This window comes from Phytopseudomonas argentinensis, assembly GCF_900113905.1.
Lineage (GTDB): Bacteria > Pseudomonadota > Gammaproteobacteria > Pseudomonadales > Pseudomonadaceae > Aquipseudomonas > Aquipseudomonas argentinensis.
This window is the reverse complement of the sequence record NZ_FORC01000001.1, coordinates 1527136-1751790: the sequence shown is the minus strand read 5'-3', so window position 1 is coordinate 1751790 and position 224655 is coordinate 1527136. Positions and strand designations below refer to the sequence as shown.

At 63.7% G+C, this 224655-nt stretch carries 208 protein-coding genes, 4 tRNA genes, 1 other RNA gene and 2 pseudogenes (2 of these 215 cut by a window edge); 103 read left to right on the top strand and 112 right to left on the bottom strand.

What is annotated here, in order from left to right:
• The 9 genes from mutL to BM154_RS07920 form a co-directional block, all read left to right on the top strand.
• On the top strand, positions 1-437 hold the 3' portion of the coding sequence (gene mutL / locus BM154_RS07960; protein ID WP_074882058.1) for a DNA mismatch repair endonuclease MutL. It extends 1438 nt beyond the left edge of the window; only the last 437 of its 1875 coding nucleotides appear in the window; the start codon falls outside the window, past its left edge; the stop codon is at positions 435-437.
• Between the two features lie 69 nt (positions 438-506).
• The gene (gene miaA / locus BM154_RS07955; RefSeq protein ID WP_074882056.1) at positions 507-1463 is read left to right on the top strand and encodes a tRNA (adenosine(37)-N6)-dimethylallyltransferase MiaA; all 957 of its coding nucleotides are present in this window, start codon (positions 507-509) and stop codon (positions 1461-1463) included.
• Between the two features lie 112 nt (positions 1464-1575).
• Positions 1576-1836: an RNA chaperone Hfq gene (hfq, locus tag BM154_RS07950; protein ID WP_074882054.1), complete on the top strand. Its 261-nt coding sequence runs from the start codon at positions 1576-1578 to the stop codon at positions 1834-1836.
• A gap of 14 nt (positions 1837-1850) precedes the next feature.
• A complete protein-coding gene (gene hflX / locus BM154_RS07945) occupies positions 1851-3152 on the top strand; it encodes a ribosome rescue GTPase HflX (protein ID WP_074882052.1) in 1302 nt (433 codons plus the stop codon).
• Positions 3153-3250: 98 nt separating this feature from the next.
• Entirely contained in the window at positions 3251-4441 is a 1191-nt protein-coding gene (gene hflK, locus BM154_RS07940) for an FtsH protease activity modulator HflK (protein WP_074882049.1), read from the top strand.
• On the top strand, positions 4441-5310 hold the full coding sequence (gene hflC / locus BM154_RS07935) for a protease modulator HflC (protein WP_074882046.1): 870 nt from the start codon (positions 4441-4443) through the stop codon (positions 5308-5310). Before hflK ends, hflC begins: the two co-directional genes overlap by 1 nt.
• A gap of 345 nt (positions 5311-5655) precedes the next feature.
• On the top strand, positions 5656-6840 hold the full coding sequence (locus BM154_RS07930) for an ATP phosphoribosyltransferase regulatory subunit (protein ID WP_074882043.1): 1185 nt from the start codon (positions 5656-5658) through the stop codon (positions 6838-6840).
• A gap of 79 nt (positions 6841-6919) precedes the next feature.
• Complete coding sequence (locus BM154_RS07925; RefSeq protein WP_074882040.1) at positions 6920-8212, top strand: adenylosuccinate synthase; 1293 nt, start codon at positions 6920-6922, stop codon at positions 8210-8212.
• Between the two features lie 188 nt (positions 8213-8400).
• On the top strand, positions 8401-10335 hold the full coding sequence (locus BM154_RS07920) for a methyl-accepting chemotaxis protein (RefSeq protein WP_074882036.1): 1935 nt from the start codon (positions 8401-8403) through the stop codon (positions 10333-10335).
• Between the two features lie 91 nt (positions 10336-10426).
• Here BM154_RS07920 and BM154_RS07915 read toward each other — a convergent pair.
• Positions 10427-10513: transfer RNA gene (locus BM154_RS07915), tRNA-Leu, on the bottom strand.
• Positions 10514-10596: 83 nt separating this feature from the next.
• A tRNA-Leu gene (locus tag BM154_RS07910) sits at positions 10597-10683 on the bottom strand.
• A 202-nt stretch (positions 10684-10885) separates the two neighbouring features.
• Here BM154_RS07910 and rnr point away from each other — a divergent pair.
• The 7 genes from rnr (at position 10886) to dnaB (ending at position 17926) form a co-directional block, all read left to right on the top strand.
• On the top strand, positions 10886-13381 hold the full coding sequence (rnr, locus tag BM154_RS07905) for a ribonuclease R (RefSeq protein ID WP_074882032.1): 2496 nt from the start codon (positions 10886-10888) through the stop codon (positions 13379-13381).
• Positions 13378-14127 (top strand): 23S rRNA (guanosine(2251)-2'-O)-methyltransferase RlmB, encoded by a 750-nt coding sequence (gene rlmB, locus BM154_RS07900; protein WP_074882029.1) that lies wholly within the window; start codon positions 13378-13380, stop codon positions 14125-14127. Before rnr ends, rlmB begins: the two co-directional genes overlap by 4 nt.
• A gap of 203 nt (positions 14128-14330) precedes the next feature.
• Positions 14331-14753 carry a 30S ribosomal protein S6 gene (gene rpsF, locus BM154_RS07895; RefSeq protein WP_074882028.1) on the top strand — a complete coding sequence of 141 codons (423 nt, stop codon included), beginning with the start codon at positions 14331-14333 and terminating at the stop codon, positions 14751-14753.
• A 28-nt stretch (positions 14754-14781) separates the two neighbouring features.
• Positions 14782-15012 carry a 30S ribosomal protein S18 gene (gene rpsR, locus BM154_RS07890; RefSeq protein WP_003246847.1) on the top strand — a complete coding sequence of 77 codons (231 nt, stop codon included), beginning with the start codon at positions 14782-14784 and terminating at the stop codon, positions 15010-15012.
• A 36-nt stretch (positions 15013-15048) separates the two neighbouring features.
• Positions 15049-15942 (top strand): YybS family protein, encoded by an 894-nt coding sequence (locus tag BM154_RS07885; protein WP_074882026.1) that lies wholly within the window; start codon positions 15049-15051, stop codon positions 15940-15942.
• 21 nt (positions 15943-15963) lie between these two features.
• Positions 15964-16410, top strand: coding sequence for a 50S ribosomal protein L9 (gene rplI / locus BM154_RS07880; RefSeq protein ID WP_073266321.1), 447 nt, complete (start codon positions 15964-15966; stop codon positions 16408-16410).
• Positions 16411-16531: 121 nt separating this feature from the next.
• Entirely contained in the window at positions 16532-17926 is a 1395-nt protein-coding gene (gene dnaB, locus BM154_RS07875; protein ID WP_074882023.1) for a replicative DNA helicase, read from the top strand.
• Between the two features lie 4 nt (positions 17927-17930).
• Here the strand turns inward: dnaB and BM154_RS07870 are convergent, their stop codons facing one another.
• Positions 17931-19748, bottom strand: a complete 1818-nt coding sequence (locus BM154_RS07870) for a diguanylate cyclase (RefSeq protein WP_074882444.1) — start codon at positions 19746-19748, stop codon at positions 17931-17933.
• A gap of 232 nt (positions 19749-19980) precedes the next feature.
• On the opposite strand from BM154_RS07870, the gene BM154_RS07865 reads away from it, so the two are divergent.
• Positions 19981-22299, top strand: a complete 2319-nt coding sequence (locus BM154_RS07865) for a YgiQ family radical SAM protein (RefSeq protein ID WP_074882020.1) — start codon at positions 19981-19983, stop codon at positions 22297-22299.
• Positions 22300-22448: 149 nt separating this feature from the next.
• Here BM154_RS07865 and BM154_RS07860 read toward each other — a convergent pair whose 3' ends face one another.
• The 3 genes from BM154_RS07860 to BM154_RS07850 all read right to left on the bottom strand — a co-directional run bounded on the left by BM154_RS07860 (position 22449) and on the right by BM154_RS07850 (position 27255).
• Positions 22449-23150 (bottom strand): SPOR domain-containing protein, encoded by a 702-nt coding sequence (locus BM154_RS07860; RefSeq protein ID WP_074882018.1) that lies wholly within the window; start codon positions 23148-23150, stop codon positions 22449-22451.
• The gene (gene argS, locus BM154_RS07855) at positions 23151-24890 is read right to left on the bottom strand and encodes an arginine--tRNA ligase (protein ID WP_074882015.1); all 1740 of its coding nucleotides are present in this window, start codon (positions 24888-24890) and stop codon (positions 23151-23153) included. It lies immediately after the preceding gene.
• Between the two features lie 145 nt (positions 24891-25035).
• Positions 25036-27255 carry a primosomal protein N' gene (locus BM154_RS07850; protein ID WP_074882012.1) on the bottom strand — a complete coding sequence of 740 codons (2220 nt, stop codon included), beginning with the start codon at positions 27253-27255 and terminating at the stop codon, positions 25036-25038.
• Positions 27256-27420: 165 nt separating this feature from the next.
• Between BM154_RS07850 and rpmE the strand changes: the two genes are divergently transcribed.
• From rpmE to BM154_RS07830, 4 genes are all read left to right on the top strand, one after another.
• Positions 27421-27633, top strand: a complete 213-nt coding sequence (gene rpmE, locus BM154_RS07845; protein ID WP_070885964.1) for a 50S ribosomal protein L31 — start codon at positions 27421-27423, stop codon at positions 27631-27633.
• A gap of 25 nt (positions 27634-27658) precedes the next feature.
• Positions 27659-28456, top strand: a complete 798-nt coding sequence (locus BM154_RS07840; RefSeq protein ID WP_074882009.1) for a thermonuclease family protein — start codon at positions 27659-27661, stop codon at positions 28454-28456.
• Positions 28453-29886, top strand: a complete 1434-nt coding sequence (locus tag BM154_RS07835; RefSeq protein ID WP_074882007.1) for a M48 family metalloprotease — start codon at positions 28453-28455, stop codon at positions 29884-29886. Before BM154_RS07840 ends, BM154_RS07835 begins: the two co-directional genes overlap by 4 nt.
• Before the next feature lie 102 nt (positions 29887-29988).
• Positions 29989-31257, top strand: a complete 1269-nt coding sequence (locus BM154_RS07830) for a malic enzyme-like NAD(P)-binding protein (protein ID WP_074882005.1) — start codon at positions 29989-29991, stop codon at positions 31255-31257.
• 225 nt (positions 31258-31482) lie between these two features.
• On the opposite strand, the gene BM154_RS07825 is transcribed toward BM154_RS07830, so the two are convergent.
• The gene (locus BM154_RS07825) at positions 31483-33729 is read right to left on the bottom strand and encodes a penicillin-binding protein 1A (protein ID WP_425272830.1); all 2247 of its coding nucleotides are present in this window, start codon (positions 33727-33729) and stop codon (positions 31483-31485) included.
• Between the two features lie 373 nt (positions 33730-34102).
• Here BM154_RS07825 and BM154_RS07820 point away from each other — a divergent pair, with 373 nt between their 5' ends.
• The 12 genes from BM154_RS07820 (at position 34103) to BM154_RS07765 (ending at position 50798) form a co-directional block, all read left to right on the top strand.
• Complete coding sequence (locus BM154_RS07820; protein ID WP_074882001.1) at positions 34103-35167, top strand: pilus assembly protein PilM; 1065 nt, start codon at positions 34103-34105, stop codon at positions 35165-35167.
• Positions 35167-35739: a PilN domain-containing protein gene (locus tag BM154_RS07815; RefSeq protein ID WP_074881998.1), complete on the top strand. Its 573-nt coding sequence runs from the start codon at positions 35167-35169 to the stop codon at positions 35737-35739. Before BM154_RS07820 ends, BM154_RS07815 begins: the two co-directional genes overlap by 1 nt.
• Positions 35736-36359 (top strand): type 4a pilus biogenesis protein PilO, encoded by a 624-nt coding sequence (gene pilO, locus BM154_RS07810; RefSeq protein ID WP_074881995.1) that lies wholly within the window; start codon positions 35736-35738, stop codon positions 36357-36359. The genes BM154_RS07815 and pilO overlap by 4 nt, the downstream gene beginning before the upstream one ends.
• On the top strand, positions 36356-36874 hold the full coding sequence (gene pilP, locus BM154_RS07805; RefSeq protein WP_074881993.1) for a type 4a pilus biogenesis lipoprotein PilP: 519 nt from the start codon (positions 36356-36358) through the stop codon (positions 36872-36874). The genes pilO and pilP overlap by 4 nt, the downstream gene beginning before the upstream one ends.
• Before the next feature lie 54 nt (positions 36875-36928).
• Positions 36929-39097 carry a type IV pilus secretin PilQ gene (locus BM154_RS07800; protein WP_074881990.1) on the top strand — a complete coding sequence of 723 codons (2169 nt, stop codon included), beginning with the start codon at positions 36929-36931 and terminating at the stop codon, positions 39095-39097.
• A 3-nt stretch (positions 39098-39100) separates the two neighbouring features.
• Entirely contained in the window at positions 39101-39619 is a 519-nt protein-coding gene (aroK, locus tag BM154_RS24385) for a shikimate kinase AroK (RefSeq protein ID WP_074881988.1), read from the top strand.
• A 51-nt stretch (positions 39620-39670) separates the two neighbouring features.
• The gene (gene aroB / locus BM154_RS07790) at positions 39671-40777 is read left to right on the top strand and encodes a 3-dehydroquinate synthase (protein WP_074881986.1); all 1107 of its coding nucleotides are present in this window, start codon (positions 39671-39673) and stop codon (positions 40775-40777) included.
• 7 nt (positions 40778-40784) lie between these two features.
• A complete protein-coding gene (locus BM154_RS07785) occupies positions 40785-42404 on the top strand; it encodes an AAA family ATPase (protein ID WP_074881985.1) in 1620 nt (539 codons plus the stop codon).
• A gap of 204 nt (positions 42405-42608) precedes the next feature.
• Positions 42609-47057, top strand: a complete 4449-nt coding sequence (gene gltB, locus BM154_RS07780) for a glutamate synthase large subunit (RefSeq protein ID WP_074881983.1) — start codon at positions 42609-42611, stop codon at positions 47055-47057.
• Between the two features lie 103 nt (positions 47058-47160).
• Complete coding sequence (locus BM154_RS07775) at positions 47161-48579, top strand: FAD-dependent oxidoreductase (protein WP_074881980.1); 1419 nt, start codon at positions 47161-47163, stop codon at positions 48577-48579.
• Positions 48580-48778: 199 nt separating this feature from the next.
• Positions 48779-49846: a uroporphyrinogen decarboxylase gene (gene hemE, locus BM154_RS07770; protein WP_074881978.1), complete on the top strand. Its 1068-nt coding sequence runs from the start codon at positions 48779-48781 to the stop codon at positions 49844-49846.
• A gap of 181 nt (positions 49847-50027) precedes the next feature.
• The gene (locus BM154_RS07765; protein ID WP_074881975.1) at positions 50028-50798 is read left to right on the top strand and encodes a ParA family protein; all 771 of its coding nucleotides are present in this window, start codon (positions 50028-50030) and stop codon (positions 50796-50798) included.
• A 246-nt stretch (positions 50799-51044) separates the two neighbouring features.
• Here BM154_RS07765 and trxC read toward each other — a convergent pair whose 3' ends face one another.
• Entirely contained in the window at positions 51045-51479 is a 435-nt protein-coding gene (trxC, locus tag BM154_RS07760; protein WP_074881970.1) for a thioredoxin TrxC, read from the bottom strand.
• Positions 51480-51621: 142 nt separating this feature from the next.
• On the opposite strand from trxC, the gene BM154_RS07755 reads away from it, so the two are divergent.
• Positions 51622-53076, top strand: a complete 1455-nt coding sequence (locus BM154_RS07755; RefSeq protein ID WP_074881968.1) for an alpha/beta hydrolase — start codon at positions 51622-51624, stop codon at positions 53074-53076.
• A 158-nt stretch (positions 53077-53234) separates the two neighbouring features.
• Here BM154_RS07755 and BM154_RS07750 read toward each other — a convergent pair whose 3' ends face one another.
• Positions 53235-54974 (bottom strand): BCCT family transporter, encoded by a 1740-nt coding sequence (locus BM154_RS07750; protein WP_074881965.1) that lies wholly within the window; start codon positions 54972-54974, stop codon positions 53235-53237.
• Positions 54975-55193: 219 nt separating this feature from the next.
• Positions 55194-57395 (bottom strand): OsmC domain/YcaO domain-containing protein, encoded by a 2202-nt coding sequence (locus BM154_RS07745; RefSeq protein ID WP_074881962.1) that lies wholly within the window; start codon positions 57393-57395, stop codon positions 55194-55196.
• Between the two features lie 177 nt (positions 57396-57572).
• Between BM154_RS07745 and BM154_RS07740 the strand changes: the two genes are divergently transcribed.
• Together BM154_RS07740 and BM154_RS07735 are read left to right on the top strand one after the other, a co-directional pair.
• Positions 57573-57818, top strand: a complete 246-nt coding sequence (locus BM154_RS07740) for a type II toxin-antitoxin system CcdA family antitoxin (RefSeq protein WP_074882443.1) — start codon at positions 57573-57575, stop codon at positions 57816-57818.
• A complete protein-coding gene (locus tag BM154_RS07735) occupies positions 57818-58135 on the top strand; it encodes a CcdB family protein (protein ID WP_074881960.1) in 318 nt (105 codons plus the stop codon). Before BM154_RS07740 ends, BM154_RS07735 begins: the two co-directional genes overlap by 1 nt.
• Positions 58136-58208: 73 nt before the next feature.
• On the opposite strand, the gene BM154_RS07730 is transcribed toward BM154_RS07735, so the two are convergent.
• From BM154_RS07730 to BM154_RS07710, 5 genes are all read right to left on the bottom strand, one after another.
• On the bottom strand, positions 58209-58622 hold the full coding sequence (locus BM154_RS07730; RefSeq protein WP_074881959.1) for a GFA family protein: 414 nt from the start codon (positions 58620-58622) through the stop codon (positions 58209-58211).
• A gap of 48 nt (positions 58623-58670) precedes the next feature.
• Positions 58671-60134, bottom strand: a complete 1464-nt coding sequence (gene selO, locus BM154_RS07725; protein WP_074881957.1) for a protein adenylyltransferase SelO — start codon at positions 60132-60134, stop codon at positions 58671-58673.
• Positions 60131-63478 carry a mechanosensitive channel MscK gene (mscK, locus tag BM154_RS07720; RefSeq protein ID WP_244157075.1) on the bottom strand — a complete coding sequence of 1116 codons (3348 nt, stop codon included), beginning with the start codon at positions 63476-63478 and terminating at the stop codon, positions 60131-60133. The genes selO and mscK overlap by 4 nt, the downstream gene beginning before the upstream one ends.
• A 136-nt stretch (positions 63479-63614) precedes the next feature.
• Positions 63615-65357: a potassium/proton antiporter gene (locus tag BM154_RS07715; RefSeq protein WP_074881951.1), complete on the bottom strand. Its 1743-nt coding sequence runs from the start codon at positions 65355-65357 to the stop codon at positions 63615-63617.
• A 152-nt stretch (positions 65358-65509) separates the two neighbouring features.
• A complete protein-coding gene (locus tag BM154_RS07710) occupies positions 65510-66481 on the bottom strand; it encodes a helix-turn-helix transcriptional regulator (RefSeq protein ID WP_074881948.1) in 972 nt (323 codons plus the stop codon).
• A 347-nt stretch (positions 66482-66828) separates the two neighbouring features.
• On the opposite strand from BM154_RS07710, the gene BM154_RS07705 reads away from it, so the two are divergent.
• Positions 66829-69051: a TonB-dependent siderophore receptor gene (locus BM154_RS07705; RefSeq protein ID WP_074881945.1), complete on the top strand. Its 2223-nt coding sequence runs from the start codon at positions 66829-66831 to the stop codon at positions 69049-69051.
• A gap of 76 nt (positions 69052-69127) precedes the next feature.
• A complete protein-coding gene (locus BM154_RS07700; RefSeq protein ID WP_074881942.1) occupies positions 69128-69418 on the top strand; it encodes a DUF2218 domain-containing protein in 291 nt (96 codons plus the stop codon).
• On the opposite strand, the gene ppx is transcribed toward BM154_RS07700, so the two are convergent.
• Positions 69419-70924 (bottom strand): exopolyphosphatase, encoded by a 1506-nt coding sequence (ppx, locus tag BM154_RS07695; protein ID WP_074881939.1) that lies wholly within the window; start codon positions 70922-70924, stop codon positions 69419-69421. It lies immediately after the preceding gene.
• 243 nt (positions 70925-71167) lie between these two features.
• Here ppx and trxA point away from each other — a divergent pair, with 243 nt between their 5' ends.
• The 4 genes from trxA (at position 71168) to BM154_RS07675 (ending at position 75555) form a co-directional block, all read left to right on the top strand.
• Positions 71168-71494: a thioredoxin TrxA gene (trxA, locus tag BM154_RS07690; RefSeq protein ID WP_013789608.1), complete on the top strand. Its 327-nt coding sequence runs from the start codon at positions 71168-71170 to the stop codon at positions 71492-71494.
• Between the two features lie 239 nt (positions 71495-71733).
• Complete coding sequence (gene rho / locus BM154_RS07685) at positions 71734-72993, top strand: transcription termination factor Rho (RefSeq protein WP_074881936.1); 1260 nt, start codon at positions 71734-71736, stop codon at positions 72991-72993.
• Positions 72994-73111: 118 nt separating this feature from the next.
• Positions 73112-74578 (top strand): 4-hydroxy-3-polyprenylbenzoate decarboxylase, encoded by a 1467-nt coding sequence (ubiD, locus tag BM154_RS07680; RefSeq protein ID WP_074881933.1) that lies wholly within the window; start codon positions 73112-73114, stop codon positions 74576-74578.
• Positions 74578-75555 (top strand): CDP-6-deoxy-delta-3,4-glucoseen reductase, encoded by a 978-nt coding sequence (locus BM154_RS07675; protein ID WP_074881930.1) that lies wholly within the window; start codon positions 74578-74580, stop codon positions 75553-75555. Before ubiD ends, BM154_RS07675 begins: the two co-directional genes overlap by 1 nt.
• Before the next feature lie 6 nt (positions 75556-75561).
• On the opposite strand, the gene BM154_RS07670 is transcribed toward BM154_RS07675, so the two are convergent.
• Positions 75562-76542 (bottom strand): NADPH:quinone oxidoreductase family protein, encoded by a 981-nt coding sequence (locus BM154_RS07670; RefSeq protein WP_074881926.1) that lies wholly within the window; start codon positions 76540-76542, stop codon positions 75562-75564.
• 149 nt (positions 76543-76691) lie between these two features.
• On the opposite strand from BM154_RS07670, the gene BM154_RS07665 reads away from it, so the two are divergent.
• Entirely contained in the window at positions 76692-77111 is a 420-nt protein-coding gene (locus tag BM154_RS07665) for a flagellar basal body-associated protein FliL (protein WP_074881924.1), read from the top strand.
• Here BM154_RS07665 and BM154_RS07660 read toward each other — a convergent pair whose 3' ends face one another.
• Positions 77112-77561, bottom strand: a complete 450-nt coding sequence (locus BM154_RS07660) for an EVE domain-containing protein (RefSeq protein ID WP_074881921.1) — start codon at positions 77559-77561, stop codon at positions 77112-77114. It abuts the gene before it with no gap.
• 68 nt (positions 77562-77629) lie between these two features.
• Here BM154_RS07660 and BM154_RS24530 point away from each other — a divergent pair, with 68 nt between their 5' ends.
• Positions 77630-77761 (top strand): hypothetical protein, encoded by a 132-nt coding sequence (locus tag BM154_RS24530; protein ID WP_279626212.1) that lies wholly within the window; start codon positions 77630-77632, stop codon positions 77759-77761.
• Between the two features lie 10 nt (positions 77762-77771).
• Here BM154_RS24530 and BM154_RS07655 read toward each other — a convergent pair whose 3' ends face one another.
• The 4 genes from BM154_RS07655 to BM154_RS07640 form a co-directional block, all read right to left on the bottom strand.
• Positions 77772-78368 (bottom strand): 5-formyltetrahydrofolate cyclo-ligase, encoded by a 597-nt coding sequence (locus tag BM154_RS07655; RefSeq protein ID WP_074881919.1) that lies wholly within the window; start codon positions 78366-78368, stop codon positions 77772-77774.
• Positions 78369-78477: 109 nt separating this feature from the next.
• Positions 78478-78657: non-coding RNA, 6S RNA (ssrS, locus tag BM154_RS07650), on the bottom strand.
• A 33-nt stretch (positions 78658-78690) separates the two neighbouring features.
• Positions 78691-79005, bottom strand: a complete 315-nt coding sequence (locus tag BM154_RS07645; RefSeq protein ID WP_074881916.1) for a cell division protein ZapA — start codon at positions 79003-79005, stop codon at positions 78691-78693.
• Positions 79002-79211, bottom strand: a complete 210-nt coding sequence (locus BM154_RS07640) for a TIGR02449 family protein (protein WP_074881913.1) — start codon at positions 79209-79211, stop codon at positions 79002-79004. Before BM154_RS07640 ends, BM154_RS07645 begins: the two co-directional genes overlap by 4 nt.
• A 145-nt stretch (positions 79212-79356) precedes the next feature.
• Between BM154_RS07640 and BM154_RS07635 the strand changes: the two genes are divergently transcribed.
• The 6 genes from BM154_RS07635 (at position 79357) to BM154_RS07610 (ending at position 85373) form a co-directional block, all read left to right on the top strand.
• Positions 79357-79911 (top strand): YecA/YgfB family protein, encoded by a 555-nt coding sequence (locus tag BM154_RS07635; RefSeq protein WP_074881910.1) that lies wholly within the window; start codon positions 79357-79359, stop codon positions 79909-79911.
• A gap of 34 nt (positions 79912-79945) precedes the next feature.
• Positions 79946-81280: a Xaa-Pro aminopeptidase gene (gene pepP, locus BM154_RS07630; protein ID WP_074881907.1), complete on the top strand. Its 1335-nt coding sequence runs from the start codon at positions 79946-79948 to the stop codon at positions 81278-81280.
• 4 nt (positions 81281-81284) lie between these two features.
• Positions 81285-82475 carry a 2-octaprenyl-6-methoxyphenyl hydroxylase gene (gene ubiH, locus BM154_RS07625; protein WP_074881904.1) on the top strand — a complete coding sequence of 397 codons (1191 nt, stop codon included), beginning with the start codon at positions 81285-81287 and terminating at the stop codon, positions 82473-82475.
• Complete coding sequence (locus tag BM154_RS07620; protein WP_074881901.1) at positions 82472-82954, top strand: DUF4442 domain-containing protein; 483 nt, start codon at positions 82472-82474, stop codon at positions 82952-82954. The genes ubiH and BM154_RS07620 overlap by 4 nt, the downstream gene beginning before the upstream one ends.
• A gap of 13 nt (positions 82955-82967) precedes the next feature.
• Positions 82968-84185: a 2-octaprenyl-3-methyl-6-methoxy-1,4-benzoquinol hydroxylase gene (locus BM154_RS07615; RefSeq protein ID WP_074882441.1), complete on the top strand. Its 1218-nt coding sequence runs from the start codon at positions 82968-82970 to the stop codon at positions 84183-84185.
• A 186-nt stretch (positions 84186-84371) separates the two neighbouring features.
• Positions 84372-85373: an extracellular solute-binding protein gene (locus BM154_RS07610; protein WP_074881898.1), complete on the top strand. Its 1002-nt coding sequence runs from the start codon at positions 84372-84374 to the stop codon at positions 85371-85373.
• Here BM154_RS07610 and BM154_RS24380 read toward each other — a convergent pair.
• Positions 85370-85591: a hypothetical protein gene (locus BM154_RS24380; protein ID WP_244157072.1), complete on the bottom strand. Its 222-nt coding sequence runs from the start codon at positions 85589-85591 to the stop codon at positions 85370-85372. The genes BM154_RS07610 and BM154_RS24380 overlap by 4 nt on opposite strands.
• On the opposite strand from BM154_RS24380, the gene BM154_RS07605 reads away from it, so the two are divergent.
• The 4 genes from BM154_RS07605 (at position 85590) to gcvH (ending at position 89515) form a co-directional block, all read left to right on the top strand.
• Positions 85590-86066 (top strand): hypothetical protein, encoded by a 477-nt coding sequence (locus tag BM154_RS07605; RefSeq protein WP_244157071.1) that lies wholly within the window; start codon positions 85590-85592, stop codon positions 86064-86066. The two genes, BM154_RS24380 and BM154_RS07605, sit on opposite strands and share 2 nt — an antisense overlap.
• Before the next feature lie 64 nt (positions 86067-86130).
• Complete coding sequence (locus BM154_RS07600; RefSeq protein WP_074881893.1) at positions 86131-87747, top strand: ABC transporter permease; 1617 nt, start codon at positions 86131-86133, stop codon at positions 87745-87747.
• Between the two features lie 207 nt (positions 87748-87954).
• Positions 87955-89049 carry a glycine cleavage system aminomethyltransferase GcvT gene (gene gcvT, locus BM154_RS07595; protein ID WP_074881890.1) on the top strand — a complete coding sequence of 365 codons (1095 nt, stop codon included), beginning with the start codon at positions 87955-87957 and terminating at the stop codon, positions 89047-89049.
• Positions 89050-89131: 82 nt separating this feature from the next.
• Positions 89132-89515, top strand: coding sequence for a glycine cleavage system protein GcvH (gene gcvH, locus BM154_RS07590; RefSeq protein WP_074881887.1), 384 nt, complete (start codon positions 89132-89134; stop codon positions 89513-89515).
• Between the two features lie 43 nt (positions 89516-89558).
• Here gcvH and BM154_RS07585 read toward each other — a convergent pair whose 3' ends face one another.
• From BM154_RS07585 to BM154_RS07565, 5 genes are all read right to left on the bottom strand, one after another.
• A complete protein-coding gene (locus BM154_RS07585) occupies positions 89559-89861 on the bottom strand; it encodes a DUF2388 domain-containing protein (protein WP_074881885.1) in 303 nt (100 codons plus the stop codon).
• 79 nt (positions 89862-89940) lie between these two features.
• Positions 89941-91548 (bottom strand): methyl-accepting chemotaxis protein, encoded by a 1608-nt coding sequence (locus BM154_RS07580; protein ID WP_074881882.1) that lies wholly within the window; start codon positions 91546-91548, stop codon positions 89941-89943.
• Between the two features lie 50 nt (positions 91549-91598).
• Entirely contained in the window at positions 91599-93383 is a 1785-nt protein-coding gene (tfpB, locus tag BM154_RS07575; protein WP_074881879.1) for a type IV pilus assembly ATPase TfpB, read from the bottom strand.
• Positions 93384-93483: 100 nt separating this feature from the next.
• Complete coding sequence (locus BM154_RS07570) at positions 93484-94215, bottom strand: DUF502 domain-containing protein (protein WP_074881876.1); 732 nt, start codon at positions 94213-94215, stop codon at positions 93484-93486.
• A gap of 55 nt (positions 94216-94270) precedes the next feature.
• Complete coding sequence (locus BM154_RS07565; protein ID WP_074881873.1) at positions 94271-95641, bottom strand: CYTH domain-containing protein; 1371 nt, start codon at positions 95639-95641, stop codon at positions 94271-94273.
• Between the two features lie 299 nt (positions 95642-95940).
• Here BM154_RS07565 and BM154_RS07560 point away from each other — a divergent pair, with 299 nt between their 5' ends.
• The 5 genes from BM154_RS07560 to BM154_RS07540 all read left to right on the top strand — a co-directional run bounded on the left by BM154_RS07560 (position 95941) and on the right by BM154_RS07540 (position 102114).
• Entirely contained in the window at positions 95941-96621 is a 681-nt protein-coding gene (locus tag BM154_RS07560) for a TIGR00153 family protein (protein ID WP_074881870.1), read from the top strand.
• Between the two features lie 38 nt (positions 96622-96659).
• Entirely contained in the window at positions 96660-97925 is a 1266-nt protein-coding gene (locus tag BM154_RS07555) for an inorganic phosphate transporter (protein ID WP_074881867.1), read from the top strand.
• A 224-nt stretch (positions 97926-98149) separates the two neighbouring features.
• Complete coding sequence (argE, locus tag BM154_RS07550) at positions 98150-99298, top strand: acetylornithine deacetylase (protein ID WP_074881864.1); 1149 nt, start codon at positions 98150-98152, stop codon at positions 99296-99298.
• A 118-nt stretch (positions 99299-99416) separates the two neighbouring features.
• The gene (gene argA, locus BM154_RS07545) at positions 99417-100715 is read left to right on the top strand and encodes an amino-acid N-acetyltransferase (RefSeq protein ID WP_074881861.1); all 1299 of its coding nucleotides are present in this window, start codon (positions 99417-99419) and stop codon (positions 100713-100715) included.
• Between the two features lie 163 nt (positions 100716-100878).
• Positions 100879-102114 (top strand): M20/M25/M40 family metallo-hydrolase, encoded by a 1236-nt coding sequence (locus BM154_RS07540; protein WP_074881858.1) that lies wholly within the window; start codon positions 100879-100881, stop codon positions 102112-102114.
• Positions 102115-102159: 45 nt separating this feature from the next.
• On the opposite strand, the gene trmA is transcribed toward BM154_RS07540, so the two are convergent.
• Entirely contained in the window at positions 102160-103257 is a 1098-nt protein-coding gene (gene trmA, locus BM154_RS07535; protein ID WP_074881855.1) for a tRNA (uridine(54)-C5)-methyltransferase TrmA, read from the bottom strand.
• Between the two features lie 351 nt (positions 103258-103608).
• Positions 103609-104898, bottom strand: coding sequence for an NCS2 family permease (locus tag BM154_RS07530; protein WP_074881853.1), 1290 nt, complete (start codon positions 104896-104898; stop codon positions 103609-103611).
• Between the two features lie 258 nt (positions 104899-105156).
• Here BM154_RS07530 and BM154_RS07525 point away from each other — a divergent pair, with 258 nt between their 5' ends.
• Genes BM154_RS07525 through BM154_RS07515 form a run of 3 tightly spaced genes read left to right on the top strand, consistent with a single transcriptional unit; the run spans position 105157 to position 110107 of the window.
• Positions 105157-106848, top strand: coding sequence for a molecular chaperone HscC (locus BM154_RS07525; RefSeq protein WP_074881850.1), 1692 nt, complete (start codon positions 105157-105159; stop codon positions 106846-106848).
• A gap of 5 nt (positions 106849-106853) precedes the next feature.
• Positions 106854-108389, top strand: a complete 1536-nt coding sequence (locus BM154_RS07520; RefSeq protein ID WP_074881847.1) for a J domain-containing protein — start codon at positions 106854-106856, stop codon at positions 108387-108389.
• On the top strand, positions 108386-110107 hold the full coding sequence (locus BM154_RS07515) for a J domain-containing protein (protein WP_139225399.1): 1722 nt from the start codon (positions 108386-108388) through the stop codon (positions 110105-110107). Before BM154_RS07520 ends, BM154_RS07515 begins: the two co-directional genes overlap by 4 nt.
• 35 nt (positions 110108-110142) lie before the next feature.
• On the opposite strand, the gene BM154_RS07510 is transcribed toward BM154_RS07515, so the two are convergent.
• The 6 genes from BM154_RS07510 to BM154_RS07485 all read right to left on the bottom strand — a co-directional run bounded on the left by BM154_RS07510 (position 110143) and on the right by BM154_RS07485 (position 119385).
• Positions 110143-111384 carry an MFS transporter gene (locus BM154_RS07510; RefSeq protein WP_074881841.1) on the bottom strand — a complete coding sequence of 414 codons (1242 nt, stop codon included), beginning with the start codon at positions 111382-111384 and terminating at the stop codon, positions 110143-110145.
• 167 nt (positions 111385-111551) lie between these two features.
• Positions 111552-111845, bottom strand: a complete 294-nt coding sequence (locus BM154_RS07505; RefSeq protein ID WP_070886050.1) for a hypothetical protein — start codon at positions 111843-111845, stop codon at positions 111552-111554.
• Positions 111846-111956: 111 nt separating this feature from the next.
• Positions 111957-114068, bottom strand: coding sequence for a hybrid sensor histidine kinase/response regulator (locus tag BM154_RS07500; protein WP_074881839.1), 2112 nt, complete (start codon positions 114066-114068; stop codon positions 111957-111959).
• Positions 114069-114173: 105 nt separating this feature from the next.
• A complete protein-coding gene (locus BM154_RS07495) occupies positions 114174-116564 on the bottom strand; it encodes a response regulator (RefSeq protein ID WP_074881836.1) in 2391 nt (796 codons plus the stop codon).
• Between the two features lie 60 nt (positions 116565-116624).
• A complete protein-coding gene (locus BM154_RS07490) occupies positions 116625-117110 on the bottom strand; it encodes a response regulator (protein WP_074881833.1) in 486 nt (161 codons plus the stop codon).
• A gap of 16 nt (positions 117111-117126) precedes the next feature.
• The gene (locus BM154_RS07485; protein ID WP_425272822.1) at positions 117127-119385 is read right to left on the bottom strand and encodes an ATP-binding protein; all 2259 of its coding nucleotides are present in this window, start codon (positions 119383-119385) and stop codon (positions 117127-117129) included.
• Positions 119386-119666: 281 nt separating this feature from the next.
• On the opposite strand from BM154_RS07485, the gene BM154_RS07480 reads away from it, so the two are divergent.
• On the top strand, positions 119667-120602 hold the full coding sequence (locus BM154_RS07480) for an SdiA-regulated domain-containing protein (RefSeq protein ID WP_074881828.1): 936 nt from the start codon (positions 119667-119669) through the stop codon (positions 120600-120602).
• A gap of 37 nt (positions 120603-120639) precedes the next feature.
• On the opposite strand, the gene BM154_RS07475 is transcribed toward BM154_RS07480, so the two are convergent.
• The 5 genes from BM154_RS07475 to BM154_RS07455 form a co-directional block, all read right to left on the bottom strand.
• Positions 120640-121203, bottom strand: coding sequence for a DUF4136 domain-containing protein (locus tag BM154_RS07475; RefSeq protein WP_074881826.1), 564 nt, complete (start codon positions 121201-121203; stop codon positions 120640-120642).
• A gap of 32 nt (positions 121204-121235) precedes the next feature.
• A complete protein-coding gene (locus BM154_RS07470; RefSeq protein ID WP_074881825.1) occupies positions 121236-121853 on the bottom strand; it encodes a DUF4136 domain-containing protein in 618 nt (205 codons plus the stop codon).
• Between the two features lie 25 nt (positions 121854-121878).
• On the bottom strand, positions 121879-122628 hold the full coding sequence (locus tag BM154_RS07465; protein ID WP_074881822.1) for a methyltransferase domain-containing protein: 750 nt from the start codon (positions 122626-122628) through the stop codon (positions 121879-121881).
• The gene (locus BM154_RS07460) at positions 122628-122930 is read right to left on the bottom strand and encodes a MazG-like family protein (RefSeq protein ID WP_074881819.1); all 303 of its coding nucleotides are present in this window, start codon (positions 122928-122930) and stop codon (positions 122628-122630) included. Before BM154_RS07460 ends, BM154_RS07465 begins: the two co-directional genes overlap by 1 nt.
• 162 nt (positions 122931-123092) lie before the next feature.
• On the bottom strand, positions 123093-123944 hold the full coding sequence (locus tag BM154_RS07455; protein ID WP_074881816.1) for a MaoC family dehydratase: 852 nt from the start codon (positions 123942-123944) through the stop codon (positions 123093-123095).
• Between the two features lie 279 nt (positions 123945-124223).
• On the opposite strand from BM154_RS07455, the pseudogene BM154_RS07450 reads away from it, so the two are divergent.
• A pseudogene (locus tag BM154_RS07450) lies at positions 124224-124568 on the top strand (helix-turn-helix transcriptional regulator); the annotation flags it as partial.
• Here the strand turns inward: BM154_RS07450 and BM154_RS07445 are convergent.
• The gene (locus BM154_RS07445; protein WP_074881813.1) at positions 124569-125924 is read right to left on the bottom strand and encodes a 3-oxoacyl-ACP reductase; all 1356 of its coding nucleotides are present in this window, start codon (positions 125922-125924) and stop codon (positions 124569-124571) included.
• 148 nt (positions 125925-126072) lie between these two features.
• Between BM154_RS07445 and BM154_RS07440 the strand changes: the two genes are divergently transcribed.
• The gene (locus BM154_RS07440; protein WP_074881810.1) at positions 126073-127350 is read left to right on the top strand and encodes an acetyl-CoA C-acetyltransferase; all 1278 of its coding nucleotides are present in this window, start codon (positions 126073-126075) and stop codon (positions 127348-127350) included.
• A 77-nt stretch (positions 127351-127427) separates the two neighbouring features.
• Here BM154_RS07440 and ada read toward each other — a convergent pair whose 3' ends face one another.
• Positions 127428-128471, bottom strand: coding sequence for a bifunctional DNA-binding transcriptional regulator/O6-methylguanine-DNA methyltransferase Ada (ada, locus tag BM154_RS07435; protein ID WP_083414473.1), 1044 nt, complete (start codon positions 128469-128471; stop codon positions 127428-127430).
• Between the two features lie 229 nt (positions 128472-128700).
• Between ada and BM154_RS07430 the strand changes: the two genes are divergently transcribed.
• The 7 genes from BM154_RS07430 to BM154_RS07395 all read left to right on the top strand — a co-directional run bounded on the left by BM154_RS07430 (position 128701) and on the right by BM154_RS07395 (position 137870).
• Positions 128701-129588, top strand: coding sequence for a PA4780 family RIO1-like protein kinase (locus tag BM154_RS07430; RefSeq protein ID WP_074881804.1), 888 nt, complete (start codon positions 128701-128703; stop codon positions 129586-129588).
• 539 nt (positions 129589-130127) lie between these two features.
• On the top strand, positions 130128-132686 hold the full coding sequence (gene nirB, locus BM154_RS07420; protein WP_074881799.1) for a nitrite reductase large subunit NirB: 2559 nt from the start codon (positions 130128-130130) through the stop codon (positions 132684-132686).
• On the top strand, positions 132686-133066 hold the full coding sequence (gene nirD, locus BM154_RS07415; RefSeq protein WP_074881795.1) for a nitrite reductase small subunit NirD: 381 nt from the start codon (positions 132686-132688) through the stop codon (positions 133064-133066). Before nirB ends, nirD begins: the two co-directional genes overlap by 1 nt.
• A 103-nt stretch (positions 133067-133169) precedes the next feature.
• On the top strand, positions 133170-133982 hold the full coding sequence (locus tag BM154_RS07410; protein ID WP_074881792.1) for a formate/nitrite transporter family protein: 813 nt from the start codon (positions 133170-133172) through the stop codon (positions 133980-133982).
• A gap of 9 nt (positions 133983-133991) precedes the next feature.
• Positions 133992-135746, top strand: coding sequence for a bifunctional protein-serine/threonine kinase/phosphatase (locus BM154_RS07405; RefSeq protein ID WP_074881786.1), 1755 nt, complete (start codon positions 133992-133994; stop codon positions 135744-135746).
• A gap of 233 nt (positions 135747-135979) precedes the next feature.
• Positions 135980-136726: a TerC family protein gene (locus BM154_RS07400; protein ID WP_074882437.1), complete on the top strand. Its 747-nt coding sequence runs from the start codon at positions 135980-135982 to the stop codon at positions 136724-136726.
• 370 nt (positions 136727-137096) lie between these two features.
• Positions 137097-137870: a type IV pili methyl-accepting chemotaxis transducer N-terminal domain-containing protein gene (locus BM154_RS07395; protein WP_074881783.1), complete on the top strand. Its 774-nt coding sequence runs from the start codon at positions 137097-137099 to the stop codon at positions 137868-137870.
• A 65-nt stretch (positions 137871-137935) separates the two neighbouring features.
• Here the strand turns inward: BM154_RS07395 and BM154_RS07390 are convergent, their stop codons facing one another.
• Positions 137936-139591, bottom strand: coding sequence for a methyl-accepting chemotaxis protein (locus BM154_RS07390; protein WP_074881780.1), 1656 nt, complete (start codon positions 139589-139591; stop codon positions 137936-137938).
• 317 nt (positions 139592-139908) lie between these two features.
• A complete protein-coding gene (locus BM154_RS07385; RefSeq protein ID WP_074881777.1) occupies positions 139909-140856 on the bottom strand; it encodes a helix-turn-helix transcriptional regulator in 948 nt (315 codons plus the stop codon).
• Positions 140857-141027: 171 nt separating this feature from the next.
• Here BM154_RS07385 and BM154_RS07380 point away from each other — a divergent pair, with 171 nt between their 5' ends.
• From BM154_RS07380 to BM154_RS07370, 3 genes are all read left to right on the top strand, one after another.
• Positions 141028-141456: a hypothetical protein gene (locus tag BM154_RS07380; RefSeq protein ID WP_074881774.1), complete on the top strand. Its 429-nt coding sequence runs from the start codon at positions 141028-141030 to the stop codon at positions 141454-141456.
• 125 nt (positions 141457-141581) lie between these two features.
• Positions 141582-142223, top strand: a complete 642-nt coding sequence (locus BM154_RS07375) for a hypothetical protein (protein ID WP_074881771.1) — start codon at positions 141582-141584, stop codon at positions 142221-142223.
• The gene (locus BM154_RS07370) at positions 142216-142884 is read left to right on the top strand and encodes a hypothetical protein (protein ID WP_074881767.1); all 669 of its coding nucleotides are present in this window, start codon (positions 142216-142218) and stop codon (positions 142882-142884) included. The genes BM154_RS07375 and BM154_RS07370 overlap by 8 nt, the downstream gene beginning before the upstream one ends.
• Here BM154_RS07370 and BM154_RS07365 read toward each other — a convergent pair.
• Entirely contained in the window at positions 142845-143897 is a 1053-nt protein-coding gene (locus BM154_RS07365; RefSeq protein WP_074881766.1) for a DUF1176 domain-containing protein, read from the bottom strand. The genes BM154_RS07370 and BM154_RS07365 overlap by 40 nt on opposite strands.
• A gap of 106 nt (positions 143898-144003) precedes the next feature.
• Positions 144004-145413, bottom strand: coding sequence for a GntR family transcriptional regulator MpaR (gene mapR, locus BM154_RS07360; protein WP_074881764.1), 1410 nt, complete (start codon positions 145411-145413; stop codon positions 144004-144006).
• Positions 145414-145697: 284 nt separating this feature from the next.
• Here mapR and BM154_RS07355 point away from each other — a divergent pair, with 284 nt between their 5' ends.
• The 5 genes from BM154_RS07355 to BM154_RS07330 all read left to right on the top strand — a co-directional run bounded on the left by BM154_RS07355 (position 145698) and on the right by BM154_RS07330 (position 153514).
• Positions 145698-147368 (top strand): nitrite/sulfite reductase, encoded by a 1671-nt coding sequence (locus tag BM154_RS07355; protein ID WP_074881763.1) that lies wholly within the window; start codon positions 145698-145700, stop codon positions 147366-147368.
• On the top strand, positions 147365-147880 hold the full coding sequence (locus BM154_RS07350) for a DUF934 domain-containing protein (protein ID WP_074881760.1): 516 nt from the start codon (positions 147365-147367) through the stop codon (positions 147878-147880). Before BM154_RS07355 ends, BM154_RS07350 begins: the two co-directional genes overlap by 4 nt.
• A 52-nt stretch (positions 147881-147932) precedes the next feature.
• Positions 147933-149888 (top strand): cytochrome o ubiquinol oxidase subunit I, encoded by a 1956-nt coding sequence (gene cyoB, locus BM154_RS07345; RefSeq protein WP_074881759.1) that lies wholly within the window; start codon positions 147933-147935, stop codon positions 149886-149888.
• 855 nt (positions 149889-150743) lie between these two features.
• On the top strand, positions 150744-153209 hold the full coding sequence (locus BM154_RS07335; protein ID WP_074881753.1) for a PAS domain-containing protein: 2466 nt from the start codon (positions 150744-150746) through the stop codon (positions 153207-153209).
• Between the two features lie 113 nt (positions 153210-153322).
• Entirely contained in the window at positions 153323-153514 is a 192-nt protein-coding gene (locus BM154_RS07330; protein WP_074881751.1) for a hypothetical protein, read from the top strand.
• A gap of 3 nt (positions 153515-153517) precedes the next feature.
• On the opposite strand, the gene BM154_RS07325 is transcribed toward BM154_RS07330, so the two are convergent.
• From BM154_RS07325 to BM154_RS07310, 4 genes are all read right to left on the bottom strand, one after another.
• On the bottom strand, positions 153518-154003 hold the full coding sequence (locus BM154_RS07325; RefSeq protein WP_074881749.1) for a hypothetical protein: 486 nt from the start codon (positions 154001-154003) through the stop codon (positions 153518-153520).
• A 140-nt stretch (positions 154004-154143) separates the two neighbouring features.
• Positions 154144-155370, bottom strand: coding sequence for a cytochrome c (locus BM154_RS07320; RefSeq protein WP_074881746.1), 1227 nt, complete (start codon positions 155368-155370; stop codon positions 154144-154146).
• Positions 155367-157130 carry a GMC family oxidoreductase gene (locus BM154_RS07315; RefSeq protein ID WP_074881743.1) on the bottom strand — a complete coding sequence of 588 codons (1764 nt, stop codon included), beginning with the start codon at positions 157128-157130 and terminating at the stop codon, positions 155367-155369. The genes BM154_RS07320 and BM154_RS07315 overlap by 4 nt, the downstream gene beginning before the upstream one ends.
• 5 nt (positions 157131-157135) lie before the next feature.
• Positions 157136-157876, bottom strand: a complete 741-nt coding sequence (locus BM154_RS07310) for a gluconate 2-dehydrogenase subunit 3 family protein (protein WP_074881740.1) — start codon at positions 157874-157876, stop codon at positions 157136-157138.
• Positions 157877-158343: 467 nt separating this feature from the next.
• Between BM154_RS07310 and BM154_RS07305 the strand changes: the two genes are divergently transcribed.
• The gene (locus BM154_RS07305; protein ID WP_074881739.1) at positions 158344-159660 is read left to right on the top strand and encodes a methyl-accepting chemotaxis protein; all 1317 of its coding nucleotides are present in this window, start codon (positions 158344-158346) and stop codon (positions 159658-159660) included.
• A gap of 46 nt (positions 159661-159706) precedes the next feature.
• Here the strand turns inward: BM154_RS07305 and BM154_RS07300 are convergent, their stop codons facing one another.
• Positions 159707-159955: a DUF1654 domain-containing protein gene (locus BM154_RS07300; protein WP_074881738.1), complete on the bottom strand. Its 249-nt coding sequence runs from the start codon at positions 159953-159955 to the stop codon at positions 159707-159709.
• 60 nt (positions 159956-160015) lie between these two features.
• Positions 160016-161257, bottom strand: a complete 1242-nt coding sequence (locus BM154_RS07295; RefSeq protein ID WP_074881737.1) for a two-component system sensor histidine kinase NtrB — start codon at positions 161255-161257, stop codon at positions 160016-160018.
• A 635-nt stretch (positions 161258-161892) separates the two neighbouring features.
• Between BM154_RS07295 and BM154_RS24640 the strand changes: the two genes are divergently transcribed.
• Positions 161893-162141 carry a DUF1652 domain-containing protein gene (locus BM154_RS24640; protein ID WP_074881736.1) on the top strand — a complete coding sequence of 83 codons (249 nt, stop codon included), beginning with the start codon at positions 161893-161895 and terminating at the stop codon, positions 162139-162141.
• Positions 162142-162388: 247 nt separating this feature from the next.
• Here the strand turns inward: BM154_RS24640 and BM154_RS07285 are convergent, their stop codons facing one another.
• Positions 162389-162652 carry a hypothetical protein gene (locus tag BM154_RS07285; RefSeq protein ID WP_074881733.1) on the bottom strand — a complete coding sequence of 88 codons (264 nt, stop codon included), beginning with the start codon at positions 162650-162652 and terminating at the stop codon, positions 162389-162391.
• On the opposite strand from BM154_RS07285, the gene BM154_RS07280 reads away from it, so the two are divergent.
• A complete protein-coding gene (locus tag BM154_RS07280) occupies positions 162651-163061 on the top strand; it encodes a hypothetical protein (RefSeq protein WP_074881730.1) in 411 nt (136 codons plus the stop codon). The genes BM154_RS07285 and BM154_RS07280 overlap by 2 nt on opposite strands.
• A 261-nt stretch (positions 163062-163322) precedes the next feature.
• Here BM154_RS07280 and BM154_RS07275 read toward each other — a convergent pair whose 3' ends face one another.
• The 16 genes from BM154_RS07275 to BM154_RS07200 form a co-directional block, all read right to left on the bottom strand.
• The gene (locus BM154_RS07275; RefSeq protein WP_074881728.1) at positions 163323-163499 is read right to left on the bottom strand and encodes a DUF3606 domain-containing protein; all 177 of its coding nucleotides are present in this window, start codon (positions 163497-163499) and stop codon (positions 163323-163325) included.
• A 672-nt stretch (positions 163500-164171) separates the two neighbouring features.
• Positions 164172-165323, bottom strand: coding sequence for a site-specific integrase (locus BM154_RS07270; protein WP_074881726.1), 1152 nt, complete (start codon positions 165321-165323; stop codon positions 164172-164174).
• The gene (locus BM154_RS07265) at positions 165320-165511 is read right to left on the bottom strand and encodes a DUF4224 domain-containing protein (protein ID WP_074881723.1); all 192 of its coding nucleotides are present in this window, start codon (positions 165509-165511) and stop codon (positions 165320-165322) included. The genes BM154_RS07270 and BM154_RS07265 overlap by 4 nt, the downstream gene beginning before the upstream one ends.
• Positions 165512-165599: 88 nt before the next feature.
• Positions 165600-165839: a type II toxin-antitoxin system HicA family toxin gene (locus BM154_RS07260; protein ID WP_074881720.1), complete on the bottom strand. Its 240-nt coding sequence runs from the start codon at positions 165837-165839 to the stop codon at positions 165600-165602.
• Positions 165836-166429 (bottom strand): hypothetical protein, encoded by a 594-nt coding sequence (locus BM154_RS07255; protein WP_083414471.1) that lies wholly within the window; start codon positions 166427-166429, stop codon positions 165836-165838. Before BM154_RS07255 ends, BM154_RS07260 begins: the two co-directional genes overlap by 4 nt.
• The gene (locus BM154_RS07250; protein ID WP_074881717.1) at positions 166426-167049 is read right to left on the bottom strand and encodes a hypothetical protein; all 624 of its coding nucleotides are present in this window, start codon (positions 167047-167049) and stop codon (positions 166426-166428) included. The genes BM154_RS07255 and BM154_RS07250 overlap by 4 nt, the downstream gene beginning before the upstream one ends.
• On the bottom strand, positions 167039-167293 hold the full coding sequence (locus BM154_RS07245; protein WP_074881709.1) for a hypothetical protein: 255 nt from the start codon (positions 167291-167293) through the stop codon (positions 167039-167041). The genes BM154_RS07250 and BM154_RS07245 overlap by 11 nt, the downstream gene beginning before the upstream one ends.
• A gap of 74 nt (positions 167294-167367) precedes the next feature.
• Entirely contained in the window at positions 167368-167736 is a 369-nt protein-coding gene (locus tag BM154_RS07240) for a DUF7673 family protein (RefSeq protein WP_074881706.1), read from the bottom strand.
• A gap of 175 nt (positions 167737-167911) precedes the next feature.
• Positions 167912-168733, bottom strand: coding sequence for a hypothetical protein (locus BM154_RS07235; RefSeq protein WP_074881703.1), 822 nt, complete (start codon positions 168731-168733; stop codon positions 167912-167914).
• Positions 168734-168786: 53 nt separating this feature from the next.
• The gene (locus BM154_RS07230) at positions 168787-171597 is read right to left on the bottom strand and encodes a toprim domain-containing protein (protein WP_074881700.1); all 2811 of its coding nucleotides are present in this window, start codon (positions 171595-171597) and stop codon (positions 168787-168789) included.
• 5 nt (positions 171598-171602) lie between these two features.
• Positions 171603-171845 (bottom strand): hypothetical protein, encoded by a 243-nt coding sequence (locus tag BM154_RS07225; RefSeq protein WP_074881697.1) that lies wholly within the window; start codon positions 171843-171845, stop codon positions 171603-171605.
• Positions 171846-171901: 56 nt separating this feature from the next.
• A complete protein-coding gene (locus BM154_RS07220) occupies positions 171902-172162 on the bottom strand; it encodes a hypothetical protein (protein ID WP_074881694.1) in 261 nt (86 codons plus the stop codon).
• Positions 172159-172452, bottom strand: a complete 294-nt coding sequence (locus tag BM154_RS07215; protein ID WP_074881692.1) for an ogr/Delta-like zinc finger family protein — start codon at positions 172450-172452, stop codon at positions 172159-172161. Before BM154_RS07215 ends, BM154_RS07220 begins: the two co-directional genes overlap by 4 nt.
• A gap of 109 nt (positions 172453-172561) precedes the next feature.
• Positions 172562-173062, bottom strand: coding sequence for a YmfL family putative regulatory protein (locus tag BM154_RS07210; RefSeq protein WP_208609416.1), 501 nt, complete (start codon positions 173060-173062; stop codon positions 172562-172564).
• Positions 173062-173313 carry a helix-turn-helix domain-containing protein gene (locus tag BM154_RS07205; RefSeq protein ID WP_074881690.1) on the bottom strand — a complete coding sequence of 84 codons (252 nt, stop codon included), beginning with the start codon at positions 173311-173313 and terminating at the stop codon, positions 173062-173064. The genes BM154_RS07210 and BM154_RS07205 overlap by 1 nt, the downstream gene beginning before the upstream one ends.
• The gene (locus BM154_RS07200; RefSeq protein ID WP_074881687.1) at positions 173310-173624 is read right to left on the bottom strand and encodes a hypothetical protein; all 315 of its coding nucleotides are present in this window, start codon (positions 173622-173624) and stop codon (positions 173310-173312) included. Before BM154_RS07200 ends, BM154_RS07205 begins: the two co-directional genes overlap by 4 nt.
• A gap of 26 nt (positions 173625-173650) precedes the next feature.
• On the opposite strand from BM154_RS07200, the pseudogene BM154_RS24375 reads away from it, so the two are divergent.
• From BM154_RS24375 to BM154_RS07190, 5 genes and pseudogenes are all read left to right on the top strand, one after another.
• A pseudogene (locus BM154_RS24375) lies at positions 173651-173917 on the top strand (helix-turn-helix domain-containing protein); the annotation flags it as partial.
• Between the two features lie 48 nt (positions 173918-173965).
• A complete protein-coding gene (locus BM154_RS24370) occupies positions 173966-174130 on the top strand; it encodes a hypothetical protein (RefSeq protein ID WP_244157105.1) in 165 nt (54 codons plus the stop codon).
• A 33-nt stretch (positions 174131-174163) separates the two neighbouring features.
• A complete protein-coding gene (locus tag BM154_RS23780) occupies positions 174164-174448 on the top strand; it encodes a hypothetical protein (RefSeq protein ID WP_139225397.1) in 285 nt (94 codons plus the stop codon).
• Positions 174449-174492: 44 nt separating this feature from the next.
• On the top strand, positions 174493-175044 hold the full coding sequence (locus BM154_RS23775; protein WP_139225396.1) for a Pycsar system effector family protein: 552 nt from the start codon (positions 174493-174495) through the stop codon (positions 175042-175044).
• 10 nt (positions 175045-175054) lie between these two features.
• Positions 175055-176404: a nucleotide-binding domain-containing protein gene (locus BM154_RS07190; protein ID WP_074882431.1), complete on the top strand. Its 1350-nt coding sequence runs from the start codon at positions 175055-175057 to the stop codon at positions 176402-176404.
• A 48-nt stretch (positions 176405-176452) separates the two neighbouring features.
• Here BM154_RS07190 and BM154_RS07185 read toward each other — a convergent pair whose 3' ends face one another.
• The gene (locus BM154_RS07185) at positions 176453-176701 is read right to left on the bottom strand and encodes a DUF1654 domain-containing protein (protein ID WP_074881681.1); all 249 of its coding nucleotides are present in this window, start codon (positions 176699-176701) and stop codon (positions 176453-176455) included.
• A 54-nt stretch (positions 176702-176755) separates the two neighbouring features.
• Here BM154_RS07185 and BM154_RS07180 point away from each other — a divergent pair, with 54 nt between their 5' ends.
• Both BM154_RS07180 and BM154_RS07175 read left to right on the top strand, forming a co-directional pair.
• Positions 176756-177193, top strand: coding sequence for a LexA family protein (locus BM154_RS07180; protein ID WP_074881678.1), 438 nt, complete (start codon positions 176756-176758; stop codon positions 177191-177193).
• 2 nt (positions 177194-177195) lie between these two features.
• The gene (locus BM154_RS07175) at positions 177196-178461 is read left to right on the top strand and encodes a Y-family DNA polymerase (RefSeq protein ID WP_074881676.1); all 1266 of its coding nucleotides are present in this window, start codon (positions 177196-177198) and stop codon (positions 178459-178461) included.
• Positions 178462-178466: 5 nt separating this feature from the next.
• On the opposite strand, the gene BM154_RS07170 is transcribed toward BM154_RS07175, so the two are convergent.
• The 26 genes from BM154_RS07170 to BM154_RS07050 all read right to left on the bottom strand — a co-directional run bounded on the left by BM154_RS07170 (position 178467) and on the right by BM154_RS07050 (position 197396).
• A complete protein-coding gene (locus BM154_RS07170; protein WP_074881673.1) occupies positions 178467-178964 on the bottom strand; it encodes an RIP homotypic interaction motif-containing protein in 498 nt (165 codons plus the stop codon).
• Positions 178965-179007: 43 nt separating this feature from the next.
• A complete protein-coding gene (locus tag BM154_RS07165) occupies positions 179008-180276 on the bottom strand; it encodes a phage late control D family protein (RefSeq protein WP_074881670.1) in 1269 nt (422 codons plus the stop codon).
• Entirely contained in the window at positions 180273-180713 is a 441-nt protein-coding gene (locus tag BM154_RS07160) for a phage tail protein (RefSeq protein ID WP_070887500.1), read from the bottom strand. Before BM154_RS07160 ends, BM154_RS07165 begins: the two co-directional genes overlap by 4 nt.
• A gap of 5 nt (positions 180714-180718) precedes the next feature.
• Positions 180719-183238 carry a phage tail tape measure protein gene (locus tag BM154_RS07155; protein ID WP_074881667.1) on the bottom strand — a complete coding sequence of 840 codons (2520 nt, stop codon included), beginning with the start codon at positions 183236-183238 and terminating at the stop codon, positions 180719-180721.
• Positions 183225-183347: a GpE family phage tail protein gene (locus tag BM154_RS07150; RefSeq protein WP_074881666.1), complete on the bottom strand. Its 123-nt coding sequence runs from the start codon at positions 183345-183347 to the stop codon at positions 183225-183227. The genes BM154_RS07155 and BM154_RS07150 overlap by 14 nt, the downstream gene beginning before the upstream one ends.
• Before the next feature lie 8 nt (positions 183348-183355).
• Entirely contained in the window at positions 183356-183703 is a 348-nt protein-coding gene (locus BM154_RS07145) for a phage tail assembly protein (RefSeq protein WP_083414467.1), read from the bottom strand.
• A 62-nt stretch (positions 183704-183765) separates the two neighbouring features.
• Positions 183766-184284, bottom strand: coding sequence for a phage major tail tube protein (locus BM154_RS07140; RefSeq protein WP_074881663.1), 519 nt, complete (start codon positions 184282-184284; stop codon positions 183766-183768).
• Between the two features lie 39 nt (positions 184285-184323).
• Positions 184324-185514, bottom strand: a complete 1191-nt coding sequence (locus tag BM154_RS07135; protein ID WP_074881660.1) for a phage tail sheath protein — start codon at positions 185512-185514, stop codon at positions 184324-184326.
• Between the two features lie 150 nt (positions 185515-185664).
• Entirely contained in the window at positions 185665-186240 is a 576-nt protein-coding gene (locus BM154_RS07130) for a hypothetical protein (protein WP_083414465.1), read from the bottom strand.
• A gap of 4 nt (positions 186241-186244) precedes the next feature.
• Entirely contained in the window at positions 186245-187195 is a 951-nt protein-coding gene (locus BM154_RS07125) for a phage tail protein (protein ID WP_074881659.1), read from the bottom strand.
• Positions 187192-187809: a phage tail protein I gene (locus tag BM154_RS07120; protein WP_074881656.1), complete on the bottom strand. Its 618-nt coding sequence runs from the start codon at positions 187807-187809 to the stop codon at positions 187192-187194. The genes BM154_RS07125 and BM154_RS07120 overlap by 4 nt, the downstream gene beginning before the upstream one ends.
• Positions 187806-188708 carry a baseplate J/gp47 family protein gene (locus tag BM154_RS07115; protein ID WP_074881654.1) on the bottom strand — a complete coding sequence of 301 codons (903 nt, stop codon included), beginning with the start codon at positions 188706-188708 and terminating at the stop codon, positions 187806-187808. The genes BM154_RS07120 and BM154_RS07115 overlap by 4 nt, the downstream gene beginning before the upstream one ends.
• A complete protein-coding gene (locus BM154_RS07110; protein ID WP_074881653.1) occupies positions 188705-189049 on the bottom strand; it encodes a GPW/gp25 family protein in 345 nt (114 codons plus the stop codon). The genes BM154_RS07115 and BM154_RS07110 overlap by 4 nt, the downstream gene beginning before the upstream one ends.
• Entirely contained in the window at positions 189046-189618 is a 573-nt protein-coding gene (locus BM154_RS07105; protein ID WP_074881652.1) for a phage baseplate assembly protein V, read from the bottom strand. Before BM154_RS07105 ends, BM154_RS07110 begins: the two co-directional genes overlap by 4 nt.
• A gap of 76 nt (positions 189619-189694) precedes the next feature.
• Positions 189695-190801 carry a hypothetical protein gene (locus BM154_RS23770; protein WP_139225395.1) on the bottom strand — a complete coding sequence of 369 codons (1107 nt, stop codon included), beginning with the start codon at positions 190799-190801 and terminating at the stop codon, positions 189695-189697.
• Positions 190802-191148: 347 nt separating this feature from the next.
• The gene (locus tag BM154_RS07100) at positions 191149-191607 is read right to left on the bottom strand and encodes a phage virion morphogenesis protein (protein ID WP_074881651.1); all 459 of its coding nucleotides are present in this window, start codon (positions 191605-191607) and stop codon (positions 191149-191151) included.
• Entirely contained in the window at positions 191600-192079 is a 480-nt protein-coding gene (locus BM154_RS07095) for a phage tail protein (protein ID WP_074881650.1), read from the bottom strand. Before BM154_RS07095 ends, BM154_RS07100 begins: the two co-directional genes overlap by 8 nt.
• Positions 192076-192336 (bottom strand): Rz1-like lysis system protein LysC, encoded by a 261-nt coding sequence (lysC, locus tag BM154_RS24365; protein WP_074881646.1) that lies wholly within the window; start codon positions 192334-192336, stop codon positions 192076-192078. The genes BM154_RS07095 and lysC overlap by 4 nt, the downstream gene beginning before the upstream one ends.
• A 285-nt stretch (positions 192337-192621) precedes the next feature.
• Positions 192622-193470 (bottom strand): N-acetylmuramidase domain-containing protein, encoded by an 849-nt coding sequence (locus tag BM154_RS07085; RefSeq protein WP_074881644.1) that lies wholly within the window; start codon positions 193468-193470, stop codon positions 192622-192624.
• Positions 193467-193781 (bottom strand): phage holin, lambda family, encoded by a 315-nt coding sequence (locus BM154_RS07080; protein WP_074881642.1) that lies wholly within the window; start codon positions 193779-193781, stop codon positions 193467-193469. Before BM154_RS07080 ends, BM154_RS07085 begins: the two co-directional genes overlap by 4 nt.
• Before the next feature lie 30 nt (positions 193782-193811).
• Positions 193812-194018 (bottom strand): tail protein X, encoded by a 207-nt coding sequence (locus tag BM154_RS07075; RefSeq protein ID WP_074881641.1) that lies wholly within the window; start codon positions 194016-194018, stop codon positions 193812-193814.
• Positions 194018-194215: a DUF7415 domain-containing protein gene (locus BM154_RS07070; RefSeq protein ID WP_074881639.1), complete on the bottom strand. Its 198-nt coding sequence runs from the start codon at positions 194213-194215 to the stop codon at positions 194018-194020. Before BM154_RS07070 ends, BM154_RS07075 begins: the two co-directional genes overlap by 1 nt.
• Positions 194215-194676: a head completion/stabilization protein gene (locus tag BM154_RS07065; protein WP_074881637.1), complete on the bottom strand. Its 462-nt coding sequence runs from the start codon at positions 194674-194676 to the stop codon at positions 194215-194217. The genes BM154_RS07070 and BM154_RS07065 overlap by 1 nt, the downstream gene beginning before the upstream one ends.
• A gap of 99 nt (positions 194677-194775) precedes the next feature.
• Complete coding sequence (gene gpM / locus BM154_RS07060; protein ID WP_074881635.1) at positions 194776-195486, bottom strand: phage terminase small subunit; 711 nt, start codon at positions 195484-195486, stop codon at positions 194776-194778.
• 5 nt (positions 195487-195491) lie between these two features.
• Entirely contained in the window at positions 195492-196511 is a 1020-nt protein-coding gene (locus BM154_RS07055) for a phage major capsid protein, P2 family (protein ID WP_074881633.1), read from the bottom strand.
• 42 nt (positions 196512-196553) lie between these two features.
• The gene (locus BM154_RS07050; protein ID WP_074881631.1) at positions 196554-197396 is read right to left on the bottom strand and encodes a GPO family capsid scaffolding protein; all 843 of its coding nucleotides are present in this window, start codon (positions 197394-197396) and stop codon (positions 196554-196556) included.
• A gap of 157 nt (positions 197397-197553) precedes the next feature.
• Between BM154_RS07050 and BM154_RS07045 the strand changes: the two genes are divergently transcribed.
• The gene (locus BM154_RS07045; protein ID WP_074881630.1) at positions 197554-199314 is read left to right on the top strand and encodes a terminase ATPase subunit family protein; all 1761 of its coding nucleotides are present in this window, start codon (positions 197554-197556) and stop codon (positions 199312-199314) included.
• On the top strand, positions 199314-200336 hold the full coding sequence (locus tag BM154_RS07040) for a phage portal protein (RefSeq protein ID WP_074881628.1): 1023 nt from the start codon (positions 199314-199316) through the stop codon (positions 200334-200336). Before BM154_RS07045 ends, BM154_RS07040 begins: the two co-directional genes overlap by 1 nt.
• Positions 200337-200377: 41 nt before the next feature.
• On the opposite strand, the gene BM154_RS07035 is transcribed toward BM154_RS07040, so the two are convergent.
• From BM154_RS07035 to BM154_RS07000, 8 genes are all read right to left on the bottom strand, one after another.
• Positions 200378-200884, bottom strand: coding sequence for a hypothetical protein (locus tag BM154_RS07035; protein WP_074881627.1), 507 nt, complete (start codon positions 200882-200884; stop codon positions 200378-200380).
• Positions 200885-201568: 684 nt separating this feature from the next.
• Positions 201569-201644 (bottom strand) — tRNA-Thr (locus tag BM154_RS07030).
• A 290-nt stretch (positions 201645-201934) separates the two neighbouring features.
• Positions 201935-203164, bottom strand: a complete 1230-nt coding sequence (locus BM154_RS07025; protein WP_074882425.1) for a methyltransferase — start codon at positions 203162-203164, stop codon at positions 201935-201937.
• A 33-nt stretch (positions 203165-203197) separates the two neighbouring features.
• Complete coding sequence (locus BM154_RS07020; RefSeq protein WP_074881625.1) at positions 203198-203887, bottom strand: ABC transporter permease; 690 nt, start codon at positions 203885-203887, stop codon at positions 203198-203200.
• The gene (locus tag BM154_RS07015) at positions 203884-204579 is read right to left on the bottom strand and encodes an ABC transporter permease (RefSeq protein WP_074881624.1); all 696 of its coding nucleotides are present in this window, start codon (positions 204577-204579) and stop codon (positions 203884-203886) included. The genes BM154_RS07020 and BM154_RS07015 overlap by 4 nt, the downstream gene beginning before the upstream one ends.
• A 46-nt stretch (positions 204580-204625) precedes the next feature.
• Entirely contained in the window at positions 204626-205378 is a 753-nt protein-coding gene (locus tag BM154_RS07010) for an ABC transporter substrate-binding protein (RefSeq protein WP_074881623.1), read from the bottom strand.
• Positions 205379-205395: 17 nt separating this feature from the next.
• Positions 205396-206169 carry an ABC transporter ATP-binding protein gene (locus BM154_RS07005; protein WP_074881622.1) on the bottom strand — a complete coding sequence of 258 codons (774 nt, stop codon included), beginning with the start codon at positions 206167-206169 and terminating at the stop codon, positions 205396-205398.
• Between the two features lie 270 nt (positions 206170-206439).
• Complete coding sequence (locus BM154_RS07000) at positions 206440-206835, bottom strand: response regulator (RefSeq protein WP_074881621.1); 396 nt, start codon at positions 206833-206835, stop codon at positions 206440-206442.
• 369 nt (positions 206836-207204) lie between these two features.
• Here BM154_RS07000 and BM154_RS06995 point away from each other — a divergent pair, with 369 nt between their 5' ends.
• From BM154_RS06995 to BM154_RS06975, 5 genes are read left to right on the top strand one after another with little or no spacing between them, the layout of a single operon-like run.
• Positions 207205-210675: a response regulator gene (locus BM154_RS06995; protein ID WP_074881618.1), complete on the top strand. Its 3471-nt coding sequence runs from the start codon at positions 207205-207207 to the stop codon at positions 210673-210675.
• 1 nt (position 210676) lies between these two features.
• Positions 210677-211495, top strand: coding sequence for a CheR family methyltransferase (locus BM154_RS06990; protein WP_074881616.1), 819 nt, complete (start codon positions 210677-210679; stop codon positions 211493-211495).
• Positions 211492-212079 carry a chemotaxis protein CheB gene (locus BM154_RS06985; RefSeq protein WP_074881615.1) on the top strand — a complete coding sequence of 196 codons (588 nt, stop codon included), beginning with the start codon at positions 211492-211494 and terminating at the stop codon, positions 212077-212079. The genes BM154_RS06990 and BM154_RS06985 overlap by 4 nt, the downstream gene beginning before the upstream one ends.
• A complete protein-coding gene (locus BM154_RS06980; protein ID WP_074881614.1) occupies positions 212073-213275 on the top strand; it encodes a hybrid sensor histidine kinase/response regulator in 1203 nt (400 codons plus the stop codon). Before BM154_RS06985 ends, BM154_RS06980 begins: the two co-directional genes overlap by 7 nt.
• Positions 213276-213331: 56 nt before the next feature.
• The gene (locus BM154_RS06975) at positions 213332-213706 is read left to right on the top strand and encodes a response regulator (protein WP_074881613.1); all 375 of its coding nucleotides are present in this window, start codon (positions 213332-213334) and stop codon (positions 213704-213706) included.
• Positions 213707-214077: 371 nt separating this feature from the next.
• On the opposite strand, the gene BM154_RS06970 is transcribed toward BM154_RS06975, so the two are convergent.
• From BM154_RS06970 to BM154_RS06940, 7 genes are all read right to left on the bottom strand, one after another.
• Positions 214078-214263: a hypothetical protein gene (locus tag BM154_RS06970; RefSeq protein WP_074881612.1), complete on the bottom strand. Its 186-nt coding sequence runs from the start codon at positions 214261-214263 to the stop codon at positions 214078-214080.
• A gap of 108 nt (positions 214264-214371) precedes the next feature.
• The gene (locus BM154_RS06965) at positions 214372-214692 is read right to left on the bottom strand and encodes a YdcA family protein (RefSeq protein ID WP_074881611.1); all 321 of its coding nucleotides are present in this window, start codon (positions 214690-214692) and stop codon (positions 214372-214374) included.
• A 119-nt stretch (positions 214693-214811) separates the two neighbouring features.
• Positions 214812-214887 (bottom strand) — tRNA-Phe (locus BM154_RS06960).
• Positions 214888-214976: 89 nt separating this feature from the next.
• Positions 214977-215249, bottom strand: coding sequence for an oxidative damage protection protein (locus BM154_RS06955; RefSeq protein ID WP_074881610.1), 273 nt, complete (start codon positions 215247-215249; stop codon positions 214977-214979).
• Entirely contained in the window at positions 215246-216313 is a 1068-nt protein-coding gene (gene mutY, locus BM154_RS06950) for an A/G-specific adenine glycosylase (protein WP_074881609.1), read from the bottom strand. Before mutY ends, BM154_RS06955 begins: the two co-directional genes overlap by 4 nt.
• Positions 216310-218532 (bottom strand): AsmA family protein, encoded by a 2223-nt coding sequence (locus tag BM154_RS06945; RefSeq protein WP_074881608.1) that lies wholly within the window; start codon positions 218530-218532, stop codon positions 216310-216312. The genes mutY and BM154_RS06945 overlap by 4 nt, the downstream gene beginning before the upstream one ends.
• Before the next feature lie 65 nt (positions 218533-218597).
• Positions 218598-219704, bottom strand: coding sequence for an NAD(P)/FAD-dependent oxidoreductase (locus BM154_RS06940; protein WP_074881607.1), 1107 nt, complete (start codon positions 219702-219704; stop codon positions 218598-218600).
• Positions 219705-220054: 350 nt separating this feature from the next.
• On the opposite strand from BM154_RS06940, the gene BM154_RS06935 reads away from it, so the two are divergent.
• The 6 genes from BM154_RS06935 to hisF all read left to right on the top strand — a co-directional run.
• The gene (locus tag BM154_RS06935; RefSeq protein ID WP_074881606.1) at positions 220055-221713 is read left to right on the top strand and encodes an OFA family MFS transporter; all 1659 of its coding nucleotides are present in this window, start codon (positions 220055-220057) and stop codon (positions 221711-221713) included.
• A 179-nt stretch (positions 221714-221892) separates the two neighbouring features.
• Positions 221893-222486, top strand: a complete 594-nt coding sequence (gene hisB / locus BM154_RS06930; RefSeq protein ID WP_074882423.1) for an imidazoleglycerol-phosphate dehydratase HisB — start codon at positions 221893-221895, stop codon at positions 222484-222486.
• The gene (gene hisH, locus BM154_RS06925) at positions 222486-223124 is read left to right on the top strand and encodes an imidazole glycerol phosphate synthase subunit HisH (protein ID WP_074881605.1); all 639 of its coding nucleotides are present in this window, start codon (positions 222486-222488) and stop codon (positions 223122-223124) included. Before hisB ends, hisH begins: the two co-directional genes overlap by 1 nt.
• Positions 223125-223379, top strand: a complete 255-nt coding sequence (locus BM154_RS06920; RefSeq protein ID WP_074881604.1) for a DUF2164 domain-containing protein — start codon at positions 223125-223127, stop codon at positions 223377-223379.
• A 38-nt stretch (positions 223380-223417) separates the two neighbouring features.
• On the top strand, positions 223418-224155 hold the full coding sequence (hisA, locus tag BM154_RS06915; RefSeq protein WP_074881603.1) for a 1-(5-phosphoribosyl)-5-[(5-phosphoribosylamino)methylideneamino]imidazole-4-carboxamide isomerase: 738 nt from the start codon (positions 223418-223420) through the stop codon (positions 224153-224155).
• A gap of 77 nt (positions 224156-224232) precedes the next feature.
• Positions 224233-224655, top strand: the 5' portion of a protein-coding gene (gene hisF / locus BM154_RS06910; protein WP_074881602.1) for an imidazole glycerol phosphate synthase subunit HisF. 348 nt of this gene lie beyond the right edge of the window; the window shows 423 of its 771 coding nt (coding positions 1-423); its start codon is at positions 224233-224235; the stop codon falls past the right edge of the window.

The following is a 224655-nucleotide window of genomic DNA, read 5'->3' as shown; positions in this document are numbered from 1 at the left end:
TACGCGGTCAACCGCTGCTGGTGCCCGAGTCCATCGCTGTCAGTCAGCGTGAGGCGGATTGCGCCGAAGAGCATGGTCAATGGTTCCAGAAGCTGGGCTTCGAGCTGCAGCGCCTGGGCCCGGAAACCCTGGCGATCCGGCAGATCCCGGTGCTGCTCAAGCAGGCCGAGGCGACCCGGCTGGTCAGTGATGTGCTGGCCGATCTGCTCGAGTACGGCACCAGTGACCGCATTCAGGCACACCTCAACGAGCTCCTCGGTACCATGGCCTGCCACGGCGCGGTGCGTGCCAATCGCCGCCTGACCCTGCCGGAAATGAACGCGCTGCTGCGCGATATGGAGCAGACCGAGCGCAGCGGCCAGTGCAACCACGGCCGGCCGACCTGGACGCAGATGAGCCTGGACCAGTTGGACAAATTGTTCCTGCGCGGCCAGTGATCCAGCAGCGCGCTTGCGGCGGGCCGCCGATGCCCTGAAAATGGGCCGCCGTTCATCCGAGTCGAGCCGATGTCTTCCCTTCCTCCTGCCATCTTTCTGATGGGCCCGACTGCGTCCGGCAAGACCGATCTGGCGTTGGCCCTGGCGCGCGTGCTGCCCTGCGAGCTGGTCAGCGTAGACTCGGCGCTGGTCTATCGCGGCATGGATATCGGGACGGCCAAGCCGGATCGGGCCACTCTCGACGCCTTTCCTCACCACCTGGTGGATATTCGTGACCCGGCCGAGGCCTATTCGGCGGCCGATTTCCGGCGTGATGCCCTGGCGGCGATGGCCGACATCACCGCGCGGGGACGCATTCCCCTGCTGGTCGGCGGCACCATGCTGTATTACAAGGCGCTGCTCGAGGGCCTGGCTGATATGCCGGGCGCCGATGCCGAGGTGCGCGCCGAGCTGGAAGCGCGTGCCGAACGTGAGGGATTAGCGGCCCTGCATGCCGAGCTGCAGGCGGTGGATCCGCAGTCGGCGGCGCGCATTCACCCGAACGATCCGCAGCGTCTGGTTCGGGCTCTGGAGGTCTTTCGGGTCAGCGGCATGACCATGACGCAACTGCGTATGCAGCAGAGCGAAGCCGCTTCATCCGGCAGTGGCTTGGCTTATACTGTCGCGCAGTTGGCGATAGCGCCTGCGCAGCGGCATATTCTTCACGAACGAATCGCTCAACGATTTGATCTGATGCTGGAACAGGGCTTCGTCGCCGAGGTCGAACGCCTGCATCGGCGTGGTGACCTGCACGGCGAAATGCCGTCTATCAGGGCGGTGGGCTATCGGCAGGTATGGGATCATCTGGAGGGGCGGCTCAGCGCGGAGCAGATGCGCGAGCGTGGCATCATCGCCACCCGCCAGCTGGCCAAGCGGCAGTTCACCTGGTTACGCAGTTGGCAAGATGTGCACTGGTTGGACAGCCTTGATTGCGACAATCTGCCACGTGCCTTGAAATACCTGGCGACGGTCTCCATATTGAGCTGAGACCTTGCCGCGGGCCGTCTATCCTTGGGGGAAGGCGTGCAAAAGCCGTTTGTAGGCTAAGCAAACCGTTCAAAAAACTATTCAATTCTCGATTCATTTAGGAGTGCGGCACATGTCAAAAGGGCATTCGCTACAAGACCCTTACCTCAATACCCTGCGGAAGGAGCGCGTCCCGGTTTCCATCTACCTGGTCAACGGCATCAAGCTGCAGGGCCAGATCGAATCCTTCGACCAGTTCGTCATCCTGCTGAAGAACACTGTCAGCCAGATGGTCTACAAGCACGCGATCTCCACTGTGGTACCGAGCCGCCCGGATCGTCTGCCAACTGCATCCGAGTCCGATCAGGCTGAATCCGAGCCTGGCAACGCCTAACCCAGGGGGTCGCATTGTTCTTCGAGCGCCATGAAGGGGGTGAACGGGCCATCCTGGTTCATCTGGATAGTCAGAACACCGAGGCGAGCGAGGATCCCCAGGAGTTTCAGGAGCTGGCACTTTCCGCCGGTGCCGATACCGTGGCGTTTTTCAGTGTGCCCAATAGTCGGCCCACGGCGAAATTCCTCATCGGTAGCGGCAAGGTGGAAGAGCTGCGTGACCAGGTCAAGGCCCATAAGGCCGACCTGGTCATCTTCAATCACGTCCTCACGCCCAGCCAGGAGCGTAACCTCGAGCGCATGTTCGAGTGCCGCGTACTGGATCGTACCGGACTGATCCTCGATATTTTCGCCCAGCGCGCGCGTACCCATGAAGGCAAGCTGCAGGTCGAGCTGGCTCAGCTCGACCACATGAGCACCCGCCTGGTGCGCGGCTGGACCCACCTTGAGCGGCAGAAGGGCGGTATCGGCTTGCGCGGCCCGGGTGAAACCCAGCTGGAAACCGACCGTCGCCTGTTGCGTGTACGCATTCGCCAGATCAAGCAGAAGCTCGAGAAGGTGCGCAGCCAGCGCGAGCAGGCGCGGCGTGGTCGCAAGCGTGCGGATATCCCGTCCGTGTCGCTGGTCGGTTATACCAACGCCGGCAAGTCCACCTTGTTCAATGCCCTGACCGAGTCCGACGTCTACGCCGCCGATCAACTGTTCGCCACCCTCGATCCGACCCTGCGTCGCCTGCAACTCGACGATCTGGGGCCGGTGGTGCTGGCCGATACCGTAGGGTTCATTCGGCACCTGCCGCACAAGCTGGTCGAGGCGTTTCGCGCGACGCTCGAAGAGTCGAGCAACTCCGACTTGCTGCTGCACGTGATCGACTCCCACGAGCCGGAGCGCGATGCGCAGATCGAGCAGGTGCTGGCGGTGCTTGGAGAAATCGGCGCCCAGGATTTGCCGGTGCTCGAGGTCTACAACAAGCTCGACCTGCTTGAGGGTGTGGAACCGCAAATCCAGCGCACCGCCGATGGGCGCCCCGAGCGGGTGTGGTTGTCGGCGCGTGATGGTCGCGGCTTGCCCCTGCTCAAACAGGCGATTGCCGAGCTGCTCGGTGATGACCTGTTCATTGCCACGCTACAGCTGCCGCAGCGCCTGGCGCGCTTGCGAGCGCAGTTCTTTGAACTGGGCGCAGTGCTGCAGGAGTCCTATGCCGAAGACGGCAGCAGCCTCTTGCAGGTGCGCATTCCGCGCGTCGAACTTAACCGTCTGGTCAGCCGTGAAGGCCTGCAGCCGCTAGAATTCATCGAGCAACACACTTTGCAATAAAGCCCGAAGCGGTGATTTTGCCGCTGGATGCGGGCATTCTGTAGCATTGGTGGGCGCGCCCTTTGGCGCGTCTTTGCTTTATCAGTATGGAGAGCGCTATGGCTTGGAATGAGCCGGGTGGCAACTCGAACAATCAGGATCCCTGGGGTGGCGGCGGCCGTCGTGGTAATGGCGGCGGTGGCGGCGGCGACCGCAAGGGACCACCGGATCTTGACGAAGCCTTCCGCAAGCTACAGGACAAACTCAATGGAGTGTTCGGTGGCGGCAACAAACGCGGCAGTGACAACAATGGTTCCAGAGGCAAAGGTGGCGGTTTCGGCCTGCTGTTCGTTGCGCTGGCCGTCGTGGGCGCTTTTTGGCTGTACAACGCTATCTATGTGGTCGATGAGCAGGAGCAGGCCGTCGTGCTGCGTTTCGGCAAATACCACGAGACCGTCGGCCCGGGCCTGAACATCTACTTCCCGCCGATCGATCGCAAGTTTCAGGAAAACGTCACCCGCGAGCGCGCTTACAGCAAGCAGGGGCAGATGTTGACCGAAGACGAAAACATCATCGAAGTGCCACTGACCGTTCAGTACAAGATCACCAACCTGCAGGATTTCGTCCTCAACGTCGACATGCCGGAGACCAGTCTGCAGCATGCGACCGACAGCGCCGTACGCCACGTGGTGGGCTCCACCGAGATGGATCAGGTGCTGACCGAGGGGCGTGAGCAGATGGCTGGCGATGTGCGCGACCGTCTGCAGCGTTTCCTCGACACCTATCGCACCGGTATCACCGTGACTCAGGTGAACCTGCAGAGCGCCGCGGCGCCGCGTGAGGTGCAGGAAGCCTTCGATGACGTGATTCGTGCCCGTGAAGACGAGCAGCGTGAGAAGAACCAGGCGGAAACCTACGCCAATGGCGTGGTGCCGGAAGCCCGTGGTCAGGCCCAGCGTCTGATCGAGGATGCCAGCGGTTACCGCGACGAAGTGATCTCCCGCGCCCAGGGTGAGGCGGATCGTTTCACCGCGCTGGTAGCCGAGTATCGCAAGGCACCGGAAGTCACTCGTGAGCGTCTGTATCTGGACACCATGCAGCAGATGATGAGCAGCACCAGCAAGGTGCTGGTGACCGGTGACAAGGGGCAGAACAACCTGCTCTACCTGCCGCTGGACAAGATGATCGACAGCCGTGGCGGTAGCGGCAACGCTTCGTCCAGCGCTGCGGGTGCTGGCGCCGCCGATCTTGGTGCGCGCGTAGGTAACAGCGCCGGGCAGTCAGACGTGCGCACTAGGGAGAGCCGTTGATGAGCAATAAGTCACTGGTAACCCTGATTGTCGGCGTGGTGCTGGCACTGGTGGTGTGGAGCAGCTTCTACATCGTGGCGCAGACCGAGCGGGCGGTATTGCTGCAGTTCGGTCGAATCGTCGAGGCGGATGTGCAGCCGGGTCTGCATATGAAGATTCCTTACGTCAACCAGGTACGCAAGTTCGATGCCCGCCTGCTGACCCTGGATACCGTCAACTCGCGCTTCCTGACCCTCGAGAAGAAAGCGCTGATGGTCGATGCCTACGCTAAATGGCGTGTGCTGGATGCCGAGCGTTACTACACCGCAACGTCCGGTATGAAGCAGATCGCCGACGAGCGTCTGTCGCGGCGTCTCGAAGCGTCGCTGCGCGACCAGTTCGGTAAGCGTACGTTGCACGAGTCGGTGTCCGGCGAGCGTGATGCACTGATGGCTGACGTCACGGCTTCGCTCAATCGGGCGGCGCAGCGGGAGCTGGGTATCGAGGTGGTCGACGTTCGCGTCAAGGCCATCGACCTGCCCAAGGAAGTCAACCGCAGCGTATTCGATCGCATGAGCTCCGAGCGTGAGCGTGAGGCTCGCGAGCACCGCGCCAAGGGTAAGGAGCTGGCGGAAGGCATTCGTGCCGACGCCGATCGTCAGCAGCGGGTGATCCTGGCTGAAGCCTACCGTCAGGCCGAGGAGCTGCGTGGTGAGGGTGATGCCCAGGCCGCGGCCATCTACTCTAAGGCCTATGGTCAGGATCAGGAGTTCTACTCCTTCTATCGCAGCCTTAACGCCTATCGCGAGAGTTTCTCCGACAAGCGTGACGTGCTGGTGCTGGATCCGAGTAGCGACTTTTTCCGCTACCTGGAGAAGTCCAAGCCATAACGCGGCCCTGAGCCGCAAGCTGCACGCCACGAGCCGATCCCTGGGTTCGCTTGTCGTGTGAAGCTTGCGGCTTGAGGCTTTTGACGTGGTATGATGCGGCAGCCGGGAAAATCCCGGCTTTTTTGCGCCTGTGGGAATCATGCGGCACGAACTGAGCGTTATGTTCTGTCTTTCAAGGCTTCTGGCCTTGCCTCTTTCCGCGCCCCTGGCGTGGGGGCTTCGTGCAATCAATTCAATGATCGTCTCGATGCCCGTTCCTGGAGTCGACCGGCCTGTTGCCGCGTCTGGCTTTCCGTCCGCTTCACTGAAGGCTTGTGCCGCCCGAATCAAGAGGGAAATGGCGAAATGGCAACGGTAGACCGCTGGCTGCTGCCAGATGGGATCGAAGAAGTATTGCCCCCGGAAGCGGCGCGCATCGAAATCGCGCGTCGTCAGGTGCTGGATCTGTTTCAGCGCTGGGGCTACGAATTCGTGGTGACCCCCCATATCGAATACCTGGAGTCGCTGCTCACCGGCGCGGGCCAGGATCTGGATCTGCGCACCTTCAAGGTGACCGATCCGCTATCCGGCCGGCAGATGGGCTTTCGTGCCGACATCACCCCGCAGGTCGCACGTATCGATGCGCACACCCTGCGTCGCGAGGGGCCTAGCCGGCTGTGCTACGCAGGCAGCGTGCTGCATGCGCAGCCGCGGGCGCTGACCACTTCGCGCAGCCCGATTCAGCTGGGCGCCGAGCTGTATGGCGACGCCAGCCCGGCCAGTGATGTCGAGGTGATCAGCCTGCTGGTCGATACCCTGGAACTGGCCGAAGTGCCGGACGTGCACATGGACCTGGGGCACGTTGGTATCTACCGCGGCCTGGTGCGTGCCGCCGAACTCTCTGGCGAAGCCGAGCAGCAGCTATTCGATGCCCTGCAGCGCAAGGCCATGGACGAGATCGACGCGCTCACCGAGGCGCTGCCCGATTCGCTGCGCCGCATGCTGCGTGCTCTGGCCGAGCTGTGCGGCAGTCGCGACGTGCTGGATCTGGCCCAGGCCTGTCTGGTCGAGGCACCGGATGACGTGCATGCCGCCCTGGACGAGTTGGTGGCCATCGCCGATGCGCTGGAACTGCGTTATCCGGAGCTGCCGCTGTATTTCGATCTCGGCGAGCTGCGCGGTTACCACTACCACACCGGCGTGGTATTCGCCGCGTTCGTGCCGGCTGTCGGTCAGGCGATTGCCCAGGGCGGCCGCTATGACGACATCGGCGCTGACTTCGGCCGTGCTCGCCCCGCTACCGGGTTCTCCACCGATCTGAAAACCCTGGTAACGCTCGGGCATATGCCGCTTGGCGAAGAGCCTGCCGGTATCTGGGCGCCGGACAGCCATGACGTTTACCTGTGGCAGGCGGTTCGCCGTTTGCGCGCCGAAGGCGAGCGTGTGGTGCAGGCGCTGCCCGGCCAGGAGCTGGCTGCGGCTGCCGACGTCGGCTGTGATCGCCAGTTGGTATTGCATGACGGTCGCTGGCAGGTGCTGGCGCTGGACTGAGCGGCCTGCGTGGTCGTCTATTCTGATTTACTTTCGCCGGCCGTGACCGGCTCAAGCTTGCGCGAAGAGGACAAGTATCATGGGTAAGAATGTCGTCGTCCTGGGCACCCAGTGGGGTGATGAGGGCAAGGGCAAGATCGTCGATCTGCTGACCGAACATGCCGCCGCCGTTGTGCGTTACCAGGGCGGCCACAATGCCGGCCACACGCTGGTGATCGATGGCGAGAAGACCGTACTGCACCTGATCCCGTCGGGCGTGCTGCGCGAAGGCGTACAGTGCCTGATCGGCAACGGCGTGGTGGTCGCCCCCGACGCCCTGCTGCGCGAGATCAACAAGCTGGAAGAGAAGGGCGTGCCGGTGCGCGAGCGTCTGCGCATCAGCCCGTCTTGCCCGTTGATCCTGTCCTATCACGTGGCCCTGGACCAGGCGCGCGAGAAAGCCCGTGGCGAGCTGAAGATCGGTACCACCGGTCGTGGCATCGGCCCGGCCTACGAAGACAAGGTCGCCCGCCGCGGGCTGCGCATTGGCGATCTGTTCCACCGCGAGCGTTTCGCTGCCAAGCTCGGCGAGCTGCTGGACTACCACAACTTCCAGCTGGTGAATTACTACAAGGAGCCGGCCATCGACTTCCAGGCCACGCTCGACCAGTGCATGGAGTACGCCGAGCTGCTCAAGCCGATGATGCTCGACGTCACCGCCGAGCTGCACAACCTGCGTCGTGCCGGCAAGGACATCATGTTCGAAGGCGCCCAGGGTTCACTGCTGGACATCGACCACGGCACCTACCCCTACGTCACCAGCTCCAACACCACGGCGGGCGGCATCGCTACCGGTTCCGGTGTCGGGCCGATGTACCTGGACTACATCCTCGGCATCACCAAGGCCTATACCACCCGTGTCGGCTCGGGCCCGTTCCCGACCGAGCTGTTCGATGACATCGGTGCCTTCCTGGCCAAGCGTGGCCATGAGTTCGGTGCCACCACCGGTCGTGCGCGTCGCTGCGGCTGGTTCGATGCGGTGATCCTGCGTCGCGCCATCGACGTCAACAGCATCTCGGGCCTGTGCCTGACCAAGCTGGACGTGCTCGACGGTCTGGAAACCATCCGCATCTGCGTGGGTTACAAGAACGAGAACGGTGCCGTCATCGACGCGCCGACCGATGCCGACAGCTACATCGGCCTGGAGCCGGTATACGAAGAAATGCCGGGCTGGAGCGAGTCGACCCTGGGTGCCAAGACCCTGGAAGAGCTGCCGGCCAATGCGCGCGCCTACATCAAGCGTGTGGAAGAACTGGTCGGTGCACCGATCGACATCATCTCCACCGGGCCGGATCGCAACGAAACCATCGTGCTGCGCCATCCGTTCGCCTGAATGGCGAAGGCTCGTTCAGAGCCGTAGGTCGGTAAATGAAACGGGTCGCCCATGGGCGGCCCGTTTTTCGTTTGACGCGCGGCAGGGCGCGGCGCAATCTGGCGATGTGCCGCTATTCGGCACGGCCCTTGCTTTGTCTCGATCCTACCCTGAAGTTGCCGCTCCTCTGGCGGTCGGAGGATTTGCCCGTGATCGCTATCTTGTCGCTGTTGCGTAGTCGCCTGCTATTGCCCGTGTTCATTGCTCTGGGTGTGGCGCTGTTGGTTCAGGTTGTGCTGGTGCTGGCCCTGACGCGCAGTACCGTGGATGCCCTGGTGGTGGATCTGGAGCGTCAGCTGGGCAGCGACTCCCAGCGCCTGGCGAGCGAGCTGGAACAGGCCAACAAGGAGGTGTCGGCGAGCCTGGGCGGCCTTTCGGTGCGCACCCGCGAGAGCCTGTCAGCCGGGTTGTCGAGCCGCCTCGGCGAAGAGCGTGTGCAGATTCGCGCCAGCCTTGAGCGCAGTCTGCGCGATTCCGCCAATGATCTGGCGCAGCTGCTGGCTGCCGTGGCGCCGCGGGCCATGTGGGATTCCGATATCCCGGCGCTGTCGGAGTTCGCCCGCCGCGCCCAGCGTAACCCCAATGTGTTGTTCGTAATCTATAACGATGCCGAGGGTAACCATCTCACCCGTTATCTGAATCGCCAGAACGAGCAGATCAAGAGCATGCTCGACAAGGGGGAGGGCGAGCGTGCCCTGGACAAGGTCATCAATGCTGCGAAAAGCGACCCGAGCGTGTATTTCGTCGAAGCCAGCATCAGCCCTAACGAGGTGGAAATCGGCAAGGTGCTGATGGGGGTTTCCACTGCCGCCATCGATGCCGAGCTGGCCGCTGTCGATCAGCGTTTCGAAGCCTTGCTGGCCAGCGGTGGACAGCTGGTGGCTGATAGCCTGGCTGGCGCCTCCACCGATAGCGCCAAGGCGCTGTCGGCACGCCTGGCATCGGCGCAACAGGCCGCCCAGGGTATGGCGACCAATACCGGTGTGGCGGTCGACGCGGCGGCCGCGAACCTGCGCTGGCGCATCGGGTTGGGCCTTGCGGTGGTTGGTTTCGGGGTGCTGCTGGTGCTGGCAATCGTTTTGGGTCGCCGCGTGGTGGTGCGCCTGCGCACCCTGATCGCGGCGCTCGATGATCTGGCCGCTGGCGAGGGCGACCTGACCCGCCGGATCGACATCGACAGCCGTGACGAGGTCGGTGAAATGGCCTCGGCGGTCAACCGCTTCGTTGCCAAGCTGCAGCCCATCGTCCGCGAAGCCGGTGAAGTGGCGGTGCGTACCGGGCAGGAAATCACGGCCTTGAGTACCCGTAGTGCTGCGGCGCAGTCGGCTGCCGAGCGCCAACGTGACGAAGTGGCGGCCAGCCTGCAGGCGCTGGCGGCGATGGCTGAGGAGGCGCAGGCCGAGAGTCGCGCCATGCAGGAAGCCTTGCAGCGGGTCGAAGCCATTCGCCAGTCGACCCAGGAAAATGCCGCGATCGCCAATCGGGTTGGCAGCTCCATCGAGGAGCTGGTGCAGCGGGTCGATGCGGGGTCGGCGGTGATCGAGCGGCTGGCTACGCAGAGCGAGCAGATCGAGGTGGTGTTGACGGTGATTCGCTCCATCGCCGAGCAGACCAACCTGCTGGCTCTCAATGCGGCCATCGAGGCGGCGCGGGCGGGCGAGAGCGGTCGTGGTTTCGCCGTGGTGGCCGATGAGGTGCGCGCCCTGGCCAGCAAGACCCAGCAATCCACCGGTGATATCCAGGCGCACATCGTCGCCCTGCAGGAGGGTGCGCGCGAAGCGGTCGGGGCGATAGGCCAGGCCGGGCAGCAGGCCGATCAGGGGCTGGCGGCATTGCGTGAAAGTGCGCGAATCCAGCAGGCGGTGCAGCGTTCCGTGGAGGACGTGCACGGCGCCATCAATGCGGCGACGCAGGCGGCAGCACATCAGGCCGAGGGCGCCGATGCGGTGCGTGGGCGGGTCGAGGTGATCCATGCCGAAGCCCAGCGTGCAGCCGAGGCCGTGACCGCGACGGCCAACAGCGGCCGGGTGCTCGATGGCCTGGCGGCCCAGCTCAAAGGCAGCCTGGGGCAGTTCAAGGTCTGAGGGTGCGGCAGGGCCCGGCATTCGCCAGGCCCTGCCGGCCACTTTTCTGCAGGCAATAAAAAACCGAGCCATTGGCTCGGTTTTTTGAATTTGGTGCCCAGGAGAAGACTCGAACTTCCACGATCTTGCGATCACTGATACCTGAAACCAGCGCGTCTACCAATTCCGCCACCTGGGCACTGCAGTAACGTTCGCCGTTGCCGGCACGGATCATTACGTCCGTTATTTGCAAAGCAGGTTATCAAACTGCTTCACGAAATTTGGTGCCCAGGAGAAGACTCGAACTTCCACGACCTTGCGGTCACTGATACCTGAAACCAGCGCGTCTACCAATTCCGCCACCTGGGCACTGAAACTGATGATTGCTCATCTGTTCCGTGTTACAACGTCTGCTCGACGCTGTGGGCGCGAACTATACGGTCGTGCTTTTACCTTGTAAACCCCTGACGCCGAAAAATTATTCGCGGCGAAAGCTGACCCGGAGGGCGCTTTCGCGCTTCAATAGACACATGGCAAAAACCGACTCTATAGATAAGGTGAACAGTTTCTAATGGCCGATTGGCAATCCCTCGATCCCGAGGCCGCCCGAGAAGCGGAAAAGTATGACAACCCCATCCCCAGCCGTGAGCTGATTCTTCAGCAACTGGCTGAGCGCGGCTCGCCCGCCAGTCGCGAGGAGCTGCTCGACGAGTTCGGGCTGAGCACCGACGAGCAGATCGAGGCCCTGCGCCGCCGGCTGCGCGCCATGGAGCGCGACGGCCAGCTGATCTACACCCGCCGCGGCACCTACGCGCCGGTGGACAAGCTGGACCTGATCCTCGGCCGTGTCAGCGGTCATCGCGACGGCTTTGGCTTTCTGGTGCCGGACGACGGCAGCGACGACCTGTTCCTGAGCCCGGCGCAGATGCGCCTGGTATTCGATGGCGACCGCGCACTGGCGCGGGTTTCCGGCCTTGATCGCCGCGGCCGCCGCGAAGGCGCCATCGTCGAAGTGATTTCCCGTGGTCACGAGACCATCGTCGGCCGGTATTACGAAGAGAGCGGCATCGGCTTCGTGATTCCCGACAACCCCAAGATCCAGCAGGAAGTGCTGGTGACCGCCGGCCGCAATGGCGGCGCCAAGCAGGGCCAGTTCGTCGAAGTGACGATCACCCACTGGCCGACGCCGCGCTTCCAGCCCCAGGGCGACGTGACCGAAGTGGTCGGCAACTACATGGCGCCGGGCATGGAAATCGACGTCGCGCTGCGCAGCTACGACATCCCCCACGTCTGGCCCGAGGCGGTGATCAAGGAAGCCCGCAAGCTCAAGCCGGAAGTGGAAGAGAAGGACAAGGAAAACCGCGTCGACATGCGGCACATCCCCTTCGTCACCATCGACGGCGAGGATGCCCGGGACTTCGACGACGCGGTGTATTGCGAGAAGAACGGCGGCAACTGGCGCCTGTTCTCCGGTGGCTGGAAGCTCTATGTGGCCATCGCCGACGTTTCCCATTACGTGAAGGTCGGCTCGGCGCTGGATGCCGAAGCGCAGGTGCGTGGCAACTCGGTGTATTTCCCCGAGCGCGTCATCCCGATGCTGCCCGAAGAACTGTCCAACGGCCTGTGCTCGTTGAACCCGAAGGTCGACCGCTTGGCCATGGTCTGCGAGATCACTATCTCCAAGACCGGCAAGATGACCGACTACAAGTTCTACGAGGCGGTGATCCACTCCCATGCGCGGCTGACCTACAACAAGGTCAGTGCCATGCTCGAACAGCCCAAGAGCAGCGAAGGCAAGGCGCTGCGCAGCGAGTACAAGGAGGTGCTGCCGCACCTCAATCAGCTGTATTCGCTGTACCAGGTGCTGCTCACCGCGCGCCACGAGCGCGGCGCCATCGACTTCGAAACCCAGGAAACCCGCATCATCTTCGGCTCGGGCCGCAAGATCGCGGAAATCCGCCCGACCCAGCGCAACGATGCCCACAAGCTGATCGAGGAATGCATGCTGGCGGCCAACGTGGCCACTGCCGCGTTCATGCAGAAGCACGGTATTCCGGCGCTGTATCGCGTGCACGACGGCCCGCCACCGGAGCGTCTGGAAAAGCTCAAGGCCTTCCTCGGCGAGTTGGGCTTGTCCCTGCACCGTGGCAAGTCCAAGGACGGCCCGTCACCCAAGGACTACCAGGCGCTGCTGGAAAGCATCCGCGGTCGTGATGACTACCACCTGATCCAGACCGTGATGTTGCGTTCGCTCAGTCAGGCGGTGTACAGCGCCGACAACCAGGGCCACTTCGGTCTCAACTACGATGCCTATGCGCACTTCACCTCGCCGATCCGCCGCTACCCGGATCTGTTGATCCATCGCGCCATCCGCAGCGTGATCCGCTCCAAGCAGGACACCCCGCACGTCCAGCGTGCCGGCGCCGTCAGCATGCCCAAGGCGCGTATCTACCCGTACGACGAGGCGATCCTCGAGCAGCTCGGCGAGCAGTGCTCGATGTCCGAGCGACGTGCCGATGAAGCCACCCGTGACGTGGTCAACTGGCTCAAGTGCGAGTTCATGAAGGATCGCGTCGGCGAAACCTTCCCGGGGGTGATCACCGCGGTAACCGGCTTCGGTCTGTTCGTCGAGCTCAAGGACATCTACGTCGAAGGCCTGGTGCATGTCACTGCGCTGCCGGGTGACTACTACCACTTCGATCCCGTGCACCACCGCCTGGCTGGTGAGCGCAGTGGTCGCAGCTTCCGCCTGGGCGACAGCGTGTCGGTGAAGGTCATGCGTGTCGACCTGGACGAGCGCAAGATCGATTTCGAAATGGCCGAGGGGGCCGAGCAGGCGCCGGCTGCCCGTGGCAAGCGTCGCGATTCCGGTAGCGACAGTCGCGGTGGTCGCGGCTCGCGCGGTGCCTCGTCGGGCAATACCGACGTGCAGAAGAGCCGTGACGTGAAAAAGGCCCTGCTCGCCGAGTCCAAGTCTTCTGGCAAGGGCGCCGGCAAGGCCGCGGACAAGGGCGGCAAGCCGAGCCGCCATCGCAAGGGCCCGTCGAGGAGCAAGGCCAAGTCATGAGTCAGCTGGAAAAGATCTACGGCGTGCATGCCGTGGAAGCGCTGCTGCGTCATCACCCCAAGCGGGTGAAGCAGATCTGGCTGGCCGACGGCCGCAGTGATCCGCGCGTCCAGCCGCTGCTCGAGTTGGCCGGCCAGGCGCGCGTCGCCGTTGGTCAGTGCGAGCGCCGCGAGATGGATGCCTGGGTCGAGGGCGTGCATCAAGGCGTGGTGGCCGAGGTCAGCCCGAGCCAGGTGTGGGGCGAGGCGATGCTCGAAGAATTGCTCGACCGTTGCGAAGGCCCGCCCTTGCTGCTGGTGCTCGATGGCGTGACCGACCCACACAACCTTGGCGCCTGCCTGCGTACCGCCGATGCGGCGGGTGCCCTGGCGGTGATCGTGCCCAAGGACAAGTCGGCGACCCTGACCCCGGTGGTGCGCAAGGTGGCCTGCGGGGCTGCCGAGGTGATCCCGCTGGTGGCGGTGACCAACCTGGCGCGCAGCCTGGAGAAGCTCCAGCAGCGTGGCCTGTGGATCGTCGGTACGGCGGGCGAGGCCGAGCAGGAGTTGTTCCAGCAGGACATGACCGGCCCGACGGTGCTGATCATGGGCGCCGAGGGCAAGGGTATGCGCCGCCTGACCCGCGAGCACTGCGATTACCTGGTCAAGCTGCCCATGGCGGGCAGCGTCAGCAGCCTCAACGTGTCGGTCGCCACCGGCATCTGTCTGTTCGAGGCGCTGCGCCAGCGCCGCGCGCTCAAAGGCTGAAACAATCGCCGGCACCATGCCGGCGATCAGCTGTTCAAAAAATCGCCAAATCGCCTTGCGTGCGCCAGGGGGCTTCTCTAGAATGTCGCCCCTTGCCGTCATGGCAGGCGTTTGCGCGCCTCTCCGTTGCAGCAAGTCAACAGTGTCATTCACTCCTTGCCTGACCGCATTTCGCGGCAGGCTACAACCCGTAAGGAGCATTCATGCGTCATTACGAAATCATCTTTCTGGTTCACCCGGACCAGAGCGAGCAAGTCGGCGGCATGGTCGAGCGTTACACCAAGCTGATCGAAGAAGACGGCGGCAAAGTCCACCGTCTGGAAGATTGGGGCCGTCGTCAACTGGCCTATGCCATCAACAACGTTCACAAGGCTCACTACGTGATGCTGAACGTTGAGTGCAGCGGCAAGGCCCTGGCCGAGCTGGAAGACAACTTCCGCTACAACGATGCCGTGATCCGTAACCTGGTCATCCGTCGCGAAGAAGCCGTTACCGGCCAATCCGAGATGCTCAAGGCCGAAGAAAACCGCAGTGAGCGCCGTGAGCGTCGTGAACGTCCTGAAAACGCCGAGTCCAACGACGGCGATGACAGCGACAACAACGACAGCGACAACGCTGACGAGTAATCACCGGATCTATTGAGGAGCCAACTCCATGGCACGTTTCTTCCGTCGTCGTAAATTCTGCCGTTTCACCGCTGAAGACGTGAAAGAGATCGATTTCAAAGATCTCAACACCCTGAAAGCCTACATCTCGGAAACCGGCAAAATCGTTCCTAGCCGTATCACCGGTACTAAGGCTCGTTATCAGCGTCAGCTGGCTACCGCTATCAAGCGCGCCCGCTTTCTGGCCCTGCTGCCCTACACCGACAGCCACGGCCGTTAAGATCTGACGTTCGACAAGTAGTAAGGGATATATCGCATGCGCGCCTTGGCAGAATTCATCATGCGCGGCCGTATGCAGGCCACCCTCGTGGTGGTCGGTTCTGCAGCATTGCCGCTGCTGTTCTGGTTGAGTGCTGCCGCGGGAAGCCTGGTGCTTCTGCGGCGTGGCCTGAGTGATGCGACCGGCATCCTCGCCTGGGCTTTACTGCCGGCCATTGGCTGGTGGTATTTCGGCGAACCGCGCACCTTGCTGGTGTTGCTGGGGGCGCTGGGGTTGGCGTGTGTATTGCGCGCCAACCCGTCCTGGCGGCGGGTGCTGTTGTTCAGCATCGCATTGGGCCTGGTGTATGGGCTGGTATTGAGGGCGACGTTCCATGAGCCCATCGAAGCCATGGCGCAGGAGCTGAGCAAGCTCCTGCCGCAGATGTTCGATGGCGTTCACCAACAGATGTCGGTGGATGATCAGGCGCGTCTTCGGAGTCTCATTGCACCGGTGCTGACCGGATTGCTGGCAGCGTTGCTGCAGGTGGTCAGCTTGCTTAGCCTGATGCTTGGGCGGTTCTGGCAAGCGGCGTTGTACAACCCGGGAGGTTTCGGCTCCGAGTTTCGTGAGCTGAGATTTCCGCCGATGCTGGCGATGTTACTGCTGGTCGGCATGCTGCTCGGGCCCAATCTGGGTGTCGAGATGGCCATGCTTACACCGTTGTGCAGTGTTCCGCTGGCGTTCGCGGGCATCGCCCTGTTGCATGGGCTGGTGGCCAAGGGCCGACTGTCGAAGTTCTGGCTGGTCGGTATGTACATCACGCTGCTGCTGTTCATGCAGCTGACCTTTCCCTTGCTGGTGGTGTTAGCCATCGTCGACAGTCTGTTTGATTTTCGTGGTCGTTTGACGGACAAGCCCGATTCGGGCCCCGCCAACGGTGAAGGTTAAAAGTTAAGAGGTAACACCCAAATGGAAGTCATCCTGCTGGAAAAAATCGCCAACCTGGGCAACCTGGGCGATAAAGTGAACGTTAAAGCCGGTTACGGCCGTAACTTCCTGCTGCCGCAAGGCAAGGCCACCGCTGCCACCGAAGCTAACGTCGCTGCTTTCGAAGCACGTCGCGCCGACCTGGAAAAAGCTGCTGCCGAGAAGAAAGCTTCGGCTGAATCCCGCGCTGCTCAGCTGGCCGAGCTGGAAGTCACCATCACCGCTACCGCGGGCGATGAAGGCAAGCTGTTCGGTTCCATCGGTACTCACGACATCGCTGACGCCCTGACCGCCTCCGGCGTTGAAGTGGCCAAGGCTGAAGTTCGTCTGCCGAACGGTACCATTCGCCAGGTTGGCGAATACGACGTAGCCGTGCACCTGCACAGCGATGTCGAAGCAACCGTCAAGGTTGTCGTAGTCGCTGCCTAACTCTCAGCGAACTGCTTAGCGGGCTTGCACTCAGGTGCCTTCCCGCTAACATCGGGCACGGCATTGCGAAAGCGATGCCGTGCCTTTTGTTTTTCACCGCAAGCATTCTTTCCAGGCGCCCATGAACGACATCAGCATTCCCGAACAGTACGACCTGCAAACCTCTGCCCTGAAGGTGCCGCCGCACTCGATCGAGGCCGAGCAAGCGGTACTCGGTGGCCTGATGCTCGACAACAACGCCTGGGAGCGCGTGCTCGACCAGGTGTCCGACGGCGACTTCTATCGCCATGACCATCGCCTGGTGTTCCGCGCAATCTTCAAGCTCGCCGAGCGCAACCAGCCGTTCGACGTGGTCACCCTGTCCGAACAGCTGGACAAGGAAGGCCAACTGTCCCAGGTCGGCGGCCTGGCGTACCTGGGCGAACTCGCCAAGAACACGCCGTCGGTGGCCAACATCAAGGCCTATGCCGGGATCATTCGCGAGCGCGCCACCCTGCGCAAACTGATCGGCATCAGCAACGAGATCGCCGATAGCGCCTATGCGCCGGAAGGCCGGACCGGTGAGGAAATTCTCGACGAAGCCGAGCGGCTGATCTTCCAGATCGCCGAGGCGCGGCCGAAGACCGGCGGCCCGGTAGGCATCAACGATATCCTGGTCAGGGCCATTGACCGCATCGACGAGCTGTTCAACAACGGCGATGCGATCACCGGTCTGTCCACCGGCTTTACCGATCTGGACAACCTGACCAGTGGCCTGCAGCCGGCCGACATGATCATCGTGGCCGGTCGTCCGTCGATGGGTAAGACCACCTTTGCCATGAACCTGGTGGAAAACGCGCTGATGCGCAGCGACAAGTCGATCCTGGTGTATTCCCTGGAGATGCCTTCGGAATCCATCGTGATTCGTATGCTGGCCTCCCTCGGCCGCATTGATCAGACCAAGGTGCGGGCTGGCCGCCTGGATGATGACGACTGGCCGCGACTGACCTCGGCGGTCAACCTGCTCAATGACCGCAAGCTGTTCATCGATGATACCGCCGGCATTTCACCGTCGGAGATGCGTGCGCGCACCCGGCGCCTGGCTCGTGAGCACGGCGAGATCGGCCTGATCATGGTCGACTACCTGCAGCTGATGCAGATCCCCGGTTCCAGTGGCGACAGCCGGGTCAACGAGATTTCCGAAATCTCGCGCTCGCTCAAGGCGCTGGCCAAGGAATTCAACTGCCCGGTGATCGCCCTCTCCCAGCTCAACCGCGGCCTGGAGCAGCGGCCCAACAAGCGCCCCATCAACTCCGACCTGCGTGAATCCGGCGCGATTGAGCAGGACGCCGACATCATCCTGTTCGTCTACCGCGACGAGGTCTACCACCCGGAAACCGAGTACAAGGGCGTCGCCGAGATCATCATCGGCAAGCAGCGTAACGGCCCCCTGGGTACTGCTCGCCTGGCCTTCCTCGGCAAGTACTCGCGCTTCGAGAACCTGGCACCCGGCAGCTACCAGTTCGACGACGAGTGACGCCTCAGCCTGCCGCGGGCTGGAACACCGCGTAGCCCGAGCGGCCGGCTGCCTTGGCCTGATAGAGCGCCTGGTCGGCGGCCTTGTAGAGGCCGGCGAACTGCTCGGCGTGCTGGGGGTAGAATGCCGCGCCAATGCTGATGCTGACGTTCAGGGCGTGGCCGGCGTAGTCCACCGGCCGGGCCAGCTCGGCGAGCAGGCGCTCGGCGACATCCCCGGCGTAGTGCCGGGCATCGGCCCCGCCAATCAGTACCGCGAATTCATCCCCACCGAGGCGTGCCACGGTATCGCTGCCGCGTACGTGCTCGCGCAGCCGCTTGCCGATGTGCTGCAGCAGCAGGTCACCGGCGTCGTGGCCATGCTGGTCATTGATCGGCTTGAAGTGATCCAGGTCGATCAGCAGCAGTGCCAGGTTTTCATCGCCTTGCCGCGCGCCGCGCAAGGCGCTTTCGCACTGTTCCACCAGGTGGCGGCGGTTGGGCAGGTCGGTCAGGGCGTCATGAAAGGCGGCATGGCGCAGTTCCTGTTTCTGCTGGAAGAGCTGCAGGTTGGCATGTTTCAACTCGGCGGTTCGTCGATCCACGGCCAGCTGCAGTTCATCGGCACTGGCTTGCACCTGGGCCAGGCGGGCGCCTTTTTCCTCGTCGGCGCGCTGCAGCGCTTCGGCTCGCTGGTTCTTCAGCAGCTGGATGCGGTAGGCGAGGGCGAACGAGAACAGGATCGATTCCAGCGCCACGGCGACCGGAAACACATAGCTGTTCCAGGATGCCGGCTGAATGACGCCCGTGGCGCGCAGCAGCAGCAGGTTGACGCTTGCCAGGATCATGCCGTATCCACAGAAGTACAGGCATGCCGGAAAATAGCCTTGGCGCCAGCGCTTCAGGGAAGCCCACAATGCGGTGGGAATTGTGGTGATAGCCAGCAGCACGAAGATCCAGGCACCAACGGCGCGCAGGCCGAACGCATCGGCGAGTACCGCCAGCAGATAGAACGCGCAGCTCAGGGTTAGCAGGTGGTGGGCCCATGGCGTGTAACGGCGCGTTTGCAGCAGCTTCTGCGTGAAGCGGCAGGCGCCGAATCCCCACAGCGCCGGCACGCTGATACGGTCCAGCCAGAAGGGCACCGCCGAGTCGGGCCACAGGTACTGGAAGCCGTGACCGGTCATGCCGAGAATCATCAGCAGTGCGCCAGTGGTGGTGACCACATACCAGAAGTAGGCGCTGTCGCGCAGCGCCAGGAACAGAAACAGGTTGTACAGCAGCAGTGCGGTGATCACCCCGTAGATCAGGCCAAGCCATAGGTTTTCGGTCGCCACCTGGGTTTTCAGGTCAGCCAGCTGCCATACCTTCAGCGGAAAGGAGTTGCCGGCCGGGTCATAGCTGCGCAGGTAGAAGGTAAGTGGTTGCTCGCCGAGCTCAGGCAGGCGCAGCAGCATCCGTCGATGGGGATGGTCACGGCCTTCGGCGAAACTGACCACCTCGCCAGACTGGCGTTTCTGCCAGCCGCCCTTGCCATCGGGTAGGTACAGCTGCAGGTCGAGCAGGGTGACCGAAGCGATTTCCAGCCACCATAGGCTCGGCGCAGCGTGTTCCTTGCGTAGGATTACCTTTATCCACCAGGGGTTGGCGCTCTGCCCCACGCTGGCCTTGCCGTCAGCGGGTGTAAAGCGCTGCTGCACCGCCGGGTCGGCCATGTCTTCGATGCCTAGCCGGGCGCCCGGATCCTCGAGCAACTCCAGGTGTTCATTGAGGCTCTGGCCACTGCTGCGCGAGGTCAGGCTGATGGTGTCGGCGTGGGCCGAGAGGCTCAAGGTCGCCAGCATCAGAAGCTGCGACACGAATGTGGCTAGGCGCGGCACGCAAAGCTCCTGACGGCGGGCTGGTCTCTTTGTAAGCCCTAGAGTACACCGAACCGAGGTTTTTTAGCGGGTGGCAGCCGAAGCCGGGGGCCTGTTATCGGATGCCCGGTATAACCTGGCATGGCAGTCGGGTTTGGTTAAAATTTGTGCTATATTCCGCGCCCCGTGAAATTCCTGATCAAAAACGGTTACCGCCATGCAAGCCGCCAAGCCGCTGTTCGACTATCCAAAATACTGGGCCGAGTGTTTCGGCCCGGCGCCGTTCCTGCCGATGAGCAGGGAGGAGATGGATCAGCTCGGCTGGGATTCCTGCGACATCATCATCGTCACCGGTGATGCCTATGTAGACCATCCCTCGTTTGGCATGGCGATCATCGGCCGGCTGCTGGAGTCCCAGGGTTTTCGTGTGGGCATCATCGCCCAGCCGAACTGGCAGTCCAAAGACGACTTCATGAAGCTCGGCGAGCCGAACCTGTTCTTTGGCGTGGCGGCCGGCAACATGGATTCGATGATCAACCGCTACACCGCGGACAAGAAGATCCGCTCCGACGACGCCTACACGCCGGGCGGCCTGGCCGGCAAGCGCCCGGATCGGGCCAGCCTGGTGTACAGCCAGCGCTGCAAGGAAGCCTACAAGCACGTACCGATCGTGCTAGGCGGCATCGAGGCCTCGTTGCGCCGCATCGCCCACTACGACTACTGGCAGGACCGCGTGCGCAACTCGATCCTGATCGACGCCAGCGCCGACATCCTGCTCTATGGCAACGCCGAGCGGGCCATCGTCGAGGTCGCCCAGCGCCTGTCTTATGGCCAGAAGATCGAAGACATCACCGACGTGCGCGGCACCGCCTTCATTCGCCGCGACACGCCCAAGGACTGGTACGAGGTCGACTCCACGCGCATCGACCGGCCGGGCAAGATCGACAAGATCATCAACCCGTACGTGAATACCCAGGACACCCAGGCCTGCGCCATCGAGCAGGAGAAAGGCAACGTTGAAGACCCCAACGAAGCCAAGGTCGTGCAGATTCTCGCCAGCCCGAAGATGACCCGTGACAAGACGGTGATCCGCCTGCCGTCGATGGAAAAGGTGCGCAACGACCCGGTGCTCTACGCCCACGCCAACCGCGTGCTGCACCTGGAAACCAACCCGGGCAACGCCCGCGCGCTGGTGCAGAAGCACGGCGAGATCGATGTGTGGTTCAACCCGCCACCCATCCCGATGACCACCGAAGAGATGGACTACGTGTTCGGCATGCCCTATCAGCGCATCCCGCACCCGGCGTATGGCAAGGAGAAGATCCCGGCCTACGAGATGATCCGCTTCTCGGTGAACATCATGCGCGGCTGCTTTGGCGGCTGCACCTTCTGCTCGATTACCGAGCATGAAGGCCGCATCATCCAGAACCGCTCGGAAGAGTCGATCATCCGCGAGATCGAAGAGATCCGTGACAAGGTGCCGGGCTTCACCGGGGTGATTTCCGATCTCGGCGGGCCCACCGCGAACATGTACCGCATCGCCTGCAAGAGCCCGGAAATCGAGTCCGCGTGCCGCAAGCCGTCCTGCGTGTTCCCCGGCATCTGCCCGAACCTGAACACCGATCACTCCTCGTTGATCCAGCTGTATCGCAGCGCCCGTGCATTGCCGGGGGTAAAGAAGATCCTCATCGCCTCCGGCCTGCGTTACGACCTGGCGGTCGAGTCGCCGGAGTACGTCAAGGAACTGGTCACCCACCACGTCGGTGGCTACCTGAAGATCGCCCCGGAGCACACCGAGGAAGGGCCGCTCAACCAGATGATGAAGCCGGGCATTGGCAGCTATGACAAGTTCAAGCGCATGTTCGAGAAGTACTCCAAGGAAGCGGGCAAGGAGCAGTACCTGATTCCGTACTTCATCGCCGCCCACCCGGGCACCACCGATGAAGACATGATGAACCTGGCCCTGTGGCTCAAGGGCAACGGCTTTCGCGCCGACCAGGTGCAGGCGTTCTACCCCTCGCCGATGGCCACCGCCACGGCCATGTACCACTCGGGCAAGAACCCGCTGCGCAAGGTCACCTACAAGAGCGACGGGGTGACCATCGTCAAGAGCGAAGAGCAGCGCCGCCTGCACAAGGCGTTCCTGCGCTATCACGATCCCAAGGGCTGGCCGATGCTGCGTGAAGCCCTGCTGCGCATGGGCCGTGGCGACCTGATCGGTGACGGCAAGCAGCAACTGATTCCGGCCTATCAGCCGAAGACCGACGAGTACCAGAGTGCCCGCCGCAAGAACTCCACGCCGGCCGGCAGCAAGAAGGTCGCTGGCAATGGGGGTGGCAAGCCCGCTGGCGGTCGCATCCTCACCCAGCACACCGGCCTGCCGCCGCGGGGCAGTGACGGCAGCAAGCCCTGGGACAAGCGTGAGCAGGCCAAGGCTGCCGCTGAAGCGCGCAACCAGCAGGCCGCTCGCGAGCGCGCAGGGGCAGCCAAAGGCAAGGGCAGGAAGCCGGTCAAGAAACCGGCGGTGCCGCGCTAGAGGCAGCTACTGTCGAGCGCCGGCTACAGTCGAGCGCTCGGACCGTGGCCCGGCAGGGCCGGCGTCTCACCGGCGATAGGTTGCCAAGGGCTCGGCTGTGATGGGCCGCGTGGCGCGGCAAGCCTTTTCCTGTCGAGCCAGGGCAGCGGTCAGCGGCTCTGGCGCTGTTGCAGCAGCAGGTTGCTGAAACCGTTGGCGGCCAGGGCTTTTTGCGATTGCGCGAGCTGGTCGCGGTTGGCGAACGGGCCGACCAAGACGCGGTGCCAGGTCTCGTCGCGCACCGTGCCGGATTCCACGCGTACGTTCTGGCCGAGCAGGGTGATCTGCGCGCGAACGCTTTCGGCGTCATCCTTGCGACGGAACGAGCCAGCCTGCAGGAAGAATTGCGTGGTCAGCGGTGGCTGTACGGCCGGCGCTGGCGCGGTCACTGGCGGTGCGGGCGGCGGGGTTTCGCCGTTCAGCGCGGCCTGCGCACGGGCGGCGTCGATCTTGGCGGCTTCCTCGGGCGTCACCGGCTTCTGCTCGGGGGCCGGCGTAGTGGGCGGCGGCACGGCATCCGGCGGCACTATGACTTCCGATTCCGGCAGCAGGGTGTAGAAGTCGTACTTGGGCTTGCCCGGCTCCTGGCTGGTTGCCGACGGCGTTGCCTTGGGCGTGCTGCTGGCGCGCTCGGGTTGCGGCTTGTCGCGCTTGACCGCCTCGTCGCCCGGCTTGAGGTTGAGCAGCAGGGTGACGAACACGCCCACGGCCAGGCCGCAGGCGAGCCAGATCCAGCCCGGTACCGGGCGTTTGCTCGGGGCCTTGTAGCGGCTGGCGCCGCGCTTGGGTGCTGGCTTCTTGCGGGCTGCCACTTACATGCGCTCCAGGGTTTCCAGGCCCAGCAGTTGCAGGCCTTGCTTGAGGGTACGGCGGGTCAGTGCGGCAAGACGCAGGCGGCTCTGGCGCGTGCCTTCGTCTTCGGCGCTGAGTACCGGGCAATGCTCGTAGAAGCTGGAGAACAGCCCGGCGACGTCGTAGAGGTAGGCGCACAGCAGGTGCGGCGTGCCCTTGTCGGCGACGCTGCCCAGCACTTCACCGAACTGCGCCAGCTTGCCGGCCAGTTCGATTTCCTGAGGGGCGTGAAGTTCGATATGCCCGCCGATGTCCTCGATGCCCTTGCCCAGCTTGCGGAAGATGCTCGCGGTACGGGTGTAGGCGTACAGCAGGTAGGGCGCGGTGTTGCCTTCGAAACTCAGCATCAGTTCGAAGTTGAAGCTGTAGTCGCTGGTGCGGTGCTTGGACAGGTCGGCGTACTTAACCGCGCCGATGCCCACGGCGCGGGCGATTTGGCGCAGCTCGGCGTCATCCAGCTCGGGGTTCTTGGCCTTGACCAGCTCGTAGGCGCGCGACTCGGCTTCGTCGAGCAGGTCGATCAGTTTCACGGTGCCGCCGTCGCGAGTCTTGAAGGGGCGACCGTCGGCGCCGTTCATGGTGCCGAAGCCCATGTGCTCCAGGTCCATGCCCGCATGCACGAAACCGGCACGGCGGGCGACTTCGAAAGCCATCTGGAAGTGCAGGGCCTGGCGCTGGTCGACGAAGTACAGCGCGCGGTCGGCCTTGAGCACCTGGCTGCGGTAGCGCATGGCCGCCAGGTCGGTGGTCGAGTACAGGTAGCCGCCGCCGGCCTTCTGCACGATCACCGGCAGCGGGTTGCCCTCGGCGTTCTTGTATTCGTCGAGGAATACGCACTGGGCGCCGTTGTCCTCGGTGAGCAGGCCTTTGCTGCGTAGGTCGGCAACCACATTGGCCAGGTCGGCGTTGTAGGCACTTTCGCCCTTGACGTCGGCCGGGGTGAGCTTGACGCCCAAGCGGTCGTAGGCCTTCTGGCAGTGGCTCAGGGAGATGGCGTTGAAGCGGTTCCAAAGGCGCATGCACTCAGGCTCGCCGGCCTGCAGTTCGACGACCAGGGCACGGGCGCGCTCGGCGAACTCCGGCGACTCGTCGAAGCGTTTCTTGGCGGCGCGGTAGAAGCCTTCCAGGTCGGCCAGCTCGCTTTCCGCCGCCGCCGGGTTCTCTTCCATGAAGGCCAGCAGCATGCCGAACTGGGTACCCCAGTCGCCCACGTGGTTCTGGCGGATCACCTCGTCGCCGAGAAATTCCAGCACCCGCGCCACGGCGTCGCCAATGATCGTCGAGCGCAGGTGGCCGACGTGCATTTCCTTGGCCAGGTTTGGCGACGACAGGTCGACGACCACGCGCTGCGCCGGGCCGCTCTTGCGCACGCCCAGGTGTTCATCGGCCAGGGCCGCTTCCAAACGCTCAGCCAGGGCGTCGCTGTTCTGGAAGAAATTCAGGAAGCCCGGGCCGGCGATTTCGACCTTGCTGATTTGCGCATCGGCAGGCAGCGCGTCGATGAGCTTCTGGGCCAGGTCGCGCGGTTTCATGCCGGCCGGCTTGGCCAGCATCATGGCGATGTTGCTGGCGAAGTCACCGTGGGTCTTGTCCCGGGTGTTCTCCACCTGAATCGTCGGGCTCAGGCCGTCGGGCAGCACGCCTTCGGCGGTCAGGCGGGTCAGGGCTTGCTGGATCAGGTGGCGAATACTGTCTTTCATGGTCTGCTCGTTCGGCCGCGAGGTGCGGCGCCGCTCGAAAGCGTAGGTGGAAAACTGCGCATTATAAAAGCAGCGGCCGGCGGCAAGCCACCGGCGGCTTGGATAAAGCGCGGCCTAGTTGTCGCCGGATGCGAGCGAGGCGTGCTCAGAACAGGTCGATCGGGTCTACATCCAGCGACCAGCGCACCGCACGGCCGCTGGGCAGGCTTTCCAGTACCAGCAGCCAGTGCGCCAGCAGCTTGTGCAGTGGCGCCCGGGCGTTGCCCTGCAGCAGCAACTGCGCACGGTAGCGCCCGGCACGCCGCTCCATGGGCGCAGGCACCGGGCCCAGCAGTTCGATGCCGCTCAGTGCCAGTTCGTTCAGCAGCAGCTCGGCTTCGCTGCAGGCTTCGTCGAGGAAGCCTTCGGCCTGGCCGGGTTTGTGCGCCTCGGCGCGCAGCAGGGCCAGGTGGCAGAACGGCGGCAGGCCGGCCGCGCGGCGTTCGCTCAAGGCCTGGTCGGCAAAGGCGAAGTAGCCCTGCTCGGTAAGCTGCACCAGCAATGGGTGGTCGGCCAGGTGGCTCTGGATGATCACCTTGCCCGGCTCCTCGGCGCGCCCTGCGCGGCCGGCGACCTGGACGATCAGCTGGGCCATGCGTTCGCTGGCGCGGAAGTCGGCGGAGAACAGGCCGCCGTCGGCATCGAGGATCGCCACCAGGGTGACACGCGGGAAGTGGTGACCTTTAGCGAGCATCTGGGTGCCGACCAAGATGCACGGCTCGCCGCGCTGCACGGTGTTGAACAGCGTATTCATCGCCTCCTTGCGCGAGGTGCTGTCGCGGTCGACACGCAGCACCGGCACGTCGGGAAAGAGAATTTCCAGGCGTTCTTCGGCTCGCTCGGTGCCAGCGCCGACCGGGCGCAGGTCGACGTTGTTGCAGCTCGGGCAGTTGCTCGGCTGGCGCTCGGCGTGACCGCAATGGTGGCAGCGCAGCTCACGGCTGCGCTGGTGAACGGTCATGCGCGCATCGCAGCGCGGGCACTCGGACAGCCAGCCGCATTCGTGGCACAGCAGCGTTGGCGCGAAGCCGCGGCGGTTGAGAAACACCAGCACCTGCTGGCCGGCGGCCAGGGTCTGGGTAATGGCCTGCTGCAGCGGCGGCGACATGCCGGCATCCAGCGGCCGGCTCTTGATATCCAGGCGCAGGAAGCGCGGCGGCTGGGCACCGCCGGCGCGCTGGTTCATGCGCAGCATCGCGTAGCGGCCGCTGTGGGCGTTGTGCAGACTTTCCAGCGAGGGCGTGGCGGAGCCCAGCACGATCGGCACGTTTTCCTGATGGGCGCGCACCACGGCCAGGTCGCGGGCGTGGTAGCGCAGGCCTTCCTGCTGCTTATAGGAGGCGTCGTGTTCTTCGTCGATGATGATCAGCCCGGGGCGCTTCATCGGCGTGAACAGCGCCGAGCGGGTGCCGATGATGATGTCGGCCTCGCCATCGCGTGCCGCCAGCCAGGCGTCCAGGCGCTCGCGGTCGTTGACCGCCGAGTGCAGCAGGGCGATGCGCGCGTTGAAGCGGCGTTCGAAGCGCGCCAGGGTCTGTGGGCCGAGGTTGATCTCGGGAATCAGTACCAGGGCCTGTTTGCCGGCCTCGAGCGTTTCGCGGATCAGCTGCAGGTACACCTCGGTCTTGCCGCTGCCGGTCACGCCGGCCAGCAGGAAGGCGTTGAAGTCGTCAAAGCCGGCGCGCACCGCCTCTGCCGCGGCGCGCTGCTCGGCGTTGAGCGGCAGTTCCGGCTGGGCCAGCCAGTTGGCGTGGCGCTCCGGGCTGCTCAGGCGGCGCACCTCGACACGCACCAGGCCCTTGTCCTGCAGCAGTTGCAGGCTGTCGCGGTTGATCTGCAGTTGGCTCAGTAACTGATGGGAGACGCCATGGGGATGCTGGGCGATAGTCTTCAATGCTTCACGCTGGCGGGGCGCGCGGGCCAGGCGCGGGTCGTCCAGGTGGGCGTCCTTGGCGATCAGCCAGAAACGCTCCTGGCGCGCTTCGGCCGGCTCGCCCTGGCGCAACAGCACCGGTAGCGCCCAGCTCAGAGTGTCGCCCAGGCTGTGCTGGTAATACTGTGCGGTCCACTGGCACAGGCGCATCAGCGCCGGCGGCACCGGCGCTTGCAGATCAAGCAGTTGCAGCGCCGGCTTGAGCTTGCCGGCCGGCACCTCGCTGTGGTCGCTGACCTCGATCAGCACGCCGATCATCTCGCGCCGCCCGAACGGGACGCGCAGCCGTGCGCCGGGCTGCAGGTCACGAGCCGACACGCCGGGCGGGGCGAGGTAGTCGAACAGCCGGCGCAGTGGCGAGGGCAGGGCGAGTCGCAGGATGACGTCGGGCACGCAGAGGCTCCAGGCAGGCGAGGCGCGATAGTAACAGCCCATGCGCGACGGCCGGTAGCAGCGGGTTAGTTGCATCAACGGCCGGCTCTGGTATGATCCGCGGCCAACCTAAGTGCGGTACCTGACAATAGTGTCGGGTGGCGGCACAAAACCTGAGGAAGAATCATGAAAGCCGATATCCATCCGGAATACGTCGCCATCGACGCCACCTGCAGCTGCGGCAACGTTATCAAGACCCGCTCCACTCTGGGCAAGCCCCTGAGCCTGGACGTCTGCTCCGAGTGCCACCCGTTCTACACCGGCAAGCAGAAGGTGCTGGACACCGGCGGCCGTATCGATCGCTTCAAGCAGCGTTTCGGTGTGTTCGGCGCCAAGTAAGCGACCGAGCAGCGAAGATGCCCACATGGCTGTTTTCGCATCATTGAAAAAGGCGTCCCTGGTGGGCGCCTTTTTCGTTTCTGTCTTTTGCCTGCCTGCCCACGCGCTGTGCCCGGCGCCCGGCAAATTGCCACAGGCCAAGGTGCAGCGTGTGGTGGATGGCGATACCCTGCGCCTGGCCGATGGCCGCAATGTTCGCCTGATCGGCCTCAACGCCCCTGAGTTGGCACGCAAGGGCCGACCTGCCGAGCCATTTGCCGAGGCAGCACGCAAGCGTCTCGTCGAATTGGTAGCCGCCAATGATGGCCGTGTCCGGGTGAAAACCGGCGAGCAGGGGCAGGATCGTTACGGCCGCACCCTGGCCCATCTGTACGACGGGCAGGGTCGCAACCTGGAAGCGCAACTGCTCACCGAAGGTTTTGGCCAGATGGTAGCGATCACGCCCAATGTGGCGCTGGTGGCTTGCCATCGTGAAGCCGAGCGCCAGGCGCGCAGCGCTCGGGCCGGCCTCTGGGCGCAGCTGCGGCCGGTGCCGGCTCGCGCGGTGCGCACGGGTGGTTTCGTATTGCTCGAAGGGCAGGTACAGCGCGTCGAGCGCAATCGTGGCGGTGTATGGATCGAGCTGGGCCATTCGGTGGTGCTGCGCATCGCGCCGCCTGTGCTGGATAGCTTCGATGCATCGCTATTGCGGGATCTGCAAGGCAAGCGGGTCGAAGCCCGCGGTTGGATGATCGATCGCTCACGCGGTGGCGGCCTCAAGGTTGGCCAGGCGCGCTGGATGTTGCCCCTGACCCATGGCGCCATGCTGGAGGTGCTGCAATGAGGTTGTGCTTGCTGATAATGGCGCTGGTGACCCTGGCGGGCTGTGCGGTGAATCCGGCGACCGGACGTACCGACTTCGTGATGATGAGCGAGGCTCAGGAACTGTCCCTCGGCCGTGACGCCCATCAGCAGATCCTCAAGCAGTACCCGCGCTATCCCGATGAGGCCCTGCAGGCCTACGTCCAGCAGGTTGGCGAGCGCGTGGCGCGGCACAGTCACCGTGGCCAGCTGGATTATCACTTCACCGTGATCGACAGCCCGGACATCAATGCCTTCGCCCTGCCGGGCGGCTACATCTATATCCATCGCGGGCTGATGGCCTACCTGGGCTCGGAGGCCGAGCTGGCAGCCGTGCTCGGCCACGAGGTCGGCCATGTGACTGCCCGCCATGGCGTGCGTCAGCAAAGCCAGTCGACCGCCTGGGGCCTTCTCGGCCAGGCGGTGGCCATGGGTACCGGCGTTGGCGCCGCCGCGGACGTGACCGGGGTGCTGGGCAATGCCGTGGTGCGCGGCTACGGCCGCGACATGGAGCTGGAGGCCGACGGCCTCGGCGCCCAATACCTGGCTCGCGGTGGTTATGACCCGCAGGCGATGATCGAAGTGGTCAAGGTACTCAAACTGCAGGAGGATTTCGCCCGCGACCAGGCCGCCGCACGCGGCGAGCAGCAGCCGGTGGGCAGCTACCACGGCCTGTTCGACACCCACCCGGACAACGATCGCCGCCTGCAGCAGGTGATCGGCCCGGCCCGCGCGCTGGTCGCCGGGCAGCAGGAGGTCAATCGTGAGGCCTTTCTGAAACGCCTGCAGGGCTTGCCATTCGGTGATTCGGCCGAGAGCGGTATTCGTCGCGGCGAGCGCTTCTATCATGGTGATCTGGATTTCACCCTGGCGTTCGCCAAGGGCTGGAGCATCATCAACGAGCCACAGCAACTGGTCGGCCAGTCGCCAGACAAGCGGGTGCTCGTCGCCATGATGCTGGAAGACAATCCGCGCCGGCTGGATGCCGCGACCCTGCTGAGTCAGCGTATCGGCGGCAGACGCCTGCGTGCTGGCGAGCCGCTGCAGCAGGCCGGGCTGCAGGGTTATACCGGCCTGGTCGAGGGCAGCGTGCCGCGTCGGGTGGCGGTGATCCTCAAGGGTGACAAGGCCTACCTGTTCATCGGTGCGGCCAAGGGGCGCGCCGCAAGCGCGACGGAAGATGCCCAGATGCTCGCGGCGATCAGCAGCTTTCGGCCTTTGCAGCCAGCCGAGCGCAAGCTGGCCGAGCCGCTGAGGTTGCAAGTGCTGCGCGTTGCGCCAGGGCAAACCGTCAAGGCCCTGGCGGTTGGCAGCGGCCTGCCCGGTGACGCCGAGGCGACCTTGCGGCTGCTCAACAATCTTTATCCACAGGGCGAGTCTCGCCCGGGTGAATGGTTCAAGACGGTTCGCTGAGGCACGTTTGCAGGCTGACTGCATAGTCTTGTGCAGGCCCCTGAACTTTGCGTATCCTCGGCCGCCTGCCAGTCCATAGCCCAAAAAAGCGGAAATGCCACTATGTCTGATCTGAAAACTGCCGCTCTCGAATACCATGAGAAGCCCCGTCCGGGTAAGTTGAGCGTCGAGCTCACCAAACCCACCGCCACTGCCCGTGACCTGTCGCTGGCCTACAGCCCGGGTGTCGCCGAGCCAGTGCGCGAGATCGCTCGCGATCCGGAGCTCGCCTACCGTTACACCGGTAAAGGCAACCTGGTAGCAGTCATTTCCGACGGCACCGCAATCCTTGGCCTGGGCGACCTCGGCCCACTGGCCTCCAAGCCGGTCATGGAAGGCAAGGGCGTGCTGTTCAAGCGTTTTGCCGGTGTCGATGTGTTCGACATCGAAGTCGATGCCGAAAGCCCGCAGGCCTTCATCGACACCGTCAAGCGCATCTCCATCACCTTCGGCGGCATCAACCTGGAAGACATCAAGGCGCCCGAGTGCTTCGAGATCGAGCGCGCACTGATCGAACAGTGCGACATCCCGGTGTTCCATGATGACCAGCACGGCACCGCGATCGTCACCGCCGCCGGTATGCTCAACGCCCTGGAAATCGCCGGCAAGACCCTGCCCGAAGCCAAGATCGTCTGCCTCGGCGCTGGCGCAGCCGCCATCTCCTGCATGAAGCTGCTGGTGAGCATGGGTGCCAAGGTCGAGAACATCTTCATGATCGACCGCAAAGGCGTGATCCACGCTGGCCGTGACGACCTGAACCAGTACAAGGCAGTGTTCGCCACCGAAACCACCAAGCGTACCCTGGACGACGCCCTGACCGGCGCTGACGTATTCGTCGGCCTGTCCGGCCCGGATCTGCTGAGCGCCGAAGGCCTCAAGCTGATGGCGCCGAACCCGATCGTGTTCGCCTGCTCGAACCCGGATCCGGAAATCAAGCCGGAGCTGGCCCACGCTACCCGTAACGACGTGATCATGGCCACCGGTCGTTCCGACTACCCGAACCAGGTCAACAACGTACTGGGCTTCCCGTTCATCTTCCGCGGCGCGCTGGACGTTCGTGCCACCCGCATCAACGAAGAGATGAAGATCGCCGCTGCCAACGCCCTGCGCGAGCTGGCCAAGCTGCCGGTTCCCCAGGAAGTGTGCGACGCCTACGGCGGTATCAAGCTGGAGTTCGGCCGTGAGTACATCATTCCCAAGCCGATGGACGTGCGTCTGATCAACGTGGTCTGCGACGCGGTGGCCAAGGCCGCCATCGAAAGCGGTGTGGCGACCCTGCCGTATCCGCAGCACTACCCGCTGCAGTCGGTCGATGACGTGTTCAAGGGCTGAGTCGTTCAGCTGATATAAAAAAACCCGCTTCGGCGGGTTTTTTTATGGCTGGAGTTACAGGTGATGCGCTCAGGCGTTGCGCCTGAGGCGACGGCAGTGCGGCGACTCGCGAAGACGGAGAGAGGCAGGCGAGCCCGAGGTTTCAGGGCTGCCCGTTGATCCGACGGCGGCTCGCCAATCGTTCAAGCCTGCTGGTACGCAGCAGGCTCGCTCTCTCTCGAGACCTTAGAACAGATCGATCGGCGCGCTTTCATCGGCGGGCAGCGGGCTGTTCGGCGCACCCATGCCCGGGTCGAGCTCGTTCATCGGTGGCGGCGAGTCCTCGCTCTTGAACAGCTCGAAATACGCATCCGGTGTACCCGGCGCGGCGGCGCGGCCGCTGTGCGGGTCGACGCGCAGGGTGAGGATGCCGTCCGGCTCGGCCGGGGCGTGGCTGGGCTTGTCCTTGAGGGCGGCGCCCATGTAGCTCATCCAGATCGGCAGGGCCACGGTGCCACCGTATTCGTTGCGGCCCAGGCTTTCCGGCTGGTCGAAGCCGGCCCACACGGTGGTCACGTAGTCGGCGTTGTAGCCGGAGAACCAGCTGTCCTTGGACTCGTTGGTGGTGCCGGTCTTGCCGGCCAGGTCGGTGCGGCCCAGGGCCATGGCGCGGCGGCCGGTGCCGCGCTTGATCACGTCCTGCAGCATGCTGGTCATGATGTAGGCGGTGCGCTCGTCGAGGATGCGCTCGGCGGTTGCCGGCTCGGGGGCGTCCGGCAGTTGCTCGGGCGCTGCCTCGGCGGTGCTCATCACCCCTTCTTCGTTGACCGGCGGCGGCACTTCGGGCTTGGCGGCATTGGGCACGGTCGGCGGGTTGGCGATAAACAGCGGATCACCATGGCGGTTGTCGATACGCTGGATCAGGTACGGCTGCACCTTGTGGCCGCCGTTGGCGAACGCCGTCCAGCCGGTGGCGATTTCCATGGGCGTCAGGTTGGCGGTGCCCAGGGCCAGGGACAGGTTGCGCGGTAGATCCTGACGGTTGAAGCCGAAGCGCTCGATATAGCTCAGGGTGTTCTCGATGCCCATGGCCTGCAGCAGGCGGATCGACACCAGGTTGCGTGACTTGTACAGCGCCTCGCGCAAGCGGATGGGGCCGAGGAAGGTGTTGTTGTCATTCTTTGGCCGCCAGACCTGATCCATGTAATCGTCGACGAAGACGATCGGTGCGTCGTTGACCAGGCTGGAGGCGGTATAGCCGTTATCCAGTGCAGCGCTGTAAATGAATGGCTTGAAGCTTGAGCCAGGCTGGCGCTTGGCCTGCACCGCACGATTGTAGTTGCTCTGTTCGAAGGAGAAGCCGCCAACCAGTGCACGGATCGCGCCGTTCTGCGGGTCGAGCGAGACCAGAGCACTTTGTGCGCTGGGCAGTTGCACGAAGCGTAGGCTGTCGTCGTCCTGGCGCTGTACGCGAATCAGGTCGCCGACCTGCACCACGTCCGCCGGCTGCTGCGGGCGCGGCCCCAGGCTGTTGGTGTTGAGGAAGGGGCGGGCCCATTTCATGCTGTCCCACGACACGGCTTCTTCGTTGCCACGGCGGGTCAGCACCAGAATGCCGCTCTTCTCGACCTGGGTGACGATGGCCGGCTCCAGTCCGCCACGCAAGCCCTGCTTGCTCAACTCGGCTTGCCAGGTTTCCCGGGTCATGCCGGGCAGGCGGCTTTCCGGGCCGCGATAGCCATGACGCTGGTCGTAGTCGATCAGGCCGTCGCGCAGGGCCTTGTTGGCCATGACCTGCAGGTCGCTGGGCACCGTGGTGGTGACATTGAAGCCCTGGGTATAAGCGTCGCTGCCGTAGCGGCCAACCATTTCGGCGCGCGCCATTTCGGCTACGTAGGGCGCTGACACTTCAGGTGTTGCCACGTGATAGCTGGCATCCACCGGCTCGGCGAGGGCGGCTTCGTAACGCGCCTGATCGATGCGCCCCAGGCGATGCATACGGCCAAGAATCCAGTCGCGACGCTCCTTGGCGCGTGTTGGATTGGTCAGCGGGTTGAATGCCGAAGGTGCCTTGGGAAGACCGGCTATCGTCGCAAGCTGGGAAAGGCTCAAGTCTCGGATGGATTTGCCGTAATAGACTTGGGCGGCGGCTTCGATGCCGTAGGCACGGTGGCCCAGGTAAATCTTGTTGACGTACAGCTCGAGGATCTCGTTCTTGCTCAGCTCACGCTCGATCTGCAAGGCGAGCAGGATTTCGGTGATCTTCCGCGAAAAGCTGCGTTCGCTGGTGAGGAAGAAATTCTTCGCCACCTGCATGGTGATGGTGCTGCCGCCGGACTGAATCTGACCTGTTTTCAATAATTGCGTGGCAGCGCGCATCAGGCTCGTAAGATCAACGCCATAATGGTTTGCGAAGTTATCGTCTTCGGCGGCCAACAGCGCGCTGGTGAAATCAGCCGGGATGTCAGCGAACGCGATGGGCGAGCGACGCATCTCGCCGAATTCGGCGATCAGCTTGCCGTCGCTGCTGTAGACCCGCAGCGGTATCTGCAGCTCTATACTGCGCAAGGCATCGACGGAGGGTAGGGTCGGGCTCAGGTAGAGGAAGGCGCCGCTGACGCTGAGGACCAGCGCACAAAAAACAGCGATGACGGACCAGCAGAAAAACTTCAGCAAACGCATCAAGATTTTTGGATTTCCAGATAAAAGAATGAGTTAAGCGGAAGGCAAAATGAAAAGGCAAAAGCTGATCACATTATAAGCGTTTTTTTTGCCTGGGAGCCATTTGCGCTTCTGTCAAGTCTGCTATTTAATGTGGAAAAACATAAATCATCCGTAAGTTATGGATGTGAATAGGAAATCGGTCGTGCTAGGGCTCTTCAGTAAAAAAGCGAATACGCTTTTGGGGATCGATATAAGTTCGACCTCCGTCAAGCTCCTCGAATTGAGTCGCTCAGGTAGCCGCTACAAGGTAGAGGCTTACGCTGTCGAGCCTCTCCCCGCCAACGCTGTGGTCGAAAAGAACATCGCCGAACTCGAGGGTGTCGGGCAGGCGTTGTCGCGCGTTCTGGCCAAGGCCAAGACCGGCGTGCGTTCGGTGTCCGTGGCCGTTGCCGGCTCCGCGGTGATCACCAAGACCGTGGAAATGGAAGCGGGCCTGTCGGACGACGAGCTGGAGAATCAGCTCAAGCTCGAAGCCGATCAGTACATTCCCTACCCATTGGAGGAGGTGGCGATCGACTTCGAAGTCCAGGGTATCTCGCCGCGCAATCCCGAGCGTGTCGAAGTGCTGCTGGCCGCCTGCCGCAAGGAGAACGTCGAGGTTCGCGAGGCCGCCCTGGCGTTAGCAGGCCTGACCGCCAAGGTCGTGGATGTCGAAGCCTATGCCCTTGAGCGTGCCTACGACCTGCTCGCCGAGCAGCTCGGCGGTTCCCATGACGAACTGACCGTGGCGGTCGTCGATATCGGCGCGACCATGACCACGCTCAGCGTCCTGCACAATGGCCGTACCATCTATACCCGCGAGCAGCTGTTCGGCGGGCGCCAGCTGACCGAGGAAATCCAGCGTCGCTATGGCCTATCCGTCGATGAGGCCGGGCTTGCCAAGAAGCAGGGCGGCCTGCCCGACGATTACGAAAGCGAAGTGCTGCAGCCCTTCAAGGACGCGCTGGTGCAGCAGGTGTCGCGCTCACTGCAGTTCTTTTTCGCCGCCGGCCAGTACAACGATGTCGATTACATCCTGCTGGCCGGTGGTACCGCCTCCATCCCGGATCTCGATCGCCTGATTCAGCAGAAGATCGGTACCCAGACCCTGGTCGCCAACCCTTTCGCGGACATGGCCCTGAGCGGCAAGGTCAATGCGGGGGCGCTGGCCAGTGATGCACCGGCGCTGATGATTGCCTGCGGCCTGGCGATGAGGAGTTTCGACTGATGGCGCGGATTAACCTCCTTCCCTGGCGCGAACAGCTGCGTGAAGAGCGCAAGCAGCGCTTTCTGGTGTCTCTGGGTGGCCTCCTGGTCGCTGCGGTGGCGCTGATCTTCCTGGGCGATCAATACCTCAATGGTGAGATCGAGAATCAGCAGGCCCGTAACGACTTCGTGCGCAAGGAAATTGCCGTGCTCGATACCCGTATCGCGGAGATCAGCGAGCTGCGCACCCGCCGCCAGCAACTGCTGGAGCGGATGAAGATCATTCAGGACTTGCAGGGCAACCGCCCGATCATCGGCCACGTGTTCGACCAGTTGGTCAGGACGCTGCCTGATGGTGTGTATTTCACCGGGGTAAAAATGACCGACAAGACCATCGCCATCGTTGGCGCGGCCGAGTCGAATAGCCGAGTTTCTAAACTGATGCGTGATATGGATGCCTCCGACTGGCTGACTGCGCCCAACCTGACCGAGGTCAAGGCGGTTACCGCTGGTGCAGTGGATCAGGCCAACACCTTCCAGCTGACCGTGCAGCAATCCAAGCCCGTCAAGGAAGAAACGGAGGTCAAGCCATGAGCCTCAATGATTCCCTGGCGAGCATACGCAAGATCGATATCAACGATCTGGACCTCAACAACATCGGATCCTGGCCGGCTGCGGCCAAGGTGATCGCGGGCATTATCGCCGTGGTTCTGGTGCTGGCGCTTGGCTACAACTTTCACCTCAAGGATCTGCAGGCCAGCCTGGATCAACAGCGTCTGGATGAGGAAACGCTTAAGGAACAGTTCTCTACCAAGGCGTTCCAGGCAGCCAACCTCGAAGCCTACCGCGAGCAGATGAAAGAGGCGGAGACATCGTTCGGGGCCCTGCTCAAGCAACTGCCTAGCGATACGGAAGTGCCAGGTCTGCTCGAAGATATCACCCGTATCGGCCTGGACAGCGGCCTGGAGTTCGAGGAGATCAAATTGCTGCCGGAAGTCACCCAGCCGTTCTATATCGAGCTGCCTATCCAGATCAAGGTGGTGGGTGGTTATCATGACCTGGCGACATTCGTCAGCGGCGTCGCCAGCCAGCCGCGGATCGTCACGCTGCATGATTTCGAACTTGTGCCGGCAGAGCAGGGCAGCACCTCCAAGTTGCGCATGAGCGTGCTGGCCAAGACCTATCGCTATAACGACAAGGGGGCACATCAATGAAACGTGTCCTCTTGACCAGTCTTGTACTGACGACCCTGAGCGGTTGCGGCAGCGGCGACTTCAGTGATCTGCAAGCTTATATGGATGAGGTACGGGCACGGCCAAGAGGCCAGATCGAGCCCTTGCCGCAACCTGAACCCTACGAAAGCTTCACCTACAGTGCTGCCGCGTTGCGCAGCCCATTCCAGCCGCCGGTGAAGATCGATATGGTCGCTCGGGCGAAAGGCAGCAAGGAAATCAAACCCGACGAAACGCGCGTGAAGCAGTTCCTCGAAGGGTTCAATATCGAGCTGTTCGAGATGGTCGGCACGCTGGCCAATGACAATGGTTCGTTCGCTCTGGTGAGCGGTGCGGGCGGAGTCCATCGCGTCAAGGTCGGGGATTACCTGGGACGCAATGAAGGTCGCATCGTCGCCATCGACAGCGCCAAGATCGATGTGGTCGAGATCGTCCCGGATGGTGACGGCGGCTGGCTCGAGCGTCCTCGTACCCTCACTCTGAAGGAACGCTCCTGAGGAGCGAGGTGAACCATGAATAGAAATAACCGGTCTGCCAAACGGAATCCAAGCATGAACAGCTCTCTCTCTCGCCTAAGCATCTCGCTGCTGGTGGCACTGCTCTCTCCTGCCGCTCTGGCCGCCAACCTGCAGGCGCTGGACGTGGCGGCTCTGCCGGGCGACCGTGTCGAGCTGAAACTGTCCTTCGACGAGCCGGTAGCGGCGCCGCGCGGCTATACCATCGAGCAACCGGCGCGTATCGCGCTGGATCTGCCCGGGGTTTCCAACAAGCTGGGCGTCAAGAACCGCGAGTTGGGCATGGGCAATGCGCGCAGCGTTACCGTGGTCGAGGCCAAGGATCGCACGCGGTTGATCATCAATCTGACCAACCTGTCGCCCTACAACACGCGCACCGAAGGCAACAACCTGTTCGTGCAGGTCGGTACCGGCGTGGCCACGTCGGCAACCACCACCGCGGCAGCGCCAGTGAGTGCGCCTGCGCCAGCAACGGCCCGGCCCGCCCAGGCGGCAACGCCAGTTGCGGCGCCCGCTGCACCCAAGGTATTCGGTGCGACGAGCAAGTCCATCAACAATATCGACTTCCAGCGCGGCGAGCAGGGTGAAGGCAATATCGTCATCAACCTGTCCGACGCATCCGTCAGCCCTGATATCCAGGAGCGCGGCGGCAAGATCATCCTCAATTTCAACCGTACCCAGCTGCCCGAGGCCCTGCGTGTGCGTCTGGACGTCAAGGACTTCGCCACCCCGGTGCAGTTCGTCAGCGCCACTGGCACGGGCGACGATGCGAGCATCGTCATCGAGCCGGTCGGAGCTTTCGATTACCTGGCCTACCAGACCGAGAACAAGCTGACCCTGAGCGTCAAACCGCTGACCCAGGAAGATGCCGACAAGCGTCAGGCAGAGCGCTTCGCCTATACCGGCGAGAAGCTGTCGCTGAACTTCCAGGACATCGACGTGCGTTCGGTGCTGCAGCTGATCGCCGACTTTACCGATCTGAACCTGGTAGCCAGTGACACCGTGGCGGGCAATATCACCCTGCGTCTGCAGAACGTTCCATGGGACCAGGCACTGGATCTGGTGCTCAAGACCAAAGGCCTGGACAAGCGTCAGGTCGGCAACGTGCTGCTCGTAGCGCCAGCGGAAGAGATTGCCGCCCGTGAGCGTCAGGAGCTGGAGTCGCAGAAGCAGATCGCCGAACTGGCCCCGCTGCGCCGTGAGCTGATTCAGGTCAACTACGCCAAGGCTGCCGATATGGCCAAGCTGTTTCAGTCGGTGACCAGTGCGAATGGCGGCGTGGCGGATGATCGTGGCTCTATCACGGTCGATGAGCGTACTAACAGTATTATCGCCTACCAGACTCAGGAGCGTCTGGATGAGTTGCGCCGTATCGTCGCTCAGCTCGATGTGGCGGTGCGTCAGGTGATGATCGAGGCGCGTATTGTCGAAGCCAACGTTAACTATGACAAGGCGCTTGGTGTTCGCTGGGGTGGTAGTGCAAGGCGGGGTGGCTGGGATGTAAGTGGTAAAGATGGCGTACAGGCCTTTGACGAAGATACTGGTCAGCGTGCTGGGTTCGTTGGTACCGATACTATCGGCAGTACGACTTTGGACGATGGTCTTGCTCGTTTGCCCTTCGTTGATATGGGGGTAGCTAATAGTACCTCTGGTATCGGTATCGGCTTCTTGAGTAACAATGTGGTACTGGATCTTCAGCTTTCTGCTATGGAAAGTTCGGGTAACGGCGAAATTGTCTCTCAGCCCAAGGTGGTGACCTCAGATAAGGAGACCGCGAAGATTCTGAAGGGCCAAGAGGTTCCCTATCAAGAAGCTAGCTCCAGTGGAGCAACGTCTACATCGTTTAAAGAAGCTGCCTTGTCTCTTGAGGTAACCCCGCAGATCACGCCGGACAACCGCATTATCATGGAAGTAAAGGTGACCAAGGACGCACCGGACTTCCAGCGAGCAGTTAACGGAGTTCCGCCGATCAACAAAAATGAAGTCAATGCTAAGGTGCTCGTTTCTGATGGCGAGACGATCGTAATTGGTGGGGTATTCGAGAATACTCAGAGCAAATCTGTCGAAAAGGTGCCCTTCTTAGGTGATGTACCGTTTGTAGGTCGTCTGTTCCGCCGCGACATCGTGCAGGACAACAAGACCGAGTTGCTGGTTTTCATCACTCCGCGCATCATGAACACTTCTGCGGTGGCCGTGAGTCGGTAATTTGTGCGTAATCTGATCCTTGTCGGCCCGATGGGTGCTGGAAAAAGCACCATCGGGCGTTTGCTGGCCAAAGAACTGCGGTTGCCATTCAAGGACTCCGACAAGGAGATCGAACAGCGTACCGGTGCCGATATACCCTGGATTTTCGATGTCGAGGGCGAGCAGGGCTTTCGTGAGCGCGAGCAGGCGGTGATCTGTTCGCTGTGCGAGAGCGACGGGCTGGTTCTGGCGACGGGGGGAGGTGCGGTGTTGCGGCCGCAGAACCGCCAGGCGCTGCGAAACTGTGGTCGGGTTGTCTATCTGCATGCATCCGTGGAGCAGCAGATCGATCGCACGGCCCGTGATCGCAACCGGCCTTTGTTGCGTGCGCCCAACCCGGGGCAGGTGCTGGCCGATCTGCTGGCCATTCGTGACCCGCTGTATCGGGAGATCGCTGACGTGATCATCGAAACCGATGAGCGTCCGCCGCGGATGGTGGTCCAGGAAATTCTCGAGCGGCTGGAAGCGCTGGCGCCCCGTTAATGGCAGGGCAGAACTGCGCTATCCTAGAGCCCTTTTTCAATCGGGGGCTCCATGCAAACACTTCATGTTGATCTCGCTGAACGCAGCTACCCCATTCATATCGGGACGGGCCTGCTGAGCCGTGCCGATTTGCTGGCGCCGCATATCGTCGGTCGTCAGGTGGCCATCGTCACCAACCAGACCATCGCGCCGCTGTATCTGCAGAGGCTGCAGGACACGCTGGCGGACTACCGCGTCACCCCGATCGTGCTGCCCGATGGCGAGGCATTCAAGAACTGGGAAACCTTGCAGCTTATTTTCGATGGTCTGCTCGGCGCTCGCCATGATCGACGTACTACCGTGCTGGCGCTCGGCGGTGGTGTGATCGGCGATATGGCCGGCTTCGCCGCGGCCTGCTATCAGCGTGGCGTGAACTTCATCCAGTTGCCGACCACCCTGCTGTCTCAGGTCGACTCGTCGGTAGGGGGCAAGACCGGTATCAATCATCCGCTGGGCAAGAACATGGTCGGTGCCTTCTACCAGCCACAGGCCGTGCTGATCGATACCCGCAGCCTGGACACCCTGCCGCCTCGGGAGCTGTCGGCGGGCCTGGCTGAAGTGATCAAGTACGGGCTGATCTGCGACGCGTCGTTTCTCGACTGGCTCGAGGAGAACATGGCTGCCCTGCGCAGCCTGGATCAGGCGGCGTTGACCGAGGCCATCGAGCGTTCCTGTGCGGCCAAGGCACGCGTCGTCGGCGCCGACGAGAAGGAAACCGGCGTGCGCGCCACGCTGAATCTGGGTCATACCTTCGGCCATGCCATCGAGACACAGATGGGATATGGCGTCTGGTTGCACGGTGAAGCCGTGGCGGCAGGAACGGTGATGGCCCTGGAGATGTCCTATCGCCTGGGCTGGATCAATGCCGAGGAGCGTGATCGTGGTATTCGTCTGTTCCAGGCGGCCGGTTTGCCTGTGGTGCCGCCGCAGGAGATGACGCCGGCGCAGTTCCTGGAGCACATGGCCGTGGACAAGAAGGTGCTGGATGGACAACTGCGCCTGGTGCTGCTGCGTTCGCTGGGCGAAGCAGTGGTAACCAGCGATTACCCTGCAGACATATTGAGTGCCACCCTGGCTGCCGATTACCCGGCGCTGGTGGCCCGGCTTAACAATCAGTGAGTATTCAATGACCAGTTTGCACGCCGACGAAGCGTTTCTCGACCATTACCAGTTCACCCATGACCCCTTTGCGGCGCGGGTGCCCGGGTTCAAATTCTTCCCGGCGCAGCGCAAGCCAGTGCTCGGGCAGCTTCATCACCTGGCGCGTTATAGCCAGTTGCTGCTGGTGGTCACCGGCCCGGAGGGCAGCGGCAAGACCCTGCTGCGTCAGGCGCTGGTCGCCAGCACCAACAAGCAGGCCGTACACAACGTAGTGGTATCGGCCCAAGGGGCTGCCGACCCGGCAACCCTGATGCGCCATATCGCCCAGGGGTTGAATACACAGCAGACCGATCGTGCCTCTCTGCTCGGCCAGGTTGGTCAGTTGTCGCTGACCGGGCAAGAGGTCTACCTGCTGATCGACGATGCCGAAGAGCTCAGCGACGCGGCCATCGACGAACTGCTGATTCTCGCCCAGGGCAATGCCGAGGGGCGCCCGCACGTCTTCCTGTTCGCCGACACCGACCTGATCGCGCGCCTGGATGCCCTGAGCAACGGCGAAGAAACCTTCCATGTCATCGAACTGCAGCCCTATAGCGAAGAAGAAACGCGCGAGTACCTGGCTGTTCGCCTGGAAGGCGCGGCGCAGGGTATCGAGCTGCTGTCCGACGAGCAGATCGAACTGATCCACGAGCGCTCCGGCGGCTGGCCTGGCGAGATCAACCGGGTGGCGCGCGAGGTGCTGATTGAGGCCATGGCAGCGCGCCGTGGTGCGGTGAAAGGTGGTGGTTTCGCGCTCAAGCTGCCCAAGAAGCATCTGCTTGCGCTGGGTGTGGTCGCTGTCGGTGTGGCTGCCGCTCTGCTCATGCAAGGCCGCTCCGAGTCTACTGATACCCAGGCACCGGCCCAGGCTCAACTGCCCATGGGGGCAGCGCCACAGCCTGAAACTGCGCCGAGTGCACCGGCTGCCGAGCAAGGCGCTGATGGTCGGCCGCCGATCGAATTCGCGGGCAGCAATCAGCCACTGCCGTTGCCCCTGGTAGGTCAGTCGCAGCCGGTCATCCGTCAACCACTGGCCCAGGCGGCCGGCGAAACCGATGGCGAAGCGAACGTGGAGCTGCCCGAGTCCACGCCGGCCGCGCCTGTGAATATCCCCCCGACAGCCGCGCAGAATGTGCCCGCGCCAACGCCTGCTCCGGCGCCGCAAGTGTCCACGCCCGCTGTACCCCAGGCGAAACCGGCTGAGCAGCCGAAGCCAGTGCAGCAGCCCAAGCCGGTCGAACAACCCAAGCCCGCTGCACCGCCTGCTACGGCAACCCGCCCGGCTCCGGCGGCTCAGGCACCGGCTGCAGCGGGCGGTTCGCAAGTCAACAGCTGGTATGCGGCGCAAAACAAGGGCCACTACACCTTGCAGGTGCTTGGGACCAGTACCGAGGCCGCAGCGCGTTCATTCGTCAGTCAGAATGGCGCCCAGTACCGCTACTTCAAGAAGATGCACCAAGGTAAGCCGCTTTTCGTCATTACTTATGGTAGCTTTGCCAGCCGCGATGCCGCCCAGGCTGCCGTGAAAACCCTGCCTGCCAAGGTTCAGGCCGGCAAGCCCTGGCCGAAGACCTTCGCCAGTGTCACCCAGGAAATGGCGAACTGATCGAAACGAGCCCGTTGCGCATGAACTGATGCAGCGGGCTCTTTCATTTTTGCGACATTTTATTCCTGTTTTTCGTCACATTGTTCTTTGTGACGTCTATCTCGCTATGTACAATGCCCTCCGTTTGCCTGCGCAACGCGGCGTTTAGACCTGCGCGCGGATTAGAGAAAACGCCTGAGAAAGGCTGTCTGGTGAGAGTCCCCTATGAAAGCAGGTTTGTACCGTCCTGATGAGTTCAAGGATAACTGCGGCTTCGGCCTGATCGCCCACATGCAAGGTGAGGCCAGCCATCACCTGTTGCAGACTGCGATCGAAGCACTGACCTGCATGACCCACCGTGGTGGCATCAATGCCGACGGCAAGACGGGTGACGGTTGCGGTTTGCTGATTCAAAAGCCCGATCTGTTCCTGCGCGCTGTCGCCAAGGACACCTTTGGTGTCGAACTGCCCAAGCAATATGCCGTTGGCATGGTCTTTCTCAACCAAGATGACGCCAAGGCCAGCGCTGCACGCGACAACATGAATCGCGAAATTCAGGCGGCCGGCCTGAGCCTGGTCGGCTGGCGCAAGGTGCCGATCGATACCAGCGTGCTCGGCCAACTGGCGCTCGAGCGCCTGCCGCAGATCGAGCAGGTGTTCATCAGCGCCGATGGCCTGAGTGATCAGGAATTTGCCATCAAGCTGTTCTGCGCGCGGCGCCGCTCTTCGGTGGCCAACGCCGGCGACGCCGAGCACTACATCTGCAGCTTCTCGCACAAGACCATCATCTACAAAGGCCTGATGATGCCGGCCGACCTGCAGCAGTTCTACCCGGACCTGGGTGACGAGCGCCTGCAGACCGCCATCTGCGTCTTCCACCAGCGCTTCTCCACCAACACCCTGCCGAAGTGGCCGTTGGCTCAGCCGTTCCGTTTCCTCGCCCACAACGGCGAGATCAACACCATCACCGGTAACCGCAACTGGGCCCAGGCGCGCCGTACCAAGTTCGAGAACGGCCAGATTCCGGCCCTCGACGAGCTCGGCCCGCTGGTCAATCGCGTCGGTTCCGACTCCTCGAGCATGGACAACATGCTCGAGCTGATGGTCACCGGCGGTATCGACCTGTTCCGCGGCGTGCGCATGATCATTCCGCCAGCCTGGCAGAACGTCGAGACCATGGACGCCGACCTGCGCGCGTTCTACGAATACAACTCCATGCACATGGAGCCCTGGGATGGCCCGGCCGGCGTGGTGCTGACCGATGGCCGCCATGCCGTGTGCCTGCTCGACCGCAACGGCCTGCGCCCGGCGCGCTGGGTGACCACCACCAATGGCTACATCACCCTCGCCTCGGAAATCGGCGTATGGAGTTACCAGCCTGAAGACGTGGTCGCCAAAGGCCGCGTCGGCCCGGGCCAGATTCTTGCCGTGGATACCGAAACCGGCCAGGTGCTGACCACCGACGACATCGACAACCGCCTCAAGTCCCGCCACCCCTACAAACAGTGGCTGCGCAAGAGCGCGCTGCGCATTCGCGCGACCATGGAAGACAACGACCATGGCTCGGCCTTCTATGAGGCCGATCAGCTCAAGCAGTACATGAAGATGTTCCAGGTCACCTTCGAGGAGCGTGACCAGGTGCTGCGCCCGCTCGCCGAGCAGGGCCAGGAAGCGGTCGGCTCCATGGGCGACGACACGCCGATGGCGGTGCTCAGCCAGCGCGTGCGCTCGCCCTACGACTACTTCCGCCAGCAGTTCGCCCAGGTCACAAACCCGCCGATCGATCCGCTGCGCGAAGCCATCGTCATGTCCCTGGAGATCTGCCTCGGGGCCGAGCGCAATATCTTCGAAGAGTCGCCCGAGCACGCCTCGCGGGTGATTCTCAGCTCGCCGGTGATCTCCCCGGCCAAGTGGCGCAGCCTGATGAACCTGGAACGCCCGGGTTTCGAACGGCAGATCATCGACCTCAACTACGATGAGTCGATCGGCCTGGAAGCGGCCGTGCGCAACATGGCCGACCAGGCCGAAGAAGCGGTGCGTTCCGGCAAGGTGTTGCTGGTACTGACCGACCGGCATATCGCCCCGGGCAAGCTGCCGGCTCATGCTGCGCTGGTCACCGGAGCGGTGCATCACCGCCTGACCGAAACCGGCCTGCGTTGCGACTGCAATATCCTGGTGGAAACCGCCACTGCCCGTGACCCGCACCACTATGCGGTGCTGATCGGCTTCGGTGCTTCGGCGGTCTATCCGTTCCTGGCCTACGAAGTGCTGGGCGACCTGATCCGCACCGGCGAAGTGCTGGGCGATCTGTACGAAGTGTTCAAGTACTACCGCAAGGGCATCTCCAAGGGCCTGCTGAAGATCCTCTCGAAGATGGGCATCTCCACCGTCGGTTCCTACCGCGGTGCCCAGCTGTTCGAGGCCGTCGGCCTGGCCGACGAAGTCACCGAGCTGTGCTTCCGCGGGGTGCCGAGCCGCCTCAAGGGCGCACGTTTCGTGGACCTGGAAGCCGAGCAGAAGGCCCTGGCGGGCGAAGCCTGGAACAACCGCAAGGCGATCCAGCAGGGTGGCCTGCTGAAGTTCGTCTACGGCGGCGAGTACCACGCCTACAACCCGGATGTGGTCAACACCCTGCAGGCGGCGGTCAAGCAAGGCAGCTACGAGACCTTCAAGGAATACACCAAACTGGTGGATACCCGCCCGGTGTCGATGCTGCGCGACCTGCTGCAGGTCAAGCTGGCCGATACTCCGCTGAGCCTGGACGAAGTCGAGCCGCTGGAAGCGATCTTCAAGCGTTTCGATGCCGCCGGCATCTCCCTGGGCGCACTGTCGCCAGAGGCTCACGAAGCCCTGGCCGAGGCGATGAACCGCCTGGGCGCGCGCTCCAACTCCGGCGAAGGCGGCGAAGACCCGGCGCGCTACGGCACCATCAAGAGCTCGAAGATCAAGCAGATCGCCACCGGCCGTTTCGGGGTGACCCCGGAGTATCTGGTCAACGCCGAAGTGCTGCAGATCAAGGTCGCCCAGGGCGCCAAGCCGGGCGAGGGTGGTCAGTTGCCAGGTGGCAAGGTCAACGGCCTGATCGCCAAGCTGCGCTACGCCGTACCCGGCGTGACGCTGATTTCGCCGCCGCCGCACCACGACATCTACTCGATCGAAGACCTGGCGCAACTGATCTATGACCTCAAGCAGGTCAACCCCAGCGCTCTCGTATCGGTGAAGCTGGTCTCTGAAGCCGGCGTCGGCACCATCGCCGCCGGCGTCGCCAAGGCCTATGCCGACCTGATCACCATCTCCGGTTACGACGGCGGCACCGGCGCTTCGCCGCTGACCTCGATCAAATACGCCGGCGCGCCGTGGGAGCTGGGCCTGGCTGAAACCCACCAGACCCTGCGCGGCAACGACCTGCGCGGCAAGGTGCGGGTACAGACCGACGGCGGCCTGAAAACCGGCCTCGACGTGATCAAGGCAGCGATTCTTGGCGCCGAGAGCTTCGGCTTCGGCACCGCACCGATGGTCGCCCTGGGCTGCAAGTACCTGCGCATCTGCCACCTGAACAACTGCGCCACCGGCGTGGCCACCCAGAACGACAAGCTGCGCAAGGATCACTTTATCGGCACCGTCGATATGGTGGTGAATTTCTTCACCTATGTGGCCGAAGAAACCCGCGAGTGGCTGGCCAAGCTGGGCGTGCGCAGCCTCGGTGAGCTGATCGGCCGTACCGATCTGCTCGATGTGCTGCCGGGCGAAAGCGCCAAGCAGAACCACCTGGACCTGACCCCGTTGCTCGGCAGCGACCATATCCCGGCGGACAAGCCACAGTTCTGTGAAGTCGACCGCAACCCGCCGTTCGACCAGGGTCTGCTGGCCGAGGAAATGCTGTCCATGGCCAAGTCAGCCATCGACAGTGCCAGCGGTGGCGAATTCGAACTCGATATCTGCAACTGCGACCGTTCCATCGGTGCCCGCGTCTCCGGCGAAATCGCCCGGGTGCATGGCAACCAGGGCATGGTCAAGGCGCCGATCACCTTCCGTTTCAAGGGCACTGCCGGGCAGAGTTTCGGCGTGTGGAACGCCGGTGGCCTGAACCTGTATCTCGAAGGCGACGCCAACGATTATGTCGGCAAGGGCATGACCGCCGGCAAGCTGGTGATCGTGCCGCCCAAGGGCAGCCCGTTCGCCACCCAGGAAAGCGCCATCATCGGTAATACCTGCCTGTACGGCGCCACCGGTGGCAAGCTGTTCGCCGCCGGCACCGCGGGCGAGCGTTTCGCCGTGCGTAACTCCGGCGCCCATGCTGTGGTCGAGGGGGTGGGCGACCATTGCTGCGAGTACATGACCGGTGGTTTCGTCTGCGTATTGGGCAAGACCGGCTACAACTTCGGCTCCGGCATGACCGGCGGCTTCGCCTATGTGCTCGATCTGGACAACAGCTTCTACGACCGCGTGAACCACGAGCTGGTGGAAATCCAGCGCATCAACAGCGAGTCCATGGAGTCCTACCGCAGCCACCTGGAGCGCGTGTTGAGCGAGTACGTCGACGAGACGTCGAGCGAGTGGGGCCGCAACCTGCTGGAGAACCTGGACGACTACCTGCGCAAGTTCTGGCTGGTCAAGCCGAAGGCCGCGAACCTCAAGTCGCTGCTCTCCAGCATCCGCGCCAACCCGCAATAAAGCAGCTGCAAGCGGCGCGCCCTGAAAGCGGGCGCGCCGCTCAACGTGATTGTCTTGCAGCCCTGGGCGTGTCGCCCGGCGCTGCTGCTAAGAGGTTTATGACATGGCTGAACGTCTGAATAACGACTTCCAGTTCATCGAAGTCGGGCGCAAAGACCCGAAGAAGAAACTGCTGCGTCAGCGCAAGAAAGAGTTCGTCGAGATCTACGACAGCTTCAAACCGGCCCAGGCCGGCGAGCAGTCGCACCGCTGCCTGGGCTGCGGCAACCCATACTGCGAATGGAAGTGCCCGGTGCACAACTTCATTCCCAACTGGTTGAAGCTGGTCTCCGAAGGCAACATCCTGGCCGCCGCCGAGCTCAGTCACCAGACCAACACCCTGCCGGAAGTCTGCGGGCGAGTGTGCCCGCAGGACCGTCTGTGTGAAGGTGCCTGCACCCTCAACGACGGTTTCGGCGCGGTGACCATTGGCTCGGTGGAGAAGTACATCACCGATACCGCCTTCGCCATGGGCTGGCGCCCAGACATGTCCAAGGTCAAGCCGACCGGCAAGCGTGTCGCGGTGATCGGTGCCGGCCCGGCCGGCTTGGGTTGTGCCGACGTGCTGGTGCGCAACGGTGTGTCCCCGGTGGTGTTCGACAAGAACCCGGAAATCGGCGGCCTGCTGACCTTCGGCATTCCCGAGTTCAAACTGGAAAAGACCGTGTTGAGCAATCGCCGCGAAGTCTTCACCGGCATGGGCATCGAGTTCCGCCTGAACACCGAGATCGGCAAGGACATCACCCTGCAGCAGCTGCTGGATGAATACGATGCCGTGTTCATGGGTATGGGCACTTACACCTACATGAAGGGCGGCTTCCCGGGCGAAGACCTGCCGGGCGTCCATGACGCGCTGGATTTCCTGATCGCCAACGTCAACCGCAACCTCGGCTTCGAGAAGGCGCCGGAAGACTTCGTCGACCTCAAGGGCAAGCGCGTCGTGGTGCTCGGCGGTGGTGACACTGCCATGGACTGCAACCGCACCTCGATTCGCCAGGGCGCCAAGGCGGTGACCTGCGCCTACCGCCGCGACGAAGCGAACATGCCGGGCTCGCGCAAGGAAGTGAAGAACGCCAAGGAAGAGGGCGTGAAGTTCCTCTTCAACCGCCAGCCCATCGCCATCGTCGGCGAGGACAAGGTCGAAGGCGTCAAGGTGGTCGAAACCCGTCTCGGCGAGCCGGATGCCCGTGGCCGCCGCAGCCCCGAGCCTATTCCGGGCTCAGAGGAGATCATTCCGGCGGAAGCCGTGCTGATCGCCTTCGGTTTCCGCCCTAGCCCGGCGCCGTGGTTCGAGGCGTTCGATATCCGTATCGACACCCAGGGCCGTGTAGTGGCGCCGGAAAAGGCCACCTTCAAGCACCAGACCAGTAACCCGAAAGTGTTTGCCGGCGGCGACATGGTGCGCGGCTCGGACCTGGTGGTCACCGCCATCTACGAAGGCCGCAATGCCGCCGAAGGGATTCTCGACTACCTCGGTGTCTGAGTCCTTCGCGTCGTGACGAAGCCGGCCGAGTGCCGGCTTCGTCGTTTCTGTCGCCTTGCTGACCTGGGGCAATGCGCCGCGCGACCGCGTGCCTCATCCTCCCGCGCCTGCGGCACGGCGTCCCACGCCGTGCCTTTTATGGCCTGCTCTGCGACAATGTGCGCACTTTTTGCTCACTGCTTCCGCTCGGGAAATACCCATGACTGCCTTGAAGAACGACCGTTTTCTGCGTGCCCTGCTCAAGCAGCCCGTCGATGTCACGCCGGTGTGGATGATGCGCCAGGCCGGTCGTTACCTGCCCGAGTACCGCGCCAGTCGCGCCAAGGCCGGGGATTTCATGAGCCTGATGATGAACCCCGAGTTCGCCTGCGAAGTCACCTTGCAGCCGCTCGACCGCTACCCCCAGCTCGACGCCGCGATCCTCTTCTCGGACATCCTCACCATCCCCCACGCCATGGGCCAGGGGTTGTACTTCGAGACCGGCGAAGGCCCGCGCTTCAAGAAGGTGATCAGCAGCGCTGCCGATATCGACGCACTGCCGATTCCCGATCCTGAAAAGGACCTGGGCTACGTGATGGACGCGGTGCGCACCATCAAGTCAGCACTTGATGGCCGGGTGCCGCTGATCGGCTTTTCCGGCAGCCCCTGGACCCTTGCGACCTACATGGTCGAAGGCGGCTCGTCGAAGGACTTCCGCAAGATCAAGGCGATGCTCTACGACCAGCCCGAGGCCATGCACGCGCTGCTCGACAAGCTGGCACAGTCGGTGACCGCCTACCTCAATGGGCAGATCCGCGCTGGCGCCCAGGCGGTACAGATCTTCGATACCTGGGGCGGCAACCTGTCGTCAGCCGCCTATCAGACGTTTTCCCTGGCCTACATGCAGAAGATCGTAGACGGGCTGATTCGCGAGCAGGATGGCCGCAAGATCCCGGTAATCCTGTTCACCAAGAACGGCGGCCTGTGGCTGGAATCGATAGCCGCCACTGGCGCCGACGCCCTGGGGCTGGACTGGAGCTGCGACATTGGCGAAGCGCGCCGCCGCGTCGGCAGCCGGGTGGCCCTGCAGGGCAACATGGATCCGACCGTGCTGTACGCCAAGCCGGCGGCGATCCGCGCCGAAGTCGCACGTATTCTCGCCAGCTACGGCAGTGGCAGCGGTCATGTCTTCAATCTGGGCCATGGCATCACCCCGGAAGTGGATCCGGCCCACGCCGGCGCTTTCCTCGAGGCCGTGCACGAGCTGTCGGCCGACTACCACCGTTGATTGTGGTTAGTTCGTCTGCGCTTTGCCGCGAGGCTGGTGCAGGCGGATATCAATCAGCGTTTCATTCTCCATACCAGCCTGGGAGCTTTGCGCTACGGTGATTCATCTATTTCGCTTGCCACGCACGACTGTCACGAGGTTTTGCCTAGTATCTATGTACTAGTGGAGAAGGGAGATTCGAATGAGGCGCGTGGTTTTCAATCAGAAGGGTGGCGTGGGCAAATCCAGCATTGCCTGCAATCTGGCCGCGGTCAGTGCGTCGCAAGGATACCGAACGCTGCTGGTCGATCTCGATGCCCAGGCCAATTCGTCCCATTATCTGACCGGGCTGGCGGGCGACGACATTCCCATGGGCATCGCCGATTTCTTCAAGCAGACGCTGTCCAGCGGGCCGTTCTCCAAGAAGGGCAAGGTGGATATCTACGAAACGCCCTTCGACAACCTGCACGTGATCACCGCCACCGCCGAGCTGGCGGATCTGCAACCCAAGCTGGAGCAGAAGCACAAGATCAACAAGCTGCGCAAACTGCTCGAGGAATTGGCCGAGGATTACGAGCAGATCTACCTGGATACCCCGCCTGCGCTGAATTTCTATACGGTTTCCGCATTGATCGCGGCTGATCGCGTGCTGATCCCCTTCGACTGCGACACCTTTTCGCGCAATGCCCTGTATGGCCTGCTGCGCGAGATCGAGGAACTGAAGGAAGACCACAACGAGGACCTGCAGGTCGAGGGCATCGTGGTCAACCAGTTCCAGCCCCGCGCCTCGCTGCCCCAGCAGTTGCTCGACGAACTGGTCGCCGAGGGCCTGCCGGTGCTGCCCGTCAACCTGATGAGCTCGGTGAAGATGCGTGAATCCCACCAGGCCTGCACGCCGCTGATCTACCTCGACCCGCGGCACAAGCTGACCCAGCAGTACGTCGAACTGCACGACCTGCTGCAGCGCGGCTGATCACCCTAGCCCGGGCGGGGCGATCCCCAGGTTTGTAGCGCATCCCGAATACCTCACTCGGCGCGTTGGCGCCCACGCAGGCGCCTTGTTGCCGCACCCGTCACCGGCCGGCACTGCCCAGGCCGTGGGCGCTCGGCATTTGCTCGAACAGTGCATCGGCCATCGCGCTTTACGCCGTCGTTATTCCCTCTCTGAAACGGTCGGCTCGAGCGGCCAGGCGCTCAGCTGTCAGTGCTGGCGCGCCACTCAGACGCCCTGGGCGTTCAACCAGGCGAGCAGTTGCGGCAGGGGCAGGGCGCCGCTTTGCCGGGCGACTTCCTGGCCGCCCCGGAACAGGATCAGGCTGGGAATCGAACGGATGCCCAGTTGTGCCGACAGTTGCTGATTGGCCTCGCTGTCCAGCTTGCCCAGCCGGCAGCGGGTGCGCAGCTCGCCCGCAGCCTGGACGAAGGTCGGTGCGAAGCTGCGGCACGGGCCGCACCAGGCAGCCCAGATGTCGACCAGCAGTGGCAGGTCGCCCTTGAGCTGGCTGGCGAAGTTGCCCTGGTCGAGGTCGAACGGTGCCCCCGGCAGTACCTCGGCCTTGCAATGGCCGCAGCGCGGCGTTTCGCCCAGGCGGGTAGCGGGAATACGGTTGAGGCTGCTGCAGTTGGGGCAGGGGATGATCGCTGGGTCGCTCATTGCTGGCTCCGAGAAGATTTGCATGGCCGAAGCCTATGGGCAGTGGCGCGCCATCGCAAGGTACGCGCGACGCTGGACGATGCCAGCGTTTTTGCCGGACGAGGGTTATGATGAGTCGTTTGCGGCAGTCCGGGAGGCGAGCATGAAGGCGGTAAAGAAATGGCTGCGCCTGGGCGGCCTGGTCGTAGCGGTGGTCGCGCTGACATTTTTCGGCCTGCGCATCTATGACGCTCACAACAAGCCCGATCTTGGCCCCTGGCACACCTTCGTGCCCCGAGAGCTGAGCGCCGACGAACTCGATGCCGCCAGCTGGCAGGATTATCTGCTCGCCGAGCAGGCGCTGTTCGCGGCACTGCCAGGTAAGGTCTACCAGCGCCTGGACGATGCCGAGCGCGTCCCGGACAACCGCTATTTCGCTGACAGCCCGCTCAATGCTTCGCGCTTCGAATGGGACTGGAACCGCTCTTACGTGCTCGAACCCGAGGGCAAGCCAAGAGGCGCCGCGGTGATGCTGCACGGCCTGACCGACTCGCCCTACAGCCTGCGGCATATTGCCAGGTTGTACCGCGATGCCGGCTTCGTGGTGGTCGGCCTGCGCCTGCCCGGACATGGCACCACGCCTGGCGCGTTGACCAGCGTGACCTGGCAGCACTGGTTGGCTGCCACTCGCCTGGCGGTGCGCGAAGCCCAACGGCTGACCGAGCCAGGTGATGAGCTGCAGTTGGTCGGCTATTCCGCTGGTGGCGGCCTGGCGCTCAAGTACGCGCTGGACGCACTGGGCAACGATCAGCTGGCCCGGCCGACGCGCCTGACCCTGATCTCGCCGATGATCGGCGTGGCCGGCTACGCCCGCTTCGCTGGTCTTGCCGGGTTGCCGGCGGTGTTTCCGGCCTTCGCCAAGGCCGCCTGGCTGGACGTGCTGCCCGAGTACAACCCGTTCAAGTACAACTCCTTCGCCCTCAATGCGGCTCGCCAGTCGTACCTGTTCACCAGCGCCCTGCAGGAGCAGATCGCCGTGCTCGCTGGGCGTAATGCCTTGGGGGAGCTGGCGCCGGTGCTGACCTTCCAGTCGTTGGTCGATTACACCGTCAGCACCCCGGCCGTGGTCGATGCGCTATATGGGCACCTGCCGGACAACGGTAGTGAGCTGGTGCTGTTCGACCTCAACCGATTCGTCGACTTCGGCCCGCTGCTCGGCGCCCACGCCAAGTCGCCAGATGACCTGTTACCCGCCGCACCGCGGCGCTATCGCACCACGTTGATCGGCAATGTGTCACCCGACACCCTGGACGCCGCGGCGCGTACCATCGAGGCTGGCGCCACCGAAGAGCAGCTCACGCCCATCGGCCTGGCCTTTCCCCGCGAGGTGTTCTCGCTGTCCCACGTGGCCCTGCCGTTTCCGTTGAGCGACTCACTCTATGGCCTGCAGCCTGACGAAGCGGAGGATTACGGCGTGCACCTCGGTGCATTGTCCATTCGCGGTGAGCGCGGCGTGTTGTTGGTGAGCATGGAGGCCCTGCAGCGGGTGACCTCGAACCCCTTCTATCCGTACATGGTCGAGCGGCTGCGCGAGCATGCTGGGTTGCGAGGTGAGTAACTGAGTAATGGGTAGATGCGGGCTGCTGTGGGAGCGCGGGGGACACCTAGGCCATGCGCGCGAATTTCGCGGGCATGGCCCGCTCCCACAGTTAATCTGCTGCCTCAGTTTCCGTAACTATCACCAGCCATCCTCAAGCGTTGGTGGCAGCCGCGCCATCAGGCGCGTGGCTTGCGCTCGGCAGCCTCGCCCTTGTCCTTCTTTTCCTTGACCACGAAGTAGAACTCTTCGCCGTGCTTCACCGCGCCGTAGAGCACCGCCTTCTCGATCAGTTCGCTGCCGCGCAGGTCGCGCAGCATCATCGGATCCTTGCGCAGGTCGCGGTACAGGGCCACGCAGAGCAGGGCCATGACCACCACGAAGGGCAGCGCCACCACGATGGTCAGGTTCTGCAGGCCGGTGAGTGCGGCGCCCGGGTCGCGTGGGTCGCCGATGGCCAGCATGATCGCGGCCACCGCGCCGGTCAGCGCGCCCCAGAAGATCATGGTGCCGCGCGACGGCTCGGTGGTGCCGTGTTCGGACAGCGTGCCCATCACCAGGGACGCTGCGTCAGCGCCGGAAACGAAGAAGATGCCCACCAGCACCATCACCAGCACCGAGGTGACCGAGATGAAGGGGTAGCTTTCCAGCAACTCGTAGAGGGCGATGTTGCTGTCCACCGCACCGTTGGTCAGGGTGAAGACGCCTTCGCGCAGTGCGTCGATGCCGGCGCCGCCGAAGATCACGAACCACACCAGGCTGACCAGGCTCGGCACCAGCAGCACACCAGTGACGAACTGGCGAATGGTGCGGCCGCGGCTGATACGGGCGATGAACATGCCCACAAAGGGTGTCCAGGAAATCCACCAGGCCCAGTAGAACACCGTCCAGCTGGACAGCCAGCTGTCCATGTTGTCGCCGCCGCTGGCGTTGGTGCGCGCCATCATTTCCGGCAGCAGGTTGATGTAGTCGCCCAGGGAGGTTGGCAGCAGGTTGAGCATCAACAGGGTCGGCCCGGCGATGAACACGAAGGCGGCGAGCAGCAAGGCCAGCGCCATGTTGGTGTTGGACAGCCATTGGATGCCCTTGTCGATGCCGGACACCGCCGAGGCCACGAAGGCGACGGTCAGCAGGCTGATCAGGCCGATATAGAACAGCTTGCCAGGCTGCTCGACCCAGCCGTTGTACTCCAGCCCGCCGGCGATCTGCAGGGCGCCGAGGCCCAGCGAGGCGGCCGAGCCGAACAGCGTGGCGAAGATCGCCATCATGTCGATGGCGCGGCCGATCGGACCGTTGGCGTGCTCGCCCATCAGCGGCCGGAAGGCAGCGGAAATCAGCTGCGAGCGGCCGCGGCGAAAGGTGCCGTAGGCGATCGCCAGGCCGACGATGGCATACATCGCCCAGGGATGCAGGCTCCAGTGAAACAGCGTGGTCGCCATGGCCACCTGCATGGCTGCGTTGGTCTGCGCCTCGGCGGTGCCCGGCGGTGGGCTGACATAGTGTGACAGCGGCTCGGCCACGCCAAAGAACATCAGGCCGATGCCCATGCCGGCGCTGAACATCATGGCGATCCACGACGTGGTGCGAAATTCCGGTTCCTCGCCGTCCTTGCCGAGGGGAATCTTGCCGTAGCGACTGGCCGCCAGCCACAGCACGAAGACCACGAAGATCGTCGAGGTGAGCACGAAGAACCAGCCGAAATTGACGATCACCCAAGACTGCGCCCCGGCGGCACTCTTCGCCAGGCTGGCCTGGTTGAGAAAGCCCCAGGCCACGAAGGCCAGGGCCAGCAGGCTGGTGAAACCGAACACGATCCAGTCCAGCTTGCCTTCCAGATAACGGTCGCGCCTGGCTTCTTCCGTCTGCGACGGATCGGTTATGCCGAGCTCGGGTGTTTCAAGGTTGCCTTGGGTTGCCATGGCTGCTGAATGCCCTCTATGGGTTCTTGTTGGTCTGCTTACGCAAGTTGGGGCCGGCCCTGGCTTGTCGCGTTTGCACGGTGCGCCAACGATGATGCGTACCCGGCACTCGATTTCTCTTTCTGGTAACGCCCCGCGCCGTTCTGGTAACGACCTTTTGGGGCCTAAAAAACGCAGAAAGCACCCGAAGGTGCTTTCCCGTTGCCGCTGCAGGTTGGCTTAGTTGCTGCTCAGACCAGCCGCCTTGGCCCTCGCCGCATGCAGCTTCTTGTAGCTCTCTATCAGGCGCAGGTGACGGTCCAGGCCTTCGAGCTGCATGCTGGTCGGGGTCAGGCCGTGGAAGCGCACGCTACCGGCTACCGAGCCAATGGCCGCGTCCATGCGCTCGCTGCCGAACATGCGCCGCAGGTTGTGCTCGAAGTTGGCCAGCTCGAGGTCATTCTCCAGCTGGATCTCCAGCACGGCGTTCACCGCCTGATAGAACAGGCCGCGCTCGACGGTGTTGTCGTTGTACTGCAGGAAGGCCTCGACCAGCTCCTTGGCATCGTCATAGTTGTTCAGCGCCAGGTGGATCAGCAGCTTCAGCTCGAGAATGGTCAGTTGGCCCCACACCGTGTTGTCATCGAACTCGATGCCGATCAGCGTGCTGATGTCGGTGTAGTCGTCGACCTCGGTGTTGTTGAGGTTGCGCAGCAGCGACTTGAGTTCGCGGTCGCTGAGGCTATGCAGGTTGAGGATGTCCTTGCGGAACAGCAACGCCTTGTTGGTGTTGTCCCAGACCAGGTCCTCGACCGGGTAGATCTCCGAGTAACCCGGCACCAGGATGCGGCAGGCATTGGCGCCGAGGTCGTCATAGGTGGCTACGTAGACTTCCTTGCCGAGGTCTTCGAGGATGCCGAACAGCGTCGCGGCTTCCTGCTCGTTGGAATCGCTGCCCGCGCCGGAGAAATCCCACTCGACGAACTCGAAGTCCGCCTTGGCGCCGAAGAAGCGCCACGACACCACACCGCTGGAGTCGATGAAGTGCTCGACGAAGTTGTTCGGCTCGGTCAGCGCCAGGCTGTCGAAGGTCGGTTGCGGCAGGTCGTTGAGGCCCTCGAAGCTACGGCCCTGGAGCAGTTCGGTGAGGCTGCGTTCCAGCGCCACTTCCAGGCTCGGGTGGGCGCCGAAGGAGGCGAACACGCCGCCGGTGCGCGGGTTCATCAGGGTCACGCACATCACCGGGAATTCACCACCGAGCGAGGCATCCTTGACCAGCACCGGAAAGCCTTGCTCCTCCAGGCCCTGGATGCCGGCAACGATGCCCGGGTACTTGGCCAGCACGTCCTGGGGCACGTCCGGCAGGCACAGCTCGCCTTCGAGGATTTCGCGTTTCACTGCCCGCTCGAATATTTCCGACAGGCACTGCACCTGGGCTTCGGCCAGGGTGTTGCCAGCGCTCATGCCGTTGGACAGGTAGAGGTTCTCGATCAGGTTGGACGGGAAATACACCGTCTCGCCATCGCTCCTGCGCACGAAGGGCAGCGAGCAGATGCCGCGCAGGGTGTTGCCCGAATTGGTGTCGTACAGGTGCGAGCCGCGCAGCTCGCCATCCGGGTTGTAGATGGCCAGGCAGTGCTCGTCGAGGATTTCTGCGGGCAGCGCGTCCTTCGGGCCCGGTTTGAACCAGCGCTCGTTGGGGTAATGGACGAACTCGGCGGCGGCGATGTCCTCGCCCCAGAACTGGTCGTTGTAGAAGAAGTTGCAGTTGAGCCGCTCGATGAATTCGCCCAGTGCCGAGGCCAGGGCGCTTTCCTTGGTCGAACCCTTGCCGTTGGTGAAGCACATCGGCGACTGCGCGTCACGGATATGCAGCGACCAGACGTTGGGCACGATATTGCGCCAGGAGGCGATCTCGATCTTCATGCCCAGGTCCGCGAGGATGCCCGACATGTTGGCGATGGTCTGCTCCAGCGGCAGGTCCTTGCCCGCGATATAGGTGGTGGTATCGCTCACCGGCATCAGCAGCGCCTGGGCATCGGCGTCGAGGTTGTCGACTTCCTCGATGATGAACTCGGGGCCCTGCTGCACCACCTTCTTCACGGTGCAGCGGTCGATGGAGCGCAGAATGCCTAGGCGATCCTTCTCGGAGATATCGGCCGGTAACTCGACCTGAATCTTGAAGATCTGCGCGTAGCGGTTCTCCGGGTCGACGATGTTGTTTTGCGACAGGCGGATATTCTCGGTGGGGATGCCGCGGGTCTGGCAGTACAGCTTGACGAAGTACGCCGCGCACAGCGCCGAGGAGGCCAGGAAATAGTCGAACGGCCCCGGCGCCGAGCCATCGCCCTTGTAGCGGATCGGCTGATCGGCGATCACCGTGAAGTCGTCGAATTTGGCTTCGAGGCGAAGGTTGTCGAGAAAGTTGACCTTGATTTCCATGGAGCGGCACCGGCAGCAAAACGAATGGCCGGCATTATCCGGGTTTTCGCGGGGAAGTCTTGTGCAGGGCGGGCGCGCCGGCTGAGCGGTGGCCAGATAGCTGCGCGCGTCGAACGGTGCTTTACTCGGATTTTTTATGCGCATAGATTGTGCGCATTACTCCGCAGGGAAATCCTCATGCTGCCTTCATACGATCTAAATGCTCCGAAACGAGCGGCCAACCTGCGCGTCAATGAGGATCTGCTCAACAAGGCTAAGTCGCTCGACATCAACCTCTCTGCCACGCTGGAGAAGGCCTTGGCCCAGGCGCTAAAGGAGAAGCAGCGTGAGCAATGGTTGGCAGACAACCGTCAGGCCATCGCTGCTTACAATGAGCATGTAGAGGCCAATGGCGTGTTCAGCGACGAATTGCGGAGTTTTTGATGGCGCAGTTCGCCGTGTACGAGAACATCAACCCTGCCACCAGGGCCGCAGTGCCCCTGCTGCTCGATGTACAAAGTGACCTGCTTTGCGAACTCGGTACGCGGGTCGTGGTGCCGCTCTATCCGGCTAGCACCCTGCAGGGGAAAATGCTGAAAACCCTCACGCCGCGGTTTGAAATCGAGGGTGAGCCCTACGTGATGATGACGCCGCAGATGGCGGGTATTGCCAACAAACAGCTGGGCCCCTTGGTGGGGGATTTAGCGGCGCGGCGTGATGAAATCATCGCGGCGCTCGATCTGCTCATCACCGGCATTTGAGCGAAGTGCCTGTGTTGCCACGGTGGGGGGCTCCGCAGCGCGGACAAGTTTCCGCCGCAGGATTTGTACGGGCTCAGCGCTGGCGATCGTTGCGCGGCGCCTTCTCCAGCACCGACAGATCCTGAACCCAAGGCAATGCGGCCTCGCACCACTTCTGCAAGGTCGGCCGCAACTGCTGCGACTCGGCCAGCACGCCAACGCGCAGGCCATAGGCCGTTGGGTTATCGGCATCATAGGTGAACAGCTGCGAGCCACAATCGCCACAGAACGCCTGGGCGCGGCGCGAACCGCTCTGCGCCACCTTCACATACACCTTGGGCGTGCCACGCAGCAGCGAGAAAGTACCGGGAAGGACCGGCGTGGACACCCGAAATGCCGTGCCGGTGAGCTTCTGGCAATCATGGCAATGGCAAACGCTGGTCAGTTGCGTATCCGTTTCCGCGACGAAGGCGATGGCGTTGCAGTGGCAGCTACCGTGGACTTTCATGGCGTTCACCTGGGGGCCGATGGCCTTTGTCTGCGCTTCAGTCGTGTTTCAGGACGAACAGCTGATCGACAGGTGCTTGCCCCAATCCGGCGGCCGCTGCGCGTAATGCTCCTTGCCTGGCTGTTCGTCGAAGGGGCGGGTCAGCACCTCGTGCAGTTCCCGCACCGGGCCGTAGTCACCTGCTTCGGCTGCGGCGATGGCCTCCTGGGCGAGGTAGTTGCGTAGCACGTAGAGCGGGTTGACCGCGTGCATGCGCGTCTGGCGCTCGCTCTGTTCGAAGCCTTCGCGGTCGAGGCGGGCCAGGTAGTCGGCGCCCCAGGCGTCGAAGCCCTTGAGGTCGACGAAGTCGTTGCGCACCACCTTCAGCGCCTCGGCCGGAGCCTGGTCGCCTAGGTGGCGGAAGAACAGCGAGTAGTCGGTGGCCTTGCCGGCCTGCATCAGGGTCAGCAGGCGCTGGATCAGTTCTTCGTCGTCGTCTTCGGCGCTGGTGAAGCCCAGCCGTTTACGCATCAGATCCTGGTAGTGGGCCTGATAGATCGGCAGGAACAGGTCGAGGGTTTCGCGCAGGGTGTCGACTTCCACCAGGGGCGTCAGCGCCTGGGCCAGGGCCGAGAGGTTCCAGTGGGCGATGGGTACCTGATTGCTGAAGCTGTAGCGGCCGGTGTCGTCGGAGTGGTTGCAGATGTGCTTGGCGTCGAAGTCGTCGAGAAAGGCGTAGGGGCCGAAGTCGAAGGTGATGCCGAGGATCGACATGTTGTCGGTGTTCATCACCCCGTGGCAGAAGCCGTAGGCCTGCCACCAGGCGATCATCTCCGCGGTGCGTTCCAGCACGGCGTTGAGCAGGGCCGCGTAGGGCTGCGGCTGTTCGAGACAGGCCGGGTAATGGTGCTCGATCACGTAATCGGCAAGCTGCTTGAGCTGCTCGTGCTGGCGCGTGTAGTAGAAGTATTCGAAGTGGCCGAAGCGGATATGGCTGGGCGCCAGGCGCACCAGCATCGCAGCGGTTTCCTGCTTCTCGCGCCACACCGGGGTGCTCGATCCGGTCACGCACAGCGCTCGCGAGCTGGGAATGCCGAGGGCGTGCAGCGCTTCGCTGGCGAGAAATTCGCGAATCGACGAGCGCAGTACGGCACGGCCATCGCCCATGCGCGAGTAGGGCGTCATGCCGGCGCCCTTGAGGTGCAGGTCCCAGTGTTCGCCGGCATCGTTGAGTACTTCGCCGAGCAGCAGGCCGCGGCCATCGCCGAGGCGCGGCGAGTAGCCGCCGAACTGGTGACCGGAATAGACCATGGCGCGCGGCTCGGCGTCGCTCCACAGCTGGTTGCCGGAGAACAGTTCGGCGAACACCTCGCGCTGCGTCTCGCTCGGGTCGAGGTCGAGCAGAGCCAGGGCGCTTTCGCTGGCCACCACAAGGCGCGGCTCGGCGATGGGCTCGGGCAGTATGTGCGTTGAAAACCCGTCACCCAGGCCGGCGAAGCGATTGTCGAAGGTCAGGGTGTCGAGGGTTTTCATGGTTTGGCCTCGTCTTTTTTCTCGGCTTGCTCGGCGCTCGCCAGTTGCTCGTCATCCAGCTTGAGCGCGTCGTGGGGTGCGGCTGCGCGGCTGAGCACGATGTCCATCTTCGGCGTGCTGGACAGGTTGATGTCGTTGTCGGCGAACAACTGGTCGATGCGGCGGTTGAGTTCATCGGTCGCCGCACCGCGGTCGCCCAGTTCCTTGACGTAGAACTTCAGCTCGTGGGTCAGGCCATCCGGCGCGTACAGGCTGAGCTGGGCGGTCGGTGCCGGGTCGCGCATCACCCGCGAATTCTCTTGGGCGGCCTGCAGCAACAGGGTGCGGACTTTCTCCAGATCGGCGCCGCGGTTGACCTTGAAGGTCAGCACGATGCGGGTCACCGTATCGGTCAGGGTCCAGTTGATCAACTGGCTGGTGACGAACGTCTTGTTCGGCACTATCACTTCCTTGCGGTCACTGTCGATGATGTGGGTGGCGCGGATGTGGATGCGCTTCACCGTGCCGGTCACGCCGCCGATGGTCACCAGATCGCCGATGCGCACCGGGCGCTCGAAGAGGATGATCAGGCCGGAGATGAAGTTGGCGAAGATCTCCTGCATGCCGAAACCGATACCCACCGAAAGGGCGGCGACCAGCCATTGCAGCTTGTTCCAGCTGACCCCCAGGGTGGACAGGGTGACCACGATACCGGTGCCGAAGATCACGTACGACAGCAGCGTGGTGGTGGCATAGGCGCTGCCTTGGGCCAGGCGCAGGCGCGACAGCACCAGCACTTCCAAAAGGCCGGGCAGGTTGCGGCCCAGGGCCAGGGTGATGGCGGCGATGATCAGCGCGTACAGGGCGTCGAGCAGGCTGATCGGGATCAGCGAGGCGGCGCTGCCCACTACGGTGCTGCTGTTGTATTCGTAGAGGGTGATGTTGTCGAGGTAGGCGAACACCGAGATCAGGTCGGCCCACACCCAGTACATGGCGGCGATGAAGCTGCCCAGCAGGGTCAGGCGGATCAGGCGCAGGGACTGCTGGTTGACCTGCTCGATGTCCAGCCGCGGGGTTTCCAGCTGGATCTCGGTGCCCTCGCTGTCCTCGGTGGTCTGCGCTTCACGCTTGGCGGTGGCGCGCTGGTAGGCCAGGCGCCGCGCGGCGACCGCCAGGCCGCGCACGAACACCGCTTCGACCACCAGCCAGATCAGCAGCAGGTAGAGGGTGTCGATCAACCGGTCGCTGAGTTTCAGGGCGGTGTAGTAGTAGCCGAAGCACACCGCCAGGAACAGGCCCAGCGGCAGCATGCTGAACAGCACGCCGATGAACATGCGGAAGGTCGAGGCGTTCTCCCGGGCCGGGCCACGCAGCAGCAGCTTTTGCAGCAGCCAGATCATCAGGCCGTAGCAGGTCAGTACCACGGCGATGCCGATGACGTCGTCGGACAGGCTCGACGGCTGGTGCTCGGCAACGGTGACCACCGCCACCAGCGCCATCACCACCACGCCCAGCCAGCGGATCTGCCGGTGCAGGTAGGCGACATGGGCGCGGGCCCAGTGGAAGTGCAGCTCGGCCACGCCACCCGGGGTGAAGATGCGGTACACGGTGTAGAACACCAGCCAGGCCTGGGCCATGCCGAGGAACGCCGAACCGAGGTTGACGTTCAGGCCGCGGGCATCCATCTGCAGGGCGAAGCCGCACAGCGCCAGGAGCAGCGTGCCGGGCAGTGCCAGCAATACGTTGAGGAGGATCGCCACCGGCGTGTGCAACTGGCTGTCACGCTTGAAGTGGCCGATGTCCTTGTGCAGGTCGGTGAGCTTCTGGCTCAGATAGCGACGCTTGAACAGCAACAGGCCCATGACCAGCAGCAGCGGCAGGAACAGCAGCGGACGTTCGATCAGGCCGGCGCCAAGCTGGCTGATGTTGTCCAGCCAGGGCAGGTCGGAGATCTGCCGTTGCAGCTGGGCTGGCGCGGTCCTGAACCAGTCGAGGTTGAGCGGGTTGTTGCTGGGGATCCAGAACATCTGCTCGTCGAGGGTGGCGCGCAAGGCGGTGGCGGTGTCCTGCAGCTGTTTCTGGTTGAGCTGCAGAGTGATCGATTCGTTGAGCAGTGCATTGAGCTCGCGATTGAGCTGGTCATGCAGCACCCGGCGGGTGTCGATCAGCTCCAGCAGTGATTCGCGCAGCTCCGGTGTCACGCTTTCCGGCGGCTGGGCAGCCAGTTGCTTGTCGACGTAGGCGCCGGGGTTGGAAATCTGCTCGCGCTGCTGGTTGAGCTCGAACTGGTAGAGGCGGATATCGGCGATCTCGTCGGCCAGCCCGGTGTCGAGCTTGAGCTTGGGCAGCGCCTGCTTCTGCTTGTAGAGGATCTTGGACAGCAGCAGGCTGCCCTGCAGCACGCTGATCTGCTCGTCGAGGGCCTGGTCGGTCTGGTTCAGGGTGTCGAGTTGCTGCTGGGTACGCAGGTTGAGCTGGGTCAGCTCGTTGAGGCGGTCTGTGCCGCGCAGCAGGTAATCGGAGAGTTTCAGGTTCAGCGCGCTTTCACGCGACAGCAGGGTGTCGGAGCCGCCGACCTTCTGCGCTTCCATGGACTGTTCGGCGACGGTGCGCTCGGACTGGTCGCGGCGCTTTTCATTGATCAGGCTCTGCAGGTCCTGCAACTCGACGTCCAGGCGTTTGATGCGCTCGTCGAGCAGGTCGCGCTGGGCGCTGCCCAGGTCCTGCAGCACGCTGTTGCCGGCCATCTCCTGGCGGCGTAGCTGGGTCAGCGCGCCGAGTTGGGCCAGTTCGGCCCTGAGCTGGTTGACGCGCTCGGCGCTCAGCGGCTTGCCGTCCTCGCGACCATTCTTGAGCAAACTGTTGATCTGCTGGGCACGGGTCTGGTTGCCGCTGATCTCGGCCTGGGCGCGTTCCGGGCGCGTCTGGGCGGTAATGATCAGGGTGTTGGCATCGTTGAGCTGCTTCTGCCAGTCGCTGAGCTGGGCGCTGCGCTCGCTGAGAATCTGCTCCAGCTGGGCGACGCTGGTGCTGGCGTAGCGCTGGGCCACGGGCACCACCTTGGTGGCCTTGAGCTTCTCCAGTTCGCGATGCGCGTCCTGGGTTTGCCGCGGCGCCTGGGTCAGTTGTTTCTCCAGCGCGGCCAGCTTCTTCTGACTGTCGGCCTGGGCATTGAGCGCATCCAGGGTCTTTTCCAGGGTCTCGCGTACCTGGGTCTGCTCAGGCTCGACCAGCTTGCGGTCGGCAAGGGTGTCCAGGCTGCGCTGCACGTTGGCGGCGGTGGGGTTGGCGTCGGCCCAGGCGGGCGAGTTGGCCAGGCACAGGCCCAGCAGGAAAACGGCAAGCAAACGACGGAAAGAGAGCATGGTCATGATCGCGGGGGTGGAGTCCTGCTGAGTCTACAGACTGGTGAGAAGTCCCGCGCGGCGATCTGTCACAAGCCGCCGCGCATCGACCCGGCCGACTCGGCCGGGCGCTGACAGGCGGCTGGCGGGCGGCTTGTCAGAACGACAGGCCAGGGCCCGGGCGGGCGCCTTCGGGGAATCTGACGCCGACCTTGCGGATCTTGTTCCCGTCCATCTCGGCAACCGTCCAGATCAGGCCCTGCCACTCGACCTGATCGCCGACCACTGGCCCGCCGCCGATCTGCTGATTGATGAAGCGGCCCAGTGACAGCGAGCGATCCACCCCGTCGGTGGCCAGGCCGTAAAGCGCGGCGATGGCGCCTAGTTGGGCGTCGCCTTCGAGCACGAAATCGCCAAAGAAACGCAGGTCCATGCCGCGCTGCGGCGCCTGGCTGAACAGCTTGCCGAGGGCCGGCAGGTCGTGCTCGTGGCCGATCACGCAGAGCATGTCGCCGGCCTCCAGCACCGTGCTGCCGGAGGGGTGCAGCAACTGATGGTGGCGAAACAGCGCGGCGACGCGAGTGGAATCCGGCATCTTCAGGTCGCGCAGGGGGGCGCCGATGCACCATTTCTCTGCCCCCAGTCGATAGACGAAAAGCTCCCACTGGCTGGTCGGATGCACCTCCAGGCCGGCGCGGGAAATCGGCGCCGGGTCCGGCGGCACCGTGACCTTCAGGATCTTCGCCACCCAGGGCAGGCTGGCGCCCTGCAGCAGCAGCGACACCAGCACGATGAAGAACGCCAGGTTGAAATACAGCTGGGCATTGGGCAGCCCAGCCATCATCGGGAACACGGCGAGAATGATCGGCACTGCACCGCGCAGGCCGACCCAGGCGATAAACACCTTTTCCCTGCTATGGAAGGCGCGGAACGGTGTCAGCCCGACCAGCACCGACAGCGGCCGCGCGAAGAGGATCATCCACAGCGCCAGGCCCAGCGCCGGCAGCGCGATGGGTAGCAGGTCGTGGGGCGTGACCAGCAGGCCGAGCACCAAGAACATGCCGATCTGCGCCAGCCAGGCCATGCCGTCGAGCATGTGCAGAATGCCGTGGCGCGAGCGGATCGGCCGGTTGCCCAGCACCAGGCCACACAGATACACGGCCAGGAAACCGCTGCCGTGCAGGGCGTTGGTCAGGGCGAACACCAGCAAGCCGCCACTGACCACCAGCAGGGGGTACAGGCCGTGGGCCAGGTGCAGGCGATTGACGATCTTCAGCAGCAGCCAACCGCCGCCCAGGCCGAGCACCGCACCGATGCCGAATTCCTGCAGCAGATGACCGAGGAAGCTCAGGTGGAATTCGCCCTGGCCCTTGGCGAGCATGTCGATCAGCGTGACGGTGAGAAACACCGCCATCGGATCGTTGCTGCCGGACTCGATTTCCAGGGTCGCGCTGACCCGCTCGTTGAGGCCCTTGCCACCAAGCAGCGAGAACACCGCCGCGGCATCGGTGGAGCCGACGATGGCGCCGATCAGCAGGCCCTGCATCAGGCTCAGGTCGAACAGCCAGGCGGCGGCCATGCCGGTCAGTCCGGTGGTGATCAGCACACCGATGGTGGCCAGCGACAGCGCAGGCCAAAGCGCCACCCGGAAGCTGCCGACCCGGGTACGTACGCCGCCATCGAGCAGGATCACCGCCAGCGCCAGGTTGCCCACCAGGTAGGCGGTCGGGTAGTTGTTGAAGATGATGCCGCCACCGTCGACGCCGGCGACCATGCCGACGGCGAGGATGATGACCAGAATCGGGATGCCGAGGCGCGAGGACAGCGAGCTGACCATGATGCTCGCGCCGACCATGAGGGCGCCGACGAGCAGGAGGCTGTTGATGGTGCTGGCATCCAAGGCGGCAAGACTCCACGGGCAAAAAGGCGAGCCCGATTCTAGCCTGCACTTCTGCGCCACTGTCAAAAATAGTTACAAAGCCCGTCTGGGCCGCGGGATAGGGTCTTGAGCGGGCGATTGCAGGCCTTGTCCGAGGATTGAAGCCAGGTTGCCTAGAGCTTGCTGCGCACCTGCCTGGGCGTCAGGCCGAACTGGCGCTTGAACGCCGTAGCGAAGTTGGCGGCACTGCCATAGCCCGCCCGCCAGGCCGCCTCGGTCACACTGATGCCATCGCGTTCGAGGGCTTCGCGAGCCTGCTTGAGCTTGCGTACGCGCTGGTACTCGAACAGCGTCATGCCCTGGCTGGCCTGGAACTGGCGCTGCAGGCTGTTGATGTTGATGCCGGCCTCGCGGGCGATGGTCTCGGTGTTCCAGTGATCGGCCTGGCCGCTGTCGAGCAGTTCCAGCACCCGGCGAATGCGCTGGTGTTCGTGGGGGCGCAGGCCTTGCAACGGTTGCCTGCCCTGCTGGCTGATCATCGCCAGGGCTTCGCTGGCGATCTCCAGGCTGCGGCTTTCCAGGTAGAGGTTTTCCAGCAGCGGATTGTAGCCCGGCGGGTTGAGAATCTGCTCGGCCAGGGTGCGCAGCCGCGCCGAGGGTTGCCAGCGCAGCATGGCCAGGTGCTGGCGGCTGAAGCGATCGATCGCCGCACACTGGTTCTGGCCGTCCAGGCCACCGGCCTCCAGCCATTGCGGCGCCAGGCTGATCACCAGCTTGCGGATATGGCTGCCGCGCCGCGCCTGGCGCGAGAACAGCACCGGTTCGGCCAGCGATACCGCGATGCCTTCACCATGCCGGTGCTCAGCGCCGAAGCGCACCGCGCGATCGTCGTAACGCACGTCACTGTAGCCATCGAGAAACACCACGAAGTTCAGACGCGGCTCGATCTGCAATTGCGTGCTGAAGGTGCTCAGCTCATGGCAGTCGCTGCAATGCAGCGCCAGGCCCGAGCGCAGATGCAGCCAGCGCAATTTGCCGCGAAACAGGTTGGCCTGTGAGGATTCGCTGTCGATCAGGCGCAACTGCGGGCCCAGTTCAGGGCCGATCTGCCGGATCAGTTCCTGAGGATGAAGGACGGTGTTCATGGTCGAGGCCTCGCGGCTGGCATGACGGCTGACGTGGGCGCTGATTCGGCGCGCGGTAGCAGCTGGATGAAGGAGGGCTGGCGCGAGTCCGAGTACCCGCTTGTGACGGGCCAGGTGCCGGCGGCGAACCATGGATGGATTCGCCTGCACCCTGATCGGAAACGCCCGGGAAGCCTAACGCTGGCAGATGCGTAAATGCAAATGATTCCTAAGCGTAAATGTCTGGCGGGTTGATCTGGCGCAAACATCATTGTTGTTTGTGCAAACCTTTTGGCCGTTTTGCCATGGGAAAATCTCCCCATGCAAATACGAATCGATTGCGTATTTATTTGGGGAGGAGGCGGTTGATGAACACAGGTCACGGAGTTTGGGCGCTCAATCGGCTGGCACTGGCCGTGCTGCTGGCGGGCGGATCGGTTGCGCTGGCTCAGGAGCCGGTCGATCAGACCGTCGAGCTGGAAGAGACCCGGGTCATGGCCACGGCCCAGGAAGAACTCAAGCAGGCACCGGGCGTTTCGGTGATCAGCGCCGAGGACATCCGCAAGGCGCCGCCGGCCAACGACCTGGCCGATATCATCCGCAAGCAGCCCGGTGTCAACCTGACCGGCAACAGTGGCTCCGGGGCGCGCGGCAACAATCGGCAGATCGACATCCGCGGCATGGGCCCGGAGAACACCCTGATTCTGGTTGACGGCAAGCCGGTCAGTTCGCGAAACGCCGTGCGTTACGGCTGGCGCGGTGACCGTGATACCCGTGGCGACAGCAACTGGGTGCCGGCCGAGCAGGTCGAGCGCATCGAGGTGCTGCGCGGCCCGGCCGCGGCGCGCTATGGCAGCGGCGCGGCAGGCGGGGTGATCAACATCATCACCAAGAAGGCCGACCTGGAGCACCACGGCAACCTCAGCCTGTACGCCAACGCGCCGCAGCACAGCGAGGAGGGCGCCACGCGGCGCTTCAACTTCGGCCTCAGCGGGCCGCTGGCAGAAAACCTCTCCTACCGCCTCTACGGCAACCTGAACAAGACCGATGCCGACGACGAGGACATCAACAGCGGCCATACCGTCGATCCGACCGCGCGTTCCACGGCGGGCCGTGAAGGGGTGCGCAACAGGGACATCAGCAGCCTCTTGTCCTGGCGTCTGAACGATGAGCAGAGCCTCGATTTCGAGGCCGGTTTCAGCCGCCAGGGCAACATCTACGCCGGCGACAGCATGAACAACAGCGCCTCGGCAGCGCTGGCCGGCTTCCGTTCGCCCTGGCTGGGCCGGGAAACCAACGTGGTCTACCGCGAGAGCTACGCCATCACTCACCACGGCGACTGGGAGTTCGGCACCACCCTGAACTACCTGCAGTACGAGAAGACCCGCAACCGCCGCTTGCAGGAAGGCCTGGCCGGTGGACCGGAAGGCAACATCAATGGCAGCCTGTTTGGCACCATCGAACTGCAGAGCACCACCGCCCACAGCGAGGTAAACCTGCCGCTTTCCGGTGCGCTGGAGCAGGTGCTGACGCTCGGCGCGGAGTGGAGCGAGCAACGCATGGATGATCCGTTCTCCAACACCCAGACCACCAGCGAGGCGGGCTCGGTACCGGGCATCAGTGGCAGTTCGCGGCCCACCGATTCGTCGGCGCGCATCGCCTCGGTGTTCATCGAGGACAACATCGAGTTGCGGCCCGGCACCACCCTGACGCCGGGCCTGCGCTTCGACCGGCACAGCGTGGTGGGCGGCAACTGGAGCCCGTCGCTCAATCTGTCCCACGCGCTTAGCGATGAACTGGTGCTCAAGGCCGGTATCGCCCGCGCCTACAAGGCACCCAACCTGTTCCAGCTCAATCCCAATTACCTGCTCTACAGCCGTGGGCAGGGCTGCTGGGGCGCTGGCGGCAGCTGCTACCTGCAGGGCAACGACGGCCTGGACGCCGAAACCAGCATCAACAAGGAGCTGGGCATCGAGTTCAAGCGCGATGGCTGGGTGGCGGGCATCACCTGGTTCCGCAACGACTACCGCAACAAGATCGAGGCCGGCAGAACGGCGGTCGGCAGCGCCACCGGTGGCAGCAATGCCGGCTATGCCAACGCCGATATCTTCCGCTGGGAGAACGTACCCAGGGCCGTCGTCGAAGGGTTGGAAGGGAACCTGAAGGTGCCGCTCAGCCCGGCGTTGGACTGGAGCACCAACTTCACCTACATGCTGCAGTCGACCAACAAGCAAACCGGCGAGCCGCTGTCGATCATTCCCGAATTCACCGTCAACTCGACGCTCGACTGGCAGGTCAGCGAGCCCCTGGCCCTGCAGGCCACGGTCACCTGGTATGGCCGGCAGACCCCCGGCAAGTACGACTACCAAGGCAACCTGCTGAGCGGTGACGCACGCCGGGAGATATCACCCTATGCCCTGGCCGGTCTCAATGGCACCTATCGGCTGGGCGACGGCTGGAGCGTCGGGGCGGGCGTCAACAATCTGTTCGACAAGCGCCTGTACCGTGAAGGCAATGCCGTGCAGGCCGGCGCCTACACCTACAACGAGCCTGGCCGGACCTTCTACACCAGCCTGAGCTACGACTTCTGAGTGGCGCGGGGGCGGGCAAACCGGTACCGCGCCCGCTCACTACGATGCCGATAAATACGAACCGTGAGAGCCCTGCATGATCCGTTTCCAAGGCGCCGTGGCTACCGCCTCGGCCTCGCTGTACATGGCCAAGCTGTGCAAGCACTTCCGCCACAAGATCGCTGTCGAGTTCGATGAGCACCAGGCCACGGCCGACTTCCCGTTCGGCCTGTGTCGCATGTACGCCGATGCCGAGCAATTGCGCTTCGACTGCGAGGCGTCCGATGAGGGCGCCGCGGCGCGCATTCGCGCGGTGCTCGACGACCATCTGCCGCGGTTCGCCCGCAAGGATGGCCTGGTTATCGCCTGGGAGCCCCAGGGTGCCTGATTAGCTGACGGTCAGGGTCATGTCGATACGCTTGAGCCATTCGGCTTCGCTTTCGAAGTCCGCCTGGGTCAACGGGTTGGCGGCCAGCCAGCCTTGGGGGAATTCGATTGCCAGGCTGGTGGGACCCGCCTTCAGGCGTACGTTGGGCATGTTCTGGCTGCCACGAATGTGATGGAACAGGATGGCGAAGCGCAGCAGCACGCACAGGCGTACCAGCTTCACACCCTCCTCACCAAACTCGGTGAGTTTTTCCCTGGGAATGTTGCGGCGGTGGCCGCGTACCAGCAGGGCCAGCATCTGCTGATCCTGGCGCGAGAAACCGGCCAGGTCCGAGTGCTCGATCAGGTAGGCGCCATGCTTGTGGTACTGGTAGTGGGCGATGTCCAGGCCAACTTCATGCACCTTGGCGGCCCAGCTGAGCAGCTCGCGGTGCCAGTCGTCGGTCAGCTGCCAGTCCTTGGCGACCTTTTCCAAAGCCGACAAGGCCTTGGCTTCCACCCGCGCGGCCTGTTCCTGGTCGACGTGGTAGCGCTCCATGAACGCCGACAGGGTACGTTCACGTACGTCTTCATGCTGGTGGCGGCCGAGCAGGTCATAGAGCACGCCTTCGCGCAGGGCGCCTTCGGAGTGGCTCATGCGGTTCAGTTCGCAGGCATCGAAGATGGCTTCGAGAATCGCCAGGCCAGCAGGAAAGATCGGCCGCCGATCGGGTTTCAGGCCCTCCAGGTCGAGGCGCTCGACATCACCGCACTTGAATACCTTGCGCTTGAGCCAGGCCAGTCCTTCGGCGGTGACCTCGCCATTGTTGCTCAGGCCGGCGGACTGGATCGCCAGGCCAATGGCCTTGATGGTGCCCGAGGCACCCACCGCATCCTGCCAGCCAAGGCGGCTAAGGCCATGCTCGATGCCCATGATTTCCAGGCGCGCGGCGGTATAGGCCTGGGCATAGCGGGCCGGGGTGATCTTGCCGTCCTTGAAGTAGCGCTGGGTGTAGCTGACGCAGCCCATCTGCAGGCTTTCACGCAGCAGCGGCTCGAACCGCTGGCCGATGATGAATTCGGTGCTGCCGCCGCCGATGTCGGCGACCAGGCGCTTGCCTGGCGTGTCGGCAATGGTATGCGACACGCCCAGGTAGATGAGGCGCGCTTCCTCGCGCCCGGAAATCACTTCCACCTGGTGGCCCAGCAAGGCCTCGGCGCGGCGGATGAACTCGGCCCGGTTGCGCGCCTCGCGCAGGGCGTTGGTGCCGACGATGCGCACCGCGCCCTGGGGCAGGCTGTTGGTCAGCTGGGCAAAGCGGCTCAGGCAGTCGAGGCCGCGCTGCATGGCTTCCTCGCTGAGCTGGCGATGCTCGTCGATGCCCGCAGCCAGCTGTACTTTGTCACCGAGCCGCTCGAGGATGCGAATCTCGCCGTGGTCGGCCTTTGCCAACACCATATGGAAGCTGTTGGAGCCCAGGTCGATGGCGGCGACCAGGGGAAAGGACTCGGAATGGGTTTGCGGCATGATCAGTCAATCTCGATGCAGAACCCCGCCATCGTGCCACGATAGGTCGCGCGCGCCAACGAATACACGCGTCGCCGGCATTCCCCTGGCCCGCAGCCGAGCGCCATGTCGCCCCTGGCTGCATTGCCCGTGTCGATAACCTATATGGTTACGCTCAATGGCGGGCGCCTTCCTGTGTCACGCTAGCCGGGCTATCATGGCCGCCACTTTTATCGTTATTGCGTGCCAACACGGAGACTTCCCATGAGTGAATTCATCACCAATGTAAGCGATGCCAGCTTCGATCAGGACGTCATCCAGGCAGACGGGCCGGTACTGGTCGACTACTGGGCCGAGTGGTGCGGCCCGTGCAAGATGATCGCTCCGGTTCTTGACGAAATCTCCAAGGAGTACCAGGGCAAGCTGAAGGTCTGCAAACTGAACATCGACGAGAATCAGGACACCCCGCCCAAGTACGGCGTACGCGGTATCCCGACTCTGATGCTGTTCAAGAACGGCAGCGTCGAGGCCACCAAGGTCGGCGCACTGTCCAAGTCGCAGCTGGCTGCGTTCATCGACGCCAACCTGTAAGCGTCACCGAAAAGCCCCGTAGACAACGGGGCTTTTTTCTGCCTGAAGGCTAGACGCCTCCGCAAAGCCGATGTTACATTCGGGGCCGTCGCTTTTCCTAAGTGACCCCCTGCACGCCGCTGCCGACGCATTCCTAATCGAACATTCGACAATAAAGCGGGCGCCTGTCGCCTCCTCGCGGTGCGGCCTCTCAAGCTCAATGCTTACCATTCCCTCCTCTATAAATACGTCATTCCTATATGAATCTGACTGAACTCAAGCAAAAGCCGATTACCGAACTGCTGGAAATGGCCGAACAGATGGGCATCGAGAACATGGCCCGTTCGCGCAAGCAGGACGTGATCTTCTCGCTGTTGAAAAAACATGCCAAAGGCGGTGAAGAAATTTCCGGTGATGGCGTGCTGGAGATCCTCCAGGACGGCTTCGGCTTTTTGCGCAGCGCGGACGCTTCCTATCTGGCCGGCCCCGATGACATCTACGTCTCGCCGAGCCAGATCCGCCGCTTCAACCTGCGTACCGGTGACACCATCGTCGGCAAGATCCGCCCGCCGAAAGAAGGCGAGCGCTACTTCGCCCTGCTCAAGGTCGACAGCATCAACTTCGACCGTCCGGAAAACGCCAAGAACAAGATCCTGTTCGAGAACCTGACGCCGCTGTTCCCGAACAAGCGCCTGAGCATGGAGGCCGGCAACGGCTCCACCGAGGACATCACCGGCCGGGTGATCGACCTCTGCGCGCCGATCGGCAAAGGCCAGCGCGGCCTGATCGTCGCCCCGCCGAAAGCGGGCAAGACCATCATGCTGCAGAACATCGCCTCGAACATCACCCGTAACAACCCCGAGTGCCACCTGATCGTTCTGCTGATCGACGAGCGCCCGGAAGAAGTGACCGAGATGCAGCGCACCGTGCGTGGCGAAGTGGTCGCCTCCACCTTTGACGAGCCGCCGACCCGCCACGTGCAGGTTGCCGAGATGGTCATCGAGAAGGCCAAGCGCCTGGTCGAGCACAAGAAGGACGTGGTCATCCTGCTCGACTCCATCACCCGCCTGGCACGTGCCTACAACACCGTGATCCCCAGCTCCGGCAAGGTGCTCACCGGTGGTGTGGACGCCCATGCCCTGGAGAAGCCCAAGCGTTTCTTCGGCGCCGCACGTAACATCGAAGAAGGCGGTTCGCTGACCATCATCGCTACCGCGCTGGTGGAAACCGGCTCGAAGATGGACGAAGTGATCTACGAAGAATTCAAGGGTACCGGCAACATGGAGCTGCCCCTGGATCGTCGTATCGCCGAGAAGCGTGTATTCCCGGCCATCAACATCAACCGCGCCGGTACCCGCCGCGAAGAGCTGCTGACCGCCGAAGACGAACTGCAGCGCATGTGGATTCTGCGCAAGCTGCTGCACCCGATGGACGAGATCGCCGCCATCGAGTTCCTGATCGACAAGCTCAAGGCCACAAAAACCAACGACGAGTTCTTCATGTCCATGAAGCGCAAGTAAGGGCTGGTGGCACAAAAAAGCCGGGGAAACCCGGCTTTTGTTTGTCTGTAGTATCGACTGTTCTGCAAGTCCGACTTCGGCGCTAAACTTTGCGCCCCGATTCGAGTGAGGTTCCAGCATGCAGTATCGCGATCTGCGCGACTTTATCCGCGGCCTGGAAGAGCGCGGCGAGCTCAAGCGCATCAAGGCACCGGTATCGCCGATCCTGGAAATGACCGAGGTGTGCGACCGTACCCTGCAAAAGGGCGGCCCGGCACTGCTGTTCGAGAACCCCACGGGCCACAGCGTTCCGGTGCTCGGCAACCTGTTCGGCACCCCCAAGCGCGTGGCGCTGGGTATGGGCGCCGAGGACGTTTCCGAGCTGCGCGAAATCGGCAAGCTGCTGGCCTTTCTCAAGGAGCCCGAGCCGCCGAAGGGCCTCAAGGATGCCTGGAGCAAGCTGCCGATCTTCAAGAAGGTCATCAGCATGGCGCCCAAGGTGCTTAAGGATGCACCGTGCCACGAAGTGGTTGAGGAGGGCGACGACGTTGACCTCGGCAAGCTGCCGATCCAGCACTGCTGGCCGGGCGACGTGGCGCCGCTGATCACCTGGGGCCTGACCATCACCAAGGGGCCGAACAAGGAACGCCAGAACCTCGGCATCTACCGCCAGCAGGTGATCGGCCGCAACAAGGTGATCATGCGCTGGCTCAGCCACCGCGGCGGCGCGCTGGATTACCGCGAGTGGTGCCAGAAGCATCCGGGCAAACCCTATCCGGTGTGCGTGGCCCTGGGCGCCGACCCGGCGACCATCCTCGGCGCCGTGACGCCGGTGCCCGATACCCTCTCCGAATACGCCTTCGCAGGTCTCTTGCGCGGCCATCGGACCGAACTGGTCAAAGCCATCGGCAGCGAGCTGCAGGTGCCGGCCAGCGCCGAGATCGTCCTCGAGGGCGTGATCCACCCGGGCGAAACCGCGCCGGAAGGCCCCTACGGCGACCACACCGGCTACTACAACGAGGTCGACACCTTCCCGGTGTTCACCGTCGAGCGCATCACCCGTCGTCGCGACCCTATCTACCACAGCACCTATACCGGCCGGCCGCCGGATGAGCCGGCGATCCTCGGTGTGGCGCTCAACGAAGTGTTCGTGCCGATCCTGCAGAAGCAGTTCCCGGAGATCACCGACTTCTACCTGCCGCCCGAAGGCTGCTCCTATCGCATGGCGGTGGTGACCATGAAGAAGCAGTACCCGGGCCATGCCAAGCGCGTGATGCTCGGTGTCTGGTCGTTTCTGCGACAGTTCATGTACACCAAGTTCGTTATCGTCACCGACGACGACATCAACGCCCGCGACTGGAACGACGTGATCTGGGCCATCACCACGCGCATGGACCCCAAGCGCGACACGGTGATGATCGAGAACACGCCGATCGACTACCTGGATTTCGCTTCGCCGATCTCCGGGCTGGGCTCGAAGATGGGCCTCGACGCTACCCACAAATGGCCGGGCGAGACCAATCGCGAGTGGGGCAGGGCCATCGTCAAGGACGAGGCGGTCACCAGGCGGGTCGATGAAATCTGGAGCCAGTTGGGAATCGATTGATGAAGGTCACCCTGCAACCCTCCGGCGCGGTGCTCGACGTCGACGCCGGCGAAGCCATCCTCGATGCCGCCCGGCGCCTGGGCTACAGCTGCCCGCAGAGCTGCCGCAACGGCAATTGCCATGTGTGCGCCGCGCTGCTGGTCGAGGGCCGTGTGCGCCAGAACGGCGTCGAACTGGACCACGGCGAGCTGTACACCTGCATCGCCGAGCCGCTGGAGGACTGCCTGCTGCACTGGGATGGCGTGCTGCTGCCCGGCGAGCAGCCGGTACGCAGCCTGGGATGCCAGGTGCTGGACTGCCTTGAGGCGGGCGGCGATGTGTGGCGCGTGCTGCTGCGTGCACCGGCCGGCAAACCGCCACGCTACCATGCCGGCCAGTACCTGCTGATCGAGCGCCAGGATGGCGAGAAATCGGCCTTCTCCCTGGCCTCGGCGCCCCAGCAGGGGCGTGATCTGGAATTGCATATCCTCGGCCGTGAGGCCAGCGCCCTGAACCTCTTGCAGCAACTGCGCGAGCAGGGCACGGCGCGGGTGCAACTGCCGTTCGGCGACGCCCACCTGGCCGAGCTGCCGGACGGGCCGCTGGTACTGATCGCCGCCGGCACCGGCATGGCGCAGATGCACAGCCTGATCGAGGAGTGTCGCTCGCGGGGCTTCGAGCATCCGGTGCACCTGTACTGGGGCGCGCGCCGCCCGGAAGACTTCTACCAAGTGCCCCATTGGGATGAGTGGCAGGCGTTACCCAACCTGTTTCTGCATCAGGTAGTCAGCGACCAATGCGGCTGGCAGGGGCGCTGCGGCCTGTTGCATGAGGCCGTTCGTGAGGACTTCGCCGACCTGCGCGCGCTGCACGTCTACGCCAGTGGTTCGCCGAGCATGGTCTATGCCACGCTGGACGCCCTGGTCGAGGCCGGGATGGATGCCCACCAGATGCGCGCCGACGTGTTCGCCTACGCGCCGCGCCAGGGCGGCGCATAGTCTGCATCAGCGAACCTGAATGACCAGCTTGCCCAGCGCCTTGCGTTGCGCGAGTGCGTCGATGGCGTCGCCGCCATCGGCCAGTGAATAGGTTCGCGAAATCAGCGGTTTGAGTTGGCCTTCGGCATGCCAGGCGAACAGCTGCCGGAAGTTCTCGGCGTTGTCCGCTGGCTGGCGTTGGGCGAACGAACCCCAGAACACGCCGACCAGGGCTGCGCCCTTGAGTAGCGGCAGGTTGGCCGGCAATGCCGGGATACCGCCGCCAGCGGCGAACCCCACGACCAGGAAGCGGCCGTTCCAGGCCATGCAGCGAAACGCCTCCTCGAACTGCGGGCCGCCGACTGGATCGTAGATCACGTCCACGCCATTGCCGCCTGTGAGCCTTTTCACCTCGTCCTTGAGGCTTTGCTCGCTGTAGTTGATCAGCTCATCGGCGCCGGCCTTGCGCGCCACGTCGAGCTTCTCGGCACTGCTGGCCGCGGCGATTACCCGGGCGCCCATGGCCTTGCCAATCTCCACTGCGGCTAGGCCGACGCCACCGGCGGCGCCAAGCACCAGCAGGGTCTCGCCGGACTGCAGGTTGGCGCGTTGCTTGAGGGCGTGCATGGAGGTGCCGTAGGTCATGCCAAAGGCTGCGGCGCTGGTGAGATCCATGCTTGGCGGGACCGGCAGCACGTTGTAGGCGGGCGCCGCGACCTGTTCGGCGAAACCGCCCCAGCCGGTCAGGGCCATTACCCGGTCGCCGGCCTTGAGGTGCGCGACCTTGTCGCCCACGGCGCTGACCACGCCGGCGACTTCGCCACCTGGGGAGAAGGGGAAGGGCGGTTTGAACTGGTATTTGCCCTCGATGATCAGCGTGTCAGGGAAATTCACGCCGGCGGCCTGCACCTCGATCAGCACCTCGTTGCCTTTCGGGCGCGGGCTGTCGACGTCTTCCAGTACCAGCGTTTCGGCGGGGCCGAAGGCTTTGCAGAGCAATGCTTTCATCGCGGTATACCTCGAGCGGATTAGCCCAGCAGTCTAGGTGGGGCGCCGCATTGGTCAACGAGCATGGCCCCGTCTGATAACCCGCCATAAGCATTGGGGTCTGCGCCGCGCGTTGCTATGCTTGCTGGCAACCCAATGGAGATCGCCCTGTGAAAACCTTCCTCACGCTTCTGCTTGCCTGTGCCCTGTCGATCCCGGCTTTTGCCAATGAGGAAAAGAAGGAGGGCGAGGGCGAAAACGCCGCGCCGCAGGTGATCTACCACAGCCTGACACCCGCACTGGTAGGCAACTTCGGCGCCGGGCCCAAGCTCAAGTACTACAAGGCCGACGTGGCGCTGCGAGTCACCGGCGCGGATGCCGAGGCCAAGGTTACCCACCACGAGCCGCTGATCCGCAATCAGCTGGTGATGCTGTTTTCCCAGCAGACCGAAGAAAACCTGGCCACCGCCGACGCCAAGGAAAAGCTGCGTCAGGAAGCCCTCAAGCAGGTACAGCAAGTGCTGACCGACGAGGAAGGCGTGCCGCTGGTCGAGGATCTGCTGTTCAACAACCTGATCCTGCAGGGCTGATCACTTCAGCAGCAGGATCGCCGTCCACTGCGCCTCGGTGACGGGCATCACCGAAAGGCGACTACCTTTGTGCACCAGGGGCAGCTCGGCCAGCGCCGTCTGCGCTTTCAGTTCAGGCAGTGGAATGACCTGCCTGAACGCCTCGACGAAGCTCACGTCGATGGCCGTCCACGGGTTCTTGTCGGCGCTGGCCTTGGCGTCGAAATAGTGGCTCTGCCGGTCCAGCGCCGCAGGATCCGGATAGGGCGCTCCTTCGATACGGGCGATGCCGGCCACCCCAGGCTGCGGGCAACTCGAGTGATAGAACAGGAATTGATCGCCGGCCTGCATGCTGCGGATGAAGTTGCGCGCCTGGTAGTTGCGCACGCCGTCCCAGCGGGTCTTGCCCAGGCGTTGCAGGTCATGGATGGACAGTTCGTCGGGTTCGGATTTCATCAGCCAATAGGGCATGAACTTTGCTCTCTGAGTCGGTGCGCTGCAGGGGCTGCGTGAAGGGGCATTCGGTTGGAGGTGGTGGTATGCGGCGCAAGCCTGATTTGTTGTGGGTACTGGTCTTGGTGTTCGGCCTTGGCATGGTGACCACAGGTTATACGCAAAGCCAGTGGCAACAGGGCAAATCGATTGCTGAAGCCGGTCGAGCCGGGTTCTGATCCCCGCGTACTAGTACCAGCCGCCATCGGTTACGGTGGCATCCAGGGGCACATCCCAGCTGGCCATGGCCAGCCTGTCCACCTGCTGGCAGCTGTGGGCCAATCCGAGCAGTGTCGGTTTGTGCCAATTTTTGCGCCGCGCGCGATAGGCCAGGCTGCGATCATAAAAGCCGCCGCCCATACCGAGCCGGCCGCCATGTTGATCGAAGCCCACCAGGGGCAGCAGGATGAGATCTAACGTCCAGATCTTGCGCTGACGTTTGCCATTGCGGCGTGGCTCGGGAATTCCGAAGCGGTTGGCGGCCAGCTTTTCGTGCGCATCGAGTCGCTGGAACACCATGCTGGTGCGCGGCCAGGATTTCAGTACCGGAAGGTAAACCTGCTTGCCGCGGGCATGGGCGGCCTTGATCAGCAGGTGGGGGTCGATCTCGCCGTCATTGGCCAGGTACAGGGCGACACTGCGCGCGCGCCGAAAAATCGGCTGCTGGACCAGTTGCCGATACAGCGACGCGGCTGCTTTGTGCTGCGCAGCCCTGGGCAGGGCACGGCGGGTTTTGCGTAGGGTGCGGCGCAGCTGGGCACGGGTCAGGTTGCTGGCCTCGATCATCGGCAGATCCTCTCGTTTTCAAACTGAGTCCTGCATTCTGAAGTGGTCGCTGGCGAGCGGCCAATAAAAAGCCCGCTGCTGGCGAGGGCCAGCAGCGGGCTACGAATTATGACTCCCCAGCATGCCGCTGTCGGTTTAGCCCTTGAACCCGAAAGTTCAAGGTGGAGGTTGCAGGAAACCTTAAGGCTTTCCGTCAAGCGGACATGCACACCGGCCTCAACTGACAACCCCCGGGGTTGTGCGTATCGGCTCAGGGACATCAACCAACTGGCGCACACTCCAGGGAGCTGCGGCCAGTATAACGCAAAATAACGACCGTTGGTCAGACGCCGCGGCCGTCTGCATCATCGTGCAGGGCGTCGTCCACGCGACCCAGCAGATCGCGCACATGGTTGCGGCTGGTGGACACCTGCTGGTCAAGGTTTTGCTGCTTGTGCAGCAATTCATGGGTGATGTTCAAGGCGGCCATGACTGCGACGCGGTCGGCACCGATGACCTTACCGCCGCTGCGGATCTCCCTCATCTTGCCGTCCAGGTAGCGGGCGGCGTTTTGCAGGTTGCTACGCTCATCGGCGGGGCAGGCGATGCAATATTCTTTGTCCAGGATCTGAACGGTAACGGTATTCGATTGGGTCATGAGTCCTGCTCCAGGGCTTTGAGGCGCGAAATCATCGATTCGACCTTGTGCCGAGCTATTTCGTTCTTTTCGATCAGATGAGCGCGTTCTTCGCGCCACGCCTGCTCGCTTTCCAGCAACAGGCGATTTTGTGCCTTGAGTCGCTCGACGCGCTGGATCAACAGCTCCAGCTTTGCCGTCAGGGCTTGTAGATCGGCGTCTTCCATTGGCTCTCGCTTTGGCAGGGTTGTGCCCAGTGTACAGGCGCGGCGGTGCAAGCGCGCAAACCGGCTGATGGTCTTGGCCCGTGTGCCGGTGCTAGGATAGAAAGCCTCCATTCTAGTGATTGCGCCCCTTGGCGCCTAGTGATCGATGCCGACTTCCAGTTCTCCCTACGCTGCATTTGCTGCCCTGCTCGCCAGTGGTGGCTCTTCCGTTTCACCTGCCGAGCTGCATGGCCTGCTGCTGGGCCGCAGTTGCGCCGGCGCTGGCTTCGAAGCCGGTCCCTGGCTGGTCGACGCCACCGAGCTGCTGGGCGTGGAACCGCCGGAAAACATCCGTCAGGCGCTGATCGGCCTGCAGGAGATGGTACGCGGCGAACTGACCGGTGACGACGTCACCGTGGTGTTGCTGTTGCCGTCCGACGAGGCGCCGCTCGCTGAGCGCGCCGCGGCGCTGGGCCAGTGGTGCCAAGGCTTTCTTGGTGGTTTCGGGCTGACCGTCGGCGACGCCGCGCTGAGCGCCGAAGCCATGGAAGTGCTGCAGGATTTGTCCGCCATCGCCCAGGTGCAGAACGCCCTGGACGAGTCCGAGGACGGTGAGAACGATTACATGGAAGTCATGGAGTACCTGCGCGTCGCGCCGTTGCTGCTGTTCAGCGAGTGCGCCAAGCCAGCCGCCCCGGCGCCGAAGCCTTCGCTGCACTGATCGCGCCCTTCACCGACCGGAATCGAGCCTGCCCATGACCAGCATCTCCAAAGCGGAATACGCCCGCCGTCGCAAGGCGCTGATGGCGCAGATGGAACCCAACAGCATCGCCATCCTGCCGGCGGCGCCGGTGTTCATTCGCAACCGCGACGTCGAACATGTGTACCGCCAGGACAGTGACTTCCAGTACCTGTCCGGCTTCCCCGAGCCCGAGGCGGTGATCGCCCTGATTCCCGGCCGCGAGCATGGCGAGTACGTGCTGTTCTGCCGTGAGCGCGATCCCGATCGCGAGTTGTGGGACGGCCTGCGCGCGGGGCAGGAAGGGGCGATCAGCCGTTATGGCGCGGACGATGCCTTTCCCATCGGTGACATCGACGACATCCTGCCGGGTCTGATCGAGGGCCGAGAGCGCGTCTACTACGCGGTGGGCACCAACCCCGAATTCGACCGCCACCTGATGGAGTGGGTCAACGTGATCCGTTCCAAGGCCCGCCAGGGCGCCTCGCCGCCCAAGGAATTTGTCGCCCTCAACCATTTTCTGCATGACCTGCGCCTGTACAAGTCGGCCGGTGAAGTGAAGGTGATGCGCGAAGCCGCGCAGATTTCCGCCCGCGCCCATATCAAGGCGATGCAGGCCAGCCGCGCCGGGCTCTACGAGTACCACCTGGAAGCGGAATTGGACTACGAATTCCGCAAGGGCGGCTCGAAGATGCCGGCCTACGGCTCCATCGTCGCCGCCGGCAAGAATGCCTGCATTCTGCATTACCGCGAGAACGACGCGCTGCTCAAGGATGGCGACCTGGTGCTGATCGACGCCGGCTGCGAGATCGACTGCTACGCCAGCGACATCACCCGTACCTTCCCGGTCAGCGGCAAATTCTCGCCCGAGCAGAAGGCCATCTACGAGATCGTGCTGGCTGCCAATATGGAAGCCTTCAAGTTCATCGCTCCGGGCCGGCACTGGAACGAGGCCCACGAAGCCACGGTGCGGGTCATCACCAAGGGTCTCGTCGACCTCGGTTTGCTGGAAGGCGACGTCGACGAGCTGATCGCCGCCGAGGCCTACAAGCCCTTCTACATGCACCGCGCCGGCCACTGGCTGGGCATGGACGTGCACGATGTCGGCGAATACAAGGTCGGCGGCGAATGGCGCGTGCTCGAGCCGGGCATGGCAATGACCGTCGAACCGGGTATCTACATTGCGGTGGATAACCAGAACGTCGCCAAGAAATGGCGCGGCATCGGCGTGCGCATCGAGGACGACGTGGTGGTGACCAGGACCGGCTGCGAGATTCTTACCGGCGATGTGCCCAAGGCCGTCGACGAGATCGAGGCCCTGATGGCCGCTGCCCGTGCGCAGGTAGCCTGAAGCCATGTTGCGGGTCGACGTGGCGATCATCGGCGGCGGCCTGGTTGGCGCCAGCCTGGCATTGGCGCTGCAGGGCCAGGCGCGCACGCGCGGCTGGCGTATCGCGCTGATCGAGCCGTTCGCCCCCGGCGACGGCTACCAGCCCAGTTACGACGCGCGCTCCACGGCGCTGTCCTATGGCTCGCGGCTGATCTACGAAGGCCTCGACCTGTGGCCAGCTATCGCCGAGCAGGCCACCGCCATCGAGCGCATCCATGTCTCTGACCGCGGCCGCTTTGCGGCGGCGCGGCTGAGCGCCGATCAGGAAAACGTGCCGGCCCTGGGCTACGTGGTGGAGAACGCCTGGCTCGGCCACTGCCTGTGGCAGGCCTTGGATGCCGAGGTGATCCAGTGGCGCTGCCCGGCCCAGGTCGAGCGCATGGAGCCCACGTCTGAGGGTTATCGCCTGACCCTGGATGACGAAACCCTGATCGACTGCTGCCTGGCCATCCTCGCCGATGGCGGGCGCTCGTCGTTGCGCGAGCAATTGGGCATCGCGATCAATCAGCGGCCCTATGACCAGACCGCGTTGATCGCCAATATCACGCCGGCGCAGGCCCACGGCGGCGAGGCGTTCGAACGCTTTACCGAATCCGGTCCGCTGGCACTGCTGCCGCTCTCCGATAACCGCTGCGCGCTGGTGTGGACGCACCCGAGCCGCGATGCCGAGCGGCTGCTCAAGCTCGATGAGCGCGCCTTTCTCGCCGAACTGCAACAGGCCTTCGGCTATCGCCTCGGGGCGTTGCGCCAGGTCGGTGCGCGGGTGCCGTACCCGCTGGTGCTGATCGAAGCCGCCGAGCAGGTACGCGCCAATCTGGTGGTGCTCGGCAATGCCGCCCACAGCCTGCACCCCATCGCCGGGCAGGGTTTCAACCTGTCGCTACGCGACGTGCGAGCCCTGGCCGACACCCTGCTGACTAGCAGCGCGCCGCTCGGCGATCTGCCCACCCTGCAGCGTTACGCCGGTATCCAGGCTGGTGACCAGGCGCGTACCGTGGCGTTTTCCGATCAGGTCACCCGGCTGTTCAGCACCGATCAGCCGCTGCTCGCCGCCGGCCGCAGCCTGGGCCTGCTGGGGCTCGAGCTGCTGCCGCCGGCCAAGCGCTGGTTCGCCCGCCAGGCCATGGGCATGGGTACTCGCGGTAACCCGCAATGAATGCACGCCGGCTGGCGCGCAAGGCCCGGATGCTGCGCTGGATCATGAACCTCTACCCGCCCTATCTGGGCGCTGGGGTGTGGATCCGCCGTATCGCCCCGGACTTTCGCCAGGTCGAGGTACGGATGGCGCTGCGCTGGTACAACCGCAATTACGTCGGTACCCAGTTCGGTGGCAGCCTGTATTCGATGACCGATCCCTTCTACATGTTGATGCTGATGGAGAACCTCGGCCGCGATTACGTGGTCTGGGACAAGGCCGCCAGCATCGATTTCATCGCACCGGGCCGCGGCCCGGTGTTCGCCTCGTTCGCCATCGACCAGGCCTTTATCGACGAGGTGCGCGAGCGCACCGCCAGTGGCGACAAGTACCTGCCCGAATTGCCGGTCGAGGTGCGCGATGGCAGCGGCACCCTGGTGGCGCGGGTCAACAAGACGCTCTACGTGCGGCTCAAGCCGCGCGTGCGACAGGCAGCCTGAGGATATGAACGAGATGCGTGCAGACCTGATCATCGTCGGTGCCGGAATGGTTGGCAGTGCCCTGGCCCTCGCCCTGCGGAAGCAGGGTATGGAGTGCCTGGTACTCGACGGTGGGCCGATGACTGTCGAGCCTTTCGACAGGGTTGCCGCTTACGAGCCGCGGGTCAGCGCACTGTCGATGGCCAGTCAGCGCATTCTCGAGCGTCTTGGCGCCTGGCCCGGCGTGCAGGCGCGGCGCAGCTGCCCCTATCGCGACATGCACGTTTGGGACGGCAGCGGCACCGGCCATATCCATTTCAGTGCGGCCAGCGTGCATGCCAACACGCTCGGCCATATCGTCGAGAACCGCGTGGTGCAGGACGCGCTGCTCGAGCGCCTGCATGCCAGCGATGTGGGCCTGTTGGCCAATGCGCGTCTTGAGCGCATGCGCCACTCCGGCGATGACTGGCTGCTGACCCTGGCCGATGGCCGCGAGCTGCGTACCCCGCTGGTGATCGCCGCGGACGGCGCCAACTCGGCGGTGCGCCGCCTGGCCGGCTGTGAAACCCGCGAATGGGATTACCTGCACCACGCCATCGTCACCAGCGTGCGTTGCACCGAGGCCCACCAGGCTACGGCCTGGCAGCGCTTCACCGACGAAGGTCCGCTGGCCTTCCTGCCGCTGGGCGAGCGCGATGGCGAGCACTGGTGCTCGATCGTCTGGTCGACCACCCCGGAGCATGCGGCCCAACTGATGGCGCTGGATGACGAGGGGTTTTCCACAGCCCTCGGCCAGGCCTTCGAGTATCGCCTGGGCCAGATACTGCAGGTGGATCGCCGCCTGTGCATACCGCTGCGCCAGCGTCACGCCAAGCGCTACGTGGAGCCCGGCCTGGCGCTGATCGGCGACGCCGCCCATACCATCCACCCGCTGGCCGGGCAGGGCGTCAACCTCGGTTTTCTCGACGCCGCGGTGCTGGCCGAAGTACTGGCGCAAGCTGCTGCACGGGGCGAGCGGCTGGCCGATGAGCGCGTGCTGAGCCGGTACGAGCGCCGGCGCATGCCCCACAACCTGGCGATGATGGCTGCGATGGAAGGCTTTCAGCGCCTGTTCCAGAGTGATTCCCTGGCGCTGCGCCTGGCGCGCAACGCTGGGCTGGATCTGGTCGACGGCCTGGAAGACGCCAAGGCGCTGTTCGTGCGTCAGGCCCTGGGCCTGAGCGGCGACCTGCCGGCGCTCGCCAGGGCCTGATGGCGCTTTTCCACAGCGGGGGGCTGGGTGGAGCGAGGCGCGTAGCCGAGGCTTTTTCGTCCACCCAGGCGAGGCGCGCAGCGACAGCCTGATGGCGTTGTAATATCCGGCAATGACGTCCCGGTGGGCGCTGCAGATGCGAGTCAATATCATCCTCGCTCTCTCAGCTCTCCCAAGGTGTCTGTCATGTCGGTACGTCGCGCGCTTCTTGCCGTTTTCACCCTCAGTACGCTGGCCAGTGCCGTGCAGGCGGCCGATGAAGTAGTTGTCTATTCCTCGCGTATCGACGAACTGATCAAACCGGTGTTCGACGCCTACACCGCCAAGAGCGGTGTGGCGGTCAAGTTCATCACCGACAAGGAAGCGCCGTTGATGGCGCGCATCAAGGCCGAAGGCGAGAATACCCCGGCCGATCTGCTGATCACCGTCGACGCCGGCAACCTCTGGCAGGCCGAGCAGATGGGCATTCTGCAGCCGATGAAGTCCAGCGTCGTCGACGCCAACATTCCTGCCCAGTATCGCGCCGCCAGCGGTGCCTGGACCGGCCTGTCGCTGCGCGCACGCACCATCGTCTACTCGCCGGAGCGGGTGAAGGATGGTGAACTGACCACCTACGAAGCGCTGGCTGACAAGAGCTGGGAAGGCCGCCTGTGCCTGCGCACCAGCAAGAAGGTCTACAACCAGTCGCTCACCGCCACCCTGATCGAGACTCACGGCGAAGCCAAGACCGAAGAGATCATCAAGGGCTGGGTCAACAACCTGGCGACCGACCCGTTCCCGGACGACAACTCGGTGATCAACGCCGTGGCCGCTGGCCAGTGCGACGTGGGCATCGTCAACACCTACTACTTCGGCCGTCTGCACGAGCAGAACCCGGATCTGAAAGCCAAGCTGTTCTGGCCTAACCAGAAAGACCGCGGCGTACACGTCAACCTGTCCGGCGTTGGCCTGACCAAATATGCGCCGCACCCCGAAGCCGCGCAGAAGCTGGTCGAGTGGATGACCAGCGCCGAGGCGCAGAACATCTTCGCCGATGCCAACAAGGAGTTTCCCGCCAACCCGGCGGTGAAACCCTCAGCAGAAGTCGCCGCCTGGGGTGAATTCAAGGCAGACAGCATCGCCGTGGAAGTGGCGGGCAAGCGCCAGGCCGAGGCCATTCGCCTTATGGATCGGGCTGGCTGGAATTAACCGCGACGATTTGCTTGAATGCCAGCCGCGGCGCAGTTGCCGCGGCTTTTCCATTTCAGCCACAAGGAAGTTTCTATGCCGTTTTCCACATTTTCCCGCTTGCTGGGAACGCTCTTCATATTGTTGGTGCTAGGTGGTTGCCAGTCATCACTGATGGTGGCGCCGACTACCGAGGTCGAACCGAAAGCCACGGCCGACAAGGCTCTGGTGGTGTTCATGCGGCCTTCGTCACTCGGCGGTGCAGTGCAATCCTCCGTTTACGACACCCGCGCCGAGGGCAATGATGTATTCGCCGGCGTCGTATCGTCGAAAAGCAAGGTCGCCTACCTGGCCGAGCCCGGTGAGCACCTGTTCATGGTGGTGTCTGAAAACGCCGATTTCCTCGCCGCCAATCTGGAAGCCGGCAAGCGTTATTACGTGCTGGTCGCCCCGCGAATGGGGGTATGGCGAGCTCGTTTCTCGTTGCTGCCGATTCGTAATGATGCCAGTGCCAAGGAAGGCCTGCAGTCCAAGCAGTTTCGCAATTGGGATGAGTCCACCGAGTGGATGGTGATCGGCCCCAAGGCGAACAATTGGTATCAGGACAACATCGACAGTATCCGCGCGCGCAAGCTCGACTACCTGCCCAAGTGGCAGAACAAGAGCGCTGCCGACAAGGCTGAGCGTACGCTGCGCAGCGTAGACGGCCTGTAACCGCCATGAAGCTGATGTCCTTGCTGCTGCCGGGACATCACGCGTTGTCTGTTTAGGAGTGTGCTTGGCCCATCCTGCCCAGCGTCGCTGGTATCCCATCGCTTTTGCCGTGGCGCTGCTGGTATTTATGCCACTGCTGGTACTCATGGCGAGCTGGCAGGAGGTGGACCGGCAGATCTGGTCGCACCTGTGGCAGACGCAACTGCCGCGGCTGGTCGGCAATACCCTGACGCTGGTGCTCGGTGTCGGCGTCGGGGTGACGGTACTGGGGGTGAGCCTGGCCTGGCTCACCAGCCTCTGCGAGTTCCCCGGCCGGCGCTGGCTGGACTGGGCGCTGATGCTGCCCTTCGCCATTCCCGCTTACGTGTTGGCCTTCGTGTTCGTCGGCCTGCTGGATTTCTCCGGGCCGCTGCAAACGCTGTTACGTGAGTGGCTGGGCAGCGGCGTGCGCTTGCCGCGGGTGCGCTCGACCTCCGGGGTGATCATCGTCCTGGTGCTGGTGTTCTACCCCTACGTCTACCTGCTCGCGCGCAATGCCTTCCTGGCCCAGGGCAAGGGCCTGATGGAAGCGGCGCGCACTCTCGGCCACTCGCCCTGGCAATCGTTCTGGCGGGTGGCCTTGCCGGTGGCGCGCCCGGCCATCGGCGCTGGCCTGGCGCTGGCATTGATGGAGACCCTGGCCGACTTTGGCGCCGTATCGGTATTCAATTTCGATACCTTCACCACCGCCATCTACAAGACCTGGTACGGCTTCTACAGCCTGGGCAGCGCGGCGCAACTGGCCTGCCTGCTGCTGTTTGCGGTGATGCTGGTGCTCTATGGTGAGCGCCGTGCTCGTGGCGCCGTGCGGCCTGCCGTCGAGCGGCCACGCAGCGGCGCACTTTATCGCCTGACCGGGCTGCGCGCGGCAGCCGCCAGTGCCTGGTGTCTGCTGGTATTCGCCTGCGCCTTCGTGATCCCGGTGCTGCAACTGCTGGTTTGGTTCTGGCAGCGCGGGCGTTTCGATCTCGATGAACGCTACCTGGCGCTGATCCTCCACACCCTGTACCTGGGCGCCATGGCGGCGCTGATCACCGTGTCGATCGCGCTCTTGCTGGCATTCGCCCGGCGCCAGGTACCGACCCGCCTGATGGGCGCCACCGTTGGCCTGGCCAACCTCGGCTACGCACTGCCGGGCTCGATGCTGGCCGTGGCGATCATGCTGGCCTTCAGCCGCCTGGACAACGGCCTGGTCATTCCCCTGTCGACCTGGCTCGGTGGCGCCGGCAAGGCCTTGCTGCTCGGCAGCCTGGGTGCGCTGCTGCTGGCCTACCTGATCCGCTTTCTGGCGGTGGCCTACGGGCCGCTGGAAGCCAGCCTGGCGCGCGTTCGACCGTCGTTGGCGCAGGCATCGCGCAGCCTGGGGGTTGGCGGCGTGGCGTTGTTCGTGCGGGTGTACCTGCCGCTGCTGATGCCCGGTGTGTTGTCGGCGGCCTTGCTGGTCTTCGTCGATGTGCTCAAGGAAATGCCGGCCACCCTGCTGATGCGCCCGTTCGGCTGGGACACCCTGGCCGTGCGCATCTTCGAGATGACCAGCGAGGGCGAATGGGCGCGAGCCGCATTGCCGGCGCTGACGCTGGTAGCGGTCGGGCTGTTGCCGGTGATCCTGCTGATCCGCCGCTCGGCGCCGCGAATCGGATAGGCGGTCGCTGGCGCGGACTTGGGCCGCCCGCCGAGGGTTGCCAGGGGCTTTGTTACACCGGCTGCCAATGTGCGAGATGACCGACTACGACCATGCGGCTACAATGCGCGCCATTCGCTGCGGCCCGCCTTGCAGCCACGTCCAAATTCATCTGGAATGGCCCACTTCACCCGCGCCCCAGCCTTGCAACGCCCGGAAGGAGATCCCATGGGACAGCGCACACCTCTTTACGACCTGCACCTGGCACTCGGCGCCAAGATGGTCGACTTCGGCGGCTGGGACATGCCGCTGCATTACGGTTCCCAGGTCGAGGAACACCATCAGGTGCGCCGCGACTGCGGGGTGTTCGACGTCTCGCACATGACCGTGGTCGATGTGCAGGGCGCCGACGCCCAGCGCTATCTGCAGCGTTTGCTGGCCAATGATGTGGCGCGCCTGCAGACCCCCGGCAAGGCCCTCTACAGTGCCATGCTCAACGAAGCGGGCGGGGTGATCGACGATCTGATCGTTTACCTGCTCGGCGCGGTCGAAGTGCCGGCCTATCGGCTGGTGGTCAATGCGGCGACCCGCGACAAGGATCTGGCCTGGATGCGTGCCCACAGCAGCGGATTCGATGTCGAGCTACGCGAGCGCAGTGACTTCGCGATGTTCGCTGTGCAGGGCCCCAAGGCCCGCGCCAGGACCGCCGAGCTGGTCAGCCAGACACGCGCCAGCCTGATTCACGAGCTCAAGCCGTTCCAGGGGCTGCCCGACGGCGAATGGTTCATCGCCCGTACCGGCTACACCGGTGAGGACGGCCTGGAAATCATGTTGCCGGCCGGGGAGGCGGTGGCCTTTTTCAATGATCTGGTCGGTGCCGGCATTTCGCCCATTGGCCTTGGTGCACGCGACACCCTGCGCCTGGAAGCGGGCCTGAATCTTTACGGCCAGGATATGGACGAGCAATCCTCACCCCTGGCCTCGAACCTGGCCTGGACGGTGGCCTGGGAGCCGACCGAGCGCGCCTTTATCGGCCGCGACGCGCTGCAACACCAGCATGCTCAGGGCGCGTATTCACGCCTGGTCGGCGTGGTGCTGGAAGAGCGCGGCGTGCTGCGTGCCCACCAGGTGGTGCGGGTCGACGGTGTTGGCGAAGGCGAGATCACCAGCGGCAGCTTCTCGCCGACCCTGGGCAAATCGATCGCCCTGGCCCGGGTACCGGCAAAGACCGGTGACCGCGCCGAGGTGGAGATCCGCGGCAAGTGGTACCCACTGCGCGTGGTGCAGCCCAGTTTCGTACGCCATGGCAAGGTGCTGATCTGAGGCACGCCTTACACAGGTGGCAGGCACCTGCTAAATTCCCCGGACGGCGCGGTCGCCGTCCTGTCTGATGAGGAACGACAACATGAGCTCTATCCCCGCCGATCTGCGTTACGCCACCAGCCACGAATGGGCACGCCTGGAAGCCGACGGCAGCGTGACTGTGGGCATCTCCGACCATGCTCAGGAAGCGCTGGGTGATGTGGTGTTCATCGAGCTGCCGGAAATCGGCAAGGTGCTCGATGCGGGCCAGGAAGCCGGTGTGGTCGAGTCGGTGAAGGCCGCTTCCGACATCTACGCGCCAGTCGCTGGCGAAGTGATCGCCATCAACGAAGCCCTGGCCGATAGCCCGGAAAGCGTCAACAGCGACCCGTACGGCAGCTGGTTCTTCAAGCTGCAGCCCAGCGATGCCTCGCAGCTGCAGAAGCTGCTCGACAGCGCGGGCTACCAGGCAAGCATCGACGGCTGAGTCGTGGGTGCATGAAGAAGCCGGCCCTGGGCCGGCTTTTTTATCACTGCTGGGCAGTGAGAATCGCGGTGGCCAGTTCCATGTCGCTGGCTTGCAGGTCCGGGTGATCGGTGCGGATCTTCTGCAGCGCCGCTTCCAGGTATGGACCGCGGATTTCGCCATTGCTGGCGATATAGCTGCTGGCGTCGTCCTGGGCGGGGACGATCATCTTGTTGTCCTTGAACGTCAGGTAGGTCGATGCGGTGGTTGCACCCGACGACAGGACGTCGCGCAGGTTGACGGCATGAACCTGGGTAGAAGCGGCCAGAAACAGGCCGGCGAGCAGCAGTGAACGTGAACGGCGCATGGCAATGACTCCTGTGGGGGGTTCCTCTCCTTGAGAGTAGGGCCGCAGGCTACAGGTTCCACTGCGTTGACAGCTGCTGCTACAGCTCGAAGCGCCGTACCGAGGCCTGCATGGCCTGGGCCGAGCTGTCCATCTGTACCAACATCTGCGCCAGTTGCTGCATGGCCATGTTGTTGCGCTGGGCCACCTCGCTGATCATTTCCACCCGTTCGGCGACTTCGTTGCTGGCCTTGGACTGTTCGGTGATGGTGTGGGCGATCTCGTCGACCATCTGTGCCGAGCGCTGCACGCCCTGGCGAATTTCGGTGATCGAGGCATTGGCTTGCTGGGCCTTGCCAACGCCGTCGGTGACCCGGCTGACCCCGGCTTCCATGCTTTTCACCGCCTGCGCAGTGGATTCGCGGATGCGCTGGATCATGCCGGTGATCTCCTGGGTCGACTGCGCGGTGCGGGCCGCCAGGCCGCGCACCTCGTCGGCCACCACGGCGAAGCCACGGCCGGCTTCCCCGGCGCGCGCGGCCTCGATGGCGGCATTGAGGGCCAGCAGATTGGTCTGCTCGGCGATGCCGCGGATCACCTGGATGATCGAATCGATTTCCTCGGACGACTGACCCAGCACGGTGACGGTCCGTGACGACTGATTGACCGCATCGGCGATGTGGTTCATGCCGTCGACCACGCCAACGATCACCTGCCCGCCAGTGGTGGTGAGCTGTTCCGACTGTTCGGATATATCCCGGGCACTACGCGTGTGTTCGGCGATCTGCGCGATATTGCCGATCATCTGTTCCATGGCCGCGGCCATGCTGGTGGCGCCTTCGGCCTGCTCGCTGGCGCCGCGCGCCACCTCGCCGGAGGTCTGGCTCAGATACTGGGACGCGCGGCGTAATTCCTCGCTCTCGGTACGAATGGTTTCGATCATCTGCCGCAGGCTGGTCTGCATGTCCGCCAGGCTCTGTTGCAGCTGGCCGGCTTCGTCGCGGCTGTCGACGCTGATCGGCGCGCGCAGGTTGCCCTGGGCCATGCTGCGCGCGGCCTGGATGATCTTCGCCAGCGGCCGCAGCACCGAGCGCAGCAGCTGCCGGGTAATCGCGAGGATCAACAGGCAGGCCAGGCCCAGGCTGCCCCATTGCCACCAGGACGCCTGCTGCACCACGGCTTCGGTTCGTGCACGGGTCTGGGCAACGCTGGCTTCGATCTGTTCGCTGATCGTTTCATTGCGCCCTTCCAGTTCGGCAAAGCTGCGCGAGAAATCGGCCATCAGCGCGCGTGCCGCCTGCGGATCGACCAGAGCCTGCTCGACGATGCGCGTGGCCGACTGGATATAGGCCTCCAGCACCGGCCCAATGGCGTCGATTGCTTGGCGAATCTCCGGGGCCAACGGCAGCTTGGCATTTTGCTCCATGGCCTGGCGGAAGCGCGCGCTGTGTTCCTTGAGATCGTCGCGCACCTGGGCAGCGGCTGCGGCGTCGCCGGGGGCGGTGAGAAAGGCGCCGAGCACGTCAGCGCGCAGGGCATCGTGCATCATGTCGCCATCCATGTGATGGCGCAGGGCGTTGGCATTGATTTCGTTGGCCACCAGGGCCTCGCCCAACTGCGCCTGGCCCCAGAGGCCGATGCCGCCGACCAGAAGCGTGGCAACGATACTGACGGCTCCACAGGCGAGCATCTTCTGGCGGATATTCATGGCGCCGCTCCTGGCATGAGCAGGCTGCCCTGAGCCCGCGTTTGCTCAGATTAGCGCTGCTCGCTTTGCGGTGTCACGCGCAATACTTCTTCAAGCGTGGTCTGCCCGGCAGCGATTTTTTGCGCACCGGAAAGGCGCAGGCTACGCATGCCATCCTTGAAGGCCTGGCGGCGCAGAGGCGTGAGGTCGGTATCGGCGTTGATCAGCGGTTTCAGGCTGTCGCCCAGCAGCATGATCTCGTACACCCCGGCGCGCCCGCGGTAGCCGGTTTCCCGGCATTCGACGCAGCCCACGGCGCGGTGGGCGCCGGTGGGCAGCGGCGCGTTCCAGGGGCGGGTAAGTTCCTGCCAGTCCGCTTCGTCGAGTTCCACCGGCGCCTTGCAGTGCGGGCACAGGGTACGCACCAGGCGCTGGGCCATGACGCCCAGCAAGGTGGCCTTGAGCAGGTAGTGCGGCACACCCAGCTCGAGCAGTCGGGTGATGGCGCTCGGCGCGTCGTTGGTGTGCAGGGTGGAAAGCACCAGGTGGCCGGTCAGCGCTGCCTGGATGGCCATCTCGGCGGTTTCCAGGTCGCGGATCTCGCCGACCATGATGATGTCCGGGTCCTGGCGCATCAGGGCGCGCACGCCGCTGGCGAAGGTCAGGTCGATGTTGTGCTGCACCTGCATCTGGTTGAAGGCGCCCTCGATCATCTCGATGGGGTCTTCGATGGTGCACACGTTCACTTCCTCGGTGGCCAGCTGCTTGAGGGTGGTGTACAGCGTGGTGGTCTTGCCCGAGCCGGTGGGACCGGTGACCAGGATGATGCCGTTGGGTTGGCGGGTCATGCTTTCCCAGCGCTTGAGGTCATCGGGGCTGAAGCCCAACTGGTCGAAGCCGCGCAGCAGCACGTCCGGGTCGAAGATACGCATCACCATCTTCTCGCCGAAGGCGGTGGGCAGGGTCGACAGGCGCAGTTCCACCTCGTTGCCGGCGGGCGTCTTGGTCTTTACCCGGCCGTCCTGGGGTTTGCGCTTTTCAGCGACGTTCATGCGGCCCAGGGTCTTCAGGCGGCTGACGATGGCCATGGTGACCTGGGCGGGGAACTGGTACACGGTGTGCAGCACGCCGTCGATGCGAAAGCGCACGCTGCCCTGTTCGCGGCGCGGCTCGATATGGATGTCACTGGCGCGCTGCTGGAAGGCGTACTGGAACAGCCAGTCGACGATATTCACCACGTGGGCATCGTTGGCGTCCGGCTCCTGGTCCTGAGCGCCAAGGTTGAGCAGTTGCTCGAAGTTGCCGACGTTGCTGAGCTTGGCGTCGCTGTTGCTGGCACCGCTGACCGAGCGGGCAAGGCGGTAGAACTCCACGGTAAAGCGCTGGATGTCCGCCGGGTTGGCCACCACGCGCTTGATCGGCCGCTTGAGCACGTGGACGAGATTGGCTTCCCAGCTGTGCATGAACGGCTGCGCGCTGGCAATGGTCACCGCCTCGGCATTGACCGCCACGGCGAGGATCTTGTGGCGCTGGGCGAAGGCGTAGGACATCAGCGGGGTGACCGCTGCCGCGTCGATCTTCAACGGATCGATGCGCAGGTACGGTTGCCCGGCAAGCTGCGCCAGCCAGAGGGTCAGGCTTTCCAGGTCGAAGGTACGCCCCGGGCGCGACTGATCCTCGAGCTGCTGGGCGGCCAGGAACTCCAGTGGGTGCAGGTCGTTATTGGCACCGCTGCGGCGGATTGCCAGGCACTGCTCGGCGCTTTCCTGGGCGATACGGCCCTGGCCGACCAGTTCGCGCAGCAACTCGTTGAGATCCAGCAGGCGGTCGGCGGCGGCAGGCGAGAGGCTGGACATGCGGGCTCCTGGTTACGGCTGGCTGGTTGGCATTCTGTAGCAGCTGTCAGCATGCCTGATTGCGCCGGCGGCGACTAAGCACCGGTTCATGGTTCGCGGATCAGGGCTGCGGCCTGGTCGCTTGCTCGCCTGCTGGCGGTAGCTGTTCCGGGGCTGCTGGCGGCTCCGGCTCGCGGGCATCCTCCAGGCTTTGCGCGGGTAGGGAGGGCGGTGGTGTGAGGCCCATGGACACATAGATGCTGGTCAGCGCGTCGACGCCCATGTTGGCGGGTTTTACCCAGTCGGCGGGCACGTAGAGCAGGCCGCCACCGACCGGAATCGGTGCGGTGGGCACCAGGATCGCCAGGTGCGGACGGCCCTCCAGCTCCACCGGCTCCGAGGTCGGTTGCAGGGCCAGTACCGCCACGCCATCGCCGCCGCCGAAAAAGCACCACACCGGGCGCATGCTGGTGATGTCGGTGTTCTTCTTGTCGAGCAGGCCGACGAAGCGGTCCGCCAGATTGTAGAAGTTGCCGATCAGCGGGGTGCGCCGCAGGGTCACGTCGATCAGCCAGCCAAGCGGGCGGCGCAGGCCCAGCTTCACCGCCAGGCCCAGGGGATAGAGGCTGATCAGCAGCACCAGGGTGCCGAGCAGGTAGGCCAGGTAGGGGTTGCTGGCGAACGGCGTGCCGAGTGCGGCGAACAGCCGGCCAATGGCCGTGGACGGGCCGATCAGATTGTTGAGCAGGCTGACCAGCCAGGCCAGCACCACCATGGTCAGGGCCAGTGGCAGCAGTGCCAGCAGGCCGGTCAGCCAGGTGGCGGCGATGGATTTCAGGCTGAGTTTGAACATCGAGGGGCGTCCTGTCGTCGAGCGGGGCAGGTGGGCGCGCCACCTGCCGGGGTCATCAGCCGTGCTTGAGCAGCGCTTTCCAGGGCTTGAGGCTCATGATGATCTGCGCCTGGGTCATGCGCGCCTCCAGTTCTTCTGGACTGATCGGGCGCTTCGCCAGTTCAGCCAGTTTGTTGAGTTCGCCGAACAGCCGGTCGGCCTCGGCGATGTCGAGCGTGCCGCGGGCCAGGTGCAGCCAGAGCAGCAAGCGCTCCAGGCGCGGCAGCTGTTCGGCCAGGTCTTCGGGCTGCTGCTGGTAACGCTTGAGCTGCAGGTCGCGGCCCTCTTCGGCGAAGAAGGTCGGCAGCCAGCTTTGCAAGGCGGCGGCGCCCTGGCGATCACCACGCTTGGTGCGTGCGCTGGTCCAGGCGCGCGTCAGCAGCCAGCGCGAGGTACCGAGTGAAAACCGGCCCCAGCGGGTTTGTTGCAGCTCGGCAGCGAATTGGGCAGGGGCGTCCTGGCGCGCGGCGTCGTCCGCCTGGCCGGCCAGCACCCGTGGCCGCCAGTCGTCGAGCAGGGCATCGAGTACCTGGCGCAGTTCGCTGGTGCTGGCGCGGGGGGCGGCCTGACCGAGGCTGCCGAACAGGGCACGCAGCTCCACCAGGCAATCCAGCCAGTCGACCAGCAGGCGCCAGTGGCCGTTGTGGCGGTACTGCTCGGCCAGACGCTGGCTGCTGCCCAGCAGAAACCAGCCGATGGCGGCAACGGCGTCGTCCAGGCTCTGCTCGGCATCCAGTTGTGGCGTGGGCAACTGCAGGCCGTAGCTGGCCTCGTCGAACAGGCGGTAGCCGCGCTCGGCCTTGCTGATGTCGCAGGGCATCAGCGGCAGGTCGGCGGCCAGCTCGGCAGCCAGTTCCAGCAGCGCTTCGGGCTCACCCTGGCGCAGTTCCAGCTCCAGCTCGCAGATTTCTTCCTGCTGTTTGCCGGCGATCACTTTGCCCAGGTCCAGCGCCGCTTCGATGACCACCCGCGCCTTGCCGCGGCCCCAGGCGATCTCGGCGCGCTGGCGCACGAAATCGGTAGTGAAGATCGGTTTGAGCTGCTTTTTGTCCAGTTCGGCCAGGGCCGCTGGCCAGCAGCTGTCGTCGAGCTTCTTGAGATCCAGTTTGGCCTTGCTCAGGTACCAGTCCCACTCGTTGCGCTCGGACAAGCCGGCCACACTCTGGCCGCGGCTCTTGAGGGTCTGGATGATCTGTTCGCCATCCTTGCGCAGGCGCAGGGCAACCTTGGCACCAGCAAGGTCGCGGGCCTCGGTGTCGAAATACTGGTTGAACAGCTCGCTCGTCTCCCAGCCGGCCTTGCTGCGTTTTTTCAGCAGGGGGTGGGTTTGCAGGGCGGCCAGGGTTTCGCGACTGGCGCGCAGTTTGATTTCGGTTTCTTTATTCATTGCGAGGGCTCGGTGAAGCGGCGACGGCGGCGGGGGTTGCGCGGTGCGAGGCGCTGCCCCGCACGTTAGGCCGTACAGGGTAGAGCAAAAGCGCGGCGGATGCAGGTCGGCGAACATGGCTGACGCCGGAGTGGGGTGTGGTGAAAATATTCATGCTGGTATTTTTCCTGATTTTCATCCGCTTTTCGCGGGAAATCAGTGACGAAATACGACTTTATGACCAAACGATGACACGCGCTGGCCTGGCCAGGATGTCATCCGTATACTTGCCGCCTCTTTGACAGACAGGGGTCACCCCCATGCCAAGCAATCCGTTCATCAGCAGCCTGTTTGGCCGCTCGCCGATCGGGCCGATGCAACAGCATATCGCCAAGGCTCATGAATGCGCCGCCAATCTGGTGCCATTCTTCGAGGCTGTGATGGCCGAAGACTGGACGCGGGTCGAGCAGGTGCAGCAGGCCATGGTGCGCCTGGAGAACGAGGCCGACAAGCTCAAGAAGAACGTGCGCATGCACCTGCCCAAGAGCCTGTTTCTGCCGGTACCGCGTTCCGATCTGCTGGAACTGCTCAGCACCCAGGACAAGGTCGCCAACCGGGCCAAGGATATCGCCGGGTTGATGCTGGGCCGTTCCATGACCATCCCTGCCGCGCTGCAGCCGCTGATGCTGGCGTATGTGCAGCGTTGCGTGGACGCCAGTGCCCAGGCACTCAAGGCGATGAAGGAGCTGGATTCGCTGCTCGAGGCCGGTTTCGCCGGTCGTGAGGCCACCCTGGTCGAGCGCATGGTCGAGGAGCTCGAGGAAATCGAGCGCGAAACCGACCGCCAGCAGATCGAGGTGCGCCGCACCTTGTTCAAACTGGAAAAGGATCTTCCCGCAGTCGATGTGATGTTCCTCTATCGGATCATCGACTGGGTCGGAGACATTGCCGATCGCGCCGAGCGCGTAGGCAACCGACTGGAACAACTGCTGGCGCGCTGACTCGCCAGCATCCTTTCTGGGTTTACAGGTAAATCTCTATGTCTCTTGTCGCGGACTACGGTTTCGTACTCCTCGTGATGGCCTGCTGCTTTGGTTTGTTCATGGCGTGGGGCGTTGGTGCCAATGATGTGTCCAATGCCATGGGTACCTCGGTGGGTGCCAAGGCACTGACCATCAAGCAGGCGATCCTGATCGCCATGGTTTTCGAGTTCTGCGGTGCCTATCTGGCCGGTGGGCAGGTCACCGAAACCATCAAGAACGGCATCGTCGATGCCTCGGTGATTCCCGCCGACATGTTCGTGCTGGGCATGATGGCCTCGTTGTTGTCGGCCGGTACCTGGCTGCTGATCGCCTCGATTCGCGGCTGGCCGGTCTCCACCACCCACTCGATCGTCGGCGCCCTCATCGGTTTCGCCTCGGTCAGCGTATCGGTCGATGCGGTGAACTGGGGCGGCCTGGTGCCGATCGTCTCCAGCTGGGTGGTGACCCCCTTCATTTCCGGTCTGCTGGCCTTCGGCCTGTTCATGAGCGTGCAATGGCTGATCTTCGACACCGAGGATCCATTTCGCAACGCCAAGCGCTGGGTGCCGGTGTACATGTTCCTGACCGGCTTCATGCTGGCGCTGATGACTTTTACCAAGGGCCTCAAGCACGTCGGCCTGAACTTCACCACCGGCCAGAGCATTCTGCTGTCCGCCGGTGTCGGTCTTCTGGTGGCCGGCCTGGGCATGCTGTTGCTGCGCCGCATCAAGCTGGACGAGGAAGCCGACAAGGACTTCCATTTCGCCAGCGTCGAGAAGGTCTTCGCGGTGCTGATGATCTTCACTGCCTGTTCCATGGCCTTCGCCCACGGCGCCAGTGACGTCTCCAACGCCGTCGGCCCGTTGGCAGCGGTGGTAGGGGTAATCGAGGCGGGTGGCGACATGGCCATCGGCGGCCAGTCTTCGGTACCCGGCTGGGTGCTGCTGATGGGCGCCGTGGGCATCGTCATCGGCCTGGCCACCTATGGCTGGAAGGTGATCGCCACCATCGGCAAGAAAATCACCGAGCTGACCCCGAGCCGCGGTTTCGCCGCCGAGCTGGCCACCGCCGCCACCGTCGTCGCCGCGTCGGGCATCGGCCTGCCGATCTCCACCACTCACACGCTGGTCGGTGCGGTACTGGGCATCGGCATGGCGCGGGGCATCGGCGCGCTCAACCTGGCGGTAGTCGGGCGGATCTTCACCTCATGGGTGGTGACCCTGCCGATTGGTGCCGCGCTGGCGATTATCTATCTTGAAATCTTCATGCTGATCTTCTTGTGATCGTTTGACGGTCTGCTGCGCGGCCGTTAACGAGCGCATGCTTTGGTAGGAGGGGCCGGGCGGCGATCCGCTTTAGCCCCGGGCTCTTTGTAACCCGATGAAAAGCTTGTGGCTAAAGCCACTCCTACTCGATTGTCGGCCCTGAAAAACAGCGATTCTCTATTGGCGGTTCTCGCGGGCAACGCTTCACTCTATGATGAGGCGACCGACCCGAGAGAGCCGCCATGTCATTTCTCCCCCTCAAGGATCGCTTCGCGGCGCTGATCGCCGTGCCATCGGTCAGTTGCACCCAGCCCGCCCTGGATCAATCCAACCAGCCGGTCATCGATCTGTTGGCCAACTGGCTGAGTGAGCTGGGTTTCTCCTGTGAAAAACAGCAGGTTGAGCCGGGCAAGTTCAATCTGATCGCCACCTACGGCAGCGGCCCTGGCGGTCTGGTGCTGGCCGGGCACAGCGATACCGTGCCGTTCGACGAAGCCCTGTGGCAGAGCGACCCGCTCAAACTCACCGAAACCGGTGATCGCTGGGTCGGCCTGGGCGTGTGCGACATGAAGGGCTTCTTCGCGTTGATCATCGAGGCGGTGCAGACGCTGCTCGACCAGCCGTTCAGGCAACCGCTGATCATCCTCGCCACCTGCGACGAGGAAAGCTCGATGTCCGGCGCCCGGGCGCTGGCCGAAGCCGGGCGGCCGCTGGGCCGCGCGGCGGTCATCGGCGAGCCCACCGGGCTCAAGCCGATCCGCCTGCACAAGGGCGTGATGATGGAGCGCATCGACATCCTCGGGCAGAGCGGCCACTCCTCCAATCCGGCTCTGGGCCGCAGCGCCCTGGATGTCATGCACGAGGTGATGGGCGAGCTGATGCAACTGCGCCGCCAGTGGCAGCAGGAGTACCGCAACCCGCAGTTCAGCGTCCCGCAGCCAACCCTCAACTTCGGCTGCATCCATGGTGGTGACAACCCCAACCGTATCTGTGGCCAGTGCTCCCTGGAGTTCGATCTGCGCCCGTTGCCGGGCATGCAGCCCGAAGCGCTGCGTGCGGCGATTCGCCAGAAGTTGCAGCCCTTGGCCGAGCGCCATGAGGTAAGCATTGATTTCGCGCCGCTGTTTCCCGCCGTGCCACCCTACGAGCAGTCGGCCGATGCCGAGCTGGTGCGCCTGGCCGAACGGCTCACCGGGCACACCGCCCAGGCGGTGGCCTTCGGTACCGAAGCGCCGTATTTCCAGCAACTGGGTTGCGAAACCCTGGTGCTCGGCCCCGGCGATATCGACTGCGCCCACCAGCCGGGCGAGTATCTGGATACCGACCGCCTGATCCCCACGGTGCAGCTGCTGCGCCAACTGATTCAGCACTATTGCCTGAGCCCACGCTGACATGAGGAGCATTGCGCTGATGCCATTGCGACGACGATAACGCACCGAATCTGCCTGCGAGGCCGGACGCTTCGCGCCCATTGCTGCTTCTTTCGTTATCACAAGGGTTTCGCTGCACATGTACGACTACGTCAACTGGCTCCGCCACGCTTCGCCCTACATCAACGCCCACCGTGACTGCACCTTCGTGGTCATGCTGCCGGGCGAGGGTGTGGCCCATCCGAATTTCGGCAATATCGTCCACGACATGGTGCTGCTGCACAGCCTCGGCGTGCGCCTGGTGCTGGTGCACGGCTCGCGCCCGCAGATCGAGGCGCGCCTGGCCGCCCGTGGCCTGCAGCCGCGCTATCACCGCGACCTGCGGGTGACCGACAGCGCCACCCTGGAGTGCGTGATCGACGCCGTCGGCCAGCTGCGCATCGCCATCGAGGCACGGCTGTCGATGGACATCGCCGCCTCGCCGATGCAGGGCTCGCGGCTGCGGGTCAGCAGCGGCAACTACGTCACCGCGCGGCCCATCGGCGTGCTCGATGGCGTTGATTATCACCACACTGGCGAAGTGCGGCGCATCGACCGCAAGGGCATCAATCGCCAGCTCGACGAGCGCAATATCGTGCTGCTGTCACCGCTCGGCTATTCGCCAACCGGCGAGATCTTCAACCTGGCCTGCGAAGACGTGGCCATGCGTGCGGCCACCGACCTGGCCGCCGACAAGCTGATCCTATTCAGCAGCCAGCAGGGCCTGCTCGACGATGACGGCAAGCTGATTCGCGAGCTGCGCCCGCAGCAGGTGCCGGCCCATGTGCAGCGCCTGGGCAGCGATTACCAGGGCGAACTGCTGGATGCCGCCGCCCAGGCCTGCCGCGGTGGCGTCAAGCGCAGCCATATCGTCAGCTACACCGGCGACGGCTCGCTGCTCACCGAGCTGTTCACCCGCGATGGTGGCGGCACCATGGTCGACCCCGAGCAGTTCGAATCGCTGCGCGAGGCGAACATCGAGGATGTCGGTGGGCTGATCGACCTGATCACGCCGCTGGAGGAGCAGGGCATTCTGGTGCGCCGTTCGCGGGAAGTGCTGGAGCGCGAGATCGGCCAGTTCAGCATCGTCGAGCGTGACGGCATGATCATCGCCTGCGCGGCGCTCTATCCGATCGCCGACTCGAGTTGCGGCGAGCTGGCATGCCTGGCGGTCAACCCGGAGTACCGCCATGGCGGCCGTGGCGACGAATTGCTCGAGCGTATCGAGGAGCGCGCCCGCGCCCGGGGCATCAACACCCTGTTCGTGCTTACCACCCGCACCGCCCACTGGTTCCGCGAGCGTGGTTTCGAACCCAGCAGCGTCGAGCGCCTGCCGGCCGCCCGCGCTTCACTGTACAACTTCCAGCGCAATTCGAAGATCTTCGAAAAGAGCATCTGACCTGCAGCCGCATTTGCACCAGCAACACCCAGGATGATCGCCTTCCCGGGTGTCGCGGCGCGCGGCTGGGCAACGTACAGCGACCTTGATCGATGCCATCGGCTGGCGCAGCGGCCCATATTGGTCAAGGCTGCAAGGACACCCTCTCGATAAAGGACTGCGCATGCCCATTCGACGCTCGCCGATCACCGCCGCCTTCGCACTCTCACTCCTGTCGTTCTCCGCGTTTGCGGCCGACCTGGCCCCTGAAGCGCTGCTCAAGAAAGCCGAGGCCGAACAGAAGTCATACCTGGCCACCGTCGAGCAACTGGTCAATGTCGATACCGGCACCGGTCAGGAACCGGGCCTCAAGACCGTCAGCGCGCTGTTAATAGAACGCCTCAAGGCGCTGGGTGCCAAGGTCGAGACCACTCCGGCCAGCCCCTCGGCGGGCGACAACATCGTCGGTACCTTCAAGGGCACCGGCAGCAAATCCTTCCTGCTGATGGTGCATTACGACACCGTGTTTCTACCCGGCACTGCCGCCAAGCGGCCATTCAAGGTCGAGGGCGAGCGCGCCTATGGGCCTGGCGTGGCCGACGCCAAGGGTGGCGTGGCAATGATCCTGCACGCACTGAAGCTGCTGCAGGACGACAAATTCGAGGGCTTCGGCACGCTGACCGTGCTGTTCAACCCGGATGAGGAAACCGGCTCCGCCGGCTCGAAGAAGGTCATCGCCGAACTGGCCCGCCAGCATGACTACGTGTTCTCGTATGAGCCGCCAGACAAGGATGCCGTGACCGTGGCCACCAACGGCATCAATGGCGTGATGCTCGAGGTCAAGGGCAAGTCCTCCCACGCGGGTTCGGCGCCGGAGGCCGGGCGCAACGCGGCCATGGAACTGGCCCACCAGATGCTGCAGCTCAAGGACCTGGGCGATCCGGCCAAGGGCACGACGGTCAACTGGACCATGGTCAAGGCCGGTGACAAGCGCAACATCATCCCCTCCAGCGCCTCGGCCGAGGCGGATATGCGCTATTCGGACCTGAGCGAAAGCGACCGCGTGCTGGCCGACGCACAACGCCTGGTGGAGAAGAAGCTGATCGACGATACCGAGGTCACGGTGCGACTCGAGAAAGGGCGCCCGCCACTGGCGAAGAATGCCGCATCCGAGCAACTGGCCAAGCAGGCCCAGGGGCTTTACGCCAAGATCGACCGCACCATCGAACCGATCGCCATGCGCTTCGGCACCGATGCCGGTTACGCCTACGTGCCGGGCAGCGACAAGCCGGCGGTGCTGGAAACCATGGGTGTGGTGGGCGCCGGTCTGCATGCCGATGACGAGTACATCGAGCTGTCGAGCATCGCGCCTAGGCTGTACCTGACGGTGGCGTTGATTCGCCAACTGTCGGCGCAGTAGCGTAGCGGCAGCGCGAGCCATGTGCTCGCGCTGCATCTCGATCTGTTAGCTACGGCGCACCAGCAGCACACCCGACTCCATATGATGGGTATAGGGAAACTGGTCGAACAGCGCGCAGCGCTCGATGCGGTGGGTGTCGTGCAGCTGGGCGATGTTCTGCGCCAGGGTTTCCGGGTTGCAGGAGATATACAGGATGCGCTCGAAGCGGCGGGTCAGCTCGCAGGTGTCCGGATCCATGCCGGCGCGCGGCGGGTCGACGAACACGCTGCCGAAGTCGTAGCTCTTCAGGTCGATATCGGCCAGGCGGCGGAACGGGCGTACCTCGTTGAGCGCTTCGGTCAGCTCCTCGGCGGACAGGCGCACCAGGGTGACGTTGTCGATCCCGTTGTCGGCCAGGTTGGCCAGTGCCGCGTTGACCGAGGTCTTGCTGATCTCGGTGGCCAGCACCTTGCGCACGCGGGTGGCCAGCGGCAGGGTGAAGTTGCCGTTGCCGCAGTACAGCTCCAGCAGGTCGTCATCGCGCTGGCCGAGTACCTCGTAGGCCCAGCCGAGCATCTTCTGGCACACCTCGCCATTGGGCTGGGTGAAGGCGCCCTCCGGCTGGCGGTAGCGGAAGCTGCGGCCGGCGACCTGCAGTTCCTCTTCCACGTACGGGCGGCCGACGACGATGCGCTTGCCCTTCGAGCGGCCGACCACGCTCACCTGCAACTCTTCGGCAAGCAGCGTGGCAGCCGCTTCCCAGGCGTCATCCAGCGGGCGGTGGTAGCACAGGGTGATCAGCGCATCGCCAGCCAGGGTGGTGAGGAATTCGACCTGGAACAGCTTGAAGCCCAGCGTATGGTTGCCCTGCCAGGCGGCCTTGAGGCGCGGCATCAGTTGGTTGATGCGCAGGCTGGCGATGGGGAAATCTTCGAAGAAGATCGGGCTGTGCTTGTCGCCGGCCTCGAACATCGCGTAGTGACGGTTCTCGCTACCGGCCTCGCGCCACAGGCGGAATTCGGTGCGCAGGCGGTAATACTCGCGCGGCGATTCGAAGACCTCGGGCTCAGGCGCGGCGAACGTCGCAAGCAGTTCGACCAGGCGAGCCTTCTTCTCGGCGAGTTGGGCGTCGTAGGCGGCGGGGTCGAATGCGGGACGGCTCATCGGTCACTCGTGCGGCAGGAAAACGGGGCGCCATTGTAGCGATTCCGCTGCCGGCGTGCCGGTGTCGTCGATTATTGGTGGGGCGGGACGCGGAGCGTCCGGGGGCGGCGTTCCCACGCGGAGCGTGGGAACGATCAAACGATCTGATACTGCTTGGTTGAAGGCTCGCGAGCTAGAGCCATGCAAGGCCTCGGCGGCCCCGCAAAAACAGGCGAGGAAGCGGAATGTACTTTTGTACATGAGCATTACTCGCTTCGCTCGCCCTCCGGGCCGCGCTTAAGCGCGTTAGCCGCAAGCGGCTATCCGAGCCTGCTTTTAACGCCGCAGGGCCGACGCACAGCAGCCTTCTACTTAGAACAACGCCAGCTTGATCACGCAGAAGATCGCCAGCGCGACCAACATGCCATTTAATTCACGGAACCGCCCGGCCAGGGTCTTGGCCGCCACCCAGGTAATGAAGCCGAAGGCGATACCGGTGGCGATGGAGTAGGTCAGCGGCATCGCCAGGGCAGTGACTACTACCGGCGCGGCGACGGTGATGTCGCTCCACTCGATCTCGGCCATGCCCGAGGCCATCAGCACGGCCACGAACAGCAGCGCCGGGGCGGTGGCGAAGGCCGGTACGCTACCGGCCAGCGGGGCGAAAAACAGCGCGAACAGGAACAATACGGCGACCACTATGGCGGTCAGCCCGGTGCGCCCGCCGGCGCTGACGCCCGCCGCCGACTCGATGTAGCTGGTGGTGGTGCTGGTACCCAGCAGCGAGCCGCCCAGGGCCGCGGTGCTGTCGGCGATCAGGGCACGGCCCATCTTCGGCAGATGGCCGTCCTTGCGCATCAGCCCGGCCTTCTTGGCCACGGCGATCAGGGTGCCGGAGTTGTCGAACAGGTCGACGAACAGGAAGGCGAAGATCACGCTGATCAGGCCAACGTCCAGCGCGCCGGCGATATCCAGTTGCATGAAGGTCGGCGCCAGAGACGGCGGCATCGATACCACACCACCGAACTCGCTGACCCCGAGCGCGATGCTCAGGCCGGTGACCACAAGGATGCTGATCAGCACCGCGCCGGTGATGCGCAGGGCTTCCATGCCGATGATCAGGAAGAAGCCGAGGATCGCCAGCAGCGCGGCCGGCGAGCTCAGATCACCAAGGCCGACCATGGTGGCCGGGTTGGCGGCGACGATCCCGGCGTTCTGCAGGGCGATCAGCGCCAGGAACAGGCCGATGCCGGCGGCGATGGCCGAGCGCAGCTCCAGGGGGATGCTGTTGATGATCCTCTCGCGGATCTTGAAGATCGACAGCAGGAAGAACAGGCACGCCGACAGGAACACTGCCCCCAGCGCCACTTGCCAGGTGTGGCCCATGCCCATCACCACGGTGTAGGTGAAGAAGGCGTTGAGCCCCATGCCCGGCGCCAGGGCGATCGGGTAGTTGGCGATCAGGCCCATCACCGCCGAGCCAAAGGCCGCTGCCAGGCAGGTGGCGACGAACACTGCGCCCTTGTCCATGCCGGTTTCGCCAAGGATGCTCGGGTTGACGAACAGGATGTAGGCCATGGTCAGGAAGGTGGTGACACCAGCGAGCAATTCGGTGCGCACATTGGTGTTGTGTGCGTTGAGTTGGAACAGTCTTTCCAGCATGCGGAGCTCCGATGGCAGCGAACACGCGTTGAAGTATGCAGAGCGCAAGCAAAGCACTTCACGTGCCATATCGCGTTGCCGATCCACGAAAGCGCGGCATCATAGCAGCCCGCCCCAGGCCTCGGCAGCGGTCTCTGTCGGCAAGTTGGCAAACCGCGGCAAACCTCCTTTACCCAGCTGTGTCAGAGCGCTCTAATATCGCCCCGGCCGGCGCCTGACGCGCCGCGGCAAGGCACGCACAGGGAGGCTGCAACGCACATGATCATCGGAATCGACCTCGGCACCACCAACAGCCTGGTCTCGGTCTGGGACGGCGAGGCGGCGCGCTTGGTGCCCAATGCCCTGGGCCGTTTGCTGACGCCCAGCGTGGTCGGCCTCGACGACCACGACCAACTGGTGGTCGGCGACATTGCCCGCGAGCGCCTGCAGACCCATCCGCACCTTACCGCCGCGCTGTTCAAGCGGAACATGGGCAGCGCCCAGAGCACCCGCCTGGGGTCGCGTTCGTTCCGCCCGGAAGAGTTGTCCGCGCTGGTGCTGCGCAGCCTCAAGGAAGACGTCGAGCGTGCCTACGGGCAGCCGGTCAGCGAGGCGGTGATCAGCGTGCCGGCGTACTTCAGTGACGCCCAGCGCAAGGCCACGCGTATCGCTGGCGAGTTGGCGGGGCTGAAGGTCGAGAAGCTGATCAACGAACCGACCGCCGCGGCGCTGGCCTACGGCCTGCATCAGAAGGGCGAGGCGACCTTTTTGGTCTTCGACCTGGGCGGCGGCACATTCGACGTGTCGGTGCTGGAGCTGTTCGAGGGTGTCATGGAGGTGCGCGCCAGCGCCGGGGACAACTTCCTGGGCGGCGAGGACTTCGACGATGCACTGGTTGCCCACTTTCTTGGCGCCATGGCTGGCCAGGACCTGCCCGATCCGCAACAGCCAGCCATTTATCAGCGCCTGCGCCGTGAGGCCCAGCGGATTCGTCACGCCCTTGGTCAACATCCCGAGGCAGTGTTCCAGCTGCGTGAGGATGGTCGCGAGTGGACGCTGCCGCTGAGCCAGGACAGGCTGCTGAACATCTGCGAACCACTGCTCGAGCGCCTGCGCGCGCCCATCGAGCGCGCCCTGCGTGATGCGCGTATCAAGGTCGCCGACCTCGACGAAGTGCTGCTGGTCGGCGGCACCACGCGCATGCCGCTGGTGCGCAAGCTGGTGGCCAGCCTGTTCGGCCGTTTTCCGGCCATGCACCTGAACCCCGACGAGGTGATCGCCCAGGGCGCCGCCATCCAGGCCGCGCTCAAGGCTCGCGATGCCACGCTCGAAGAGGTGGTGCTCACCGACGTCTGCCCCTACAGCCTGGGCGTGGAGATTTCCAAGCAGGTGGGCACCCAGCAGCAGAGCGGCCATTACCTTCCGATCATCGAGCGCAACTGCGTGGTGCCGGTCAGCCGGGTGCAGAGCGTGTATACCCTGCATGACGGGCAGAAGCAGGTCAGCGTGCGCATCTACCAGGGCGAGAGCCGGCTGGTGAGCAACAACATCTTTCTCGGCGAACTGGACGTGGCGGTGCCGCCGCGCCCCGCCGGCGAAGTCTCGCTGGATATTCGCTTCACCTACGACATCAACGGCCTGCTCGAGGCCCAGGTGGACACACTGCTGACCGGCGAAAGCCACCGCCTGGTGATCGAGAACAACCCGGGCGTACTCAGCCCCGCGGAAATCGCCGAGCGCTTCGCCGCGCTGGAGGCGCTCAAGGTTCACCCGCGCGACCAGCAGGTCAACAGCGCCCTGATGGCGCGCATGGAACGCTTGTATCAGGAGTGCCTGGGTGACCTGCGTGAGCACGTCGGGCAACTGGCAGCGCACTTCGCCAGCATTCTGGAGCGCCAGGACGAGCGGGAAATCCGCGAGGCACGTGGTGAAGTGGCCGCGCGCCTGGATGCCATCGAACAAGGGTATTGATCAGTATGAATCCATGGACGCTGCTTGGCCTGGACGCCGACGCCGATACCCGCAGCATCAAGCGCCGCTACGCACAATTGCTCAAACAGCACCGTCCCGACGAGGATGCCGAAGCCTTCCAGCGCCTGCGTGAGGCCTACGAGCAGGCGTTGGCCCATGCTGCCGCCGAGGATCGGCCGCGGGATGCCGGCTCCGAGCAACGGCAGGCGCCTGCTGCGGCCTCGACGTTGGTGGTGGAGGGCCAGCCCGTTGTCGCAGCGGCCACTGAAGCGCCAGCGCATGCGCGCCTCAAGCAGTTGCTGGAGGCCAACGACTCGCTGGACGCCGCCCTGCAGCAGGCCCGCGAACAAGGGCTGGAGGCCGATCTGCAGCGTCATCTGCTGGCCCGCTGCGCCACCCTGGACGAAGAGGGGTTGCGCATTCTGCGTTGGGGCATGCAGCGCTTGCAGTGGCTGTCGCCCTGGCAAGCCGATTACCTGCCGCGCACCCACTCGGACGCGCTGGCCGCGCGCCTGTTGGCGCTGGAGCTGGAAACCCTGCAGCACCGCTTGCAGGCCGGCGAGGAACGCGCCGTCGTGGATGCCGCCACCGCGCTGCTGGCCAGCGACTGGCTGCAGTCGTTCGACCGCCGCCAGAAGCTGCAGGACGGCATGGTCTGGATGCTCGAAGTCACCGAACACTGGTCGGGCGGGTTGTTCGAGCGCCTGTGCCGGTTGTTCGGCTGGAACGAGGACAGCGGCGAGTTGCCGTGCTCCGTCGAGCGCTGGAACTGGCTGTGCTGGCGCTGCCAGCGCCACGCCGTGGGCCAGCGTGTGCAGCAGCATCTGCAACTGGATTGGCCGTTACGCGCTGAAGAGCGTGCAGCGTGGCTGCTGCTTAAGCCTATGCACGAGCGAGAAGCACGGGTATTGGCCGATCATTTCGACGACGAGGACTGGCAGGCCTGCCAGGGGCTGGACGAGCTGCTTACCGAGCGTCATCCCGAGCTGGTGGAACTGCTCGGTCTGCAGATCGATACAGATTGGCGGCGCTGGCAGCCGCGCCAATGGACGGTACCGGCCACGGTCTACGCCTGGCTTCTGCTGTTCACCGCCATGTTTGCCACCTCGTTGCAGGAGGCGCAGATGTCGGTGTATCTGGAACGTTCGAGCGGCTATCTCGGCCTGGGGCTCAAGGACCTGCTGATCAGCGTTGGTATGGTCGCCTGGATGGTGATGTTCGTCCGTGGCTGGAGCCGACTGGCCCGCTACCTGACGCGCCTCGACGTGCCGCTGAGTCGTGTGCTGCTTCCAGCTGGCTGGCGTGACCGTGGCGCCGGCATGCTGCTACTGCGCCACGGCCTGCCGGCCGCGTTCTTCGCGATGATCGTCGCCGCCTTCGCACCCAGCCTGGTATCCGGCTGGGTCGTATTCGGCGCTGCCTTGTTGCTGGAAGTGGTGTTCCTCGGCCTGGTCGGCAGCCGCCGTTCACCCTGGCCGCGCTGGTCGATGTGGCGCAACGGCGCCTTCAAGGTCGACTACAGCAAGAAGGCCGAGTGGTGAACCCCTGGGAAATGCTCGGTCTGGACGCTGAGGCCGAGCCGCGCAGCATCAAGCGCCGCTATGCACAGTTGCTCAAGCAAACACGGCCTGACGAAGACCCGGATGCCTTCCAGCGCCTGCGTGAGGCCTATGAGTGGGCGTTGGATTGGGCGCAGCGTTTTCAGAACGTAGAAGCACCTGCTGCTTTAGATGAGCCTTTTACGCCAGCGCTGATCAACGATGCACAGCACCTGACCGCACGGTTGACGGAAACCCAGCAACGTCAGCTTGACGAGCAGGCGTGGGTCGTCAGTCTGCTGCACAGCTGCGCTTCGCTTGATGAGGCGCTGCTTCAGGCTCGGGAGGCCGGGCAGGACAGGGCATTCGAATTGGAATTGCTGCGCCGCGCTCAGCTGCCCGGCGACCAGGCTGATGAAACCGTGCGCTGGGCCATGACGCAGCTGAGCTGGTTAACGCCGTGGCAGGCCGACTATCTGCCGATGCCGACGATGAACGCCCTGGCCGAGCGCCTGCTGAGTGCCGAATTGTGGCAATGGCATTCGCAATTGGAGTCTGAGCAGGATCAGGCGGTTCTCGAGTCAGTCAGGCAGTTGAAGAAGCAGCCCTGGGTACAGCCATTCGATCGCAGCAGTTATCTGCAGCAAGGCGTGCTGGCCTTGCTTGAAAGTAACCTTGGCTGGTCACTGAGCTTCTTCGATGAAATTTGCCGTCTGTTCGACTGGGACGAGGCACGTGGTCAGTTGCCCTGTGACGACGAACGTTGGGATGAGCTTTGTTTACGCCGCGGCGCCGTGGCGCTGCGCGCCGAGTTGCGCCAGTCTCTGAACGAAGAGCAGCCGGCCTCGCCAACTTCGCGTGCTGTCTGGTTTTTACTCAAGCCGATGCGTGAAGGCGAGCGCCGCAAGTTGGTGGACGGCTTCGATGATGTTGACTGGCAAGCCTGCGAAGAGCTGGCTTGGCGCGTCGAGCATCATGACGACCTGCTGAACTACTTTGGTTTGTCTTATCTGCTACGGTGGCGGGACTGGCGCCCGGGCAACGGCTGGGTGCAGCTGTATCCGGTGTTCTGGTTGTATCTATGCCTGATGATGTTCGTACTGAGCAGCCCATCCGAAAGCACGAAGGGCCTTGCCGTTACGGTGGTTGCGGTGGCGGCCCTCGGCACGGCGTTATTGGTCGTGTTCCGCTTGCTTATCAAACTCTGGAACAGACTGGCCAGGTGGTGCGTGGTTTTCGATATGGGCATCAGTCTGCGCTTGATACCGCCGCGTTGGGTGCGTGATGGCAGTGGCCTGCTGTTGCTGAGGCATATCGTGCCCAGTGCGGCGTTCGCGGCACTAACCGCTCACTGGGCGGCCGGCCCCATCGCATCCACAGTGCTGGCGCTGACGACGTTCATCCTGTGCGTGCAGTTCGTCGATGTTGCCGCGCGGGGTGGTGCCCCGGCTGCGTGGCTGGTCCGCGGCTGGCTTCTCTTGGCGTCCGTGCGCAAGCAGATCCTGATCTGGGTGTTGATTCTGGTGGCGGCCTTCGTGCTTTCGAAAGTGATCATCACGGTGAAGCAGAAGGACCGAGAACAGGCAATGCATCCTGCGGCGCTTTTGGAGGCTTGCAAGCTGCTTGGCTACACGACTCGCGAAGAGTGTATGCATCCCGGCAGGGCGAGCGGGGCTCGGCGGAACCCAGGTGAAACGCCTTCGGAAACGCAAGCGCCCTAGGGGCGCCAGGCTGAGAGCAAATTCCTGGTATCTGTCTAGGACGCTTTCTCATCCCCCACCAGCGGATCACGAATCCGATCCCGGCTCGACAGCGCCGGGAACAGCCTGATCCACAGCAGGCTGATGCCGATGGCGCCAACGCCGCCCATCAATACCGCCGGTACGGTGCCGAACCAGGCGGCGCTGACCCCGGCGCGGAAATCGCCGAGCTGGTTGGACGCGCCGATAAACAGGCTGTTCACCGCGCCGACCCGGCCGCGCATCTCGTCAGGTGTCTGCAGTTGCACGAAGGCGCCGCGGATCACCATGCTCACCATGTCGGCGGCGCCGAGCAGTACCAGGGTCGCCAGGCTGAACCACAGCGAGGTGGACAGGCCGAAGCCGATGGTCGCCACCCCGAAGATCGCCACCGAGCCGAGAATCACCGGGCCGACCCGCCGCTCGATGGGGTGGCGCGCCAGGTAGATCGACATCAGCAACGCGCCCACCGCCGGCGCCGAGCGCAGCAGACCGAGGCCCCAGGGGCCGGTGAGCAGAATGTCCTTGGCGAATACCGGCAATAGCGCGGTGGCGCCGCCGAGCAGCACGGCGAACATGTCCATGGAAATGGCGCCGAACACTTCCGGGCGGCTGCGGATGAAACGGAAGCCGGCCAGCAGCGATTCCACCGAGATCTTCTGCTTCAGCGGTTTCTGCTGCGAGGGCAGGCTGAGCATCAGGGCCATGGCGATCAGGTACAACATCAGAGCAGGGCCGTAGACCCAGGCCGGCGCCACGGCGTAGAGCACGCCGCCCAAGGCCGGGGATACGATGGTGGCGGTCTGCATTGCCGAGCTCGAAGCTGCCACGGCGGCGGGGAACAGGGCGGGCGGCACGATATTGGGCAGCAGCGCCTGGGTGGTGGGCATTTCGAACGCCCGGGCGGTGCCCATCATGAAGGCGATGACGAAGATCATCTCGCGGGTCAGGCTGCCGGTGCTGCTGCCCAGCAATAGGGTGACGGCTACGATGGCCTGGCCGCATTGGCACAGCGCGGCGACCTTGCGGCGGTCGAAGCGGTCGGCGACATGGCCGGTCAGCAGGATGAAGAGGATCTTGGGCAGGAATTCGACCAGGCCGACCAGGCCCAGGTCGAGCACGTTGCCGGTAAGGCTGTACATCTGCCAGCCAATGGCCACGGTGAGCATCTGGAAGCCGCTGGCAGTAAAGACGCGTGCCAGCCAGAAGCGAATGAAGGGCGTGTGATGACGCAGTAGCAACTGACCATGAACGGACATTGGGATACTTAGGCGGCTAACAACGTCCGCTTAGACTAGCACGTCCGCTGAAACATTTGGATGCAACATGTGATGTCTGACGACCAACGTCGCCGTGCTGCTTGCAGGCCAGGGGATGTGCACGAAGCGCCCGGTCAAAGGGTTCTCTTCAACCACATCTTGCTGGCCTAGTGGATCAGCCCGCTAAGCAGCCATAAGCCAAGCAGCAGCCAGATCAGCCCGCCGATCACCGAGCCCCGCATGAACGAGCGCACCGCGCTGTAGAGCAGAATCAGCCCGAGCAGCAGCACGGCGATGCTGAGCAGCGAGGGTGTGACTCCCAAGGCGCCAGACAAGCCATCGATGAAACTGGCCACGGCACCGGCAAGCATGCCGAATACGCCACTCAGGGCATCGACGATAAAGCGGATGAACGAGCCGAACGCTTCGCCCAGGGATTCGAAAAAGCCTTCTACGCGCATGCAGGGATTCCTGGAAACAGAAGGGGCCGCTGGCCCCAGGGTGCTGTCTATTGAGCTGCCGCCGGCAGGCGGAGTTCCCGCGATTCTGCTCTCGCCCTGCGCCGTGGACGCTCAGCTGCCGAGCATGGCCTTGAGCATGCCGGCCAGCCCTTCGAACGAGAACGGCTTGGCGATCATCTCCATGCCCTCGCCCAGGTAGCCATCGCGCATTTCGGCGCCCTCGGCGTAGCCGGTGGCGAACAGCACCTTGAGGCCGGGCTGACGCTGCCGGGCGGCGTCGGCAAGCTGCCGGCCGTTCATGCCGGGCAGGCCGACATCGGTAAGCAGCAGGTCGAGCGGCGCGTGCTGCTCGAGCAAACCGAGAGCGCTCTGGGCGTCGCTGGCCTGCAGCAGCTGGTAGCCAAGCTCCTCGAGTACCTCGACGATCAGCATGCGCACGACCCTGTCGTCTTCGACCACCAGAATGCGCTCACCGGTGCCGCGCGGAGCATCGCGCGGTGCGCTGTGCGGCAGGTCGGCAGGCGCGGCGATCAGGCGCGGCAGGTACAGGTTCAGGGTGGTGCCACGGCCGACCTGGCTTTCCAGGTGCAGGTAGCCGCCGGTCTGTTTGACGAAGCCATAGACCATCGGCAGGCCCAGACCGGTGCCCTGGCCAATGGGTTTGGTGGTGAAGAAGGGCTCGAATACGTGGCGGATGATTGCCTCTGACATTCCGCAACCGGTGTCGCTGACCGATAGCAGCAGGTAGTCGCCGGCCGGTACCTGATAGTGCTGCGCGCCGGCTTCGTCGAGCTGGGTGTTACGGGTCTCGATACGCAGCGTGCCGCCATTGGGCATGGCATCCCGGGCGTTGATGGCCAGGTTGATCAGCGCGTTCTCCAACTGGTGGCCATCGCTGCGGGTCGGCCACAGGTCGTCGGCCAGGTGGATGTCCAGCCTGATCTGCTCGCCCAGGGTGCGCACCAGCAATTCTTCGATGGCCCGCACCAGGCCGTTGACCTCGACCGCACGCATGTCCAGCGACTGGCGGCGGGCAAAGGCCAGCAGGCGGTGGGTCAGTGAAGCGCCGCGGTTGGCAGAGGCGATGGCCGCGTCGATGAACCTGCCCAGTTGCGGGTTCTCGCTGGCTGGCAGCTTGCGCTGGATCAGCTCCAGGCTGCCGAGAATGCCGGCCAGCAGGTTGTTGAAGTCATGGGCGATGCCGCCGGTGAGCTGGCCGATGGCTTCCATCTTCTGCGCCTGGCGCAGCTGTTCCTCGGCCTGGGTACGCTGGCGTATCGCCTCGCTGACCCGCTCCTCGAGGGTCTGGGTCAGCTGACGCAGGGCCAGTTCGGTGCGTTTGCGCTCGTCGATATCGATCAATACGCCGGGAAAGCGCAGCGGCGTGCCATCGGGCGCCAGTTCGCAGCGCCCGTTCGCCTCGATCCAGCGATAGCCGCCATCGGCCTGCAGCACGCGATATTCGGCGCGGTAACTGCCACCGTCGGCGATGGTACGTTCGATCATCGCGCGCACCAGGGGGCGATCCTGCGGGTGAATGGCGGTGGTCACCCGATCCAGCGCCATGCCGCTGGCCGCCTCCTGCGGTTCCGCGCAGAAGGCACGAGCGAAGCGCTCGTCGCCGGTCACGCGGTCGTTGGGAATGTCCCACACCCAGGTGCCGAGCACGGCGCCGGCATTGAGCGCCAGTTCGATACGCTCGTTGGCACTGCGCAACTCGGCTTCAGCCTGGGTACGCTGTTCGATGGCGACGATCTGATTGGTGGTTTCCACCACGATGCACATCATGCCGTGGGAATGGCCGGCGCTATCGAGCAAGGGGTTGTAGTACAGGTTCATCCACGCATCTTCCTGCAGGCCAGGGCGGTGCAGTTGCAGGTGGAGGTTTTCCTGGCACATCGAGCGGCCGCTCAGCCCCATGGCGAGCACATGCCGATTCCACTCGGCGATTTCCGGCCAGGCTTCTTCGGCGGGCAGGCCGAAGATCTGCGGATGCCGCTGGCCGGCGAAGGCCGCGTAAGCATCGTTGTAGATCAGCACGCCGCGGCTGCCGCACAGCAGCACGATGGGCGTCGGAGAGGAGAGCATCAGGCGTGTGCTGCTGATCAGCACATCCGGCCACTGCGCCAGCGGGCCGAGCGCCGTGGCTGCCCAGTCGAAACGCCGGATGAGGTCGACTGTTTCGCCGGACTGGCCGGCAAACAGGCAGGATTCGGGTGGCATGGCGGGCGTCGCGGACATGGATCGGGAGAGCCTATTCTGGTGCTCTGGCCGCTGCAGCGGCCCGGTGCTGGGGCCGGGCTCGCTGCAGCCGCTGCGCTGCTGGATTCAGGTGGGTTTGTTGCTGGAGAAGGCGTGTTGCAGCTTTTCCGCCAGTTCATCGCTACGGTAGGGTTTCTGCACGATGAATGCCGCATCGGCGTCCAGGCCGCCCAGCTCGGCGTAGCCGGTGACGAATACCACCGGCAGTTGCGGGTAGCGCCGTCGTGCCGCCTGAGCCAGCTCGGCACCGTTCATGCCGGGCATGGCGAAATCGGCCAGCAGCAGGTCGATATCGTGGTCGAGCTTGGCCAGGGCATCGCTGCCACTGTCGGCTTCGCGCACCTGGTAACCCAGTTCATCGAGGGTCAAGGCAGTGACTTCGCGCACCCGAGGGTCATCGTCGACCAGCAGGATGGTGCGTTGGTCACCGGGTTCGGCGACCGGCAGCGGCTGACTGGATACCTGCTGTTCGAGCGGGACTATATTGCGCAGCCCCGGCAGGTAGACCTTGACCGTGGTACCCACGCCCATCTTGGTGAGAATGCGTGCGCCGCCGCCGGACTGCTTGGCGAAACCGAATACCTGCGCCAGGCCAAGGCCCGAGCCTTTGCCGATCTCCTTGGTGGTGAAGAACGGCTCGAAGGCCTTGGCCAGCACCGCCTCGCTCATGCCGCTGCCGGAGTCCTGCACGGATAGCACCACATAATCGCCGGGCTCCGGATCCTCCGGGCGGCGCGGTGCCTCGCTGATCACCTCGTTGCTGGTGCTCAGGCGCAGTGTGCCGCCAACGCCCATGGCGTCGCGGGCATTGATCGCCAGGTTGAGGATGATCAGTTCGATCTGCGTCGGGTCGACCCGCGCGTGCCAGAGGTCGGTTTCGGTCGCGGTTTCGATCAGCACGCTACCGCCTAGGGTGCTCTTCAGCAGTTCGAGCATGCCCTGCACGGTTTCGCCCAGGTTGACCGCCTCCGGCACCAGGCGCTGGCGCCGCGAAAAGGCCAGCAACTGGCCGGTCAGCTTGGCGCCGCGCTCACCGGCGTCGGTGATGTTCTGCAGGCGCCCACGTGCCTTGTCCAGATTGCCCTTTTCCAGGTCGCGGATCAGGAAGCTGGTACTGGTCAGCACCACCGTCAGCAGGTTGTTGAAGTCGTGGGCCACGCCTGCCGTGAGCTGGCCGACCGCTTCCAGGCGCTGCATCTGCTGCAGCGTGGCTTCGACGCGCTCGCGTTCGGCGATCTGTTCACGCAGCTGCTGGTTGGTGGCCGCCAGTTCCTCGACCACCGCCCGCTCGTGGGTGATGTCGCGGACGGTGGCGTAGAGCAGGTCGTCATCCGGCACCACGATCCATGACAGCCAGTGGTAGTCACCGCTGGCGTGGCGCATGCGATTGACGAAGCGCACCGAAACGTTGCTTGAGGTCACGCGGGCGATGTGCGCCTGGGTGTCGTTCTGGTCGTCGCTGTGCACCAGTTCCCACAGCGGGCCCTGGGTCAGTTGCTGGCGTGTCCAGCCGAGGGTTTGCTCCCAGGCGGGGTTGAGGGCGCTGGGGTGCATGTCGAAGCGCAGCACGGCCAGCAGGTCACGGGACAGCTCCCAGTTGCGGTCGCGCTCGCGGGTACGCTTTTCGACACGCTCGCCGAGCACGTCGTTGAGGCGCAGCAGGGCCTCGTTGGCCTGCTTCTGCTCGGTGATATCGTGCAGCACGCCAAGAAAACGGGTGCACTTTCCGTCATCGAAAAACGCCTGGCCGCGAGCGGAAATCCAGCGTTTGCTGCCATTGCTCAACGGCAGGCGGAATTCGGCCTGGAACTCGTTGCCGGTATCGCTGGCCAGCGCTTCATTGACGCGCTTCTTGAGCTGGGCACGGTCGTCCGGGTGGCAGCGGCCCAGGAACATGGTCATGTCGACCTCGGCGTCCGGCTGCAGCTCGTAGAGGGCACGGCAGCGCTCGTCCCAGATCAGCGTATCGGTGGCCGGCACGTAATCCCACATGCCCATGCGCGCCGCACCGATGGCCAGCCGGGCGCGGGCCTCGACGGCCTGCAGGGTGTCTTCCACACGGCGCCGCTGCTCACGCTCGTTGACCTCGGCCATGGCACGGTCGATGGCCTTGGGCAGGAAGGGCAGGTTCTGCTTGAGCACGTAATCTACGGCGCCCAGGCGCATCATCTCTACCGCATGCTCTTCACCGAACATGCCGGAAAGAAAGATGAATGGCGTTTCCGGCGCCAGGCGCCGCGCGACTTCCAGCGCTTGGGCCCCCGACGAGCCTGGCAGCAGGTAATCGGAAATGATCAGATCGAAACGTTCATTGTGCAAGGCACGCTCGGCAGCCTCATGGTCGTAGACCAGCGTGCTGTCGACCAGCAGACCGTTGCGTTCCAATGCGAGCAGGGCCAGTTCCGCGTCATGCGGACTGTCTTCGATGAACAGCAGTTTAAGAGGCACGAGCGGCATGGAAAGGTCGTCGATTACGGTCTGTGGTAGGCCTGTGTATCACGCGCAGATCAGCTGGCATCAAGTGTCGCTGACTGGTTGCTCGTCATCCGCGGCGCGTCGCTGCAAACGCAGGGAACCCGGAGGCGGCTCGTTGAGCACCGCCCAGAATACACCCAGGTCGCAGATGGCCGAGACGAAGGCCTTGAATTCGACCGGTTTGACCACGTAGGCGTTCACGTTCAATTCGTAGGCGCGCTGCAGGTCGGGCCCCTCGCGCGAGGAGGTCAGCATGACGATCGGGATGCTGCGCAGGTCGGGCGATTCGCGCACCACCTTGAGCACTTCCAGGCCGTCGACCTTGGGCAGCTTGAGGTCGAGCATCATGATCGCCGGGTTGCCGGGCAGCCGGTCTGCGTGGTCGCCGCGGCGGAACAGGTAGTCCAGTGCTTCGGCGCCATCACGCATGATGATCACATCGTTGGCCAGTTGGCTGCGCTCCAGGGCAATCAGGGTCAACTCGAGATCATGTGGATTGTCTTCGACCAGCAGAATCGGTTTGAGCATTAAAGTCCTCGTCCCGTCACGACATGACGGGGTGTTTGCGTTTTGGGAGTGCGAAATAGAAGGTCGCACCCTGATTGATCTTGCCCTCGGCCCACACCCGCCCGTCATGCCGCTCGATTATACGGCGCACGCTGGCCAGGCCGATGCCGGTGCCCTCGAACTCTTCCATGCGATGCAGGCGCTGGAATACGCCGAACAGCTTGTCCACGTATTCCATATTGAAACCCACGCCATTGTCGCGCACAAAGACCACCACTTCGTCCTCGGTTTCCTGGGCGCCAACGACGATTATCGCCGGATCGCGTTCACGACTGTACTTGATGGCATTGGCCAGCAGGTTGCGCAGCGCCAGGTGCAGAAACGCGGCATCGCCGACCACGCGCGGCAATGGCTGGATATGCCATTCCAGGCTTCGACTCTGATAATCGGGTTTCATTTCCTCGCGAATCGATTCGACCAGCGCCTGCAGGTTGACGTCGGTGAAGCGCAGCGCCGAGCGGCCCATCTGCGAGAAACTCAGCAGGTTGTCCACCAGGGTGCCGGCAAAGCGCGCCGATTCGGCGATGTGCTCAAGAAAGCGCACCCCGCGCTCCGACAGCTTGGCGCCTTCGAAATCACTGAGTAGCTCCGCATACCCGGCAATGTGCCGCAGCGGCGCGCGCAGGTCGTGGGACACGCTGTAGGAGAAGGCTTCCAGCTCCTTGTTGGTTTTCTTCAGGTCACCGGCCAGCTGGGCCAGCTCCTCGGCCTTGCGCAGCACGATACCGAGCACCGCATTGCGCAGCTCCAGGGCGCTTTCCGGCTCCTGCTCGTGCCAGGGCGTGGAGAAGCCGCTGATTTCTTCCTGCCAGCGCGCGAAGCTGTTGCGGGGGCTGAGTGCGCCGCTGGCGCTGACGGCTTTCTCGGGCTTGCCGGCCCATTGCACGACACGCTTCTGTTCCTGCTTGAACCAGATCAGGTAGTGCGAGTGCAGCTCGGAGATGGCCACGGCCAGCAGGCCGCCGACGTGCTTGCAGAGCTCGGGCAGCTCCGGGATATCGCGGCCGACGTTGTCGGTGTGGTACAGGTCTTCACCTTGGCGAGTGGCCAGCCATTGCACCAGGGCGTTGACCTGGTCGCGTGGCGGTGTCTGCCCGATCAGGTCGCAGTGCGAGGCCGAGATAATCGCCGCACCGCTGGCCTGGGCGAAGTCGAGAAAGATCTCGGGCAGCGACAGCAAGCCTTCGCTGACGCTGTCGCGGTCGGCCATCGCCGAGAGCATCTGCACGATGTGCTTGCGCAGCTGCAAAAGGTGCTGGGTGCGCGCATGGGCGATCTTCGCCTCGATCTGCAGCGACAGCATGCGGCCGAGCAGCTCGCAGGCGGTGCGCGTCTGGAACCCTACCGAACGGGCGCTGGCGTGGTGGCAGGAAATCAGCCCCCACAGCTGGCCCTCGACCACGATGGAGATCGACATCGAGGCGATGGTCTGCATGTTGCGCATGTACTGCAGGTGCACTGGCGACACGCTGCGCAGGGTCGCATAGCTGAGATCCAGCGGCTTGCCGGTCAGCGGATTGAGGGCCGGGCGCAGCGGCGAGGGCTGGTAGTTGGCATCCTCGATCACGCGGATGCGGTTGGCCACATACAGCTGCCGGGCCTGGGGGGGAATATCCGAGGCCGGAAAGCTCAGGCCCTGGTAGCTGGGGTAGCCCTCGTCCAGGCATTCGGCGAGCACCAGGCCGTTGCCTTCGGCATCGAAGCTGTAGATCTTCACGCGGCCGAAACCGGTGATGCGCTTGACCTCGGCCACCGACAGCTGGCACAGCTCGTTGATGTCAGCGGCGCCCTGCAGGTGGCCGATGAAGGTACGCACCATCGGGTACAGCGTGTTATAGGCCGTGACCACGTTGTTGATGGTCTCGAATTCGGCGATCAGCACCTGGTCGAAGCGGTGGGCGACCATGGCGGTCAGTTCGCCGCGGCGGCTGCCCTGGCGAAAGCGCACGTCGCCGATATGAAAGGGCGTGGTGTCTTCGTCGGAAAGCTGTGCGAGGCGTTCGGCCAGCTCGCTGCCTTCGTCGAGCAGCTCGCCCAGGTGCAGGCCCAGCAGTTGCTCGGGCGCCAGGCCGAGCCAGTCGGCAACGTTCTCGCTCACCTGCAGCACCGTCAGCGCCTGCTCGTCGAACACCATCAGAAATCCCTGGGGCTGAATGCTGCCCGGAATATGGATGGGTTCCTTCGCACAATTGGCGATCGCGGTGCTCAACGAGGTGCTGCTTTCACTGGGCGCCAAGGTCATCTCCTTCGATTCCAGGCCAGTCGGCGTGGACGGTTCCGCGGGGCCGCAGGCGGTGATGGCTGGCCACCATCGACTCCACGCTGGGCACTTTCTTGCGGCAGTCTGCACGGTCTTTTCAACCGGGTAAACCGTCATGCGCGACAGCCGCCAGGTGCCTGATCCGCGGTCAGCCTGGAACTTTGCCTGCGGCCGTGTTTCTGAAGGCGGTCTTGTCTGCCGCTTAATTGCAATGTTGCTCAGGCACCCTGTCTGCAAATCTGGATTCGAGAATCGCCATGCTATCTGTCGCCAAGCGGGCTTTTACCCGCGTGCCTGCCCTGCGCCCATGGGTATGGATGCTATTCGTGAGCCTGCTGGTTGCCGGTTATCAGATGCGTGCCCTGCACCTGGATGACCGCCTCTATTACTGGCTGACCACCCCTGCCGTGTCACAGTGGGCACCGGACAGCCTGCTGGGTCGTGACTACAAGGTGCAGGTGGATGCCAAGGTAGTCGGTGGGGTGCAGAACAACCTATCCGGCATCACCTACGACGAGCAGCGCGACCACCTCTGGGCGGTGCTCAACAACCCCGAAGAACTGCTGGCCATGAGCAAGGAAGGCGAAGTGCTGGCCCGCTATCCGTTGAGCGGCTTCAGCGACGTAGAGGACGTCACCTATCTGGGCGATGGCTTGCTGCTGTTGGCCGAGGAGCGCGAGCACAGGCTTGTGGTGGTGCCCGTGCCCACCCGGGCGGGGGCGCTGTTTCGCGAGGATTATCACGGCCTGACCCTGGGCATCCAGCGCGGTGGTAACCAGGGGTTCGAGGGGGTGGGCTATGACCGGGCACGCGACCGGCTGTTCGTCGCCAAGGAGCACTCGCCGATGAAGCTCTACGAGATTCGCGGGCTCAAGAGCAGCTTGAACGGCAATTTCGGCCTGGAGATCATCGACCAGCAGGACTGGATTCGTGATTCGGTATTCGCTTCGGACCTGTCATCGGTGCATTTCGATGCGCGCACCGGGCACCTGGCGCTGCTCAGTGACGAGTCGAAACGGATCATGGAGCTCGATGGCGACAGTGGCAAGCTGATCAGCTTTCGCAACCTGAACGATAATTTCGCCGGCCTTGGCAAGTCGGTGCCACAGGGCGAAGGCATGACCTTCGATGACCAGGGCAACCTGTATATCGTCAGCGAGCCGAACCTGTTCTATCGCTTCGGCCGCGGCTAACGTGCGGCACCGGCAGGTTTAACGGGCTGCGGGTTCGCTAGCGCGGCGGATACTGGCCGAGTATCCGGCCAACGGTTTCACGTATCTGCGCTTCACGCTCGGCCGGGTTGCCGGCGGCTTCGCGCACGATGCGCTCGTCGCTGCCGCGCCATACCAGCTTGCCATCCTTGCCATCGAACAGGTCGACCTGCACGGTCGCCACCTTGTAGTCGAGGGTACGGGTTTCGTTGTAGGTCGGGCCGCCCCAGTAAGGGCCCCAGTAACCGCCAAAACCACCGCCAAATCCACTGCTGACCTGCTGCTGGCGGTCCTCGACGACCAGCCACACTTGTACCTTCAGGTCGCTCTGGGCGCCACCCGCCGCCGGACGCAGGCCGCGTTGATCGAGTTGATCCGCCACAGCGCTGCGCAGGCGTTGCTCGGTAAGGTCGCTGCGGATGCGCGGGTCGTCCGGCTTGTACTGCACCGCCGGCTCCTGCCAGCTCCAGCTGCGGTAGCCGGCGAAGTCACGGCTGGCGTCGAAGTCGCGGTTGATCTGCTGGCTCTGGCAGGCGCCGAGCATCAGCAGGACGGGAAGCATTAGCAGAGGCAGGCGGCGCATTGGTGTTCTCCCGAGTCCATCGATAGTGTGGTTCATGCCGGCGGGTATTCGCCGAGGGCGTCACTGACGGCCTTGCGCAGGGCCTCGGCGCGCTCGGCCTGGCTGCCGCTGCTGCGCATTTCCGCCTGGCCGCTCCACACCTGTTCGCCGCTGCGCCCGTCGAAGAGGTCGATGCGTACCACCACGACCTCTTCTTCATAGGTGCGGGTCAAGGGCACACGAGCCCCTACGCCGACGCCGTTGCCGTAGTAGCCGCGGTTGCCGAAGCTGCCGTAACCACCGCCGTAGTAGGGGTCATAGCTGTCGGCGACCTGGCGCACGCGGCGTTCCAGGCGCGTGTCGGTACGTACCTTGAGGTCGGCCGCGGCAGTGCCCTGGGCCGGGCGCAGGCCGCGCTGGTCGAGGGCATTGTTGAGGGCGTCCTGCACCAGGTCGGCGCTGGCCCAGGCGCTGCCGGCCGGGCGCTGTTGCCAGGCCCAGCTGCGGTAGGCCGCGTAGTCGCGGGGGGCGGCGGGGTAGGCGCTGCGGTCGAAATGCGTGGCTGCACCCGGTGGGGCGGGCGGTAGCGGCACCGAATCGGTGGTGTAGGGGTTGTGACTCTGGCAGGCCGCCAGAGCGGTGGTGAGCAGCAACAGCGCAAAGCGTTTCATGACGGTTCCCCTGGCAGAGCAGGCGTTAGCGTGGCCGACAGATCCAGTGCAGGTAACGGCCCAGGCCGGCGAAGGCCGGGTGGCGACGGTGCGCCAGTTCCATTTCCAGCAGGTCGGCAAGCTGCGCCTTGGCCTGGAAATCCCGTGGCATGTAATCGTGGAACACCCGTACGCCGCTCCTCTGTTCGACCTGCCAGCAGGCGGCAAGTTGCGATTCGAGTTGCCGTGGGTCGAGCGGGCGCTGGGGCGTCAGGCTCTGTTTCTCACCGGCGAATTCGTCCTTGCGTAGTTTGCGCAGGTGGCCCTTGAGCAGGTTGCGGTAGATCAGCGCGTCCTTGTTGTAGAAGGCCAGTGACAGCCAGCCATCGTCGCTGGTCAGATCGCGCAGCGCGGGCAGGATGGCAGCCGGTTGCTCCAGCCACTCCAGCACCGCATGGCAGATGACCAGGTCGAATGGCGCGGAGAAGCGCCCCGGCAATTGCTGCCACGGCGCGTGGATGAAGGTGGCTGCCACGCCGGCCTGGGCGAAACGCTCGCGGGCCCCCGCCAGCATGGGTTCAGCGGGCTCTGCCAGGGTCACCTGGTGGCCGCGCTCGGCCAGCCACAGCGCCATGTGGCCCAGGCCGGCGCCGACATCCAGTACCCGCAACGGGCGCTCGGGCAAGGCCTCGGTGAGATCGGCCTGCAGCACGGCAAGACGGATGGCGCCCTTGGCGCCGCCGTAGATCTTCTCGGCGAAGCGGGTCGCCAGTTCATCGAAGTGCCGGTCGCTCATCAGGCGAAGCGCCGTTCGCTGTCGGCCAGTTTGGCCCGTACCACCTGCTCCATGTCCAGGCCCAGTTCGCTGCACAGCAGGAGCAGGTAGAGCACCACATCGCCAATTTCCTGGCCGGCATGGGCGAGCGTGTCGGCCGGCAGGCGGCGCGACTGATCTTCACTGAGCCACTGGAAGATCTCCACCAGTTCGGCCATTTCCACGCTGGCGGCCATGGCCAGGTTCTTTGGCGCATGGAATTGTCGCCAGTCGTTGCGATCACGAATGGCGTGCAGGCGGGTGGTGAGTTCGGTGATGTTCATGTGGCGTCCCGTGGGCAGAGGCCGCACATTCTTTCATGGGCGACGAGTCCCGTCCAAAGGGCTGCGAGCCGGCTGGACGCAGGCTGGGCTTGCACGCGAGGTGGAGCAGCCGAGACCACTTGCCAAGGGACAGGGTCGACGTGCGTAGCGTTGGCCGTGAGGCTAGATGACCTGCCAGCAGCCGGCCATATGCGCCACGTCCTCTGTGCCCAGCACGTCGAACTGGCCTTCTGCCGCTGGCAGACTGGCGCGCATGCGCAGGGTGGCGGGCAGCAGTACCGGCTTCTGGAAGCGCACCTCGACGCTATAGCCCGAGGCTGGCAGATGGGCTTGCAGCGCCGCCAGGGCCCGCGCCTTGTTCCACAGGCCATGGGCGATGGCACGTGGGAAGCCGAAGGGTTTGGCGCTCAGCGCTGACAGGTGAATGGGGTTATAGTCGCCGGACACGCGGGCATAGTGGCGACCGATATTCCCCGGCGCCTGCCAGTGATCCAGGTCGTCCATCGGCAGGCTGACCGACTCGCTGCGGCCGACGGTCGGCCCGTCGAGCTTCACACCCCGGCAGAGCAGGCGGCTGTCACCTTCCCAAAGCAGGCCGAGCTGGTCCTCGAGCCGGGTGATGACACTGAACACCGCGCCCTTGTCGTGGGGCGCCAGGTTGCTGGCTTCCACGCTGAGGGTAAAGGGCCCGAGGCCGGCAAGCTGGCGAACCACTCGGATACGGTTTTCCAGGTGCACCAGGCCGAGCAGTGCAAAGGGGAATTCCGGCTCGGTGAGCAGCTTCATCTGCAGGCTGAAAGCCAGCACATGGGGGTAGGTGGCGGGCAACCGGGCATCGTCCGTGAAGCCGCACAGCTGGCGGTAGCGGGCCAGGTGGCGTGTATCCACGCTGACCGGGCAACGCAGGCCACGGTGTGGCAACACCTTGCCGGTGATACCACGGCGTGTGGCCGCGCGCAGGAGCAAACCGGGCAAGGCCGGTGGGGTGGGCAGATCGAGCCATTCGGTTGCCATCGTGCGCTCCGGTACGAAATATGGTTCAGGGTACTCTCGTCGAGATTTAGGACATTGGCCAGCGTCCATTGGTGCCGGCTTCGCAAACGATTGCCTGCGCCACGAGCATGGATGGTAAAAGCTGCCTACGCTGGTGAGTGAAACCATCAGGCTTACCACCTACGCAGGGACTGCAGCATGCCTGACCTGGACAAGCGCCGCGCCGTCACACCCCCGGCCGCCGTGGTGGCGGGGTTTCTGTGCCTGCGCACGTCGGCTCCCCCACGCGTGCGACACATGCGTCCCGAGTTGGTGCTCGAGGTGCGTCGGTCGATCGATGAGTTACTGATCGAGGGCGCGACCCTTGAACAGGTTGCCGCTCGCCTGAACATGCCAGCGCGGCGCCTACGCGAGCAGCTGGCCCAGGCTGGCGTGCGCTTCAACGAGCTGCTCGGTGATTGCCGCCGCAACCTGGCCAAGCGCTTGCTGGTCGACACCGACGAGTCCATCGAGCTGATTGCCGAGCGCACCGGCTTTTCCGAGCCCAGCACCTTTTGCCGCGCCTTCAAGCGTTGGGTCGGCGAAACGCCGGTGGCGTTCCGGCGCCGTAGCCGCCTGGCCCAGGACGAGCGCAGCGCCTGGTAATCAGGCGCCCAGCAGGCTCTGCCCGCAGACCCGCAGTACCTGGCCGCTGACTGCCCCGGAGCCGGGTTGGGCGAACCAGGCCACTGCCTCGGCGACATCCTGGGGCAGGCCGCCCTGGTTCATCGAGTTCATGCGCCGGCCGGCTTCGCGGATGGTAAAGGGGATGGCCGCGGTCATGCCGGTTTCGATAAAGCCCGGCGCCACCGCATTGATGCTGATGCCTCGCGCGGCCAGGGTCGGCGCCCAGCTCTGGGCAAGGCCGATCAGCCCGGCCTTGCTGGTCGCGTAGTTGGTCTGCCCGACATTGCCGGCGATGCCGCTCAGCGAGGCGATCAGCACCACGCGGCCGTGGTCGCGCAAGGTGCCGGCTGCCAGCAGCGCTTCGGTGAGTTGCTGGGGCGCGCGCAGGTTGACGTCGATCACCGACTCCCATAACTCTTCGCTCATCTTGGCCAGGGTCTTGTCGCGGGTAATGCCGGCGTTGTGCACGACGATATCCACACCGCCTGGCAGCGCCTCGACCAGCCGGGCCGCTGCCTCCTCGGCACAGATATCCACTGCCAGGCTGCGGCCGCCGAGGCGGGCGGCCAGGGCCTCGAGGGCATCCTTGGCGGGTGGCACGTCCAATAGCAGCACCTCGGCGCCATCGCGGGCCAGGGTTTCGGCGATGGCCGCGCCGATGCCGCGGCTGGCGCCGGTGACCAGCGCCGTCTTGCCGGCCAGTGGGCGCGTCCAGTCGCTGACCAGCTGGGTGCAGGGTTGCAGACGCAGTACCTGGGCCGATATGTAAGCGCTCTTTGGCGACAGCAGAAAGCGCAGGGCGCCTTCCAGCTGGGACTCGGCACCCTGGTCGACATGCAGCAGTTTCACCGTGCCTCCGCGGCGAATCTCCTTGGCCAGCGAGCGGGTGAAACCTTCCAGGGCGCGCTGCACGCTGGACGCCTGGGGATCGTCGAGGGTCTGTGGGGCACGGCCGAGCACCACCACATGGGGGCAGCGATCGAGGTTCTTCAGCGCCGGCTGAAAGAACTGGCGCAGGGCATCGAGTTCCTCGAAGCGGGCCAGGCTGCTGGCATCGAACACCAGGCCCTTGAGCTTGGGGCCGTGCTCGGCGGTCCAGCGTGGCAGGCCGAACTGTTCGTCACGGGGCGCGAACTGCTGGTCGGTCAGGCGGTTGGCGAAGCCCGCCACGGCGGCGCCCAGGTCGCCCTCGCCACCGATCAGCAAGGCTCCTTCCAATGGCCGGTTACGACCTGCCACCCAGCGCTCCAGTGGCAATGGCGCAGGCAGGCCGAGCGCACCGACCAGGCGGCGGCCCGCCGGCGTATTGGCGAAGTTGAGGTAGCGATCGGACATGGAACAGACTCCAGGGCTGAAACTCAAAGTGGTTGACCACTGTACGCCATCACTCGTTTCATGCATCGACAGCAGCCCAATGACCGGCCACCGTGTCGGTAAATCGGCACCCTAAAGTGCCGCAGAATATTACTGCAAGGAGCCGTACATGAGCCTGCCGCGCCGGGTCGCCATCGTTGGCGGCAACCGTATCCCCTTCGCCCGCTCCAACAGCGCCTACGCCACCGCCAGCAATCAGGCCATGCTCACCAGCGCGCTGGAGGGCCTGGTCGAGCGCTACAACCTGCATGGCGAGCGCCTCGGTGAGGTGGTCGCCGGGGCGGTGCTCAAGCACTCGCGGGATTTCAACCTGACCCGTGAGTGCGTGCTCGGCTCGCGCCTGGCGCCCGAAACCCCGGCCTATGACTTGCAGCAAGCCTGCGGCACGGGGTTGGAGGCGGCCCTGCTGGTGGCCAACAAGATCGCCTTGGGGCAGATCGACTGTGGCATCGCCGGCGGCGTGGACACCACTTCGGATGCGCCGATTGGCGTGAACGAGGGCCTGCGCAAGATCCTGTTACAAGCCAATCGGGCCAGGAGCACCGGCGACAAGCTCAAGACGTTGCTGCAGATCCGCCCACGCCACCTGGCGCCCTCGCTGCCGCGTAACGGCGAGCCACGCACCGGCCTGTCGATGGGCCAGCACTGCGAGTTGATGGCGCAACACTGGGCCATCCCCCGTGACGAACAGGATCAACTGGCCGTGGACAGCCATCGCAAGCTGGCCGCCGCTTATGCCGAGGGCTGGCAGGATGACTTGATGACGCCGTTTCTGGGGCTGACCCGCGACCAGAACCTGCGCCCCGATATCGACCTGGCCAAACTGGCGACCCTCAAGCCGGTATTCGAAAAAGGCCAGCGCGGTACCTTGACCGCCGCCAACTCGACGCCACTCACCGACGGTGCGTCCCTGGTGCTGCTCGCCAGCGAGGAATGGGCCAAGGCCCGCGGCCTGCCGGTTCTCGCCTACTGGCGTGATGGCGAGGCCGCGGCGGTGGATTTCGTCAAGGGCAAAGAGGGGCTGCTGATGGCGCCGGTTTACGCCGTGCCGCGACTATTGGCGCGCAACGGCCTGGGTCTGCAGGATTTCGACTACTACGAGATCCATGAGGCCTTCGCCGCCCAGGTGCTGTGCACGCTCAAGGCCTGGGAGGATGCCGAGTACTGCCGAGAGCGGCTGGGCCTGGAACAACCGCTGGGCAGCATCGATCGCGCCAGGCTCAACGTCAAGGGCAGCTCCCTGGCGGCCGGCCATCCATTCGCTGCCACCGGCGGGCGGATCGTCGCCAACCTGGCCAAGCTGCTGGCGGTCGCCGGTGAGGGCCGCGGCCTGATTTCCATCTGCGCCGCGGGTGGGCAGGGCGTGACGGCGATTCTGGAGCGCTGAGCCGGTTCGATGTGGCCCGGGTCGAGCGCAGCGACATCTGGCGTGCTGTCCTGGGTATCACTGCGCTCCACGCCAGGCTATGGAGTCTTCACTTCACGAATTTCGGTTTCGGTCTTCAGCAAGGCGGCCTTGCGCGCCGTCCCCCAGCGGTAGCCACCAAGGCTGCCGTCGGCCGCGGTCACCCGGTGGCAGGGCACCAGCAGGCCCACTGGGTTGCTGGCGCAGGCGCGGGCGATGGCACGGGGATGGCTGCCGAGCGATGCCGCCAGTTGCCCGTAAGTGCGCGTCTGCCCCACGGGAATGGCGCGCAGGGCCTGCCAGACGCGCTGCTGGAACGCCGTGCCACGCAAATCCAACGGCAGCCTGGCAGCGCGAGCGGGTTCGTCGATCTGCTGCAACACGGCATTCAGCGAGGCTTGCAGCTGGCCTTCATCGGCCTGCAGTGTCGCTGCTGGAAAGCGCTGGCGCAGTTCGGCTTCCACTGCCGCCGCCGAATCGCCGAACAGCAACGCGCACAAGCCGTTGTCGCTGCCGGCCAGCAGCAGGTAGCCGAGCGGGCAGGGGGCCACGATCACCTGCAGGGTTTCACCTGGGGAGCCCAGGCGCCGGCTGCCCAGGGTGATGCCGTCGGCCTGTTGGTAGAGCGCGCGGGTATCGTTGTAGCCGCTGTTCAGCGCCGCCTCCAGCACTGACCCGGCACCGGGCAGGCTGACCGCCAGGCGCTCGCGCTGGCGCGCGCAGGCCCAGGCCTTGGGGGTAAGGCCGGTGCGCGCCTTGAAGGCCCTGGCCAGGTGTGAGGCGGACAGCCCGATGCGAGCAGCCAGTTCATTCAAGGCCAGCGGCTTGTCGGCCTGGTCGAGCAGGCGGCAGGCCGCGGTAACCAGCGCATCGAGCTGTTCGGCAGGGCTGCTGCCCTGGGGCGTGCAGCGTTTACAGGGTCGGTAGCCTGCCGCTTCGGCCTGGGGCGGGCTGTGGTAGAAACTGACGTTTTCGCGTTTCGGTCGCCGAGCCGGGCAGCTGGGCCGGCAATAGATGCCGGTCGAGCGTACTGCGAAGACGAATTGCCCGTCATGAGCCGCGTCGCGCTCACATACGGCTTGCCAGCGGCATTCTTCCGACATGTTCATCTCCTGTAACGATACCAAGCTCGGTTTCCCCTTCGCTCGCCACCCGCCGCGCGCGATGAAGGGCAACAGCACTTAAATTGTCGGTATCCGGCCTCTTGCGCGCCAGTGCCAATCGCGCTTTCAAAGCGGATTGACCGGCGCATTTCCGCCATGGGCTGTGCGCTGCCCCAGGATTGCCGTATAAAAGGGCCGCATAGACCACTGAGGACCCCGATAAAAGCTGATGAAGACGCCAAAACGCATTGAGCCCCTGGTCGAGGACGGCCTGGTGGACGAGGTGATTCGCCCTTTGATGAGCGGCAAGGAAGCAGCGGTCTATGTGGTGCGTTGCGGCTCCGAGTTGCGTTGCGCCAAGGTCTACAAGGAGGCCAACAAGCGCGGTTTCCGCCAGGCCGCCGAGTACCAGGAAGGTCGCAAGGTACGTAACAGCCGGGATGCCCGGGCCATGGCCAAGGGTTCCAAGTACGGCCGCAAGGGCCAGGAAGATGCCTGGCAGAACGCCGAGGTGGCTGCCCTGTTTCGTCTGGCCAATGCTGGCGTTCGCGTGCCCAAGCCCTATGACTTCCTCGAGGGCGTACTGCTCATGGAGTTGGTCACCGACGGCGAGGGTGGTGTAGCGCCGCGCCTCAACGATGTCGACCTGCACCCGGAGGACGCTCGCGAATTCCACGCCTTCATGATCGACGAGATCGTCAAGATGCTCTGCGCCGGCCTGGTACATGGCGACCTCTCCGAGTTCAACGTGCTGCTCGGCCCGGAAGGCCCGGTGATCATCGACCTGCCCCAGGCGGTAGACGCGGCGGGCAACAACCACGCCTTCAAGATGCTCGAGCGCGACGTCGGCAATATGGCCGCCTATTTCGGCCAGTTCGCCCCGGAGCTCAAGTTCACCAAGTACGCCAAGGAAATGTGGGCGCTCTACGAAGACGGCAAGCTGACCCCCGATAGCGTGCTGACCGGTGAATTCGATGACCCCGAAGAAGAAGCCGACATCGACGCGGTGATGCGCGAGATCAAGGCCGCCCTGGCCGACGAAGCGCGCCGCCAGGCGGCGCTCAACGCCGACGACGAGCCCAAGGATCAGGAGCCGCCGCCGCCCTGGGAGCGGTGAGCCGCCCACGGCGCTGCTGAGTGGGAGTCGTAGGCTGGGTGTAACCCATCGGGTTTGCTGGGTTATACCTACACGGCCCGCCCATCCCGTGGTGTCAACGTACTTTGTGGGAACGGGCCATGCCCGTGAATTCGAGGGCGTGGCCCGGTCCCCAATGGGATGAGCTTTATTCGCTCATCACCCATTTCACGTCGAAGCCCATCTCAACTGCCTCGAAATGGTGAGCTTCAGGGCTCCTTGCCTCATTTTGGTTCGCACCTCGCGCCAGCCACTGTTTTCTATCTGAGCTCGCCGAGCCAGATTCCACGCGCTCTCCATACATATTTCGGTTCATTGGCATGCTCTCTGCTATCGAAGCTGTGCACCCATCATAAATGGGGCCGGTGAGCAGGCAGTGCTCACCCCACATAACCGAATCCAAGGCAAAGACGCCTGAAGCTGACAACAGCTCCAGGCGTCTTTTTTTTGGCCTGCCGTTTCTAGTGGCCAGCCTTGGGGCTTTGCAAAACCGTGATAGCGCAGCAGACAGAGGGCAGGCTATGAATTCCATCGTCACATCGATCAAGCGCGAGAACCTGATCGTCATCGGCAACGGCATGGTCGGCCACCATTGCGTCGAGCAACTGATCGCCAGCGGCGCCCTGCATCGCTATCAGCTTCATGTATTTGGCGAAGAGCGTCAGCGCGCCTACGACCGTGTGCACCTGTCCGAATACTTCTCCGGCAAGGACGCCGAAGCCCTGGCCCTTGGCGAGCCGGAACTGTACGCCCACAACGGCGTGCACCTGCACCTCGGCGAGCAGGTGCTGGAGATCGACCGCGACAAGCGCGAAATCGTCACCAGCCTCGGGCGTCGCGGCTACGACCGCCTGGTGCTGGCCACCGGCTCCTATCCGTTCGTGCCGCCAATCCCGGGCGCCGAGGGCAATTCGCGCCTGGTCTACCGCACCCTGGACGACCTCGACGCCATCCGCGCTGCAGCGGCCGGTGCCCGGCGTGGCGTGGTGGTCGGCGGCGGTCTGCTCGGCCTGGAGGCGGCCAATGCCCTCAAGTCCCTGGGCCTGGAAGCTCACGTAGTGGAATTTGCGCCGCGCCTGATGCCCGTGCAGCTGGATGCCGACGGCGGCGATGCGCTGCGGGCACGTATCGAGGCCCTTGGCGTTGGCGTGCACCTGTCGCGCGCCACCCAGGAGATCGTCATTGGCGAGGAATACGCCTACCGCATGAATTTCAACGACGGTGAATACCTGGAGACCGACCTGATCGTGTTCTCCGCCGGCATTCGCCCCCAGGACGCCCTGGGCCGTGCTGCCGGCCTGGAGGTCGCCGCCCGCGGTGGCGTGGTGGTCGACAATGATTGCCGCACCAGCGATCCGGCGATTTTCGCCATCGGCGAGTGCGCGTCCTGGAATGGCACGGTATTCGGCCTGGTGGCGCCTGGCTACAGCATGGCCCGCGCCGTGGCCGCGCAACTGGCCGGTGAGCCCCATGAACCCTTCACCGGCGCCGACATGTCGACCAAGCTCAAGCTGCTAGGCGTCGATGTCGGCTCCATCGGTGATGCCCACGCGGTGACGCCGGGCGCCAAGAGCTATCGCTACATCGACGAAGCCAATGCCAGCTACCGCCGCCTGGTGGTCTCCCCGGATGGCCAACACGTTATCGGTGCGGTACTGGTGGGCGACAACAGCTATTACGACGCCCTGCTGCAGTACGCCCAGAACGGCATCAAGCTGCCTGCCGATCCGTCGAGCCTGATCCTGCCTCTCTCCCACGGTACGCCGACCCTGGGCGCCGATGCGTTACCGGATACCGCGACCATTTGCTCCTGCCACAACGTCAGCAAGGGCGCGGTGTGCTGCCAGGTCGACGCGGGTATCACCGACCTCGGCGAGCTGAAAGCCATCACCAAGGCCGGCAGCGGCTGCGGTGGCTGCAGCGCCCTGCTCAAGCAGGTCTTCGAGCACGAGCTGAGCGCCCGCGGCGTGGCAGTCGACAAGAGCCTCTGCGAGCACTTCGCCCATACCCGCCAGGAGCTGTACGCCATCGTGCGGGTGGAGGGTGTGCTCAGTTTCGAGGAGCTGCTGGCCAAGCATGGCCGCGGCCACACCGGCTGCGACATCTGCAAGCCGGCGGTGGGTTCGATCCTCGCCTCGTGCTGGAACCAGCCGATCACCGACCCGGCGCTGATTCCGCTGCAGGACACCAACGACACCTTCATGGCCAACATGCAGAAGAACGGTACCTATTCGGTGGTGCCGCGCATTCCCGGCGGCGAGATCACCCCGGACGGCCTGCTGGCCATCGGCGCCGTGGCGAAGAAATATGACCTCTACACCAAGATCACCGGCGGCCAGCGCATCGACCTGTTTGGTGCGCAGCTGCACGAACTGCCGGACATCTGGAGCGAGCTGATCGCCGCCGGTTTCGAGACCGGGCATGCCTACGGCAAGTCGCTGCGTACCGTGAAGTCCTGTGTGGGCAGCACCTGGTGCCGCTACGGCGTGCAGGACAGCGTCGGCATGGCGCTGCGCCTGGAGGACCGTTACAAGGGCCTGCGCGCGCCGCACAAGATCAAGTTCGCGGTCAGCGGCTGCACCCGCGAGTGCGCCGAGGCGCAGAGCAAGGACATCGGCGTGATAGCCACCGACAAGGGCTGGAACCTCTACGTGTGCGGCAACGGCGGCATGCGCCCGCGGCACGCCGAACTGTTCGCCACCGACCTGGATGACGAAGCGCTGATCCGCACCATCGACCGCGTGCTGATGTTCTATGTGCGCACCGCTGACAAGCTGCAGCGCACCTCGGTATGGCGCGAGTCGCTGGAGGGCGGCCTGGATTACCTCAAGGCGGTGATTCTCGACGATAGCCTGGGCCTCGGCGCCGAGCTGGAGGCGCAGATGCAGCTGGTGGTCGACCGCTACGAGTGCGAGTGGGCCGGTGCCCTGAACGACCCGGAAAAGCTCAAGCGCTTCCGCACCTTCGTCAACGACAAGCGCGCCGACCCGGACATTCATTTCGTCAAGGAGCGCGGCCAGCGTCGGCCGATGAGCGCCAGCGAACTTCACCTGATTCCCGTTACCGAGGAGGTGCTCTGATGAGCCAGTCCAACGCCGTGCGTGCCCAATCGCTTCCCGCTACCCAATGGCAACCGCTGTGCCGCAGCCAGGATCTGGTCGCCAACTCCGGCGTGGTGGCCTGGCTCGATGGGGCGCAGATCGCGCTGTTCCATCTGCCCCACAGCGAAGCCGGCGAGCAGCTGTTCGCGGTGGAGAACCGCGACCCGAAGTCCGGTGCCAACGTCATTGGCCGCGGCCTGATCGGCCAGATCAAGGGCGACCTGGTAATCGCCTCGCCGCTCTACAAACAGCATTTTCGCCTGCGCGACGGCAGCTGCCTGGAATACCCGGAGCAGCGCCTGCGCGTATGGCCGGTGCGTCTCAATGGCGACACCGTGGAAATCGGCCTGGCGAGCTGACCGCTCGACCCAGCGCGCGCCGGCCGAGAAGCGGGCCGGCAGGCGCCTCGGCCGTCGCGCGACCTCACCCCTGTTTGCCTCACCTGAAAAAGAGAGCCTCTCCATGTCCTACCTGGTTCCCGCCGAATTCGTCACCAAGATGGTGGATGCCGGCGAGTCGAAGATCTTCATGTCGACCCGCGATACCCTGATCCGCGCCTTTATGGCCGGCGCCATCCTGTCCCTGGCCGCGGTGTTCGCGATTGCCGTGAGCGTCGGCACCGGCTCGCCGCTGCTCGGCGCGGTGCTGTTCCCGGTCGGTTTCGTGATGCTCTACCTGATGGGCTTCGACCTGCTCACCGGGGTATTCATGCTCACCCCGCTGGCGCTGCTCGACCGCCGCCCGGGCGTCACCGTCGGCGGCATCCTGCGCAACTGGGGGCTGGTGTTTCTCGGCAACTTCGCCGGCGCCCTGACCGTGGCCTTCATGATGGCCTTCGTGTTCACCTACGGCTTCTCCAAGGACCCCGGGCTGATCGGCGAGAAGATCTCGCACATCGGCGAAGACCGCACCCTGGGCTATGCCGAGTACGGTGCGGCGGGCTGGGCGACCATCTTTCTGCGCGGCGTCCTGTGCAACTGGATGGTGTCGATGGGCGTGGTCGGCGCGATGATCTCCACTACCGTCAGCGGCAAGACCATCGCCATGTGGATGCCCATAATGCTGTTCTTCTTCATGGGCTTCGAGCACTCGGTGGTGAACATGTTCCTGTTCCCCTCGGGCATCATCCTGGGCGGCGATTTCTCGGTGATGGACTACATGATCTGGAACGAGATTCCTACCGCGCTGGGTAACCTGGTGGGTGGTCTGGCCTTCACCGGCCTGACGCTGTACACCACCCACGTGAAGACCGCGCCCAAGCGCACCTACAACTGAGTGCCGGCGATGGCCGCCAGCGCCGAGAGCCTGTGGCAGGGCACCAAGAGCCAGTTGCAGGTCAGCGTCGGCCAGTGTTCGGACAAGGGCCGCAAGCCGCGTAACCAGGACTTTCATGGCCTGTGCGTGCCCCTTGAGCCACAACTGGGCAGCAAGGGCATCGCCATCGCCCTGGCGGACGGCATCAGCAGCAGCGACGTCAGCCATATCGCCAGCGAAACGGCGGTGGCGGCCTTGCTCTCCGATTACTTCAGCACCAGCGAAGCCTGGTCGGTGAAGACCTCGGTGACCCGTGTGCTCAGCGCCACCAACGCCTGGCTGCACGCGCAGACGCGGCGCGGCCAGCATCGCTACGACATGGACCGCGGCTACGTGTGTACCTTCAGCGCGCTGGTGCTCAAGTCCACTACCGCGCACCTGTTCCACGTCGGTGACACCCGTATCTATCGCCTGCGCGACGGCGCCCTGGAGCCGCTGACCCGTGATCACCGCGTCTGGGTCGGCGAGGGCAAGAGCTACCTGAGCCGCGCCCTGGGCACCGGCCCGCAGCTGGAAGTCGATTATCAGGCCCTGGCGCTGGAGCGCGGCGACCTGTTTCTGCTGGCCACCGACGGCGTCTATGAATTCGTCGATGCGCGCGTGATGGTCGACTGCATCGCCGAGCACTCGGACGAGCTGCAAGTGGCCGCCCGGCACATCCTCGACCGGGCCCTGGCCAATGGCAGTGACGACAACCTGACCCTGCAACTGGTGCGCATTGACAGCCTGCCGCGCGCCGAGGTCGATGACTTGCAGCACAAGCTCGGCGAGCTGCCGTGCCCGCCGGTCCTGGAGGCGCGCATGCTGTTCGACGGCTACCGCATCCTCCGCCCGCTGCACGTCAGCGCGCGCAGCCACGTGTATCTGGCCAGCGACGAAGACAGCGGCGCCACAGTGGTGCTCAAGACCCCTTCCCAGGACCTGCAGCACGACGCCGCCTATCTAGAGCGCTTTCTCATGGAGGAGTGGATCGCCCGGCGTATCGACAGCCCCCATGTGCTCAAGGCCTGCGCGCCGACCCGCAAGCGCAACTTCCTGTATGCCGTCTGCGAATTCATCGAGGGCCAGACCCTGGCGCAATGGATGATCGACCATCCGCGCCTGGAGCTTGAGACCGTGCGACGCGTCGTCGAGCAGATCGCCCGCGGCTTGCGCGCTTTTCATCGCCTGGAAATGCTGCACCAGGACCTGCGCCCGGCCAACCTGATGATCGACTCCAGCGGCACCGTGAAGATCATCGACTTTGGCGCCACCCGGGTGGCCGGCCTGCAGGAGATCGATGGCCGCCAGGTGGACGGCCCGATACTTGGCACCGCGCAATACAGTGCCCCGGAATACTGGCTCGGCGAGCCCGGCACGGTGCGCTCGGAGGTGTTCTCCCTGGCGGTTATCACCTACCAGCTGCTCAGCGGGCGCCTGCCTTACGGCGCCGGCATGGCGCGGGCGAGAACCCGGGCGGCCCAGGCGCGATTGCCTTATAGACCGCTTGCTCAGGGGCGCGAGTTGCCGCTGTGGCTCGACGATGTGCTGCGCAAGGCCTGCCACCCGGATCCGCGCAAACGCCATGAAGACCCGGACGAGTTCGCCCACGCTCTGCGCCATCCCGGGGCGGCGCTGCTGGGCCGCCGGCCGTTGCCCCTGCTGGAGCGCAACCCGCTGCTGTTCTGGCAGCTCAGTTGCCTGCTCCTGGCGCTGATGCTGGTGCTGTTGCTGGCGCGCCAGTGAGCGTGGCGGCGGCTGCCAGGTAAGCGCGGGAGGATCGCAATGGATCGCGAGTGAAGGCCATTGGTTCCGCAGCGATGATCGGTGAAAGTGCGCTGAAGAATAGGACGCAGCACTCGATTTTCGGGCTCCTGGAAGATGTAACCGAGTCGAAATGATTTGTCGCAAATTGTCATATTCGCCGTTCTGGCAAAGGCCCAGAATGCGCGTTCTCTTCAGCCATAAAGTGCGTGATCGTGGACTATATCCTGCAATTGACGAGTGACCCCGCTGCCTGGATTGCGCTGGCCACCCTGGTGGTCATGGAAGTGGTGCTGGGCATCGACAACCTGATCTTCATTTCCATCCTCACCAACAAGCTGCCCGAGCACCAACGTACCAAGGCGCGCCGCCTCGGTATTGGCGCGGCGCTGGTCCTGCGCCTGGCCTTGCTGGGCACCGTGGCGTGGATCGTCAAGCTGGTCGATCCGGTGATCGAACTGTTCGGCCAGGGGTTTTCCTGGAAGGACATCATCCTCATCGCCGGTGGCCTGTTCCTGCTCTGGAAAGCCACCAAGGAAATCCACCACGCCGTCGATCCCGAGCCAGAAGGCGACATGTTCGTCGGCCGCGCCGCAACTGTCGGATTTGGCGCGGTAATCGTGCAGATCCTGCTGCTCGACCTGGTGTTCTCGGTGGACAGCATCATCACCGCGGTGGGCATGACTCCCCATGTACCGATCATGGTCGTTGCCGTGGTCGCGGCCGTCACCGTGATGCTGCTGGCGGCCGATCCGCTGGCGCGCTTCATCGCTGCCAACCCGACCGTGGTGATGCTGGCGCTGGGCTTCCTGATCATGATCGGCATGACGCTGATCGCCGAAGGCTTCGGTGCCCACGTGCCGAAGGGCTACCTGTATGCGGCGATGGCCTTCTCCGCGCTCATCGAAGGCTTGAACATGCTGTCCCGTCGGGCCAAGCGCAAGGTCAGCGTCCGAGGCTAGTCACTGTTCTGAAACCCAGCTTCCGCGCCTTTGCACAGGCGCGGAAGCTTTTCGCCTTCGCCTTGGCGGCGGACGCTCCGCCAACTAGGGTAACCACAGATTAATGGCGCTGTGCTATCTTTTGGCCGGCTTGCCTGGTGCGTGGCCAGTGTTTCCATGGCGCTGCGCTGATGGCCGACAAGTGTGACCCTCGTCACCAATCTCCAATCTGCCCGACCACCTGGCCAGCGATTGATAGGCCGTGACAGGTCAAGCACGGGCGCATGGATTAGAATCCGTCTCATAGTTGGCGTCGAAAATTCGGCAGCCAGGGTAGCCCGATTTGCCCCTTTTTCCAGCCGATAGCGCCATGGCGCGTGAGGAGTATGAGTTGATCAAACGTTGCATGCAGGCCCTGTTGCTGGGCCTGGGCCTTGTAAGCCTCGCCAGCTGGGCGGAAATGGCGCCGCTGGAGGCCATGAACATGGCCGGCCTGCAGCGCAGCCTGGGGCAGATCATGGCCAAGGACTACATGATGATCGGCTCCGACGTGAAGGTCGACGAGGCCAGCAAGCAGCTGGCCACCAGCGTTGCGCTGTTCGAAGACCACCATGCCAAGCTCAAGGCCCACCCGACCAACAGCGAAGTGCAGGCCGGCCTGGCCCAGGTCGAAGTGATCTGGACGGCCTATCGCGCCCTGGTCACCGCCAAGCCCGACAAGGCCCAGGCCCCGGCCGTGCTGGCCAAGGCCGAAGAGCTGGTCAAGCAGACCCAGCACGTCACCGACCTGTTCGAAAAGCATAACGGCGATGCAGCGTCCCACTCGATCAACCGCAGCGGCTGGAACCGCGTGCTCACCCAGCGCACCGCGATGTTCTACATGGCCCGCGCCTGGGGCGTGCAGGCGCCGAACCTGGATACCGACTTCCAGGCCTCGGTGCAGGAGTTCGATCACATCATGAAGGAGCTGCAGGCCGCTGGTGCGCCCAACGACGAAATCGCCACCGCGCTGCGCAAGACCGACGCGCGCTGGCAGTTCGCGACCAAGGCCTTCGCCTCCAAGGAGTTCGTGCCGACCATCGTCGCGGTGAATGCCGAATCGATGTTCCGCCAGCTCAACGAAATGACCCGCCTGTATGCCGGCCTGAAGGGCGACAAGCTGTAACCGACGACTGAGCCACTGCCTGCCCTGGCGCCATCAGCGGCCAGTGCAGGCCGCGCCGGGGCGGCTCAAAGGCGGAAGCGAGAGATGTTCTGCCTGAGTGCTTCGCTGGTTCGAGCCAGGCTTTCGCTTTCCTGCTGGGCGTGCTGGAAGGCTGCTGCAGATTGTTCGGTGCTGTCGCGCATGGACACCACGCCGCGGCTGATCTCCTCGGCAACCGCGCTCTGCTGCTCGGCTGCCGTGGCGATCTGCTGGTTCATGCCGTTGATGCGCTCGATCATGGCGACGATCCGCGCCACCGCTTCACCCGCTTCGGATACCCCGGAAACCGACTGGGCGCTGGAGCTCTGGCAGCGCTCCATGTACCTGGCCGTCTCATCGGCAATCGCCTGCAAGCTGGCAATCAGCGCCTCGATCTCGGCGGTCGCCTCCTGGGTACGCCGCGCCAGGCTGCGCACTTCGTCGGCGACCACGGCGAAACCCCGGCCCGCCTCGCCGGCACGGGCGGCTTCGATGGCCGCGTTGAGTGCCAGCAGGTTGGTCTGGTCCGCCACCGACTTGATGACGTCCAGCACGCTGCCGATGTTGCTGCTTTCAGTCTTTAGCCGCGCCATGGCCTCACTTGAATTGTCGATCACCCTGGCCAGTTCGCCGATCAGGTTCACCGCCTGGCCTGCCTTCTGCTGGCTCTGCAGCGCTGCCTCATCGGCTTCGCTGGCGGCCTGGGCGGCGGACTCCGCGCTACGCGCGACGTCCTGAACCGTCGCTGCCATTTCGTGCACCGCGGTAACGATATGCTCCACCTCACGCTGCGCATTGGCGACGCTCTCGGCATTGCGCAGGCTCGACTCGCTCAGCTCCTGGCTGGAGTGGGCAACCGTGCGCGAGGAGCTGTCGATGCCCTGGGTGACCTCGCGCAGATTCAACTGCATGCGCTGCAGCGCCGAGAGCACGCTGTTTTCCGCGCTGCCTAGCGCCTTTTCCATGGCACGCAGATCGCCCTCTGCCACGCGTTGGGCGATCTGGTTGAGGTCGTTGGGTTCGGCGCCGAGTGAACGCAGCAGGTGCCGGCTGATCAAGTGGCCGAGCACGGCGGCGAGGATGAAGCTCACTACGGTGATGACCAGCAGGATGCTGCGTTGCTTCTGAGAGTGCGCCTCGTTGGCGATGACGTGTTGGTCGGCCTCCTCGGTGGTGTGGGCCAGGTATTGATCGATTACGCCGGTCAACTCCCTTAGCAAGGGCGTGCATTGCTCACTGACCATGCGCAGCGCCTCGGCGTCCTCGCCCTTGAACAGGTGCTCGGCAATGGTATGGGCTACCGGGCGATAGCGCCCCTCTACCTCTTCGATGTGCGCCAGGATCTCGCGGCCCTTGGGCAATACATCCTGATGGGAGGAGATGGCCTGATGCAGGGCCTCCAGGCTATCGGCCACGCCCTTCTCGCGCGCTTCGACGGCGGCACGCTTCGTCTCGCGCTCCGCCGGCGCGGTATTGAGCGCCAGGTTGCGCAGCTCGATGGCGCGATCCTTTACCGCCTCGCTGAGCTTGCTGGCCAGGCGCGCGCGTGCCTCCACGCCGCCGATGTAGGCCGAAAACTCGCGGTCGGCTGCCGCGAGGTTGTACAGCGCGACGCCGGCGATCAGCAGCATCAGCGCCAGCAGGCAGACGTAGCTGGCATAAAGCAGATTGCGGGTGGAAACGCGAATAGCTGAGGACGACATAGGGACACCTGCTGAGCGGTTGGACGACTTGTTGTTCAGGTGCACGCACAAAGCGCGGTCGACGCGGCGGGCGCGAGACCCGGCGTGGGCATATCCGCTTTTGTTAAACAGCGGCGCTCCGGGCAACAGTGCTGCTTGCTGCGCAGGCGTCCCAGGCTCGTTTCATGCGCCGTGCCGCCCGAGGTTCGAGCGGTTGCCACGCAATCGAGTCTAGAACAGATTGTCGATGTTGCGCCTTGCGCCCGCCTGATTCCAGGGCCCTGTGCCCTCGGTACAGGTCACTGTGGCGGTGGCCGACGGGGCAGAAGTTTTCTCTGCTAGCGCTCCGCGCCTGGCGGGTGACCGAAGTATGCCCGGTAGGCGTGGCTGAAGTTGGCCGGGCTGGTGTAGCCCAGGCGATAGGCGATCTGCGCCACCTGCCATTTGCGCTGGCGCAGCAGGGTGCGAGCCAGTTCCATGCGCTGCTGGCGCACGTACTGCAGCATGGATTGCCCGAACACCTGGCTGAACGCACGGCGCAGGGTGGTCTCGCCGACGCCCAGCTGCAGCGCCAGTGCCTGGCTGCCGGGCGGCTGTTCCAGATTGGCATCGAGCAGGCGGCGCGCCTCGAAGGCCAGGTCGCGCTGCCCGCGCACCGGTTGTGGTAGCGCCGATGCGCGCCCCTTGAAGTGCGCCGCCAGTTCCACCAGCACGGCCAGGCTCAGGCTTTCCTGATGCAGGCGTTCCATGGCGCCGTGGTAGGGCGACTGATAAAGACGCTGCAGCAAGCCGCTCAGGGCCTTGCAACGTTGCACTTCGGTAAAGCGGATGCCGTTGTCGAGCAGGCCGAGCAGCGGTTGCAGGTCGGGGTCTTCTTCGGCGAGTTCGTGCAGGTAGTCACCGGCGATGCGCAAGCCAGCCATGCGTGCGTGGCTGCCGGCCGGCAACTGGTCGATGGCTTCCATACACTCGCTGACGCCCAGGAGGTGAGGGGTGCCTGGCGTGTAACGGTGCAGATGGCCATCGACCCGGTGTTGCCACTCGCCGTCGAGCACCTGGACGATGCACAGGCTGCCGGGCAGCACCTTGTGGATGCGCAGGGGCTCGGGAAACTGCAGGTCGCAGTCGAAATACTGCAGGTGCGGGCGCACCGTGCGGGCGCGGTAATGACCGATGGCGCTGCCCATCACCCGCGGCGTGCTGGCGTCGAATACGCCCGCCTTGGCCAGGGCCGACGGGTGGTCGAAGCAGAATTGCGTGTCCAGGTAGGGGGTCCAGCGTTGCATCGGGACAGGCATCCTTTGAGTACGGGTGACACACTTTGACATTTTATCGCTATCGACCTTCGACCGTCAGTCGTTGTGATTGGCCGCGTTATTGTTGTGGGCTGCGGCTGTGCTGCTAGGCATGGCGTGCTGCGTTGATTTCAATGGCTGATTTCAACGGGAGCAGAATGCATGATGATTTTCGCGAGAAGTACCGCGTTGCTGGCCATGCTGCTGGCGCTTGCCAGCGGTTTTGTACAGGCCGAGGAACGTCCGGAGGTAGCGCCCAAGGTGGTGGCGTTCTCCGGCGAGCAGGGCGTGAAGGTGTGGACCTTGCGCATCGGCGCACGTAGCGAGAACCGGGCCCTGGTGCAGGTCGAGGGTGTGGACCACGACTGGGACATGCGCATCCAGCGTATGGATGTGGAAAAGAATGCCGAGGACACGCGTTACAGCACCCAGGTCGATGGCAAGAAGTTCGTGGTGCTGCTGGTTCGCAACGGTTGGGGTGAGCTGTACCTGCCGGGTGAGGCGAAGCCGTTGATGGTCGGGTATGACAACGGCCTCTCGGAGCAGGGCAACGCCCAGGCCTTTCTCACCGACTACCTGCAGGCTCGATAAGGCGTTGGCGCAGGCGGCAGAGTTTTGAGCGGGCGGCTGATTGTTGTGACTGCCAGCCGCCGTGCTGCCCAGCCTGTCTGACGGGCCGGATAATCCGCGCATCATTCTATGCGAGGATTTTTTCGATGAATCAACCCCTGTCACCGCGCTTCTCCGATGACGGCGTCGTGTATCCGCATGGCGCCCAGCGTGACGCCGTGGTCGCCGAACTCACCCAGGTCATCGAACGGGTGCCGGAGCAGATGGAGTTCACCAACACCAAGCGCTACTGGGTACTCGGTCCGGTGCTGATCCTCGGCGCGCTGGGCATCCTGTGGGGCGGCTTCAGTTTCGGCAAGACCGGCCTGATGATTTGCGGTGGCTTCCTGACGCTGTTCTTCCTGTTGCTTACCTGGCAGCACCGCAACGCCGGCCGCGAGGTGTTCATGCGCCTGACCCGCCGCGAGCTGCATCACACCGCACTCAGCGGGCCCATCGACCTGACCGAGGTGGTCGACGTCTTCGTCAAGGACGAAGGCCTGGTAACCCTGCAGAAACTGACCCTGAGCGAAACCGCCTCACTGCCGACCCATCGCCCGGTATCGGTGCTGTTCGGTAACCAGGCGATGGTGCTGAAAAAGCCTCAGCCCCATGTGCGGATCAACTCCGCCGGCGTGGCCAGCGGTGGCAGCAAGCTCGATATCGATGACCTGGCCGCACTGCTGACCGCCTACGTGCAAGCTGCCCTGGCCCAGCAGCAGCTCGATGCCCTGAAACAACATGGATGATGCCAGCCGCGAGGCGCTGCTGAGCGACTTGCAGGCTCACGCCGACGGCCCGCAGCAGCGTTACGAAATCCACGAGCGGGCTTCCGGGCAAGCGCTATTCAGCGCCCTTGGGGCCGCGGTGCTGCTGTTCGTCGGCGGTTGGCTGGTCAGCCTGCCGAGCCTGATCCATATGCGCGCGGCGCACTGGCTGTGCTGGGTGCCCGGCGCCTTGCTGCTGGCGGCGGGTCTGCTGCTGCTTGCCTGTGCCGAAGCCCTCAGCCGCCGCAACGGTCGTTGCGTGATGGTGCTGAGCGCCGACAGCGTGCAGTTCGCCAACGCCCGCGAGGCCACGCCTTGGGAGTGCTTCGACGCCTTCGAGATCGAGCAGCATCAGCTGAGCATGGCGCTGGTGTTTTCGGTGATGGCCGGGCAGCGCGTGCCGGGGCTGACGCCGCCGTGCTTCAAGTCGCTGGCCGCGCCGGATGCGCGCCCGGTGGCCGCTGGCATGCGCCTGCGGTTGTGGTTGTTCAACCCGATGCTCGACGGCCGCCGCCTGGGCATCGACGAGCTGGCCGGCCTGCTCGATGAGTACCTGCAGGCGGCCCAGGCGCGTCGTACCCTGGGCACGCTGTTCCCGGCGGTTCAGCGCTTCTCGGCGGTGCGCCACAGCACCGGCCAGTAAGCTGAATCCAGGCCGATGCAGGTGCCCAGCATGCTGGCGTGGATCGGCGCGAAGCCCTTGCCGTCGTAGCGCCAGCGCTGGGTAAAGCCGCAGCCGCCCATGCCCATGGCCAGGGTGAAGCTGCTCAGGTCACCGCTGGCCGGGTCGAACTCGACGCTGCCATGGGGTGGCAGATCCTCGAAGACGGGGATTTCAGGAATGCTCGCCTTGCGCGCCTGCTGCGGCTGGTCGAGGGGTGCCTGGTACAGGCTGTAAGCGCAGTTGTAGGCGCCGCATTCGGTCTTGAGGATGACCAGCGCCTCGCGGTCGCTGAGCGCGAAGGCCTGGCCCTCGGGCAGGCCAGCCTCGACCATGTCCTTTTCCCAGTCGCTGCGCGTCGCCTCGCGCACCGCCTCCAGCACACGCTTGCTGTCGGCCTCGCTCAGTGGCTTGGGTGCTTGCCAAGTTGGCGCCGGCGGTGCGGCCAGGGCGGGCGGCACGCTGCTCGCCGGGTTGTTGCCCTTGCGCAGCAGGGCCGTGGTGGTGCCCAGGCGGCCCTGCACCGAATCCATCAGCAGCAGGGCGGCGCTCATGCCGCTGAGCGAGGTCACCGCCTCGCCTTCCTCGGTAGGTAGCAGCAGGCGTTGGCCGTTGCGCAGCTCGGCGATCAGCGCTTCGGCGTCGGCACCGGCGATGCTGTACATTTCCGGCACCGAGCCCTCGGTCAACTGGCCGGGCTGCAGCTTGACCTGCAGCGGCTTGCCATCGAGCAGCGGCTGACCGCGGGCCTCGTTGTAGCTGAATACCCCGACATGCAGGAGGCCGTCGGGGCCGGCCTCGCGGGTGATACGCAAGCTCCAGATCGGGGTGGCTTCGGCCTCGCTCTCGGCTGCCGTGGATATCGCCGTGCACTGGCGGGTGTTATCGCAGGCCACCAGCCAGTCCTTGAGGTTGCTGTACAGCGGCACCTGTTCGGCGGCGTTGGCGCCGCCGGCGGCCAGGGCAACGAGCAGGGCGAGGGAGCGACGGATCATGGTTGAACCTGCGAGCTGAAAACCGCTATTAGGACAGCTTTGCCCGGCGCTGCCTATCCGTCGGTCGCTGCCCACAACAGTCCGTGCGTGTCTCACAGTTGCCGATTCAGAACGAGGCGATGATCCGCCCCAGGGTTGCCATCGCCTGTTCGTTCCCGGCGTTCCACGGGTGGCCGTGATTGAGCCGCGCGCAATGGCCGAAGCCGCGAGTGGCCGAGAAGATCGGCCCCGGCGCCAGGCTGATGCCCTGGGCCAGCGCGAGGCGAAACAGCTGCAGGGCGTCGACGCGCTCGGAAAACTCGAACCACAGAAAGTAGCCGCCACTGGGCCGCGTCACCCGGGTGTCCGCCGGGAAGTGCCGTGCGGCGGAGGCGAGCATCGAGCCCTGCTGGCTTTCCAATTGGTGACGCAGCTTGCGCAAGTGGCGGTCGTAACCACCGTGCTGCAGGTAGTCGGCCAGCGCCGCCTGGGCGGGCACCGAGGGTGAGATGGTGGTCATCAGCTTGAGCCAGGCAATGCGCTGGGCATAGCGCCCCCCGGCCACCCAGCCGACCCGGTATCCGGGTGCCAGGCATTTGGAGAACGAGCCGCAGTGCATCACCAGGCCTTCGCGGTCAGAGCTCTTTACCGGCTTTGGCGGCTGGGCGCCGTAATGCAGTTCGGCGTACACGTCGTCCTCGATCAGCGGCACCTGATGGCGCTGCAGCAGTTCGTACAGCGCCGCCTTCTTGGCGTCGCTCATGCTCGCGCCGAGCGGGTTCTGCAGGCTGCTCATGAACCAGCAGGCCTTGATCGGCAGGCGCTGCAGGCTGTCGGCCAGGCTGTCCAGGTCGATGCCTTCGCGCGGGTGCACGGGAATTTCCACGGCCTTGAGCTTGAGGCGCTCCAGCACCTGCAGGGTGGCGTAGAAGGCCGGGCTCTCGATGGCCACCAGATCGCCCGGTTCGGTCACCGACTGCAGGCACAGGTTGAGCGCCTCCATGGCGCCACTGGTAATCACCAGTTCTTCGAGCGGCAGGCGTACGCCGCTGAGCATGTAGCGCAGGGCGATTTGCCGGCGCAGCTCCGGGTTGCCCTCGGTCATGTCGGCGATCACCGCGTGGCTCGGCATGTCGCGCACGCTCTGTGCCATGGAGCGGGCCAGGCGCGGCAGTGGGAACAGGTCCGGGCTGGGGAACGCCGATCCGAATGGCACGGTGTGCGGATCCTTCAACGAGCCGAGCACCGAGAACACCAGTTCGCTGACATCCACATCGGTCGCCTGCACGGCGCCCGTGCGCTGCTGTGGCTCGTGCAGCGGTCGCTTGGCGTGCTCGCGCACGAAATAGCCGGAGCGCGCGCGGGCCTGGATCAGCCCGCGGTCCTCGAGCAGGTAATAGGCCTGGAACACGGTGGAAGCGCTGACGCCATAGGTACGGCTGGCGTGACGCACCGAAGGCACTTTCTCGCCGGGCGCCAGCAGGCCCGAGCGGATCAGCGCGGCGATTTCGTCAGCGAGTTTTTCGTAGCGTTTCATGGTGTACCGATGCGCAAGAAATAGGGCGCTGCAGTGATAATGCAACGGTCAAGGATGTTACAGAAGATATCAGGTGTGTGAATTAATGATTTTTACATATCAGATCGAGGCGCCTGTCAGCTAGGGGTTTGCAGCAATCCAGTCAGTGCCGACAGCGTCGAATACGATCATCAGAGATCCATCTGATCCGGTTTTTTATGAATTATCTGAGGCTGTTTTGATTTTGCCCGCTTGCCCATAGTGGCGGCCCTGTCTGCCGCGCTGTTTGGCGCAAGGGGCCTGTCATGTATCACTACGACGAGTACGACCATGCGCTGGTGCGCGAGCGGGTCGCGCAGTTTCGCGACCAGGTGCAGCGGCGCCTCAGCGGTGAGCTGAGCGAGGAGGAGTTCCTGCCGCTGCGTTTGCAGAACGGCCTGTACCTGCAGAAGCATGCCTACATGCTGCGCGTGGCGATTCCCTACGGCACCCTGTCGGCCCGCCAGCTGCGCACCCTGGCCAGCATCGCGCGGGACTACGACCGCGACTACGGCCACTTCACCACCCGGCAGAACATCCAGTTCAACTGGATCGAGCTGGAGCGGGTGCCGGACATTCTCGAGCGCCTGGCCGAAGTCGAGATGCACGCCATCCAGACCTCGGGCAACTGCGTGCGCAATATCACCACCGAAGCCTTCGCCGGGGTGGCGGCCGATGAGCTGCTCGATCCCCGCCCGCTGGCCGAGATCCTCCGGCAGTGGTCGACGGTCAACCCGGAATTCCTGTTTCTGCCGCGCAAATTCAAGATCGCCCTGTGCGCCGCCGAGGAGGATCGCGCCGCGGTGCCGATGCACGACGTCGGCCTGTACCTGTATCGCGATGCCGCCGGCGAGCTGCTGGCGCGGGTGATGGTCGGTGGCGGCCTGGGTCGCACGCCGATCCTCAGCCAGGTGATTCGCGACGGCCTGCCCTGGCGGCACCTGCTGTCCTATGTCGAGGCGATTCTGCGGGTGTACAACCGCCACGGCCGGCGCGACAACAAGTACAAGGCGCGCATCAAGATCCTGGTCAAGGCCCTGGGCATCGAGGCCTTCGCCAGGGAAGTCGAGGCCGAGTGGCAGCACATCAAGGACGGCCCCGCCGAGCTCACCGACGCCGAATACCAGCGAGTTGCCGCCGCGTTCGCGCCGCCGGCCTACGCGGCGCTGTCGGATACCGATCTGGATTTCGGCACCGCCCTGGCCGGCGATGCCGGCTTCGCCCGCTGGGTGTCGCGCAACGTGCAGCCGCACAAGGTGCCGGGCTACGCCAGCGTGGTGCTGTCGACCAAGCCAGGCGCCAGCCTGCCGCCGGGTGATGTGACCTCGGCGCAGATGGACGCCGTGGCCGGGCTGGCCGAGCACTATGGCTTCGGCGAAATTCGCGTAGCCCACGAGCAGAACCTGGTGCTGCCCGACATACGCAAGGCCGACCTGTACGCACTCTGGCAGCAGGCCGTCAGCGTCGGCCTGGGCAGCGCCAATATCGGCCTGCTTACCGACGTGATCGCCTGCCCCGGTGGCGATTACTGCGCACTGGCCAACGCCAAGTCGATCCCCGTCGCCCAGGCCATCCAGCAGCGTTTCGAGGATGCCGAGGCGCTGCACGCCCTGGGCGATATCAGCCTGAACATCTCCGGCTGCATGAACGCCTGCGGCCATCACCACATCGGCAATATCGGCATCCTTGGCGTCGATAAGAACGGCAGCGAGTGGTACCAGGTGACCATTGGTGGCGCCCAGGGCAAGGCCAGTGCGCTGGGCAAGGTGATCGGCCCGTCGTTCAGCGCCGCCGAAGTGCCCGAGGTGATCGAGCGGCTGGTCGAGACATTCGACGAGCAGCGCCAGGGCGACGAACGCTTCATCGACACCGTGCAGCGCGTTGGCATCGAGCCCTTCAAGGCGCGGGTGTACCGCAAGGTGGAGGAGCCGGCATGAACAACCTGATCAGCCTGCGCGAAGGCGAGCCGCGCATCGTCAGTGACGATCCCTGGCGTGTGCCGGGCGATGCCGAAGCAGCGGGCGCGGGTAGCCTGATCGTACCGCTGCCCAATTGGCTGGAACGCCAGCCCCCGGCGGTGCTGCAGGGCGCAGCCGTCAGCCGTGACGGCCTGCTGCTGGGCCCGGATGACGACCCCATGGATCTGCAGCCCTGGCTCGCCGTGTTGCCCTTGATCGCCATCGACTTCCCGAGCTTTCGCGACGGCCGCGGCTACAGCAAGGCCTACCTGCTGCGTAGCCGCCTGGGTTGGTGCGGTGAGCTGCGCGCGGTCGGCGATGTGCTGCGTGACCAGCTCAGCCATATGCGCCAGTGCGGCTTCGACAGCTTCGCCGTGCGCGAGGACAAGTCCGTGCACGACGCCCTCAAGGGCCTGGCCGGCATGAGCGTGCAGTACGGCCGCTCGGTCATCGAGCCGCGCCCGCTGTTCCGTCGCCGCAGCCAATCCTGATTCTCACTGACCCAAGGAGCCCGTGCGCCGCCAGCCGGCGCCGTATCGACACATGCTCGGAAAACTGACTCTCGACGCCATACCCCTGCATGAGCCCATCCTCGTCGTCACCATGATCATGGTGGCGCTCGGTGGCCTGGGCCTGTTCGCCGCGCTGACCTACTTCAGGAAGTGGGGCTGGTTGTGGCGCGAATGGCTGACCTCGGTCGACCACAAGAAGATCGGCGTGATGTACGTGATCGTCGCCCTGATCATGCTGCTGCGCGGCTTCGCCGACGCCATCATGATGCGCACCCAACTGGCCGTGGCCACGGGCGGCGCCGAGGGTTACCTGCCGCCCCATCACTATGACCAGATCTTCACCGCCCACGGCGTGATCATGATCTTCTTCGTAGCTACACCCCTGGTGGTCGGGCTGATGAATATCGTCACGCCGCTGCAGATCGGTGCCCGCGACGTGGCCTTCCCGCTGCTCAACTCGCTGAGCTTCTGGCTGTTCGTCGGTGGCGTGCTGCTGACCAACATCTCGCTATTCGTAGGCGAGTTCGCCATGACCGGCTGGGTCGCCTATCCGCCGCTGTCGGGCATCGAGTACAGCCCGGGCGTGGGCGTCGACTACTTCATCTGGAGCCTGCAGCTCTCGGGCCTCGGCACGCTGCTCACCGGGGTCAACTTCCTGGTCACCATCCTCAAGATGCGTGCGCCGGGCATGGGCCTGTTCCAGATGCCGATCTTCACCTGGACCATCCTGTGCACCAGCGTGATCATCTGCGCGGCCTTCCCGATCCTTACCGTGGCCCTGGCGATGCTGACCCTGGACCGCTACCTGGATTTCCACCTGTTCACCAACACCGCCGGCGGCAGCCCGATGATGTACGTGAACCTGGTGTGGGCCTGGGGCCACCCCGAGGTGTACCTGCTGATACTGCCGGCCTTCGGGGTGTTCTCCGAGGTGACCGCGACCTTCGCGCGCAAGCGCCTGTTCGGCTACCACTCGATGGTCTGGGCGACCGTGGCGATTACTCTCTTGTCGTTCGTGGTGTGGCTGCACCACTTCTTCACCATGGGCTCGGGGGCGAGCGTCAACGCCTTCTTCGGCATCATGACCATGGTCATCGCGGTACCCACCGGGGTGAAGATCTTCACCTGGCTGTTCACCATGTACCGCGGCCGCCTGGAGTTCCCGACGCCGATCCTGTGGACCCTGGGCTTCATCATCACCTTTTCCATCGGCGGCATGACCGGCGTGCTGCTCGCGGTACCGGGTGCGGATTTCCTGCTGCACAACAGCCTGTTCCTGGTGGCCCACTTCCATAACGTGATCATCGGCGGTGCGGTGTTCGGCTACATGGCGGGCATCACTTACTGGTTCCCGAAAGTATTCGGCTTCCGGCTGCACGAAGGCTGGGGCAAGGCGTCGTTCTGGTGCTGGATCGTCGGTTTCTACCTGGCCTTCATGCCGCTCTACATCCTCGGTTTCATGGGCATGACCCGGCGTCTGAACAGCAGCACCAATCCCGAGTGGGAACCCTACCTGTACGTGGCCGTGGTCGGCGCCGTGCTGATCGGCCTGGGCATCCTCTGCACGCTGATCCAGTTCGCGGTATCTATCATCAAGCGCAAGGAGCTGGCCGACCACAGCGGCGACCCCTGGAATGCCCGCACCCTGGAATGGTCGACCGCATCGCCGCCGCCGTTCTACAACTTCGCGGTCACCCCGCGCGGCGACCGCATCGACGAGTTCCACGAGCAGAAGCGCGACGGCCTCAAGCCAGCACCAACGAAATTCCGACCGATCCATATGCCGCGCAACACAGGCATCGGCCTGATCGCCTCGGCGTTCATGACCCTGATGTGCTTCGCGCTGATCTGGCATATCTGGTGGCTGGTGGGCGTGACCTTCGTGGCCAGCATTGCCTGCTTTATCGTGCGCAGCTACGACGAAGACACCGACTACTACGTGCAGCCGCAGGAGATTGCGCGGATCGAGGCGACACGCAAGATCTGACGAGTCGGATGCCAGGCAGTTTCGTCGCGGCCGCAGAGCGCCGGGGGCTCATGGGCGCCGCCGAGGCCCTGGACATTACCAGGCTGGCGTGAGCAATGCCATCAAGTGCCTGGGGGCGCAGCCTGGCACGGCCTTGCCGCTGCGCACTCCCGCAGCGTCAACCTGACGGTCATGGCGAGGCTTTTTCATCGGTGCCGGCAGGCGATCGCCGATCTCAACAACGCCCGGCTGGTGCCGGGCCGCAACCTAAGGGCACTCGGCAAGTCAGCCTGCGGGTACCCTCGGGCGTAACCGGGGGCCACTGCTGGATGCGTTCCAGGGGCGTTATCCACAGCTCGATCTGGCCATTTCCATCGCTGGTCGCTGCGTCAGCCCTGGGGCTCCTTGACCTTCAACGATGGCTTGGCCCCCATACCGCGGCGTTGGCGGCCTGGAGCCAATTCACCGCTAGCACGTGCAGGGGAAAAATCGCCGCGGGCCGGCTGGTGCCGGTTCTCGACGGCCGTCAGCCGGCGGCGGACTTGATCTCGATCATCTATCCACAATCCCGCCACCTCTCACCACGAGTGCGTGCCTTCGTCGACTTCATGGTCGAGGCGTTGGCGAATGATCGCGATCCTGGGGCTTGCTGACTCACCGCGAAAAAGACAGGGGATGCCGCGCTCGTACCCGTATGTGCAAGCGCTGCAGGCTCCCAATGACGTATGATTCGAACCCTCGAGAGGCGCAAGGACCGGTCAGGCGCGGCGAAGCCCTGGGCCATCTGCAGCACTCTTTTTGCGGCGTCGCCGCTTTTCTCTGGCCAGGACTGCAGCGTCTTCTCTGGAGACCGTCGTTCAACTGCGTTGGATGTGAATGTTGGGCACTTTGGAACCGCGAGCGTTTCTGATCGGTGGTGGCGAAACCGGCGAGCTGATTCGTAATCACGACTGGACCACGAGCCCCTTGGGCGCGCCGGCAACCTGGCCGCGAGCCCTGTGCAGTGCGCTCGAGCTGATGCTCAGTTCGCCGGAGAGCATGTACCTGGTCTGGGGAGCCGAGCTGACCTTCTTCTATAACGATGCCTATCGGCCCATCCTCGGTCCGCGTTATGGCGATGCCCTCGGCCAACCGCTGGCGGTTCTGTGGGCCGATGCCTGGGAGGCGGTGCGTACTCATCTGCTGACGGCCATGCAGGGGCAGGCGGTGCGTTTCGTCGACGTTCCCATCTCCATGGCACGCCATGGCGAGCCGGAGCAGACCTGGTGGAGCTATTCATTCTCGCCGCTGCGTGACGACGCCGGCAGCATCGCCGGGGTGCTGTGCTTCACCCGGGAAACCACCGAGCATGTGAAGGCCACGCAGGCCCTGCGAGACAGTGAGCAGCGCCTGGATGCCCTGGTGCGTTCGTCCTCCGAGGTACGCTTCTACATCAGTGCCGACTGGAGCCAGTTGCACGAGCTCAACGGCGGCGACTTCATCCCTGATACGCAAACCACCAACAGCAACTGGTTGGATGAGTACATCCCGGCCGAGGCTCGGGAGATGGTGCGCGCGGAAATTGCCCGGGCCATCGAAACGGGCACCTACCATATCGAACATCCGGTCAACCGGGTGGATGGCACCATTGGCTGGGCCCATGTGCGTGCCGTGCCGCTGTTCGATGCCGATGGCACCGTTACCAGCTGGTTGGGCGCGGCCTCCGACATCAGCGCCCGCAAGGAGGCCGAGGCGGCGCTCAAGGCCCGTGAGGCCCAGCTGCGCGAGCTCAACGCCACCCTGGAACAGCAGGTGGTCGAGCGCACCGCCAAGCTGCGTCTGTTCCGCGATGTGATCGAGGCCAACGCGGTGCCCATCTGCATCTTCGATACCCAATGTCGGCAGATCGCCTTCAACCAGGCCCATGCCCGCGCCATGCAGGAGCTCTACGGCGTTGTGGTGAGCGGCGGGGAAATTCTGCCCGATCTGATCACTCTGCAGCAGGGGCAGGATCTGCGTGGCCACATGCAGCGCGCCCTGGGCGGCGAAAGCTTTCGCGTGGCGGCCGAATATGGTCAGCCCAACGGCGAGCGGCGTAGTTACGAGCTCGCCTACACGCCGCTGCACGATGCCGACGGGCAGGTCATCGGCGCCTTTCATTTCGCCCACGACATCACCGAGCAGATCCGTTCGCAGCTGGAACTGGAACGCACCCAGTCGGCTCTGCGCCAGGCGCAGAAGCTCGAGGCGGTCGGCCAGCTCACCGGCGGCGTGGCCCACGACTTCAACAACCTGCTCACCGTCATCAAGTCGTCCAGCGACCTGCTCAAGCGCCCCGGCCTGCCCGACCAGAAACGGCTGCGCTATATCGAGGCGATTTCCGATACGGTCGACCGTGCTTCGCGGCTGACCGGGCAATTGCTGTCCTTCGCCAGGCGCCAGACCCTACGGCCGGAAGTGTTCGCAGTGGGCGAAAGCCTGCGCGCGTTGACCGACATGCTGGAAACCCTGAACGGCACGCGTATCGAACTCGCCCTGCAGATGCCCAGCCAGCCGTGCCACGTCTACGCCGATGCCAACCAGTTCGACACGGCCATCGTCAACATGGCGCTCAACGCCCGCGACTCGCTCAACGGCGTGGGGCGCATCCAGATTCGCGTCAAACCCTGCACGCAGATTCCGTCAGGCCGCATGGGCGCTGCAGTCAATGGCGATTTCGTTGCCGTGTCCATCACCGACAACGGTACGGGCATCGAGCCGGAGCACCTGGAAGCGATCTTCGAGCCGTTCTTCACCACCAAGGAGCTGGGCAAGGGCACCGGCCTGGGCCTGTCCCAGGTATTCGGTTTCGCCAAGCAGTCAGGAGGCGAGGTCATGGTCGACAGCGTGGTAGGGGAGGGCACCACGTTCACGCTCTACCTGCCGCGAGTCGCGGCGCGCCCCTCGTCTCGCGCCAAGCTGGCGGAGCCGCAGCCGCTGGACGGCGCCCATGGCACTCGGGTGCTGGTCGTCGAGGACAATCCCGATGTGGGCAGCTTCTGCCTCAGTGCGCTGCTCGAACTGGGTTACCGGCCCACGCTGGCCAATAACGCCGAACAGGCGCTGGCCTGCCTGAGCGATGCGGCGCACCACTTCGACGTGGTGTTTTCCGACGTGGTGATGCCCGGTATGAACGGCATCGACCTCGCCAAGGCGATTCACCGCAATCATCCCTTGCTGCCGGTGGTGCTCACCTCCGGCTACAGCGAGGTGCTGGCCCAGCAGGGCAGCCATGGCTTCGAACTGCTACACAAACCCTATTCCGTGGAGCAACTGTCGCGCATCCTGGCCGGGGCGATCCAGCGCGCTGCTGCCCGTGATTGAGCGCAGGCCTCATTCTCAGCACCGCTGCGCGAATCCTGTACGAAATTTACCCAGCACTTCGCTGGGTAGCGCTCTGTCATAGCAGCAGGGATAACGATCAGGAGTGTGCCGCGATGGCCGTGAGATTGAAGAAATTGCAGGGCAGCGACATACCCGAAGAACACCGGCACCTGGGCGATGAAGAGATTTTCCAGGTGATCACCGCCGACGCCCGAGAACACTTCTTCAGCAGCGAAATCGAAGCGGCGGCGATGGTCGCCCAGCTGATCGAAGACCAGCGGGAGATCGAGCCACCGAGCAGCTGAGATTTACGGGCGGGTCAGTACCAGTGCCTTGTCCGGCCCGGGCACGTGAATCTCGGTGTCGCTGATCACCTCCAGCGGTTCGCCGGGCTGGGGAAACAGCACGGCGTCGCCTTTTACCTCACTGAAGGTCATCACCGCGCCGTTGAAGGCGTAGCGTGCCGAACCGGTGAATTGGTAGTTCTTGATATGCGCCTTCTTGGTGATGACCTGATTGTCGCCGAACTCGAAACTGATGGTCATCGGGTAGCCGTCCTGCTCGACCTTGCCGGTATACAGTCCGTGGGGCAGCTCGGTCGGTGTCGATTTGGCCTTGTAACTATCGATCACCGCCATTTTTGCCGGGCTCACCGCCGGCGGGTTGCTGCGAAAGGCGTCCATCGACTTGCGGTGCTCGTAGGGCACGTACAGGGTGACGTAAGCGCCCCAGACGATAAGGCCGAGAACCATCAGGCTGAACAGGTGGCCGGAGCCACGCTGCGAGTTCTTCATCGGGTCGTTCCTGCATTGCGGCAACTGAGGCGTGGGCCCTAGGGCCCTGGCGAAGCGCAATTATCGCACTTGTTGTGCACGCCTGCAGCCAGCTGCCCACCGCTCAGGATGACGCAGTGGGCGCTTGCTACGGTATCAGCCTATTCGCTCTGCAGGGCGTCGCGCTGTTTGCGCACCTGGTCGGCGCTGATCGGCGCGGCGGCGTTGCCCCAGCTGTTGCGGATGTAGGTCAGCACATCGGCGACGTTTTCATCCGACAGGTTCCAGGCGAAGGCCGGCATCGCCGGGCCGGTGGGCGCTGCTTCGGTACTCACGGCGCGGTTGCCGGCCAGTACCACGCGGATCATCGAGGCGGCATCCTGCGCGTTGACCAGTGGTGCATTGGCCAGTTTCGGGAACAGCGTGGGGATGCCTTCGCCGTTTGGCGTGTGGCAACCCGAGCAGCGATCCGCGTAGATCGCGCCGCCGGCCTTCATTACCGGGTCCTCGGCGGCCAGCGGCTCTGGCTTGTCGTGCTCATGGTCGAGGTCCTTGAGGTACACGGCCACCGCCATCAGGTCCTCGTCACGCCAGTGCTGAGTCGAGTGCTCGACCGCTTCGGCCATCGGCCCGGAGGCAATGTCGTAGCGGTTTGCGCCGGTCTTGAGGTACTGGACGATGTCCGCCTCGCTCCAGTCGCCGAGGCCGATATGGGCGGCACCGGTGATGTTGGGCGCCATCCAGCCCTGCAGTTCGCCGCCCTGCAGGAACTCGGCGTCCTTGTCGCCGCCGATCAGGTTCTTTGGCGTGTGGCAGCTGCCGCAGTGACCCAGGCCCTGCACCAAGTAGGCGCCGCGATTCCACTCGGCGCTCTTGTCGGCTTGCGGCTTGAACTCGCCCTCGGTGAAGTTCATCCAGTTCCACACCTTCATGTTCAGGCGCAGGCTGAAGGGGAAGGGCAACTGGTTGGTTTCCACCTCGTTATGCACCGGCTCGATGGTGCGCAGGTAGGCCCACAGGGCCTGGTTGTCGGCGCGGGTGACCTTGGTGTACGCCGCGTAGGGCATGGCCGGGTAGAGCTGCTTGCCATCGCGGCGGTGACCGCGGGCCATGCTGGCCTCGAATTCCTCGAAGTTCCAGCGGCCGATACCGGTTTGCTGATCCGGGGTGATGTTGGCGCCCAGCAGCTTGCCGAACGGTGTGTCGATGGCCACGCCGCCAGAGAACAGCGGCTTGCCGGGAATGGTGTGGCAGGCGGTGCAGTCGCCGAGTGTGGCGATGTAGCGGCCTTTCTGTACCAGCTCGTAGGAATCCTGGCCGCCGACGGCATGGGCGCCGGCGCTCGCGGTGGCCAGCAGGGCGAAGCTGACGCTGAGAAGAGTCTTCATACGCTGATCATCTCCCCGGGGCGCTTGAGGTACTGAGTACGAATCGCGTGGGCGGCCTTGAAGGCCAGGGCGCCGACGGTGCCGGTGGGGTTGTAGCCGGGGTTCTGCGGAAACGCCGAGGCGCCGACCACGAACAGGTTGGGCACGCCCCATACCTGCAGGTGCTTGTTCACCGAACTGGTCGCCGGGTCGGCGCCCATCACGAACCCGCCGACCACGTGGGACGACTGGTAGGAGGTGTTCGACCAGGGCCCCTTGCGCGGGCTGGCGAACATCATCTTGGGGTTCAGCGCCTTGGCGATCTCGGCGGTCTTGTCGGTCACGTACTGGGCCATGCGCAGGTCGTTCTCGGTAAAGTCGAAGGTGATGCGCAACAGCGGCCGGCCGTGGGGGTCCTTGTAGGTCGGGTCGAGGGACAGGTAGTTGGTGCGCGCACTGTAGTTGCTCGCCTCGCAGCCGATGGACATGCTCGCGGCGTAATACTGTGCCGTGGTTTTCTTCCATTCCTTGCCCCACTTGGGCGTGCCGGGCGGTACCGGGCGCGCGTTGATCGGCGCCGCGCCGATGGGCGTCACCCGGGTGCTGCCGCCACCCACGAAGCCCAGGCCGGAATGGTCGAAGTTGTCGTTGTTGAACTCGTCGATGCCCATGCCGATGGCGCCGCCACCGATAAAGGGGTTGAAGTTCTTGTCATCGAAGAAAAGCTGCACGTTGTTGGCCGTCTGGTAAGCGTAGTTGCGGCCGGTGGTGCCGGTGTTGCTGATCGGATCGTAAGGCTTGCCGATGCCGGAGAGCAGCATCAGGCGCACGTTCTCGAAGGTAAAGGCGGCTACTACCACGATGTCCGCCGGCTGTTCCCACTTGTCACCATTGGCATCGACGTAGACGATGCCGGTGGCGCGCTTGCCGGTGCTGTCCTTGGTCACTTCCAGCACTTCACAATGAGTGTTGGCGGTGAAGTTGGGCATGCGTACCAGCGCCGGCAGCACGTTGACGATGGCGCTGGCCTTGGAATAGTTGGCGCAGCCGTAGTTGGTACAGAAGCCGCAGAAGGTGCACGGCCCCATGGTCACACCATACTGGTTGGTGTAGCCCTGGGAGGCCAGCGCGGACGGCACCGGGAACGGCTTGTAGCCCATGTTGCGCGCCGCTTCGGCGAACAGCGTGGGTGCGTAGGTCTGCTTGGTCGGTGGGTTGGGGTATTCCCGCGAGCGGGGGCCCTCGAAGGGGTTGCCGCCTTCGATGATCGTGCCGCCGATGTTGCCGGCCTTGCCGGAGATCCCCGCGACGCGATCGAAGGCGTCGTAGTGCGGCTCCATCTCTTCCCAGGTGGTGCCCCAGTCCTGCAGGGTCAGGCCCTCGATGGCCTGGCTGCCGTAGCGTTCGGTGAGGTGGCTCTTGAGGCGGAACTCCTCGGGCTGGAAGCGAAAGGTGATGCCGGCCCAGTGGTTGCCGGCGCCGCCGGTGCCGTTGCCGGGGTGGAAGGAGCCCCAGGTGCGCATCGGCAGCGCGGTTTCGCCCGGCTTGTTGCGCAGCGTGCAGGTGTTCTGCCGGGTGCGCAGCATCAGCTCCTGGCGCTGGACGTAGCGCAGTTCGTCGGTCACCGAGGCGATGTTGAAGTCGCTCGCCGTGTCGCGCCAGGCGCCACGCTCGAAGCCCATCACGCGCAGGCCTTCGTCGGCCAGTTCCTTGGCGATGATCGAGCCGGCCCAGCCGAGCCCCACCACCACGACGTCGGTTGCAGGAAGTTTCTTGGCCATGCCGCTCATCCTTTGCGATTCCACGCGGAGCTGCCGATGATCGACAGCGGTATCAGATCCAGCTTTTCGTTATGCCGGTCGATGTAGGGGCGGTAGTCGTAGCGCGCGCCAGGGAAGCCCAGCATCTTCCAGCTCACCATATCGCGGTTGCCACCGTAGATCGGATCGGCGAAGAAGCCCTCCATGGTGTTCTGCAGCACCTGGGTGAAGAACACCTTGGATTCGATGTGCTCGAAGGCGATCTCGCCCGACTCCAGGCCCTTGAGCACCGCGTCGCGCTGCTCACCGTCCAGCTCGCTGAAGCGTTTTCCGAAGGTCTTCTGGCAGTGCTTGCCGAGTTGCTCCAGGCCCAGACGATAGCGCTCGCGGGGCAACTGCTCGGAACCGGGTTCGATGTCGGGCACGAACGGGCCTTGCTGGTAGAGGCGCTCGTAGGTGCCGTAGTGGCCGGCCAGCTGGCGGTCGATGAACACCGCGCAACCAGCCTCCTTGCCGCTTGGGGACAGCTCGTCCGCCGGAATCAGCTGCTCGACGATGGCCTCGACTTCACGGGCCTCGTCGGCGGTCAGGAACTGCCAACCCTTAGCGTCGTAATGCAGCGGGCCGTTGTGGTCGAACGGCAGCCACTGCGGCACGCCGCTGATGGTGGCGGCCTGGGCGCTGGCGGCGACGCCGGCTGCCACGGTGGTGGCCGAGGCCTTGAGCAGCGAGCGGCGGCTCAAACCCCGCGGGGCTTCTTTGGACATGGGAACTCCTCGAACGCCGGGCAATGTGTTGCCCGACTCAGGCTGTCTGGTATGCAACCGCCCGGGGCGGCATGAGGGCACGGGTACCCACGACGGGCGTCGTCTGCTGTGGCCGGTTATGAATAATGGTTTTCGGCGCTACGACGCGACGTCGAAAGGGGCTCCAGAGGGGGCTGCAAAAGTTTCTGCAATGCATTGCAACAAACTATTGGACGGCGCCATGGAACTTCTTCAAAAAGTCCGACAGCGAAGCGGCGCGGGGCGTTCATGCTTTTTTGGTCAAGTAGTCAGAAAGTTTTCTGGCGGCTGCCGCCCAGCCCGCATGTAGCGGGATGTATGAGGATGTTTCGATATCTGTATAACAGTCGGCGCAAGCCACCTGAGGCCACCGTTGACGGGTATTTCGCGCCTTTCAAGTTTCCTCCAACCACGCCGATGAATCGGTACCCATCCTGGAGTTCTTTGCCGTGTTCAACTCTCACCTCAAACAGATCAACAAGCAGCTGGAAGCGCGCTTGGCCATGCAGGAGGAGGTAAGGGAGAACCTCGACAAGGAAATGATCATCATCGAGCTCGGCGCCGATGGCCGCATCGAGCGGGCCAATGAGCTGTTTCACAGCGAGCTTGGCTATCGGCTGGGGGATGTCGAAGGGCGGCCATTGAACCAGCTCTCGCCGCCGGATCTGGCCCGCGACCCGCACCAGAGCCGTGCACTGTCGGCCATCAAGGAGCGTCGCCATTTCAGCGGCGCCCTGCGCCTGCTCGACAAGCATGGCCGGCACGTGTGGTTGCGCTCGGTAGCCATGCCCATCAGCGATGTGCAAACCGGCAAGCAACAGATGGTGATCCACTCCAGCAACCTGACGCGAACCATCGAGGCCTCGCTCGAGAACGAGAGCCTGGTCAAGGCGCTGCAACGTTCGACGGCGGTGATCGAGTTCAACCTCGACGGCACGGTGATCACCGCCAACGACCTGTTCCTGCGCGGCATGGGCTACAACCTGACGCAGGTGGTCGGTAAGCACCACAGCATGTTCTGTACCCCCGAAGAGAGCGCGTCGGCGGGTTATCAGCAGTTCTGGGAACGACTGCGCGGTGGTCAGTTCGTGGTCGACCGTTTCCGGCGCATCGACAGTGCCGGTCGTGATGTCTGGCTGGAGGCGACCTACAACCCCATCATCGATATCTACGGCAAGCTCTACAAGGTAGTGAAGTTCGCCACCGTCATCACCGAGCAGGTGAACTTGGAGCAGGCTGTCGCCAAGGCCGCCAACCTTGCCTACAGCACCTCGCTGCAGACCGACACCAGCGCTACCCGGGGGCGTGAGGTGATTCGCGACACCGTCGAGGTGTTGCACCGCCTGGCCAGTGCGATGGAAAACGCCACCCAGAGCATCCAGGCGCTGGACGCACAGGGCAAATCGGTCGAGACCATCGTCGCGGGGATCAGTGGGATTGCCGACCAGACCAATCTGCTGGCGCTCAACGCGGCAATCGAGGCGGCCCGCGCGGGCGAGCAAGGGCGTGGTTTTGCCGTGGTGGCCGATGAGGTGCGCCAGCTCGCCTCGCGCACCTCCAAGGCCACTCAGGAAATCGTCGCGGTGGTGCAGCAGAACCAGGCGCTGGCTTCCGACGCCGTCGATGTGATCACCCGCAGCCGTGAGCTGGCGGGGCAGGCACTGGCCCTGGCCAGCGATTGCGACACGGTGATCGAGAACATCCAGCGTGATGCCGAAAACGTGGTTGCCGCCGTGAGCCAGTTCTCCAGCCAGGTGGCGAGCTGAGCCATGGCGCTGCTGCGCCTGGCGGACGGCCGTGGCTGAGGGTCAATCAGTCCTCGGCCGGCAGCGTCCAGAACAGTTGTACGCCGTCATCGCGCCAGGCGATGGTGACATTGTCGTTTTCGGCTATTTCATCGAGGATCCGCGACCAGTCTTCGGGGCTGTCGCCCTCGACTCGCAGCAGCACCGCCGACCGGGATCGTTGCGCGGCAGGCGCGTTGATGGCACGGGAAACCCGCAAGCCCAGTTGTTCGTACGAGTTGGGCATGGTGGCGGCAGAAGGGGCATCTTGAGTCATGGTGCAGAGTCTCGAATTGCTGTATGTGCATACAGTAATTCGAGAGCGGCTCGATTGTCACTACCGTTCGGGTTTCTGCTCGCTGCCGGTGATGGCCAGGGAGTGCTCGCTGCCATAGCAGGGGAAATACAGGCTGACGCTGGTCCCTTGGCTCTGCCTGCTGGTCACCGCTAGCTGGCCATTCATGTCGGTGACGAAGCTCCTGACCATGGTCAGGCCCAGGCCGGTGCTCTTGTTCGCTGCTCGGGTGGTATAGAAGGGCGCGAATATGTGCTCGAGTGCTTCCGGGGCGATGCCGGTGCCAGTGTCGGCGACGCGGATCACCACATAGCGCCCTGGTTTGAAGTTGGCGTTGTGGTGCATAAAGTTGCTGCGATCGAGGAGGGTATTGAAGGTGCTCAGGATCAACTGGCCACCGCCTGGCATGGCATCCCGGGCATTGGCCACCAAGTTGATGATGGCGCTTTCCAACAGCTGCCTGTTGGCCCTGAGAAAGTTGCTGTCGCTGGCGAGGTCGAACTGGCAGTCGATCTTCTGGCCGACATCGTTACGGATCAGCGTGCTCATGCCCAACAGCAACTGGTTGGGGTCGATACGTTCCAGCACCCGTGGCCGGGTACGGGCGAACAGCAACAGCCCCTCGGCCAGCCGCGTCACCTGATCTGTCGCTTCCCGGCACAATGCAAAGCGTGCCTGCAGTTGCTCCGAGCCGTTGTCGGTGATTTCCCGTTCCATCAGTGACAGGCTCATCGACAGGCTGGTCAGCTGATTGGTGAACTCGTGGACCACGCCACCGCCAACCTTGCCGATCTGCTCCATTTTCTGCGCCTGCATCAAGGCATTCTGCAGATGGTTCTGAGCCTGCTCCTGGGCTGCATGCTGGCGCAGATCCTGGATGCTGTTCATGAAGCCGATCATGGTGCCATCCATGCCGAACAGCGGCACGATATTGGCGAGTATCGGCACCTGACTGCCATCGCGGCGCTCGACGATCATGCGCAGGTTGGTGATCGGCTTTTTGCTGAGCAGCACGGCCGCCAGGGGCGATTGCTCGAAGGGCATGTGGGCGCCATTCTCGCTGCGCAGGCGATAGGCGCCCGTGTAGCGGATCGGCTCCTTGCCAAGATCCGGTGCCTCGCCCCAGATTTCCGCCGCCTTGGGGTTATAGGTGGTCAGGTGGCCCGCGGCGTTGCACAGGTACACGCCAACCGGCAGGAACTCGATGAGCTCATGGCCGATCTTGCGGACAAGTGGCACATCATCTGGCAGCCGCAGACCGGTGCCGGGCGGGTTTTCTGCCATGGCGGCTCCGTCAGGTGGTAGGCCTAGGGTAGTCGTTTCGGGTGGTGGGCGCGACTGGGCGTGCTGGCCAGGGAGGATGATCGACAATGTAACTGCCAGAAACGACAGCCGAGGTGAGGGCGCCGCTGCAGAGATTTCAGATGTAGTCCGCGAGACAGGCGGTGCCGGCCTGCTGCTCGAGCTGGTGCAGCTGGCGTCGGGCAGCGGTTGACTGCCAGCGTTCTCGTACAGGAGGTTATCCCGTTTCTTGAGGGGCAGGCCCAGGCGGTGGAGTCACGGCCGCTGAAGAGGCGGCAATCACCGTGCTCATGACTTGGCGGCGCGTTCTGGAGCGGCGGCGTTGCGCTTCTGGTTTTTCCTGAGGCGCTAGCCTTTACTGTGTAGCCACGTCGTCTCTGATGCCGACTAGCACCTGGCCCGGGTGCCGGTCGATGCCTGATGGCATGAGGCTGGAGATGAGGAGCCGCTGATACACCACCAAGGGGACGAGGTGGTGGGGGACAGGGTTAATAGTCACAAATCGAATAAGGTTATGTCGTAATCGAAGATGTATTGTTGCGAAGTTGTCTCATACTGCGCGTATTCATCATTTGATAAGGAATATCACATGATCCGTCACTTGAGGGATTCGCATCATGATGTCAGCTAGACAGCAACGACAACTGATCGAGGCAGCTTTTTTACCCCATGCGTGCAAATGCAGGGCCAGCCCTGAAGGCCTCCTAACCATCTATGTGTGTGATGCTGTCAGCGATGCAGTGCTATTGGAGGTATCGGGGGTAAGCACCGCTGCTCTGGTGAATTGGGATGCAATCGACAAGTTTGCCACCGACCTGCAGCGCAATCTCAAGGGTGACGAACAGCGTGAACGTAGCGCCGGCTAGTGCACATGGCCGTGATGTGATGGTTCAAAAAAGGCCCGCAGTAGCGGGCCTTTATGCAGCTGACTTAGCGCTTTGCTCCGGTTCTGACCGGCCTTACGCCCTGCCTTGGCGGCTTTCTCTCGCCATTTATCGTTCCCTTCCATTGGATGCCGTATGGGCACAGCTAACGGTATGGAAGGAATGTGGGTGAGGGCTGTTCAAAGGGGGCCGACAAACGGAGCGGGCAAGAGCCGCCGGCGATATGCCACTACGAGGCGCTGGGGTGAAGTGATTCTGGCAGAGGGGTGATCGGGGGCAGAGGCTGCGGTGCAAGAAGAACGCTTTTTAAGTCGGCCATCACCAAGCTCACCAGCGACGCATTTCGCAGCTGCTTCGCCGTAAGAATGCGGCTAGCGACAAGGTTGCCCTTGAGATCCCGGCAGGAAATGGACAGCCCTTCGGCGTGACGCTCGGTTTGGATAACGTACCGCTCGGCCACTTCCACCGCAAGCTGGGCAAGGTATGTGTTCATGGTCAAGGCTCTGGCTATGCAGCTAAGAGCGACTGCAGTCATGATCGTTCGAATTATCTTACAGCAGGTATTCGGCGATGTGCTACCACGCGGCCAGGTTCTGGCCGTAATGCAGGCGATTAACGACATGAACGCTGAACAAGTCAGGGTTGCGGTTCTTCGCCTGTGTTTCGAGCAGACTGATCAGCTGGTAAAGCTGAGAGGTGGTCATGGCGTTGCGGCATGGAATATCGAACAGGTTTATCGATGCTTTGGACGCCGGATTAGCTCCACATCCATGGTCGTCGCAGACGCCAGGGTGATGGTAGCCCTGAGCGCGGCGAAGTACTGGATGTTCCGGATCGCCAGGTTAAGCTTCATCTTTGCCATGGTGGGCCGGATGTCTTTAGGGAGAGCGGTTGGATTCTGACCCAAAGCGAAGCGATGCCAATCGTCCCCGCCGGGAGATGTTTTCTAGCGGCTGCGAGGCGAGAGGTGTAGCTCTCTGAAGTGGCTGCATGCTGGCCATCACGTCAGGCAAGGGCTGGTAACGTAGGGGCGGCACCAGACCGTCAAGCACGGCGCCGCTCGATGAGATTGGCAAGGTGCGCAGGGAGCTCAGACCCTCCGCTGGCAACTGGCGGCAACGGTGCAGTGAATCGCCCTCGGTGCACCGATGCGTACCTGAGCGCTACTTTTTGAGGTGCGCCTCGACGTCCTTGGCCATTACGCCTACTGCCTTAACGGCGGCCTTCAGCTGAGCCTGGGTGCAACCGAATTTCTTTGTCCACCAGCTGACCTCCCAGCTTTCGTTAACGTTCACCCGGGAGCGGTCTTGTGGGCCGCGATTATCAAGATCATCTGCCATTAGTCATGCTTCCTAGAGTGGATTGTTGGAGGTGGAGCGGCCTCGTGCCGGCGCCTGCCTTCATCGCTACGGTGCCAGCCTGGCTCATTCCCGCGCCGTTGCTTCTGCGTGTTCTTGTTGTTGACACACAGCCGTGCCAGGCGTTTCAACGTTTGGCTTGTCGGCTGTGACCATCTCCTGCTTGTCACCCCCCCCCGATTTGGCGTCGCGGTCGGCCTGCAGGTAGCGGTGTCCGTCGTCCATCCGCTCCGGGCCGGGGTGACGTGGCAGAGCCAGGCCGCTGGTGGTGCGTCCGCCGTGGTGTGGCAGCAGTCGGCGGCTTTGACGGTGAGCACCGCCTTAATATTCGCGCCGTCACAGTGCAGTGGAATTCCGGTACCTGGTACTGCGGATCGGAATGTCCGGTGAAAGAGATAATTACGTAATCGACACGCTTGCCTTGTTACGTCGCTTGTTACGTGGAAGGCAGAAACGACAAGGCCCCGCATTTCTGCGAGGCCTTGTGTTGTATGGTGCCGGCACCAGGAGTCGAACCCGGGACCTACTGATTACAAGAAATCTCGCCGTTGCATATAAATCATGCACTTACGCGATTCCTTGTTACGTGCAGACAGGCGTAGACGCCAGGTTCCATGCGGTACCTGGCGTGCTTGTTACGTGGTGGGGGAGGGGTCAGATGACCGAGGGATCGACCGTGGGAACGCTCAGGTCGTAGATGTCGAGCATGGCCGCGTCGCGGTGGCCGCTGGCTTGCTGCTTGTCCGCGCGGGTGCCGGCAGTATCGGTGATGCCGCGGCGCTTGAGGTCGTGCAGGCCGAAGCGCTGCTCGGCAGTGATGTCGCCTTCCTCAATCGCTCTATGGATGAAGCGCTGCCAAGCGGTATCGAGGCCGCTTTTTTTCAACTGGCGGCCATGGGCGCCGATGATCAGGAAACGCTGCTCAGCGCTGATCGGAATCGGGGTCTTCCGCTTGTTCCATACCTTGGCCCGATATGCCTTGGCGCCATCCCAGGCCGCGCGTAGGCGAGGTGTCCACCGCACGATATTGTCGCGGCTGCCCTTGCGCCGGTTGGTGATGATCCCCTCGGGCGTCTCGTTGGCGTCGGTCAGCGTGACGGTTTCGATTCCGCGCAGTCGGCACAGATAAGACAGCTCGATCACGTGCACCAGGTACTGTGGGCATGCTCCCGGCACACCTCTGGCGAGCCGGCCCATGTGCTTGGCTCGGTCGATCAGCACCTCCATGACGGCATGTGACGGCAGGCGCCGCAGCTTGCGCTCTTTGGGTGCTTCGATGCCAATCGCTGGGTTCACTTCCAGGTAACCGCGGTTACGGCCCCACTGCATCACAAGGCGCAGGTAACGCAATGCGTGGGCGGCCTTGGATGGTTTGCCTTCCTCGGCGATCAGGTCGACGACACGTTGCACCAGGGCGGGGGAGAACTTGCGCACAGCCAGATCGCCCAGCGGCTTGCCCAGCTTCGTGGGCAGCTCTAGCAATACGTCGCGGGCGTAGGTGTAACTTTCCTGAGTCGATGCAGCCAAACCAGCAAAGCGTGGGCTGGCGTGGTACTGCTCGCACAGAAAACGCAGGCTTTCACGGTCTACGGCGGCACGTACGTCCATGATGGCGTGCAGGTCTGCCAGCGTGGCGTCGGCCGGCGCGATGTTCTTGCGGCGCTGCTTACCTGCCCCTCCATCGCGGTACAGCGTGTACCAGACGCCACCGTCTCGCGGGTCAAAAAAAACGGCCGCTGGGAGAGCGGCCTGATCGATGTGTGGGGGAATGTGCGGATTGTGCTTCCGCTTTCTCGCTCGCCTCATAGGATGTCGACGCCGTACTGTTCCTTGCTGACCTGGCCGATGCCGCCTGCCTGGTTCACCAGATCCACCGTCGTCCAAGGGCCGGCGCGGCCCCGGAACAAACGGATGCCCTGTTGCTGCAGCGTGCGTTCCACGTCTGCGCGCCGGCGGTAGCCGGTGATGCGCTTGAGGTCATCGAAGGTCAACATTCCGGTTGGCCCTGGTGGTGGCGGGTGGCCGAGGGTAGCACCGCCCTCGGCCACCGCAGTACCAGAAACGGCGCTGCCAGATTCTGGGTTAGCCATGCGCGGCTTCTCCTGCTCGGTCAGCCCTGACCAGCATGGCCAGGGCGTTGCGGTAGGCACGCCAATCGCTCGGCGTGCTGCTGGTGAATACGGGAACACAGCCCGGCTTCTGGAAACGGACGTGCCCGCCGCGTGTGCGGCGAGCCGTCCAGCCATTGTTGGCGGCATATACCAGCAGGTGCAGCAGTGATTTGCCGCAGCGCCGGCCTGTAGTAATGATCACCTGGCTCATGCTGTATGCCTTTCTGCCGCGATGTTGCTCCCACAGATGCGTGCCACTTCGATAAGCCAAGTCGCAAGCTCGACCGGGGTCGCCTCTCGCTCTTTTTTGCTAACTTCCGGCCGGCGCCGTAGGTGCTGATTCAAGCTGCTCTGTGCAATTACATGGCTTGCCTCGCCCATCCGATAAGGCATTGGCGGAAGCTCTGACGGCTTGGCACCGCAGATGTACAGGCGAGTAAGTTTCTCCGCGCGGTGGCCCCACCACCATTGGGAAATGACGAGTGTCCAGCCGTTCCAGTCGTCCTGCTCGCCAGGCTCAGGCAGCGGCTTTTCCTTCCACAGCAAGCTGCTTGCAGGGTGCTCTAACACGCCGCCGTGGCTACGGATCTTGTCGACAGCCCACAAAGCGAGCTCTTTCTCACCTGGCCGTGGCTTCGCAAACGTGCGCAGTCGTCCCCAGGCTCGGCATGGTGGATGTGCGACCACTGGTGCACCTCCAGGCCAATTCAGCGCGTTGCGCTGCGCGTCCCAAACGTCAGTGGCGCTGAGGGTCTTGTAGATACTGTCGGAACGGGCGAACAAAACTGCTACCTGGGTCATGGCGCATTCCCCGCGCCGCAGTTCGGGCATGAGTGGTAGCGCTGCAGCTCGCTCAAGAAACGCCCGCAACCATCGCAATTAGTGGTGTAGCGGCGGATTCGCTGGCGTTTGATCTTGGGCAGCTTGAGGCCCGCTTCGCGCAGCGCCTGCTTGTGTTCGAGTGTGGCGGCGCGGACTACTGGCCGGGAGCGTTCCGCGATGTAGCCGCATGGCCACAGATCAAACCCTTGGGCAAGGTAAACAGATGCATCTGACTTGCCTGGATGAATTGCGTCCTCCAGGTTGGAGGTCTGCCCGCTGCCGCCGCGCCAGACCAGGTCGTTGCCGTCCCAGCCGCGCGGGTAGGCCACATAAACGCGACCGTCGACATTCCGGTATGCCTCTGCTTCCGACCTCTTGAGGTGCTGGAAGTCGACACTGACCTCGGCACGGGCGCGGACATAGTCGACAGGCCAAGGCAAGTCAGTTTCTCGGCACTCGTACTGCTTGACCGCTTTCTCGCGGCTGAACTGCTCGGCCTGGTCCAGGTTCGAGGTGTAGCCGCCGCCCAGCTTCCAGAACATGGCCCGGCTGCCGACGTTGCTGCGGCTGTCCTGCAGATAGAAACGGTCAGCGTCCATAACGGCGGCGCTCCTGCAGGGCCTGTTTTTTGGCGGCTTGCTCGGCCATGAAGGTCTGCCAGTGGGCGTCCTTCATCTTCTGGCGTTTGCGGCTGCACTTGGCGTGATTGCGGGTGGAGCGGGCCTTGCCGCAGATGTCGCAGATGCTGGACATATCCAGGCGGCTGCCGGCGAGTGGCGGCCTGGTGCGGGCTGGCGGTGTGGTAGGCTCTGCGCCGCCGCCTTGGGGTTGATGTGCTTGCATGGTGCTTCTCCTTTGGGGTGGTTGGCGTCGGGGGTTGCAGCCCCCGGCGCCGTCTTTTTCCGGCCTGGCCGGTGTCACTCGGGCTTTGGGCCCCAGTCTTTTTTCAGCTGCGACCAGACCGCGTCGCCGTCCTCGAAGTACTCATGCACCTCTTGCCCCGGCCGGCGATCCAGGCGCAGCAGGGTCATGCAGTCGTTCCACAGTGCTGTGTCCAGCCCGCGCAGGAAGGTGAGGGGGAAGGGGAACGCCTGGCCGTTATAGAGGCTGAGCAGGAACATGCCGACGATGCGGCTCTGGTGGGTGTCGCGCAGGGCAACCGGCACCAGGCGCCCGAGCGCCTCGACGCCGGCGGCCCGTATGGCTGGGCGCTCGGCTTCTTCGGCGGCCAGCGCCGCCAGGGCATCGCGGAACTGCTGTGGTATCTGGAGTGGGGGCTTCTGCATGGTGCTTCTCCTTCGGGTGTCGCCCAGGCGTTGCAGCGCCTGGGCGGGTGGGTCAGTGGGTGAGGGCCAGCAGCAGGTCGGGGGTGGCGTTGGCGCCGGCGGCGAGCAGCAGCAGGGCGATGCCGCTGCCGATCAGGGTGGCGATGACGCTGGTTGGGGTTTCGTCGTTCATGGCTCAGTCCTCGATCGGGCCGCGGGTGCGGCCGACGGTGTGCCAGGCCATTTCGCGCACGGTGGCTTTCGCCGCCTCCAGGGCGGCGGCCGGGACGTGGAACAGGGTGTCGAGGAAGTCGAGCAGGGCGATCAGCTGGGCGTGGTTGCGGGCGTCGCGGATGTTGAGTTCGATGCTCACCTGGTCGGCCAGCTCGAAGGCCAGCGCTTCGGCCTTGCCCATGCAGAAGATGGCCATGTGTTCGTGCTCGCGTACCTTTGCCAGGAAGCCTTCAAGCTCGCAGAGGTGCAGGTCGTACAGGGCCTGCACGGCAGCGCTGCGCTCCGGCGCCTGATCGGCGCGCTTGAGCTGCACCTGCACGCTGCGCTGCTTGAGGATGTTGGGCCCGGTGCCGACGATGACCAGGGCGCCGCGGAAACGCACCGGCTGGCCTACGTCTGCGCGCATGCCCAGTGACGTGCTGTAGCACTCGCGGATGGCCTCCCAGTCGAAGTGCTCGCCGCCGTCGTCGTTGACCACGTCCTCAATCACCACCGGCTCGCTCACCGCCTTGGCCAACTGGGCCAGCAGGGCGCTGAACGTGTGGTTGCGGTTGGTGATGCCTTCCGGCTCTGCCACGCCGGAGAGCTTCCACAGGTTGTCGACCAGGGTGGTTTTGCCGCTGCCGGCGTCGCCGTTGATCTGCAGGATAGGGTAGGTGCCCTGCAGGTTACGGATGCGCTCGGCGTGGTAGGCGCCGGCCCACCAGGCCAGGGCGACAAGGCCCTTGGCGCCGAACGCGGTAGTGAATAGCTCCAGCCATTTCGGGGTGTTTGGGTTTTGCATGGTGCTTCTCCTTTGGGGTTGTTTGCCTGGGCGTTGCAGCGCCTGGGCGGGGGTTAAGCCTTGAACAGCCAGCACTTCACCGATGGCGACTTGAAGGTGGTCAGGTTGTGTTTCTTGGCCTGATGCACTCGCACTGCGCTGGATACGGTGACGTTGCTGTCGATGAACTTGTGGCTGCGCGAGTCCTTGAGCAGGGTGCGCAGCGTGGCGATGTCGGCGAGCTGCTGACGGTGTTCGCCGGCGAGCTTCACGAACTCGTTGAGGTGGATGGCAATGGTCTCGTCGGGCTTGTTCGAGTGGTTGACCGTTGGGCCTTCGGCGTCCAGGCCCTGCAGGTACTCGTACACCTCCCAGAATTCCGCCACGGCCGGGTGGTCCGCGCTGATCGAGGCTTGGCGCTCGATAGCCATGGCCACCAGCTTGCGTTGGGTGAGGGCGACCTGGTGCTCGGTCAGCGGCACGACCTGGCCGAGGCAATCGAGCAGGGCCAGCATTTGCGCGTGGTTCTTGGCGATACGCTCCACACGGATGTAGCCGCGCAGCGTGTTGCCGCAGCTCGCGCAGCCCTTCTCAGCACCGGCCGGGTAAGCGGTGTCGCACTGTACGCAATGGGTGTGCAGGCGGCGCAGCCGGGCTTCGTGCACGGGCATGCGCTCGAAAAACTGCTTGAGCACGTCCGCTTCCTTGCGCAGGGCCAGCAGCATGAAATGGCTGAGGTGCTCGCCTTCCAGGGTATTCAGCTTGTCCGCTGCGGCGCGGCTCTCGGGCGTTACCTCGGGGCGCACGAAGTGCAGCTTGCAGATGCGCGTCATGATCGCTTCATGCGCAACAACGGCCGCGTTCTGGCTGATGGCGATGGTGCCGCGAAAGGGTGGCTCGTACGTTTCGTTGCCGGCGGTTTTCACGCCCTTGGTGGCCAGGGTGCCGCCACCGTAGAAGTCCTTGAGCTCGTCCCATTCGAAGGTTTTGGCGTGGGCCTTGTCGTCGCCGTGGCGGTCGGCTTCCAGGAACACCACCGGCATGCCGGACACCTGGCCCATCAAGCGCGAGCGGCCGGCCTTAGTGGACTTCATCGGGTCGAAGCCCTCATAGCCCTCGCGGCCGAGCAGCTTCCACAGCAGGTTGAGCAGGGTGGTTTTGCCGGCGCCGGCTTCACCGGTCGCCTCGAGGAATGGGAACGACTGCTGGCGGGCGCGAATCTGCTCGCAGAACAGCGAGCCGAACCAGAAGGTGAGGGCCACCACGCCCTGGGCGCCGAAGCACGTCCACAGCAGGCTGAGCCACTCGTTGCTGTAACCCTTGCCCTCGCGGGCCAAGCGGATGGCCACGCCCTTCTGCAGGCTTTTCAGGCGCAGCTTGCCGAACTCGAAGTAGTCCTCCTCGTTGACCTGGAACACCTGGCCGCCCTTGATGGCCAGGTCGCCGTAGACGTAAGCCTGATATTCCTTGCTGTAGCCCACGTAGTCGATGGTGGATACGGTCTTGATGCCGAACAGCTGGTTTTTCAGGATCTTGTCCAGCTGCTGGCCGCTGCCGGTGAACACAGCGCCGGCGGCCATGCCGAGCAGGCGCTTCTTGAACTCGCTGGCGGCAGCCACCTGGCCACCGGTGAAGGTGTTCTTCACGCTGTCGCCGTCGTGCGGGAAGTCGACGCGAAAGTAGTACCAGGATTCGTCCGTTACCTCGTTGCGCTGGAAGTAGAGCGCCTGGGGGTAGCAGTTGGCGATCTCCACCACACAGCCGGACATGCGCAGCGCCTTTTCACGCACGGCTTTGTCGTTGAGCTTCTGGTCGGCCTCGCTGTCGCTTTCCTCCATGGCCGTGCGGGCCTTGTTGTACTTGTCCAGGTCGAGCTTCCACCAGTACAGGCGGGAGTCGTAGCCGAAGTGGAATTCCTCGCTTTCCTTCCACTGGTACATGAGCAGCGCCTTCTCGCTGGCACTCTCGGCGATCAGCAGGGCGCCGTGGTGGCGGATTTCGCGCAGGTCGTCCTCGCGGCGCTGCTCGCGGGCGTCGTCTTCCAGGAAGGCCCAGCGCTGGTGCAGGTCGTTCCAGTCCACCTTGCGGCCGTCGCGCTGGGGGATCTGCGCCGCCTCGCATACGAAGCCCAGCTCGCGGGCCAGCTTCACCCACTGGCGGGTGTAGCGGTGCGCGCCTGGCTCGTTGTCCAGCGCCCACACCAGCTTGGGCAGCCGGCCGCCAGCCTCGGCCCGGGCCTTGATCAGCGCCTTGAGTGATTCCTCGGGGAAAGCGTTGCTGCTCATGGCGGCGACGGCGGCGATGCCGTGGTGCATCAGGGCGATGGCGTCGAAGATGCCCTCGACGATCCACAGCTCAGTGACCTCGAGCAGGTCCAGCGCCGGCGGGCACCACCACACGCCGCGGTAGCTCTGGCCAGGCTGGAAGCGGGCCTTCTTCTTGCCGAAGCGCGATGGCTTGTCGATCAGGCGTTCCCAATAGCCGCCTTTGTCCAGGGCGAAGCGGACGGTGGCCGAGCCGATTTCGAGGTCGCGGTCCCAGTAGTTTTCCTGTGTGTACCAACCTTCGATCAACTCCAGGCGAAAGCCCCGGGCGAACTCCAGATAGGCGCGGGCGGTGGCGGTGGGCTGCTGCTCGGTGGCTGGTGCGCGCTCGCTCCAGGCCTCGAACAGGTCCGGGTACAGCTCTTTCACGTGCCACTGCTGGCCGCACTTGCTCTCGCGACCGCATTTGATGAACCAGGGTTGGTCCTGGCGGGCGTACAGTTCTTTTTTGTTGCAGGCCGGGCATACGCCCTTGCGCATGTAGTTCGTGCCGGTCATGGGCCGCAGGCCGTAGTCGTTCTGCAGGTTGCGCAGCACGTCGGCGCGGATGTCGTGATCCATGGATTTCAAGCGTGTTTCTCCGGCATGGCCAGGGCGGCTTTCAGCGCGCCGATAGTGCGTTTGTGCCCGGCCAGCGCCGGGTGGTCTTCCAGAATGCGAGCGCTGCGCAGGCCTGCAGGCACGGTGCGGTATCGATCGTCGTACCAGTGCTGCTGGAACCCCTGCTGCAACTCGTTGCGCAGGCGCACCAGCCAGGCCTCAGCGATGGGCTTGGGTAGGCCGATCTTGATGTCGATTTCCGCTTCCATGGCGTACTCCGGGCGCAACTTGCCCAAACCCACGGCGTGGGCTGGGGGGGCAGGGGTTAGGGGTGCTGCCAGTCGGTGCCGCTGGCCATGTCCCAGCCGAGCCAGGCCCGCTGGTATGGCTGCAACTCGCTTAGGGCCAACTGCGCCAGGCGCGGTGCCATGAACAGCGGCACCTCCAGGGCGTGCACCAGGTGCAGGCAGGTGCGCTCGAACAGCTGTGGGTCGCCGCTCAGGTGCTCGGCCTGGTGCTGCTCGATGAAGGCCTGGGCACAGCCCTGCATGCGGGTGCGGTAGTCGGTGGCTTCGATGTCAGTCATACCGCTTCCTCCAGTGCTGCCAGCAGGTCCAGCTGGTCCGTGGCCTTGGCGTTGTCGCGCAGGGCCTTCATGCGCTCGACCGCCGGGGCGACCGGCAGCACCATCAACGGCTGTGCAAGGCCGGACGGGCTGAGCTGGTAATCGATCGTTACCGAGCCGCTGAACGTGGCGCCGCAGGCCACGTTCTGGCACTGGTAGTACGTGGAGCGGAAACAAGGTGTTTGCCCCACGCTGGTACGGATGCGCATGCAACCGTGGCATGCCGGGCATACCAGTTTGTAAGTGCTCAAGTTGTCTCCCCGCCGCTAGTCGCGGCACCGGCCGGGCCGGTTAAATGGCGACGCATCCAGCGCCTAAATCGTTTCCTATTGCCTGCCCTGGGTACCCAGGGTCGGGCGGTTATTCGCTTGCTTTGCTGTGCAGCACGATCACGGCGGTGACTTCGCTGTGGCGTGCGGCGATGTGCTGGCGGTGGGCGGCAAGGATGGCTTGCACCTCGGCTTCGCAGATAACGCCGTCATCTAGGGATTTAGCGATCAGCTGGTCGACCATGCCGCGCATCTGGCTGGTGCTGAGGCCACGGGCGTATAGGTCCAGGTTGTCGAGCTCGCCCTGTTCGGGCATCGGCACGAAAACGCCGCCGTAGAGGTTGCAGATGTAGTCGGGTAGGTGGGCGGTGCCGGCCTGCTGCTCGAGCTGGTGCACCTGGGCGTCGGTCAGCGGTTGGCTGCCGGCGTTCTCGTACAGGTGGTTATCCAGCTTCTTGAGGTGCAGGCCCAGGCGGGCGGCGGCAGACTCGCGGCCGCCCGGAAAAGCCGCGATCACCGCGCTCATGACCTGGCGGCGCGTTTCTAGAACGGGGGCCGGGCGCTTCTGGTTTTTGCTGGGGGTGGTAGCCATTACTGTTGCGCCATCGCTTCGCTGCTATTGGCGGCTTCGGCCAGGATGCCGGGTACCACGTCCGTACCGATTTCACGCGACAGGTCACGCAAAATCGCGAATGCCAGGCGGCCGTTGGGCATCCGGTCGGCGCCTGCCCAGCGGGCTACCACCTGGGTGACGTTGCGCGGCTCGTAACCACGGGCCAGGGCGAACTGACGGTAGCTGCTGCCTTTCTCGATAAGGCGTGCGCGGATCTGGTTGGGCGTCATGCTTGATGCTCCTTTGCAAGGCTCAAGTCGGCGTCGGTTTTCAGCGACAGGATGACCACCGGCTGAACGCGCAATTGGTCGACCAAGGCGGTGAGCTCGCGCCGGTTGCGAGCGATACGGCGCTCCCGTGCTGCGATAGGTTCGGCAGTCAGAACACAGCCAGCTTGGTGCAGCATTGCCACCTGCCGTTGCGCTTCCGAGAGCAGCTGTTGCAGGGCGTCAGAGCGTTGATCTGCGGGCGCCGCATCAGCCAGCGCTGTGACCAACGCCTCGAAGTTTTCCTGAAAGCGCAGTAACCGGTGAACCATCATGGTTTGAGTGTTCCTATGGGGCTAATATGTTCTCAATGCGTGTAAGCCTATGTCCCATTATGGGATGTGTCAACGGAGAGTTTCCAATTTTGGGAAATAAAAGTGCCGCTGATGTTCTCGACCGACTGCATGCGGTCTTTGACGTCAAGAACGACAACCAGCTGGGAGAAGCTATTCAGGTGAATAGGTCGACCCTGGGAAACTGGAGAAGCCGTGACTCAGTGCCTTACACATTTTGTGTAGATGTGGCTCTGGAGCGTGGCATTAGCCTCGATTGGCTGCTTACTGGGGAGGGCCCCATGCGGCGTGGCGAAGGGCTGCCACCCGACGAGGAACCAGGCATGAATGCTCGTGAGCAAGCGCTCCTCGCGCTTTGGCGTGGGCTTGATGAGCAGGCACAGCTGGAGGTACAGCGGGCTGCTGAAGAGAAGAAACGTCTGCTAACCCTCGAGAACCGCCTTCGGGAGCTGGAGGCAGTTGTCGCTGATATCAAAAGGCTGGCATGATCTGTTCCCATTGAGAACGGAGGGATTCGGACAATGGGACTCAACTGGAAAGAGTTCGAACTGCCAGGCAAAAGACTTCCGAAATGGAAGCGCACCTTCGCTGTAGAACAAGAAACCGGCCAGGTCTTTGTCGCTGCAGCCCTCACCGGAGATGCCGAGCATCTCGTCTCAATCTGTGCATCTGATGACGGCTTGCCCGTCTACACCTTGAACGATCACTACTACGTACCAGCGGACTGGCTCGGCAGAGAATTTCCTGCTGTAGCTGCTTTGTGTTCGTGGCTGTTTGATTCAATTTCGGGCATGCCTAAACAATAAGTTTTGCCTATCTATTAAACGCCTAGCTAAAGCTGAGGGCTGCAATGTCTGACTCCACAACCGAAGCGCAAATTAAAAATGCATTGGAAATTTTGAAACGAATTGATGGCTACGTCATGTCAACTAATAATAAGGCGGCGATAGTGATGTCTTATTGCGCTGCAATAGTTGCCGCAATTTCCTTTTGTTCTTATAGGGTGTTGCCTAGTATACCTGCCTCTAAATATTTGACTTTGTTAATCGTGCTAGTCGTTGTTGTTATGATCAGTGCGACCGTAAGTCTCTGTTTGGCTATTAAGGTTATTCTTCCTCTGACATTTAGTTCTGCAGAGCGTCATGCTGGCGAGTCGTTAATATTTTTTGGCGATATCGGGCGTACAGACGGAGGGGCATCTGCCTACGCTGATCGCTACCGGGCGGCAACACATGAAAAAATGCTGAATGATATTTCGCGGCAAACATTTACTGTGTCCAAAATTGCAGAGTCAAAGTTTTCGTCGCTGAAAGCCGTTTCATGGATCTTAATCATCGGCAACTTTGTGCCGGCAAGTGCTTTCTTTATCCTCGTTGCGCTTTATCCAATTTTTGGAGCTTGAAATGAGAGGGATGTCAGCTGATTCATTTGAGAAGATATATGAGTCTGTAAAGAATCGTACGATTACGAAGTCGATGACCAGGGATGGTGTATCGCTCGAGAGTGTGAGCGGTAATGAGCTATTTGAGTCGTCGGATGCACAGCACTCCGATATTGCCAATATCATCCGAAATGATTTTCGAGTTATTTTCCAGAAGTCGGGGCAGAACACTAGCTCTATCGGCTGTCATCCCGACTTCGCTGAATTAGCCGGTACTGATAATCAAGAGTACCACCATATTTCATCGTTGTTTTTGGATATCAGGAATTCCACAAGGCTGTCTTTTTTGTTTCCGCTTGAGGAAGTTGTAATTATAAAAAACAGTATTTTGATTGCTGCCTCAGAGGCTGTAAGAGCGCTTGATGGCTACGTTCATCGTTTCATGGGGGACGCATTATTAGCCTTTTTTGGAAATAAGCATACTCACTCTGATTCAAGTACGGTTGACGCTATCAACTGTGCGTCTCTCTTGGAAGCGTTGATGGTTGGCTCGATAATTCCATTTCTAAAGAAGCGGGGGGTTGATGCAGACTACCTCGGCTTTCGTATCGGGCTTGATTATGGGCCTGATGAGAAAGTGTTATGGGCCTCGTATGGTCTTGGAAGTGTTGTAGAAGTTACTGCTACCTCATTTCACGTAGACGTAGCTGCGAAGTTGCAAAATATGGCTAGAAAAAATACTGCCATGCTTGGAGAGACTATTTACAGGCACATGGATTTGCCTGAAGAGTATATGAAGGTGAAAACTAAGAGAGTCGGTGAGGAGGTTAAAAAACTGACGCACTTGGATCGCACATATACGGATGCAGCGGGTGTTGTTCATAAGTATGCTGTGCGAGAGCTGAATCATGATGCTTACCGCGACTTATTGCCGTTACCTGCCAGCGACAAGGCTTTGTTCCCTGGTACGCGTGTTATAGCATGCGATGGCATCGACTTTGAGTGCGTAGTGATTGAGGATAGTGTGGAAGTTTTCTATCCCTCCGTATCAAGGGTTCTTGATAAAGGGTTGGATCTGAGATTTAAACTCCGTGTAAGGCCCTGGGTGCGCGGAAAGTTGGCCTTTCCGTTAACAGTGCAATTCATAAAGCGAAACTATGGCACTGAGGCACAGTTGGAAAAAGGCCAAGGCAAATTTCCAAAAACTCCAAGAACTGTTCTTCTGAATGATCCTAATGTTGATACAGCATTCTTTGCCGGGTGGAACGAAATTGAAAATGAAGGTACTCGATACAGGGGGCTCCACACTATGGAAGCAGAAGTAAAAGATACAAGCGGCTCAGTGGTCTATCGAGACATCATTGGCGTCTATATCAAGTAGCCCACGAGTCACGGCGCCCCTCGCAGGTGCCCGGATTGTCATGCGTGCTCAATCATCCCTCGGCACCGTCCAGAACAACTGCACGCCATCGTCGCGCCAGGCGATGGTGACGTTGTCGTTCTCGCTGATCTCGTCGAGGATCCGCGACCAGTCGTCCGGGCTGTCACCCTCGGCCCGCAGCAATACCGCTGATCGGGATTTTTGCGCGGCGGTTGAGTTGATAACCCGCTGAACTCGGGCCCCGAGCAATTCGTAGGTGCTGGGAGCGGCTGCCATTCGGGAGTTGCCTTTTGCCATGATGGTGACGGCTCGATTACTGTATGTGCATACAGTAATCCGAGAATTACCCCCATGTCACTCACCATTCTGGGCCGCAACCAGCGGCTCGCTCACCTGTTGCCCGAAGCCAAGGAACTGCGCATTACGGGCTTTCAATCCCCCGCCGAAGACGAGAAGGAAGAGGGGCTTTCGCTCGACGCGTTGACCAGCCTGGGGGCGCCCCACGTGTGGGTGGTGCGGGTGGAGGATGACAGCCTGATCGGCTTCGGCCTGTACCCCGGCGACCGGCTGGTGGTGGATCGCGGCACCATGAGCAAGCGCGAGCAGTACGTGGTGGTCGACCTCGAGGACGATGGCTGCTACCGCGTGCGCCTGATGATCTATGACGAGCACGAGCGCCTGGTGCTGCGTGCCCCCAGCCGCTTCACCCCGGACATCAACCTCGAGTACGAGGAGTGCGTGCAGATCTGGGGTGTGGTGCGCTGGGTGATCAGCTACGTGGGGCGCTGAGCATGCAACAGGTATTCGCACTGATCGACTGCAACAGCTTCTACTGCAGCTGCGAGCGCATCTGCCAGCCGGCCCTGAAGCACAAGCCGGTGGTGGTGCTTTCGAACAATGACGGTTGCGTGATCGCCCGCACGGCGGAAGTGAAAGCCCTGGGCATCCCCATGGGCGCGCCCTATCACCTGGTGCGCAAAGACCTGCGCGCCGGCGGCGTGGTGGTGCGATCGAGCAACTACACGCTGTACGCGGACATCAGCAACCGCGTGATGCGCACCATCCGCGATATGGTGCCCGGCATCGAGGTGTACAGCGTGGACGAGTGCTGGGCTGACCTGACTGGCATTGCTGACCTCGACGGCCTCGGCCGCCAGGTGCGGGCGCGCCTGCTGCGCGACGTCGGCATGCCCGTGGGCGTGGGCATCAGCACCACCAAGACCCTCGCGAAATTGGCCAACTGGGCCTCAAAGAAGTGGCCGGCCACCGGTGGGGTGGTGGACCTGACCGACCCGGCCCGCCAGGCCAAGCTACTGCGCATCGCGCCCGTGGATGAAGTGTGGGGCATTGGCCGACGCCTGGCGCCGCAGCTGCAGGCCCTGGGCATCAACACCGCGTGGGATTTGGCGCACTTCGACGTGGCTACGCTGCGCAAGCAGTTCGGCGTGACCCTGGAGCGCACCGCGCGCGAGCTGCGCGGCGTGAGCTGCCTGGACTTCAACGATGGCCCGCCGCCGAAACAGGCGATCTGCTCGAGCAAGATGTTTGGCGAAAAGCTCGAAGACCTGGCGCCGATTCGCGAGGCCCTGGCCACCTACGTGACCCGCGCTTGCGAGAAGCTGCGCAGCCAGCGCTCGCTGTGTGGTGCCATTCAGGTGAGCATCAAGACGCAGATCCACAACCCCAAGCTACCGCGCTACTCGAACGCCCAGACCGTAGCGCTGCCGATGCCGACCGACGACACGCGGGACATTCTGGCGCCCGCACTGCGCGCCCTGGATGCCATCTACCGGCAAGGCTTCAAGTACTCGAAGTGCTCGATTCTGCTGATGGACCTGAGCCAGCGCGGCGAGGTGACTAGCGACCTTTTTGCGCCGGCGGCGCGGGCTGGCAGTGACCGGGTGATGGCGGCGCTGGATGCGATCAACAAGCGGGAGGGCGCCGGCACCCTGCGGCTTGGCCGGGTGCCGGTTGACCCCTGGTGGGGCATGAAGCGGGAGATGAAGAGCCGGTGTTACACCACCAGGTGGGATGAGGTGATTGGAGTGCGGGGGTGAGGCGGTCAGAATATGCCGCCAGTAACTCCCCCCAAGACGGCAGCCACTAAGGGATGCTTCAAGAGGGAAGCAATTCGACTTTTCGCTTCCTGTTTATCTTCCAGTGTTCCATTACTGTTATCAATTCTCTGAATCAAGTCATTGAACGCATTTTGAATGTTCATGACATTGTCGTTGCCGACTTGGATACCAGAGGAGTTGTTAATAGTGATGTGATTCGTTTGCACGGATGTTTGGTTTGCAGCGCCAGGTTTTCTTAGATGCAGATTGAAGCAAGGATCCATTCCAGGCATGCCTGAAAAGAAATCTACATCGACAATTGTGTGGACTTCTTGCCTTCCATTTGGAAGGTCACGAATTAGTTCGTCACCCTCTGAAACGACAAGTGCACTATCGAAAATTGGGGTCAGTTTCCCGACGCTGGTCTTATAAGGGCCGACCACAGACCCGTCAGTTTTCCTGATGTATACCGTGTCGTTATAGAGATCATCAGTGAAGTTCATCTACTGTTCCTTGTGATGTGCCGACCAGAAGCGGCAGGTGCATCTAAACAGTACTGGTAACCTTAATTTTTGACCACTCCCGATCCACCGCCTTCTGCGCGTTCTTCTTGTTCGCATACAGCCGCGCCAAGCGCCTGAGCCGCTTGGGCTCACCGGCGGTGACCTTCTCCTGCTTGCCATCCTTGGCGCGGTACCAGGCCACCACGCCGGTGTAGGCGCCGATTTCGCGCTCGGCCAACTCGTCGATCAGCTCGTCCGGTAGCTGGTTCTCCAGCTCCAGGGCGGTGGTGAAGCCGCCGTCCGCCGTGAGGCTGTGCTGCACGTTGCCGCCGTGCCAGATGGTGGCGGCGATCTCCTGCTTGATGCCTTCGAGGGTGTAGGTGAGTTCCGGGATCAGCTCGGGCCGTGCCCTGGCCAGGGTGTAGCTGAGCGTTGCGCTGCCACGTTGCAGGCGGCGCCATTCTGCGCGGGCGGCACGGGTGGCGGACTGCTGGTCGGCGTAGGTGTGGCGCAGTTCCTTGAGGTTGTCGCCGCCGCCGGCGATGGCTTCGCGCTTCTTGGCGCTGTTCACGTCGTAGTAATAGGCCAGGGCGCCGGTGTAGGCGTCGCGGTCGGCCTGCAGGTAGCGGTGGCCGTCGCCATCCGCCCGGGCCAGGGTGACGTGGGGCAGGGCCAGGCCGCTGGCGGTGCGCCCGCCGATCATCGGCGTGAACAGCAGCCGGCCGGCTTTTACAGTGGCCACCGCGTCGTGTTCGTCGCCCAGGCGGGTGAGCAGGTTGGCGTCGGACTCGCCGGCCTGGTCGACCTGCAGCAGGCGCAGCGCGCCCAGCGCCTGCTCGATGACGGGGGTGAGGCTGTAGGCGCTGGCGATGGCGCGCAGTACTTCGCCCAGGGTGGCGTTGCTCCAGCTGCGCTCGCGCTTGGCCTTGAAGCCCTTGCGCATGTCGGCGCTGCGGGCGCGGATGCTGAGCACGTCCGGTGTGCCGCTGTGCTCCAGCTCGTCGACGGTGTAAGTGCCTTTGTCGACCAGGCCGGTGTCACTCCAGCCGAGCCACAGGTGCACAGTGGCGTCCTTCGGGGGGATGGCCAGCAGGCCGTCGTGGTCGCTGAGCTGGATGTCGAGCGTGTCGGCCTCGATGCCGCGGTTGTCGGTGAGGGTGAGGCTGATCAGCCGCGGGGCGATGAGGTTGGCGATATCGGCGCCGTTCACTGTGAGCCGGAACGCCGGTACCGGGTAGCTGGCATCGCGGGCCATGCCCTCGGCCTGCCTGGTGATGAAGCCGGTAACGGCCTTGATGGCAGCCTCGATCAAAACAGCCTCCGCAGGATGTTGAGCCCGGTGGAGAGGATGTTGCCGAGCATGTCGACGCGGCCGTCGTCGATGCGCTTGAGGGTGATGCTGAACTCGATGCGGCGGGCTGCGCCGTCGCGGAAGAACAGGGTGCGGGTCTCGCTGATGCTCTCGATCACCCATACGCCCAGGATGCGGCCGGTGCCTTCCACCAGGGGGTAGGCCTTGCCGGTGTCGGCCATGGTGCGCAGGGCGTCGAGCGACATCGCCGTGCCAGCCAGCTCGGGCAGCAGGATGCCGGGCATGGTGATGGTGTCTTCACCTTTGCCGACGAACTGCCGCGCCGGGTTGGCGCCGACACGGTTGGTGGTGGGGTGGCGCCAGTCGGTTTGCCGCTGCAGCTCCTGGTAGGCGAGGGTGCTGAGGCTGAACACGAACATGCCGAGGGACATCATCATGGAGGCTAGTCCTGGTCATTCATGCGCGAACGGATGCGGGCGGCCTTGCCGCGTTCGCGCTCGTCGAGCAGCTGGTTGATCATCTGGCGCAGGCCGGCGGTGTCGGTACCGGGCGTGGCGCTGATGGTGAAGTGCACGGTGTCGCCCTGGATGACCATGCCACCGCCGCCCGCGGCCACGGGTGGGCGGCTGTCGAAGGTGATGCCACCGGTGAGCAGGCTGGTACCGGCTTCGGTCATGGCCCTGGCAGTGCCGGCGATCTGCTTGAGCACGCCGCCTTCGCCCTTGGCCAGGCCCTGGCCGAGGCCGGCCATGGTGAAGCCGCCGAGCTGGGCGAATACGCGGGAGGGGGAGTGGATGCCGAGCTTTTCCTTGAACCAGGTGATGGTGCTATCGCCGGCGCCGGTGATGGCGTCTTTCACCTTGCCAAGGCCGGCGGTGATGCCATTGACCATGCCATCCATGAGCATGCCGCCGAAGTCGGTGAATTTGCTGGGCAGCTCGACGCCCAGGTAGCTGAGCACGCCGGCGAAGGCGCGGTAGATCAGGCCCAGCGGGCTGAAGTTGACCAGGGTGGCGATGATGCTGCCAATGCCGCCGCTAAAACCTTCTTTGAGCTCTGCCCACAGGCCGGCCATGTAGGCCTTCACGGCGTCCCAGTTCTGGTAGATGAGGTAGGCGCCGCCGGCGAGCACGGTGATGAGCAGGCCGATGGGGTTGGCCATGGCGAGGCGGGCGATCCACAGCAGCGCGCTGGCCACGAACTTCAGGGCGGTGACCAGGCCGAGGCTCTTGATGCCGAGCAGCATCATGGCGAAGCGCACCATGGCGAACGGGCCGAGGATGCTGGCCAGGGCCAGGGTGATGCCGCCCATGACGGCCATGAGCAGGCCCAGGCCGGCGGCGGTTTTGGTGATCTGCGCGGTGAGCACGGGGTTTTCCCGTACCCAGGCACCGATGCGGCCGACCATTTCCGTCAGGCCCTGGACGAACTCACGCAGGGGGCCGTTCTGCTGGTCGAACAGCTCGATGCGCACCTCATCGAGGCCGGAGAACAGTTCGTCCAGGTCGCCAGTGAGGTTGTCGGCCATGATCTTGGCGGTGCGCCCGGCGGCGCCGGCGTGGTCCTTCACGACGTCCAGATACTTGAGGATGCCACCGGCGCCGGCCTGGTTGATCAGCTCGGCCATGCCGGCGGCGGGTTCCTCGCCGAAGATGGCCTTGAGGTACTCCAGGCGGGTGCCTGAGCCCATTTTCTCGGTGGCCTTAGCCACGTCGCCGAGCACGGCGGTGATGTCGCGGATGTTGCCGGCCGAGTCCTTGGCGCGAATGCCCAGCTTCTTCATGGCCTTTTCCGCCGGGCCCACGGGCGCGGCCAGGCGCAGCAGCATGGCGCGCAGGGTGGTACCAGCCTGGCTGGACTGGATGCCGACGTTGCCGAGCAGGCCGGCCATGGCGGCGGCTTGCTCCAGGCCCATGCCGGCGGAAGCGGCGACCGGGCCCACGTACTTCATGGTGTCGCCGAGCATCTCCAGGCTCATGTTGGAGGTGGTGAACGCCTTGGTGAGCACGTCGGCCACGTTGCCCATCTGGCTGGGGTCGATGCGGAAGCCGCCGAGGATGTTGGAGGCGATATCGGCGGTGCGGCCGAGATCCATATCGCCGGCTTTGGCCATGTCGAGCAGGCCGGGCATGGCGTCTTGGATGGCCTTGGGCGTGAAGCCGGCCATGGCCAGGAAGGCCTGGCCACTGGCGGCGTCTCCGGCACTGAACATGGTTTCGGCACCCAGCTTGCGGGCTTGGGCGCGCAGCGCGGCCAGCTGCTCGTCGCCCTTGGCCAGGCCAGTGAGGGCCTGCACCTTGCTCATGGTGGTGTCGAACTCCACGCCTGGCGCGAGGAAGCGCTGCATGCCGAACAGGATGCCCGAGCCAGTGGCCAGGCCGCCGGCGCCGCTGGTGGCCATACTGCCGGCCAGAGCCTGGGTTTTCTCGTACTGAGCCTTGGTGCGGGCCAGGCGCTGCTGCTGGGTGGTGATGCGCTTGAGGCGATTCTCTTGCTTCACCAGCTCGGCGTTGGTGGCGGTGATCTTGGCCTTTAACGCCTGCTCGCCTGCGCCGAGATTGCGGGTGCTGATGCCGGCGGCGTTGAGCTTGTTGCGCAGGCCCTGCAGCTGGATCTGGTTTTGCTGGTGTTCGCGCTTGAGGTTGGTGGCTTCGCGTATGGCGGCCTTGAGGTCGCGGGCCATTTCGCGAGTGGGCACGCCGGTGGCCTTCATCTGCTGGCCAAGGGCGCGCACGCGCTCGCGAGCGGCGTTGAGGGCGGTTTCCGTCTGCTTGGCGGCGGTGCGCTGGGTACGCCAAGCGCTGACGTCCTTCTGTTGGGCGTTGAGATCCTTGAGCCGGTCGCGGGCTTCCTTGAGTGCGCGGCCGGCGCCGATGCCGCTGGCCTGCATCTTTTTCAGCGGGCCGGTAACTTTGTCCAGGGCGGAGAGGATGAGCTGCAGTTTGAGGTTATTTGCCGCCATCGCTCTGGCTCCGTACCCGGGCGCGCTCGCGCCATTCCATCAGTTCGGTGAGGCTGAGGGCGTCCATGTGGGTGGGCGCCCAGTGAAAGACCACGGCCAGGTCGGCCATGGCGTCGTCTACGCAGTGAGGAATGCTTCCGCCTTCACCGACTTCCTCAACAAAAAACCGGCCACCGTGGTGCCCAGCTCCACCAGGTCGGCGGGATCCATGCGGCCGACTTCGACATCGGTGAGCATGGGGGTGGTGATGCGTGGCAGCACCTTGCGCAGGGCGTTGACCTCGAGGTTGAGCAGGTCCGTCAGGGCGACACCGCGCAGCTCGCCGGACATGGGCTTGCGCAGGGTGACGTCGGTGATGGTGGTGGTGCCGCGCTCGATCGGCGTATCGAGCGTGACCACGGCCTGGTTCGGGTTGGTGGCGGGTACTGCTGCGGCCTTGGTGGCGGTTTCGTCTTTGGTGTCCATGGGGTGGCTCCTTTGGGAATGGGCGGCGCGGGTCAGCGCGCCGGGTGGCGTTGCGGTGGTGGTCAGATGAGGCCGAGGGCCTTGCGCTGCTCGGCGAGCAGGTCGATACCGTCGACGCGCTCGATGAAGTTGAGGACGTCGATCTCGATGATGTCGGCGCCGTTCACGCTGAGCTTGTAGTAGGTGCAGGCGGTGGTGACGCTGTGTTCGGTGTCTTCACCCGGTGCGGCGTCGCCCATCTCGATGGTTTCGTGACGGCCGCGCACCTGAATTTCCAGGCCGATGACTTCGCCGGTGGCGTCATCCTGGTAGGCGCCTGCGAAGCGCAGCGGCACGCCATCGGCGCGAATCGCGCCCCACTGCTTGAGCACCTGCAAGTCCAGGCCGCCGAGCTTCCACTCGAACTTGATGCCGTCGTCGGACAGGCCCAGGTCGGCGAAGGCCGGGCCATTCATGCCGCCGCCGCGGAAGGCTTCCATCTTGCGGGCCAGGGGCGGCAGGGTGCAGGTCTTGATGACGCCCTGGTAGCTGCCACCGTCGTTGAAAAGCAGCATGTTCTTGAGTTTGCGAGGCAGTGCCATGGGGCGTTGCTCCTGTGTGCGTTAGCGGCTTGGCCGGGCTTAGGCGGCGTTGATCTGCGCGGCGAAATCGAGCAGGTAGCGGTCGGTAATGCGCTGCTTGAAGGTGAGGTCTTCAAGGGGCGGCACGGGGGTGTAGTCGTAGTCGATGAAGAGCTTGCCGGCCTTGAGGGTGGTGGCGTCGTTGGCCGTTTCGTCGTACCAGCACTGGCCGTCGATGATGTAGCCGGCGGTTTTCAGCTCTCGGAACTTGGCGTTGATGCCGGCGATGATGTCCTTGATCAGGCCCGGATTCATGGGCTTGTCCACCGCCCAGAAGTGGGCCTCGGCCATGGTGTCGGCCAGGATCTGGGCGGTTCGGGTGTAGTTCTCGAAGGCGAACAGCGGGTCCTCGCTGCAGGTGCGCGAGCCCCAGAAGCGGTAGCCGGTTTCGTTGATCAGCGTGGTGACTTCGTTGCCGTTGAGGTAGTTGGCATCGGTGGCGGGGTTCTGCAGGTCGAACCACACGTCCGCGCTGATGCCGGTCACGCCGTTGACGGCGACGTTGGAGAGGGTTTTGTGCCAGCCGACTTCCTGGTCGATTTTGGCGCGCAGGCCGAGGGCTACGGCCACGGCTGGGGCCACTACGGTTGCGTTGGCGGTGGTGTCCCACTTCTCGAACGACGGCCAGATGACCATTACTTCGCGGGCGCCGAAGCCGTTGCGGTAGGCGACGGCCTCTTCCTTGGTCTTGCAGCCCCAGCCACTGACGTAGGCGAACGCGCGCAGGTCCTGGGCGATGGCGACCAGTGCGGTGGCCACCGGCAGGCTGTCGAGGCCTGGCACGCCGAGGATGCGCGGCACGATGCCCAGCTTACCCTTGGCGGCCAGCAGGGCCTTCATGCCGGTGTATTTGCCCTGGGCGTTGGTGGTGCCGATCAGGTTGCTGACGGTGGCGGCGTCCTTCTCGGCCTGGGTTTGGCCAGCGCCTTCGGCGACGCGCACGACGATGGTGAACGGTTTTGTCTGGTCGGCGATGGCCTGCAGGCTCGCGCGCAGGGTGCCCTTGGTGCCGGCCTTGGCGATGGCGCTCTGCACGTTGGTGAGCAGCACGGGTGTGTCGAGCGGGAAGGCCAGCGGGTCGGCGTCTTCTGCGGTGCAGACCATGCCGACGACGGCGGTGGATACGGTGCGAATCGGGCGGGTGCCCTCGTTGATTTCGAGGACGCGGACGCCGTGTAGGTAGTCGGCCATGGGTGGTTGCCTGCGCGGTGTGAAATGACAGTGCTGAGACTGACGCGCGCGCGGCAAACCGGCGAGGGGCGGGGGTTGTAGCGGGGGCGGGTACAACGTGCAGGCATAAAAAAGCCCCGCCGTAGCGGGGCTAACCCTCCCCAGGAAAAGTCAGGCGTTGCCGACGCCCTGCACGCAAGCGGCAAGGTCAGCGATGGTTTGCTCGGTGAGCCGGGCGGCCTGGTCGACATCGCCGGCGGCCATCAGCGCGCGGATCTGTTCTTTGGCCTGCAAGCGGATGGTGCGCACCTGGACCAGGGCCTCTTCGTAGAGCGCGGCCTCGCGAAGGATGTCTTCGGCCGCGGCCTGGGCGTCGCGTTCGCTGGTTACCCAGGCGGCGACCATCGGCGGCACTTCGCCCTGATAGCCAGCGGCAGCGAACTGCTCGGCCTGCAGGCGGGTGCGGTCATATTCGACAGCGCGCATGGGGTCGCCGGCGACAGCGCGGCGTGCAGCATCGGCGGCGGTGTCAACGCGATGGCAGAGTTCGTCGGCAGTCGGCACGTAGGGCGGTGGGTCAATCAGGATCGGCAGGCCCTGGTCGTCGTGGCTGCGGACTTTTCCCGCCGGCGCATTCGCGATTACCGCTAAGTACCGCTCTTCTGTAATCGGTACAGCATCGTCTGGAAAGTGGCTGTGAATGTTGCTGAGATAGGTAGTGCCAGTGGTTTTACTGTAATAGCGCATGCTGTTACTTCCCGATAGCTATGTAGGACGCGCCGAGGCTAGGCGAACTACCGCGAGACACGATTGATGAATTAGAGGCGACAGAGGCAGCTACATAACCAATAGAACCCGATCCCATGGTGTATGCATTGCACACAATCACCCGGCAGAACACGTTCGGGAACGCTATTGGCAGCGGTGTAATGATGTCGTTGGCGGATACGCTGATATCACCCCATTGAATGATCCAGCTGCCCATCCAGGTCGGAAATACGAAATATCCGCTGTACCCCAGGCTTATAGCGAAGCCCATTCGGAGCTTTTTCGGCGTCACCGCAACATTGTCCAGACTGCCAGCATCCACCTCGCTTTGCGTCCCAACGCGCAGCACACCGCGCATGGCCTCTGTGGCTACCGCTGCTGCCGACCTCAGCGCCTGAAATACACGCAGCGCGGTCATGATCTTGCTGTTTTCGACTCCCTTTTCGGCCTCCTCTTTACTGGCGCGAACTGTCAGGGTGTCGACGTACTCGCGCGTCGCGAGCACCACAGAGGGGTCGATCTTGAGTTGCACAGCCTCTGTACTGCTGACGATCAGCACCATACGCAGCACCTGGGTGCGGCCGGAACCTTCGGCCATTTGCGGTTTGTAGCTGGGCGGACAGTTGGCGACGGCGAACAGGTCGCCGGCGGCATCGTAAATACCCATCTCGCGCAGCCAGTAGCCGCCTTCGGTTTCTGGGATGACCAGCTCGGCGATGATCTGGCTCTCGTTGATCGGGTCGACCTTCAATTCGTTCAGATCGGCCCGGTAGGTTTCCCGCACCAGGGCGGTTTGCGCTCGCACGGGGGTGGGCAGGGCACCGTTGCCGTCGCCGACGGCCATTTTGCTAAGCTGCAGTTTGGTGCCCAGGGCGGTGGCGTTGGCGAGCTTGGCTTCGCCCACGGCCGTGAGGATGGCGTAGTAAGTGCTCATGGGTAGACGCTCATGATGTCGATGATATGGGCGGTTCCGCCCTGGAGGACCGCGGGGGCGCTGACCTCGATGGGGCCGGGCTCGTAGGGGTAAATGGTGGTGGTATCGCCATGCAGTGCCGTGACACCCACGTATGTACGGCCGCGGGTTTCGAGCACGATGGCCAGGCCGGTGAGGTGGCGGCTGACGGGCTTGGCGTTGTCGATCAGCAGGGTGAGGGACTCGAACATCTCTTCGGTAATGCCGGACTCCAGCACGCCGATATCGAGCCGGAAGGTGCCGGGCACGGCCTCCGGTTTCTCCTGCCACCACTCGGTGACGCGCAGCAGGTAGCCCAGGGGTTCGACCACACGACGCAGCGCGCCGATGGTGCCCTTGTGGGCGTGGACGTAGTACGCGCTGGCAATGACCTGGCGTTTGGTGGCTTCGCTCCAGCTGCTTTCCCAACGATCAACCGAGAAGGCCCAGGCGAGGTACGGCAGCAGCTCGACCGGGCAGCGGGCGGGGCTGAGCAGGTCGCGGATCGGCACGGGTACGCGCTCGATCTGCGAGAGGGCCTGGGCGGCCAGGCGTTCCAGCTGGGTGTTATTGGACGGCAGCAGGGCGGTGCTCATAGCTGCCCCGCGATGCTGATGTGGGTGCCAGTGCAGTAGGCGGCCTGGGCCGGGGTGGGCTTGATGTCGGCCCAGCCTTGCAGATCCACCCGGCGCACGCCTTCGACGTGCAGCGCGGCGTGGATGGCGGAGGTGGATACCTCGACGCCCAGGCGCCGGCGCGCATGCACCAGGGCATCAAGCCGCTGCCGGGCGGCTGCGAGGATCGGCTCGGCCTCGGGGCCCGTGGTGGCCAGGTGCAGCTGGGCGGTAACCTGGTATGGCAGCACCTGGGCCGATTGCACGGTGAGGCGGTCGGCGACCGGGCGGCGGTCTTCATCGGACAGGTACTGGTACACGATGGCCTGCAGGTCGGCCGGCACGGTGCCGTCGCCCAGAGCGTGCTGCACGGTGACGACCACGACAGCGGGTGATGGGCTCTCGGCGGTGGCGTCGGCGATGCGTCCGTCTGCTGTGCGGGCGTGGAAGATATAGGCGTTGCGCGGGCCTGCGGTGCTGAGGCCCTCGAAGGCCATTTGCGTGCGCTCGCGCAGGGCCTCATCGGACTCCATCACGGCCGCGTCGGTTTCGGTGGCTGGGGTGATGACCAGGCGGCGAACGTTGTAGTTGCCGGCGATCTGCTCCAGGTCGGTGCCACGGGCCTTGGCGAGCATGGTGGCCAGCGCCGCCTCGTTCACGCGCTGACGCAGCAGGGTTTCGCGGTAGGCGTTTTCCTGCACCAGCTTGGTGAGCGGCTCGGATTCCAGGGCCAGGCGGGCGGCGATGGCGGCTTGCTCGTCCGCCGGCCACAGGCTGACCGTGTAGGCCTTGCGCTCGGCGAGGATGGCTTCGTAGTCGAGCTGCTCGACGACTTGTGGGTCTGGCAGGGCGGCCAGGTCGATGGGCGTGAACACGTTCATGCAGCAGCCCCCATGCGCAGCGGGATCACCAGGTTGGTTGCCTCGTTGGTGTCTACGCGGACAGCTTCCAGGGTGAGCACGAATTGCCCGGCCATGGTGCTGGCGTCCAGCTGCACGCGGCTGAGGCGAATGCGTGGTTCCCAGCGCATCACGGCCATGGCGATGGCGGCATAGCAGAGCAAGCGGGTGGTGTCGTTGCCGGGTTGGTCGATCAGGTCGACCAGCAGGCTGCCGTAATCGCGGCGCATCACCCGGGTGCCCAGGCGCGTGGTGAGGATGTCGCCGATGCTCTGGCTGATGTGCTCTAGCTCGGTGATGGAGCTGCCGGTGTAGCGGTTCATTGCGGCTGCTCCGTGCTGCTGCCGCCCGGCTGCACGCCGCCATGGCGGTGCTGGACCAGGCTGATGCCGGAGGCGGTCACGTCTTCGCTGACCTCAACGGTGCCGGTGATGCTCTGGTCGCCGGTCTGGGTGTAGTCGCCGGTGTGGCGAATGTCACCGGTGATGTCGAGGCCGGCCGGGGCGATGATTTCGATTCGGCCGCCGGCGGGCAGTTGGACACGCAGAAGGTGGGCGATGCTGTCGTACTCGAGCACGGCGCCATCGCGGTAGGTGGTGCGGTGCAAGCCCTCGCGGTCGCCGTTGGCCGGATTGGCTTCGCTGAACAGACCGGTGAGCACGATGCCCTGGGCGAGCAGGCCGGAGGGGCTGAGCAGCACGACCTGTTCGCCCTGGGTGGGCGGGTTCCACTCACGGTCGGCACCGGCACGCAGGGCCAGCCAGGGCAACCAGGTAGTCAGCAGCTCGCCAGACTTTACGCGCACGCGGGCTTTCGGCTCATCCACCTCAGCGATGGTACCGAGGCGGACAAGGTTTTCGATCAGGCGGGCTAGGGCGGCGATTGAGTTCATGCCGCGATGGTGGCGCCCTCGCGCGAGGGGCGCAGCAGGTGGGGGTTGTAGCTTGAGGCTTTACAACGCTCTTAATTCAACTGTCTAGAGTTGGCTCGATCCTTATCCCAAGCGAGCGTAAATCGTCAAAAACCATCCTCGGGGACCATCCTGAAAGTAAATTACTCAAGTAATACTCATCCACTAAGTCGAACGCTAAATCCCCTGCGGGGGCTAATAGCGAACCTACAACTCCACCAGCCGCCATTCCTATCGGACCCAATGCTGCGCCAACCAAGGCACCTGCTGATGCCATGAAAACAGTTTTGGTGAACTTTCCAGTATTCGAAGCAAGGAACCCTTTTTTGCTTGTAATGGCGTCGAGATATGCCTTGGTGATTTCTTCAATCTCGTGTTGGGTCAGCGCCTCATGAAGCCAGGTTCTAAAACGGATAACGTTTTTATTATTGCGAAGTTTTATAGATTTTCTGATGGGGCTGTCTGTGTACTGATATATGTCTTGTGTTTTAGGGAAGTTCTCAAGGATAAGGATCTTTGAAAAGGCTTCGCTGATATCAGAGTTTTTGATTTTTTGCGTGCAATCTAAGAATATCTTGTGAGTGAAGGTGCTGTCGGAGGTGGTGAATTTTGAGCTGGCAAGGAACTTATATTGGAGTAATTCATTGCAACACTCGGCTAGTAATGAAACCTGATGTGCGGAAAGGTTAGTGATCTCGCACTTTGTAGAGTCCAATCCTAGAGCATGAAACTTATTAGAGTTGAAAGCTGACGTTGCAAGGGTAACTGCGTCCGTAGCCAAGTCATCAGGAGGATAGCTGTAGAGATCACGGGTTTTTCTGATTATTAACCTCTTGTCTCTTTTGTTAGGCTGGTCGGCGAGCATGTTCAATGCTGAGCTTATAGATTCTTCAGGGTCTGTGTGAGTTTTAGAATTGTACTTAGCAGGCGAAATTGGAATTACCCCTTCGATAGGGTTGACGAAGCTCATTACGTCGTTTGTCCAATGTGTAAATGCTAGCCCATTTTGCTCGATGAGTTCTTCGAGTCCCTTGATTCCCGCCTCAACAATTAAAATATTTAGGGGGATGTTTTCGCCGGTCACTCTGAAATTTGTGGTTTCGTGTAGAAGTAGACTTTCAAAGACAGAGGCTTTAGCTGCATCAAATTTATGCAGGAATAGCATTTTGTCTTCTTTGGTAAATCTGTTAGTGCCTCTAAGAATATATTTTTGGCTAAACCTATCTAGCTCTGTCAGGTAGTTTGTAGTCATCTCGTCCCTGAAGCCTCATGGTTATTAATGCTGAAATCTGCGCGGGCGATTAGAGGTCGCTCCGACTGCGAAATTAAGTTGCGCGAGAAGTTATTCAACGCAGATTGCCAGTCGGTAGTTTTCCGCTGTTAGAGCGACTAGTGTGGGGCTCGATGTGCCATGGCGTCTATAGCACGTAGGTAGAACTGCTGTTCGCCCTTATCGGGCTTGCGCAAGTTGGTGTGCAGGGTACGTTGTGCAGTGATAGTGCACCGTTTACCTCAGCCGACCAGGTGTTCGAGCAGCAGATCACTGAGCATGTCGCGGTCACCGGGGGCGAAGCCGAGAAGCTCGCGCTTGGCGTACTGCACGTCGGGCATGCCCTTGCCTGGGCGATCCCGCAGGCCGTACTGGTGAATACGGGCGATACGGCTGATGCGGCCGGCAAAGCTGACGGTTGCCTCTGCGGCGCTGCCGCCGGCCTTGAGGTAGCGCGCGGTGCGCAGCTTGGTGAACATCTTGGCGCGGGCCTTGATGCGGCCCTGTTTGCTGCGCAGCGTGCGCGCCTTGCGCGGGGTGAAGGCGGTGCCGTCCGGGTTGCGCTGCACCAGGATGCGTTGCTGCTGGGTACGGCGCATGCGCTTGGCAGCCTCGCGGGCCAGCTTGGCGCGCTGGGCTGGCTGCAGGCGCATCAGCAGCGGGGTGAGCCAGGCGGACAGGTCGCCGAGGGTTTCAGCCATCTGGCAGGTACCACTCGCGCTGGCCGTCGCTGCCGGCCGGCGGCCAGGCGGGGTCGGTGAACGCCTGCATCGGCTGCGGCTCGGCTGGGTGCGTGAGGGTGGTGGCGCCGGCTTCGTCCTTGCCGACGACCACGCGCTCGGTGAGCGGCAACTTGAGGGCAAGGTCGATGGTGTTGCCGTCGAGCACGTCGGCTTCGAAGACGATGCCCTCGGCTGATTTGGTGAGGTTGGCCAGCAGCTCGTTCTGGTGGACGGTGAGCCAGCCGAGCAGGGGCAGGATGACCGTGTCCGGGTGCTCTGCGAAGTCGGTGAGGATGACCTGCAGGGTGTAGCCATATTCCCAAGACAGTGACGCGGCCGAGGTGCAGCGCAGGGTGCCTTCGTCGATGAAGATCAACAGGCGGTCGGGGTTCTGGGCCAGCCCAGGGACCTTGGCCAGCAGGTGTGCGCGCAGGCTGTTGGGTTTGTTCATGGCGCGGGCCTCTGCTGGTTGTGATCGAACACTGCATCGACCTGGGCGGCGCAGTCGGCCCAGGCGGCAAGCAGGGCGTCGTTGTCGTCGCTGAGCTCGCCGTTATCGATCGGTGCCGCCGGCGGCAGGGTGCACCGCGTCACGACCGGACAGGAATGCACGGTAACCAGTGGCTCCGGTGATGGCGGGGCGCTCATGCAGGCGGCGAGTGAGAGCAGGCAGAGGCTGAGCAGCCCAGTTCTGTGCAGGCGGGTCATTACGGACGGTCTCCTTTTTCTGCACCTGGTGCACGGCGTTGGCCTGCTGCAGGTCGGCGCGGGTGTTCTGCAGGCTCTGCTGGGCCAAGCGCTGGGCGGCGATGTCCGCGCCCATGCTGATAATGGTCTGGGCCTGGCGGGCGCTGCGCTGTTCTAGGGTCGTGATGCGCTCGGCGTCGGCCTTGGCGCGGGCCTGGGCGGCCTGGCCCTGTTGGTAGCTGCCCCAGATGAGCAGGGTGATGGCCAGCAGCAGGGCGAAGCCGTAGGCGGCTTGGCGGAGCGTGCTCACGCGGCAGCCTGCTGGCCGCAGCCACAGCCGGCGTGCCGCTCATAGGCCCGCTGCAGCTTCACGTCGTAGAGGTTACGGGCGTAGCTGGGGCCGTTGTAGGTGGCGGCGAAGTCCTTCCACTTGCGCGCCTTCAAAGCCTTGTGCAGCACGGGGTCGGCCTCGATGAACGCCACGAAGGCGTCGAACTGGGCATTTTCATCCTGGGCCATAGCGGCGGCGAAGGCCTGCACGCTGGGGTAGCCGAGTCGGGTGGCGTGGAAGCCCATGATCTGGAACGCGCCCCAACTGGCCGACTCCAGCGCGGCGGTGTCGTCGAGCTGGCGAGCCTGGGCCAGGCGCTGGTGCTCGGCCACGCCGCCGGCGTAGCCACCGGGGCGGACGTTGACCAGGTTGGGAAATTCGCTGGCCAGCAGATCGGCGCGAGCCTTGAGCTTGCCGGCGACCTGGTCAGCACTGCGCGGGGTGCTCAGCTGGCGATGCATGATGTGCCGCTCGAACAGAATGGCCGGCTTGCCGTTGCTCAGGAAGCCGGCGCCGGCGGACTCCACTTCGTTGACGGCGTAGACGCATGCCAGCTCGAGGCCGAGGCGTTCTGCAGCAGCCACCAGGGTTGCGTTGTTGAGAAGCTTGGAACAGTCGGCGCCGGCGAGGGCGGCGAGGGTTTTGGAGCCGGCTGCGCCGTCGACCACCAGACCCACCTTGAGCTGGAAGGCGCGGACGGCTTTCTCGGTTTCGTCGCCGAAGTCGCCGTCCGGGTATAGGTTGTAGCCGCGGGCAATGAGGGAGCGCTGCAGCTGCTGGACTGCCTGGGAGCGGTCGCCGTAGCGTAGGGTGGGCTGGCTCATAGCGTTTCTACCTTACGTTCGAAGAAGCGTTTGGCGGCTGCGCGCGTACCTTCCACGCCCAGCAGGCCAATGGCGCCGCCGAAGAATGGGGCTGTGCTGGCGGGGATGCCGAGCAGCTCGATGCCGTGGCTGGTGGCCATGGCGAGAAAGCCGCACAGCGGCGCTTCCAAGGCGACACGGCGCAGGTTGCCGCCGCCGTAGATGATGCGCAGGGCAGCGATGAAGAACGCCAGACCGCCGCTGTAGATGGCGGGCCAGTTGTGTTCGAGCCAGGCGAAGAGCCAGGCCCATGTTTCGGGACGGTCAGGCATTTTCATGGTTCCTTTGCCCTGTGGTGGTGGTCAGTCCCATAGGGTTACCGCCTGCTGCTCGGGCTGCGGGGCGGCATCGGGCAGGGTGACGGCGTGGCCTTGTGGAAGGTTGGGGCCCAGGTCGGCGAGACCGGGGTTTGCCTCGAGCACGGCCTCGACGACGCCGGCGGTGCGGCCGTAGTGCCGCCAGCATAGGGCGTCGAGGGTTTCGTTCTGGTTGGCGCGGAGGGTGGCCATCAGCGCTCACCGCCCTTGTCTGGTTGGTCCGAATAGACCCATGGCCCGTTGTCGGATACCAGGGCACCCGGCGACTTGCCGGTTTCGACTTCGCGGCATACGGCCAGGCCAAGCGGGTGCATGATTTCGCGGTTGATGCGCTCAAGCAGGCCGCGCCGGGAGATTTCGTTCCAGTCGATAAGCCGGGGCTTGTTCATCACAGCAGCTCCACAGTGGTGCGGCTGATGCCAAGCAGATCGCGGATGGCAAAGCGGCTGTCGCGGCGGTAGTCGTCGACGGTGGGCTCTTCTTCCTCGGCCTTGGCGGCGCCGCTGTTGGTGGCGTCGAAGCTACGGTAGCGCTCGGCTACTTCGGCACTGGCGGCGCTGTAGACGGCGCGCTCGTAGAGAATGGTGAGGACGCTGCGCTCGGCGATCTGGTCGGCGGGCACGGCGTCCAGGTGGGTGTGCCCCTCGGCCTGGTACCGCAGCTTGCGGGTGCTGAGCTCGCGGTTGACGCTGATCATGGCCGCCACCACGGCGGTTTCCAGTCGGCCATTGGTGACGCTGCTGGCGATGCGCTGGGCGTCGCGCAGGTCGGCAAGGTCGATGTCCGGCCAGAAGCCGTCGTTGGTGAGTGTGAGCGGCGCTGCAACGCCACCCGCTATGAATGCGCTCATGTTCAGGGCCTCAAGTCGGCGGTGGTCGGGGCGTCACAGGTAGGGAAGGAGAAACCCTGCTGATCAGCCCCGAGCCGCCGGGCGCGTGGGGACGCTCGGTTAGCCGGTGGTGCCGGCGTGTTTCTTCAGGAGGCGCTCGACGCGCTCCAGATCCTTTTTGCCGCCGCAGTTGGTGTGCAGCTCGATGGCGCGGGCCAGATCCTGCTTGGCCATGAGCAGCAGGGGCAGGGCGTCGGCAGCTTCGGCGTCGTCCGGCACAAGGGCAGATGCCGCCTTGCCTATGGCCAGGTGGAGCTTGGCGCGGGCTTCGTCGGGCATGTCCTCGTTGGCGGTAGCCGCCTCGGTGCGCAGCAGCAGGCCCAGGTCAAACGAGCCGCTGGCTTTCTGCATCTTGATGGCGACGTTGGCGATTTCCTCAGCCACGACGCAGCCAAGCGAACGCTCGAAGCTGTCGGGCATGGTGAGGCCGTAGGCCAGCGCGTATTCAGCGATGTCCAGGGCGCCCGCGTAGTCGCCCACGTCGATGCGCCACAGCATGATGGTGGTGAGCACGTCGTCCTGGGCACCCTTGCCGGCGCTGAGTACACCTTCGGCGTACGGCGCGTAGTCCGGCAGTAACTTGCGCTTGGTTTCGGCCTTGCCTTCCTGGCTCTGAATCTTCTTCAACTGCTGTTTGTGCTGATGGAGCTGGGCTTGCATCAGTTCGTAGGCGGTAGCGCCTTCCATGGTCAGGGCTGGGCCCTGCACCGCGGCTGCCTCGATGGCAGCCGTGGCCTGCTGGAAGTGCCGTTTGGCAGGGCTCAGTGCCATGGCGATCAGGCCTCCAGCAGCTCGATGTTTTCGATCAGGCAGCCGAGGCCGTAATCCTCGACGACGTAATCGTCGTTGCTGGATTCGAAGTTCTCGATGCGGTTCTTGCTCGGGTTCTCCTGGATGTGGCGGCGGCGACCACTGATCTGCCAGTAGATGGCGAGGTTTTCCAGGGTGCTGATGAGCATGGCGCCGTCCGGCACGTGCGGTACTTCGACCGGTTGCTTACCGCCCATGCGCTTCTGGGAAATGATCATGTCAGTGGCCAGTTTCTCGGAGGCCGCTTGTTCCTTGTTGATCAGCGGGAAGTACTTGTCGTGCACCAGGTTGCTGCCGAGGATCACGACCAGGCCGGTGTCCTTGCGGTGCCATGGGTCGATGAGGTTGGCCACGGCGTCGAAGACCAGAGCGTCCAGGTTGTTGTAGTCGGCGGTTGCACCGCTGCCGATGACGATCTTGTTTTCGGCTTTGCCGCTTTTAAGCACGCGCTGGGGTGCGTGGTTACGGTACTTCTGCAGCCAGCCGATGTTCACGTCTTGCAGCAGCGGGTTGGTGGCGCGGTTGGTAGTGGCGGCGGCACTGGTACCGTTGAAGCCGATCATGATTCGGTCGAGGGCCTGACGCTTGAGGATGGCGTCACGCAGACGGGCCTGGAAGTCGGGGAACTTGGCCCAGGCGTCCAGCTGCGCATAGCGCACGGCGGTGTCGAAGTCAGTGTGGCGGCACTCGTAACCGTCCTTGCTCAGGTCGGATACGTCGCGTGGTACACGCACGCCGTCACCAGTGGTGTCGGTACGGCCGGCGATGGTGCTGCTGACGCCCAGGCCGACCTTTTCGCCTTTGAGCTCGTCGACGCCGATCATGCCGATGCGGCCGAGGAACTCGCTGGATTCCTGCATGCGGGTTTCCAGGCGCTGCTGTACCGTGGGGTCGACGGCGAAGGTTTTGGTTGGGTCGCTGACGCCGCTTAGCTTGGCCAGCTGGTTGAGGTAGGCGTCGAAGTGTTGGCGAGTATCGTTGCGCATTGGGTTCTCCGGTGTTCCGTGGGTGTGGCTTGTCCGTGGGGATCAGCAGTCGGTGAGGGTGGCGCCATCACCACCGGTGACCGGGGGGCGCGGTTTGTGGGAATGGTCTTGGGTGTCGCCCAGCTTCTTGAGCAGGTCGGCGAACTCGCCAGCCAGCTTGGTGTGGTCTGCCTGGAGTTGTTCGTGGGCGGACTTCACGGCGCTGAAGGCTTCGGCCTGTTGGGCGCCGTGCTCGGCGAGGTCGCCGATCATTTCGCCCAGCTCGGCGAAGTGGGCTGCGTCCTTGCCTTCCTTGTCCTTGCTCAGTTTCAGCAGCTCGGTCATGCGCCCCTTGAGGGCTGCGAACATGCTGGGGGTGTCGTCGATCTCTTCGAAGTCGAGGGCGGTTTCGGCGGCTGCGGTGAACAGGTTTTCAGCATGCTGTTTCCGTCCGGCAAAGGTGCCGTGCTGAGCGCTGAAGCTGAGCGCTTCGGTGCCCAGGCTGGCCGGGGTGTCGGTGACTGCCAGGCCGACCAGATACGCCTTGCCGGTGTCAGCGAACTCCGGTTGCACCTCGATGGAGGTGTAGATCTTCTGGCCCTTCTTGTTGAGGGCGAGCAGCGCGTCGTTGGGCTCGAGCTGGGCGAACAGGCCGAGCTTCTTCTCGCCATGGAGCTCGACTTCTTCGGCCTTCAGGGCAACCACGTCGCCATAGGCGCCGAATTCACTGCCCGGAAAATACGACTTGATGTGCTCGCAGTTGATGCGGGCGCCGTAGGTGTTGCGGCTGTACTGGGCAGCCATCTGCTCGATCCATTTGCGCTCGATCTTGCGGCCGTCAGTAGTGGCGCCTTCGGTGGCGATGCGAGTCCATTTGGAGCGGAGTTTTTTGGCGGTGGCGGACATGCGTGGGAATCCTCGGTGCGGTTCGCTGTTGGCGGGTTTCGCGTTGAGGGCATGGTCGGCAGTGGGCGAAGCGGCGGCAACGACGTGAGGTTGTAGGGAAGAGCGCTACAACGCCCGCCGATAGGGGCTTACGCGCGCGGGCGGCAGCATCGGCGCCATGAACACTACCGCTCCCTATCAGCCGACCACCGACTCCCGCCGCCAGGCCAAATTTCTGTACTGGACGGGTTGGCGTATCACCGATATCGCCGACTACCTGGGCGAGAAGGAAAAGACCGTCCACAGCTGGAAAACCAGGGACGAGTGGGACAGGGCCGATAACGTCGAGCGCATCGGCGGGGCGCTGGAAGCGCGGCTGGTGCAGCTGATCCTGAAAGACGGGAAGACGGGCGGCGACTTCAAGGAAATCGACCTGCTGCATCGGCAGCTTGAGCGCCAGGCGCGCATCCAGCGCTTCCAGGATGGCGGCACCGAAGGCGAGCTCAACCCGAACCTGGCCAAGCGCAATGAGGGGCCGAAAAAGCAGGCCGTTCGCAACGAGCTGAGCGAAGAGCAGATCGAAACGCTGGTCGAGGCATTCAAGGATGGGTGCTTCGACTACCAGCTCGACTGGTACCGCGCTGGCAACCAGCGCACCCGGATGCTGCTCAAGTCGCGCCAGATCGGCGCGACGTACTACTTCGCCCGGGAGGCGCTGATCGATGCGATCACCACCGGACGCAACCAGATATTCCTATCGGCCAGCAAGGCGCAGGCGCACCAGTTCAAGAACTACATGCAGTCGTTCATGAACGAGGTGCTGGGGGTGAAGCTGACGGGCGACCCCATCGTGTTGTGGAACAACGCCGAGCTGCACTTCCTGGGTACGAACTTCCGCACCGCGCAGGGGCGCAGCGGCAATTTCTACTTCGACGAATTCTTCTGGGTGCACGGGTTCGAGGAAATCAACAAGGTCGCCTCGGGCATGGCCCTGCACAAGCACTGGCGCAAGACGTACTTCTCGACACCCTCGAGCATGGCCCACCCGGCGTACGTTTACTGGACAGGCGAGCGGCACAACAAGGGCAAGCCCACGGCGCAGCACCTGAATATCGATGTGAGTCACGAAGCGCTGCAGCAAGGGCGGCGGTGCGAGGACGGGATCTGGCGGCAGATCGTGACCATCCTGGACGCAGAGGCTCGCGGGTGCGATCTGTTCGACCTGGACGAGTTGCGCCTCGAGTACGACGCCCAGGCCTTTGAAAACCTGCTGATGTGCCAGTTCGTGAACGATGGCGACAGCATCTTCCCGCTGACGATGCTGCAGCCGTGCATGGTCGACAGCTGGGAGGTGTGGGAGGACTACAAGCCATTCGCGCCGCGGCCGCTGGGCGAGCGCCAGGTGTGGGTGGGCTACGACCCTGCCGAGTCAGGCGACACGGCAGGCCTGGTGGTGGTGGCGCCGCCGCTGGTGCCGGGCGGCAAGTTTCGGCTGGTGGAGAAGCATCAGTTCCGCGGTATGGATTTCGAAGCCCAGGCTCGCACTATCCAGCAGATCACCCAGCGCTACTGGGTGACCTATATCGGCATCGACACCACGGGCATGGGCGCTGGCGTCGCGCAGCTGGTGAAGCAGTTCTTTCCAAGCCTGCGCACGTTCAGCTACAGCCCGGAAGTGAAAACCCGCCTGGTGATGAAGGCCTGGGACGTAATCCGCAAGGGGCGCTTTGAATTCGACGCCGGCTGGACGGATGTCGCCCAGGCGCTGATGGCCATCCGAAAAACGATGACGCCCAGCGGGCGCCAATTCACCTACACGGCCGGGCGCAGCGATGCGACCGGGCATGCCGACCTGGCGTGGGCGCTGTTCCACGCATTGATTAATGAGCCGCTGGAAGGGCAGACCACCAGCAACACGGCCATCATGGAGTTCAGCTGATGAGCGATAACCAAGGGGCACAGGCCCTGCAATTGAGTGGACAGGGCGCACGGGCCGAGGCGTTTACATTCGGCGACCCGGTGCCGGTGCTCGATGGCCGGGAGATCCTGGATTATCTGGAGTGCTGGACCAATGGCCGGTGGTACGAGCCGCCTATGTCGCTGGACGGCCTGGCACGGTCGACCAGGGCGAGCGTGTATCTGCAGTCGGGCCTGAATTTCCGCCGGAACATGCTGGTGCGCACCTTCAAGCCGCACCGGCTGCTGAGCCGCCAGGCGTTCGAGCAGTTCGCCACGGACTGGGGCACCTTCGGCAATGCCTACCTGGAGAAGCACGACAACATGCTGCGCAGCACCTTGGGGCTGCGGCCGGTGCTGGCCAAGTACATGCGGCGCGGTACCGACCTGGACCAGTACTACCAGGTGCGCGGCTGGAAGGATGAACACGAATTCCGACGCGGCACGGTGTGCCATGTGCGCGAGGCGGATATCAACCAGGAAATCTATGGGCTGCCCGAGTGGCTTGCGGCGTTGCAGAGCGCGCTGTTGAATGAGTCGGCCACGCTGTTCCGGCGCAAGTACTACCAGAACGGCTCGCACGCTGGCTTCATCCTGTACATGACCGACGCGGTGCAGGACGAGTCGTTCGTCACTGATCTGCGCCAGGCCATGAAGGACAGCAAGGGGCCGGGCAACTTCCGCAACCTGTTCATGTACGCACCAGGTGGGAAGAAGGAGGGCATCCAGCTGATACCGATCAGCGAGGTGTCGGCCAAGGATGACTTCGCGGCGATCAAGAACATCAGCCGGGACGACCTGCTGGCCGCGCTGCGCATTCCACCCCAGCTGATGGGCATCGTGCCGCAGAACGCCGGCGGCTTCGGTTCGATTAGGGACGCCGCTGAGGTGTGGGCGATGAACGAGCTGGAGCCGATTCAGGCCAGGCTGCTGCAGGTGAATGAGTGGCTGGGGGAGGAGGTGGTGCGCTTCGATGAGTTTCGAATTCCATCAGAAGAAAGATGAATCCAAGCCCAAAAAACCGCCCTTAGGCGGTTTTTTATTGCCTAGATTTTGCCCGTACGTGAGATCTCCTTTGGATCACGCAGCGTCTCTTCAAGTATCGATATCAACACGCAAACACCTAGCAAAACGACCATTAGGAAGAGCATTTCAAGGTAGTTGGCGACAGTCAGCGTCTTAGCTTCCATCCACGGCCACACCAACATGAATCCCATGATTGCCCCAAGGCCTGTGCGTATCGCAGTCAGAAGGCTTCCACCTATATCACCGAAAAATCGGTGGATAGCCCCCCAAACTGTTTGGTGTCGGCTAGAGCCGAAGCGCCACAGGTAAGTGCATACGCCCACCACTCCGAATGCGATCAGCAGCTTCATGTAGTAGTCCACGAGAAGGGGAGCGGCCAGTAGCCATTCGAATATCTTCTCGAACTGCTCCTGTGTCTCCGTACTGAGCAGCACGGGTATGCATCCAAGGGCGATAGCCCGGGGGATTTCGCTTGCGGCCCTCAATATCAGTCTCAAGGGTGGTCGTTGGCGCTTTGGCATTTTCATCTGCCTGTCTCCAGTTCAGTTTCGTTGGAAATAGTCGCTGCGTATCACAGCACCCGGCGCGCGCAGTCGTCCCCCCACCACACCTGGGCGCTAAATAGGTCGTTTTTTCTGCACGCCCGCGGGCATGCCTACGCGGCCTAGGCTGGGGGCTGGCTGCGGTGTTCTGTATTGAGGAATACCTGCGGAACCCTGCACGGCAACACGCTTTTAGCGGGCTGTCAGGGGGCTCTAAGGCTGGGGGGATTTCAGAGGCGGTTTCGGGAAAGGGTAATTTTGGTAATCGCCCTGTGAAACGTCGCTGCAGCCCGCATTGTTACTGGGGTTGAGCGGTTACCATCTGAGGTAATTCAAGGTAATCAGAAAGGTAATTTTTGTCTAAGTGCATGATTTCATTGAGTTTTATTTTCTCGAGAAATCACCATCCAGAGAGGTAACAAAATTACCTGATGGTTACCCTATTATTACCTTTGAGAAGACATCCTAAGCCATTGACGGGAAAGGGCTTTTTGCTATCGGCACAAGGAAATTACCGAAATTACCTTTTTCCCAGCCCTGAACATAAATTCAGAGGTTGGCTTAGGGGTGGGGCTTGTTGAAGCGTTCCACGCACTCGCCTTGTTACGTGGCTTGTTACGTGTAAGCCCTTGAAACGAAGGCCCGCATCGCTGCAGGCCTTGTTTTGTATGGTGCCGGCACCAGGAGTCGAACCCGGGACCTACTGATTACAAGTCAGTTGCTCTACCAGCTGAGCTATACCGGCTTTTGAGGGGCGCCATTATATCGATTCGTTTGCATGAGTAAAGCTGCGCAAGGCAGCTTTTTACGGCTCTTTCCGGGCAGGGGTAGTTGGGCTTGTGCGAATACGGGGCAACTGACCACTTTTTATAAAGCTTCTGCGCACCCTTTCACGGTTTTGGCAAACGGCTGTTTTATATGAAGTTTTAGATGTGATCAAAAAGTGATCAGCGTTTGTCGGTCGTTATGGCTAGTGGCCTGAGAGCAGTTGCCCAGCTTGTGTGAACAGAGTTATCCACAGATTGTGTGCGCAACTCAGGCCCGCTCGGCGAGCAGCAGGAGATTGCGCGGGGTGAGATGGGGCGGGCAGAACTGCCCGAGGCGCACGGCATAGCCCTGTTCCTGCAGGTACAGCGCGCGGTCGAGCACCAGCCAGAGTTCCAGTGGTCGACGGAACAGGCCGCGCAGCAATTCCAGGTTGCGCACCTCGGCCAGGCGTTGCCAGCCGGCCGCTTCCAGGCGTTGCCAGTCGCGCTCACCCACAATGGGCAGCTGTTTGAGTTCGGCAAGGTCGCGGCAGTAGTCGGCGAAGGGTTTCTTCAACCAGGCTGGTGGTAGCGAGGGCGTTGGTAGGTAGGTGTCGATGCCGCGTAGCTCGCGTTGCAGCAGGTCGAAGGCCAGGCGCCAGGCCATGGACTGGTCACGCTGTTGGCGCACGCGGTTGCCAGCGGTCACGGTTTCGCTCATCGGCAGGGCCAGTTCATCCAGCGAGAGGCACAGCGGCGAGCCCTGCGCGGCTGTGGATAATGGCCGGTAGTCGGCTGCTGCCACGCGGTTGTAGCAGCAGGGCGCAATGGCCAGCTGGCGACAGCCTGCGGCGCTGGCCAGCTGCATCAGGCGCACGTGCAGGTCGCCGCAGGCGTGCAGGGCGACGGGGCTGTGTTCGGCGTGCAGCTGGGCGGCGGCATCCTCGGCAAGTACGTCCTGCTCGATATGTTGAGCGGTTATCCCCAGGCGCTGGCTCAGTGCTGCACCGCTGGCTACCAGGGCCGGATCGTATTCCAGGCAGGTCAGCTCGTGGCCACCGTGGGCGAGCACACGGCCGAGGTGGCCCTTGCCGGCGCACCAGTCCAGCCAGTGCTGCGGTTGTTGGGTGAAGCCCAGGCTGCTGCCGAATGCACGTATCTGCTGCCATTTACGCCCGGGCACATCCACCGAGAAGCGGGCTGGCAAGTCGGCTGAGGCTTGCTGTGGTAGGTCTCCGATCTGGCTCAAGCGGTCAGCCTGCAAGGCTAGTTCGGGGAAGGGGGCTGGTGCGCTGTCCAGCGTTGTCGGCTGGTTGTGGCTGGCTTCGGCCTGCCCCAGAGTGCGGCTGCGCAGCCAGGTTGCCAGTTCGGGATATTGGTGTTCCCAGGGCAGCATCTGGTGGGTGAATGGCCGGGGTTTCCACAGCGCCTGATGGGCGAATAGAAAAGCGTCCAGCGCCTGGAAGCGCTGGAGCAGTTCGGCGCCACTGAGCGGCATGGGAGATTCGGCTGAGGTCATCATGGAAGGTGACGAGGCTTGCGCCCCGTCACTTCAGCGGCCCTGGCAGGCGTCGACGCGCAGCCAGCGCTCCAGGAGCTTGAAGGCGTTGATCAGCACGAAGGTGATCAACAGGTAGAACACCCCGGCGGCGAAGAAGCCCTCGACCGGCAGGTAGGTGCGCGCGTTCATGGTGCGCGCCATGCCGGTCAGCTCCAGCAGGGTCACGGTGCTGGCCAGGGCGCTGGCCTTGAGCATCAGGATCACTTCGTTGCTGTAGGCCGGCAGGCCAATGCGCGCCGCCCGTGGCAGCACGATGTGCAGCATCGCTTGCGCCCGCGACATGCCCAGCGCCCGTGCGGCTTCGATCTCACCCGGCGGTACGGCCTGGATGGCGCCACGCAGAATCTCGGCGATATAGGCGGTGGTATGCAGCGTCATGGTGATCACCGCGCACCAGTATGGGTCACGCAGGTACGGCCAAAGCGGGCCTTGGCGCACGGCGTCGAACTGCGCGAGGCCGTAGTAGACCAGGAACAGCTGCACCAGCAGCGGTGTGCCGCGGAAGAAAAAGATGTAGCCGTAGGGTACGGCGCGCACGTACCAGTGGCGCGAGGCACGGGCAATACCGGTGGGTATGGCCAGGATCAGGCCGGTAACCACCGCCACGGCGACCAGTTCGATGGTCAGCAGGGCGCCTTGGGCCAGACGTGGCAGCCAGGTGATGATGACGTCCCAGTTCATGCCGCACTCCGCTTGAAGCCACGGCTGGCACGCTTCTCGAGGAAGTGCAGGCCAATCATGGCGAGGACGGTCAGGCCCAGGTAGATGAACGCGGCGACCATATAGAAGGTGAAGGGCTCCTTGCTGGCGGTCACGGCGATCTGCGAGCGGCGCATCAGCTCGTTGAGGCCGATCACCGACACCAGGGCGGTGTCCTTCATCAGGATCATGAACAGGTTGCCCAGGCCGGGCAGGGCGATGCGCCACATCTGCGGCATCACCAGGCGCCAGAGAATGCGCCCTTTCGACAGGCCCAGTGCCAGGCCGGCTTCACGGTGACCCTTGGGGATGGCCAGGATGGCGCCGCGAAACACCTCGGTGGCATAGGCGCCAAAACACAGGCCCAGGGCGATGACTCCAGCGGCGAAGGGCGACAGCTCGAGGCTCTCGACGCCAAGTAACTCGGCGAGGCTGCGCATCAGGCCCACGGTGCCGAAATAGATCAGCAATACCCAGAGCAGTTCGGGCACGCCGCGCACCAGCGTCGAATAGGTACCGCCAAGCCATTGCAGCGGCTTGTACGGCGAAGTCTTGGCGAAGGCGCCGAGCAGGCCGAGCACCAGACCGACGCACAGCGCGCAGAGCGCCAGTTGCACGGTCATCAGGGTGCCGGCGGCCAGGGCCGGGCCGAATCCGGAAAGATCGAAATTCATGGAAACTCAAGCGCCCGCGCCGCCAGAGGCGACGCGGGCAGGCTGCTTAGTAGATGCTGAAGGGGAAGTACTTGTCGTTGATCTTCTTGTAGGTACCGTCGGCAACGATTTCCTCGAGGGCCTTGTTCAGGCGCTCACGCAGGGCATCGCCCTTGCGCACGGCGATGCCGATCTTGTCGTTGTCGAACACCGGGTCGCCCTTGAATTCGAAGTCCTTGCCGGCGTCGCTCTTGAGCCATTCCCAGTTCACGAAGGTGTCGGCCAGCACGCCGTCGACGCGGCCGGAGGCCAGGTCCAGGTAGGCGTTTTCCTGGGTGTCGTAGAGCTTCACGTCCACCACGCCATCCATGTTGTCTTCCAGCCAGGTACCGGCGATGGTCGCGCGCTGGGCACCGATGACCTTGCCCTTGAGGCTGGCCTTGTCGGTCTTGAAGTCGGCGCTTTTCGGCGCGATGAACTGCAGCTTGTTGGTGTAGTACGGGTTGGTGAAGTCCACCGCCTGCTGGCGCTCCTCGGTGATCGACATGGAGGCGATCAGGAAGTCGAATTTCTTGGCGTTCAGGGCCGGGATGATGCCGTCCCAGTCGGAGGTGACAACTTCGCACTCGGCCTTCATCTTGGCGCACAGGGCCTGGCCGATTTCCACGTCGAAGCCGCCGACCTGGCCGCTGGCGTCGATGAGGTTGAAGGGCGGGTAGGCGCCTTCGGTGCCGATCTTCAGTTTGTCAGCAGCGACGGCACTGGTGCCGAAAGCCAGGGTGGCGGCAGCTGCCAGCAGAATCTTTTTATAGCTATGCATGCGTGATTGCTCCGTGTTTAACGATTGCTGGACATGAATTGTTTGCAACGCGCAGAGGTCGGGTTGTCGAACACCTGATCCGGAGTGCCCTGTTCTTCCACCACGCCCTGATGCAGGAATACCACTTCACTGGAGACCTGGCGGGCGAAGCTCATTTCGTGGGTCACCAGCAGCATGGTGCGACCTTCGTCAGCGAGCGCGCGGATCACAGTAAGCACTTCTTGTACCATTTCCGGGTCGAGGGCCGAAGTCGGCTCGTCGAACAGGATAACCTTCGGCTGCATGGCCAGGGTGCGGGCGATCGCCGCACGCTGTTGCTGGCCGCCGGAAAGCTGATTGGGGTAGGCGTGGCGCTTGTCGGCGATACCGACCTTGGCGAGCAGTGCCTCGGCGATCTCGCGGGCTTCGGCCTTGCTCTTGCCGAGCACGCGGCGCGGCGCCTCGGTGATGTTGTCGAGCACGGTCATGTGCGGCCAGAGGTTGAAGTTCTGGAACACGAAACCTATTTCGCTGCGCAGGCGATTGATCTGGCGGTTGTCGGCCGCCACCAGCTCACCGTTCTTCTGCGCCTTGAGCTTGACCTCCTCCCCGGCCACGATAATCTGGCCCTGATGCGGGTTTTCCAGCAGGTTGACGCAGCGCAGGAAGGTCGACTTGCCCGAGCCGGACGAGCCGAGAATGGAAATCACGTCACCGTCGCGTGCCGTGAGGGAAATACCCTTGAGCACCTCGAGGTTGCCGTAGCGTTTGTGCAGGTTGCGGATTTCCAGCGCGGGCGTGGCCTCAGCCATCGAGCAGTCCTCTTAATTCTTATGCGGATGGAATCCGTGTGTGGCAGGGCTGTGGGCAGCAAACCTAGCATAGGCACCTGGGGGCGCCAAGGTCGCTGCTGGCCCGTTGCCGTTACGGCCGCAGGTGTGTCGCATCATCACAGCCCGGTGTCGCCCCGCCGCAAATGGCAGGCAATCGGGCTGCAGAGTGAAAAAAGACGCGCACCCTACTCATATCCGCGACGCAATTCCAGTGCCAGCAGGCCATTTGGCCGAGCCGGATCTGGCGTGTCAGCTGTCGAGCATGCTCTGCACCTTGTCGCGCAGGGCATCGAGGGAAAACGGTTTGCCGATGATCGAGGTGCGGCTGGCCGGCTCGCTCTTGTCGATCTCGATGCTTTCGGCGTAACCGCTGGCGTACAGCACCTTGAGGTCGGGACGCAGCTGGCGGGCGGCCACCGCCAGTTCCTGGCCGCTCATGCCGGGCAGACCGATGTCGGTCATCAGCAGGTCGATGTGCTCGTCGCTACGCAGGATCTGCAGCGCCTGCTGTGCTTCGCCCGCTTCGATCACGCAGTAGTCGAGCTCTTCGAGCACTTCCACGGTGAGCATGCGCACCACGTCGGAATCTTCCACCAGAAGGATGCGCTGGCCGGCGGTGGGCGTGCTGGGAGCTAGGTCTGACAAACGGCATTACCTCGATAAAGGATGGTGAAACGGCGGCCGGATCGGCGGGCGGTTGGCCTGCCGGCAGTTCGCGTTTCTTGGCCGCTTATGCGGCAGGTCGCCTAGCATGGCACGAAATTTGGCTGTGGGCTGCATCGCGAGTGGGCCGCTCGGCTGAAAAATACGTATTCAAAGGTTGCGGCGCATGGGCGACGCCCTGTCGACGTGCTCGCAAAAAAATAACTCGAACCTCGTTCTGTTGTGCGCGATCCAAGCGCGCGGGCAACTGAGTGCTGATCATTGGATTAACGCTTGGTGGCGCATTACCATCCGCCGTTCGCCAAATAACCATGCATTCATGTATTAGCCCAACACAGCCAGGGATCCGCAATGACCAACAGTTCTATCGACGAGAACAGCTTCAAGCGCATTCTCAGGCGCAATGTCGCCTTGCCGCTGGGCGTAGGCGTGGTCAGTGCGATCTTCTTCGTGACCCTGATCGGCTACCTGCTCAATGTGCTGGGTTGGGTGCAGCACACCGACCGTGTGCTCAACAACGCCAATGAAGGGCTGAAACTGTCCATCGATCAGGAGACCGGCTTCCGCGGCTATCTGCTGTCCGGCGACGTGCGCTTTCTGCAACCCTACGAGGTTGCCAAGCCGCGCGTTCGCGCCGAGATGGAAATTCTCAGCGAGCTGGTGGCCGATAACCCGCTGCAGGTCGACCGCCTGCGTAGCATCGCCGCGCTGCAGGACGAGTGGACCGCCTTCGCCCAGAGCGCCATTGCCGCCAAGCGCGACGGCGGCAACTTCCTCGACCCGGTACGGGACGGTCGTGGCAAGCAGCTGACCGACGCCATCCGCGCCGAATACGCGGAGTTCATCGCCCAGGAGCAGCGCCTGCGCAAGGAGCGCAACGATGCGGCCAGCAACACCGCCACCATCACCATCGGCCTGTTCCTGCTGTTCACGCTGCTGTTCAGCGGCGGGCTGGCGATCTTCGGCCGTCGTGAGCTGATGCGGCTGACGGACACCTACAGTGCCATCCTCAAGAAACAGGATGAACACAACGAGCGCCTGCAGGCCCAGGCCTGGCTGCGCAACGGCCAGACGCAGATGGCCGAGCGGCTGATCGGCCAGCAGGCGCTGCCAGTGCTGGGCCGCAATACGCTGGAGTTCCTGGCCAGCCACCTGGGTGTGGTGGTGGGGGCGCTTTACGTGCGCGAGGAGCACGGCAACCTGCGGCGCGTCGCGACCTATGGTTTCAGCCGCGAGCACGAGGCCGCCGAGCAGTCGTTCTACAGCGCCGAGGGGCTGGTCGGTCAGGTCGCCCATGACCGGCGCATGCTGGTCCTCGATAAGTTGCCAGCCGACTACCTCAAGGTCTGCTCGGGGCTGGGCAATGGCGAGCCGCTGGTGGTGGCGCTGCTGCCCATCTATAACGACGGCGACGTCAATGGCGTGATCGAACTCGGTTTTCTGCGCCGCTTGGGCCAGCGCGATGGCGAGTTTCTCGAGCAGGTCGCGCCGAGCATCGGAGCCTCGGTGGAAGCGGCCCGCTACCGTCACCGCCTGCAGGAAATTCTCGCCGAGACCCAGCAGCTCAACGAAGAGCTGCAGGTCCAGCAGGAAGAACTGAAGACCGCCAACGAGGAACTCGAAGAGCAGTCGCGGGCGCTCAAGGAGTCCCAGGCACACCTGGAAACCCAACAGGCGGAGCTGGAGCAGAGCAACGAGCAGCTGTCGATGCAGCGCGATGCCCTCGACGATCGCAACCACGCCCTGCGCGAGGCCCAGCAGCAGCTCGAGGAGCGCGCCGAAGAACTGCAGCGCGCCAGCCGCTACAAGTCCGAGTTCCTGGCCAACATGTCCCACGAACTGCGCACCCCGCTCAACAGCTCGCTGATCCTCGCCAAGCTCTTGGCCGACAACCCCAAGGGCAACCTGGATGCCGAGCAGGTCAAGTTCGCCGACTCGATCTATTCCGCTGGCAACGACCTGCTCAACCTGATCAATGACATCCTCGACATCTCCAAGGTCGAGGCCGGCAAGCTCGACCTGCGCCCGGAAAACGCCAACGTGGTGCGCCTGGCCCAGAGCCTGGAAAGCACCTTCCAGCCGTTGGCCACGGAGAAGCAGCTGGGCTTCAGCGTCGACGTCGCCGACGATCTGCCACGTTCGCTGTACACCGATCGCCTGCGCGTCGAGCAGATTCTCAAGAACCTGCTGTCCAACGCCATCAAGTTCACCGAGCAGGGGCAGGTCAGCCTGACCGTCCGCCAGGTCGACGGTGGCGTGGCATTCGCCGTGCGCGACAGCGGCATCGGCATCGCCAAGGAACAGCAGGACTACATCTTCGAGGCCTTCCGCCAGGCCGATGGCACTACCAACCGCCGCTTTGGCGGCACCGGGTTGGGCCTGTCGATTTCCCGCGACCTGGCGGCGCTGCTCGGTGGGTCGATCAGCGTGTCCAGCGCGCCGGGCGAGGGCAGCGTGTTTACCCTGGTGCTGCCGCTGACCTATTCGCCGACGGAGGAGGAACTGGTGCTGCCAGTCGCGGAGCCGGCTGCGCCGGCGCGCAGCCCGGTGCCTGCCATTGCCCCGCAGGCGGCAGCGGACGAGGCCGTGCGTATCGTGCCGACCTTCGCCGATGACCGCGGCATGTCGGTACTCGGTGGGCGCAGCGTGCTGGTGATCGAGGACGAACCGCAGTTCGCCCACATCCTCTATGACCTGGCCCACGAGCTGGACTACCGCTGCCTGGTCGCCCACAGCGCCCAGGATGGCCTGGACCTGGCCACCAGTCATCACCCCGACGCCATCCTGCTGGACATGCGCCTGCCGGACGTTTCCGGGCTGTCGGTGCTGCAGCGCCTCAAGGAAAACCCCGGCACCCGGCACATTCCGGTGCACGTGATCTCCGTCGAGGACATGGCCGAGGCGGCGCTGCACATGGGCGCCGTGGGCTATGCCCAGAAGCCGGCCACCCGCGACCAGCTCAAGGGCGTGTTCAGCAAGCTGGAGGCGCGCCTGACCCAGAAGATGCGTCGCGTGCTGGTGGTCGAGGACGACAAGCTGCAGCGCGACAGCATCGCCCGGCTGATCGGCGACGACGATATCGAGATCGTTGCCGTCGAGTTCGGCGAACAGGCCCTGGAGCAACTGCGCCACCACATCTTCGACTGCATGATCATCGACCTGAAGCTGCCGGACATGCAGGGCGACGAGTTGCTGGCGCGCATGGGCAGCGAGGAGATCCGCTGCTTCCCGCCGGTAATCGTCTATACCGGCCGCAACCTGACCCGCGCCGAGGAAGCCGAGCTGCTCAAGTACTCGCGCTCGATCATCATCAAGGGCGCGCGCTCGCCCGAGCGCCTGCTCGACGAGGTGACGCTGTTCCTGCACATGGTCGAGTCGGAGCTTTCCAGCGAGCGGCAGAACATGCTCAAGACCGCGCGCAGCCGTGATCGCGTGTTCGAGGGGCGGCGCCTGCTGCTGGTCGACGACGACGTGCGCAACATCTTCGCCCTCACCAGTGCCCTGGAGCACAAGGGCGCCCAGGTCGAGGTCGCTCGCAACGGTCGTGAAGCCATCGAAAAGCTCGAGGCGGTGAGCGACATCGACCTGGTGCTGATGGACGTGATGATGCCGGAAATGGATGGCTACGAAGCTACCCGGCGCATCCGCGAGAACCCGCGCTGGCGCAAGCTGCCGATCATCGCGGTGACCGCCAAGGCAATGAAGGACGATCAGGACCTGTGCATGAAGGCCGGTGCCAACGATTACCTGGCCAAGCCCATCGACCTGGATCGGCTGTTCTCGCTGATCCGCGTGTGGCTGCCGAAGCTGGAGCGCATCTGACATGTCCGACCGTACGCAGGATATCGAGCTGCGGCTGCTGATCGAGGCGATCTACCTGCAGTACAGCTACGACTTTCGCGACTATTCCGGTTCTTCACTCAAGCGCCGGATCGTGCACGCCATGGGCCAGTTCGACTGCGCGAGCATCTCCGAGCTGCAGGCGCGGATCATCCATGATCCGTCGGCATTCATGCAGCTGCTGCAGTTTCTCACCATCCCGGTCAGCGAGATGTTCCGCGACCCGTCCTACTTCCTGGCGCTGCGTCAGGAGGTGGTGCCGTTCCTGCGCACCTACCCGTCGCTCAAGCTCTGGGTGGCTGGCTGCAGCACCGGTGAGGAGGTCTATTCGCTGGCCATCCTGCTCCACGAGGAGGGCCTGCTGGAACGCTCGATCATCTACGCCACCGACATCAACCCGCGTTCGCTGGACAAGGCCAAGCGCGGCATCTTTCCGATCGACAACATGCGCCTGTACAGCGAGAACTATCAGCGCGCCGGTGGCAAGGGCTCGCTTTCCGACTACTACACCGCCGCCTATGATGGCGCCCTGTTCGAGCGCTTCCTGTGTGCCAACGTGACCTTTGCCGATCACAGCCTGGCTACTGACAGCGTGTTCTCGGAAACCCAGTTCATCTCCTGTCGCAATGTGCTGATCTACTTCAACAAGACCCTGCAGGACCGCGCCTTCGGGTTGTTCCACGAGTCTCTCGGGCATCGCGCCTTTCTCGGCCTGGGCAGCAAGGAAAGCCTGGATTTCTCGGCGTACGCCGGGCGCTTCGAGGCCCTGAATCGCCAGGAACGAGTGTTTCGCAAGTTATGAACGCGCCTGCCCGCAAGCCCGAGGTGGTGGTGATCGGTGCCTCGGCAGGTGGCGTGGAAGCGTTGCTCGGCCTGTTCGAAGGGCTGCCGGCCAACTATGGTTTACCGCTGGTGGTGGTGCTGCACCTGCCCGATGGCAGGGAAAGCCTGTTGCCGGATCTGTTCGCCCGTCGCCTGGCGCTGCGGGTCAAGGAGGCGCAAGACAAGGAAGTGCTGCAGCCGGGCACGCTGTATTTCGCAGCGCCCGGTTATCACCTGTGCATCGAAGCCGATCGCAGCTTTTCCTACAGTCGCGAAGAACCTCTGCATTTTTCTCGGCCGTCGATCGACTACCTGTTCGAGTCAGCCGCCGATGCCTATGGTGCAAAGGCGTTGGGCATCTTGCTGACGGGCGCCAACCAGGACGGCGCCGCGGGGCTTTACACAATAAAACAGCGGGGTGGTGTGACCGTGGTGCAGGATCCGCAGGAGGCACAGGTTGCGACCATGCCCGAAGCGGCCTTGGCACTGCATCAGCCCGATTACCTTCTTCCTTTGCGGGGCATTCTCGCATTGCTAGCCGAACTGGACTCACGCCCATGTTGAGTAGCACCGGATGCAAACTACTGATCGTCGACGACCTGCCGGAAAACCTGCTGGCGCTGGAGGCATTGATCCGCCGCGATGATCGCGAAGTGTTCAAGGCGCAATGTGCCGACGATGCACTGGTGCTGCTGCTCGAGCACGAGTTCGCCCTGGCCATTCTCGACGTGCAGATGCCGGGCATGAACGGCTTCGAACTGGCCGAGCTGATGCGCGGCACGGAAAAGACCAAGCACATCCCCATCGTCTTCGTCAGCGCCGCCGGGCGCGAGATGAACTACGCCTTCAAGGGCTACGAGAGCGGTGCGGTGGACTTCCTCTACAAGCCGCTGGATATCCAGGCGGTGCAGAGCAAAGTGGCGGTGTTCGTCGACCTCTATCGCCAGCGCAAGGTCATGGCCCAGCAGCTCGAGGCACTCGAGCGTGCACGCCAGGAGCAGGATGCCCTGCTGGCCGAGCTGCGTTCGACCCAGGGCGAGCTGCAGCATGCGGTGCGCATGCGCGACGACTTCATGTCCATCGTCTCCCACGAACTGCGCACACCGCTCAACGGCCTGATCCTCGACACCCAGCTGCGCAAGATGCACCTGGCCAAGGGCAACCTCACCGCGTTCAGCGAGGACAAGCTCGGTGCCATGTTCGATCGCGACGAGCGGCAGATCCACAGCCTGATACGCCTGATCGAGGACATGCTCGACGTATCACGCATCCGCACTGGCAAGCTGTCGATCCGCCCGGTGGAGTTCGACCTGGCGCAGACCGTGCGCAACGTTGCCGAGAACTTCGCCCAACAGATGGCCGTGGCCGGCTGCGACCTGCAGCTCGATAGCGATGAAGTGCTGCACGGCAGCTGGGATCAGTTCCGCATCGAACAGGTGATCAGCAACCTGCTCAGCAACGCCCTGCGTTATGGCGCCGGGCGGCCCATCGAAGTACGTGCCCGTGCCGACGAGGGCGGTGTGCGTGTCGAGGTGCGTGATCACGGCATCGGTATTTCCCTGGAAAACCAGCGGCGCATCTTCCAGCAGTTCGAGCGCGCGGTCAGCAGCGAGTCCGTGGCAGGGCTGGGATTGGGGCTGTTCATCTCCGACCAGATCGTCAAGGCCCATGGCGGGCGCATCGAAGTGCAGAGCAGTTTGGGGCAAGGCTCGCTGTTCAGCGTCTGGCTGCCACGCGGCAAGCGCGTGGAGATAGGTTGAACTCGCTGCGCCGCAAGGGTCGAAGCGAAGGAGCCGAAATCGCCAGGAGCAGGGCAATGAGTGATGTGACACGAACCGTACTGGTCGTCGAAGACGACCCGCTGCTGCTCATGCTGCTGGCCGAGTACCTGCAGAGTGAAGGCTACAGCGTGCTGCAGGCCGACTGCGCCACCGACGCCTTCGCCATCCTCGCCACCAAGCCGCACCTGGACCTGTTGATCAGCGACTTCCGCCTGCCCGGCGGCGTATCCGGCGTGCGCATCGCCGAACCGGCCCTGCTACTGCGCCCGGATCTGAAGGTGATCTTCATCAGCGGCCACCCCGCCGAAGTGCGCGAGACCGGCAGCGCACTGCTCGACTCTGCACCGCTGCTGAGCAAGCCCTTCACGCTGGAAACCCTGAGCACGCAGATCGCCCATCTGCTTGATTGAGGAGGGAGGCGGCCGCTTCCTGAGGTGGGTCCATGAACTCGCGGGCATGGCCCGCTCCCACAGCCTCTAACTCTGGCCTGAATCAGCTATCTACAGCCGTCATCTGCGGAAGCGCGGCATGCGCGCGAACGATGGTGGAGCGCCATCGCAGGTATGGCCGGTACGTAGGGTGGGTGAAGGCGCTACCCGATCTGACGTCCGGTGCGCATCTTCCCTCGCCGAAACCCACCAAGCGCCCCAACAAACACCCTTACCTTTGGCGACCCTCAGCTATTCCTGCGTTCAACCCAATCGACAAGGCCGTAAGCTGAAGCACCTGTCGGCGCCGCACACCTCCTGTGGGAGCGGGCCACGCCCGCGAATTCGCTAATTCAACGCTTTTCCGGCGCAGGCTTGCCCGGCTCCTCGATAGGTCGCTGCGGGCTGAACGGGCTATCCGGGTCGTCGACGATGGAGCCCGGATCCTCGTTACCCGGATCGTTGATTGGCGTCTCGTGGGGCTCGGCCGGCGGCTGCTTCGGGTCGTTGGCGGCATTCAGGGCGATATTGAGGTGCATGGCTGGCTCCGGTTGCATAAGGCCCGCTGCTATCTGCGCGGGCAATGCCATGTGGAGCGCGCAGCTAGGGTGCGCGTTCAGCGTATCCGCCAGGCGGGCGCGGCTCGCTTATCTGCGCCGATAGCTCTTGGTGCCGCTGCGGGTCACGCAGTACTGGCCGCCTCGCGGCCCGGTGCAGAGTGTTCCGCCGCCACAGGGGCAGTCGCTGGCAACATTGCCGGTGGCTCGCAGCGCTGTGCTGCCTGCGCCCGGTCGTTCGGCACTGCAGTCGCGCTTGCTGCCGCTGATCGAGCCGTCATTGCAGAGAAACAGCGGGCCCTCGCAGCGCGCGATGCCGCCCTTGCTGCCCGAGCATGGCGTGTTGGCGGCATCGCCCAGCATGGGCAGCGTAAGCAGGAGCACCAACAATCCGATCAGGCGAATGCTCATGCGCACGGCTCCAGCCTTGAAGCGCCAGGGGAGGGGATAAATTGCAGGCAATAAAAAACCGGCTCAAGGCCGGTTCTCTATATTTCTCATGTGATGCCTGCACCACCTGAGAAGAAAGGTGGTGCCCAGGGACGGAATCGAACCGCCGACACGGGGATTTTCAATCCCCTGCTCTACCGACTGAGCTACCTGGGCAACGGCGCGTATTAAACGGTTTTCGCCTTGGGGTGTCAAACCTTTTTTGGAAAATATTTAAATATTCCGGGCGCTTACGTCTTCAGGCCTTATTCGCTGGGCGGCACGTAGCCTTCGGCCTGGGCGTAGTCTTCGCCGGACAGGAACTTGTCCATCTCGGCCTGCAGGAATTTGCGGTCTTCGGCATTCATCATGTTCAGACGGCGCTCGTTGATCAGCAGGGTCTGGTGCTTCTGCCACTCGTCCCAGGCCTGCTTGGAGACGTTCTGGAAGATATCTTCGCCCTTGGCGCCAGGGTAGGGCGCGCGATCGAGACCGGGGAGTTGCTGTTTGTGCTTGCGGCACATCACGGTGCGGGTCATGCCATTTCTCCTGTATTCAATGCGTCGGCCGCGCGTTTGAGCAGTTTCTTGACCGGGGCGGCGAGGCCCAGGCGCGGCGGGGTGGCGAGGTTATACCAGAGCCAGTCGGCCTCGGCCACGAAGCCTGGTACGCCGTCGACCTCGATCAGCCAGGGATCGATGGCCAGCTGGAAGTGGCTGAAAGTGTGAGTCAAACCGTCAAGTTGGCGGCGGTCGCCGAGTTGCAATTGGTGCTGGTCGGCGAGCGATTGCAGCGCTTCGAGATCATCGAGTTCCGGCAGGCTCCACAGACCGCCCCAGAGGCCGGTCGAGGGGCGTCGATAGAGCAGGATGGCGCCTTCGCGGCTGGCCAGTATCGGCATCAGAGTGCGCTTCTGTGGCAGCTCCTTGCGCGGCTTGGTGATCGGGTAGCGGATTTCCAGGCCCAGCAGGTGCGCCTCGCAGCCGCTCTGCACCGGGCAGAGCAGGCAGGTGGGCTTGCTGCGCGTACAGAGCGTGGCGCCTAGGTCCATCATCGCCTGGGTGTAATGGTTGACGCGCTCCTCGGGCAGAAAGCGTTCAGCCACGGCCCACAGCTGCTTGGCCACCTTGGGCTCGCCCGGGTAGCCTTCCTGGGCGACGAAGCGGGCCAGCACACGCTTGACGTTGCCGTCGAGAATCGGCGCGCGCAGGCCCATGCTCAGGCTGGCGATGGCGCCGGCGGTGGAGCGGCCGATGCCGGGCAGTTCGGTGAGGGCTTCGACGCTGCGTGGAAACTCGCCACCGTGCTCGGCCATGACGATCTGTGCGGTCTTCTGCAGGTTGCGGGCGCGGGTGTAGTAACCCAGGCCGGTCCACAGATGCAGCACTTCGTCCTCCGGCGCTTCGGCCAGGTCGCGCACGGTGGGTAGCGCGGTCATGAAGCGGTCGAAGTAGCCGAGCACGGTGCTGACCTGGGTCTGCTGCAGCATGATCTCCGAGACCCACACACGGTAGGGCGTGATGTTCTGTTGCCAGGGCAGGTCCTTGCGGCCGTGCGTGTCGTACCAGCGCAGTACGGCGCTGGAGAATTGCTCGGGGGTCATCGGTTGAACAGGCCCTTGAGTGCGTCTTTCAGCTCCGGGCTGACCTTGTCGCCGAGCTTCTCTTCGAGCTTTTCGTTGATGCGATCACCGGCCAGCTTGGCGGCGACCTTGCCCATGCCTTCCTGATCCAGGCGACAGGCCTTGGCACCGAGCTCCAGTGGGCCGCGGCAGTGCAGCGGCCAGGCGATGCCGACGTAGCGCTGGTTGACCTCGCAGGCCGGATCCGGCATTTCGCGCTGGTCGCCTTCGATGGTGATGCCGACGCGGTAGTCCAGGCCCAGTACGCGCAGGTCGAGGTCGCCGTTGCCGGCCACACTCAGGCCGGGAATGCGTGCCTGCAGGTCGGGGTTGTTGGCCACGCCGTTGCGGATGCTGAGGCTGCCCTGCAGGCGCTCGAACGGTGTGTCCTTGCTGCGTGGCTCGCCGCTCAACTGCTTGCGGTTAAGGGTGGAGATGCCACGGCACAACTGCTGCTCCAGGTTGGCGTCAACCAGCACGCCATCCTTGAGCATGAAGCTGGCGCTGCCGTTGAGGGCATCGACCCAGGCTTTCTGGCTGTTGCCGCTGGTGGTCAGGTCGCTGTTCAGGTCGAGCAGGCCCTTGAGCGGCGAGGGGCGCTGCTCGTCCTTGAGGAAAGGTTCGACCGGCATGCCGCTCAACTGGGTATGCAGGCTGAGCACCGGCACGGCGGGGCGCACGTCGGCATCGGCCCTGATGGCGAAGCTGCCCTTGCCAAGCTTGCCGCGCAGCTCTTCGAGTTTCAACGCGCCCCCCTGGCCGCGGGCCTTGAGGCTGACGTCGCTGAGCGCCTGCTTCTGCAGGGTCAACTGGGCGAGAGTCAGGTCGGCCTGCATATCGAGTTTGCGCAGGGTCGGGATCGGCAGCACTTCGCTGGAACTCCAGGCGTGCTGGGTCGGTGCGTTGGGCACCGGCGTGGTACCGGCCTGGCCGGCATTGGCGACGGTTTCACGGACCTCGGCCTTGCGCGCCGAGTCGGCGTCCTTGCCGGCGGGTGGCAGGTAGCGGTCGAGGTCGAGCTTGTCGCCCTTGAGCTGCACGCGCAGCGCCTGCTTGGCGAAATCGGCCACGGCGATCTTGCCGGTAAAGGTGCTGTCATCGAGCTTGAGGGTCAGCTCGTCCAGCGACAGGCTGTTGGCGGTGCCACCCAGCTGGGTGACCAGCTCGAATTGCGCCAGGGTTTTCTCGTCGCTCATCGGTGGCAGCTTCTGGCCAAGGCTGGCGAGGAATTCGCGCAGGTTGACCTGCGCCACGGACAGGCCGCCGGACAGCTTCGGCTCGCTCTGCAGGTCGCGAACCTTCAGTTCGCCCAGGGCTCGCAGCTGGTTGGCCGACAGCTTGAGGCCGTTCCACTCGGCCACCTGCGCGGCCAGGTCGACCAGCAGTTGGCCCTGTGCAGCGTAGGTCAGGGTCTGGCCATTGAACGGCTCGCCGGAGGCCTCGCCGGACAGGCGCGCATCTTCGAGCTGGTAGCGCTTGAGGGCGCGGTCGAAGCGCAGTTCGCCCTGCAGTTCGGTGCGCGCACGCATGACCGGCTGGTTGCTGCCAAAGAAGGCGCTGAGCTTGATCGGCACACCGGCGCCTTCGCGGATCGCGCCAGTGGTGAGCTGGATGCTTTCGGCGCTGAATTGCTGGCCCTTCTGGGCGTCGCGGTAGTCCACCCGAGCGCCATTGACGATCAGGCTGTCGATATCCAGCTTGATCGGCTGGCCGCCGCTTTCCTGGGTCGGCTCGCTTGGCGTTTGCGATGCGTCATTGCCGGCAGTCTGCTCGGCCGGCATTTCGCCTGGTCTGGCGGCCGGGCGGCCGACGTCTTCCCAGTTGCCGTGGCCGTTTTCGTCGCGCTGCAGGTCGAGGTTCAGGCCGTCGACGCGGATGTCGCTCATCTGCACTTCCTTGCGCAGCAGCGGCAACACACGCACCGACAGGCCGAGCAGGCGCAGGTTGGCGAATGGTTTGTCCGGCGTGCTGGCGCTGGCCAGGGTGGCGTCGGTCAGTTCCAGACCCAACCAGGGGAACAGGCTCCAGCCAATGTCGCCGTTGAGGGTCAACTCGAGGTTGGCCTTGTCCCTTGCCAGTTGGCGGATTTCATCCTTGTAATCGTTGGGATCGAAGAGGTGAGTCAGGGCAAAGCCCAACGCCACGATGATCAGCAGTAGTCCGAGGAAGAACAGACCCAGGATTTTGCCGAGCGCTTTCATGGACGAGTCCTATGCAGTGACGAGAATTTGAATCCGCGAGTATAACGCCCAGGGCGGCCCCAGGGTTAAAGGCTTCGAGCAACCCGTTCGGCGATGGCCAGGCTGGCCGTCAGCCCTGGCGATTCGATGCCGAACAGATTCACCAGTCCTGGTAGACCATGCTCGGCGGCGGTTTGCAGCACAAAATCCTCGGCGCTTTGCCCAGGGCCGCTGAGCTTGGGGCGCACGCCTGCGTAACCGGGAGCCAGGCGGGCGCTGTCCAGTGCCGGGAAATAGCGACGCACGGCCTGAGCGAAGCGCTCGCGCAGGCGTTCGTCGACCTGATAGTCGAGGCTGTCGAGGTACCGGGTATCGGGGCCGAAGCGCACCTGGCCGGCCAGGTCCAGCGTGGCGTGGATGCCCAGCCCGCTGGTGTTGGCCTCCGGCATTGGATAGATAAGGTGGCTGAAGGGCGATCGACCACTGTAGGTGAAGTAGTTACCCTGGCACAGGTACAGGCGCGGTATGTCTCGTGGCGCGATGCCCTGGGTGCGCTCGGCCAGTGTCTGGGCGAACAGCCCGGCGGCGTTGACCACCCGCTGGGCCTTGAGGGTGAAGGCTTCGCCTCCGCTGATGCCGTCGACCCGCCAGCCGTCGCTTTCGCGCACCAAGCCGTTTACCTGGGTGTGCAGCACCAGCTGCGCGCCCTGGTTTTCGGCGTAGGCCAGCAGCGACTGCATGAAGGCATGGCTGTCGATGATGCCCGTATCGGGCGAAAACAGCGCGGCCACACCCCGCACCGCGGGCTCGAGGCGTTTCAGCGCTGCGCCTTCGAGCGCCTCAAGCGTATGCACGCCACAGGCCTGGGCATTGCCGAGCAGCGCGGCGAGTTGGCCGCGTTCCGCGTCGTCGACGGCCACCAGCAGCTTGCCGATGCGCCGGTACGCCACCTGCCAGCGCGCGCACCAGGCGTACAGGCGCTCGCGGCCTTCCAGGCACAGTTCGGCTTTCAGCGACCCGGGTGGGTAGTAGAGGCCGGCATGGATCACCTCCGAATTGCGGCTGGAGGTATGGCTGCCTATCAAGGCTTCCTGCTCGACGATGAGCGTGCTGCGCTCGGGTGTCGCCAGTCTGGCGGCGCAGGCCAGGCCCAGCGCGCCGGCGCCGATGATCAGGGTGTCGATGCTGTCCATGATGCTCCTGTGCCCTGGCGGTCGGGCCTGCAAGCTTGGCGCAATGCAATCGTCATGGCCAGTCGCTAAGGTGCGGGCTCGCGGCGCGGTGTCTGCTGAGCCACGGTCGGGCTGCCAATGACCGGTCGTCGCCAAAAACCGCAGTTGTAGGTGAGAAATGGGCGACAGATCCATAAAAGAGCTGCCTGGGAGGTTGCGCAATCACCATGGCGATGTGACACAATGCCGCGGGGAAGCTAGCGTTCAGCTAGCGCGAATGGATTCTCCCGTACTTACTTGTTGTTTGGTTGCGCTTCTTTCGAGGCGTTGCCAGTTAATACCTGTTTGCCAACCTAATCAGAGAAGAAAACATGACTGACGCCACCGTGCAAAACGGTGCTTCGGCGACGCCTGCATTCCTGTCCAAGGAACGTATCATCGCCAAGCCCGGTTTCAACCGCTGGCTGGTTCCGCCAGCTGCCCTCGCCATCCACCTGTGCATCGGCATGGCCTACGGGTTCTCCGTGTTCTGGCTGCCGCTGTCCAAGGCCATTGGTATCACCGCGCCAGTGGCATGTGCGGCTGACATCGGTTTCTTCGAACAGATCTTCGCCAGCAACTGCGACTGGCAGATCTCCATGCTGGGCTGGATCTACACCCTGTTCTTCGTGTTCCTGGGTTGCGCGGCTGCCGTATGGGGTGGCTGGCTGGAACACGCAGGCCCGCGTAAGGCCGGCCTGGTTTCGGCGGTTTGCTGGTGTGGCGGTCTGCTGATCTCCGCGCTGGGTATCTATACCCACCAGATCTGGCTGATGTGGGTCGGTTCCGGGGTGATCGGTGGTATCGGTCTTGGCCTGGGCTACATCTCCCCGGTATCGACGCTGATCAAGTGGTTCCCGGACAAGCGCGGCATGGCCACCGGTATGGCCATCATGGGCTTCGGTGGCGGCGCGATGGTCGGTGCTCCCCTGGCGGCAGCGCTGATGGGCCACTTCGCCAATGAAACCAGCGTCGGCGTATGGCAGAGCTTCGTGGTCATGGCGGTGATCTACTTCATCTTCATGGTCGGCGGCGCCCTGGCTTACCGCGTTCCACCAACCGGCTGGAAACCTGCCGGCTGGGTCGCGCCGGCTGCCAAGGCCAACAACGCGATGATCACCAAGGGCCATGTCCATGTGAACACCGCGTGGAAAACCCCGCAATTCTGGCTGGTCTGGGCCGTACTGTGCCTGAACGTATCGGCCGGTATCGGCATCATCGGCATGGCTTCGCCCATGCTGCAGGAAGTCTTCGGCGGCAAGCTGATCGGCCTGAATGTGCCGTTCAGCCAGCTGGACGCTGCCCAGCTGGGCCAGATCGCCGCCATCGCGGCCGGCTTCACCGGCCTGCTGAGCCTGTTCAACATCGGTGGCCGTTTCTTCTGGGCTTCGTTCTCCGACTTGATCGGCCGCAAGGCGACCTACTTCGTGTTCTTCGCGCTGGGCTTCACCCTGTACGCGCTGGTTCCGTGGACCGGTCACCTGGGCAGCATCGCGCTGTTCGTGTTCGCCTTCTGCCTGATCCTGTCCATGTACGGTGGTGGCTTCGCGACCGTTCCGGCTTACCTGGCCGACCTGTTCGGTACCCAGATGGTCGGTGCCATCCACGGTCGCCTACTGACTGCCTGGGCCTTCGCAGGCGTACTGGGTCCGGTGCTGGTCAACTACCTGCGTGAATATCAGCTGAGCATCGGCGTCGAACGCGCTGCCGCTTACGACATCACCCTGTACATCCTCGCTGGCCTGCTGGTGCTGGGCTTCATCTGCAACCTGCTGGTCCGCCCGGTGGATCCGAAGTACTTCATGACTGACGCAGAGCTGGCCGCCGAGCGCGCCCATGGCGAGAAATCCAAGCCGTCCGCTGCCGAACTGGAGTGGGCTGCCGATCCGTCGAGCAAGCCGCTGGTGATCGCTGCCTGGCTGGCCGTGGGTATCCCGCTGGCCTGGGGTGTGTGGATCACCCTGCAGAAGACCGTCGTTCTGTTCCAGTAACAGTTCGCCGCCGCAATGATCCCGCGAGCGCCTCGTGCGCCGCGGGATTTTTTATGCCTGTCGGTTTTGCGAGCCGAGCGGAGCGTTTTTCCTCCATTTTCGCCGTGTGGCTTTATAGCTTTGCCGCTTATCAGCCTATAATGTTCGCCCTTTCGCCCAACGATTTTGTGGAGCAGGTGATGGCCGAACGTACGGCATCCGTCGAGCGCAATACCCTGGAGACCCAGATCAAGGTCTCGATCAATCTGGATGGCAGCGGCAAGGCCAGCTTCGATACCGGCGTGCCGTTCTTCGAGCACATGCTCGACCAGATCGCCCGTCATGGCCTGATCGACCTGGACATCTACTGCAAGGGCGACCTGCACATCGATGATCACCACACCGTCGAAGACGTCGGCATCACCCTTGGCCAGGCGTTCGCCAAGGCGGTTGGCGACAAGAAAGGCATGACTCGCTACGGCCACTCGTACGTGCCGCTGGATGAGGCGCTGTCGCGCGTGGTCATCGACTTCTCCGGCCGCCCTGGCCTGCAGATGCACGTGCCGTTCACCCGCGCGGTGGTCGGCGGCTTCGATGTCGACCTGTTCCAGGAGTTCTTCCAGGGCTTCGTCAACCACGCCCAGGTCAGCCTGCACATCGACAACCTGCGTGGTGTGAACACTCACCACCAGATCGAGACCGTGTTCAAGGCCTTCGGCCGCGCCCTGCGCATGGCCGTCGAACTTGACCCGCGCATGGCCGGGCAGATGCCCTCGACCAAGGGCGTGCTCTGATGCAGACGGTAGCCGTCATCGACTACGGCATGGGCAACCTGCACTCGGTGGCCAAGGCCCTGGAGCACGTCGGTGCGGGCCGGGTACTGGTGACCAGCGACGCCCAGGTGATCCGCGAGGCCGATCGCGTGGTGTTTCCAGGCGTCGGCGCGATCCGCGACTGCATGGCCGAGATCCGTCGCCTGGGCTTCGACGAGCTGGTGCGTGAAGTCAGCCAGGATCGCCCGTTCCTGGGTATCTGCGTGGGCATGCAGGCGCTGCTCGAGCGCAGTGAAGAGAACGACGGCGTCGACTGCATCGGCCTGTTTCCCGGCCAGGTGCGCTTCTTCGGCAAGAACATGGTCGAGGACGGCGAGCCGCTGAAAGTCCCCCATATGGGCTGGAACGAGGTGAGCCAGGCGATCAAGCATCCGCTGTGGCACAGCATTCCGGATCAGGCGCGCTTCTACTTCGTGCACAGCTACTACATCGAGGCTGCCAAGGCGCAGCAGGTGGTCGGCCGTGGCCACTACGGCAAGGACTTCGCCGCGGCCCTGGCCGACGGTTCGCGCTTCGCCGTGCAGTTCCACCCGGAGAAGAGCCACACCCACGGCCTGCAGTTGCTGCAGAACTTCGCCGCCTGGGATGGCCGCTGGTAGATGGCCAGGCTCAAGGCGCCGATCCTTACGCTCACACCCGAGCAGGAAAGCGATGCGGTGCACAAGCTGCAGCGCTTTCTGAGCGAGCGTTTCGAGCTGGAGCTGGGCTCCTTCGAGGTGCTGGAATTGCTTGAGCTGTTTGGCCGCGATATCGCCCCGCATTACTACAACCGAGCGGTCACCGATGCGCACAGTTTGCTGCGCGAGCGCTTCGAAAGCCTCGAAGTCGACCTGTGGGCGCTCGAGAAAGACTGACTCCAGCTACGGCTGACTAGACGAGACAAGGTGTGCAGATGCTGATTATTCCCGCTATCGACCTCAAGGACGGCGCCTGCGTGCGCCTGCGCCAGGGCCGCATGGAAGATTCCACGGTGTTCTCCGATGACCCGGTGAGCATGGCTGCCAAATGGGTCGAAGGCGGTTGCCGTCGCCTGCACCTGGTCGACCTCAATGGCGCCTTCGAAGGCCAGCCGGTCAACGGCGAGGTTGTCACTGCCATCGCCAAGCGCTACCCGAACCTGCCGATCCAGATCGGCGGCGGTATCCGTTCCCTGGAAACCATTGAGCACTACGTCAAGGCCGGCGTCAGCTACGTGATCATCGGCACCAAGGCGGTGAAGGATCCGCAGTTCGTCACCGAGGCCTGCAAGGCCTTCCCGGGCAAGGTCATCGTCGGCCTGGACGCCAAGGACGGCTTCGTCGCCACCGATGGCTGGGCTGAAGTCAGCAGCGTGCAGGCCACCGACCTGGCCAGGCGTTTCGAAGCCGATGGCGTCTCGGCGATCGTCTACACCGACATCGCCAAGGACGGCATGATGCAGGGCTGCAACGTTGAAGCCACCGCCGCCCTGGCCGCCGCCAGCCGCATCCCGGTGATCGCCTCGGGCGGTATCCACAACCTGGGCGATATCGAGAAGCTGCTGCTGGCCCGCTCGCCGGGCATCGTCGGCGCCATCACCGGCCGGGCGATCTACGAAGGCACCCTGGACGTGGCTGAAGCGCAGGCGTTCTGCGACCACTTCAAGGCTTGAGCCGTAGGGCGGGTGAAACCCGCCGTAACTGAGGCAATCTTTATCGGTGGGTTGCACCCACCCTACGGGAGCACCGTATGGCACTGGCTAAACGCATCATCCCCTGCCTGGACGTCGACAATGGCCGCGTGGTCAAGGGCGTCAAGTTCGAGAACATCCGCGATGCCGGCGACCCGGTGGAAATCGCCCGTCGCTATGACGAGCAGGGCGCCGACGAGATTACCTTTCTCGACATCACCGCCAGCGTCGATGGCCGTGACACTACGCTGCACACCGTCGAGCGCATGGCCAGCCAGGTGTTCATCCCGCTGACCGTGGGCGGCGGCGTGCGCACCGTGATGGACATTCGCAACCTGCTCAATGCCGGTGCCGACAAGGTGTCGATCAACACTGCCGCGGTATTCACCCCCGAGTTCGTCGGCGAGGCGGCCTCGCGCTTCGGCTCGCAATGCATCGTGGTGGCCATCGACGCCAAGAAGGTGTCCGGGCCGGGCGAGACG

What these genes read in the sequence shown, in the direction of transcription:
- BM154_RS07700 (WP_074881942.1), top strand. Translation starts at nt 69,128, where the DNA reads ATGATCCGTTTCCAAGGCGCCGTGGCTACCGCCTCGGCCTCGCTGTAC.
- BM154_RS07105 (WP_074881652.1), bottom strand. Translation starts at nt 189,618, where the DNA reads ATGAACTCAATCGCCGCCCTAGCCCGCCTGATCGAAAACCTTGTCCGC.
- BM154_RS07610 (WP_074881898.1), top strand. Translation starts at nt 84,372, where the DNA reads ATGTCGGTACGTCGCGCGCTTCTTGCCGTTTTCACCCTCAGTACGCTG.
- BM154_RS07025 (WP_074882425.1), bottom strand. Translation starts at nt 203,164, where the DNA reads ATGACCTCAGCCGAATCTCCCATGCCGCTCAGTGGCGCCGAACTGCTC.
- hflC (WP_074882046.1), top strand. Translation starts at nt 4,441, where the DNA reads ATGAGCAATAAGTCACTGGTAACCCTGATTGTCGGCGTGGTGCTGGCA.
- BM154_RS07010 (WP_074881623.1), bottom strand. Translation starts at nt 205,378, where the DNA reads ATGCATAGCTATAAAAAGATTCTGCTGGCAGCTGCCGCCACCCTGGCT.
- BM154_RS07050 (WP_074881631.1), bottom strand. Translation starts at nt 197,396, where the DNA reads ATGTCCGCCACCGCCAAAAAACTCCGCTCCAAATGGACTCGCATCGCC.
- BM154_RS07440 (WP_074881810.1), top strand. Translation starts at nt 126,073, where the DNA reads ATGAGCCTGCCGCGCCGGGTCGCCATCGTTGGCGGCAACCGTATCCCC.
- BM154_RS07315 (WP_074881743.1), bottom strand. Translation starts at nt 157,130, where the DNA reads ATGGCCAAGAAACTTCCTGCAACCGACGTCGTGGTGGTGGGGCTCGGC.
- BM154_RS06995 (WP_074881618.1), top strand. Translation starts at nt 207,205, where the DNA reads ATGACCAACAGTTCTATCGACGAGAACAGCTTCAAGCGCATTCTCAGG.
- BM154_RS07100 (WP_074881651.1), bottom strand. Translation starts at nt 191,607, where the DNA reads ATGGCTGAAACCCTCGGCGACCTGTCCGCCTGGCTCACCCCGCTGCTG.
- pilO (WP_074881995.1), top strand. Translation starts at nt 35,736, where the DNA reads ATGAGCCTCAATGATTCCCTGGCGAGCATACGCAAGATCGATATCAAC.
- BM154_RS07055 (WP_074881633.1), bottom strand. Translation starts at nt 196,511, where the DNA reads ATGCGCAACGATACTCGCCAACACTTCGACGCCTACCTCAACCAGCTG.
- BM154_RS07170 (WP_074881673.1), bottom strand. Translation starts at nt 178,964, where the DNA reads ATGAACTTCACTGATGATCTCTATAACGACACGGTATACATCAGGAAA.
- BM154_RS07370 (WP_074881767.1), top strand. Translation starts at nt 142,216, where the DNA reads ATGGATGATGCCAGCCGCGAGGCGCTGCTGAGCGACTTGCAGGCTCAC.
- rpmE (WP_070885964.1), top strand. Translation starts at nt 27,421, where the DNA reads ATGAAAGCCGATATCCATCCGGAATACGTCGCCATCGACGCCACCTGC.
- BM154_RS07495 (WP_074881836.1), bottom strand. Translation starts at nt 116,564, where the DNA reads ATGCCGCTCGTGCCTCTTAAACTGCTGTTCATCGAAGACAGTCCGCAT.
- BM154_RS07265 (WP_074881723.1), bottom strand. Translation starts at nt 165,511, where the DNA reads ATGTTGACCTTCGATGACCTCAAGCGCATCACCGGCTACCGCCGGCGC.
- BM154_RS06940 (WP_074881607.1), bottom strand. Translation starts at nt 219,704, where the DNA reads ATGGACAGCATCGACACCCTGATCATCGGCGCCGGCGCGCTGGGCCTG.
- BM154_RS07490 (WP_074881833.1), bottom strand. Translation starts at nt 117,110, where the DNA reads ATGCTCAAACCGATTCTGCTGGTCGAAGACAATCCACATGATCTCGAG.
- BM154_RS07585 (WP_074881885.1), bottom strand. Translation starts at nt 89,861, where the DNA reads ATGCGCCGTTCACGTTCACTGCTGCTCGCCGGCCTGTTTCTGGCCGCT.
- BM154_RS07320 (WP_074881746.1), bottom strand. Translation starts at nt 155,370, where the DNA reads ATGAAGACTCTTCTCAGCGTCAGCTTCGCCCTGCTGGCCACCGCGAGC.
- BM154_RS07325 (WP_074881749.1), bottom strand. Translation starts at nt 154,003, where the DNA reads ATGAAGAACTCGCAGCGTGGCTCCGGCCACCTGTTCAGCCTGATGGTT.
- BM154_RS07655 (WP_074881919.1), bottom strand. Translation starts at nt 78,368, where the DNA reads ATGATCGAGGCCAGCAACCTGACCCGTGCCCAGCTGCGCCGCACCCTA.
- BM154_RS07510 (WP_074881841.1), bottom strand. Translation starts at nt 111,384, where the DNA reads ATGTCCGTTCATGGTCAGTTGCTACTGCGTCATCACACGCCCTTCATT.
- mapR (WP_074881764.1), bottom strand. Translation starts at nt 145,413, where the DNA reads ATGAAACGCTACGAAAAACTCGCTGACGAAATCGCCGCGCTGATCCGC.
- BM154_RS07925 (WP_074882040.1), top strand. Translation starts at nt 6,920, where the DNA reads ATGGGTAAGAATGTCGTCGTCCTGGGCACCCAGTGGGGTGATGAGGGC.
- BM154_RS23775 (WP_139225396.1), top strand. Translation starts at nt 174,493, where the DNA reads ATGTCTGACTCCACAACCGAAGCGCAAATTAAAAATGCATTGGAAATT.
- BM154_RS07505 (WP_070886050.1), bottom strand. Translation starts at nt 111,845, where the DNA reads ATGCGCGTAGAAGGCTTTTTCGAATCCCTGGGCGAAGCGTTCGGCTCG.
- gcvH (WP_074881887.1), top strand. Translation starts at nt 89,132, where the DNA reads ATGAGCTCTATCCCCGCCGATCTGCGTTACGCCACCAGCCACGAATGG.
- BM154_RS24380 (WP_244157072.1), bottom strand. Translation starts at nt 85,591, where the DNA reads ATGAACACCACCAGAGCCTTGTCGGCCGTGGCTTTCGGTTCGACCTCG.
- ppx (WP_074881939.1), bottom strand. Translation starts at nt 70,924, where the DNA reads ATGCCGCAAACCCATTCCGAGTCCTTTCCCCTGGTCGCCGCCATCGAC.
- BM154_RS23780 (WP_139225397.1), top strand. Translation starts at nt 174,164, where the DNA reads ATGGGACTCAACTGGAAAGAGTTCGAACTGCCAGGCAAAAGACTTCCG.
- miaA (WP_074882056.1), top strand. Translation starts at nt 507, where the DNA reads ATGTCTTCCCTTCCTCCTGCCATCTTTCTGATGGGCCCGACTGCGTCC.
- BM154_RS07620 (WP_074881901.1), top strand. Translation starts at nt 82,472, where the DNA reads ATGAATGCACGCCGGCTGGCGCGCAAGGCCCGGATGCTGCGCTGGATC.
- BM154_RS07465 (WP_074881822.1), bottom strand. Translation starts at nt 122,628, where the DNA reads ATGAGCGACCGGCACTTCGATGAACTGGCGACCCGCTTCGCCGAGAAG.
- BM154_RS07885 (WP_074882026.1), top strand. Translation starts at nt 15,049, where the DNA reads ATGCGCGCCTTGGCAGAATTCATCATGCGCGGCCGTATGCAGGCCACC.
- BM154_RS07235 (WP_074881703.1), bottom strand. Translation starts at nt 168,733, where the DNA reads ATGCAAAACCCAAACACCCCGAAATGGCTGGAGCTATTCACTACCGCG.
- BM154_RS07430 (WP_074881804.1), top strand. Translation starts at nt 128,701, where the DNA reads ATGAAGACGCCAAAACGCATTGAGCCCCTGGTCGAGGACGGCCTGGTG.
- BM154_RS07065 (WP_074881637.1), bottom strand. Translation starts at nt 194,676, where the DNA reads ATGAGCGCATTCATAGCGGGTGGCGTTGCAGCGCCGCTCACACTCACC.
- BM154_RS07035 (WP_074881627.1), bottom strand. Translation starts at nt 200,884, where the DNA reads ATGAAAATGCCAAAGCGCCAACGACCACCCTTGAGACTGATATTGAGG.
- rho (WP_074881936.1), top strand. Translation starts at nt 71,734, where the DNA reads ATGAATCTGACTGAACTCAAGCAAAAGCCGATTACCGAACTGCTGGAA.
- argS (WP_074882015.1), bottom strand. Translation starts at nt 24,890, where the DNA reads ATGAAAGACAGTATTCGCCACCTGATCCAGCAAGCCCTGACCCGCCTG.
- argE (WP_074881864.1), top strand. Translation starts at nt 98,150, where the DNA reads ATGTCATTTCTCCCCCTCAAGGATCGCTTCGCGGCGCTGATCGCCGTG.
- BM154_RS07870 (WP_074882444.1), bottom strand. Translation starts at nt 19,748, where the DNA reads ATGCTGGCGACCTTGAGCCTCTCGGCCCACGCCGACACCATCAGCCTG.
- BM154_RS07225 (WP_074881697.1), bottom strand. Translation starts at nt 171,845, where the DNA reads ATGGAAGCGGAAATCGACATCAAGATCGGCCTACCCAAGCCCATCGCT.
- BM154_RS07825 (WP_425272830.1), bottom strand. Translation starts at nt 33,729, where the DNA reads ATGCGTCGCTCGCCCATCGCGTTCGCTGACATCCCGGCTGATTTCACC.
- BM154_RS07160 (WP_070887500.1), bottom strand. Translation starts at nt 180,713, where the DNA reads ATGATGATGTCCCTCGGCATGTTCGTGTTCAGCCTCAGCACCCTCGCC.
- hflK (WP_074882049.1), top strand. Translation starts at nt 3,251, where the DNA reads ATGGCTTGGAATGAGCCGGGTGGCAACTCGAACAATCAGGATCCCTGG.
- BM154_RS07930 (WP_074882043.1), top strand. Translation starts at nt 5,656, where the DNA reads ATGGCAACGGTAGACCGCTGGCTGCTGCCAGATGGGATCGAAGAAGTA.
- ubiH (WP_074881904.1), top strand. Translation starts at nt 81,285, where the DNA reads ATGTTGCGGGTCGACGTGGCGATCATCGGCGGCGGCCTGGTTGGCGCC.
- BM154_RS07735 (WP_074881960.1), top strand. Translation starts at nt 57,818, where the DNA reads ATGGCGCAGTTCGCCGTGTACGAGAACATCAACCCTGCCACCAGGGCC.
- gltB (WP_074881983.1), top strand. Translation starts at nt 42,609, where the DNA reads ATGAAAGCAGGTTTGTACCGTCCTGATGAGTTCAAGGATAACTGCGGC.
- BM154_RS07285 (WP_074881733.1), bottom strand. Translation starts at nt 162,652, where the DNA reads ATGAACACATACCTTGCCCAGCTTGCGGTGGAAGTGGCCGAGCGGTAC.
- aroB (WP_074881986.1), top strand. Translation starts at nt 39,671, where the DNA reads ATGCAAACACTTCATGTTGATCTCGCTGAACGCAGCTACCCCATTCAT.
- pepP (WP_074881907.1), top strand. Translation starts at nt 79,946, where the DNA reads ATGACCAGCATCTCCAAAGCGGAATACGCCCGCCGTCGCAAGGCGCTG.
- nirD (WP_074881795.1), top strand. Translation starts at nt 132,686, where the DNA reads ATGAGCCAGTCCAACGCCGTGCGTGCCCAATCGCTTCCCGCTACCCAA.
- BM154_RS07205 (WP_074881690.1), bottom strand. Translation starts at nt 173,313, where the DNA reads ATGACGCCCAACCAGATCCGCGCACGCCTTATCGAGAAAGGCAGCAGC.
- lysC (WP_074881646.1), bottom strand. Translation starts at nt 192,336, where the DNA reads ATGACCCGCCTGCACAGAACTGGGCTGCTCAGCCTCTGCCTGCTCTCA.
- BM154_RS06985 (WP_074881615.1), top strand. Translation starts at nt 211,492, where the DNA reads ATGAACGCGCCTGCCCGCAAGCCCGAGGTGGTGGTGATCGGTGCCTCG.
- BM154_RS07470 (WP_074881825.1), bottom strand. Translation starts at nt 121,853, where the DNA reads ATGAAACGCTTTGCGCTGTTGCTGCTCACCACCGCTCTGGCGGCCTGC.
- trmA (WP_074881855.1), bottom strand. Translation starts at nt 103,257, where the DNA reads ATGAGCCGTCCCGCATTCGACCCCGCCGCCTACGACGCCCAACTCGCC.
- rplI (WP_073266321.1), top strand. Translation starts at nt 15,964, where the DNA reads ATGGAAGTCATCCTGCTGGAAAAAATCGCCAACCTGGGCAACCTGGGC.
- BM154_RS07380 (WP_074881774.1), top strand. Translation starts at nt 141,028, where the DNA reads ATGATGATTTTCGCGAGAAGTACCGCGTTGCTGGCCATGCTGCTGGCG.
- ubiD (WP_074881933.1), top strand. Translation starts at nt 73,112, where the DNA reads ATGCAGTATCGCGATCTGCGCGACTTTATCCGCGGCCTGGAAGAGCGC.
- BM154_RS07375 (WP_074881771.1), top strand. Translation starts at nt 141,582, where the DNA reads ATGAATCAACCCCTGTCACCGCGCTTCTCCGATGACGGCGTCGTGTAT.
- BM154_RS07110 (WP_074881653.1), bottom strand. Translation starts at nt 189,049, where the DNA reads ATGAACCGCTACACCGGCAGCTCCATCACCGAGCTAGAGCACATCAGC.
- gpM (WP_074881635.1), bottom strand. Translation starts at nt 195,486, where the DNA reads ATGGCACTGAGCCCTGCCAAACGGCACTTCCAGCAGGCCACGGCTGCC.
- tfpB (WP_074881879.1), bottom strand. Translation starts at nt 93,383, where the DNA reads ATGTCCAGCCTCTCGCCTGCCGCCGCCGACCGCCTGCTGGATCTCAAC.
- BM154_RS07580 (WP_074881882.1), bottom strand. Translation starts at nt 91,548, where the DNA reads ATGAATATCCGCCAGAAGATGCTCGCCTGTGGAGCCGTCAGTATCGTT.
- BM154_RS07705 (WP_074881945.1), top strand. Translation starts at nt 66,829, where the DNA reads ATGAACACAGGTCACGGAGTTTGGGCGCTCAATCGGCTGGCACTGGCC.
- mscK (WP_244157075.1), bottom strand. Translation starts at nt 63,478, where the DNA reads ATGCTCTCTTTCCGTCGTTTGCTTGCCGTTTTCCTGCTGGGCCTGTGC.
- BM154_RS07765 (WP_074881975.1), top strand. Translation starts at nt 50,028, where the DNA reads ATGAGGCGCGTGGTTTTCAATCAGAAGGGTGGCGTGGGCAAATCCAGC.
- BM154_RS07095 (WP_074881650.1), bottom strand. Translation starts at nt 192,079, where the DNA reads ATGAACAAACCCAACAGCCTGCGCGCACACCTGCTGGCCAAGGTCCCT.
- BM154_RS07570 (WP_074881876.1), bottom strand. Translation starts at nt 94,215, where the DNA reads ATGTTCAAACTCAGCCTGAAATCCATCGCCGCCACCTGGCTGACCGGC.
- BM154_RS07270 (WP_074881726.1), bottom strand. Translation starts at nt 165,323, where the DNA reads ATGAGGCGAGCGAGAAAGCGGAAGCACAATCCGCACATTCCCCCACAC.
- BM154_RS07220 (WP_074881694.1), bottom strand. Translation starts at nt 172,162, where the DNA reads ATGACTGACATCGAAGCCACCGACTACCGCACCCGCATGCAGGGCTGT.
- BM154_RS07445 (WP_074881813.1), bottom strand. Translation starts at nt 125,924, where the DNA reads ATGTCCGATCGCTACCTCAACTTCGCCAATACGCCGGCGGGCCGCCGC.
- trxC (WP_074881970.1), bottom strand. Translation starts at nt 51,479, where the DNA reads ATGAGCGACCCAGCGATCATCCCCTGCCCCAACTGCAGCAGCCTCAAC.
- BM154_RS07140 (WP_074881663.1), bottom strand. Translation starts at nt 184,284, where the DNA reads ATGGCACTGCCTCGCAAACTCAAGAACATGCTGCTTTTCAACGACGGT.
- BM154_RS06965 (WP_074881611.1), bottom strand. Translation starts at nt 214,692, where the DNA reads ATGAGCATTCGCCTGATCGGATTGTTGGTGCTCCTGCTTACGCTGCCC.
- hisB (WP_074882423.1), top strand. Translation starts at nt 221,893, where the DNA reads ATGGCCGAACGTACGGCATCCGTCGAGCGCAATACCCTGGAGACCCAG.
- BM154_RS07300 (WP_074881738.1), bottom strand. Translation starts at nt 159,955, where the DNA reads ATGACTCAAGATGCCCCTTCTGCCGCCACCATGCCCAACTCGTACGAA.
- hemE (WP_074881978.1), top strand. Translation starts at nt 48,779, where the DNA reads ATGACTGCCTTGAAGAACGACCGTTTTCTGCGTGCCCTGCTCAAGCAG.
- BM154_RS07755 (WP_074881968.1), top strand. Translation starts at nt 51,622, where the DNA reads ATGAAGGCGGTAAAGAAATGGCTGCGCCTGGGCGGCCTGGTCGTAGCG.
- trxA (WP_013789608.1), top strand. Translation starts at nt 71,168, where the DNA reads ATGAGTGAATTCATCACCAATGTAAGCGATGCCAGCTTCGATCAGGAC.
- BM154_RS07730 (WP_074881959.1), bottom strand. Translation starts at nt 58,622, where the DNA reads ATGAAAGTCCACGGTAGCTGCCACTGCAACGCCATCGCCTTCGTCGCG.
- BM154_RS07255 (WP_083414471.1), bottom strand. Translation starts at nt 166,429, where the DNA reads ATGACCCAGGTAGCAGTTTTGTTCGCCCGTTCCGACAGTATCTACAAG.
- BM154_RS07405 (WP_074881786.1), top strand. Translation starts at nt 133,992, where the DNA reads ATGGCCGCCAGCGCCGAGAGCCTGTGGCAGGGCACCAAGAGCCAGTTG.
- BM154_RS07835 (WP_074882007.1), top strand. Translation starts at nt 28,453, where the DNA reads ATGAGGTTGTGCTTGCTGATAATGGCGCTGGTGACCCTGGCGGGCTGT.
- BM154_RS07040 (WP_074881628.1), top strand. Translation starts at nt 199,314, where the DNA reads ATGAGCGATAACCAAGGGGCACAGGCCCTGCAATTGAGTGGACAGGGC.
- BM154_RS07385 (WP_074881777.1), bottom strand. Translation starts at nt 140,856, where the DNA reads ATGCAACGCTGGACCCCCTACCTGGACACGCAATTCTGCTTCGACCAC.
- BM154_RS06975 (WP_074881613.1), top strand. Translation starts at nt 213,332, where the DNA reads ATGAGTGATGTGACACGAACCGTACTGGTCGTCGAAGACGACCCGCTG.
- BM154_RS06935 (WP_074881606.1), top strand. Translation starts at nt 220,055, where the DNA reads ATGACTGACGCCACCGTGCAAAACGGTGCTTCGGCGACGCCTGCATTC.
- BM154_RS07475 (WP_074881826.1), bottom strand. Translation starts at nt 121,203, where the DNA reads ATGCGCCGCCTGCCTCTGCTAATGCTTCCCGTCCTGCTGATGCTCGGC.
- BM154_RS06970 (WP_074881612.1), bottom strand. Translation starts at nt 214,263, where the DNA reads ATGCACCTCAATATCGCCCTGAATGCCGCCAACGACCCGAAGCAGCCG.
- BM154_RS23770 (WP_139225395.1), bottom strand. Translation starts at nt 190,801, where the DNA reads ATGCTATTCCTGCATAAATTTGATGCAGCTAAAGCCTCTGTCTTTGAA.
- BM154_RS07180 (WP_074881678.1), top strand. Translation starts at nt 176,756, where the DNA reads ATGTCACTCACCATTCTGGGCCGCAACCAGCGGCTCGCTCACCTGTTG.
- BM154_RS07670 (WP_074881926.1), bottom strand. Translation starts at nt 76,542, where the DNA reads ATGAAAGCATTGCTCTGCAAAGCCTTCGGCCCCGCCGAAACGCTGGTA.
- cyoB (WP_074881759.1), top strand. Translation starts at nt 147,933, where the DNA reads ATGCTCGGAAAACTGACTCTCGACGCCATACCCCTGCATGAGCCCATC.
- BM154_RS24640 (WP_074881736.1), top strand. Translation starts at nt 161,893, where the DNA reads ATGATGTCAGCTAGACAGCAACGACAACTGATCGAGGCAGCTTTTTTA.
- BM154_RS07525 (WP_074881850.1), top strand. Translation starts at nt 105,157, where the DNA reads ATGATCATCGGAATCGACCTCGGCACCACCAACAGCCTGGTCTCGGTC.
- BM154_RS07390 (WP_074881780.1), bottom strand. Translation starts at nt 139,591, where the DNA reads ATGTCGTCCTCAGCTATTCGCGTTTCCACCCGCAATCTGCTTTATGCC.
- hisH (WP_074881605.1), top strand. Translation starts at nt 222,486, where the DNA reads ATGCAGACGGTAGCCGTCATCGACTACGGCATGGGCAACCTGCACTCG.
- BM154_RS07245 (WP_074881709.1), bottom strand. Translation starts at nt 167,293, where the DNA reads ATGCAAGCACATCAACCCCAAGGCGGCGGCGCAGAGCCTACCACACCG.
- BM154_RS07240 (WP_074881706.1), bottom strand. Translation starts at nt 167,736, where the DNA reads ATGCAGAAGCCCCCACTCCAGATACCACAGCAGTTCCGCGATGCCCTG.
- BM154_RS07330 (WP_074881751.1), top strand. Translation starts at nt 153,323, where the DNA reads ATGGCCGTGAGATTGAAGAAATTGCAGGGCAGCGACATACCCGAAGAA.
- BM154_RS07555 (WP_074881867.1), top strand. Translation starts at nt 96,660, where the DNA reads ATGTCTCTTGTCGCGGACTACGGTTTCGTACTCCTCGTGATGGCCTGC.
- BM154_RS07335 (WP_074881753.1), top strand. Translation starts at nt 150,744, where the DNA reads ATGTTGGGCACTTTGGAACCGCGAGCGTTTCTGATCGGTGGTGGCGAA.
- BM154_RS07250 (WP_074881717.1), bottom strand. Translation starts at nt 167,049, where the DNA reads ATGGACGCTGACCGTTTCTATCTGCAGGACAGCCGCAGCAACGTCGGC.
- BM154_RS07830 (WP_074882005.1), top strand. Translation starts at nt 29,989, where the DNA reads ATGTCTGATCTGAAAACTGCCGCTCTCGAATACCATGAGAAGCCCCGT.
- BM154_RS07020 (WP_074881625.1), bottom strand. Translation starts at nt 203,887, where the DNA reads ATGAACTGGGACGTCATCATCACCTGGCTGCCACGTCTGGCCCAAGGC.
- BM154_RS07230 (WP_074881700.1), bottom strand. Translation starts at nt 171,597, where the DNA reads ATGGATCACGACATCCGCGCCGACGTGCTGCGCAACCTGCAGAACGAC.
- BM154_RS07565 (WP_074881873.1), bottom strand. Translation starts at nt 95,641, where the DNA reads ATGAATAAAGAAACCGAAATCAAACTGCGCGCCAGTCGCGAAACCCTG.
- BM154_RS07605 (WP_244157071.1), top strand. Translation starts at nt 85,590, where the DNA reads ATGCGGCCTTCGTCACTCGGCGGTGCAGTGCAATCCTCCGTTTACGAC.
- rpsF (WP_074882028.1), top strand. Translation starts at nt 14,331, where the DNA reads ATGCGTCATTACGAAATCATCTTTCTGGTTCACCCGGACCAGAGCGAG.
- BM154_RS06990 (WP_074881616.1), top strand. Translation starts at nt 210,677, where the DNA reads ATGTCCGACCGTACGCAGGATATCGAGCTGCGGCTGCTGATCGAGGCG.
- rnr (WP_074882032.1), top strand. Translation starts at nt 10,886, where the DNA reads ATGGCCGATTGGCAATCCCTCGATCCCGAGGCCGCCCGAGAAGCGGAA.
- BM154_RS07785 (WP_074881985.1), top strand. Translation starts at nt 40,785, where the DNA reads ATGACCAGTTTGCACGCCGACGAAGCGTTTCTCGACCATTACCAGTTC.
- BM154_RS07130 (WP_083414465.1), bottom strand. Translation starts at nt 186,240, where the DNA reads ATGCGCTATTACAGTAAAACCACTGGCACTACCTATCTCAGCAACATT.
- BM154_RS07500 (WP_074881839.1), bottom strand. Translation starts at nt 114,068, where the DNA reads ATGCCACCCGAATCCTGCCTGTTTGCCGGCCAGTCCGGCGAAACAGTC.
- BM154_RS07640 (WP_074881913.1), bottom strand. Translation starts at nt 79,211, where the DNA reads ATGGAAGACGCCGATCTACAAGCCCTGACGGCAAAGCTGGAGCTGTTG.
- BM154_RS07145 (WP_083414467.1), bottom strand. Translation starts at nt 183,703, where the DNA reads ATGGACACCAAAGACGAAACCGCCACCAAGGCCGCAGCAGTACCCGCC.
- BM154_RS07015 (WP_074881624.1), bottom strand. Translation starts at nt 204,579, where the DNA reads ATGAATTTCGATCTTTCCGGATTCGGCCCGGCCCTGGCCGCCGGCACC.
- BM154_RS07085 (WP_074881644.1), bottom strand. Translation starts at nt 193,470, where the DNA reads ATGAGCCAGCCCACCCTACGCTACGGCGACCGCTCCCAGGCAGTCCAG.
- BM154_RS07775 (WP_074881980.1), top strand. Translation starts at nt 47,161, where the DNA reads ATGGCTGAACGTCTGAATAACGACTTCCAGTTCATCGAAGTCGGGCGC.
- BM154_RS06945 (WP_074881608.1), bottom strand. Translation starts at nt 218,532, where the DNA reads ATGAAAGCGCTCGGCAAAATCCTGGGTCTGTTCTTCCTCGGACTACTG.
- dnaB (WP_074882023.1), top strand. Translation starts at nt 16,532, where the DNA reads ATGAACGACATCAGCATTCCCGAACAGTACGACCTGCAAACCTCTGCC.
- BM154_RS07210 (WP_208609416.1), bottom strand. Translation starts at nt 173,062, where the DNA reads ATGGCTACCACCCCCAGCAAAAACCAGAAGCGCCCGGCCCCCGTTCTA.
- BM154_RS07750 (WP_074881965.1), bottom strand. Translation starts at nt 54,974, where the DNA reads ATGGCAACCCAAGGCAACCTTGAAACACCCGAGCTCGGCATAACCGAT.
- BM154_RS07800 (WP_074881990.1), top strand. Translation starts at nt 36,929, where the DNA reads ATGAACAGCTCTCTCTCTCGCCTAAGCATCTCGCTGCTGGTGGCACTG.
- BM154_RS07280 (WP_074881730.1), top strand. Translation starts at nt 162,651, where the DNA reads ATGGTCAAGGCTCTGGCTATGCAGCTAAGAGCGACTGCAGTCATGATC.
- gcvT (WP_074881890.1), top strand. Translation starts at nt 87,955, where the DNA reads ATGGGACAGCGCACACCTCTTTACGACCTGCACCTGGCACTCGGCGCC.
- BM154_RS07635 (WP_074881910.1), top strand. Translation starts at nt 79,357, where the DNA reads ATGCCGACTTCCAGTTCTCCCTACGCTGCATTTGCTGCCCTGCTCGCC.
- BM154_RS07530 (WP_074881853.1), bottom strand. Translation starts at nt 104,898, where the DNA reads ATGCTGGAAAGACTGTTCCAACTCAACGCACACAACACCAATGTGCGC.
- BM154_RS07155 (WP_074881667.1), bottom strand. Translation starts at nt 183,238, where the DNA reads ATGGCGGCAAATAACCTCAAACTGCAGCTCATCCTCTCCGCCCTGGAC.
- BM154_RS07150 (WP_074881666.1), bottom strand. Translation starts at nt 183,347, where the DNA reads ATGGCCGACCTGGCCGTGGTCTTTCACTGGGCGCCCACCCACATGGAC.
- BM154_RS07005 (WP_074881622.1), bottom strand. Translation starts at nt 206,169, where the DNA reads ATGGCTGAGGCCACGCCCGCGCTGGAAATCCGCAACCTGCACAAACGC.
- BM154_RS07185 (WP_074881681.1), bottom strand. Translation starts at nt 176,701, where the DNA reads ATGGCAAAAGGCAACTCCCGAATGGCAGCCGCTCCCAGCACCTACGAA.
- BM154_RS07815 (WP_074881998.1), top strand. Translation starts at nt 35,167, where the DNA reads ATGGCGCGGATTAACCTCCTTCCCTGGCGCGAACAGCTGCGTGAAGAG.
- BM154_RS07460 (WP_074881819.1), bottom strand. Translation starts at nt 122,930, where the DNA reads ATGAACATCACCGAACTCACCACCCGCCTGCACGCCATTCGTGATCGC.
- BM154_RS07645 (WP_074881916.1), bottom strand. Translation starts at nt 79,005, where the DNA reads ATGACCCAATCGAATACCGTTACCGTTCAGATCCTGGACAAAGAATAT.
- BM154_RS07080 (WP_074881642.1), bottom strand. Translation starts at nt 193,781, where the DNA reads ATGCCTGACCGTCCCGAAACATGGGCCTGGCTCTTCGCCTGGCTCGAA.
- argA (WP_074881861.1), top strand. Translation starts at nt 99,417, where the DNA reads ATGTACGACTACGTCAACTGGCTCCGCCACGCTTCGCCCTACATCAAC.
- BM154_RS06955 (WP_074881610.1), bottom strand. Translation starts at nt 215,249, where the DNA reads ATGACCCGCACCGTGATGTGCCGCAAGCACAAACAGCAACTCCCCGGT.
- BM154_RS07540 (WP_074881858.1), top strand. Translation starts at nt 100,879, where the DNA reads ATGCCCATTCGACGCTCGCCGATCACCGCCGCCTTCGCACTCTCACTC.
- BM154_RS07350 (WP_074881760.1), top strand. Translation starts at nt 147,365, where the DNA reads ATGAACAACCTGATCAGCCTGCGCGAAGGCGAGCCGCGCATCGTCAGT.
- mutY (WP_074881609.1), bottom strand. Translation starts at nt 216,313, where the DNA reads ATGACCCCCGAGCAATTCTCCAGCGCCGTACTGCGCTGGTACGACACG.
- BM154_RS07200 (WP_074881687.1), bottom strand. Translation starts at nt 173,624, where the DNA reads ATGATGGTTCACCGGTTACTGCGCTTTCAGGAAAACTTCGAGGCGTTG.
- BM154_RS07190 (WP_074882431.1), top strand. Translation starts at nt 175,055, where the DNA reads ATGTCAGCTGATTCATTTGAGAAGATATATGAGTCTGTAAAGAATCGT.
- BM154_RS07175 (WP_074881676.1), top strand. Translation starts at nt 177,196, where the DNA reads ATGCAACAGGTATTCGCACTGATCGACTGCAACAGCTTCTACTGCAGC.
- BM154_RS07840 (WP_074882009.1), top strand. Translation starts at nt 27,659, where the DNA reads ATGGCTGTTTTCGCATCATTGAAAAAGGCGTCCCTGGTGGGCGCCTTT.
- BM154_RS07295 (WP_074881737.1), bottom strand. Translation starts at nt 161,257, where the DNA reads ATGGCAGAAAACCCGCCCGGCACCGGTCTGCGGCTGCCAGATGATGTG.
- BM154_RS07675 (WP_074881930.1), top strand. Translation starts at nt 74,578, where the DNA reads ATGAAGGTCACCCTGCAACCCTCCGGCGCGGTGCTCGACGTCGACGCC.
- BM154_RS07740 (WP_074882443.1), top strand. Translation starts at nt 57,573, where the DNA reads ATGCTGCCTTCATACGATCTAAATGCTCCGAAACGAGCGGCCAACCTG.
- nirB (WP_074881799.1), top strand. Translation starts at nt 130,128, where the DNA reads ATGAATTCCATCGTCACATCGATCAAGCGCGAGAACCTGATCGTCATC.
- BM154_RS07310 (WP_074881740.1), bottom strand. Translation starts at nt 157,876, where the DNA reads ATGTCCAAAGAAGCCCCGCGGGGTTTGAGCCGCCGCTCGCTGCTCAAG.
- BM154_RS06920 (WP_074881604.1), top strand. Translation starts at nt 223,125, where the DNA reads ATGGCCAGGCTCAAGGCGCCGATCCTTACGCTCACACCCGAGCAGGAA.
- BM154_RS07660 (WP_074881921.1), bottom strand. Translation starts at nt 77,561, where the DNA reads ATGCCCTATTGGCTGATGAAATCCGAACCCGACGAACTGTCCATCCAT.
- BM154_RS06980 (WP_074881614.1), top strand. Translation starts at nt 212,073, where the DNA reads ATGTTGAGTAGCACCGGATGCAAACTACTGATCGTCGACGACCTGCCG.
- BM154_RS07365 (WP_074881766.1), bottom strand. Translation starts at nt 143,897, where the DNA reads ATGATCCGTCGCTCCCTCGCCCTGCTCGTTGCCCTGGCCGCCGGCGGC.
- selO (WP_074881957.1), bottom strand. Translation starts at nt 60,134, where the DNA reads ATGAAAACCCTCGACACCCTGACCTTCGACAATCGCTTCGCCGGCCTG.
- BM154_RS07115 (WP_074881654.1), bottom strand. Translation starts at nt 188,708, where the DNA reads ATGAACGTGTTCACGCCCATCGACCTGGCCGCCCTGCCAGACCCACAA.
- BM154_RS07075 (WP_074881641.1), bottom strand. Translation starts at nt 194,018, where the DNA reads ATGGCCACCCTCCGCGCCAACCAGAACGAAACCCTCGACGCCCTATGC.
- rpsR (WP_003246847.1), top strand. Translation starts at nt 14,782, where the DNA reads ATGGCACGTTTCTTCCGTCGTCGTAAATTCTGCCGTTTCACCGCTGAA.
- hfq (WP_074882054.1), top strand. Translation starts at nt 1,576, where the DNA reads ATGTCAAAAGGGCATTCGCTACAAGACCCTTACCTCAATACCCTGCGG.
- BM154_RS07260 (WP_074881720.1), bottom strand. Translation starts at nt 165,839, where the DNA reads ATGAGCCAGGTGATCATTACTACAGGCCGGCGCTGCGGCAAATCACTG.
- rlmB (WP_074882029.1), top strand. Translation starts at nt 13,378, where the DNA reads ATGAGTCAGCTGGAAAAGATCTACGGCGTGCATGCCGTGGAAGCGCTG.
- BM154_RS07865 (WP_074882020.1), top strand. Translation starts at nt 19,981, where the DNA reads ATGCAAGCCGCCAAGCCGCTGTTCGACTATCCAAAATACTGGGCCGAG.
- BM154_RS07355 (WP_074881763.1), top strand. Translation starts at nt 145,698, where the DNA reads ATGTATCACTACGACGAGTACGACCATGCGCTGGTGCGCGAGCGGGTC.
- BM154_RS24370 (WP_244157105.1), top strand. Translation starts at nt 173,966, where the DNA reads ATGAATGCTCGTGAGCAAGCGCTCCTCGCGCTTTGGCGTGGGCTTGAT.
- BM154_RS07520 (WP_074881847.1), top strand. Translation starts at nt 106,854, where the DNA reads ATGAATCCATGGACGCTGCTTGGCCTGGACGCCGACGCCGATACCCGC.
- BM154_RS07120 (WP_074881656.1), bottom strand. Translation starts at nt 187,809, where the DNA reads ATGAGCACCGCCCTGCTGCCGTCCAATAACACCCAGCTGGAACGCCTG.
- pilP (WP_074881993.1), top strand. Translation starts at nt 36,356, where the DNA reads ATGAAACGTGTCCTCTTGACCAGTCTTGTACTGACGACCCTGAGCGGT.
- BM154_RS07455 (WP_074881816.1), bottom strand. Translation starts at nt 123,944, where the DNA reads ATGGCAACCGAATGGCTCGATCTGCCCACCCCACCGGCCTTGCCCGGT.
- BM154_RS07045 (WP_074881630.1), top strand. Translation starts at nt 197,554, where the DNA reads ATGAACACTACCGCTCCCTATCAGCCGACCACCGACTCCCGCCGCCAG.
- BM154_RS07560 (WP_074881870.1), top strand. Translation starts at nt 95,941, where the DNA reads ATGCCAAGCAATCCGTTCATCAGCAGCCTGTTTGGCCGCTCGCCGATC.
- BM154_RS07480 (WP_074881828.1), top strand. Translation starts at nt 119,667, where the DNA reads ATGCTATCTGTCGCCAAGCGGGCTTTTACCCGCGTGCCTGCCCTGCGC.
- BM154_RS07125 (WP_074881659.1), bottom strand. Translation starts at nt 187,195, where the DNA reads ATGAGCACTTACTACGCCATCCTCACGGCCGTGGGCGAAGCCAAGCTC.
- BM154_RS07710 (WP_074881948.1), bottom strand. Translation starts at nt 66,481, where the DNA reads ATGAACACCGTCCTTCATCCTCAGGAACTGATCCGGCAGATCGGCCCT.
- BM154_RS07745 (WP_074881962.1), bottom strand. Translation starts at nt 57,395, where the DNA reads ATGGAAATCAAGGTCAACTTTCTCGACAACCTTCGCCTCGAAGCCAAA.
- BM154_RS07410 (WP_074881792.1), top strand. Translation starts at nt 133,170, where the DNA reads ATGTCCTACCTGGTTCCCGCCGAATTCGTCACCAAGATGGTGGATGCC.
- BM154_RS07070 (WP_074881639.1), bottom strand. Translation starts at nt 194,215, where the DNA reads ATGAACAAGCCCCGGCTTATCGACTGGAACGAAATCTCCCGGCGCGGC.
- hisA (WP_074881603.1), top strand. Translation starts at nt 223,418, where the DNA reads ATGCTGATTATTCCCGCTATCGACCTCAAGGACGGCGCCTGCGTGCGC.
- BM154_RS24530 (WP_279626212.1), top strand. Translation starts at nt 77,630, where the DNA reads ATGCGGCGCAAGCCTGATTTGTTGTGGGTACTGGTCTTGGTGTTCGGC.
- BM154_RS07275 (WP_074881728.1), bottom strand. Translation starts at nt 163,499, where the DNA reads ATGGCAGATGATCTTGATAATCGCGGCCCACAAGACCGCTCCCGGGTG.
- ada (WP_083414473.1), bottom strand. Translation starts at nt 128,471, where the DNA reads ATGTCGGAAGAATGCCGCTGGCAAGCCGTATGTGAGCGCGACGCGGCT.
- BM154_RS07135 (WP_074881660.1), bottom strand. Translation starts at nt 185,514, where the DNA reads ATGGCCGACTACCTACACGGCGTCCGCGTCCTCGAAATCAACGAGGGC.
- BM154_RS07615 (WP_074882441.1), top strand. Translation starts at nt 82,968, where the DNA reads ATGCGTGCAGACCTGATCATCGTCGGTGCCGGAATGGTTGGCAGTGCC.